206 protein-coding genes, 1 tRNA gene, 5 pseudogenes, 1 CRISPR repeat array, 2 riboswitches and 1 other annotated feature (1 of these 216 running past the window's edge) are annotated in these 202464 nt (G+C 40.8%); of the genes and pseudogenes, 42 read left to right on the top strand and 170 right to left on the bottom strand.

The annotated features are described in order from the left end of the window. Both B0I26_RS03685 and B0I26_RS03690 read right to left on the bottom strand, forming a co-directional pair. A protein-coding gene (locus B0I26_RS03685; protein WP_111644118.1) for an SDR family NAD(P)-dependent oxidoreductase crosses the window boundary here: on the bottom strand, window positions 1-761 show its 5' portion. It extends 28 nt beyond the left edge of the window; the window shows 761 of its 789 coding nt (coding positions 1-761); the start codon lies at window positions 759-761; its stop codon lies beyond the left edge, outside the window. An 18-nt stretch (window positions 762-779) separates the two neighbouring features. After that, on the bottom strand, window positions 780-1736 hold the full coding sequence (locus tag B0I26_RS03690; protein WP_111644119.1) for an MBL fold metallo-hydrolase: 957 nt from the start codon (window positions 1734-1736) through the stop codon (window positions 780-782). Window positions 1737-1935: 199 nt separating this feature from the next. Next, window positions 1936-2151: a binding site (T-box leader), on the top strand. Between the two features lie 51 nt (window positions 2152-2202). Between B0I26_RS03690 and proI the strand changes: the two genes are divergently transcribed. The 3 genes from proI to namA all read left to right on the top strand — a co-directional run bounded on the left by proI (window position 2203) and on the right by namA (window position 5525). Beyond that, complete coding sequence (gene proI / locus B0I26_RS03695; protein WP_111644120.1) at window positions 2203-3045, top strand: pyrroline-5-carboxylate reductase ProI; 843 nt, start codon at window positions 2203-2205, stop codon at window positions 3043-3045. 352 nt (window positions 3046-3397) lie between these two features. Next, window positions 3398-4165, top strand: a complete 768-nt coding sequence (locus B0I26_RS03700; RefSeq protein WP_245934704.1) for an exosporium glycoprotein BclB-related protein — start codon at window positions 3398-3400, stop codon at window positions 4163-4165. 343 nt (window positions 4166-4508) lie between these two features. Further along, window positions 4509-5525 (top strand): NADPH dehydrogenase NamA, encoded by a 1017-nt coding sequence (gene namA, locus B0I26_RS03705; RefSeq protein ID WP_111644121.1) that lies wholly within the window; start codon window positions 4509-4511, stop codon window positions 5523-5525. Between the two features lie 319 nt (window positions 5526-5844). Here namA and B0I26_RS03710 read toward each other — a convergent pair whose 3' ends face one another. The 4 genes from B0I26_RS03710 to rnz all read right to left on the bottom strand — a co-directional run bounded on the left by B0I26_RS03710 (window position 5845) and on the right by rnz (window position 8978). Continuing rightward, complete coding sequence (locus B0I26_RS03710) at window positions 5845-6618, bottom strand: DUF817 domain-containing protein (RefSeq protein ID WP_111644324.1); 774 nt, start codon at window positions 6616-6618, stop codon at window positions 5845-5847. A 53-nt stretch (window positions 6619-6671) separates the two neighbouring features. After that, a complete protein-coding gene (locus B0I26_RS03715) occupies window positions 6672-6893 on the bottom strand; it encodes a helix-turn-helix domain-containing protein (RefSeq protein ID WP_111644122.1) in 222 nt (73 codons plus the stop codon). Window positions 6894-6903: 10 nt separating this feature from the next. Continuing rightward, window positions 6904-7380: a DUF2975 domain-containing protein gene (locus B0I26_RS03720; RefSeq protein ID WP_111644123.1), complete on the bottom strand. Its 477-nt coding sequence runs from the start codon at window positions 7378-7380 to the stop codon at window positions 6904-6906. 671 nt (window positions 7381-8051) lie between these two features. After that, window positions 8052-8978, bottom strand: a complete 927-nt coding sequence (gene rnz, locus B0I26_RS03725; protein ID WP_111644124.1) for a ribonuclease Z — start codon at window positions 8976-8978, stop codon at window positions 8052-8054. A gap of 171 nt (window positions 8979-9149) precedes the next feature. On the opposite strand from rnz, the gene zwf reads away from it, so the two are divergent. Then, window positions 9150-10631 (top strand): glucose-6-phosphate dehydrogenase, encoded by a 1482-nt coding sequence (gene zwf, locus B0I26_RS03730; protein WP_409991410.1) that lies wholly within the window; start codon window positions 9150-9152, stop codon window positions 10629-10631. Window positions 10632-10655: 24 nt separating this feature from the next. Beyond that, window positions 10656-11273 (top strand): cyclase family protein, encoded by a 618-nt coding sequence (locus B0I26_RS03735; protein WP_111644126.1) that lies wholly within the window; start codon window positions 10656-10658, stop codon window positions 11271-11273. A 55-nt stretch (window positions 11274-11328) separates the two neighbouring features. Here the strand turns inward: B0I26_RS03735 and gndA are convergent, their stop codons facing one another. The 8 genes and pseudogenes from gndA to B0I26_RS03775 all read right to left on the bottom strand — a co-directional run bounded on the left by gndA (window position 11329) and on the right by B0I26_RS03775 (window position 19273). Further along, window positions 11329-12741 carry an NADP-dependent phosphogluconate dehydrogenase gene (gene gndA, locus B0I26_RS03740; RefSeq protein WP_111644127.1) on the bottom strand — a complete coding sequence of 471 codons (1413 nt, stop codon included), beginning with the start codon at window positions 12739-12741 and terminating at the stop codon, window positions 11329-11331. A gap of 242 nt (window positions 12742-12983) precedes the next feature. Beyond that, a complete protein-coding gene (locus B0I26_RS18185) occupies window positions 12984-13145 on the bottom strand; it encodes a hypothetical protein (protein WP_181502678.1) in 162 nt (53 codons plus the stop codon). 28 nt (window positions 13146-13173) lie between these two features. Continuing rightward, window positions 13174-14381 (bottom strand): annotated as a pseudogene (locus B0I26_RS18955) (Ger(x)C family spore germination protein). A 3-nt stretch (window positions 14382-14384) separates the two neighbouring features. Continuing rightward, window positions 14385-15506: a GerAB/ArcD/ProY family transporter gene (locus tag B0I26_RS03755; protein WP_111644130.1), complete on the bottom strand. Its 1122-nt coding sequence runs from the start codon at window positions 15504-15506 to the stop codon at window positions 14385-14387. A 25-nt stretch (window positions 15507-15531) separates the two neighbouring features. Continuing rightward, a complete protein-coding gene (locus B0I26_RS03760) occupies window positions 15532-15741 on the bottom strand; it encodes a hypothetical protein (protein ID WP_111644131.1) in 210 nt (69 codons plus the stop codon). After that, complete coding sequence (locus B0I26_RS03765) at window positions 15738-17276, bottom strand: spore germination protein (RefSeq protein ID WP_111644132.1); 1539 nt, start codon at window positions 17274-17276, stop codon at window positions 15738-15740. The genes B0I26_RS03760 and B0I26_RS03765 overlap by 4 nt, the downstream gene beginning before the upstream one ends. 537 nt (window positions 17277-17813) lie before the next feature. Further along, window positions 17814-18656: a metallophosphoesterase gene (locus B0I26_RS03770; protein ID WP_111644133.1), complete on the bottom strand. Its 843-nt coding sequence runs from the start codon at window positions 18654-18656 to the stop codon at window positions 17814-17816. A gap of 56 nt (window positions 18657-18712) precedes the next feature. Next, the gene (locus tag B0I26_RS03775) at window positions 18713-19273 is read right to left on the bottom strand and encodes a YkoP family protein (protein WP_181502713.1); all 561 of its coding nucleotides are present in this window, start codon (window positions 19271-19273) and stop codon (window positions 18713-18715) included. A gap of 164 nt (window positions 19274-19437) precedes the next feature. Here B0I26_RS03775 and B0I26_RS03780 point away from each other — a divergent pair, with 164 nt between their 5' ends. Beyond that, window positions 19438-20544: an MGDG synthase family glycosyltransferase gene (locus tag B0I26_RS03780; RefSeq protein WP_111644135.1), complete on the top strand. Its 1107-nt coding sequence runs from the start codon at window positions 19438-19440 to the stop codon at window positions 20542-20544. 150 nt (window positions 20545-20694) lie between these two features. Further along, window positions 20695-20811, top strand: a pseudogene (locus B0I26_RS18960) (endonuclease/exonuclease/phosphatase family protein); the annotation flags it as partial. A gap of 142 nt (window positions 20812-20953) precedes the next feature. Here the strand turns inward: B0I26_RS18960 and B0I26_RS03790 are convergent. The 5 genes from B0I26_RS03790 to mce all read right to left on the bottom strand — a co-directional run bounded on the left by B0I26_RS03790 (window position 20954) and on the right by mce (window position 26874). Beyond that, window positions 20954-22444 carry an alkaline phosphatase family protein gene (locus tag B0I26_RS03790; protein ID WP_181502685.1) on the bottom strand — a complete coding sequence of 497 codons (1491 nt, stop codon included), beginning with the start codon at window positions 22442-22444 and terminating at the stop codon, window positions 20954-20956. A gap of 326 nt (window positions 22445-22770) precedes the next feature. After that, a complete protein-coding gene (locus tag B0I26_RS03795; protein WP_111644137.1) occupies window positions 22771-23235 on the bottom strand; it encodes a chemotaxis protein CheW in 465 nt (154 codons plus the stop codon). 189 nt (window positions 23236-23424) lie between these two features. Continuing rightward, window positions 23425-24543, bottom strand: a complete 1119-nt coding sequence (locus B0I26_RS03800) for a tripeptidase T (protein WP_111644138.1) — start codon at window positions 24541-24543, stop codon at window positions 23425-23427. A gap of 358 nt (window positions 24544-24901) precedes the next feature. Then, window positions 24902-26452 carry an acyl-CoA carboxylase subunit beta gene (locus B0I26_RS03805; RefSeq protein ID WP_111644139.1) on the bottom strand — a complete coding sequence of 517 codons (1551 nt, stop codon included), beginning with the start codon at window positions 26450-26452 and terminating at the stop codon, window positions 24902-24904. Beyond that, a complete protein-coding gene (gene mce, locus B0I26_RS03810; RefSeq protein ID WP_111644140.1) occupies window positions 26452-26874 on the bottom strand; it encodes a methylmalonyl-CoA epimerase in 423 nt (140 codons plus the stop codon). The genes B0I26_RS03805 and mce overlap by 1 nt, the downstream gene beginning before the upstream one ends. Before the next feature lie 218 nt (window positions 26875-27092). Here mce and prli42 point away from each other — a divergent pair, with 218 nt between their 5' ends. Continuing rightward, window positions 27093-27188 (top strand): stressosome-associated protein Prli42, encoded by a 96-nt coding sequence (gene prli42 / locus B0I26_RS18195; RefSeq protein WP_181502687.1) that lies wholly within the window; start codon window positions 27093-27095, stop codon window positions 27186-27188. 73 nt (window positions 27189-27261) lie between these two features. On the opposite strand, the gene B0I26_RS03815 is transcribed toward prli42, so the two are convergent. The 6 genes from B0I26_RS03815 to B0I26_RS03840 all read right to left on the bottom strand — a co-directional run bounded on the left by B0I26_RS03815 (window position 27262) and on the right by B0I26_RS03840 (window position 32429). Then, a complete protein-coding gene (locus tag B0I26_RS03815; RefSeq protein WP_111644141.1) occupies window positions 27262-27774 on the bottom strand; it encodes a L,D-transpeptidase in 513 nt (170 codons plus the stop codon). 76 nt (window positions 27775-27850) lie between these two features. After that, the gene (locus B0I26_RS03820; RefSeq protein ID WP_111644142.1) at window positions 27851-28846 is read right to left on the bottom strand and encodes an aromatic acid exporter family protein; all 996 of its coding nucleotides are present in this window, start codon (window positions 28844-28846) and stop codon (window positions 27851-27853) included. A gap of 418 nt (window positions 28847-29264) precedes the next feature. After that, entirely contained in the window at window positions 29265-29987 is a 723-nt protein-coding gene (locus tag B0I26_RS03825) for an amino acid ABC transporter ATP-binding protein (RefSeq protein ID WP_111644143.1), read from the bottom strand. Next, window positions 29980-30639, bottom strand: coding sequence for an amino acid ABC transporter permease (locus tag B0I26_RS03830; RefSeq protein WP_111644325.1), 660 nt, complete (start codon window positions 30637-30639; stop codon window positions 29980-29982). Before B0I26_RS03830 ends, B0I26_RS03825 begins: the two co-directional genes overlap by 8 nt. A gap of 241 nt (window positions 30640-30880) precedes the next feature. Further along, a complete protein-coding gene (locus B0I26_RS03835) occupies window positions 30881-31672 on the bottom strand; it encodes a transporter substrate-binding domain-containing protein (RefSeq protein ID WP_111644144.1) in 792 nt (263 codons plus the stop codon). Between the two features lie 319 nt (window positions 31673-31991). Continuing rightward, window positions 31992-32429 (bottom strand): BrxA/BrxB family bacilliredoxin, encoded by a 438-nt coding sequence (locus B0I26_RS03840; protein ID WP_111644145.1) that lies wholly within the window; start codon window positions 32427-32429, stop codon window positions 31992-31994. Window positions 32430-32915: 486 nt separating this feature from the next. On the opposite strand from B0I26_RS03840, the gene B0I26_RS18805 reads away from it, so the two are divergent. Continuing rightward, window positions 32916-33044 (top strand): hypothetical protein, encoded by a 129-nt coding sequence (locus B0I26_RS18805; RefSeq protein ID WP_281268674.1) that lies wholly within the window; start codon window positions 32916-32918, stop codon window positions 33042-33044. A gap of 91 nt (window positions 33045-33135) precedes the next feature. Here B0I26_RS18805 and B0I26_RS03845 read toward each other — a convergent pair whose 3' ends face one another. From B0I26_RS03845 to B0I26_RS03905, 13 genes are all read right to left on the bottom strand, one after another. After that, window positions 33136-33681, bottom strand: a complete 546-nt coding sequence (locus tag B0I26_RS03845) for a hypothetical protein (RefSeq protein ID WP_111644146.1) — start codon at window positions 33679-33681, stop codon at window positions 33136-33138. Window positions 33682-34329: 648 nt separating this feature from the next. Next, the gene (gene meaB / locus B0I26_RS03850) at window positions 34330-35454 is read right to left on the bottom strand and encodes a methylmalonyl Co-A mutase-associated GTPase MeaB (protein WP_111644147.1); all 1125 of its coding nucleotides are present in this window, start codon (window positions 35452-35454) and stop codon (window positions 34330-34332) included. After that, window positions 35451-37646 carry a methylmalonyl-CoA mutase gene (gene scpA / locus B0I26_RS03855; protein ID WP_111644148.1) on the bottom strand — a complete coding sequence of 732 codons (2196 nt, stop codon included), beginning with the start codon at window positions 37644-37646 and terminating at the stop codon, window positions 35451-35453. The genes meaB and scpA overlap by 4 nt, the downstream gene beginning before the upstream one ends. Next, window positions 37639-39687, bottom strand: coding sequence for a methylmalonyl-CoA mutase family protein (locus B0I26_RS03860; protein ID WP_111644149.1), 2049 nt, complete (start codon window positions 39685-39687; stop codon window positions 37639-37641). Before B0I26_RS03860 ends, scpA begins: the two co-directional genes overlap by 8 nt. A gap of 269 nt (window positions 39688-39956) precedes the next feature. Further along, window positions 39957-41297 carry a dihydrolipoamide acetyltransferase family protein gene (locus B0I26_RS03865; protein WP_111644326.1) on the bottom strand — a complete coding sequence of 447 codons (1341 nt, stop codon included), beginning with the start codon at window positions 41295-41297 and terminating at the stop codon, window positions 39957-39959. 209 nt (window positions 41298-41506) lie between these two features. Continuing rightward, on the bottom strand, window positions 41507-42136 hold the full coding sequence (locus B0I26_RS03870; protein WP_245934705.1) for an IS200/IS605 family accessory protein TnpB-related protein: 630 nt from the start codon (window positions 42134-42136) through the stop codon (window positions 41507-41509). A gap of 172 nt (window positions 42137-42308) precedes the next feature. Beyond that, window positions 42309-43292: an alpha-ketoacid dehydrogenase subunit beta gene (locus tag B0I26_RS03875; RefSeq protein ID WP_111644150.1), complete on the bottom strand. Its 984-nt coding sequence runs from the start codon at window positions 43290-43292 to the stop codon at window positions 42309-42311. Window positions 43293-43305: 13 nt separating this feature from the next. Continuing rightward, window positions 43306-44301, bottom strand: a complete 996-nt coding sequence (locus B0I26_RS03880) for a thiamine pyrophosphate-dependent dehydrogenase E1 component subunit alpha (protein ID WP_111644151.1) — start codon at window positions 44299-44301, stop codon at window positions 43306-43308. Window positions 44302-44323: 22 nt separating this feature from the next. After that, window positions 44324-45745: a dihydrolipoyl dehydrogenase gene (gene lpdA / locus B0I26_RS03885; protein WP_111644152.1), complete on the bottom strand. Its 1422-nt coding sequence runs from the start codon at window positions 45743-45745 to the stop codon at window positions 44324-44326. Window positions 45746-45760: 15 nt separating this feature from the next. After that, a complete protein-coding gene (buk, locus tag B0I26_RS03890) occupies window positions 45761-46870 on the bottom strand; it encodes a butyrate kinase (RefSeq protein ID WP_111644153.1) in 1110 nt (369 codons plus the stop codon). Between the two features lie 110 nt (window positions 46871-46980). Further along, on the bottom strand, window positions 46981-48084 hold the full coding sequence (bcd, locus tag B0I26_RS03895; RefSeq protein WP_111644154.1) for a branched-chain amino acid dehydrogenase: 1104 nt from the start codon (window positions 48082-48084) through the stop codon (window positions 46981-46983). A 29-nt stretch (window positions 48085-48113) separates the two neighbouring features. Then, entirely contained in the window at window positions 48114-49019 is a 906-nt protein-coding gene (yqiS, locus tag B0I26_RS03900) for a phosphate butyryltransferase (protein WP_111644155.1), read from the bottom strand. 135 nt (window positions 49020-49154) lie between these two features. Further along, entirely contained in the window at window positions 49155-51221 is a 2067-nt protein-coding gene (locus tag B0I26_RS03905; protein ID WP_111644156.1) for a sigma-54 interaction domain-containing protein, read from the bottom strand. A gap of 131 nt (window positions 51222-51352) precedes the next feature. On the opposite strand from B0I26_RS03905, the gene B0I26_RS03910 reads away from it, so the two are divergent. After that, window positions 51353-51610 carry a DUF2627 family protein gene (locus B0I26_RS03910; RefSeq protein ID WP_111644157.1) on the top strand — a complete coding sequence of 86 codons (258 nt, stop codon included), beginning with the start codon at window positions 51353-51355 and terminating at the stop codon, window positions 51608-51610. A gap of 18 nt (window positions 51611-51628) precedes the next feature. Here the strand turns inward: B0I26_RS03910 and B0I26_RS03915 are convergent, their stop codons facing one another. Then, window positions 51629-52354, bottom strand: a complete 726-nt coding sequence (locus B0I26_RS03915; protein WP_111644158.1) for a glycerophosphodiester phosphodiesterase — start codon at window positions 52352-52354, stop codon at window positions 51629-51631. Window positions 52355-52467: 113 nt separating this feature from the next. Here B0I26_RS03915 and B0I26_RS03920 point away from each other — a divergent pair, with 113 nt between their 5' ends. Further along, entirely contained in the window at window positions 52468-52632 is a 165-nt protein-coding gene (locus tag B0I26_RS03920) for a YycC family protein (RefSeq protein ID WP_111644159.1), read from the top strand. A gap of 443 nt (window positions 52633-53075) precedes the next feature. On the opposite strand, the gene B0I26_RS03925 is transcribed toward B0I26_RS03920, so the two are convergent. Next, window positions 53076-53594 (bottom strand): DUF3231 family protein, encoded by a 519-nt coding sequence (locus B0I26_RS03925; protein ID WP_181502689.1) that lies wholly within the window; start codon window positions 53592-53594, stop codon window positions 53076-53078. A 218-nt stretch (window positions 53595-53812) separates the two neighbouring features. Between B0I26_RS03925 and B0I26_RS03930 the strand changes: the two genes are divergently transcribed. After that, window positions 53813-54049, top strand: a complete 237-nt coding sequence (locus B0I26_RS03930; protein WP_111644161.1) for a WGxxGxxG family protein — start codon at window positions 53813-53815, stop codon at window positions 54047-54049. A 602-nt stretch (window positions 54050-54651) separates the two neighbouring features. Here the strand turns inward: B0I26_RS03930 and spo0A are convergent. From spo0A to B0I26_RS04065, 27 genes are all read right to left on the bottom strand, one after another. Continuing rightward, window positions 54652-55431, bottom strand: a complete 780-nt coding sequence (spo0A, locus tag B0I26_RS03935) for a sporulation transcription factor Spo0A (protein WP_111644162.1) — start codon at window positions 55429-55431, stop codon at window positions 54652-54654. A 320-nt stretch (window positions 55432-55751) separates the two neighbouring features. Beyond that, complete coding sequence (gene spoIVB, locus B0I26_RS03940) at window positions 55752-57041, bottom strand: SpoIVB peptidase (RefSeq protein WP_111644163.1); 1290 nt, start codon at window positions 57039-57041, stop codon at window positions 55752-55754. Between the two features lie 127 nt (window positions 57042-57168). Next, window positions 57169-58890 carry a DNA repair protein RecN gene (gene recN, locus B0I26_RS03945; RefSeq protein ID WP_111644164.1) on the bottom strand — a complete coding sequence of 574 codons (1722 nt, stop codon included), beginning with the start codon at window positions 58888-58890 and terminating at the stop codon, window positions 57169-57171. A gap of 18 nt (window positions 58891-58908) precedes the next feature. Continuing rightward, window positions 58909-59361: a transcriptional regulator AhrC/ArgR gene (ahrC, locus tag B0I26_RS03950; protein WP_111644165.1), complete on the bottom strand. Its 453-nt coding sequence runs from the start codon at window positions 59359-59361 to the stop codon at window positions 58909-58911. A 216-nt stretch (window positions 59362-59577) separates the two neighbouring features. Beyond that, window positions 59578-60405, bottom strand: a complete 828-nt coding sequence (locus B0I26_RS03955; RefSeq protein ID WP_111644166.1) for a TlyA family RNA methyltransferase — start codon at window positions 60403-60405, stop codon at window positions 59578-59580. Window positions 60406-60408: 3 nt separating this feature from the next. Beyond that, on the bottom strand, window positions 60409-62301 hold the full coding sequence (gene dxs / locus B0I26_RS03960; RefSeq protein WP_111644167.1) for a 1-deoxy-D-xylulose-5-phosphate synthase: 1893 nt from the start codon (window positions 62299-62301) through the stop codon (window positions 60409-60411). 264 nt (window positions 62302-62565) lie between these two features. Further along, window positions 62566-63447 carry a polyprenyl synthetase family protein gene (locus tag B0I26_RS03965; protein WP_111644168.1) on the bottom strand — a complete coding sequence of 294 codons (882 nt, stop codon included), beginning with the start codon at window positions 63445-63447 and terminating at the stop codon, window positions 62566-62568. A gap of 3 nt (window positions 63448-63450) precedes the next feature. Next, on the bottom strand, window positions 63451-63681 hold the full coding sequence (locus B0I26_RS03970; RefSeq protein WP_111644169.1) for an exodeoxyribonuclease VII small subunit: 231 nt from the start codon (window positions 63679-63681) through the stop codon (window positions 63451-63453). Then, a complete protein-coding gene (gene xseA, locus B0I26_RS03975) occupies window positions 63674-65029 on the bottom strand; it encodes an exodeoxyribonuclease VII large subunit (RefSeq protein WP_111644170.1) in 1356 nt (451 codons plus the stop codon). Before xseA ends, B0I26_RS03970 begins: the two co-directional genes overlap by 8 nt. A 15-nt stretch (window positions 65030-65044) precedes the next feature. Next, the gene (gene folD, locus B0I26_RS03980) at window positions 65045-65911 is read right to left on the bottom strand and encodes a bifunctional methylenetetrahydrofolate dehydrogenase/methenyltetrahydrofolate cyclohydrolase FolD (protein WP_111644171.1); all 867 of its coding nucleotides are present in this window, start codon (window positions 65909-65911) and stop codon (window positions 65045-65047) included. Window positions 65912-65953: 42 nt separating this feature from the next. Continuing rightward, window positions 65954-66346 carry a transcription antitermination factor NusB gene (nusB, locus tag B0I26_RS03985; protein ID WP_111644172.1) on the bottom strand — a complete coding sequence of 131 codons (393 nt, stop codon included), beginning with the start codon at window positions 66344-66346 and terminating at the stop codon, window positions 65954-65956. Between the two features lie 448 nt (window positions 66347-66794). Next, a complete protein-coding gene (locus B0I26_RS03990; protein ID WP_111644173.1) occupies window positions 66795-67193 on the bottom strand; it encodes an Asp23/Gls24 family envelope stress response protein in 399 nt (132 codons plus the stop codon). A gap of 21 nt (window positions 67194-67214) precedes the next feature. Then, the gene (accC, locus tag B0I26_RS03995; RefSeq protein WP_111644174.1) at window positions 67215-68567 is read right to left on the bottom strand and encodes an acetyl-CoA carboxylase biotin carboxylase subunit; all 1353 of its coding nucleotides are present in this window, start codon (window positions 68565-68567) and stop codon (window positions 67215-67217) included. A gap of 15 nt (window positions 68568-68582) precedes the next feature. Further along, complete coding sequence (gene accB, locus B0I26_RS04000; protein WP_181502691.1) at window positions 68583-69101, bottom strand: acetyl-CoA carboxylase biotin carboxyl carrier protein; 519 nt, start codon at window positions 69099-69101, stop codon at window positions 68583-68585. Between the two features lie 362 nt (window positions 69102-69463). After that, a complete protein-coding gene (locus B0I26_RS04005; protein WP_111644175.1) occupies window positions 69464-70030 on the bottom strand; it encodes a SpoIIIAH-like family protein in 567 nt (188 codons plus the stop codon). 15 nt (window positions 70031-70045) lie between these two features. Next, on the bottom strand, window positions 70046-70684 hold the full coding sequence (gene spoIIIAG / locus B0I26_RS04010; protein WP_111644176.1) for a stage III sporulation protein AG: 639 nt from the start codon (window positions 70682-70684) through the stop codon (window positions 70046-70048). Window position 70685: 1 nt separating this feature from the next. After that, on the bottom strand, window positions 70686-71306 hold the full coding sequence (spoIIIAF, locus tag B0I26_RS04015) for a stage III sporulation protein AF (protein ID WP_111644177.1): 621 nt from the start codon (window positions 71304-71306) through the stop codon (window positions 70686-70688). 13 nt (window positions 71307-71319) lie between these two features. After that, a complete protein-coding gene (gene spoIIIAE, locus B0I26_RS04020; protein WP_245934706.1) occupies window positions 71320-72492 on the bottom strand; it encodes a stage III sporulation protein AE in 1173 nt (390 codons plus the stop codon). A 22-nt stretch (window positions 72493-72514) separates the two neighbouring features. Next, window positions 72515-72910 carry a stage III sporulation protein AD gene (gene spoIIIAD / locus B0I26_RS04025; RefSeq protein ID WP_181502715.1) on the bottom strand — a complete coding sequence of 132 codons (396 nt, stop codon included), beginning with the start codon at window positions 72908-72910 and terminating at the stop codon, window positions 72515-72517. A gap of 9 nt (window positions 72911-72919) precedes the next feature. Continuing rightward, window positions 72920-73126, bottom strand: a complete 207-nt coding sequence (spoIIIAC, locus tag B0I26_RS04030; protein ID WP_111644180.1) for a stage III sporulation protein AC — start codon at window positions 73124-73126, stop codon at window positions 72920-72922. A 20-nt stretch (window positions 73127-73146) separates the two neighbouring features. After that, window positions 73147-73659: a stage III sporulation protein SpoIIIAB gene (gene spoIIIAB, locus B0I26_RS04035; RefSeq protein WP_111644181.1), complete on the bottom strand. Its 513-nt coding sequence runs from the start codon at window positions 73657-73659 to the stop codon at window positions 73147-73149. Further along, window positions 73656-74582 carry a stage III sporulation protein AA gene (gene spoIIIAA / locus B0I26_RS04040; RefSeq protein ID WP_111644182.1) on the bottom strand — a complete coding sequence of 309 codons (927 nt, stop codon included), beginning with the start codon at window positions 74580-74582 and terminating at the stop codon, window positions 73656-73658. The genes spoIIIAB and spoIIIAA overlap by 4 nt, the downstream gene beginning before the upstream one ends. A gap of 62 nt (window positions 74583-74644) precedes the next feature. Continuing rightward, window positions 74645-74926: a YqhV family protein gene (locus B0I26_RS04045; protein WP_111644183.1), complete on the bottom strand. Its 282-nt coding sequence runs from the start codon at window positions 74924-74926 to the stop codon at window positions 74645-74647. Window positions 74927-75109: 183 nt separating this feature from the next. Next, window positions 75110-75667: an elongation factor P gene (efp, locus tag B0I26_RS04050; RefSeq protein WP_111644184.1), complete on the bottom strand. Its 558-nt coding sequence runs from the start codon at window positions 75665-75667 to the stop codon at window positions 75110-75112. A 32-nt stretch (window positions 75668-75699) separates the two neighbouring features. Further along, a complete protein-coding gene (gene pepQ, locus B0I26_RS04055; RefSeq protein WP_111644185.1) occupies window positions 75700-76761 on the bottom strand; it encodes a Xaa-Pro dipeptidase in 1062 nt (353 codons plus the stop codon). After that, window positions 76749-77207 carry a type II 3-dehydroquinate dehydratase gene (gene aroQ, locus B0I26_RS04060; RefSeq protein WP_111644186.1) on the bottom strand — a complete coding sequence of 153 codons (459 nt, stop codon included), beginning with the start codon at window positions 77205-77207 and terminating at the stop codon, window positions 76749-76751. Before aroQ ends, pepQ begins: the two co-directional genes overlap by 13 nt. A 69-nt stretch (window positions 77208-77276) precedes the next feature. Then, on the bottom strand, window positions 77277-77798 hold the full coding sequence (locus tag B0I26_RS04065; protein WP_111644187.1) for a YqhR family membrane protein: 522 nt from the start codon (window positions 77796-77798) through the stop codon (window positions 77277-77279). Between the two features lie 204 nt (window positions 77799-78002). Between B0I26_RS04065 and B0I26_RS04070 the strand changes: the two genes are divergently transcribed. Both B0I26_RS04070 and B0I26_RS04075 read left to right on the top strand, forming a co-directional pair. Further along, window positions 78003-78953: a DUF1385 domain-containing protein gene (locus B0I26_RS04070; RefSeq protein ID WP_111644188.1), complete on the top strand. Its 951-nt coding sequence runs from the start codon at window positions 78003-78005 to the stop codon at window positions 78951-78953. A gap of 43 nt (window positions 78954-78996) precedes the next feature. Continuing rightward, a complete protein-coding gene (locus B0I26_RS04075; protein ID WP_111644189.1) occupies window positions 78997-79377 on the top strand; it encodes an SA1362 family protein in 381 nt (126 codons plus the stop codon). Window positions 79378-79605: 228 nt separating this feature from the next. Here B0I26_RS04075 and B0I26_RS04080 read toward each other — a convergent pair whose 3' ends face one another. From B0I26_RS04080 to splB, 3 genes are all read right to left on the bottom strand, one after another. Then, complete coding sequence (locus B0I26_RS04080; RefSeq protein ID WP_111644190.1) at window positions 79606-80490, bottom strand: patatin-like phospholipase family protein; 885 nt, start codon at window positions 80488-80490, stop codon at window positions 79606-79608. 98 nt (window positions 80491-80588) lie between these two features. Continuing rightward, window positions 80589-81017 (bottom strand): transcriptional regulator MntR, encoded by a 429-nt coding sequence (gene mntR, locus B0I26_RS04085; protein ID WP_111644191.1) that lies wholly within the window; start codon window positions 81015-81017, stop codon window positions 80589-80591. Between the two features lie 96 nt (window positions 81018-81113). Further along, on the bottom strand, window positions 81114-82139 hold the full coding sequence (splB, locus tag B0I26_RS04090) for a spore photoproduct lyase (protein ID WP_111644192.1): 1026 nt from the start codon (window positions 82137-82139) through the stop codon (window positions 81114-81116). A gap of 117 nt (window positions 82140-82256) precedes the next feature. Between splB and B0I26_RS04095 the strand changes: the two genes are divergently transcribed. Further along, complete coding sequence (locus B0I26_RS04095) at window positions 82257-82715, top strand: hypothetical protein (protein ID WP_111644193.1); 459 nt, start codon at window positions 82257-82259, stop codon at window positions 82713-82715. Between the two features lie 406 nt (window positions 82716-83121). On the opposite strand, the gene B0I26_RS04105 is transcribed toward B0I26_RS04095, so the two are convergent. The 6 genes and pseudogenes from B0I26_RS04105 to B0I26_RS04130 form a co-directional block, all read right to left on the bottom strand. Continuing rightward, on the bottom strand, window positions 83122-83535 hold the full coding sequence (locus B0I26_RS04105) for a Fic/DOC family N-terminal domain-containing protein (RefSeq protein ID WP_245934707.1): 414 nt from the start codon (window positions 83533-83535) through the stop codon (window positions 83122-83124). Between the two features lie 468 nt (window positions 83536-84003). Further along, window positions 84004-85137: pseudogene (locus B0I26_RS04110) on the bottom strand (vitamin B12-dependent ribonucleotide reductase); the annotation flags it as partial. 61 nt (window positions 85138-85198) lie between these two features. Beyond that, window positions 85199-86134: a PDDEXK family nuclease gene (locus B0I26_RS04115; protein WP_111644196.1), complete on the bottom strand. Its 936-nt coding sequence runs from the start codon at window positions 86132-86134 to the stop codon at window positions 85199-85201. A gap of 191 nt (window positions 86135-86325) precedes the next feature. Continuing rightward, window positions 86326-86982 (bottom strand): annotated as a pseudogene (locus B0I26_RS04120) (vitamin B12-dependent ribonucleotide reductase); the annotation flags it as partial. A gap of 354 nt (window positions 86983-87336) precedes the next feature. Then, window positions 87337-88122: pseudogene (locus B0I26_RS04125) on the bottom strand (ribonucleotide reductase N-terminal alpha domain-containing protein); the annotation flags it as partial. Between the two features lie 435 nt (window positions 88123-88557). Beyond that, window positions 88558-89394, bottom strand: coding sequence for a lipoate--protein ligase family protein (locus B0I26_RS04130; protein WP_111644198.1), 837 nt, complete (start codon window positions 89392-89394; stop codon window positions 88558-88560). Window positions 89395-89538: 144 nt separating this feature from the next. Between B0I26_RS04130 and B0I26_RS04135 the strand changes: the two genes are divergently transcribed. After that, window positions 89539-89913 carry a rhodanese-like domain-containing protein gene (locus B0I26_RS04135; RefSeq protein WP_111644199.1) on the top strand — a complete coding sequence of 125 codons (375 nt, stop codon included), beginning with the start codon at window positions 89539-89541 and terminating at the stop codon, window positions 89911-89913. Window positions 89914-90220: 307 nt separating this feature from the next. Here B0I26_RS04135 and gcvPB read toward each other — a convergent pair whose 3' ends face one another. The 3 genes from gcvPB to gcvT are packed head-to-tail and all read right to left on the bottom strand — an operon-like array spanning window position 90221 to window position 94143. Continuing rightward, the gene (gene gcvPB / locus B0I26_RS04140; protein WP_111644200.1) at window positions 90221-91681 is read right to left on the bottom strand and encodes an aminomethyl-transferring glycine dehydrogenase subunit GcvPB; all 1461 of its coding nucleotides are present in this window, start codon (window positions 91679-91681) and stop codon (window positions 90221-90223) included. Next, window positions 91674-93020, bottom strand: coding sequence for an aminomethyl-transferring glycine dehydrogenase subunit GcvPA (gene gcvPA / locus B0I26_RS04145; protein WP_111644201.1), 1347 nt, complete (start codon window positions 93018-93020; stop codon window positions 91674-91676). The genes gcvPB and gcvPA overlap by 8 nt, the downstream gene beginning before the upstream one ends. 22 nt (window positions 93021-93042) lie before the next feature. Beyond that, the gene (gene gcvT, locus B0I26_RS04150; RefSeq protein ID WP_111644202.1) at window positions 93043-94143 is read right to left on the bottom strand and encodes a glycine cleavage system aminomethyltransferase GcvT; all 1101 of its coding nucleotides are present in this window, start codon (window positions 94141-94143) and stop codon (window positions 93043-93045) included. A gap of 186 nt (window positions 94144-94329) precedes the next feature. After that, window positions 94330-94420: riboswitch (glycine riboswitch) on the bottom strand. Between the two features lie 253 nt (window positions 94421-94673). Between gcvT and B0I26_RS04155 the strand changes: the two genes are divergently transcribed. Together B0I26_RS04155 and B0I26_RS04160 are read left to right on the top strand one after the other, a co-directional pair. After that, the gene (locus B0I26_RS04155; RefSeq protein ID WP_111644203.1) at window positions 94674-96335 is read left to right on the top strand and encodes a DEAD/DEAH box helicase; all 1662 of its coding nucleotides are present in this window, start codon (window positions 94674-94676) and stop codon (window positions 96333-96335) included. Beyond that, the gene (locus B0I26_RS04160; RefSeq protein ID WP_111644204.1) at window positions 96322-97125 is read left to right on the top strand and encodes a YqhG family protein; all 804 of its coding nucleotides are present in this window, start codon (window positions 96322-96324) and stop codon (window positions 97123-97125) included. The genes B0I26_RS04155 and B0I26_RS04160 overlap by 14 nt, the downstream gene beginning before the upstream one ends. Window positions 97126-97195: 70 nt before the next feature. On the opposite strand, the gene B0I26_RS04165 is transcribed toward B0I26_RS04160, so the two are convergent. The 9 genes from B0I26_RS04165 to comGA all read right to left on the bottom strand — a co-directional run bounded on the left by B0I26_RS04165 (window position 97196) and on the right by comGA (window position 101966). After that, on the bottom strand, window positions 97196-97375 hold the full coding sequence (locus B0I26_RS04165; RefSeq protein WP_111644205.1) for a YqzE family protein: 180 nt from the start codon (window positions 97373-97375) through the stop codon (window positions 97196-97198). Window positions 97376-97412: 37 nt separating this feature from the next. Continuing rightward, complete coding sequence (locus B0I26_RS04170; protein WP_111644206.1) at window positions 97413-97919, bottom strand: shikimate kinase; 507 nt, start codon at window positions 97917-97919, stop codon at window positions 97413-97415. Between the two features lie 73 nt (window positions 97920-97992). After that, window positions 97993-98379: a competence type IV pilus minor pilin ComGG gene (gene comGG, locus B0I26_RS04175; RefSeq protein ID WP_111644207.1), complete on the bottom strand. Its 387-nt coding sequence runs from the start codon at window positions 98377-98379 to the stop codon at window positions 97993-97995. Then, on the bottom strand, window positions 98376-98819 hold the full coding sequence (gene comGF / locus B0I26_RS04180) for a competence type IV pilus minor pilin ComGF (RefSeq protein ID WP_111644208.1): 444 nt from the start codon (window positions 98817-98819) through the stop codon (window positions 98376-98378). The genes comGG and comGF overlap by 4 nt, the downstream gene beginning before the upstream one ends. Then, window positions 98816-99145 carry a competence type IV pilus minor pilin ComGE gene (comGE, locus tag B0I26_RS04185; RefSeq protein ID WP_181502693.1) on the bottom strand — a complete coding sequence of 110 codons (330 nt, stop codon included), beginning with the start codon at window positions 99143-99145 and terminating at the stop codon, window positions 98816-98818. Before comGE ends, comGF begins: the two co-directional genes overlap by 4 nt. After that, window positions 99129-99569, bottom strand: a complete 441-nt coding sequence (comGD, locus tag B0I26_RS04190) for a competence type IV pilus minor pilin ComGD (protein ID WP_181502717.1) — start codon at window positions 99567-99569, stop codon at window positions 99129-99131. The genes comGE and comGD overlap by 17 nt, the downstream gene beginning before the upstream one ends. Then, the gene (comGC, locus tag B0I26_RS04195) at window positions 99562-99858 is read right to left on the bottom strand and encodes a competence type IV pilus major pilin ComGC (protein WP_111644211.1); all 297 of its coding nucleotides are present in this window, start codon (window positions 99856-99858) and stop codon (window positions 99562-99564) included. The genes comGD and comGC overlap by 8 nt, the downstream gene beginning before the upstream one ends. Window positions 99859-99876: 18 nt before the next feature. Continuing rightward, window positions 99877-100911 carry a competence type IV pilus assembly protein ComGB gene (gene comGB, locus B0I26_RS04200; RefSeq protein WP_111644212.1) on the bottom strand — a complete coding sequence of 345 codons (1035 nt, stop codon included), beginning with the start codon at window positions 100909-100911 and terminating at the stop codon, window positions 99877-99879. Continuing rightward, window positions 100908-101966: a competence type IV pilus ATPase ComGA gene (comGA, locus tag B0I26_RS04205; RefSeq protein ID WP_111644213.1), complete on the bottom strand. Its 1059-nt coding sequence runs from the start codon at window positions 101964-101966 to the stop codon at window positions 100908-100910. The genes comGB and comGA overlap by 4 nt, the downstream gene beginning before the upstream one ends. A 480-nt stretch (window positions 101967-102446) precedes the next feature. Between comGA and B0I26_RS04215 the strand changes: the two genes are divergently transcribed. Both B0I26_RS04215 and B0I26_RS04220 read left to right on the top strand, forming a co-directional pair. After that, window positions 102447-103145, top strand: coding sequence for a helix-turn-helix transcriptional regulator (locus tag B0I26_RS04215; protein WP_111644215.1), 699 nt, complete (start codon window positions 102447-102449; stop codon window positions 103143-103145). A gap of 79 nt (window positions 103146-103224) precedes the next feature. After that, window positions 103225-103467: a DUF2626 domain-containing protein gene (locus tag B0I26_RS04220; protein WP_111644216.1), complete on the top strand. Its 243-nt coding sequence runs from the start codon at window positions 103225-103227 to the stop codon at window positions 103465-103467. 128 nt (window positions 103468-103595) lie between these two features. Here B0I26_RS04220 and B0I26_RS04225 read toward each other — a convergent pair whose 3' ends face one another. Next, window positions 103596-104729 carry a class I SAM-dependent methyltransferase gene (locus B0I26_RS04225; protein WP_111644217.1) on the bottom strand — a complete coding sequence of 378 codons (1134 nt, stop codon included), beginning with the start codon at window positions 104727-104729 and terminating at the stop codon, window positions 103596-103598. Between the two features lie 150 nt (window positions 104730-104879). Next, window positions 104880-105515, bottom strand: a complete 636-nt coding sequence (locus tag B0I26_RS04230; RefSeq protein WP_111644218.1) for an MBL fold metallo-hydrolase — start codon at window positions 105513-105515, stop codon at window positions 104880-104882. Between the two features lie 107 nt (window positions 105516-105622). On the opposite strand from B0I26_RS04230, the gene B0I26_RS04235 reads away from it, so the two are divergent. Both B0I26_RS04235 and B0I26_RS04240 read left to right on the top strand, forming a co-directional pair. After that, window positions 105623-106048, top strand: a complete 426-nt coding sequence (locus B0I26_RS04235; protein WP_111644219.1) for a hypothetical protein — start codon at window positions 105623-105625, stop codon at window positions 106046-106048. Between the two features lie 81 nt (window positions 106049-106129). Then, window positions 106130-106303: a DUF2759 domain-containing protein gene (locus tag B0I26_RS04240; RefSeq protein ID WP_111644220.1), complete on the top strand. Its 174-nt coding sequence runs from the start codon at window positions 106130-106132 to the stop codon at window positions 106301-106303. Between the two features lie 42 nt (window positions 106304-106345). Here B0I26_RS04240 and B0I26_RS04245 read toward each other — a convergent pair whose 3' ends face one another. From B0I26_RS04245 to B0I26_RS04270, 6 genes are all read right to left on the bottom strand, one after another. Then, complete coding sequence (locus B0I26_RS04245; RefSeq protein ID WP_111644221.1) at window positions 106346-106663, bottom strand: MTH1187 family thiamine-binding protein; 318 nt, start codon at window positions 106661-106663, stop codon at window positions 106346-106348. Window positions 106664-106723: 60 nt separating this feature from the next. Further along, window positions 106724-107920, bottom strand: coding sequence for a M14 family metallopeptidase (locus tag B0I26_RS04250; protein WP_409991406.1), 1197 nt, complete (start codon window positions 107918-107920; stop codon window positions 106724-106726). A gap of 170 nt (window positions 107921-108090) precedes the next feature. Next, window positions 108091-109968 (bottom strand): LTA synthase family protein, encoded by a 1878-nt coding sequence (locus B0I26_RS04255; protein WP_111644222.1) that lies wholly within the window; start codon window positions 109966-109968, stop codon window positions 108091-108093. 288 nt (window positions 109969-110256) lie between these two features. Then, window positions 110257-111228 carry an ROK family glucokinase gene (locus B0I26_RS04260; protein ID WP_111644223.1) on the bottom strand — a complete coding sequence of 324 codons (972 nt, stop codon included), beginning with the start codon at window positions 111226-111228 and terminating at the stop codon, window positions 110257-110259. Window positions 111229-111235: 7 nt separating this feature from the next. Continuing rightward, window positions 111236-111475: a YqgQ family protein gene (locus B0I26_RS04265; protein WP_111644224.1), complete on the bottom strand. Its 240-nt coding sequence runs from the start codon at window positions 111473-111475 to the stop codon at window positions 111236-111238. Between the two features lie 132 nt (window positions 111476-111607). Continuing rightward, window positions 111608-113080 carry a spore germination protein gene (locus B0I26_RS04270; protein ID WP_409991407.1) on the bottom strand — a complete coding sequence of 491 codons (1473 nt, stop codon included), beginning with the start codon at window positions 113078-113080 and terminating at the stop codon, window positions 111608-111610. 123 nt (window positions 113081-113203) lie between these two features. On the opposite strand from B0I26_RS04270, the gene B0I26_RS04275 reads away from it, so the two are divergent. After that, entirely contained in the window at window positions 113204-114073 is an 870-nt protein-coding gene (locus B0I26_RS04275; protein WP_111644226.1) for a hypothetical protein, read from the top strand. Here the strand turns inward: B0I26_RS04275 and B0I26_RS04280 are convergent. The 7 genes from B0I26_RS04280 to rpmG form a co-directional block, all read right to left on the bottom strand. Continuing rightward, window positions 114054-115583 (bottom strand): rhomboid family protein, encoded by a 1530-nt coding sequence (locus B0I26_RS04280; RefSeq protein ID WP_342767119.1) that lies wholly within the window; start codon window positions 115581-115583, stop codon window positions 114054-114056. The genes B0I26_RS04275 and B0I26_RS04280 overlap by 20 nt on opposite strands. 145 nt (window positions 115584-115728) lie before the next feature. Next, window positions 115729-116457: an HAD family hydrolase gene (locus B0I26_RS04285; RefSeq protein WP_245934709.1), complete on the bottom strand. Its 729-nt coding sequence runs from the start codon at window positions 116455-116457 to the stop codon at window positions 115729-115731. 30 nt (window positions 116458-116487) lie between these two features. Next, the gene (locus tag B0I26_RS04290; protein ID WP_111644229.1) at window positions 116488-116673 is read right to left on the bottom strand and encodes a hypothetical protein; all 186 of its coding nucleotides are present in this window, start codon (window positions 116671-116673) and stop codon (window positions 116488-116490) included. Between the two features lie 260 nt (window positions 116674-116933). Next, window positions 116934-117884, bottom strand: a complete 951-nt coding sequence (locus B0I26_RS04295; protein WP_111644230.1) for an L-lactate dehydrogenase — start codon at window positions 117882-117884, stop codon at window positions 116934-116936. A gap of 87 nt (window positions 117885-117971) precedes the next feature. Then, window positions 117972-118748, bottom strand: coding sequence for a DUF92 domain-containing protein (locus B0I26_RS04300; protein WP_111644231.1), 777 nt, complete (start codon window positions 118746-118748; stop codon window positions 117972-117974). Further along, complete coding sequence (locus B0I26_RS04305) at window positions 118741-119310, bottom strand: 5-formyltetrahydrofolate cyclo-ligase (RefSeq protein ID WP_111644232.1); 570 nt, start codon at window positions 119308-119310, stop codon at window positions 118741-118743. The genes B0I26_RS04300 and B0I26_RS04305 overlap by 8 nt, the downstream gene beginning before the upstream one ends. Window positions 119311-119380: 70 nt before the next feature. Beyond that, on the bottom strand, window positions 119381-119530 hold the full coding sequence (rpmG, locus tag B0I26_RS04310; protein ID WP_111644233.1) for a 50S ribosomal protein L33: 150 nt from the start codon (window positions 119528-119530) through the stop codon (window positions 119381-119383). 152 nt (window positions 119531-119682) lie between these two features. On the opposite strand from rpmG, the gene B0I26_RS04315 reads away from it, so the two are divergent. Beyond that, a complete protein-coding gene (locus B0I26_RS04315; RefSeq protein ID WP_111644234.1) occupies window positions 119683-120060 on the top strand; it encodes a hypothetical protein in 378 nt (125 codons plus the stop codon). Continuing rightward, window positions 120060-120536 carry an endolytic transglycosylase MltG gene (locus tag B0I26_RS04320; protein WP_111644235.1) on the top strand — a complete coding sequence of 159 codons (477 nt, stop codon included), beginning with the start codon at window positions 120060-120062 and terminating at the stop codon, window positions 120534-120536. Before B0I26_RS04315 ends, B0I26_RS04320 begins: the two co-directional genes overlap by 1 nt. Window positions 120537-120667: 131 nt before the next feature. Here B0I26_RS04320 and phoU read toward each other — a convergent pair whose 3' ends face one another. The 9 genes from phoU to B0I26_RS04365 form a co-directional block, all read right to left on the bottom strand. Next, a complete protein-coding gene (gene phoU / locus B0I26_RS04325) occupies window positions 120668-121327 on the bottom strand; it encodes a phosphate signaling complex protein PhoU (RefSeq protein ID WP_111644236.1) in 660 nt (219 codons plus the stop codon). 103 nt (window positions 121328-121430) lie between these two features. Then, window positions 121431-122249 carry a phosphate ABC transporter ATP-binding protein PstB gene (gene pstB, locus B0I26_RS04330; protein ID WP_111644237.1) on the bottom strand — a complete coding sequence of 273 codons (819 nt, stop codon included), beginning with the start codon at window positions 122247-122249 and terminating at the stop codon, window positions 121431-121433. 42 nt (window positions 122250-122291) lie between these two features. After that, window positions 122292-123173, bottom strand: a complete 882-nt coding sequence (pstA, locus tag B0I26_RS04335; RefSeq protein ID WP_111644238.1) for a phosphate ABC transporter permease PstA — start codon at window positions 123171-123173, stop codon at window positions 122292-122294. 2 nt (window positions 123174-123175) lie between these two features. Continuing rightward, on the bottom strand, window positions 123176-124129 hold the full coding sequence (gene pstC / locus B0I26_RS04340) for a phosphate ABC transporter permease subunit PstC (protein WP_111644239.1): 954 nt from the start codon (window positions 124127-124129) through the stop codon (window positions 123176-123178). Between the two features lie 78 nt (window positions 124130-124207). Beyond that, window positions 124208-125173: a PstS family phosphate ABC transporter substrate-binding protein gene (locus B0I26_RS04345; protein ID WP_111644240.1), complete on the bottom strand. Its 966-nt coding sequence runs from the start codon at window positions 125171-125173 to the stop codon at window positions 124208-124210. A gap of 268 nt (window positions 125174-125441) precedes the next feature. Then, entirely contained in the window at window positions 125442-127607 is a 2166-nt protein-coding gene (locus B0I26_RS04350; RefSeq protein WP_111644241.1) for a peptidoglycan D,D-transpeptidase FtsI family protein, read from the bottom strand. 154 nt (window positions 127608-127761) lie between these two features. After that, the gene (locus B0I26_RS04355; protein ID WP_111644242.1) at window positions 127762-129051 is read right to left on the bottom strand and encodes an MFS transporter; all 1290 of its coding nucleotides are present in this window, start codon (window positions 129049-129051) and stop codon (window positions 127762-127764) included. A 543-nt stretch (window positions 129052-129594) separates the two neighbouring features. Then, window positions 129595-130203, bottom strand: coding sequence for a superoxide dismutase SodA (gene sodA, locus B0I26_RS04360; RefSeq protein ID WP_111644243.1), 609 nt, complete (start codon window positions 130201-130203; stop codon window positions 129595-129597). 223 nt (window positions 130204-130426) lie between these two features. Continuing rightward, a tRNA-Ile gene (locus B0I26_RS04365) sits at window positions 130427-130500 on the bottom strand. A 534-nt stretch (window positions 130501-131034) separates the two neighbouring features. Here B0I26_RS04365 and B0I26_RS04370 point away from each other — a divergent pair. Beyond that, window positions 131035-131808 (top strand): DUF1189 domain-containing protein, encoded by a 774-nt coding sequence (locus B0I26_RS04370; protein ID WP_111644244.1) that lies wholly within the window; start codon window positions 131035-131037, stop codon window positions 131806-131808. Window positions 131809-131905: 97 nt separating this feature from the next. Here the strand turns inward: B0I26_RS04370 and B0I26_RS04375 are convergent, their stop codons facing one another. Then, on the bottom strand, window positions 131906-133666 hold the full coding sequence (locus tag B0I26_RS04375) for a methyl-accepting chemotaxis protein (RefSeq protein ID WP_111644329.1): 1761 nt from the start codon (window positions 133664-133666) through the stop codon (window positions 131906-131908). A 174-nt stretch (window positions 133667-133840) separates the two neighbouring features. Between B0I26_RS04375 and B0I26_RS04380 the strand changes: the two genes are divergently transcribed. Then, the gene (locus B0I26_RS04380) at window positions 133841-134170 is read left to right on the top strand and encodes a LysM peptidoglycan-binding domain-containing protein (RefSeq protein ID WP_111644245.1); all 330 of its coding nucleotides are present in this window, start codon (window positions 133841-133843) and stop codon (window positions 134168-134170) included. A gap of 153 nt (window positions 134171-134323) precedes the next feature. Next, window positions 134324-135433 carry a flavodoxin-dependent (E)-4-hydroxy-3-methylbut-2-enyl-diphosphate synthase gene (gene ispG / locus B0I26_RS04385; protein WP_111644246.1) on the top strand — a complete coding sequence of 370 codons (1110 nt, stop codon included), beginning with the start codon at window positions 134324-134326 and terminating at the stop codon, window positions 135431-135433. A gap of 55 nt (window positions 135434-135488) precedes the next feature. On the opposite strand, the gene B0I26_RS04390 is transcribed toward ispG, so the two are convergent. Continuing rightward, entirely contained in the window at window positions 135489-135857 is a 369-nt protein-coding gene (locus tag B0I26_RS04390; protein ID WP_111644247.1) for a DUF4190 domain-containing protein, read from the bottom strand. A gap of 155 nt (window positions 135858-136012) precedes the next feature. On the opposite strand from B0I26_RS04390, the gene B0I26_RS04395 reads away from it, so the two are divergent. Next, window positions 136013-136573 carry a hypothetical protein gene (locus B0I26_RS04395; protein WP_111644248.1) on the top strand — a complete coding sequence of 187 codons (561 nt, stop codon included), beginning with the start codon at window positions 136013-136015 and terminating at the stop codon, window positions 136571-136573. Between the two features lie 69 nt (window positions 136574-136642). Here the strand turns inward: B0I26_RS04395 and B0I26_RS04400 are convergent, their stop codons facing one another. Genes B0I26_RS04400 through B0I26_RS04410 form a run of 3 tightly spaced genes read right to left on the bottom strand, consistent with a single transcriptional unit; the run spans window position 136643 to window position 138682 of the window. Then, window positions 136643-137065, bottom strand: a complete 423-nt coding sequence (locus tag B0I26_RS04400; RefSeq protein ID WP_111644249.1) for a Fur family transcriptional regulator — start codon at window positions 137063-137065, stop codon at window positions 136643-136645. A 5-nt stretch (window positions 137066-137070) separates the two neighbouring features. Continuing rightward, window positions 137071-137904, bottom strand: a complete 834-nt coding sequence (locus B0I26_RS04405; protein WP_111644250.1) for a metal ABC transporter permease — start codon at window positions 137902-137904, stop codon at window positions 137071-137073. 16 nt (window positions 137905-137920) lie between these two features. Further along, window positions 137921-138682 carry a metal ABC transporter ATP-binding protein gene (locus tag B0I26_RS04410; RefSeq protein ID WP_111644251.1) on the bottom strand — a complete coding sequence of 254 codons (762 nt, stop codon included), beginning with the start codon at window positions 138680-138682 and terminating at the stop codon, window positions 137921-137923. A 455-nt stretch (window positions 138683-139137) separates the two neighbouring features. On the opposite strand from B0I26_RS04410, the gene B0I26_RS04420 reads away from it, so the two are divergent. Next, window positions 139138-139398 (top strand): DUF2624 domain-containing protein, encoded by a 261-nt coding sequence (locus tag B0I26_RS04420; RefSeq protein WP_111644253.1) that lies wholly within the window; start codon window positions 139138-139140, stop codon window positions 139396-139398. 39 nt (window positions 139399-139437) lie between these two features. On the opposite strand, the gene B0I26_RS04425 is transcribed toward B0I26_RS04420, so the two are convergent. Both B0I26_RS04425 and B0I26_RS04430 read right to left on the bottom strand, forming a co-directional pair. Then, window positions 139438-140331, bottom strand: coding sequence for a deoxyribonuclease IV (locus tag B0I26_RS04425; protein WP_111644254.1), 894 nt, complete (start codon window positions 140329-140331; stop codon window positions 139438-139440). An 18-nt stretch (window positions 140332-140349) separates the two neighbouring features. After that, window positions 140350-141660, bottom strand: a complete 1311-nt coding sequence (locus tag B0I26_RS04430) for a DEAD/DEAH box helicase (RefSeq protein ID WP_111644255.1) — start codon at window positions 141658-141660, stop codon at window positions 140350-140352. Window positions 141661-141844: 184 nt separating this feature from the next. Between B0I26_RS04430 and vrrA the strand changes: the two genes are divergently transcribed. Further along, window positions 141845-142339: a VrrA/YqfQ family protein gene (vrrA, locus tag B0I26_RS04435; RefSeq protein ID WP_111644256.1), complete on the top strand. Its 495-nt coding sequence runs from the start codon at window positions 141845-141847 to the stop codon at window positions 142337-142339. An 81-nt stretch (window positions 142340-142420) separates the two neighbouring features. After that, a complete protein-coding gene (locus tag B0I26_RS04440; protein ID WP_111644257.1) occupies window positions 142421-143371 on the top strand; it encodes a 4-hydroxy-3-methylbut-2-enyl diphosphate reductase in 951 nt (316 codons plus the stop codon). Between the two features lie 151 nt (window positions 143372-143522). Here the strand turns inward: B0I26_RS04440 and B0I26_RS04445 are convergent, their stop codons facing one another. The 33 genes from B0I26_RS04445 to gpr all read right to left on the bottom strand — a co-directional run bounded on the left by B0I26_RS04445 (window position 143523) and on the right by gpr (window position 176115). Continuing rightward, on the bottom strand, window positions 143523-144644 hold the full coding sequence (locus tag B0I26_RS04445; RefSeq protein ID WP_111644258.1) for a Nif3-like dinuclear metal center hexameric protein: 1122 nt from the start codon (window positions 144642-144644) through the stop codon (window positions 143523-143525). Continuing rightward, window positions 144641-145345: a tRNA (adenine(22)-N(1))-methyltransferase gene (locus B0I26_RS04450; protein ID WP_111644330.1), complete on the bottom strand. Its 705-nt coding sequence runs from the start codon at window positions 145343-145345 to the stop codon at window positions 144641-144643. The genes B0I26_RS04445 and B0I26_RS04450 overlap by 4 nt, the downstream gene beginning before the upstream one ends. 135 nt (window positions 145346-145480) lie before the next feature. Beyond that, window positions 145481-145843, bottom strand: a complete 363-nt coding sequence (gene cccA, locus B0I26_RS04455) for a cytochrome c550 (RefSeq protein WP_111644259.1) — start codon at window positions 145841-145843, stop codon at window positions 145481-145483. A gap of 128 nt (window positions 145844-145971) precedes the next feature. Beyond that, complete coding sequence (locus B0I26_RS04460; RefSeq protein WP_111644260.1) at window positions 145972-146514, bottom strand: hypothetical protein; 543 nt, start codon at window positions 146512-146514, stop codon at window positions 145972-145974. 169 nt (window positions 146515-146683) lie between these two features. Beyond that, a complete protein-coding gene (gene rpoD, locus B0I26_RS04465) occupies window positions 146684-147808 on the bottom strand; it encodes an RNA polymerase sigma factor RpoD (RefSeq protein ID WP_111644261.1) in 1125 nt (374 codons plus the stop codon). A gap of 44 nt (window positions 147809-147852) precedes the next feature. Beyond that, window positions 147853-149655: a DNA primase gene (gene dnaG, locus B0I26_RS04470; RefSeq protein WP_111644262.1), complete on the bottom strand. Its 1803-nt coding sequence runs from the start codon at window positions 149653-149655 to the stop codon at window positions 147853-147855. Window positions 149656-150115: 460 nt separating this feature from the next. Further along, the gene (locus tag B0I26_RS04475; protein ID WP_111644263.1) at window positions 150116-150928 is read right to left on the bottom strand and encodes a pyruvate, water dikinase regulatory protein; all 813 of its coding nucleotides are present in this window, start codon (window positions 150926-150928) and stop codon (window positions 150116-150118) included. 12 nt (window positions 150929-150940) lie between these two features. Continuing rightward, entirely contained in the window at window positions 150941-151570 is a 630-nt protein-coding gene (locus tag B0I26_RS04480; RefSeq protein WP_281268681.1) for a helix-turn-helix transcriptional regulator, read from the bottom strand. Window positions 151571-151738: 168 nt separating this feature from the next. Further along, window positions 151739-152497: a DNA repair protein RecO gene (gene recO / locus B0I26_RS04485; protein ID WP_111644265.1), complete on the bottom strand. Its 759-nt coding sequence runs from the start codon at window positions 152495-152497 to the stop codon at window positions 151739-151741. Between the two features lie 31 nt (window positions 152498-152528). Continuing rightward, window positions 152529-152672, bottom strand: a complete 144-nt coding sequence (locus B0I26_RS04490; RefSeq protein ID WP_111644266.1) for a YqzL family protein — start codon at window positions 152670-152672, stop codon at window positions 152529-152531. Between the two features lie 99 nt (window positions 152673-152771). After that, window positions 152772-153680, bottom strand: coding sequence for a GTPase Era (era, locus tag B0I26_RS04495; RefSeq protein WP_111644267.1), 909 nt, complete (start codon window positions 153678-153680; stop codon window positions 152772-152774). Next, the gene (locus B0I26_RS04500; RefSeq protein WP_281268678.1) at window positions 153673-154110 is read right to left on the bottom strand and encodes a cytidine deaminase; all 438 of its coding nucleotides are present in this window, start codon (window positions 154108-154110) and stop codon (window positions 153673-153675) included. The genes era and B0I26_RS04500 overlap by 8 nt, the downstream gene beginning before the upstream one ends. Before the next feature lie 101 nt (window positions 154111-154211). Continuing rightward, on the bottom strand, window positions 154212-154580 hold the full coding sequence (locus tag B0I26_RS04505; RefSeq protein WP_111644268.1) for a diacylglycerol kinase family protein: 369 nt from the start codon (window positions 154578-154580) through the stop codon (window positions 154212-154214). Between the two features lie 4 nt (window positions 154581-154584). Then, window positions 154585-155055 (bottom strand): rRNA maturation RNase YbeY, encoded by a 471-nt coding sequence (gene ybeY / locus B0I26_RS04510; protein ID WP_111644269.1) that lies wholly within the window; start codon window positions 155053-155055, stop codon window positions 154585-154587. Further along, entirely contained in the window at window positions 155052-157154 is a 2103-nt protein-coding gene (locus B0I26_RS04515; protein WP_409991408.1) for an HD family phosphohydrolase, read from the bottom strand. The genes ybeY and B0I26_RS04515 overlap by 4 nt, the downstream gene beginning before the upstream one ends. Window positions 157155-157406: 252 nt before the next feature. Further along, window positions 157407-158369 carry a PhoH family protein gene (locus tag B0I26_RS04520; protein WP_111644270.1) on the bottom strand — a complete coding sequence of 321 codons (963 nt, stop codon included), beginning with the start codon at window positions 158367-158369 and terminating at the stop codon, window positions 157407-157409. Window positions 158370-158376: 7 nt separating this feature from the next. Beyond that, entirely contained in the window at window positions 158377-159564 is a 1188-nt protein-coding gene (yqfD, locus tag B0I26_RS04525) for a sporulation protein YqfD (protein WP_111644271.1), read from the bottom strand. Window positions 159565-159575: 11 nt separating this feature from the next. Further along, on the bottom strand, window positions 159576-159860 hold the full coding sequence (yqfC, locus tag B0I26_RS04530; protein WP_111644272.1) for a sporulation protein YqfC: 285 nt from the start codon (window positions 159858-159860) through the stop codon (window positions 159576-159578). A 124-nt stretch (window positions 159861-159984) separates the two neighbouring features. Continuing rightward, entirely contained in the window at window positions 159985-160431 is a 447-nt protein-coding gene (locus B0I26_RS04535; protein WP_111644273.1) for a GatB/YqeY domain-containing protein, read from the bottom strand. 15 nt (window positions 160432-160446) lie between these two features. Beyond that, window positions 160447-160620, bottom strand: coding sequence for a 30S ribosomal protein S21 (gene rpsU / locus B0I26_RS04540; RefSeq protein ID WP_003393897.1), 174 nt, complete (start codon window positions 160618-160620; stop codon window positions 160447-160449). A gap of 215 nt (window positions 160621-160835) precedes the next feature. Continuing rightward, entirely contained in the window at window positions 160836-161507 is a 672-nt protein-coding gene (gene deoC / locus B0I26_RS04545; RefSeq protein ID WP_111644274.1) for a deoxyribose-phosphate aldolase, read from the bottom strand. A gap of 225 nt (window positions 161508-161732) precedes the next feature. Next, window positions 161733-163088: a tRNA (N(6)-L-threonylcarbamoyladenosine(37)-C(2))-methylthiotransferase MtaB gene (gene mtaB / locus B0I26_RS04550; protein ID WP_111644275.1), complete on the bottom strand. Its 1356-nt coding sequence runs from the start codon at window positions 163086-163088 to the stop codon at window positions 161733-161735. Window positions 163089-163098: 10 nt separating this feature from the next. Further along, window positions 163099-163851, bottom strand: coding sequence for a 16S rRNA (uracil(1498)-N(3))-methyltransferase (locus B0I26_RS04555; RefSeq protein WP_111644276.1), 753 nt, complete (start codon window positions 163849-163851; stop codon window positions 163099-163101). Window positions 163852-163869: 18 nt separating this feature from the next. Next, window positions 163870-164808 (bottom strand): 50S ribosomal protein L11 methyltransferase, encoded by a 939-nt coding sequence (prmA, locus tag B0I26_RS04560; protein ID WP_111644333.1) that lies wholly within the window; start codon window positions 164806-164808, stop codon window positions 163870-163872. Between the two features lie 25 nt (window positions 164809-164833). Continuing rightward, window positions 164834-165964 (bottom strand): molecular chaperone DnaJ, encoded by a 1131-nt coding sequence (gene dnaJ, locus B0I26_RS04565; RefSeq protein ID WP_111644277.1) that lies wholly within the window; start codon window positions 165962-165964, stop codon window positions 164834-164836. Window positions 165965-166155: 191 nt separating this feature from the next. Beyond that, a complete protein-coding gene (gene dnaK / locus B0I26_RS04570; RefSeq protein ID WP_111644278.1) occupies window positions 166156-167988 on the bottom strand; it encodes a molecular chaperone DnaK in 1833 nt (610 codons plus the stop codon). A 19-nt stretch (window positions 167989-168007) separates the two neighbouring features. Beyond that, window positions 168008-168625, bottom strand: coding sequence for a nucleotide exchange factor GrpE (grpE, locus tag B0I26_RS04575; RefSeq protein WP_111644279.1), 618 nt, complete (start codon window positions 168623-168625; stop codon window positions 168008-168010). 205 nt (window positions 168626-168830) lie between these two features. Further along, window positions 168831-169865 (bottom strand): heat-inducible transcriptional repressor HrcA, encoded by a 1035-nt coding sequence (gene hrcA, locus B0I26_RS04580; RefSeq protein WP_111644280.1) that lies wholly within the window; start codon window positions 169863-169865, stop codon window positions 168831-168833. 84 nt (window positions 169866-169949) lie between these two features. Continuing rightward, the gene (hemW, locus tag B0I26_RS04585; RefSeq protein WP_111644281.1) at window positions 169950-171092 is read right to left on the bottom strand and encodes a radical SAM family heme chaperone HemW; all 1143 of its coding nucleotides are present in this window, start codon (window positions 171090-171092) and stop codon (window positions 169950-169952) included. A 194-nt stretch (window positions 171093-171286) separates the two neighbouring features. Further along, window positions 171287-173113 (bottom strand): translation elongation factor 4, encoded by a 1827-nt coding sequence (gene lepA, locus B0I26_RS04590; RefSeq protein ID WP_111644282.1) that lies wholly within the window; start codon window positions 173111-173113, stop codon window positions 171287-171289. Window positions 173114-173335: 222 nt separating this feature from the next. Further along, on the bottom strand, window positions 173336-173683 hold the full coding sequence (locus tag B0I26_RS04595; RefSeq protein ID WP_111644283.1) for a YqxA family protein: 348 nt from the start codon (window positions 173681-173683) through the stop codon (window positions 173336-173338). A 31-nt stretch (window positions 173684-173714) separates the two neighbouring features. Further along, complete coding sequence (gene spoIIP, locus B0I26_RS04600; RefSeq protein WP_111644284.1) at window positions 173715-174914, bottom strand: stage II sporulation protein P; 1200 nt, start codon at window positions 174912-174914, stop codon at window positions 173715-173717. A gap of 82 nt (window positions 174915-174996) precedes the next feature. Then, window positions 174997-176115 (bottom strand): GPR endopeptidase, encoded by a 1119-nt coding sequence (gpr, locus tag B0I26_RS04605; protein ID WP_111644285.1) that lies wholly within the window; start codon window positions 176113-176115, stop codon window positions 174997-174999. 214 nt (window positions 176116-176329) lie between these two features. Between gpr and rpsT the strand changes: the two genes are divergently transcribed. Continuing rightward, window positions 176330-176596, top strand: coding sequence for a 30S ribosomal protein S20 (gene rpsT, locus B0I26_RS04610; protein ID WP_111644286.1), 267 nt, complete (start codon window positions 176330-176332; stop codon window positions 176594-176596). Window positions 176597-177004: 408 nt separating this feature from the next. Here rpsT and holA read toward each other — a convergent pair whose 3' ends face one another. Continuing rightward, window positions 177005-178027 carry a DNA polymerase III subunit delta gene (holA, locus tag B0I26_RS04615; protein ID WP_111644334.1) on the bottom strand — a complete coding sequence of 341 codons (1023 nt, stop codon included), beginning with the start codon at window positions 178025-178027 and terminating at the stop codon, window positions 177005-177007. A 287-nt stretch (window positions 178028-178314) separates the two neighbouring features. Here holA and B0I26_RS04620 point away from each other — a divergent pair, with 287 nt between their 5' ends. Further along, the gene (locus B0I26_RS04620; RefSeq protein WP_111644287.1) at window positions 178315-178449 is read left to right on the top strand and encodes a YqzM family protein; all 135 of its coding nucleotides are present in this window, start codon (window positions 178315-178317) and stop codon (window positions 178447-178449) included. Between the two features lie 353 nt (window positions 178450-178802). Here B0I26_RS04620 and B0I26_RS04625 read toward each other — a convergent pair whose 3' ends face one another. The 3 genes from B0I26_RS04625 to B0I26_RS04635 form a co-directional block, all read right to left on the bottom strand. Then, on the bottom strand, window positions 178803-181112 hold the full coding sequence (locus B0I26_RS04625; protein ID WP_111644288.1) for a DNA internalization-related competence protein ComEC/Rec2: 2310 nt from the start codon (window positions 181110-181112) through the stop codon (window positions 178803-178805). Between the two features lie 241 nt (window positions 181113-181353). Next, window positions 181354-181815 (bottom strand): ComE operon protein 2, encoded by a 462-nt coding sequence (locus tag B0I26_RS04630; RefSeq protein ID WP_111644289.1) that lies wholly within the window; start codon window positions 181813-181815, stop codon window positions 181354-181356. A 59-nt stretch (window positions 181816-181874) separates the two neighbouring features. Beyond that, on the bottom strand, window positions 181875-182483 hold the full coding sequence (locus B0I26_RS04635) for a helix-hairpin-helix domain-containing protein (protein WP_111644335.1): 609 nt from the start codon (window positions 182481-182483) through the stop codon (window positions 181875-181877). 107 nt (window positions 182484-182590) lie between these two features. On the opposite strand from B0I26_RS04635, the gene comER reads away from it, so the two are divergent. After that, window positions 182591-183421: a late competence protein ComER gene (gene comER, locus B0I26_RS04640; protein ID WP_111644290.1), complete on the top strand. Its 831-nt coding sequence runs from the start codon at window positions 182591-182593 to the stop codon at window positions 183419-183421. A 136-nt stretch (window positions 183422-183557) separates the two neighbouring features. Here the strand turns inward: comER and B0I26_RS04645 are convergent, their stop codons facing one another. Genes B0I26_RS04645 through B0I26_RS04680 form a run of 8 tightly spaced genes read right to left on the bottom strand, consistent with a single transcriptional unit; the run spans window position 183558 to window position 188595 of the window. Then, entirely contained in the window at window positions 183558-184301 is a 744-nt protein-coding gene (locus B0I26_RS04645) for a class I SAM-dependent DNA methyltransferase (RefSeq protein WP_111644291.1), read from the bottom strand. Then, complete coding sequence (gene rsfS / locus B0I26_RS04650) at window positions 184301-184654, bottom strand: ribosome silencing factor (protein WP_111644292.1); 354 nt, start codon at window positions 184652-184654, stop codon at window positions 184301-184303. Before rsfS ends, B0I26_RS04645 begins: the two co-directional genes overlap by 1 nt. Beyond that, window positions 184651-185229: a bis(5'-nucleosyl)-tetraphosphatase (symmetrical) YqeK gene (yqeK, locus tag B0I26_RS04655; RefSeq protein ID WP_111644293.1), complete on the bottom strand. Its 579-nt coding sequence runs from the start codon at window positions 185227-185229 to the stop codon at window positions 184651-184653. Before yqeK ends, rsfS begins: the two co-directional genes overlap by 4 nt. Further along, entirely contained in the window at window positions 185216-185788 is a 573-nt protein-coding gene (locus B0I26_RS04660; RefSeq protein WP_111644294.1) for a nicotinate-nucleotide adenylyltransferase, read from the bottom strand. Before B0I26_RS04660 ends, yqeK begins: the two co-directional genes overlap by 14 nt. A 28-nt stretch (window positions 185789-185816) precedes the next feature. Next, window positions 185817-186110, bottom strand: coding sequence for a ribosome assembly RNA-binding protein YhbY (gene yhbY, locus B0I26_RS04665; RefSeq protein ID WP_111644295.1), 294 nt, complete (start codon window positions 186108-186110; stop codon window positions 185817-185819). A gap of 6 nt (window positions 186111-186116) precedes the next feature. After that, a complete protein-coding gene (aroE, locus tag B0I26_RS04670; protein WP_111644296.1) occupies window positions 186117-186950 on the bottom strand; it encodes a shikimate dehydrogenase in 834 nt (277 codons plus the stop codon). Window positions 186951-186970: 20 nt separating this feature from the next. Beyond that, a complete protein-coding gene (gene yqeH / locus B0I26_RS04675; RefSeq protein WP_111644297.1) occupies window positions 186971-188083 on the bottom strand; it encodes a ribosome biogenesis GTPase YqeH in 1113 nt (370 codons plus the stop codon). Next, entirely contained in the window at window positions 188080-188595 is a 516-nt protein-coding gene (locus tag B0I26_RS04680) for a YqeG family HAD IIIA-type phosphatase (RefSeq protein ID WP_111644298.1), read from the bottom strand. Before B0I26_RS04680 ends, yqeH begins: the two co-directional genes overlap by 4 nt. 342 nt (window positions 188596-188937) lie before the next feature. Here B0I26_RS04680 and sda point away from each other — a divergent pair, with 342 nt between their 5' ends. After that, on the top strand, window positions 188938-189078 hold the full coding sequence (gene sda / locus B0I26_RS04685; RefSeq protein WP_111644299.1) for a sporulation histidine kinase inhibitor Sda: 141 nt from the start codon (window positions 188938-188940) through the stop codon (window positions 189076-189078). Window positions 189079-189105: 27 nt separating this feature from the next. On the opposite strand, the gene B0I26_RS04690 is transcribed toward sda, so the two are convergent. Further along, window positions 189106-189888: a phosphatidylserine decarboxylase gene (locus B0I26_RS04690; RefSeq protein WP_111644300.1), complete on the bottom strand. Its 783-nt coding sequence runs from the start codon at window positions 189886-189888 to the stop codon at window positions 189106-189108. A gap of 118 nt (window positions 189889-190006) precedes the next feature. On the opposite strand from B0I26_RS04690, the gene pssA reads away from it, so the two are divergent. From pssA to motB, 3 genes are all read left to right on the top strand, one after another. Next, window positions 190007-190546, top strand: a complete 540-nt coding sequence (gene pssA / locus B0I26_RS04695; RefSeq protein WP_111644301.1) for a CDP-diacylglycerol--serine O-phosphatidyltransferase — start codon at window positions 190007-190009, stop codon at window positions 190544-190546. Window positions 190547-190851: 305 nt separating this feature from the next. Further along, complete coding sequence (motA, locus tag B0I26_RS04700) at window positions 190852-191661, top strand: flagellar motor stator protein MotA (RefSeq protein WP_111644302.1); 810 nt, start codon at window positions 190852-190854, stop codon at window positions 191659-191661. Next, entirely contained in the window at window positions 191636-192385 is a 750-nt protein-coding gene (gene motB / locus B0I26_RS04705) for a flagellar motor protein MotB (protein WP_111644303.1), read from the top strand. Before motA ends, motB begins: the two co-directional genes overlap by 26 nt. A gap of 131 nt (window positions 192386-192516) precedes the next feature. Here motB and ytvI read toward each other — a convergent pair whose 3' ends face one another. From ytvI to B0I26_RS04730, 5 genes are all read right to left on the bottom strand, one after another. Continuing rightward, entirely contained in the window at window positions 192517-193545 is a 1029-nt protein-coding gene (gene ytvI / locus B0I26_RS04710; protein ID WP_111644304.1) for a sporulation integral membrane protein YtvI, read from the bottom strand. 105 nt (window positions 193546-193650) lie between these two features. After that, on the bottom strand, window positions 193651-194430 hold the full coding sequence (locus B0I26_RS04715; RefSeq protein WP_111644305.1) for an undecaprenyl-diphosphate phosphatase: 780 nt from the start codon (window positions 194428-194430) through the stop codon (window positions 193651-193653). 110 nt (window positions 194431-194540) lie between these two features. After that, complete coding sequence (locus B0I26_RS04720) at window positions 194541-195881, bottom strand: TrkH family potassium uptake protein (RefSeq protein WP_111644306.1); 1341 nt, start codon at window positions 195879-195881, stop codon at window positions 194541-194543. Window positions 195882-195951: 70 nt separating this feature from the next. Then, window positions 195952-196097: riboswitch (cyclic di-AMP (ydaO/yuaA leader) on the bottom strand. Window positions 196098-196266: 169 nt separating this feature from the next. After that, window positions 196267-197220: a magnesium/cobalt transporter CorA gene (corA, locus tag B0I26_RS04725; RefSeq protein ID WP_111644307.1), complete on the bottom strand. Its 954-nt coding sequence runs from the start codon at window positions 197218-197220 to the stop codon at window positions 196267-196269. Window positions 197221-197361: 141 nt separating this feature from the next. Next, complete coding sequence (locus B0I26_RS04730; RefSeq protein ID WP_111644308.1) at window positions 197362-197958, bottom strand: DedA family protein; 597 nt, start codon at window positions 197956-197958, stop codon at window positions 197362-197364. Between the two features lie 187 nt (window positions 197959-198145). Here B0I26_RS04730 and sigK point away from each other — a divergent pair, with 187 nt between their 5' ends. The 3 genes from sigK to B0I26_RS04745 form a co-directional block, all read left to right on the top strand. Beyond that, on the top strand, window positions 198146-198856 hold the full coding sequence (sigK, locus tag B0I26_RS04735; RefSeq protein ID WP_111644309.1) for an RNA polymerase sporulation sigma factor SigK: 711 nt from the start codon (window positions 198146-198148) through the stop codon (window positions 198854-198856). A gap of 239 nt (window positions 198857-199095) precedes the next feature. Beyond that, window positions 199096-200397: a CRISPR direct-repeat array (repeat unit 30 nt; unit sequence GTTTCAATTCCTCATAGTTAAGATAAAAAC). A gap of 167 nt (window positions 200398-200564) precedes the next feature. Beyond that, on the top strand, window positions 200565-201122 hold the full coding sequence (locus tag B0I26_RS18460) for a DUF6431 domain-containing protein (protein ID WP_111644310.1): 558 nt from the start codon (window positions 200565-200567) through the stop codon (window positions 201120-201122). Between the two features lie 140 nt (window positions 201123-201262). Continuing rightward, the coding region (locus B0I26_RS04745; RefSeq protein ID WP_111644311.1) for an IS481 family transposase at window positions 201263-202464 on the top strand (1202 nt) is incomplete at its 3' end.

A 202464-nucleotide genomic window follows, 5' to 3' on the forward strand; every position in this document is an offset into this window, starting at 1 on the left:
GCTTTCTCAACAAGCGTCGGGAACAGTTGATACAACTTGCTGCCAATATTCATCCAACGCGGCAGATTTACTTCGCGTGTTGGTGTCAACATAATATCAACGACGCGGCGCGCCACTTCTTCTGCATCAAGCATATAGCGCTCAACATTTTTCACATAACTTCCTGACGCATCAGCAATGTCGAAAAAGTTCGTTTTTATTGGTCCTGGATTAACCGCCGTAACATAGACTCCCAACTTTGCTGCTTCCATGCGCAGGCTATTTGTAAATCCCAATACGGCATGTTTCGTTGCCGCATAAACGCTCGATTTTGGAGTAGCCATTTTCCCGGCCTGTGAAGCAATATTAATAATATGCCCCGTTTTACGCTCTGCCATATGAGAAAGCGCGATTTTCGAACAGGCAATAAGACCGAACACGTTCACTTCAAACATTTTTCTCATTTCTGTCAAGTCGATATCTTCGACGTTTCTAAATACGCCAAACCCAGCGTTATTTACTAGTACATCAACCGTCTTCACCTCATGAAAAAGGTGTGTGAACACCGTTTCAACAGCCGTTAAATCGCTGACGTCCAAACGATAATAATAGCAAGGAACTTGATAACTAGATCGGATATCACTTGCAATCTCTTTCAGCTTTTCTTCGCTTCTTGCAAGCAAAATTGGCGTCGCCCCGCGTTTAGCGACTTCGTAAGCTATTTTTTCGCCGACTCCTGCTGATGCTCCTGTAATGACAATATGTTTTCCTGCAAGCTTCAAAAAACGTCACCTCATTGCTTATTTTGCCTCATACACATAATGTTCGCCAACTTTCCGTTTAACGACCTTGCCAATGTCTTCGAGATAATCTAACTGCCCGATTGTTTCAGACATCGTTAATATAAATTCCCGTTCATAAACGGCTGGAAACAGCTGCTTGCATACGTCAAATGCACTTAGCGGCCTCGCTTTAAGCATATCCAATACTTGATACGCCCGCTCCCGCTGTTTATTTAACCGCTTTTCGACCAGTTCTTTTACTTCGGTTACGTCATCGCCATGTCCCGTAACAATGCGCGAAATATGATAATCAAACAGCTTTCTTAACGAGCGGTTATACTGAAGCAGCGGTTTTGGCCGTTCCGTTTCGCCATTAAAAGGCGGCTCTAAAAGCGGATTGGAAGAAATGGCTAAAAGCAAATGGTCTCCTCCAATCATAAGCCCGTCTTGCTCACGGTATAGCACGATATGACTTTGCGCATGACCGGGCGTTTCAATCACCGTCCAACCAGATAACCCCGAAATGGCATCTCCTTCTTGAATCGTTGCTGAAAGGCTGCGCCGGCAAGAATAACGAAGCGAGCTCCGCATTTCTGATAACTGAGCTAAAAAAGCATTTTCGACCCCGCATTCTTTTAAAAATTGCTCAAAAAATTGTTGATCCTTCTCAAGAAATTCCGGTGCTTTGCTTAACCATCGTTCCCCTTTTATATGACCGACCACATGCAAAGAGGAAGGAAAATAATCAAGTAACCCGACATGATCAGGATGATGGTGTGTAAGAACCACTTGCTCAATATCCGAAGGAGTAAAACCTAGTTGGCGCAATTGATGCTGAAACATTTGCCATGCTTCCTCTGTTTTAACACCAGCATCTACGAGTGTCAATGTTTCGCCTTTAATTAAATACATGTTCACATCTCCGACAGCAAACGGGGTCGGAACGGTAATACGATATATTTGTTCATTGCTCATTGATGAAGTCCCCTTTTATTATTATATTTTAATAATAATTTTACATAAAAGCGATGATACTCTCTTAAAAGTTTACAATTATTCTCTTTTTTTGTCATTATTTTTGAATAATTCGTGCAAAAAATTATTAAAATTTTCTGATTCTCTCATTGACAACACCTTTATTTCGATGCATAATTGCAAACAAACTGAACAGTTTAAAGAGGCGATGATTGGGAATAGTAAATCATCAATGGTAATAAGAGAGTGAAACCCGCAGGCTGAGAGGTTTCATTACCCTCTTGATGGTTGAACCTGCCCCATGAGCTGTTAGGCAAACCTAAACGCAAAACCGGCGTTATCGGTAAGAGGCGGGCGCTATGTTGGCGCCAATAAAGGTGGTACCGCGGAAATATAAGACCTTTCCGTCCTTTGCAGGGGCGAAAGGTCTTTTTTATTTATTATCAACTTCTTGGAGGGATAAAAAATGACAAACACGAAAACAATCACCTTCATCGGAGCGGGTTCGATGGCGGAAGCATTAATTTCCGGTATGACAAAAACGTTATATAAACCGGAGCAAATTATTGTGACAAACCGAAGCAATAAGGAGCGGCTTGAATATATACAAAACACCTATCACGTTCGAGTGGAAGCCGATAAAGAAAAGGCAGTGAAAGAAGCGGATATCATCATTTTGGCGATGAAGCCAAAAGATGTTGCGGAAGGAATCACTTCCATCGCTCAAGCAATTGACAAACATCAGCTTATTATTTCAGTATTAGCAGGAGTATCAACGGAAACAATTATTTCATTAATCGGAAAAAATGTACCCATTGTGCGTGCGATGCCAAATACATCAGCAGCCATCGGCCAATCAGCAACAGCACTCGCATTAGGCCGCTATGCCAATGACAAACATTTAGCCATTGCGAAAGAGTTGTTTCGTACAGTTGGCGCTGTCACTGTTGTTCCTGAGGAAGATTTACATGCCGTGACAGCTCTTTCTGGAAGCGGACCTGCTTATATTTACTACATGGTTGAAGCGATGGAAAAAGCAGCTGAAGAAATCGGGCTCGAACAATCCGTTGCGAAAGATTTAATTTTACAAACGATTATTGGAGCAGCAGAAATGTTAAAATCATCAAAAAAACATCCTTCCGTTTTACGGAAAGAAGTAACTAGTCCAGGCGGCACGACAGAGGCCGGCATTAAAGTGTTGGAAGACTATCGCTATCAAGAAGCCGTGATCTCCTGTATTAAACGCGCAGCCAAACGCTCTGCGGAACTGGGGCAATCGTTATTACAATTAGTAAAAACACACCGCTGAACGACCGGGAGACTTCGAGGTGACAGCTCCGGCTTCATCGAGGCTGACTCAAAAACCAAAGGGTCAGACCCTTATGAGACAGCCTCATTTTTAATATGTTTTTCGCTCATGAATGCAAATCGTTCAGTCTCTTATGTCCTTTGCTCTCTTGTTAGTTAGTATGATTGCTAGAACATAAATGAACATTCTCAAAACCAAAAATTTACAATTAAAAAGAAAGAATACTTCTTTCGATTATTTCATTCTCTAAATATGAAATCTCTTAATTTTCATAATATAGGCACTTGTCCAATCAAACTGATTATTCTAGCTCATATATTGAAATATCTCAGATTAAAAGAGGTGAAACGTATTGTCACATAGAAAATGGCCTTTCAACACGAACTGTTGCTGTAACAATGTACATGTAACCGTACATGGACCTGTGCGACAAGGCCCCCCAGGTGAACAAGGACCTCCAGGCGAACAAGGGCCTCCAGGTGAGCAAGGGCCTCCAGGCGAACAAGGGCCTCCAGGTGAACAAGGGCCTCCAGGTGAGCAAGGGCCTCCAGGTGAACAAGGGCCTCCAGGTGAACAAGGGCCTCCAGGTGAACAAGGGCCTCCAGGTACACCTGGATCTACGGCTATAGTTCCATTTGCATCAGGTGATGCTATTGCACTAACTAGTGTTTTAGGTGGTGTTGTTGATACCGCGGCTCTCCTTGGATTCGGAAGTTCTTTTCCAGCTGTTGATATTAGCGGAGGAACAATCACTCTAGGTGGTGTCGGGGGGATTCTTGACTTTGCATTTGTCGTTCCACGCGCCGGAACGGTCACATCCATCTCTGCATTCTTCAGCGTTACAGTGGGAATAACTTTAGGTGCAGCCGGAACAGTTAGAGCAGAATTATGGAGTAGTCCTGCAGATAGCAACACCTTTACTCCAACAGGCGCTGCTGTTTTATTACCGGTCTTAGGCCCTGTTGTTGTCGTTGGCGATACTGCATCTGGTACTGCTGCAACGGCATTACCGGTAGCTGCAGGTGACAAACTATTAATGGTTTTTTCTTTAGATACAACTGCGCCTCTCCTCGATACTCTTACCGGTTTTGCAAGTGCAGGTGTTGAAATCGGTGCTTAACAAAATTCATCCTAGTCGACACAAAAATGAGACATCCGCATGATGAAGATACCTCTCTCTTTTATGTCTTATTCGTTTTATACTCGGATACTGCAAAGCGTAACTTTATAGATTCGACTTAAATTATTGCTTCGGTTAACCGCTAAAATCGGATAAGAGACATAACATGTTGAAAAGCCCATTTACATTTATATCGTTCATTTCGTATTGCTAATACTCTTTGTTCATCAAGTGGCGAAAAAGTCGTTTTAAACCTCCCGTTTCAAAAATGCAAATTGTTTTTCTTTTCCATTTAAAAATGCTATGATGCAAACGAAGTTACTTATTTGCGGGAGGGATTGATATGACAGCAACACTATTCTCACCTTATACAATTAAAGGAGTTACGCTAAAAAACCGCATTGTGATGTCTCCTATGTGCATGTATTCCTGTCATAACGAAGCCGGAAAAGTAGAAAATTGGCATAAAGTTCATTATGCCGCACGTGCCGTCGGCCAAGTCGGACTTATCGTTGTCGAAGCGACCGCTGTCACGGCTCAAGGCAGAATTTCATCACGGGATTTAGGAATTTGGAGCGATGAACATATCACTGGTCTTAAAGAATTAGTTTCTTTAATGAAAGAACACGGGGCAAAAACCGCCATCCAACTAGCTCATGCCGGTCGAAAAGCGATGGTTGAGGGGGAAATTATCGCTCCTTCGCCGCTTGCTTTCGATGAACATATGCGCGTGCCGAAAGAAATGACAAAAGCAGATATTGAAAATACCGTTCAAGCGTTTCAACAAGGGGCGCGCCGCGCAAAAGAAGCAGGATTTGATATCATCGAAATTCACGCGGCACATGGCTATTTAATTAACGAATTTTTATCGCCGCTAACGAATAAGCGGCAGGACGAGTACGGCGGTTCTGCGGCCAATCGTTACCGCTTCTTAGGCGAGGTCATTGATGCCGTTCGCGAGGTATGGGACGGTCCGCTGTTTGTCCGCATTTCTGCTTCCGATTATCATCCGGAAGGACTTACTGTCGAAGATTATATTGAATATGCCAAGCGGATGAAAGAGCAAGGCGTTGACTTAATTGATGTCAGTTCAGGAGCTGTCATTCCTGCTTCCATCGATGTTTATCCAGGTTATCAAGTTCGCTTTGCCGAGCAAATCCGCCAAGGTGCAGGAGTGGCTACCGGCGCGGTCGGTCTCATTACTTCCGGGTTGCAAGCAGAAGAAATTCTCCGCAACGAACGTGCCGATTTAGTGTTTATTGGCCGTGAACTGTTGCGTAATCCATACTGGCCAAGAACAGCAGCAAAAGAACTTGGAGTTGAATTAGAAGCACCTGTGCAGTATAAACGAGGTTGGTAAAAGATGAAGAGGCTATCTACAGACCCTTACGATAAGTAGTTCCAGAAAACCTTAAATTAACAAGATAATCCGCAGTAAAAATCACATAGTAATTCGCACAAAAAAGCTTGAGGAAAATTTGTCCTCAAGCTTTAAATTTTAACGTCACTATTCCACTAACGCACCCTATAGTTTAAGTGAATATTTTCACAAGAACCCCTAATAAATACATTCCGGCAGTATTATTAAAAGCTATTTATAAAGAAAAAAGCAACAATTCGAACGTTGCTTTTTCAAATTTATCTTATTCGGAATTTTGTACGCTAGGAGAACTTAAACCCTAAAAAATAGTGGATTTTTTTCCCTTAACCTGCTTTAACGTCGCTACTATAAGAATGCTAACAATCACTAATAAGAACCATGAACTCACCTTTCCTAGATGAACGAGACTCCATGCATCGGTTTGGTTTGGATATTCCCAAGCTCCAAAGAACGTTGCGATATTTTCGGCTATCCATATAAAAAATCCGATGAGCACAAAAGAAAGTGCGAGTGGCATACGGTAACGAGTTCCATCAACCTCGAAGGTGACCCATGATTGCCAAAATACGATAATTACAAGTCCAGATAACCACCAACGAACGTCAATCCAATAATGGTGGATGAAAAAATTCAAATAAATCGCAGCTGCAAGAGGTACAACTACCAAAAACGGTGGCCACTTAACCAGTTCGACCTTAAACCTCCTCCACGCCCGGCAAAGATAACTCGCTACACTTGCGTACATGAATCCACTATACAAAGGCACTCCAAAAATTTTGAAATATCCTTCCTCTGGATAAGACCAGGATCCCATATGTACCTTGAAAAGTTCAAGAGCAAGTCCAATAAGGTGGAACAATGTGATAACCTTTAGTTCATCCCGTGTTTCAAGCCCGGAACGTACCATCCACCACTGCATCAGAAGGCAGATGATGAGCAGCCAGTCATACCGTGGTAGGAAGGGAAGTGGCATGATTTGTGTAAAAGCCAAAGAGGCAAAAATAACGACAGGAAACAAACATGATAGGGCCTGCTCCCAACCAAAACGAACAAGTTGTTTTAGTGCTCTCATGCATAGGTTTACCATCGAATAACTTTCTTTTCCTTTCAATGTTTCCTACTTTATTAATCTTTGGTGTCTTCATCACTTCGGTATTCTAAAATATCCCCAGGTTGACATTCTAATGCTTTGCAAATTGCATCTAAAGTTGAAAACCTAATTGCTTTTGCCTTTCCATTTTTCAATATAGAAAGATTAGCCATTGTTATTCCAACCCTCTCCGAAAGTTCTGTTACGCTCATTTTCCTTTTAGCCAACATCACATCAAGATTGATTATAATCGCCATTGTTTTCACCTCAGACCGTTAAATCATTTTCTGATTTTATATCTATGGCTTCTTGTAAAAGCCTTTGGAGAACAGCAGCAAAGACTGCAATCACCATTGAAGCAAAAATAAAGAGCATTCCAATCAATATGACACCTGGGGCGTCGTCTAACTCCGCCAAGATATAGAAGAATGGCATACCAACCACATATAAGCCACTGATTGTGATTGCACAATATTTTATATTTTTTAAAGCCTTTACAGATAATTCCGAGAACGCTTTGTTCTTGTCAATATAACTTAAAAGTTTAAAAGCCTGATACAACGCAACGAAAAACGGTATCACTGATACATACATAATGATTAAAATGGGATATAGTATATGGGCATAATCTGGATTTACTGGATTATTAGCTAACCAAGGCAACCCAAATATACATAAAGCAAGAACTGGAGTTCCGATAATAAAAACAGCTATTTTTAAAAACAATGTTGATCCTTGTTTCATAAAAAGCACCTCTCCTATTTATTTTCAATTTGATTTTAACAGAATGTTTATCGTTTTACAATAAATTATTATCGTTTTTAATTATATTCTTATTGTTATATAAATATCCTTTTAATTTTAGACAAAGATAAAAAGCATTCCTCATTACAAAGAAATGCTCTATAACTTCAAACTATTCAATTTATAACTTGTTCAACTAAACTGCCACGTTAGCACAATAAGAGAAAAACGATACCTCTTGTTGAAGGATCGCACCCGTTCAATAACTTCCTATATCTAATTTTAACATCCTTATTCCCTTGTAATTCCTATAAAAATTATTTTCAACACTCTTTTTAAAACCTAAAATCGCACACTAAATTTTTATGAGTGACAACAGTAATTGTCAATATACGAAGTAGGGTGTTAATTCTTATGATATTTCTTATGTTAAAACATGAGAAACTTTGCTTTAACAACAAAAAATCGAGTGTAAAACCTATGCGATTTTACACTCGATTCCTATGTTACTTGTATTGTTTCTCCACGTTATCGAAACTACTTACCCTTACGAGACAGCCTCTTATATTATTGCCAAATGCGTTTTACTTGTCCTTTGCCATCCGATACGACGATTTCAAACACATCCGGATTTGATAAGCTTTTCAACTCAGCAAAGCCATAATGCTCTGCTATTTCTTTTTCGGAATCAGAAATGACTTAAAATCGGCGGCGATTTCGACATTTGGAAAAATCGCTTTTGCCTCTTCAAGAAGCCCATCGCACATGTCACCTTGATAGCGCGAGCTGAGATGCGTCAAAATCAATTTTTTCGCTCCAGCACGTTTGGCTACTTCCGCTGCCTGCTCGCTTGTGGAGTGATAATACTCATAAGCAAGCTTACCTTCTTCGGCGCCAAATGTTGCTTCATGAACAAGAACATCCGCACCATGTGCCAATTCAATGCTCGCTTCGCAAAATCTTGTATCCCCCAATATCGTCACAATTCTCCCTTTTTGCGGCGGTCCGACAAACTGCTTTCCGTCAATGACCGTTCCGTCTTCCAATATGACTGTTTTCCCTTGCTTAATTTGCTGATAAATCGGACCGGGACGAATGCCAATCTCCCGAAGCTTATCCACCAGCAATGTTCCTGGCAAATCTTTTTCAACGATGCGATAGCCGTACGAAGGAATACCGTGAGCAAGCGGCTTCGCCGTTACGATAAATTGTTCATCTTCAAAAACAATTCCTTCAGAAATTTCAACGACATTCAGTTCATATTTTACATGAGTGCAACTTACCGATAAAGCCGTTTCAATAAACGGTTGAATCCCCTTCGGCCCATAAACGGTTAATGGAGTTTCTCCTCCTTGAAACGAACGGCTTCCAAGCAAGCCCGGCAGCCCAAAAATATGATCTCCATGAAGATGCGTAATAAAAATTTTTTCAATTCGTCTTGGGCGGATCGATGTATGTAAAATTTGATGTTGGGTCGCTTCGCCGCAATCAAACAGCCACGTAGCCCCGCGTTCTTCAAGAAGCTGCAGGGCAATCGCTGACACGTTTCGTCCTTTTGACGGAACCCCTGCTCCTGTTCCTAAAAATACTAGTTCCAAAATCAAGTTCCTCCTACATTCTTTTTGTTAGCGTATCAATATTATTTTATCACCTTTTCAACTGTGACGAATCCCGTAATAAAATATTTGCGTTCATTACCAGAAATCTCTACAATTAAATACTTGAGGATATAAAATTATCTTAAAGCGAGGTACATATAAGTGAACAATATGAATCCAAAGTCATTGATTGTTATCTTTGGTGCTACTGGAGATTTGGCAAAACGCAAACTCTTCCCTTCCATCTATAAACTATATCAGAAAGGAAAGTTAACGGAAGAGTTTGCCGTTGTCGGCGTAGCGAGACGGCCGCTTTCTCACGAGGAATTCCGCAGCTATGTGAGGCAATCGGTGGAAGATTCAACAAGTCAGGAACTAAAAAGCGACACATTTATTTCTCATTTTTATTATCATTCATTAGATGTCACAAGCACTGCATCTTATCAAGAGTTGAAGTCGCTGCTTGAGCGTTTGGATGAGGCATACAACGTGCCGGGAAACCGTATTTTTTACTTAGCAATGGCACCGGAATTTTTCGGTACCATTACCGCTCACTTAAAATCAGAAGGCCTTACAGCGACAAACGGCTGGAAACGTCTTGTCATTGAAAAACCGTTCGGGCATGATTTAAAAACAGCGCAACAGCTCAATCAAGAAATCCGCAAGGCGTTTTCCGAAAAAGAAATATTCCGGATTGACCATTATCTCGGCAAAGAAATGGTGCAAAACATTGAAGTGATTCGCTTTGCAAACGCCATTTTCGAGCCGCTATGGAACAACCGCTTTATTGCGAATATTCAAATTACGTCAAGCGAAACGCTTGGTGTTGAAGACCGCGGCCGTTATTATGACCATTCCGGAGCGTTGCGCGATATGGTGCAAAACCATATGCTGCAAATGGTGGCACTGCTTGCGATGGAGCCGCCAATTAAACTGACAACCGACGAAATTCGCAGCGAAAAAGTGAAAGTGCTTCGCGCCCTTCGGCCAATTGCTCATGATGAAGTCGAGCAATATTTCGTGCGCGGGCAATACGGAAAAGGCATTGTCAAAGGAAAAGAAGTTGTCGGTTACCGTGAAGAAAATAATGTCGATCCTAACTCCAACACGGAAACATTTGTCGCTGGCAAGCTGATGATTGATAACTTCCGCTGGGCGGGCGTACCGTTCTATATCCGTACAGGCAAGCGCATGACGGAAAAATCAACGAAGATTGTTGTTCAGTTTAAGGATGTGCCGATGAACTTGTATTATCGCACGAGCGAAACGATTTCACCAAATTTACTTGTCATTCATATTCAGCCTGATGAAGGAATTACGCTTCATCTGAACGCGAAAAAAAGCGGCGAAACAATGAAAACAACGCCGATTAAATTAGACTACTGCAACAACTGCATTGACGGCATTAACACGCCGGAAGCATATGAAAAACTGCTTTACGACTGCATGCGCGGCGATGCGACGAATTTTACACACTGGGATGAGGTCGCGGCTTCATGGAGCTTTATCGACCCTATTTCTGAAGTATGGGAAAATACGAAAGCTGCTGATTTTCCTAACTACGAAGCCGGATCGATGGGACCAAAAGCAGCAGATGAACTTCTGAAAAAAGACGGCTTCTATTGGTGGCCAATTCATTATAATGGCCTGTGATATTCATAGAAAGGAGAATCGCCAATGAAAATGTATGACGTAACCGCACCGATTTTTGAAGGCATGCCGGTCTATAAAAATAAGCCGGAAAAACAGCCAAAATTTTCAACCGTCACAAATGACTATGTAACAGAGTCCCGCATTGACATGGATGTACATACCGGCACACACATCGATGCCCCGCTCCATATGGTGAAAAACGGTGAAACATTTGAAACGATTTCGCTTGAAAAACTCGTCGGTACGTGCAAAGTATTTGATATAACAAATGTAGATGATAAAATTTCCAAAAATGATATCGCCCATTTAGATATTCAAGAAAATGACTTTGTATTGTTCAAAACAAAAAACTCGTTTGACGATGCGTTTCATTTTGAGTTTATTTATGTTGCTGAAGACGCGGCGCAATACTTGGCTGAGAAAAAGGTGCGCGGCGTCGGCATTGATGCTTTAGGAGTGGAAAGAAGCCAGCCGGGACATCCGACTCATAAAACGTTGTTCGGCAATAACATCATTATTATCGAAGGACTCCGCTTAAAAGACGTACCGGAAGGACAATACTTTATGGTTGCCGCACCGTTAAAGCTCGTCGGCACAGACGCTGCTCCAACCCGGGTATTGTTGTTTGAGAATTTGCAATAACAATATAAGAACTAAGAAAATCCCCATATTGCTTATGAGCAATATGGGGATTTTCTTACTTTGTCAACCACTCTGTATGGAAAATGCCTTCTTTATCAACACGCTCATACGTGTGCGCACCGAAATAGTCGCGCTGTGCTTGGATTAAATTTGCCGGCAGCGTTTCCATCCGATAGCTGTCATAATATGCTAACGCGCTCGAAAAAGCCGGAACCGGAATGCCGCGCATAACCGCCACAGAAATAATTTCCCGCAACGCTTCCTGATAGTTTTCGACGATTTCTTTGAAGTAAGGGTCTAACAACAAGTTTGGAAGCTCTGGGTCGCGGTCATAAGCTTCTTTAATTTTTTGCAGGAATTGTGCGCGGATAATGCAGCCGCCGCGGAAAATCATCGCGATATTTCCATATTGTAAGTTCCAGTCATATTCATCAGACGCTGCCTTCATTTGTGCAAAACCTTGGGCATAGGAGCAAATTTTGCTCATGTAAAGCGCACGTCTTACAGCTTCAATAAAGTGCTGGCGATCTCCTGCAAACGGCTTGGCCGCCGGACCGGAAAGAAGCTTGCTTGCTTTGACGCGCTCGTCTTTCATCGCGGAAATAAAGCGGGCAAATACCGATTCCGTAATAATTGGAAGCGGAACGCCTAAATCCAATGCGTTTTGGCTCGTCCATTTTCCTGTGCCTTTTTGGCCCGCTTTATCTAAAATGACATCAACAAGCGGTTTTCCTGTCTCTTCATCAACTTTTGTGAAAATATCGGCTGTAATTTCAATTAAATAGCTGTTAAGCTCCCCTTTGTTCCATTCGGCAAAAACTTCATGAAGCTCCTGCGCGCTTAAGCCTAGAACATGCTTTAATAAAAAGTAAGCTTCAGCAATTAACTGCATATCGCCGTATTCAATGCCATTATGCACCATTTTCACATAATGTCCCGCACCGTCCGGACCGATATACGTTGTGCACGGCTCACCGTCCACTTTCGCAGCAATCGCTTCAAAAATCGGACGAACAAGCTCATGCGCTTCCTTTTGACCGCCAGGCATGATCGATGGCCCCTTCAACGCTCCTTCTTCACCACCGGAAACGCCTGTGCCGATAAAATGAATGCCTAACTCCGCCAGTTCTTTATTGCGGCGCTGCGTATCCTTGAAATACGTATTGCCGCCGTCGATTAAAATATCGCCTTTTTCCAGGTACGGCTTTAATTGTTCAATCGTTGCATCCGTCGCCGCTCCCGCTTTCACCATTAACAAGATTTTCCGCGGCTTTTCAAGCGCATTGACAAACTCTTCAATGCTGTATGTACCAACAATATTTTTTCCTTCTGCTTCTTTTAAAAACTCATCCGTTTTTTCGCGTGAACGGTTGTATACTGCTACGGAATAGCCTTTGCTTTCAATATTTAGAGCAAGATTTTTGCCCATTACGGCTAAACCAATCACACCAATTTGTTGTTTTGCCATTTTAAAACGTTCCTTTCTATATTTTTATATTTTATTTATTTTATTTATCATGAAAGAACATACCATGCCCATCTTACAATATCAAGTACTATGATTGATTTAATGTTCTTTATTTTACATGTGATTTATAAAAATCGTTGTCTTCCAATTTCTAAGAACCCTGGAATATAGGATATAGATAATGGAAATCATTGTTCCTAACATTTCCCCAGCAACTTTTGATGCATAGCATGTTAAAGGTGCTATGAGAAAGTGGCAATACAAACGCAAATAAATCTGAAAAGGAAGACAACGCCAATCATTCCAAACAAAACGATCGTCCAGTCATCTTGTCTCAATCCTGCAGCTAAAGCGCTTCCTAATTCAAAAAGAACGATTAAAGACATTAGCAACACCGAATTCATTTTTACTCCACCTTTATTGAAGAGGATTTTAGTCACTAATATTTCCCTTTTGGAACGAATCGGTAATCGTACCTGTTCTGCGAATTTTTGCATCTACATGAATATTCACTTTTGCATTACGAAATTTTTCCTGCCATTGTGCTTTTATTTTCCTCCATTGTTTAGGATGTGAACGATGAAGCACCTCGCCAAAGCCGAAAATGTCGCTTTTAAATTCTTTTTGCGCCTTCTTTAACGCCATTTCTACTAATTGTTGATCGCGTGTTTCTGTAATTTTTTCAAGTTCTTGAATCGTCTCCTGCTTCATAAGATCAATGTTGCATTGCACTTCGCCGATATTCGCCTCTAATTTTATATTTACATCGATGACCGGTGTGCCGTTTTTGATTTCCCCTTTTACATCTGAGTCGGTGCGTATCGTTTCCAGCGCAATCTTGCCGCCAGTAGGGCAGCGAATATTCCCCACCGTATTTTGAACTTTCCCTCTTATATAATGTAGCCTTTTGTTTCTGTCCCATTTAACCACCCTACTAACTTGTCGTCTCTAAATACTGCTGTTCCATTCACTTTTAGCTTGGCAGGAGCATCAACTTTCTGAAGGTTGTCCATATGCCCCCCTTTATTTATAGAACCGATAATACTCATCCCTGTAAGCACCGGATCTTTGCCTTCACTAACAATTTCTGAAATGAGTTCATCAATTTTCTTTTCCGTGGCTGCGGCAAAAGCTTCCTCTGTTACTTCGAGCAATGAAAAAAACGCGTTAGCAGGAATACGTTCCTGCGCATTTAACACTTTTAAAACATTCTCGGCACGCTCTTTTCTTGCAACGGCAATATAAAAATCCGTCCGCAGCTCGTGATCTCTTGATAAAAAGTCCAATGGGTTCCGCAATCCTTCTTTGGCAATCTCTTCACTGAAAACGACAATGCGCAAGTGCGATAAATACACTTTTCTCGATGATTTTCGTGTCAATTGCCTGAGTGCTTCAAACACCGTTCCTCCCGTCGCCTGATAAATCGTAACAGGAGTTCCAGGAGTGGACGAAGCGAGCGGCGCTACTTGAGATGGATTAATAATCTGGGCCGTTAACAAATAGCCGTCTTTATGCTTATCAATCCCTATAGCGGAAGCAACCGCTAAATCATTTAGTTCTCTTCTGCTCCAGCAGCCGCTAAGCAACAGCAATATGGAAACAAAAAGTAAAAACCTACTGCTTATTTTTTTTAATTCCATTACTTATACTCCTTTTTCGCTCCACTTTCGTGTAGTGCGATAACGAATTTTCGCCACAATCAATAAGAGAAAAGGAAGAATAAACCCAAGAATCGTTACATAATACGGCCAATAATCAAGGGCTACCTTTCGAAAGTAAGGCCAATTTGGAATGGATATAATTGAGTAGATCATCAAGATATAGAATAGCGGAAAGACGAAAAATTTATGATTTTTTATCTGAAAAAACTGTGCAAGTGCTAGTACAGAAGCAAAATAACAAATGGACATTTTAAAAAAGATCGTAAACACCCATAAACCAGCTACAAGACCTTCAATACGCTCTAAAAACTTTCCGATACTAATTTGTTTAGCGAGAACGTAAGTGGGATATGTATTTCTGGCCGTAAAATCGATCCCAAGTGTAATTAAACAAAGAGAGACCAATGAAGTAACGACGATCCCTCCAACGATGACTCCAAAGATAAACCCTTTACGAATCTTGTTTCTGTCTTCTTTTTTCACAAACGGGACAATCATTAATAAGATAATTAAATCCAAAAAAGGAATACTGACAAAAGTAAATACTCCATCAAGTACAGGTTTAAAGCCATTTTCTAAAATAGGCATGAGCTTTTGAAAATCATATCGGGGAACGAGAAACAAGACAATGAGAGCAAAAAAGAAAATAATCCACGGAAAAAAGATTTCCGCTGTACGGGCTAATACTTCAATCCCCAGGCGCACCCCCATGGCCCCGACAAGCAAAAATAAAATATGGATGACTTCAATAGGTGTTTCCACAAGAATTTGTGTTACCATAAACTCCCCTATTGTTCGTATAATAAGAGAAGTAAGAAAAATGAAATAAGTAACATATATAAGCGACGCTATCTTTCCCAGCCATTTTCCCAACACTTTCTCGCTGATTTCGATTAACGTATCATCAGGAAACTCTTTTATAATCACATCATACATCCAAACTAAAAGCACGCCGAGAACGATAGTAATAATGGCAGAAATCCACGCATCCTGCTTAGCTTTCAATGCCAAAAAAGACGGGATAATAATGACCGTACTCCCAATAATAAAGTACACAACTAAAATAAAAAATTGTTGGATGCTAATTATGGTATTTTTTTGCACGGCTAAACTCCTTTCTCTTCAACGCTCATTCAACAAAAGGACGGAACATCCATACAATTAAATCTGTAGGGTTAAATAGTGGAACTTGCAGCATATGCAGTATGGAAAGAATAATCCCTGCGATAAGAAGCAATGAATAAACAATAATTTCCTTTTTTAACTGCTTTTGAATCATCTCAGGCAAGTCGATAAATAAGATGATGATTGTTGCCAACAGCAATAGAAAGATTTTCATTTTTCATTCCCTTGCTTGCTTGTTTCGTTTTCGATTTCCCGGCTTTTTGGCTTTTCGCTATGCGCCCCCGTATCTCTAATGATATTCGTTTGATTAATTAAACTCGGACGACGCAGCATCATCCATCTTGGCATACGAATCAAGGAGTCTTTCTGCCCGCTTAAGAAAAACGGAGCCAGCGGACTCATATAAGGAATACCAAATGAACGAAGACTTGTAAGGTGAAGAACTAGAGCAATCATCCCTAAAATAATGCCAAAAAACCCAAATGAAGCGGCCAGACCCATAAATAAAAACCGCAATATGCGAATCGAGATTGCCATATTAAAAGTTGGTGAAATAAAGCTGGAAATTGCCGTGATTGAAACAACAATGACCATTACCGGCGAAACGAGGCCAGCCTGCACCGCTGCTTCTCCGATGACAAGCGCCCCGACGATAGAAATCGCTTGTCCAACGGCACGAGGCATCCGCGTTCCTGCTTCGCGCAAAATTTCAAAGGTGAGCTCCATTAACAACGCCTCGACAAACGCCGGAAACGGCACTCCCTCTCTTTGGGCCATGATGCTGATTAATAGCGGTGTCGGCAGCATTTCCTGATGAAATGTTGTCACAGCGATGTAAAATGATGGAGTAATTAAAGCAATAAAAAAAGCCAAGTAGCGCAGCAAACGAATAAATGTACTTATATCAAAACGTTGATAATAATCTTCGCTTGCTTGAAAAAAACTGACAAATAAAGCAGGAACGACTAAAGCAAACGGCGTCCCATCTACTAGAATAGCAACTTTGCCCTCAAGCAAAGCAGCAGCAATAATATCAGGACGTTCTGTATTATAGACAGTTGGAAAGGGAGTAAACGTCTCATCTTGAATATATTCCTCAATATATCCGCTTTCTAATATCCCGTCGATTTCGATTCGTTCCAGCCTTTGCCTAACTTCATCAACAATTTTGTCCTGGACAATTCCTTTTATATACATAATACAAACATCTGTTTTCGTAATCTTGCCGATTTGTTTTGTTTCAATCCGAAGGTTTTTATCACGAATCCTTCTGCGGACAAGTGCCGTATTTGTGCGCAGTGTTTCTGTAAAGCCATCTTTCGGTCCTCTTACAACAATCTGCGAAGACGGTTCGTTTACACCGCGATCTTGCCAGCCTCTTGTCCCAACGGCTAATGCCTTTTTGATTCCATCAACTAAGATAACAGTGTCTCCAGACAAAACATGAAAATACACCTTTTGAAAATCGGAAATTTCCTTCACTTCTCCGGCTTTTAATACGCAGTCCTTTATAAATAAAAAGAAGTTTTCGGCATCGATTTTTTGAAAACTCTCCCGCAAGTCAATTAACAATGATTCTAAAATAAAGTTTTGTACCGTTTCTTTATCTGCTAAGCCGTCTGTATAAATAACACCTACCCCGTGCCGATGATTTACGCCTGCTTTAACAATTCGAATGATGATGTCAGAACTTTGGCCGATATCTTCGCGAATTTTTTCTAAATTGCCTCCCAAGGAATCAGTCAGCAAATCCTTTTCCTTCTCATGATCATTTTTTGTCCAGTGACCGTTTCTTTATTATTTAGCAGTTTCTTCATTGCCCATTTCATCATTTTCATCACTCGAACAGCCCTTTCCTACAAAACATCGCAGAAGCGTTATCTTGAAATGAAACATCGCTAAGCAATGATTATCTCGTTAATTTACATTCCCCATCTTTTGTTAAATTATGTTGTTTTTATAAAATTTTATTGGTATCTAAAAAATAAATTTATGTTAACTTTTTTGATCATTCTTTAACAATTAAGATAGTTAAAAGAGAAAATTGAGAATGATGAACAAAAACGGCCAAGGTGAATGATATGAATTACGAAGCCATTGTTTTAACAACTATTGGATGTATGATGGGACAATTGTTAAACAAAATTAGGTCAGGACATCAACATAAAATTTTTTAAAAATCAACACCGAAGTTTGACAAAACCTTATGTCAATTCTCATCACATTGTTATGATTGTATCTAACCCATTTTCAGAAAACAAAAAGCCCCGTTTAGGAGCTTTTCGTTTAAATAACTTGTTTTTCTTGTTTAGAAAGAGGGGTAAGTGACAGTTTATGAATGGTAATCTCAGGTGTACTGCCGACACGAATATTGACACCCGTCTGTCCTAACCCTTCACTAATGTAAAATGGCTTTCCGTCTATTTCATGGTAGCCTCTAATCATGTTCAAACGCACTAGCTTGCCCATCTTCACAAGATGATAAGGTTTCGGCCAATGAATTTGTCCCCCATGAAAATGACCGGACAATAGATAGTCAAAATGATAGTCTTTCATATGAAGGACAATGTTCGGATCATGGGTTAAAACAAGGTTTAAACCGTTTTTTACATTTGCATATGCCTTTTGCAAATCGCTTCGTTTTGTACTGAAATCATCAATACCAATGATATTAACCGTTTTTCCGTTCATATGAATCGTTCGTTTTTCGTTTTGAAGGGTTATACAGCCGTATTTCTCAAGCGTCTCTTTTAACGTTTGGAAGTTCTTTTTTCTAAGCACATAATCATGATTTCCAAATACCGCATACACTCCATAGGCAGGCTGCAGTTTTTGGAAAACTTCCAAATAAGGAATCAGTTTTGGAATGCTTCTCTTTCGATCAAGAAAATCTCCTGTTAAAGCAATTAAATCGATTTTCTCATTCTTTAATTTGTCATATAAATATTGGGGTGAAATCGATAGATTTTCTAAATGAAGGTCGGATAAATGCAGAATATGAATAAAAGAGTGATCACCATGGCGAGCATTGACCGTTAATCTATTAAAAACCGCCTCGTACGTATTGCGGTTTGCTTTATAAATAAAAGAAATAATCATGGTCGAAAGAATCATAACCAATAAAAACATATTATCTCCTCCCTCTTTACAATTATAGTAAACGGGAAGAGATAGGAAAGCGGGAATTACTGGTCGGATTGGCAGCCGTATAATTTGAGCAATTTATCTTTTGACATGAATAAATATTTTGGCGGTTTCCTAAAACTATCTAAACGGAATCGGGAAATAAGATACATAGGAGCAAATGCCGTTTGTTTATACCATTTATAAAAAGGATTCATAATCGAAAACGTTTCAAACCCTAACCGCTCGCAACCTTTATTTAAAATCGTAATTCCGATAATCCCTTTAATATCGGCAAATTGTTCGTGACGTTGTAAATATTCCGTAAGATTCGGTAACCCTCTTTTTACTTGTTCATAGATGTGCCTCCCCTTCTTAATTTCATTATCCAAACGAATGAGTTCTTTAATTAAACGAACATTATGCAAATGAATTTTTAAAAGAAGGTCATTTTTTATGATTTCCGTACCATCCGAAAGCACGATGTTTCTTCCTTTATACTTCGTCAACCGAACACGAAAAATATCTCGATTTTTTGTTTGGTCCTCAACATATTCAAGCCGTGAACAAAAATAATAAATCGGATCTAATGCACTCCAAATGGTAAGAAAACATTGTCTCATCTTGACCATTGCAACATCCTTCTCCTTTTCTTCCTTTTATTACATTTACAGTGTTTAGCACTAAAGTTCGTTTTATTAATAGAAAAAAAAGGATTTATCTTATCGAATAACTATCCAAAAATAACAAACACTTTTAAATAACTATAGATATTTAGGTGAGTATTATGAAAAGGGTTCTTTTTCTTCCATTACTACAATTTCCATCCGGTCATCATCAAACGGCTGATGCCTTAAAAGAGGGATTACTTCTGCTTGATCCACATATACAATGTGAAAAAATTGAATTATTATCATCAACATTCGGAAAAGTGGAATCTTTTATTTCTAAATTTTATCTACAATGGATTGACCGATTTCCAAAAACATACAGCTTATTGTACCGTCAATCGCTGTTTCGCGAATTGAATAAAACAAAAAAGTTTCCACAATATGAGGTTCTTTTTCTTAACCATTTAAAAAAGGTGATTTCCGAAACAAACCCGAATGTCATTATATGCACTCATGCCCTTCCTTCCTATTTGCTAAGCAGATTAAAAGCAGCCGGAGAGTTAAAGATACCCGTTATTAATGTATATACAGACTACTTTATTCATCACCTTTGGGGAATTGAAGAGATTGACTATCATTTTGTCGGCCATCCGTATATGAAGGAATTTTTACGGGAAAAAGGGGTTCATGAAAGCCGCATTTTCGTAACGGGTATTCCCATTCATCCGAAAATAACGAAAAACACAAATAAGCATCGATACAGAAAACAATCGTACTGCGGCCTAATCTCCGGGGGGAGCTTAGGGGTTGGGGTTCTGGCAAAATTGCTCGAAAAAATCCCCGCAGATGACCGAATCGATTATTACGTACTATGTGGTAAAAATAGACGTATATATGAACAATTGATGAATATGAACCATCCAAAAATTACACCTTTTCCTTACATCTCTTCAAGAGAAGAGATGAATGATTTATACAATCAAGTTGATTTCATTATGACGAAACCAGGAGGAGTTACCGTTAGTGAATGCTTATTTAAAAAGATCCCGATTTTTGTTTACCATGCTCTTCCCGGTCAGGAAGAAATTAATCTTCAGCAATTAAAAGATTTGGGAATTGTTTTTGATTTTCAAAAGTGGTATCAGATGGGGAACATCTCAGAACGACTAATCGACATCCTGCATTCTGAGCATTTATCCAATTATTTGACAAAACTCGATGAGTATCACAAAAGATTGTCTCCCATAGAACCAGCAAGATTTATTTACAATTTGGTCAAGTAAGATAAAAAGGTTCGGAAGCTTTGTAAAATGGAAGCGGACATCACATTGGATAAATGGGCTATATATTGTGAAATACGCGTGAGGTCAGACACTTACGGGACAGCCTCGTAAATAAACTTAGAGGAGCGAAACAGCTTGGAAATTAAGGTTATGACTTTCAATATTCATCACGGCAAAGGTATGGATCATAAAGCGGATCTATATAGAATCGCAGAAGTCATTGAAAAAAGCGATGCCGATATGATTGGTCTTAACGAGGTGGATCAAGTCATTAAAGCAGAAGTCATCGCAAAAACGGCAAATGCTTCCGATCATTTGCCGTTAAAAGCAACACTGTTTTACTAATGACAAGGAACGCTTTCATTTTAAAAATAACATCCTGTTGCTCGTTTAGGTGTTATTTTATGGATCAGCGCGGATTTACAAGAAGTGTTAAAATCCAATCTTTTAAATCAATCATGCGTAAATGTTTCGGGGACGAATCCGTACCCGTTATAATCATCGGCACTAGTGAATCTTGTTTATGAAGTCCTCCGTGGCTTGCTCCCCCGACATGAGTCGGGGAGCCTTCACCGATAAATTCAAATCCTGGTTTTGCACTTACAACAAGATAATTTCCTTCATGGGAAGTCAGCGAACTGTATAACCGGGCCAGCGCATCCGGATATTCATCATAAAAAATCTTATTGTTCTTTACCGTGAGATTCAAAATTCCTAAATCTCCTTCTATATCCCACGATTGTTCATATTCATCGGCCAATGTTCCATTCAGTTTAAAAATGAGCCTTCCCTGCTGAACTCCAGATATAACGTGAACGGAGCCTTTTTCCAGCCAGGCAATAACATCCACTCTGTTGTCCTTTTGTAACGTTTTCGCAATATCCGATAGCGGCGCGCGCTCAAGATTTAATGTATAAATAAAGGCCATTCGTTCATTAACACCAAGCACCACTTCGTCTCCATCTTTAACCCCGTCTTTTAACGTCATGATTTGATAAGAACGAAGGGAACGCCTTAAATCAATTAGCGCTTTGTTCCGATCAGAATCAATTGGGGCTTGACCGTTATCTCCCATTATAATCCAATAATTGTCTTTTAAAGCTTCCTCCCAAGAATCATAACAATCCAATACGTTTTGCAGCTGCCTGTCTACTTTGCGGATTCCCTTTATATCCATCGGACCATTTTTATGGACAATTTTATCCATATCAGGAAAATAAACAATCGTAAAAGAAGGTAGAGAATCCGTTTTAATAAGGTATTTTAACTCTTGGGCAGAAAATCGATCGTTAAATCCATATTTTCGCCAAAAGTATCCATTACGTTTCAAAGGACTGAGCCTAGAAAAAGATCCATATGTAAACAGTTGGCTTCCTTTTGTCTTCCACTCATCATCCAAAGATGTGAAAAGTGTCAGCAGCCTTGGCAGTTTTAGATAATGCTCTGTATTTCCGCGATAAATGAGAGCATTAATGGAAGCGGTTGCTTTTCCTCTGCTAGACATTTCTTCATGGATTGTTTTAATTTCTTTGCTTAAATGATGATTGTTTATATGATATACAATGTCCTTGATTGATCGGGTGATGCCAAGCTTAATAAGCTCTCTTATGTGGCTTCCGTAATTAATTAACCGCTTTTCTGCATCATGAAACCATACTAACCCGGGAATTTTATGAATATTCGCATACGTACCCGTCAAAAGCGAACTGTCTACAGTGACAGACATCGTGGGAAAAGGGCTCACGATATTGGGAAAAACCTTTCCGTTTTCCATAAAAAATTTGAATGCAGGAGCGGAGCCCTCTTTTACGGCCTTTTCCAGAGGCGGATACATTAAAGAATCAATCATAAGCATGATAACTCGTTTCTTGTTCGCATATGTTGACACGGTTTGAACCATCCTTTACCTATTTTTGTTTGCGTATCATAAAACATTTTCATCATTCATATTAACCAATATTCGGGTAAAGGAAACAAACAATATGCCAATTAATCATACCCGCCGCTTAGTTTCCGATGTTTTGCTGAGGATTTTGACTATACTGCCGTTACCGTGTCAACAAGTTGCTGCGCTTGCCGTGCAGCTTGTTAGTAAGATTTTCTCCTGTTGATTCTCTGTCTGTTCGAGTGTGCTGACATATCGCCCATCATAAACGGTTCGAGAACAACTTTTCATTCTTCATTCAATTTTGTCTATTCCTTTTCATCTCATCTTATAAAGGGCCTTTATTGCTGGCTTTGAATGTGCTCTTTAATCGCTTTTATGCCCTCTAAACTTTCAAATAATTGATTCGGTTCAACTAATGTAATTAGGCGTTCAGGCAGGCTGGCAACTCCAATGAAATACGGCGTTTGACGATACGCCAACATATTTACTTGTTTTATCAATTCGGAAGGTATATCAACAATCTCCTTTGCTTCATCGACAATTAAGGCAACGGAAATATCTTCGGTAATTACAACGATCATTCGCGTTTTATCATTTTCTTGGAATGGCCGATTATACAATATTTTCATTGTATCTAAAACCGGCACTAATTCACCGCGAATCCGCACAACTCCGACCATGTAATCAGGCATTTGCGGAATGACGGTCGGTGCGCTCATTTTTTCAATCGAAATTACATTTTCAACCGGAATGCCGTATTGTTCATCAGCGATTTGACAAACAACCACTTTATTTAGTTTCATTTTCTATTGCTCCTTCACTTACTGTTGTATATACATACTTATATTCCAAATTTCCTTATTTTTCAAGAAAAAAGAGACCGACCCAAGCAAAGTGTCAGGCCCCACAACACAATATTATAAATGAACGATATATTGTGGAATACACGTGAGAGCAAACACATATGGGTCAGTCCCTTTGCGAATGTCCTTTTATTTCGCGACTTCTTCAACAATCGCGATGACCATTTCCGTCACTTTGACGAGTTCTTCAATTGGCATGCGTTCGTTTGTTGTATGAATTTCCTCGTAACCAACGGCTAGGTTCACTGTCGGAATGCCAAAACCAGCAATGACGTTCGCGTCGCTGCCGCCGCCGCTGTGAAGCAGTTCGCACGGACGGCCAATTTTTGCCGCGGCGCGTTTGGCGATTTCGACAACGTGATCGCCATCAGCAAACTTAAAGCCCGGATACATGACTTGAACGTCGACTTCCGCGCGTCCGCCCATTTCTTTAGCAACCGTTTCAAATGCTTCTTTCATTTTTGCGACTTGCGCTTCCATTTTTTCCGGTACTAATGAGCGAGCTTCGGCTAAAATATCGACGCGGTCACAAACGATGTTTGTTTGCGTACCGCCTTCAAAGCGGCCAATGTTCGCTGTTGTTTCTTCATCGATGCGGCCAAGCGGCATTTGGGCAATCGCTTTAGCGGCAATCGTAATCGCAGAAACACCTTTTTCCGGTGCCACGCCGGCATGCGCTGTTTTTCCGTGAATAACGGCTTTAATTTTCGCCTGAGTTGGCGCCGCGACAACGATATTTCCAACTTTACCGTCGCTGTCTAACGCATAGCCGAATTTCGCTATAATAAGAGACGGGTCTAACGCTTTCGCACCAACAAGGCCGGATTCCTCCCCGACTGTAATAATAAATTGAATCGTGCCGTGTGCGATATTTTGCTCTTTTAACACGCGAATCGCTTCCAGCATCGCCGCCAAACCTGCTTTATCATCGGCGCCTAAAATTGTTGTTCCATCTGTCACGATATAACCGTCTTTAATCGAAGGCTTTACGCCTTTACCTGGTACAACGGTATCCATATGTGAAGTAAAATAAATCGGATCAACTCCTTCTTTTGTTGCTTCTAACGTACAAATCAAGTTACCGGCGCCGTGTCCCGTTTGCGCCATCGTATCATCTTCAATGACATGTAAACCAAGCGCTTCAAATTTCTGTTTTAATACTTTGGCAATTTCGCCTTCGTATTTTGTTTCTGAATCAATTTGTACAAGCTCTAAAAATTCGTCAACTAAACGTTGCTCGTTAATCATCGAAACAAGGCCTCCTATTTATGTATGTATTCAAAAAAAGTATACACGATAGATCGCTGCATGTCATACACCAAAACTTTTACAGAAAAGTGATAACACAAAAGGACAAATATGGCATGCAAGCAATAAAATCTTTTCTACACGTGAATAGAAATTCGAATTTAGCTCATCTATTGTCTCAGTATAAGTATGGTGTTTTTGATTGATGGCTGATTGTAAGACGGATTCCAAAGTTGCAGATCTGGCCCGTTCGTTAAATTTATTGTGAACAATTCCACTTGATAAATATTAGTAAACAACTTTTTTGCAACTCAACCATAAAAAAAGAGATGCCGAAAATCACCGGCATCTCTTTTGTTTATAGCGGAATATTTCCATGCTTTTTCTTCGGACGCTCCTCATGTTTATTGCGCAGCATTTCGAGCGCCTGAATAAGTTTGATTCGCGTTTCGCGCGGATCGATGACATCGTCGACCATGCCGTATTTTGCCGCAACGTATGGGTTGGCGAATTTTTGGCGATACTCTTCAATCTTTTGCGCCCGCGTTTCTTCCGGATTGGCGCTCTTTTCAATTTCGCTGGCAAAGATGATGTTTGCCGCCCCTTGAGGTCCCATAACAGCGATTTCCGCGTTCGGCCATGCAAAGACAACGTCCGCGCCAATCGATTTACTGTTCAGCGCCACATACGCGCCGCCATATGCTTTACGGAGAATGACCGTCAATTTCGGTACTGTTGCTTCCGAGTAGGCATATAAAATTTTTGCCCCGTGGCGGATGATTCCGCCGTGCTCCTGTTTAACGCCTGGGAAAAAACCTGTTACGTCCTCAAACGTAATAATCGGAATATTAAACGAATCACAGAAACGGATAAAACGCGCTGCCTTATCAGAAGAGTCAATGTCAAGACCTCCGGCCATAAACTTCGGCTGGTTGCAAACAAGTCCGATGACTTCTCCTTTGATGCGTGCAAATCCGATAACAATATTTTTCGCGAAATCTTTTTGCACTTCCATAAAGGAGCCTTCGTCGACCACCTGCAAGATCACTTGGCGGACATCATATGGGCGCACCGCATCAATCGGAATCGCATCCGCTAAATCCGGACGGTAGTCATCTTCATCCGGAATTGGTCCCATAGGCGGCTTTTCCTCGTTATTTTGCGGCAAATAGCTTAACAATTTGCGAACTTGTGCGAGCACTTCTTCTTCGGTAGCTCCAGAGAAATGGGCATTACCGCTGATCGTATTATGTACACGGGCACCTCCTAAATCCTCCGCACTGATTTTTTCCCCTGTTACCGTCTCAATGACTTTCGGACCGGTAATAAACATTTGGCTCGTCTTTTCCACCATGAATACAAAATCGGTAATCGCCGGCGAATAAACGGCTCCGCCCGCACAAGGTCCCATAATGACAGAAATTTGCGGAACAACTCCCGAATAAATCGAGTTGCGGTAAAAAATATGTCCATAGCCGTCCAAAGAGAGCACACCTTCTTGAATTCTCGCACCGCCGGAATCGTTTAAACCGATAATCGGTGCACCTGTTTTCGCTGCCAAATCCATGACATTGGCAATTTTTTTTGCGTGCATTTCCCCTAATGCTCCGCCGAATACGGTAAAATCTTGGGAAAATAAAAAGACCGTTCGTCCATTCACTTTGCCGTATCCTGTAACAACACCGTCACCCGGTCCTTTTTTTCCTTCCAACCCGAAATCTGTGCAGCGATGCTCGATAAACGGATTCAATTCAACAAACGTACCTTCATCAACAAGCAAGTCAATTCGTTCGCGTGCTGTCAGCTTTCCTTTGGCATGCTGTTTTTCAATTTTATCATCGCCGCCGCCAAGTTCAATTTCTCGGCGCCGGTCATATAACTCATTAATTTTGTCATACATGTCTGCCATTATTTCTGCACCCCCGCGCCCGGTTTTTGGCAAAGTTCATAAAGAACGCCGCCAGTTGATTTCGGATGCATAAATGCAACAAGATTTCCTCCCGCCCCGATTTTTGGCGTTTCATGAATCATGCGAATTCCTTTTGTTTTCAGCTCATCAATCCGCGCTTGAATGTCGTCCACTCCCAGCGCAATATGATGAATTCCTTCACCGCGCTTTTCAATGAATTTGGCAATGGCGCTGTCAGGCGAAGTCGGCTCTAGCAATTCGATTTTTGATTCACCAATTTTCAAAAAGGCTACTTTTACTTTTTCAGACTCCACTTCTTCCATACCTAACAACTTTAGTTGCAACGTTTCGACATAATATGGAAGCGATTCTTCAATCGATTTCACCGCAATTCCAATATGGTCAATTTTTTTGACTTCCATTTATCCTATCCCCTTTGCTGCAAACTAATCATCACGTTGGAAACGGATACAGTGTAACATTATTGATTTTCGCCATTTCGACAAAAATTCCTGCAACATTTTATAAATTTTATAAATTCCGATATTTGTTTTTGCATGTTTCTTCATTTTCCTCTCTTGTCCCATTTTAGAAATGGCGTTAAAATGAAAATGCAACATTAAATGCAGGGGGGAAGAGCATGTCCCGCAAAAAAACACAAAAGGTTATTGTATACTTAATGCTTGCTTCGATGCTGTTAACGACTGTACTGACAGGCTTAAGCATGTGGATGTAATCGCATAAATGGATTGTCACTCGAAGTTCCAAACATTAATCTATATAAAGTAAAAAAAGGTGACCTTTGTTCGTCACCTTTTTATTACTCCGTATTGTTCCGCCATCTCTTCAAAAGATTGTCCGCTCCGTACAATTAATACTTTCGTTCCAAGCGGCACCTGCTCAAACAATGCTTCTACTTGATGATTGTGAAGACGCACACAACCTTGTGTAATATACATGCCAATTGACTGCGCATTGTTCGTTCCATGTATGCCGTATGTTCGTCCGTCTGTCCCGTTTGCATCAAATCCAATCCAGCGGCTTCCAAGAGGATTGTTCGGTGCCCCTCCTGGAATATTTTTCTTTCGGTAATAAGGTTGTTTGGCTTTAACGGTGACGGTGAACATTCCTTCCGGCGTTAATTCCGTCGTTAATCCTGTTGCAACCGGATAAGTAACTTGGATTTTTCCATCATCGATGAACGCAAGCTGATTGGTGCTTTTATTTATAATAATAAATGGATTGCCAAAAAGCGGATTCGCTCCAAAAAACCAAAGCGGTGATGAAGCAAAAGCAAGAATCGTTGCAAATAAAATCGGCATATAACCACCCTTTGCTTTCTTTATTTTTTATATTGTGAAGCAAAAGGGATTTTTGCATACATTGATTATTCAGGGCTTATGAACCTCTCCCACCTACACGTTGTTTAGAGGCGGGAGACTCCTCGGGGAACATGTTAAATTGGCTTTTAATGATCAAATATTGTTCCATCTCTTTAACGAAATGAAGCAAAGCAGCTCTTTCTTCAAATTCCTCCCGCGTTTTCGGCAGTTCCATCACTTCAAAACGCTTTTTCATCTCCCGAAGCTGTTGAATAAATTTATCTGCCGTATTCCCTGGATGAATCGCATCGCTCAATTTATCGATAAAATCAGCAACCATGTTTCGCTGCTCAACCGTATATGTGATGGACGTGACAAGCGGCAAAAGCCGTTCAATCATTTCAAATTGCTTTTCACGCATGCAAAAATAACGATAATAATAATCTTCACTTCGCAATAAACGATTTTCCACATTTCGCAATGCTAACGTTTTTGCTTTTTGCAGCAAATCTGCCGTAAGCACCAGCTCTTTACCGTCCCAGTCACTTTCATTTGTCCGCAAATATTTCACAATTTCCTTAAAAATAATACGGAATAAATCTTCAATTGCCTGCTGGTACTGTTTTAACTGCTTTTCCGCACTCGGCATGTACATGTTGACAAGCAATGCTACACCAATACCAATGACAATGAGCAACAATTCATTTAATACAAGCGGAACTGTAAATTGTTGGGCGGCATAAAAATGCAGAAAAATGACAGAGCTTGTGGCAATGCCCTCAGTCACCTTTAATATTACCGTTGTCGGAATAAAGAAAAGCAATAACAAACCAATTGAGACAGGATGATAGCCAATCCCTTCAAATACGAGAAATGAAAACAATATCGCAAGCGAGCAGGCGATAAAGCGCGCCCAAGCAACAGATAACGATTTCTTTTTTGTCACTTGAATCGACAGTAGCGTAATAATTCCCGCTGAAACAAAATAATCAAGCCCCAAATATTGGGCAATACTAATGGAGATCGTTGTACCAATCGCCGTTTTGATTGTGCGGTAACCGATTTTAAACATAATTAAGCCCCTTTAAAATATGTAAAGTTAGCTAAAAACTTTTACCATTGTACATAAGTATTATTAAAGTTGACTTAAAACAAAACGAAAGACTGAAAACAACATCAAAGGATATTTCTGAACTTTATCGTAAGCATCGGTCATATCGCGTTTTATGTACCCGTAAATGATAAATCTATCGTATGTATAGAGAAACGATAAAGCGATTGTCTTCAGCAAAAACATCCACCTTTATTATACAAATAATATGCTCATTTTTTACAGCCACCCCATGGGTGATTGAACAGAAGTTTATAAAATAAAGAAAGAGGATGACCGATATGTCTGACCTCACACACAACCAACCATATATATTCTGTCCTATATATGATGGTTGCGGGGTCTGACACTACTTTTAGGCCAGCCTCCTTATGATTTTTTAAAGCATTTTTTCAAGAAATTCCTGCGCCCGCTTGCTTTTCGGCGCGGCGAAAAATTCACTTGGCGGCGCGTCTTCCACAAGCTGTCCCCCGTCTAAAAACAACACGCGATCAGCAACTTCGCGGGCAAATCCCATTTCATGCGTGACGATCGCCATCGTCATTCCCGTATGGGCAAGCGATTTCATCACCTCTAATACTTCTTTTACCATTTCTGGGTCTAACGCTGACGTTGGTTCATCAAATAGCATTACCTCTGGAGACATCGCGAGGGCACGCGCGATCGCGACGCGCTGTTTTTGTCCGCCGGATAAACGGTTTGGATATTCATTGGCTTTTTCCGCTAATCCAACTTTACGAAGCAGTTCCATTCCTTTTGCTTCCGCTTCCGCCTTCGCGATACCTTTTACTTTCATCGGCGCATAAGTTAAGTTTTCCAAAACGGTCATATGCGGGAATAAATGAAAGTGCTGAAATACCATGCCGACATTTTGGCGCACTTTCATAATGTCTGTTTTGCGATTCGTAATTTCTTGATCGCCAATCCATATTTTCCCCTTCGTTGGTTCTTCCAAAAGATTGAGGCAGCGCAAAAATGTCGATTTTCCAGAACCTGAAGGACCAATAATCGCGACGACTTCACCTTGTGCGATCGTTGTTGTAATCCCCTTTAACACCTGTAACTTACCAAATGATTTATGAAGGTCTACTACTTTAATCACTTTTTCTCATTCTCCCTTCAACTGCTTTGCCAAGCAGTGTTAGGATCATTACTAATATATAATAAATAACCCCTGCGATAAGCAACGGTTCAAAAAAAGCATATTTTTCCCCACCGACAATATAGGCGCGGCGCATAATATCCATCGCACCGATGACAGTGACGACTGCTGATTCTTTCGTTAACGTAATAAATTCATTCACTAACGCGGGTAAAATATTTTTAAACGCCTGAGGAAGAATAATATCACGCATCATCGATTTATATGGAATGCCTAATGCCATTGCCGCTTCCCTCTGTCCTTTATCAACCGCCATAATTCCTGCGCGAATAATTTCGGAAATGTAAGCCGCAGAGTTTAAGCCAAAGGCAATCACCGCTGCTGGAAACGCTTCAATTTCAAAGCCGATAATTTGCGGCAATCCAAAATAAATGATCATAAGTTGCAGCACGAGCGGCGTACCGCGAAATACCGATGTATACGCATCGGCAAACCATGTTAATACTTTCATTCTGCCGATCTTAAACAACGCTAAAATAACGCCGAGCGCAAATCCTAACAATGCTGCTAAGGCTACAATTTTTAACGTCACCAATACCCCTTCTAAAATAAACGGGATTGACGGCACAAATTGCGAGAAATTTAAATTCACGCCAAAACCCATCCTTCCTCATGAATAGTGAAAAACGGGGCTGACCGATAAGTGTCTGACCTCACGTACATTCACAATAAAGCTGTCTCATCATGGTCTGACCTCACGCGTGTTTCACAATATATCGTTCATTTATGCAACATGATGTCCCATATATTGTGTTGCGGGGTCTGACACTTGGTTTTTGAGACAGCCTCTGTAGGTCTGACACTTAGCTTTTAGGTCAGCCTCGCAGCCCTTATTATTGCTGGTCAAACCATTTTTTAATGAGCTTGTCCACTTCACCGTTTTTCATTTTTTCTTGTAAGACTTTGTTAAACTCATCCCTTAATTTGCTTCCTTTCGGGAACGCGATCGCTGAACCAGCTTCCTCTTCATTGGTTGGAATTGTATTTCCTTCTAACTTGCCGTTGCTGTTTTTAATATATCCTTTCGCAACTGTATCTTCGATAATCGCCGCATCAAAACGTCCTGCCTGAATTTCTTGAATAAGTTCCGGAATGCGGTTGCGGCTTTCAATTTTCATCTCAATGGTTTTCGCCAATTCTTTTGCTTCTCCTTCTTGAATAGATCCTGTTTGTACACCAACTGTTTTACCTTTTAAATCCTCTACCGTCTTAATGCCGCTTCCTTTTTTCGTTACAATCATATTTTTTGCCACATAATACACGTCAGAGAAATCAACGTTTTTCTTGCGATCTTCCGTTGGCGTCATTCCCGCTAAGACGAAATCTACTTTTCCTGATTGCAAGGCTGGAATAAGACCTGTGAAATCCATGTCAACAATTTCAAATTCATAACCCAATTCTTCTGTGATCATTTTCGCCAAATCGATATCAAATCCAACAATTTCGTCACCTTTTGCTGTATCTATGTACTCAAAAGGAGCATAGTCAGCGGAAGTCCCCATTTTTAACACTTTCTTTTCTTCTCCGCCGCTCTGTTTTTCCGATGACTTTTCTGAAGTGCCGCAAGCAGAAAGTAAGCCAATTAATAGAATGCTAGATAACAATAGTGAAAACCACTTTTTCATTACTTATTATCCCCTTTCTTATTTTCTTAAAATTTTAAATAATTTTAATAATATTATGAAATAGGTTTTTACGTATTGCAATCATTATTTTTAAATGAAGAATATATATTCTATGAGTTGTATATTAACACGTTTATTTATAAATATGCAACATCTTTTTTAATTATAAAATTTATTTTTTTGTTTTCTGAAAATAGTAACTCACTTTTTCAAAAAATAACAATGCTTATGTCTCAACGTTTTTGACCAGTTGCATATGCTTGTTAACCTCTCTCATTACTTTATAAAAAATAGAGACTGACTCAAAATGAGACAGTCTCTATACTTCATCGCAATATGTTTCGAACGCCGCTTGTAATTTTTGAATGACTTCAACCGGTTCATGTCCTTCAATTTCATGACGCTCAATCATTGTGCAAATTTTTCCGTCTTTTAACAGCGCAAATGACGGGGAAGATGGCGGATAACCTTCAAAATACTCTCTTGCTCTTGCCGTTGCTTCTTTATCTTGTCCGGCAAAAACCGTAACAAGATAATCCGGACGCTTATCGTAATGAATCGCGTGAGCCGCCGCTGGACGAGCAATGCCGCCGGCACAGCCGCATACAGAGTTCACCATCACAAGCGTTGTCCCTTTTCTTGTTAATGCTTTATCCACCTCTTCTGGGGTGCGCAATTCTTCATAGCCCGCTTCAACCATTTCTTTGCGCGCCTGCTCGACAACATCATTCATAAAAAATTGAAAGTTAAATTGCATATGATTCGCTCCTTCTTTTTTTTTTCATCATACCAATAAGATGAGCATTGTTTCAATTAATATGACATGCTTAAACTTTTGGCTTGATGTCAAAACATTGGTCTAAAACCCAAAAGAGTATATTTTTTGTATATTTTATTGTTTATTTCGGATCAAGTACAGAAATATTTGTAAGTTGGGATTTGTACTGTGTGAAAAGGGTTTAACTAACAGGGGACATTAATGGAATCAAAAAGTAAGCAACATATTGTGCGGCAATCATAAAGTCGTTTAAAGGTAATTGCACCAAAACAGCAATAATCGCACAGAATCAATTATTTTGTAGTGTACTTTCGCTTTTCGTGAACAATTTTCAATACCCGTAGAATAGAAAACATACATGAATGAACATGATATGAATGTCAATTATTTTTTGAAAGGAGTGTTAAACATGGCTGATATGAAAGTAATGGTGAATGCTGTTTGGGGATGGTGGAATAAAAGGGAATGGAACGCGTAAAACAGAGCATGATTGAATTCATAAAGGGGATTATTGAAAATATAAACCAAATGATCGTGGCATTAGTTGAATTTGATTATGAAAAAGCTTACGAAGAAATGAACAAAAAAAAATAATTATGTAAACTCAATTGAGAATGTAAAAAGAAGAAGTTCGCTACATCTATTGTGAAAGATAGGCTTACCGCCTATCTTTTCTTTCAGTATATCAGTACGATTTGATTTTTGCTTCAAATTGTCTAAGCGTTAATTGATTTAGCTCTGGAAGACCTTCTTCTTCCAAGGAAATTGTTTTTCCTTCGTAAACAGGGTAGACTCCTTGCCATCCCCCGACAATGGTATAAAATTCTGTTCCTGAAACAGGTTTTAGAAAGCAAACATATCGTCCCTCAGCCATCGGTCCTGGATAAACTTTGTTGATAGGATTTAAAGGAGCAGGAAGAGGTTCAATACCGGTTGATAACACGTTAATGATTTTGCCACCGGCTCCTTTTAAATATTTGTCGACATGAAAGCTTTGTACAAAATTGACGAGCTGACCGTCTTGTACAGATTTGTCCAACGGCTGTTTCTGATGTGAAGTATCGAACCAGCCATAAGCAATGAATGTTGAGCTGCTTACTAAATCCTTTATGTTTGCGGCACGCTTAATATTTACCACTTGTTTTGGAATGGCATTATTATGCGCCTCAACAGGTAAATGAAACATAAATAGCAAACATATACAGATTAAAAACTTAGACCATACTTTCATTCAATCACCTCATCATATCTCTTTGTTGAGCGTTACTATTGTTTAACAATTTTTCTTTTTTTATGTGACCGTTTTGTACATATTTCCTTTTCCCTCATCAGCAAAGTTGTTTTTTTTCATTTTTACACCTGTAAGGAAAAACAAATTTGCACAGTTTAATAGGCATCACTCCGCAATCTATTTGGCCTTCACGCCGATGGCTTAACGTAGGATTTTTTTATGGTGGCAGTCCCCCAAATAAAGATCTTCAACAATCGGGGGCGATTGTTGAATAAGCATCTATTAAACGGCTTTGTTATTTAGCTTTTAAGGTGAATATTCTTTGTCAGTAAAAAATAAAGGTCTGACCTCACGCGTATTTCACAATATATCGTTCATTTATCTAATATGATATCGTATATATGGTCTGCTTTTTATACGAAAATGTCCCATAGTTATGTCCCCAAAAAAGAAAACGGCCTGTGATATGCCTAATCATTAAGCAAGTCACAGACCCGTCCATTTTCATTTATCGTGGTGGCTGGTAAGTCATGGACGTTTGAGGCAGCCTCTGTTTTAACTTTATTCTCTTTCTGCACATATGAAAACATGACTAATCTATGATTCCCTTTATTTTTTAGGATTTTTAGATTTTACATCTTGATAAATTTATTCAGACGCTTTTTTGTTTTCATAAATCTGCAATAGCTCTTGTACGGCTTTCGTTACAGAGAGCGTGCCGGAGATTACATTGTTTTCAATTATCGGCAGCTTTTCTTTAATTTGTGGATGCGAGAAAAAGCTTGTTTCAAGATAATCTTTAATCATCGAGTAAATCCAGTCTTTCAGCTGATTGCGCCGGCGCATTTCAAACACGCCTGACTTTTTCGTCGTTTCTACAAACTGCTCAACAACTTGCCAAATTTCCGGAATTCCTTCGCCCAGCAATGCGGAGCATGTATAAGCTTTTGTTTCCCACCCTGGCGTTGCCGGACGCAAATAGTGAAGAAACTGATTATATTCTTCTTTTGCCGCCAAAGCTTTTGGTTTATTATCTCCGTCTGCTTTATTAATCACAACGGCATCGGTCAGCTCCATAATTCCTTTTTTCATCCCTTGCAGTTCGTCTCCTGCCCCTGTCAGCGCAAGAAGCATAAAGAAATCAACCATGCTGCGGACAACGAATTCGCTTTGACCGACACCAACCGTTTCAATCAAAATGACATCGTAGCCTGCGGCTTCACATAAAAGCATCGTTTCCCGCGTTTTGCGATGAACGCCGCCAAGTGTGCCGCCGGATGGAGATGGGCGGATAAATGCCCGCGGGTCGCGCGACAAATTTTCCATCCGCGTTTTGTCGCCAAGAATGCTCCCGCCTGTAATGGAGCTGCTCGGGTCGACCGCAAGAACGGCAACGCGATGGCCGTTCTCGCATAAAAATTTTCCGAATGCTTCGATAAACGTGCTTTTTCCCGCACCGGGCACGCCGGTAATCCCGATGCGAATCGATTTGCCGACATGCGGCAGCAACGCGTTTAAAATTTGCTGCGCCATTTCCATATGTTTGGCGGCATTGCTTTCGACAAGGGTGATCGCCTGCGCTAAAATCGTACGGTCGTTGCTGAGCACCCCTTCAACATATTCGGCAACAGACCGTTCTCTCCTTTTGACAAACCGTCTTCTATCAGATGGGGGAGCAGAGGATTCATCATTTTTTTTTACATACGTTGTCGCAAACTCTTTTGACTCTTCTTCCGGAACCCACTCAGGGCGGTATGTTCGCTCATTGTTCATTGCTTCACTTCCTCATAGCCGAGGCGTTTATAAATTTCCTCAAGCACTTTTTCCGCCGCTCTTGGAATGATTGTTCCTGGACCGAAAATCGCCGCTGCACCATGTTCATATAAAAACTCATAATCTTGCGGCGGAATCACCCCGCCGACAACGACGACAATGTCTTCACGGCCTAACTTGCGCAGTTCTTCGACAAGCTGCGGCAGCAATGTTTTATGGCCGGCCGCAAGCGAGCTGATTCCGACAACATGAACGTCATTTTCAACAGCTTGCCGCGCTGTTTCTTCCGGTGTTTGGAACAACGGACCAATATCGACGTCAAATCCTAAATCGGCAAACGCCGTTGCAATGACTTTCGCGCCGCGGTCATGACCGTCTTGTCCCATTTTCGCAATCATAATGCGCGGTCTGCGCCCTTCTTGCTCATAAAATTCGTCTGTCATTTTCTTGATGCGCTCGATTTCTTCCTCATTTGTAAATTCAGAACTATACACGCCGCTGACCGAGCGGATAACTGCTTTATGACGTTTTGCCACTTTTTCGATCGCATAGGAAATTTCCCCTAATGTCGCGCGGACGCGAGCGGCTTGTACGGCAAGTTCTAATAAGTTGCCTTCTCCTGTTTCTGTCGCTTTTGTAATCGCATCCAGCGCTTCCTGCACTTTCTGTTCGTCACGGGAAGCACGAAGTTGCTTTAACTTTTCAATTTGGCGGAGACGTACAGCCGTATTATCGACTTCAAGAATATCAATCGGCTCTTCCTTTTCCGGGCGGTATTTGTTCACGCCGATAATCGTCTCAGCGCCGGAATCAATTTTCGCCTGCCGTCTTGCGGCCGCTTCTTCAATGCGCATTTTCGGAAGTCCTGTTTCAATCGCTTTTGCCATGCCGCCTAAGCTTTCGATTTCTTCAATATGCTTCCATGCCCGGTTCATTAATTCATTTGTTAATGCTTCGACATAATAAGATCCTGCCCACGGGTCAATGACATTACAAATTCCTGTTTCGTCTTGTAAATAAAGCTGCGTATTGCGGGCAATTCTCGCTGAGAAATCGGTCGGCAGGGCAATTGCCTCATCAAGCGCGTTTGTATGAAGCGATTGTGTATGACCAAGCGCGGCTGCATGCGCCTCAATACAAGTGCGCGCAACGTTGTTAAACGGATCCTGCTCCGTTAAGCTCCATCCCGATGTTTGTGAATGCGTCCGCAATGCGAGCGATTTCGGATTTTTCGGGTTAAATGTTTTCATCATTTTTGCCCAAATGACGCGTGCCGCTCTCATTTTGGCGACTTCCATGAAGTAGTTCATGCCGATCGCCCAGAAGAATGAAAGTCTTGGAGCAAACGAATCAATATCAATACCCGCCTTCAATCCGGTGCGGACATACTCCAGCCCGTCAGCAAGGGTATAAGCTAGCTCAATATCAGCAGGCGCGCCTGCTTCCTGCATATGGTAACCGGAAATACTGATGCTGTTGAACTTTGGCATGTATTTAGACGTGTATTCAAAAATATCGGCGATAATGCGCATCGATGTTTCCGGCGGATAAATGTACGTATTGCGCACCATGTATTCTTTTAAAATATCATTTTGGATGGTCCCTGAAAGCTTATCCTGCGTCACGCCTTGTTCTTCCGCTGTGACGATATAAAACGCCATAATTGGCAGCACAGCGCCGTTCATTGTCATCGAAACCGACATTTGATCAAGCGGAATGCCGTCAAACAAAATTTTCATATCCAAAATCGAGTCAATCGCTACGCCCGCTTTTCCAACATCGCCGACAACGCGCGGATGATCGGAGTCATAACCGCGGTGCGTCGCAAGGTCAAAGGCGACAGAAAGACCTTTTTGCCCCATCGCTAAATTGCGGCGGTAAAACGCGTTGCTTTCTTCCGCTGTAGAAAATCCGGCATATTGCCGAACCGTCCATGGCCGACTGACATACATCGATGGATACGGGCCGCGCAAATACGGCGGAATGCCCGGCATATAATCGAGAAAATCGAGCCCCTCTATATCTTTTTTCGTATATAACGGCTTAATCGCAATTTGCTCGTTTGTTTGGAAAAGAAGGTCATCAATCGAAGCCTTTAATTTTTCTTCAATCGCTTGTTTCCATTGCTGCTCGTCTACTTTTTTTCTCGGCACGCGCAAAGAAACGTTCGTAAAATCGACCTTTCTACTCATCGAGAGCCACCCCCATGTCTTTCATAAATTCCGCCAGCGTCTCATAACAATTCGAGCCGATATGGATAAAGCCGTCGATTCCAGCTTTCACAAATGCTTCTTCAACTTCCGGGGCTTGTTTTCCGGCGACATACAGCTTCAAGTGTGGATTTGCTTTTTTCAGTTCCGCCGCAATCGTCGGAACGGTGTCAACGTAACTTTCGTCTGAGCCGCAAATAATATAATGCGTACCTTCAACGGAAAGCGCTCCTTGCACGGCTTCTTCCGCTGATATATAACCGTTATTTTTCACGACCTCAAAACCGCCCGCTTCAAAAAAGCCCGTAATAAAATCGGCTCTTGCTTTATGTTTCGGGATTGCTCCAAGGTTAATTAACGCGACTTTCGGCCGGCTGCCTTGCTTTTCTAAATGGGCTTCAGACGCCTTTCGCAGCTTTTCAAACGGTTCGGCTAATCGCCATTGCTGAATCGGTTCAATTTGAACGGACGGACTGTCTTCCGCTAACGCCTTTTCCATTTCCTGAACGGTCGCTCGGCACGCAACCATAGAAATAGCTGTTTGTACAAATTTTCTCTCGCTAAATCCTGCTTTTAATTGTTCCACATTTTCTTCTTTTAATGGCGGTTCAGAAGATGGCCCTGTATGTTCATCGGCTTTTTGTCTTTGAACCGGTGACTCTGCCAAGTTCGCATAAAAGTTTGTCCCGACCATTTTCTCTTTGCGCATCTTTACATTTTTCTTTCGTAATTCAGCCACTTTTTTCACTTCTGCTTGAACAAATCCTTCTTCAAGCGCTTTCATCATGCTGCCCTTGGCTTCGATTTGCTGGAACAGCTTCCATGCTTCTTCGGCTAACTGCGCCGTTAACGATTCAACATAATAGGAACCGCCGGCAGGGTCAATCACTTTGCCTAAATGTGATTCTTCAAGAAGAATAAGTTGTGTATTGCGGGCAATTCTTCGCGAAAACTCATCCGCCTGCTGAATCGCTTCATCAAACGGTGAGACATGAAGGCTGTTTACGCCACCAACAGTTGCTGCAAACGCTTCCGTTGTCGCCCGAAGCATGTTTACATATGGATCATATACCGTTTTTGTAAAATGTGATGTGCGGGCATGAATCCACATTTTTTGCGATTCCTCATTGCCGCCAAACGCTTGTACAATATTGGTCCAAACAAGACGTGCCGCGCGAAGCTTCGCAATTTCCATAAAGAAATTCGCACCAATGGCAAATGAAAAGCTGATGCGCTGTGCCGCCTCATCGATTGTTAAGCCGCGGTTTAGACATTCATTTAAATATTCTACCGCCGTTGCAAACGCAAACGCTAGCTCCTGCACCGCATTCGCTCCGCCATTATGATATGGTTCACTATGAACGATGATCGTTTTTACGTTCGGCATATGCTCTTTCGTCCATGTGGTAATGTCCGCCATTACGTCATATAATGTCGTTAAGGAAGCCGACGATTTCCCTTTTGTCACAAGAGAGGCAAGCGGATCCATTCCGATCGTGCCGCGCATTCTTTCAAGCGGAATTTGCTGCTTTTGCAAATAAGCCGCTAACAAGGAAAGAAACGACAAAGAACTTTCGCCTGCATCAATCCGAAGTGAATAGTCTTGGAGGGAAATTCCAGAGAACATCTCCTCTACATCATGGAGTGAAGTGACAGAAAACCCAAGCCGTTCCAACACAAGATGAATTTCCGTCTGTCCTCTCTCTAAATCATGCTTGACCATTTCATTCCATTCCTTAGCGCTGTTTGCGGATAGCTCTTGGCTTACCGCCCACGGTTCGCGAATGTAGCCGTTCGCTTCTATCCCGCGCACATAGCCTGGAAACCCAGGATACTGTTCAATATGTTCAAGTGATTCGATATCTTTGCGTGTATAAATCGGTTTAATGCGAAAATTCTCGTAAGTAGTAGAATAAAGCTTTTCAATCGGTTTTCCTTTTAAAGACTTTTCTACTTCCTGCTGCCACTCTTCATAAGTCGGCAGCGGAAACGCCTCGTTTTTCATCGCAGAGATATCTGTCATCATAGTCCCTCCCCTTACTTAAAGAAAGCCATTTCTCCCATCCCTCAGAAGAAATCGCTTACTTTCAAATTTTTAGAAATATTCTCTATAAATTTATTGTAGTATATCTGCATATTTCTAGCAATGAACAAAACGAATGAAAGCTTCTGGACAGATTTTTCTTTTCATCGGACTGATCTTTCGTTTTTTTCTCATTTATTCCTGCTAATATTCCTCATGTATGGAATAAAAAATCCACCGCGAAATGATTAGCGGTGGATTTTTTCGTATTAATAAATCGGTGTATTGTCTTTTGAAATGTTTTCTAAAATCTCTTTTACACGTGCTAGGAAGCGGCCGCAGATTAAGCCGTCAAGAACGCGGTGGTCAAGAGACATACATAAGTTCACCATATCGCGGACAGCGATCATGCCGTTGCTCATGACAACCGGACGTTTGACAATGGCTTCTACTTGTAAAATCGCTGCTTGCGGATAGTTGATAATGCCCATCGATTGTACAGAGCCGAAAGAACCTGTATTGTTCACTGTGAATGTGCCGCCTTGCATATCTTCCGGGCGAAGTTTGCCCGCGCGCACTTTCGCTGCTAATTCGGCAATTTCACGGGCGATGCCTTTGATTGATTTTTCATCGGCATGTTTAATAACAGGTACGAATAACGCATCTTCTGTTGCAACAGCGATCGAGATGTTAATGTCTTTCTTCTGTACGATTTTGTCACCCGCCCACATCGAGTTGATTTGCGGGAATTCTTTTAATGCTTGCGCAACCGCTTTAACGAAGAACGCAAAGTATGTTAAGTTGAAGCCTTCGCGTTTCTTGAATTCGTCTTTGATAGAATCGCGGTAGGCAACTAAGTTCGTTACGTCCACCTCAATCATTGTCCAAGCATGCGGAGCTTCATGCTTGCTGCGAAGCATGTTCGCGGCAATCGCTTTACGAACAGGCGTAACAGGAATTTCCACATCGCCCGGTTGAACTGGAACGTTAGGTGCTGCCGCTTGTTTTGGTGCTGCTTGTGCAGGCGCTTCTGCTTTCGGTGCCTCTTGAACCGGCTGTGCTGGAGCCGCCTGCTGAACTTGCGCAGCTGGCTGTTTTTGATCAGCGGTTGGAATATTGCCAGACTCAATGAGCTTCAGAAGGTCTTTGCGCGTAATGCGTCCGCCCATGCCTGTTCCTTGTACTTGCTCAAGGTCAATATTGTGCTCTTGCGCAAGACGGAGGACAGCCGGTGAATAGCGGCCTTTTGTCCCTGCCGGTTTTTTAGGTGTTTGAGCTGGAGCTGCTGCTTGTGCAGGTGCTTGTGCTTTTGGCGCTTCTTCTTGTTTTGCTTCAACAGCTGGAGCTTCAGGAACTGCTGTACCTTCTCCTTCTACTTCGATCGTACAAATCACCGCACCTACTGGTAATGTTTCACCTTCAGCAGCGATTAATTCTTTAATGACGCCAGTGAAAGATGAGGGAACTTCTGCGTTAACTTTATCTGTCATGACTTCGGCGATTGGGTCGTATTTGTTCACTTTGTCGCCGACAGATACGAGCCATTTGCTAATCGTGCCTTCTGTGACACTCTCGCCTAGCTGGGGCATTGTCATTTGTTCAATTGCCACGTTGATGACCTGGTTACTAAAATCTACATATCGCGATGGAACCAGCAAAACTGCTTGCCGCTCAGGAAACACCTGAGTTCCCATCAGGAAGGGAATCCTAATGTCTCACCTGCTGTGAAAGACAACCCGTGGCTCGCTGTTAGCGATAGTCTAGTCGTGCACCATTCCTTCCATCGGTCAGTACACGACTACGATTTTAGTAACCAGGTTTACACCTCCTTTAATTGAATTTGATACTGGTTCAGCCAACAACATTTGTGCAACATGTTCCATAATGACCATTCATGTTCATGCTTGAAATTCTCGATTTTCCTCAACATTATCGCGATAGATTGGTGTTGTTTCTTGCCGCTGTTTGATTGTTTGTAGGATTCTTCCATCGACCCTAACATGGCAATCAAACGGCGTTTCACTTTCGTTTTTATGGTGTCAATGAGTTCTTTTGGCAATCGTTCATGATACCCTAATCCTCGTCTGCCAATGACGAATGCGGCACTTTCATGAACGGATAAACCGTATTTTTTCATATACTTGAAACGTCCGATGACGCTTGTGTACGACGGATTCACCTTTTTGATGCGAAAACCAAGCCGCATCCCCCGACGAAGGATCGTTTCCGTCAGCTTTTTCTTTTTAAAGTTGTGCGTGAAGCGATTGAATCGTTTGTCCGTATCATGTTGTTGTCTTAGTTGGATGTTTTCGATGACCACTGCGCCCACATTTTCTTGAAGCAACCAATCATACACATCGCGAACGGTTTCACCGATGAGGTTGTTTCGCTTATTCGCTTTCACATATTCGAGTTCATGACAGTAAAACACTTTCGAACTCTTCTTCATTTCCTTCTTACATGCGGAAAGGGGAGACGATGGAAAAGATGGAGAACATTCATCCCTCCACATCCAATAACAGGAGATATTTACATGATTTCATACATGTTTATAGATGTTTAACAAACTACTTATATCTCCCATCCTGGTTAAAAAAACTATGTTGGCTACATTTGTCCCCTTAGAATGCAGCTAATTCACGCATTGCTTTTTCGACTTTGTCAGGGTTTACCATGAAGAATTTCTCCATTGTTGGCGCATATGGCATTGCCGGCACATCAGGACCGGCAAGACGCATGATAGGCGCATCTAAATCGAATAAGCAATGTTCAGCAATAATTGCTGCGACCTCGCTCATGACGCTTCCTTCTTTGTTATCTTCAGTGACAAGAAGCACTTTGCCTGTTTTGCTTGCTGCTTCAATGATTGCTTCTTTGTCTAACGGATAAACGGTACGCAAGTCTAATACATGAGCAGAAATGCCGTCCTGCGCCAAGCGTTCTGCTGCTTGAAGCGCAAAGTGTACGCATAATCCGTAAGTGATAACGGTAATGTCGTCGCCTTCGCGTTTGACGTCCGCCTTACCGATTGGCAATACGTAATCCTCTTCAGGAACTTCGCCTTTAATTAAGCGGTATGCACGTTTATGCTCGAAGAATAAGACAGGGTCTTCGTCACGAATCGCTGCTTTTAACAATCCTTTTACATCATAAGGAGTGGACGGCATAACAATTTTTAAACCAGGCTGGTTTGCAAATACCGCTTCAACCGATTGCGAGTGATAAAGCGCACCGTGAACACCGCCGCCATATGGTGCACGGATGACAACCGGGCAGTTCCAGTCGTTGTTTGAACGATAGCGGATACGAGCCGCTTCAGAGATGATTTGGTTTACTGCAGGCATGATGAAGTCAGCAAACTGCATTTCGGCAATCGGACGCATACCGTACATCGCCGCACCGATTGCCACACCAGCGATTGCAGACTCGGCCAGCGGCGTGTCAATGACGCGCTCTTCGCCAAACTGCTCGTACAAACCTTGAGTCGCTTTAAATACTCCACCTTTTTTACCTACGTCCTCACCTAATACAAACACGCGCGGATCGCGTTCCATTTCTTCGCGAATCGCCATCGTCACGGCATCAATGTATGAAATTACTGGCATTGTTCATTCCCCCTTACTTCTCAGCATATACGTACTTCAATGCATGTTCCGGTTCAGCATACGGTGCTTTTTCGGCGTAATCTGTTGCTTCGTTTACTTGTTTCATGACACGGTCAAGAATTTCTTTTTCTAATTCATCTGTTAAAACGCCTACTTCTTTTAAGTAGTTCGCAAATGAGATGATTGGGTCTTTCGCTCTTGCTTCCGCTAACTCTTCCGGCGTGCGGTATGCGCGGTCATCGTCGTCAGAAGAGTGAGCTGTTAAACGGTAAGAAACTGTTTCGATTAATGTCGGACCTTCACCGCGGCGAGCACGGTCTGCTGCTTCTTTCACGACTTTGTACACTTCTAGCGGATCGTTTCCGTCAACTGTATATCCAGGCATGCCATAACCAATTGCACGGTCAGACACTTTTTCGCATGCTAATTGTTTTTCGATTGGAACAGAAATCGCGTATCTATTATTTTCACACATGAAAATGACTGGCAATTTATGAACGCCTGCGAAGTTCAAACCTTCATGGAAGTCACCTTGGTTAGAAGAACCTTCACCGAATGTAACGAATGAAACGAAATCTTTTTTCTCCATTTTTCCCGCTAACGCAATACCAACAGCATGCGGAACTTGCGTTGTTACTGGCGAAGAACCTGTTACGATGCGGTTTTTCTTTTTACCGAAGTGACCTGGCATTTGGCGTCCGCCGGAGTTCGGATCTTCCGCTTTCGCAAATGCAGAAAGCATTAATTCTGTTGGTGTCATACCAAACGTTAATACGACACCCATATCACGGTAGTAAGGTAAGACGTAGTCTTTTGTGCGGTCTAAAGCGAATGCTGCCCCGACTTGCGCTGCTTCTTGACCTTGGCAGGAAATAACGAACGGAATTTTACCAGCGCGGTTTAAAAGCCACATACGCTCGTCGATTTTACGAGCTAAAAGCATCGTTTCATACATTTCTAATACTGTTTCATCGCTTAAACCTAACGCTTTATGACGATTTTCTGCCATCGAAAAAACCTCCTTTATTCAATTAAAAATGAATAGCTTTACCATCAACAGCTAACGCTGCTTCCATCATCGCTTCTGATAATGTCGGATGCGGATGAATCGTGTGGGCAACTTCCCATGGTGTTGCGTCAAGCACGCGGGCAAGACCTGCTTCAGAAATCATGTCTGTTACGTGAGGACCGACCATATGAACGCCAAGCAAGTCGTTCGTTTCCGCATCGGCAACAATTTTCACAAAACCTTCCGCTTCGCCGAAGACAAGCGCTTTACCAATCGCTTTGAACGGGAATTTGCCAACTTTCACTTTGTATCCTTTTTCTTTTGCTTCTTCTTCTGTTAAACCGACGCTTGCTACTTCTGGACGGCTGTATACGCATTTTGCAATCATTGTGTAGTCAATTGGCGTTGGATTTTGCCCGGCGATATGTTCAACGGCAACGATACCTTCATGAGAAGCGACATGAGCTAATTGCAAGCCGCCGATCACGTCACCGATTGCATAAATATGAGATTCTTTTGTTTGATAGAATTCGTTTGTTTGAATGAATCCTTTTTCGACAACGATATCTGTATTTTCTAAGCCGATTCCTTCAATATTTGCTTGACGGCCGACAGAAACAAGCATTTTTTCCGCTGTAAATGCTTTTTGTTCACCTTTATGTTCCGCTTTAATTGTAACGCCGTTTCCTTTTTCAAGCGTTTCAGGCAATACTTTTGCGCCTGTTACAATGTTGATGCCGCGCTGCTTTAATACTTTTTCTACTTCTTTTGAAACGTCGCGGTCTTCTGTTGGTAAAATACGGTCTGCATATTCTAGTACGGTTACTTCCACACCAAAGTCGTTCAACATAGAAGCCCACTCAATACCGATAACGCCGCCGCCAACGATAATGATCGATGCCGGAAGTTTTTCTAATTGCAGCGCTTCGTCAGACGTAATCACTAACTCACCGTCAATATCCAATCCCGGCAATGTACGCGGACGGGAGCCTGTCGCAATGATGACGTTTTTCGGAACAAGCATTTCGTTTTCGCCGCCGTTGTTCATTTCAACAGAAATTGTTCCCGGCATTGGCGAGAAAATAGACGGACCTAAAATGCGGCCTGTTCCTTCGTAAACATCAATTTTCCCTTTTTTCATTAAGCCTTGAACACCTTTATGTAGCTGTTCAACGATGTTGCGTTTGCGCTCCTGTACTTTGACGAAATCTAGCTTTACGTCACTGGCAAGTACGCCAAATTTTTCGCTTTCTTTTGTTTGCGCGTATACTTCCGCACTGCGGAGCAATGCTTTGCTTGGAATACATCCGGCATGTAAGCAAGTTCCGCCAAGCTTTCCTTTCTCCACTACGGCTGTTTTTAATCCAAGCTGCGCCGCGCGAATCGCTGCGACATATCCGCCCGTACCGCCGCCTAGTATGACGAGATCATATTCTTTTGCCATCGTTTTCTCTCCTTTCTATTGCAGAACTTTGGCTTTAGTAAAATTTCCAGGGTATACCTTCTCTTTCTCTTCACCGCGCAATACACGCAGAGCTCCTTCTGCAAGAGCTTGCAGTTCGTTTTCACCAGGCTGAACGATGACATCAGCAATCCAGTTGACGCGGTCGGCGATTTCTTTAGCGAATGCTTTTCCGTATGCCAAGCCGCCCGTTAAAATGATTGCATCGACTTTTCCGGCTAACACTGCGCTTGCAGCACCAATTTCTTTCGCCACTTGATAAGCCATGGCACTGTATACTAGTTTTGCCTTTTCATTGCCTGCTTCAATCATTTTCTCCACTTTCACAGCGTCATTTGTGCCAAGATAGCCCACTAATCCACCTTGACCAACAAGCATTTTCATAATCTCTTCACGGTAATATTCTCCTGAGAAGCATAATGAAACAAGATCGCCTGCCGGTACTGTTCCAGCACGTTCCGGGCTGAATGGCCCTTCGCCGTCTAATCCATTGTTAACGTCAACAACACGACCTTGTTTATGCGCTCCGACGGTAATTCCACCGCCCATATGAGCGACAATTAAATTTAACTCTTCATATTTTTTACCTAACTGCTTGGCAACACGACGAGCAACCGCTTTTTGGTTTAAAGCGTGGAAAATACTTCTTCGTTCAATCAAGGCAAAACCAGAAATTCTCGCAATTGGGTCAAGCTCATCGACAACAACCGGGTCAACGATAAACGCAGGAATATTGAGAGAAGAGGCGATTTCATGCGCTAAAATACCGCCAAGATTAGAAGCATGCTGCCCTGCATATCCTTTACGCAAATCTTCCAGCATTTGTTCATTCACACGATATGTTCCGCCTTCAATCGGACGCAACAGCCCGCCGCGGCCGCAAACTGCGCTTAATTTAGAGATGTTAATGCCTTCTTGGTCAAGCGTTTCTAAAATTGTTTGTTTGCGGAATTCATATTGATCAATAATCGATTTATATGACTGAATCACATCCGCATCATGACGAATCGTTTTTTCAAAAACGGAACGTTCATTATCAAATACGCCGATTTTTGTGGAAGTAGAGCCCGGATTAATGACTAGGATACGAAATTCTTTTTCCTGCAAGGTAATGACCTCCATTTTAAGTTTGGAAGGGGCTGACCACATGTATTTCACAGTATATATCGTGTTATGAGGTCTGGTTAGGTCAGCCTCTTCCTTTTTTATTATGGTAGTTAGCGATTGCGACGACGGCTTAAAATATGTTGACCGTTTTGCAGGAACTGGCTGCGGGATTTGCGCATTTTTTCGATACGCTCTTCAGCAAGACGGTCTGCCGCTTTGTATGTCGGAATGTTGTCGCGTTTGGCGATCTCGAATACTTTTTCAATGTTGTTGTAGATTTGTTCTACTTTCTTCATCGCACGTTCACGGTTATAGCCGTATAATTCGTCCGCTACGTTAATAACGCCGCCGGCGTTAATGACATAGTCCGGAGCGTAAACGATCCCCATTTCATGAATGATGTCGCCGTGTCTTGCTTCTCTTAATTGGTTGTTTGCCGCACCAGCGATCACTTTTGCTTTTAATTGTGGAATGGTTTCGTCGTTAATGATTCCACCAAGCGCACACGGTGCGAAAATGTCGCAGTCTACACCATAAATATCGTTAGGATCAACAGCCTTCGCGCCAAACTCTTCGACAACGCGTTGAACCGCTTCCTTGTTAATGTCTGTTACGATTAATTTCGCGCCTTCTTCATGAAGGTGACGGCATAAGTTGTAAGCTACGTTACCAACACCTTGAACAGCAATCACTTTACCTTCTAATGAATCGCTGCCAAACGCTTCTTTTGCAGCCGCTTTCATACCGCGATATACACCATAAGCGGTTACAGGAGATGGGTTACCTGATGAACCGAAAGCAGGTGAAATACCTGTTACGTAATCCGTTTCTTCGTAAATGATATCCATGTCAGCGACTGTTGTACCAACATCCTCCGCTGTAATATAGCGGCCGTTTAAGCCTTGAATAAAGCGGCCGAACGCACGGAACATTGCTTCGTTTTTGTCTTTGCGCGGGTCGCCGATGATAACCGTTTTACCGCCGCCAAGGTTTAAGCCGGCAGCTGCGTTTTTGTAAGTCATACCGCGTGCTAAACGAAGCGCGTCTTCAATAGCTGCTTCCTCAGATTCATACATCCACATACGCGTACCGCCTAGGGCTGGTCCTAATGTTGTATCGTGGATAGCAATAATCGCTTTTAATCCTGATTCTTTATCCTGACAGAATACTAATTGTTCATAGTCGTATTTTTCCATATATTTGAAGATTTCCATATTTTATTTCCTCCCCAAAAAAATTTCGTTTATTTTGATGCGGTACAAACCGCAAGAGCTAACGAATAAAGTTTGCTTTCTGCTGAATCTGCACGCGATGTTAAAACGATTGGAGCTTTTGCCCCGGCAATGACCGCACCTACTTTTGCATGAGCGAAATATACTAATGACTTATAAAGCACGTTTCCTGTTTCGATATTAGGAACGAGAAGAATATCTGCCCGCCCTGCGACTTCGCTTTCGATGCCTTTATGTTCCGCTGCCAGCATAGATACAGCGTTATCGAGCGCTAAAGGCCCGTCAACGATGCAATCGGCAATTTGTCCGCGCTTGTTCATCGCAGACAACAGAGCGGCATCGAGCGTTGCCGGCATCGCCGGATTCACGACTTCAACGGCTGCAAGCGGTGCTACTTTTGGCTTTTCAACACCAATTGCTTTAGCTACGGAAACAGCATTAGCGATAATTTGTGCCTTTTGCTCTAAATCTGGCGCAATATTCATTGCCGCGTCCGTAACAATGATGTAGCGGTCATAGCCGGCTACCTCAAATACGGCAACATGCGATAATACTTTTCCTGTACGCAAACCAAACTCTTTATTTAAAACCGCTTTTAAAATCGTTGCTGTTGGAACATTTCCTTTCATCAGTATATTTACTTCGTTTAAATGTACAGCTTTTACCGCGAGTTCAGCTGCTTGTACTTTCGAATTCGCATGTACAATTTGAATTTTGCCATTTTTTGCATACTTTTCGTTTTTTTGTGATAACAATTGTGAAATTTTTTCACGGTCTCCATAAAGAATAAATTGCCCAAAATTATTATCCAGCGCCATCGTTACCGCTTCAATCACTTCTTCATCTTCCGCGGCGGCAACAGCCACTGTCATATTTTCATATTGGGTTGCTTTGGTGACTAGTGACTCGAGCTTCATCTTCGGTTTCAACCCCTTTTTTGTAACATTTCAACTCGCACTATTTTTACATGCAAAAACCGTGCCAACTCAAACATATTGAAACCGTTTTACTTTATATTTTTGGTACATGCAATTTATTGCATTGTGCGCAATTTATTGCATGTTATTATTTGCAATTCCGTACTTTTCTAATTTGTAATATAGGTTGCGAATGGAAATACCTAACGCTTTTGCCGTTGCTGTTTTATTACCGTTATGTTTTCGCAACACACGCTCAATCATACGCGCTTCATATTCTTCCACCATCTCCGCTAATGTCCGCTCTTTATTGTCATCAAAATCAATTGCTAAATCATTTTCATTGCTAGGCATGCGCAATGCCGGAATATGTTTGACATCGATGAGCACTTCATTAAATTTCATAAAAATCATCGCTCTTCCTAAGACATTTTCTAATTCGCGGACATTTCCCGGCCAATCATACGATAAAAGATAGCGAATCGCGTCTTCTGTAAGCCCTTCTACATTTCGTCCGTAATCTTGGTTTAATTTTTGAATTAAATGCTGGCATAACGCTGGAATATCTTGCTTTCTTGCCCGCAATGGCGGAATATAAATCGGCATGCGGTTCAGACGATAGTAAAGATCTTCACGGAATGTACCATCAGCGATTGCTTTTTCTAAATGGACATTGGTCGCTGCAATGACGCGTACGTTAATCGGAATCGGCTTTGTGCCGCCAACGCGGACAATTTCCCCCTCTTGTAGTACACGCAACAGTTTTGCCTGCATATTCGCTGACAGTTCGCCAATTTCATCAAGAAAAATGCTGCCGTTATTGGCTTCTTCAAATAATCCCCGCTTTCCGCCACGTTTCGCTCCGGAAAACGCCCCTTCTTCATAACCGAACAGTTCGCTTTCTAATAACGATTCGGAAATCGCGGCACAGTTTACACGAATAAATTTGTTATACTTTCGGTCGCTTGCATTGTGAATCGCATGCGCAAATAGCTCTTTTCCAGTACCGGACTCACCGCGCAGCAAGATCGTTACGGGTGTTTTCGCGGCTAATTTTGCCTGCTCAATCGCGACCATCATTTCTTCTGATGTGCCGATAATATCCGCAAACGAATATTTCGCTTCAAGCGTTCGAATAATTTGCCGCGCCCGGTTCAACTCGTTTGTCAACCGCTGAATTTCTGAAACGTCATGAATGATGCCGACGCTTCCTTTTAAAATCCCATCAACAATAATCGGTGCAACATTGACAACAACATCTCGTTTTTTCGGTCCGACTTTCATACGTACGCCTCGCACGGGTCTTCTTGTTTTTAATACTTTCATATGCATACTTTCGCCTTCAGAAATATCAGCAGTAGCAGGTTTTCCGATTACTTGTTCCTCTGAAAGACCGGTTATTCTCGTATAGGCGGGATTAATCAATATCCCTTTCCCATGTTCATCAACAACCGAAATCGCCTCCTCAGAGGAATGAATAATCGCTTCAAGCATCATGCGGATTTCTTTTAAATTCGTTATTTCTTCAGCAAGCTGAACAAATTCGGTAATATCTTTAAACACAGCAAGAGCACCGAAGAGTCTCCCTGATTCGTCAATCATCGGAACACGTGTTGTAATAATTTTCCGTCCATTTCCTAATGTAAATTCTTGATGAACTTCTGTCACTTTTGTTTTCAATACCCTTGGTAAACCACTAGTTGGAATAACTTCTAAAATATGCTTTCCTATCGCATTCTCTTTCTCAACACTAATCATTTGCTCAGCGCTATCGTTTAAATGAGTAATATAACCAAATTCATCGACAACAATCATGCCGTCATGCGTGGAGTTAAAAATAAGATCGTGTCTATTCTTTTCATTTTTCAATTTGGCAATGAGTTGTTCTTTTTCTTCCACTAATTGCGCTGTAATATAGGCGACTTCTCCTGGAATAACAACCGTATTTTTCTTGCGCGTTTTGCGTATTTCTTTAAATACTTCGATATTCCCTGTCGCCTCGATGACAACATCAATATCTGCAGTTAAAAAAGGACGCCAATCGTGCCCCGTTTTAATATTCATCTCCCGAGCTAATAACATACCTGGCGCTTTTTCATTAATATCAATAATTGCAACGACTTCCATGATCTTTGTTTCTTTAAAAATTTTCAGCAATGCGGTACCGCCTTTACCAGCACCGACAATTAATACTTTTTTCATGGCTATCACCACTTCTTGCAAACTTTTGCATACACATTCATCTTAGCTGCATTTTCTTTTCTTGACAAATAAAATCAAACGTTTATCATTTTCTCAGACAATCATTTTTCCATGAAAGGGTTATTGAACTTATGCAACGAGTGATCGCATTAATCATTTTGCTCATTCCCGGCCTTTTAGCAGCGCTCGGCATCAAATGGATGCGGGATGCGTTATTTGGCATTTTGCAGCCGCCACTTCCGTTTCTTTGGCTTCAATTTCTGCTTGGTTTTCTTTTATTTTTAGCGGGCTTAGGTTTTGTCGGCGGTTTTATTTTGCATCGGGATCGAAAACGCAATAAAGTACAGCCAAGGTTTCAGCGGAAACAAAAAAACGGTCCGAACACTTAATGTTCAGACCGCTTTTCTTTATATGATTTTTAATACTTTTCTTGCCTTTTGCGGATAATCAGTAATAATGGCATCTACATGATAACTGAACATTTTCTTCATTACTGCTTCTTTATTAATTGTGAACGGCCGAACAGCGATTCCATGCTTATGTGCCTTGTGAATTAAAGATTCATTTACTGTTACATAGTAAGGATGCAAAGCTGATGCTCCTATAACTTGAACGTATTTCCATGGTTCATACAAACTTTCCATATATAACAGCGCTGTTTCAATTTCAGGAGCGATTCGGTGGCAGTGTGCCATACTGTTGTGGTTAAAAGACGAAAGAATAACACGCGTCTCCATTTTGTATTCTTTTATCATTTGAATGACTTGCTCTTCAAGCCTTTCATATTGAATGAATCCATTTTTCAGTTCAATATTGAACAATAGCCTTGTCTGCTTTCCCCACGATAACACTTCTTCTAATAAAGGAATCGGACAAAAACCGTATTGTCCGGCAAATTTATAGCTCGCGTCAAATTTTCGCAACTCACTATATGTAAATTCTTTTACCCACCCCGCTCCATTCGTTGTCCGGTCGATGGTTTCATCATGAATGACGACAATTTGCCCGTCTTTTGTCATTTGTACATCTAACTCAATCCCGTCTGCCCCTGCTCGTTCCGCCTCCCGGAATGAAGACATTGTATTTTCCGGATGTGTCCCCGCCGAGCCGCGATGTGCAAAAATTTTTGTCATATATCTGCTCCTTTCCTATACCTCTCACAATAAAAACTCATAATAAAAATATATGCCAAGCGCAACAAAAGTTTGCTATACTGTTAGTTACCATTAAACAAAGGAGAGATACAATGCGCCCTTTACAAATTTCATTGGAAACAGCACAAAAGCTATCGAAAGCATTAGGAATGCCGATCGAACAAATCATGCACATGCCACAGCATATTTTAGTGCAAAAATTGCTCGAATTCGAAAAACAAAATAAAGACAATAGAGCGGATAGTCCTAATCATTAGGCCTCCTATTCAACTAAAATCATTGTTTTATTTCCAAATGATATTTTCATGTGTTCATTTTCGAAGCAATCATAAATCCCTTATGTCGCCGTCTCCTGCTTGTGCCAAAAACGAAGGGAGCGACGACATTTTATTTTTTAGCATAACGATGTATATAAATAATAAGTGATTTGTTGTGGGTGAAAATTTATTTTTATATTTTTCCCCAAGTTCTTTCTTTACTTTTTTCTGTTAATTTAGCCTCTTGTTTATTATGTTCTTCTTCAAGTTCAATTCCATTTAGAGAATAGTTCGTCTTTCTCCCAATCAATCCACTCACCATACCTTTTTACTCAAAAAATCTTCTTTAGATAATCTTTATTGGAGTATCGCCGATAAGACTTTCTGCCTTCCATCTAAAGAGAAAGAGCCTCAGAAGTTAGAGGCTCTAAATGAAAACTTTTCTATACATGAGCAAGTTCTGGTGTCTTTACATGAAGTGGTGGAGGAATTAACCATCCTTTTTCTTTGTTTATTCGTAATAATCGTACACCATATTGTGCTTTTGTAACATGGAATTGACCAAACATCATGCCAATGTCTTCTCTAATGGACTGCCCCATAATTTGGCTACATGCAACTAGTCCTGCAGCAATATCTTTGGAAACGGAAGCAGCAATTTCAGGGTCGTTAAATCTAGCCCCAACAGGAATACTTTCTAATGCTGCTGTTGGTCTGTCAGGTGGTGTAGGTGGCAATCCAACTCCATTAACTTTTAGCAATTTTTCAACTTGTTCAATTTCTTGCTTCATGGCTTGAATAATGTCTTCAAGGAACTTTTTTAGATCCTCATCACCAGTGTGATTGATGAGTGTTTGGTACCCAGCTAAATAACCTTTTGTACCAGCAAGATAACTCCAAACACCGAACACTTCACCATAATGCATGGGTTCATTTTGCGGATTATCACTTAAAATTCCCATAATTGTCCTCCCTAGTTGAAGAATATTCATTGTGGAACTCCTTTTCTTAGTGGTTTGACCACATTTTCTATAATCTCTAAAAAAGACGGCGCTATTCGTCAATTAATAATGGGTGTTAAAGGTATATGTTCTAGTTTTAACCTAAGTGGTTTTATATACTTAACGAATAGTATCTAATAAAGCTGGAGACATTATTTATTGATGAAAGGAGGGAAACCATGAAGAAAAAATTATCCTTTATGTTGTGTACTTTCGCTTTAACTGTCATGTCTTTAGGCATGTCTGTCCATGCTGAAGATAATAACAATGATATGAATAGAGATAATGGGCCAATGACTCGAAATGTCACTACAACAACAGACACCAATGATAACGATACCAATTGGGAGTGGATTGGTTTATTAGGGTTACTAGGTCTGTTTGGTCTTAGAAGAAGAGAAAGAGAAGCTCGTTAATACAAAGTTGGAACAGTGATTAAGGGATAGAAAAATGGCTAAATAGCAATTACCTTAAGTTAAAAATCTAAACAAATTTGACAATAAGTTTAAAAGCAAACGTTAAAACCATATACTAAAGGCTCTATTTATTTAATTTCTTCCTTGACCCTTGAAACTTTACGTTTTAAGGGTTTTCATGTAGAGATACGGACAACATTTTGATTGACATAATGTTAGCGAAATTCCTTTTGTAAAATCATTCCCTTTTTGAACGAACTCCTATGGCAGTAACATATCAAGACAAAATACTCCCCAAAAACAAAAGAATTAAAGGTATACACAGTATTTTCCACAGATCTCATTTTTACTTGAGTGGAACGGGAAAGACCCCAGCTATAACGATTGAAATTTTTGTCCTTTTTTCGCCGTGAAAAAATCCCCTCCAAGTATAGTGTAACATCCCTCATTTGAAATGCGGGTTTTTTACACCGTCTACTTAAAGGGGATAATCTCAATTCATTATGCAAAAAGTTTACCGGTTTAGAAATCGGTATTTAGTTAGTATAAATCCGAAGAATTGGTTGACTTTGATAATGCCACAACCCTTATTCCACACACTCTCAACTCGCTTTATGCTCAAGTCTCAGCTTATCCGCCACCATCGCGATAAATTCGCTGTTTGTCGGTTTGGCTTTGGACATGCTGACGGTGTAGCCGAATAGGGAAGAAATGGACTCAATGTTGCCGCGGCTCCACGCGACTTCGATGGCATGGCGAATCGCCCGCTCGACGCGGCTTGCAGTTGTGTTATATTTTTTCGCGATATCCGGATAAAGCACTTTTGTAATCGAACCTAATAATTCGATGTCGTTATATACCATGGAAATCGCTTCACGTAAATATAAATACCCTTTAATATGTGCCGGGACACCGATTTCATGAATGATGCTTGTAATGCTGGCATCAAGGTTTTTCGGTTTATTTTCCCGCACTTGATAAGTGGTCGGCTTTTTCAAAATTGGCGTTGTTTTGTCATGGATTTGGCGAATGCGGGTCACTAAATTTTCCATATCGAATGGTTTGAGAATAAAATAAGCAGCCCCTAAGTCGACTGCTTTTTTCGTGACATCTTCCTGTCCGAAAGCAGTGAGCATAATCACATTTGGCTGTTTTTCCTTTTGCATGCGGATTTTTTCAAGCACAGCAAGACCGTCAATGTGCGGCATAATAATATCTAAAACGAGCACATCCGGCTTTTTCTCGTCAAGCATATATAAGCAGTCTTGCCCGTTATAAGCAACACCGATTACTTCCATATCATCCTGGTTGGAGATGTATTCTTCTAAAAGGCTTACTAGTTCCCGGTTATCATCGACGATACACACTTTAATCTTGCTCACGCAAATCTTCCTCCCCTAATTCCGTTTGTTAAAATCATTTAAACGAATTTTATTTTCTAGCTAATATTCTAATAGAACAATTCGACGTTGCAATAAAAAATCCTCTAATTTTTCGAAAAATAGTAAAAAAATAAGTATTTCAAGAATTTTCACCAAAAACCTCTTATATTCGACGAAATTAGGTGTTTGACAAGATTTTGTTTATTTTGTTTGTCGAAACATCTTTACACTCCTATTTTAAATGAATTTACATCAAATATCTATGCAAAATCCGGTAAATTATTGACTTCTTTTTCTTGATAACAAAAAACGAGCTATCATTAGCTCGCTTTTTGTGCAGAGTTCGCATAAATATCAATTCCTGCTTCGTTCAGCATCCATTCAATATGAACCCCATATCCAGAAGTCGGATCGTTCACAAATACATGGGTGACTGCTCCAATCAATTTTCCGTCTTGAATAATCGGACTTCCGCTCATCCCTTGTACAATTCCGCCTGTTTTCTTTAATAGACGCGGATCCGTCACTTTAATAACGATTCCTTTCGTTGCCGGAAATTTTTGCGGCACTGAACTGACAATCTCTATATCAAATTCTTCGACTTTATCGTCTTCCACGACAGTTAAAATTTTTGCTTTTCCTTCTTTCACTTGATGGGACAGAGCAATCGGAATCGCTTTGTCTAATACACCGTTCTCGATCGGCTTGGATAACGTTCCAAATATCCCAAACGGACTGTTATTTGTAATGTTCCCAATTACTTCCTTATCACTTGAAAATCTCGCTAATTTTTCCCCGGGATTTCCCGTGCTTCCTTTCTCAATCGAAGTAACCATTGATTTCATAATTTGTCCATCTTCAACGACAATGGGCTTTTTCGTATCCATATCGGAAATGACGTGACCAAGAGCTCCGTATTTTTTGGAGATAGGATCGTAAAATGTCATTGTTCCAATTCCAGCAGCAGAATCGCGAATATATAAACCGATGCGATAAGCGTGATCATGTTTGTCTTTTAATGGAATTAATTGTGTCTCAAATGTACGATTGTCGCGGGAAATTTCTAAATTCAGCGTTTTTCCGGTTTTTCCTGATTCTTGAATAAATGGTGAGACATCATTCATATTTTCGATTTTCTTTCCATTTATTTTTGTAATGATATCACCGACTTGAATTCCGGCAATTTCCCCTGGAGATTTTTTTCCTTGTTCTGTCTCAACAAGATGGTGGCCAACAACGAGAACGCCTAACGTATTTAATTTAACCCCGATCGATTGTCCCCCGGGAATTACTTTATAATTAGACAGCACTTTCACATTGACTTGCTTGATTGGTAAGCCGGCCATTTGCAAGATCATGTCGTCTTCACCGCTTTCTTTTGCTTGGATGGAAAGCGATTGACTTTGTTCCGTCACTTCAACAGAATGCTGATTGCTTTTTACGTTTGCTTGGACTGGAAGCGCGGAAGCAAAACGCACTGTTTCCCCTTCAAACATAACAAGCTGCTTCGGTATGCGAATATAGTCTTTGATTGGCTTTGACAAGCCGATAGCAATTAATGAAACAAGGAGAAATGCACCTATGGTTTTTCGTATCGTCTCTGCGTTCAAACTTTTTCACTCTCCTCGCTCCCACCTACACCTTCGGTAATTTTGGCTACAGTTTTAATTTTGCCTTAATCCAAATTAAATATAATCGCTTTTAAAGCAAAAAAAGCTACCCATATTGGGTAGCCTTTCATTGTTTGATTTTTGTTGCTAATTCAAGCAGTTCTTTCGCATGTTCTTTTGTTAAATCTGTAATTTCAACCCCTGAAATCATCCGGCCGATTTCCTTAATTTTTTCTTCCTCAGACAATACTTTGACAGAAGTCTTTGTACGATTATCCACCGTTTCTTTTGAAATGAACAAATGCGTATCAGCCATCGCAGCTACCTGCGGCAAATGCGAAATGCAAAGCACTTGTGAGTTAACAGAAACACGGTAAATTTTTTCCGCAATCGCCTGAGCGACGCGGCCGCTCACACCCGTATCCACCTCATCGAAAATAATGGACGTAACTCCTTGATGCTTTGAAAAAATGCTCTTCATTGCCAGCATAATTCGTGACAGTTCACCGCCTGAAGCAACCTTTGCCAGAGGTTTGAGCGGCTCTCCCACATTGGTCGAAATATAAAATTCAACGATATCGACACCATCACGATGAAATTTTACCGGAATGCCGTCAAGCAGCGGATCGTCGATCGAACCTTCCCGCTTTGTAAAAACGATATCAAACCGGGTTTTCTCCATGTATAAATCTTTCAGCTCTTGATGAATGCTATCAATAAGAATTTTCGCATATTTCTTGCGCACGTCCGTAACATTTTTCGCTTCAACTAATAAATCTTCCGTTACTGATTCAAGCTCTTTCTGCAATTTATGAATATGACTGTCACGATGCTCGATTGTATCAATTTCTTCCGCAATTTTTTCGGCATATTCAAGAATATCGGAAACCGTGCGGCCGTATTTTCGTTTTAGATGGTTGATTTCATTGAGACGGCTTTCAATAAAATCAAGACGTTCTGGATCATATTCAAGTTGCTCGAGCTGATCGCGAAGCTTATAGGCTGTTTCTTCCATTAAATAGTAGCTGTTAGAAATGGTTTCATATGCTTCTTTTAAAGCGGGATCCATATCCATTACATCATCTAAATGGCTCATTGCCAGTCCTATCCAATCAAGTCCGCGCTGTTCGCCGAATAAGGCTTCATAACTATTTTTTAACGCTTGATATATTTTCTGGAAGTTCATGATTTTTACTTTTTCTTCCATCAACTCTTCATCTTCATTCGGCTTTAACTGCGCCTTTTGAATTTCGTCTAATTGGAATGTGAGTAAATCAAGGCGATGAGCCATTTGCTGTTCGTTTTCGTTCAGCTTTTGCAGCTGTTTTTTCAGCTGTTCATATTTTTTATATACCGCTTGATATTCTTCAAGAGCGGAAGCAATTTCACTGCCGCCATACTGGTCTAGTAACGGGAGATGTTTTTCCGGGTCCATCAGTTCTTGATGTTCGTGCTGGCCGTGAATGTCAACGAGTGTGGCACCAATTTCTCGTAACACGGCAATCGTGACAAGTTTGCCATTGACGCGGCATATACTCTTGCCGTGAACAGAAATTTCCCGGCGGAGCACGACCATCCCTTCGCTAATATCAATGCCAAATTCCGCACACTTTTCATAACACGGATGCGTTTCATCCTCTAATAAAAACAAGCCTTCAATTTCTGCTTTCGTTTCGCCATAACGGACAAATTCTGCGGATCCGCGGCCGCCGACAAGCAGGTGGATGGCATCGATAATAATCGATTTCCCGGCTCCTGTTTCCCCGGTTAAAACGGTTAAGCCTTTTTCAAAAGAAATAGAAAGAGTTTCGATAATCGCAAAATTTTTAATGGATAATTCCGCTAGCAATGTGGAATCACACCTCTTTTATAACATTTCTAGCAAACGTTTCGAAATGGTTTCTGTATCCTCTGGAGTACGGCAGATGATTAGGCATGTATCATCCCCGCAAATCGTGCCGACGATTTCACCCCAATCAAGGTTATCAAGCAAAGCGCCAATCGCATGGGCATTTCCCGGCAGTGTTTTCATGACTAGCAAATGACCGGCTCCGTCAATTTTCACAAAGGCATCCATAAGCGCCCGCTTTAATTTTTGCAATGGATTAAATCGCTGTTGATCTGCCGGCAAACTGTATTTATATCGTCCGTTTGCCATCGGCACTTTTACGAGATGCAATTCTTTAATATCTCTTGATACAGTTGCCTGTGTGACGTTAAAGCCTGCTTGTTTTAGCATATCCACTAATTCATCTTGTGTTTCAATCTCATAATTTGTAATAATTTCACGAATTTTAATATGTCTCTGTCCCTTATTCAAATTCAACACCTCGCCATCTGAATCGAAAACCGGTTAACACTTTCTTATTATTATGATAATCATCCTAAAGTATCTATACAATGTATAGTACCCATAAAAGAGGCTGACTCATCAGTGTCTGACCTCACGCGCAACCCACAATATATACATTGTTTATGTCCTATATATTATAGTTGCGGGGTCTGACACTCTGCTTTCGGTCAGCCTCTTTGATGTTTAATTTATTTTTAATTGTCGATGCGCTTCCGCCACAATTTTTTGCGGTTGAAATGATAACAAGTTTTCTCCGCGCTCTTTTTCTCCGCTCCAGCGAAGATGAAGCAAAAACTCAATGTTTCCGTCTCCGCCCGTAATTGGGGAATAAGATAAGTCAACAACATCATAGCCTTCGTGAATCGCAAAATGAATAATCTCTTCAAGCACCATCTCATGAACTTTCGCGTCACGGACAATCCCTTTTTTGCCTACAAACTCTTTTCCGGCCTCAAATTGCGGTTTTACTAATGCGACAACATCACTTCCGGAAACGAGTACCGTTTTAAGCACCGGCAAGATGAGTTTAAGTGAGATAAACGACACGTCAATGGTCGCGAATTCAGGAAGCCCTTTTGTAAAATCCGCCGGTGTTGCGTAACGGAAATTCATTCGTTCCATCACAACAACCCGTTCATCTTGGCGAAGCTTCCACGCTAATTGGTTATAACCGACATCAAGCGCATACGACATTTTTACCCCATGCTGCAGCGCGCAATCGGTAAAGCCGCCGGTTGATGCGCCAATATCAAGCATAATTTTGTCTTTAATATCAAGCTGGAATGTCTTTAACGCTTTTTCAAGCTTCAGTCCGCCGCGGCTGACATACGGTAAAACGTCTCCCTTGACGGTAAGCGGTATATCAACAGGTACTTTTTCACCAGGCTTGTCTAAGCGCATTTCATTTGAATAGACAAGTCCTGCCATAATCGCGCGTTTTGCTTTTTCACGTGATTCTGCCAAGCCGCGCTCTACTAGTAATACATCTAATCGCTCTTTCTTTGTTTTCATACCTCATGCCCTTTTTTGTTTTCTTGGTATCATCGTTTGTATACGTTCCATCACATGTGCAGTTGTTAAGCCGATTTCTTGTAATAATTCTTTGACGCTGCCATGTTCAATAAAGCGATCTGGAATGCCCATTCGATCAATAACAGCATGATGATAACCTTGATCGTGGGCAAACTCCAGAACCGCACTGCCAAATCCGCCTTGCAGCACCGCTTCTTCAATCGTTAAAATCGGCATATTCGTTTGCAAAATTTCATGCAGCATTTTTTCATCCATCGGTTTGATAAATCTCGCGTTGACTACTTTAACAGAAATATTTTCTTTTGCCAGCTTTTCCGCTGCTTCGAGCGCCATTGGAATCGTCGTACCAAACGTTAAAATGGCAATATCTCGTCCTTCGCGCAATACTTCCCATGTGCCAATTGGAATTTGTTTTAATTCCTCATCTAATTTGACGCCAAGACCATTACCGCGCGGGAAGCGAAGCGCAATCGGACCATCGTCGTATTTAATGGCGGTATATACCATATGCTGGCCTTCATTTTCATCTTTTGGCATCATTAATACAATATTTGGCACATGGCGTAAAAAAGCAATATCAAATACACCTTGGTGTGTTTCTCCGTCAGCGCCAACTAAACCAGCGCGGTCAATCCCAAAAAAGACGTTTAAGTTTTGCCGGCACACATCATGGACAACTTGGTCATATGCCCGCTGCAAAAAGGTTGAATAAATCGCTAAAAACGGTTTCATTCCTTGCGTCGCAAGCCCCGCCGCCAGCGTTGTCGCATGCTGTTCGGCAATCCCCACGTCATACATGCGATTCGGAAATTCGCTCGCAAAGCCTTCCAGCTTTGAACCGACCGGCATTGCCGGGGTAATCGCTACAATTCGGTCATCTTCGCGGGCTAGCTTACGCACCGTTTCACTGATGAGTTCGCTCCATGACGGTGGTGCGTTAACAGGCTTAACAAAATCACCCGTTTCAATTTTATACGGCCCCGTGCCGTGCCACGTCCCGACTTTATCGTTCTCAGCCGGGTGATAGCCTTTTCCTTTTTTCGTAATGACATGCAGCAGCACCGGACCTTTTGTTTTCTTGGCATAATGCAAGTTCTCAAGCAGATCGTCAAAATTATGGCCGTCAACCGGTCCGAAATAAGTGAACCCTAATTCTTCAAAAAATACACCAGAGACGAGCAAATATTTGAGACTGTCTTTAATGCGTTCTGCCGTTGCGGCAAGCTTGCCGCCAACAGCCGGAATTTTTTTCAAAAGCATCTCAAGCTCATCTTTCACCCAGTGATATTTGCCGGCCGTGCGCAAACGGCCAAGCACGTTATGGAGGGCTCCGACATTTGGAGCAATCGACATTTCATTATCGTTTAATACGACAATCATATCTTTCTTTTCATGTCCAATATGGTTCAATGCCTCAAGCGCCATGCCGCCTGTTAACGCTCCATCGCCAATAATCGGGATAATGTATTCATTCGTTCTCTTTAAATCGCGGGCGATTGCCATTCCCATGGCTGCTGAGAGCGATGTCGAGCTATGTCCAGTTTCCCATACGTCATGTTCGCTTTCGCTCCGCTTTGGAAAACCGCACAGTCCTTTATATTGGCGAAGCGTATCAAATTCACAGGCCCGTCCTGTTAAAATTTTATGAACATATGATTGGTGGCCGACATCCCATAAAAATTTATCTTTTGGGCTGTCAAACACTTTATGAAGCGCAATCGTCAGCTCTACTACTCCTAAATTCGGCCCGATATGTCCGCCTGTTTTTGACAGCTTTTCAATGAGAAACTGGCGAATATCAGCGCTTAGCTGAACAAGCTCTTCCGTAGACATTGATTTTAAAAAACGCGGATTTTTAATTTTTGTTACATCCAAACGAGATCACTCGCTTTCATCGCATACTTTGTTACGTGCTGGTATAGTACAGGTATTATCTATTATTATACATGCAAATAGGGGAATACATGAATAAAAACCGCCCCATTTCCATCATTCTCAACGTAAAAAGTGTAACCTAAACACCCCAAGGCGAAAAAAGAGCCGCTCACACAACAAGTGTAACGGCTTTACACAAGACACTCTCTTCTATATTATAAATATACCACAAAAAAAATGAATCGACAATTGACCGCCAATGGCTTAATGATCGCGTGTGGCAATTAAGTCGCAAATGTAATGAAGCACGTCGTCAGCAATTTGCGTTTCCCGCAAATAACGTTTTGCTTCTTCAATGTGATAAGCTAATTTTTCTTTTGCCCCATCAAGTGTCAGCAGAGATGGATACGTGACCTTTTTGTTTTCGATATCGCTTCCGACCGGTTTGCCGATTTTCTCTTCTGTGCCTTCAATGTCAAGAATATCATCGCGAATTTGAAAAGCAAGTCCTAAATGATAGGCAAACTGGCTTAGTTGTCTGATTTGCTGTTCAGACGCTCCGGCCAATATCGCACCGGCTATAATACTGTACTGTAACATTCTGCCCGTTTTGTTTTGGTGAATATATTCAAGTTCGTCTAAAGACAACTGCTTACCTTCCCCTTGCATATCTGCCACTTGACCTGCGACCATTCCTTCAGGTCCCGCTGCTTTCGCCAGTTCGCTAATCAATTTTATTTTTATTTCCGGTGTCACATCTTGGTGGTCCATCTCGGCAATGACTTGAAAGCTATATGTCAAAAGTCCGTCTCCGGCCAATATCGCCATTGCTTCCCCAAACACTTTATGGTTCGTCGGTTTGCCGCGGCGCAAATCATCATTATCCATGCTTGGCAAGTCATCGTGAATGAGCGAATAAGTATGAATCATTTCAATCGCACACGCTACAGGCAAACCCAATTCCACTTCTTTGCCAAACGCCTTTAACGTCGCAAGCAAAAGAAGCGGACGAATACGTTTTCCGCCTGCTTTCAGTGAATAGATCATTGCTTGCTTAATGATTTCCGGAGCGTCCAAATGTTCCACGTATAAAGGAAGCTGTCTGTCAACAAGCTGTTTATTTTCCCGCAAAAATTGTTCTACCAACGTTTACTCCTCCTGAATCGCGAACGGCTCTAACTCTCCGTCTTCCCGCAAAATATATTCCATTTGTTTTTCAACATGCTGCAGTTTATCATGGCAAAGCTTCGACAGCCTCATTCCTTCTTGAAAAAAAGAAATCGCTTTTTCAAGAGGGACATCGCCTTCTTCAAGTTTTTCGACGATTTCCTCAAGCTGTGCCATCGCTTCTTCAAATGTTAGTTCTTTTTCTTCACTCATATAGTTTCTCCTCCTCAATACCCCACACTTGGCAATCAAGCTGGCCATCTTGCAGGCGCACTTTAATGGAATCACCAGGTTCGAGCTGATGAATGCTTTTTACAAGCTGTTGTTTCTGATCATAAACTAAGCTGTAGCCGCGTTCCATAATTTTTAATGGACTTAATACTTGCAATTTTGATAATAGAGAAGTAAACAGTAATTGTTTTTGCTTGAAAATCGTTTGCATTTCCCTTTCCAGCGATTTGGCGAGCACTTGTTGTTTCTCCGCTGCTTTTTTCAACTTTTCTGCCGGGTGATGTTTTTGTAAATGAAGATGATATTGCTGCCAGCGTTCGCGTTTTTGTTCAATAAGCCGCATCGTTTGCCGTTCCAGCCGCTCCATTAACATATCCAGCTGCTGTTCTTTTTGCTCATACAGCTTTTTTGGATAGCGAAACGCATACGACTTCTGAACTCTTGCGAGACGTTCAGATTCGTGCGTTAGTTTCTCTTTCATCGCACGAATTAAGCGGACTTTCCGCTGCGCTAACCGCTCAAGCAATTCCGTTAAATGCGGTACTGCCAATTCAGCCGCTCCCGTCGGTGTCGGCGCCCGCAAATCGGCAACAAAATCGGCAATGGTAAAATCCGTTTCATGACCGACGGCAGAAATGATTGGGACGTTGGAAGCGAAAATCGCCCGCGCGACACTTTCTTCATTAAAAGCCCACAACTCTTCAATAGAGCCGCCGCCGCGGCCAACGATGAGCACATCCAGATAACCAAGTTCGTTCGCCTTTTCAATCGAACGCACAATGGAAGGGGCCGCCTGCTCACCTTGAACGAGCGTCGGCAGCAAGATGACTTTCGCAATTGGGTAACGGCGGCGAATCGTTGTCATAATATCGCGAATCGCTGCTCCTGTCGGCGAAGTAACAACACCGACATAACGGGGAAATTTCGGAATGGGTTTTTTATGCTCCGGAGAAAATAATCCTTCCTCTTCGAGACGTTTTTTCAATTGCTCATAGGCCAAATATAAATTACCGATGCCCTCCGGTTGCATTTCTTTGACATACACTTGATAGTTGCCGCTTGGCTCATAGACGGAAATCTCGCCGCGTACCAGCACTTTCATGCCATTTTCCGGACGAAAGGCTAAATACCGGTTATATCCGGCAAACATCACCGCCTGAATGCGGGCATTTTCATCTTTGAGTGTAAAATACATGTGACCGCGCGTGTGATAGGTGAAGTTCGAAATTTCCCCTTTAATCCATAAATCTTGTAAATGCGGGTCAACTTCAAACTTGCGCTTAATGTATTTCGTAAGAGCTGTCACTGTTACATATTTTATGTCTGACACGTTGAAAAACCTCGCTTACTGATGAGCTTTCTCACGTCTGCTTTCACGCGCAGCTTGAACGGTATTATGAAGCAGCATCGTAATCGTCATCGGACCGACCCCTTTTGGCACCGGTGTAAGGTAGCCTGCCACTTCTTTGACTTCATCAAAATTCACGTCACCGCACAGCTTTCCATTTTCTAAACGGTTCACCCCGACGTCAATAACAATCGCGCCTTTTTTCACATGTTCGGCGCCGATTAAGTTAGGTTTGCCAACCGCGACAATTAAAATATCTGCTTGACGCGTCATCTCTGCTAAGTTCTTCGTTTTTGAATGGCAATAAGTGACAGTCGCATTTTCTTTTAAAAACAGCTGTCCGACCGGCTTGCCGACAATGTTGCTGCGGCCGATGACAACAACGTGTTTTCCAGCAATTTCCACTCCTAATGATTGCACCATATATAAAATGCCATATGGCGTACACGGAAGGAACGCTTTTTGACCAGCGATCATCCGTCCAATATTAAGCGGGTGAAAACCATCAACATCTTTCTCTGGAGCAATTTTTTCGATGACATTCAGTTCATTAATTTGTCTTGGGAGCGGGAGTTGTACTAAAATACCGTGTATGGAATCGTCTTCGTTGAGCCGCTCGATTTGCTCCAATAAAAACGGTTCTGTAATCGTATCGGGAAACTCTAATAGCACAGAACGAATGCCGATTTCCTCACATGCTTTTTGCTTTGCTTTCACATAAGAACGAGACGCAGGATTATCACCGACAAGAACAACAGCTAATCCCGGTTCGATTCCTGCGTTTTTTAACTGCTGTACTTCTTTCGCTAATTGTGCGCGTTTTTCTTTGGCCAACTCTGTCCCGCTAATAATCTGTGCCGTCATTTTGACAACTCCCCTCTCATATATATATATCATTTATTTATTCTATAATTCTAAAGCATTTTTCACTTTTGAAAGTACTCCATTAACAAAGCGGCTTGATTTGTCATCACCAAACTTTTTCGCCAGCTCAATGGCTTCATCCATCGTTACACTTACAGGGATATCATCGATATATTTCATTTCGTATGCAGCCATACGCAAAATGGAGCGATCAACATTTGCTACTCGTTCTAATCTCCATTTTTCAAGATTATCACGCAGCAGTTGGTCAATTTCCTCTTGATGATTTACAACCCCGAATACAAGTTGGCGAAGAAACGAATCGATTTCCTCTTCATCCACCACATTTTTGATTGCTTCCTCTGGGTCAATTCCCCCTACATCTACTTGAAAGAGGGCTTGTAATGCTTTTTCTCTTGCTGTATGTCGTTTCATCCTGTTAACTCCTTTTACTCATATTGTCGAACGTTTATATGATGATAATACCATATTTTCGTGGTAAGCGATATAATAATCCGTACAAACTATAGATAAACCTTTTGAAATAATCGTTTTTTCTAAAAACAGTAAACAGTGGCGATCACTGTTTCTCTTATTTAGCATCATCTTAAAATAAATTCCTTTACATGTGCAGCCTTATGAAAACGGAAGGTCCATTCCGATTGAGAACAGCAAATATATTTGCCAAATTTGAAAGCAGAGCGCACAGCTTCATGTTAAGCGCAAAACGTCACCCTTAAGATAACAAACTTTTACGAAAAAAACAAAAGGAGCTGACCTAAATGTAAAATGTCAGCCCTCCTGAACGATAATATATAGAACATAGCAATGGACAAAATACGATAGCGAGGCCAGACACTTATCGATCAGCCCTCTGTCTTATTTACTGCTCGCTTTCCGGCTCGGCTTTTGGAGAATCGAATTGAATGCCGACGATGTGGACATTAATTTCATTCGTTTCTAACCCTGTCATATTCAATAATGCTTGACGAATATTTTCTTGCACCTTTTTGGCAACGTTCGGAATCGAGACACCAAAACGAACTAGGCAGTAAACATCGATCGTAATTCCTTCTTCTTTTAAATCAACTTTTACACCTTTGCCGTGGTTTTTCTTTCCTAAACGCTCAACGACGCCAGTAGCAAAGTTACCGCGCATCTGCGCTACACCGTCAACTTCGGAAGCCGCAATTCCTGCAATGACTTCAATCACTTCAGGTGCGATTTCTACTTTTCCTAATGCATTCGTTTCTTGTTCCATTTCAAACACATGCTCTGACATGAGGGCGCACCTCCATTTTCGTTATAATTTCATCACGTCATACATTTCAAGAAATTTTGTGTTGAAGTTCCCTTCCACAAATTTTTCATGTTCAAATAATTTTATGTGGAATGGAATCGTTGTATGAATTCCTTCAATGACAAATTCACTTAACGCCCGCTTCATCCGTGCAATCGCTTCTTCTCTTGTTGAGGCATGTACAATTAATTTCGCAATCATTGAGTCATAATAAGGCGGAATCATATATCCCGGATAAGCGGCAGAATCAACGCGGACGCCTAAACCGCCCGGCGGCAGGTACATGTTAATTTTCCCCGGTGAAGGCATGAAATTCTTCTCCGGATTTTCAGCATTAATGCGGCATTCAATCGCCCAGCCGTTAAATGTCACTTCTTCTTGGGTTAACGATAATTTTTCCCCTGAGGCAACACGGATTTGTTCTTTAATTAAGTCAACACCGGTAATCATTTCAGTAACAGGATGCTCCACTTGAATACGAGTATTCATTTCCATAAAATAAAATTTCTTTGCCTTGTAGTCAAAAATAAATTCGACCGTACCTGCACCTGTGTAATCCACTGCTTTTGCTGCTTTTACTGCTGCCTCTCCCATCAGCTTGCGCGTTTCTTCGTCAAGCGCTGGTGAAGGAGCTTCTTCTACAAGTTTTTGCAGACGGCGTTGAATCGTACAGTCGCGCTCGCCAAGATGAATCACATTGCCATAAGAATCAGCAAGCACTTGAATTTCAACGTGACGGAAATCCTCAATATACTTTTCAATATATACCCCTGGATTGCCGAATGCGGTTGCTGCTTCCTGCTGCGTAATATTGATTCCTTTAATCAGCTCTTGTTCATCTCTGGCGACGCGAATCCCTTTACCGCCGCCGCCGGCAGTTGCTTTTATAATAACAGGGTACCCGATTTCATTTGCAAGTGCAATGGCCTCGTCAATATTTTCAATAACCCCTTTTGAACCTGGAACAATCGGTACGCCCGCTTCGCGCATTGTTTCGCGCGCGATATCTTTAATCCCCATTTTTGTAATGGCTTCCGGACTTGGACCTACGAAAATAATATTGCATTCACGGCAAAGTTCTGCGAAAGCTGCATTCTCCGCTAAAAACCCATATCCCGGGTGAACGGCATCGCATCCCGTTAACTTCGCCACGCTAATAATATTCGTAAAATTCAAATAGCTGTCTTTAGAAGCCGTCGGCCCAATGCAATACGCCTCATCCGCAAGCTGAACATGCAACGAATCACGGTCCGCTTCCGAAAACACCGCAACCGTTTCAATTCCAAGCTCTTTGCAGGCACGAATCACCCGAACGGCAATTTCACCGCGATTGGCAATTAATAATTTTTTAATCATCGCTTTTCTGCTCCTTTATTCAGGTTTTACAAGGAATAAAGGTTGTCCATATTCAACTAGCTGCCCGTTTTTTACAAGCACTTCAACGATTTCTCCGCTTACTTCGGCTTCAATTTCATTAAACAGTTTCATTGCTTCAACGATGCAGACAACCGTATCTGGTTTTACTTTATCACCAACTTTCACATATGGCGGGGCATCTGGAGATGGTGCTGCGTAGAACGTACCGACCATCGGAGATGTGATCTTATGTAAGTTCTCAGTATTTACGGCTTCTTGCCTTGTTTTTTCTTCCTGCTTCACTTCGACCGTTTGTGCAGCAGGTTGAGCCGTTGTTGGTTGTACAGCTGGTTCTTGTTTTTGTGCCGGTGCAGCTGGCTCAACAACCGTTTGCTTCACAACCGCTTCAACAGGTGCAGCTAAGCCAGGCTTTTTCATATGAACTTTTGTACCTTCATTTTCATACACAAATTCTTCAATACTTGACTGATCGATAAGTCTGATAAGTTCGCGAATTTCTTGGATTTTCAACATAAACTTACACCCCTTGTTTCTCGACATTTGTTGAAATAACAAAAAAAGTGGAACATATTATCATGATACGATGACCTTTCCTTATATTTCAATATTTGTGTTAAGAATATTCTTAAAAGCTTTTTTAACACCTGATCATATAAACAATTATTATTATATAGCATTAATTTATTTTTTCTACTAAAAAATAATATGAGGCTGTCTAATAATGACTCCCTTTGAACAATCTTTGTAATGAAGTCTTGTTTTTAGACAGCCCCGCTATTCATTTATCCCGCTATCTCCCACCTCTACATGCGGGAATCTTACAGACTCTAGACAGCTATCATCAGTAGAGAATGAAGAAGCCTCTACTGCTTACTTTATTTTTGCGGCTGGAACTCGACCGCTACATCTTGTGCTTCGCCAATTTCTTTTTCAACAAGTTGAATGATTTCATTGGCCGCTTGTTTCGAATGTTCTTTCGCCTTTACAGTCACCCGTACTTCTTCGTTATCTACACGGACGAGCACTTCTTCATAGCCTTTTGATTTAATTAATGTTTCGAGCACAGCTTCTTTTTCGGAAATGTCAGCCAGTTTTTGAATTTTATCAAACGCTTCGCTTTTTTGTTCAGCAGTCGCTTCTGTCGAAGCAACAATCGCATTTAATTCTTCACGCAATTTGTTACGCTCATCTTCAATTTGCATGCGCAATGCAGTGAAGATCTCATCGCTGGCAATGCCGGATGTTACTTTGCCGTCTTCTGTCTCCTCAACAGTTACTTTTGCCTCACTATTTGTCTCCGTTGTTTTTTCTTTTGTTTCTTCTGTTTGATTCACAAAGGCGATATTTTCATTTGTTCCTTCCGGTGTTGTCACATAATAAACGGATAATACAACGACTAAACTGAGCATTGTCAATAACCAGACTGTTTGTTTTTTTAACATCTTTTCTCGTTCCTCCTATCCTTTTTTTGGCATGACGGCAACACGGTGGCTCGGGACATGAAGCACTCGCGTCACAGCTTCCACAATCCATTTTTTTACTTGGATGTTATCTGCCCCTTTTGCGACAACTAACACCCCGCGAATTTCCGGTTTCTTTGTTGTCAAAACAATCGGCGTTTCTTCTTCTCCCTGACGGATAATGACTACCTCTTCATTCATCGAGTTGTCTTCTACGTTTCGTTTGCCTCCTTCACGGTCTGTTTCATCCGTTGTTTTCTGCTGTGTCGTCCGATTTTTTTCGAGAACTTTCATTTCTGTTGCATCAACATTGACAACAACCGTTACATCTTCTACGCCAACGATTGCTTCAAGGGCGCTCTTCAATTGTTCTTCGTAACGTTCTTCATATTCTGCAATGCTTTTTGCTTTTGTATTGCTCTTCTGTCCGAAAACAGGTTGTGCATTCGGTTCGTTATTTTGAGACACAGCTACTGTTTCTGTATTTGTTTGTTTGCTTTCTCCAAATAGATTGCCGGCAAGCATGAAGGCGACACCGAGAAGAAGAATAACAATAACATAAGAAAAAGGTATCGCTTTTTTCTTGGCAGCCCCTTCATTTGATCGTGCCAATAAATGTTTGAAATGTTTAAACATCTTATCTTCCCCCTTCGACCCGGACAGCGATTTTTTCCTCATCTATTTCCCATTGCTTCGCCAAAAATGAAGAAGTATCCATTGCCAGTTTTCCATGCTCATCTGTGCGGTTCATTGGTTCGGAGGTGTCAATCTCAATCGGCTGAACGCTTGGAACGATGTCGCTTTGTTCCTGTTTATCCGGTACAACAATCACTTCAATCAATTGAATATCGTCAGGAAAGCGAAGATTTTCCTCCCTGCTTATTTCAAATTCAATCTCCTTAATTGTTAAACCATATTGATTCATCAACTCCTCAGCAACGTCTTTTTTCATCTGGACAGCCATTTGTTCTAAAATATATGCACGTTGTGAGGCTTGTATTTCTGTTTTCTTTTGTTCAATGACATTTTCTATTCCATTTTTTTCAGCATCGCCTCCAGCATGAATCAAGGCAATGAGCTGATCGACATCAACCTTGAAGATTTTTAAAATAGGAGACAACATAATGAGAAGTAAAATGAGGCCAATGACCATTTTTACATATTTTTGCAGATTCGTAGATGGAAGCAATAAATCAATCACAATGGCTAATAAAATAAAAATGATAATGTTCGTGACCCATTCAACAATGAATGACATAACCATACCCCCGCTAACGAACCATCATCGTTAAATTTCCAGCGGCAATAATTACCGTTAAACTGAGGAAAAACATGAATGAAACAATCGCCAGTGAGGCAAAAATATAAATGACACTTTTGCTAATAATGCTTAAACTGGAAATGACAGGCCCGCCGCCAAGCGGCTGCAAAATGGCAGCCGATAGTTTATAAATGAAGGCAATCACTAAGATTTTCATGGCCGGAAAGGCGGCAAGAATGAGCAAAACAGCCACCCCGACAATTCCAATCGTATTTTTTAATAACAATGACGCCGCAATCACCGTATCCGTCGCATCCGTAAACATCCTGCCAACGACTGGAACAAAATTTCCTGTCACAAATTTCGCTGTTCGAATGGCGATTCCATCAGCAACCGCTGAGGACGCTCCTTTTACTGAAATGACGCCGATAAAAACCGTCAACACCACACCAAGCGAACCAATACTTATATTCGTTAACAATTGTGCCAATTGTGTCACTTTGTAATGCTCCGTCATTGTGCTTACAATGCTTAAAAGTGCCGCAAGAAACAAAAGCGGAAGTGTGAAATGTTCGACAACCATTCCTGTTGTATTCATTAAAAAGACGATAATCGGATGAAAAAATGCCGCAGATATAAGTCCGCCTGAAGAAGCCATTAGCGCCAACATCAAAGGAAGCAGCGCGATGATAAAGCCGCTCATCACTTGAATGGTTTCGATCGCATAGTGCATCGCAATCCAAAAGCTGTTTAAAGCAATAATGATTAACACCATATAAACAACCGCATAAGCAACCTTGCTCACCGCATGCTGCTCAAACGCATTTTGCAATGACTGCAAAAATTGGCTAAAAACAGTAAGCAATACAAGTATGCCAAGAAGCTTGCTATTGGCGAGCAGTTCATAAAAAATAAATTTCATAAAGGCTTTTGACCATTCCCGAAGCGATAATTCTTTTTCACCGCTAATAAATTCGATAAATGAACCTTTTTGACTTTCCGGTAAAAAGCCGCCATATTCAGAAACAATTTCGTCCCAATATTGCTTAATGTCATCGACACCAAGCTTTTCAATCTGCTCCTGCATGATTTCTTTTGGCGGGGGAGAAGCTTGTACAACAAGCGGCAGCGACAAGAATAAAAAAAGAAGCACACTAAGTGCAGAAACGATTTTTCTTTTCAATGAATCATCTCCTTGCATATGACTATGATGATGGAATTAAACCAATCACCGTCTCAATAATCGCCGTTAAAATCGGAATCGCCATTGCTAAAATTAAAATTTTCCCTCCAAGCTCAATTTTCGAAGCAATCGCCCCTTGGCCGGCATCTTTGGAAATTTGTGCACCAAATTCAGCAATGTAAGCAATTCCGATAATTTTAAGTATCGTCTCTAAATAAATCATGTTGACATTCGCATCAACAGCGATCTTTTGCAGCATGTGAATAATCGCGCCGATTTGATCGACTAAAAACAGAAAAATGACACATCCAACAAATACAGTTAATAAAAAGGCAATGTTTGATTTATGTTCGTTTAAAATAATGCTTAAAAACGTAGCGATTAAACCTAAGCCGACAATCTGCCAAATTTCAATGATGGTTCCCTCCTAACTTTGAAATAAAAATACGGTTTTGATTTTTTGAAACAAGTCACTGACGATGGATGCAACCATAAACAAAATGTAAATAAAGCCGAGGAGAGTGACCCATTGGGCGTACTCCTTTTTTCCCATTTGATCGAGCACCGTGTGTAAAAAGGCAACAATAATTCCTACTCCCGCAATTTTAAAGATGATATCGACGTCAATCCCCATACTTGCTGGCCCCCTATTTGTTACATCAATAAAATAATCAGCAGCAATCCCGCTAAAAATCCTAAGCTTTTCACCATTTTTTCATAGCGCGCTTTCTTTTCAAGCGCATCATGCTCTTCCCGTTCCAAATGAACAAGCGCCAGCCGAATTTGCTTTTGCTGCGCTGTCCGATCATACTGTCCGAGCGTTTCACCAAATTGCTTCATTACTTCCAGTTCACCGTTTTTTAATGACGTATATTTCCACACTTCTTCCAGACTTTCATCCCATGCTTGTTTGACGCTCGTTTCCCGATCCAGCAGTTTTTTAGAAAAGAGTTCAAATAGCCATGAAAGCGGCCGGGAAAGCTGTTTTGCCAAATGAAGTGACGCTTCCGATAACGGAGTATGTCCGTACATAATTTCCGCTTCTAATGACTGCAATGCTGCCTTCAGCTGCCTTAATTGCCGCGGCCGTTCGCTTAAAAACCGCGCTGCTTCGAAACCTGTCCATGTTGTCGCCAACAAAATAAACAATGCTCCAATCAGCTTCATATCATCACTCTCGTTTTTTCATAAAGCGTACGTCCTTGCGCATCCGTAATTCGCGCAATCGTTCCCGGACCATTTTCATTTGTCAACTCAATGAATCGTTTAAACACAGCTTGTTCCATAATCGGCCGCAATGTCGGGCGGCAAAGCAAATCTTCCCGCTTTCGGCCATGAACGGTCATAAATAAACCAACGCCAGCGTTCACCGCTTCTAGTATTGCTTCACTATCTTCCGCTCTGCCAATTTCATCGACAATTAAAACATCCGGGCTCATCGAACGAATCATCATCATCATTCCTTCCGCTTTTGGACAGGCATCAAGCACATCCACTCGCGGACCTAAATCAAATTGCGGAATTCCTTTCACACACCCGGCAATTTCCGAACGTTCATCAACAATGCCAATTTTTTGCGGAAAAATCTTTTTGCTTTTCATTCCAGTACTTATCAGGCGGGCGATATCACGCAGCAGCGTTGTTTTTCCGGTTTGCGGTGAACCGATAATGACCGTATTCAGCCAACGCTGATGAAAAAGATAGGAAACCAGCGGCTCAGCAACACCGATTTTTTGTCTGGCAATACGGATATTGAAAGATGTCACATGACGAATCGCTTTCACCCTTCCACCTTCCGTAATCACTTTTCCCGCTAGTCCAACACGATGGCCTCCCTGTATCGTAATAAATCCCCGCTTCAATTCTTCTTCAATGGAGTAAATCGAGTATTGGCTCAATTTATTGAGAAGCTGCACACCGTCTTCTGCCGTAACATCATAATTTGGAAAATAGGATTTTCCCTGCACAATCATTTCCAACGGCCGCGCAACTCGGATGCGGATTTCTTCAAGCTGTTCACTCATGGAAGGAGGCAGCTGTTGAACAACATGTAAAATTGATTTAGGCAAAATGGCGAATATTGCTTGCACTTTCTCCTCCTCCTTGAAAATGGATTAGTTTATGTTTATGGGACATAAAGACGCTTTATGACTTACTTATAAATAGCAAATAAGATAAAACCGACACCGATAACGATGAAAAATAGCTTTGAAAATGACAGCTCGTCTGTGAGCGATAAAAGACCGATTGTCATTGTCGTAATAAAAATAAGCGGACCGACGATCGCGAGAAAAGCGTTGACGGCAACCGCTTTTTTCACATCGTTGAATAAAAGCATGAGAAGGGCAGCGGACAGTTCAATCGCAGCGGATAGAAGACGCAATCCCGCCATCGAAAGCACAGCCGGTTCTATCATCGACAGCCAACGTTTCATTGTGTCCTCCTGTATTCACCATATGGAATTGCTAGTACAACCTATGCGGAAAAAAGAGGTTTCAGAAGGGAAATTTTTTAGAGGAATAAAAAAAGGGCTGACTAAAAAGTTGTCAGATCCCTTCACTGCAATTTGTGTATTGTAGGTGGGATGAGACACTTATGAGTCAGCCCTTTAGACAAATTAAGCACGGGATACGTATGTGCCGTCAGCTGTGTTGATAATCAATGTGTCACCTTCGTTAACGAAGAATGGTACTTGAACGACTAATCCAGTTTCTAATGTAGCCGGTTTCGAACCGCCTGAAGCTGTATCCCCTTTAATACCAGGCTCTGTTTCAATTACTTTAAGTTCAACTGTATTTGGCAGCTCGACACCGATTGTTTCACCTTGATACATCATGATATATACTTCCATGTTTTCTTTTAAGAATTTTAATTCATATTCAATTTGCGCTGAGGAAAGTTCAATTTGCTCATATGTTTCTGTATCCATAAATACGTGCTGATCGCCGTTTGCATATAAATATTGCATTTTACGGTTGTCAATTTGCGCTTTGTTTACTTTCTCACCGGCGCGGAAGGTTTTTTCTTGAATGGCGCCTGTGCGAAGGTTGCGAAGTTTTGAGCGTACAAACGCTGCACCCTTACCAGGTTTTACGTGCTGGAATTCGATGACGCGCCAGATGTCGCCGTCTACTTCAATCGTTAAGCCTGTACGAAAATCGTTTACTGAAATCATCGACTTATGTTCCTCCTACTGCAAATGATTATTTATAAAATAATTAAATCCTTTGGTGAATGAGTCAGAGATTGATTACCATCTTCGGTGACAACTGTGTCGTCTTCAATGCGCACTCCACCAAGTCCCGCTATGTAAATTCCCGGTTCTACCGTCACAACCATTCCCGGCTCTAACACAGTATCTGAGCGGAAGGATAAGGCCGGCCCTTCATGTACTTCCATTCCTAAACCATGACCAGTTGAGTGCCCAAAATATTCACCATAGCCTTGTTCTGTAATGTAGTCGCGTGTGAGCGCATCGGCTTCGCGTCCTGTCATCCCAGGCTTTATCCCAGCCATGCCGCGCAGCTGTGCCTCCAAAACAATTTCATAAATTTTCTTCAGCTCACCGCTCACTTCACCCACTGCGACTGTTCGTGTAATATCAGAACAGTATCCTTTGTAATATGCTCCAAAGTCAAGGGTAACGAACTCGCCTTTTTCAATGACTTTGTCAGTTGCCACACCGTGCGGTAATGCCGAACGATAGCCTGATGCAACAATAATATCAAATGAAGACGATGCAGCGCCGTTCTTTCTCATAAAAAATTCAAGCTCATTCGCTACATCCATTTCTTTTACTCCCGGACGGATAAAGTCGAGGATATGCTTAAATGCTGCATCAGCAATCTCCGCTGCTTCCTTTAATATCTTAATCTCTGAATCGGACTTAATCAAGCGTAACTTTTCAACAACGCCGGAAACAGGAACTAACTCAGCATCTACCGCTTTTTCATATGCTTTAAAAGTCGCATATGAAAGGTGATCTTGTTCAAAGCCGAGCCTTTTAATGCCAAGCGCTGCCACTTGCTTTGCCACTTCGTCAACGATTAAACCTGTATGCTGAATAATTTCATATCCTTGAACTTGTTTTGCCGCTTGTTCCACATAGCGGAAATCGGTGATAAAAACCGCCTTCGTTTGTCCGACTAACACGACGCCGGCTGTGCCGGTAAAGCCTGTCATATAGCGGCGGTTATAGCTGTTTGTAATTAACATCCCATCAATTCCAAGCTCCGTAAAACGGGAACGGAGTTTTTCTAGTTTTTCCACAGCCCTTCTCCCTTCCTAACTTTTTCTAATAATGCCAACAAAGCCAATTTGTACCCTGTAACGCCAAGTCCAACGATTTGTCCAATCGCCACCGGTGCGATGACTGATTGATGTCTGAACGGCTCTCGTGCATGAATATTAGAAATATGCACTTCAACGACTGGAACATTTACACTCGCAACAGCATCACGAATCGCATAACTATAATGAGTAAAGGCTCCGGCATTTAGTACAATACCGTCAAATTTTCCCTCTGCCTCATGAATTTGTTCGATAATGTCCCCTTCATAGTTGCTTTGATAACAAGTAAGCTCGATTTCATATTGTGCTGCAAAACGAATGAGTTCTTCCTCTAAATCGTGTAAGGTTTTGCTTCCATAAATTTGCGGCTCTCGCTTTCCAAGGCGATCTAAATTTGGACCATTAATAAGCAGGAGATGCACCATCTTCATAACCCCTTTAAAATAGAAAGAATGTTCAAACAAGAACATTCTATCATAAAATGCATGCGCTCACTACTCGTTTGTCGCCGCCAATTGCTTTTGCCGTTCATGCTCCGATGATTCAAAAGAAATGGAGTAACCGATAAACACCCCGTATAAAATATAAAGACAAACAGTTGTAATGATTGTATCGCGGTTTAATTCTGCGATGGGCTGCAAATTTGGAAAAAGCGGGTTCAGCACAAAAAAGATAATCCCCCACAAGGCCAGACCGTATACCAGGCCCGTCCATATACCTTCCATTTTTCTAAAAAAGGCATAATAAACGAAAGCGGCTAATATGGATAATATGCCAATAAGAAAAATCGCTAGAAAGTTGCCCAATCGTCCATATTTCCAATCACCGGCAGCCCATGAAAGTAAAATCATGTTCGGACTAAGTTCGGTAAAGTGAAATGTATAAGCAAAATATCCCAATAAACTCCAAAATACTCCGCCAAAAAATCCTGTAACAACGACTTTCATTATTAAAGACATCGGCTTCTCTTTTTGATTTTGTTCAAGCTGCCGATTTTTGCTTTGTTCATCGTCCATGTTTCGCAACACCTCCGTTTATAGTATGTCCATCATCAACCAACTAATGAATAAATGAACAGGAAAAAAACGAAAAGGTGCGTCTACATCCGTTATTTTTTGGCAAGGATAATAATAACATCAGCCTAGAGGTTTCTTTCTGTTTCTTGTAGAATATAAAATAACAAAAAATAACGTAAAGAATTAGATAGGTTGGTGTAAAGCATGAAAAAATCAATGAAGCCTGTATATGGTGGTCAAGCGGTCGTAGAAGGCGTTATGTTTGCAGGAAAAAAACACTATGTCACGGCAATCCGCCGAAAAGATAAGACAATTGAATATTTTCGCCTGCCGAGAAAAGATCATCCAACATTCACTTTTTTAAAGAAAATCCCTTTTATCCGCGGCGTCATCGCTATTCTCGAAGCAAGCGCAAATGGTTCAAAACATTTGCAATTTTCAACCGAACGTTACGATATCGATCCAAAAGATGATACAGCGATGGCGGAAAAACAAAAAAACGAATCAAAACTGGCGATGATTCTCGGTGTTGCGGTCGTTGGCATGTTATCTTTTTTATTTGGAAAATTTCTGTTTACGCTTATTCCCGTCTTTTTAGCTGAATTCACCCGTCCGGTGTTCTCATCCGATTTGGCGCAAATCATCGTTGAAAGCTTTTTTAAACTCATCTTGTTATTGGCTTATATTTATGTTATTTCGTTAACACCGTTAGTAAAACGCGTTTTCCAATATCATGGTGCCGAGCATAAAGTCATTAATGCCTTTGAAAATAATGAACCGTTAACGGTGGAAAGCGTGCAAAAACAATCGCGGCTTCATTACCGCTGCGGCAGCAGTTTTATTTTGTTCACTGTTATTGTCGGCGTTTTCGTATATATGGCCGTACCAACGGAACCGCTCTGGTTAAGAGTTGTTAACCGCCTTGCGTTAATCCCTGTCGTTCTTGGCATTTCCTTTGAAGTATTGCAATTAACAAACAAGCTTCGCGACATACCCGTTTTACGCTGGTTCGGTTATCCAGGTCTATGGCTGCAGCTGTTAACAACGAAAGAACCGACAAACGACCAAGTGGAAGTAGCGATCGCCTCTTTTAAAGAGCTGTTACGTCTTGAAGAAGAAAGTGAAAGTGAAACAGAAACAAAAGAGATCGTTTAGCAAAGCGGCTGTCATTAATAGATACTTTAGGGAGGTGGATTCATTGCGTCGTCGGCCCATTCATCCGCTCATTTGGCTCATTCTTGTTTTCGGGGGCATTGGCTTTGCTCATAAATTGTTCAATCAGCCGGCTGATATCATTCGCCAGCTGCTAATAGTTGTTTTCATCATCGCAGCTGTTTACGTCATTTACCAATTGCTGATAAGACGGCGCATCGGTAAAGAACATTCCTCTTATATGAAAGCCGTGCATCAATCAAAGAAACTTCATCATGTCCGCGACAAAAACATGCTGTCGAAAACCGTCCGGGCGAAATCGACAAAAAAAGGCACCCGCCCAAGTTTACAAAGAAAACGAACGACTACTCATTTAACAGTCATCGAAGGAAAAAAAGGAAAAAAGAAGAACCGGGCATTCTTTTAGCCCGGTTCTTCTTTTTCGTTTTTCGGCGTTAGGCACTCGCCTCCGCTTTTCTTTTTTGTCTAGCTCGGCTCGCAACGTGTCAACTGCTTGAATAGCATCTTCGCTGACATGCGCCGAGTAATCGCAGGCGCAGCTTCCGGAAAATAACCTTCCTCCGTCGAAATGACAAGCATTTCTCGTCGGAAGAACATTTTCCTTCGGCGTTAGGCGCTCGCCTCCGCTTTTCTTTCAATACGTCCATGTTTTTAAAAATTGCTCTGTCCGCTTTTTTCCATATTCAATTAAGCGGTCCCGTTCTTCATCGGTAATCGTGAATTCTGTTGCGACAACATGTTTCACCGGAAGAAACACAATGTTTTTTTCATGACGTCTGGAAACATAACGGGCATCATGCGCCTCACGCATTGTGGCAAATAATGCCTCATACAGTTCAATTGCATTTGTAATTTTCTTTTTTGGCTTTTTTTCCAGCCTTGCACTTAGTTGAATGCCAAGAACGGGGCGCTTTTTGACTTCTTTTTCTTCATCGAATAAAAAAAGCGGAAAATTGCTAAGTATCCCCCCGTCAACAATGATATGTTTGCCTTCGTTCGAATATAGTTTTACCGGTTCAAAAAAATATGGAATACTCACACTCATTCTAACGGCTTTCGCAACGGAAAATGCGTCAGGGTTAAGCCCGTATTCGCGTAAATCATCAGGGAGTACAAGTATTCTTCCATTTGTTAAATCAGAAGCAATAATATATAAACTTTCTTTCGGCAAGTCAGCAAACGTCTTTACTCCTTTTTCCGCAAGCACATTCTCAAGCCATTGTTCGAATAATTCTCCCTTATACAATCCCATCCGCCAATATAGTAAAATCCACTTTGTAATCGGATATGGAAGCCATATTTTTCGTTCATCAAGCAAGTCTTTCAAGTTCAGTTCGTTGACAACTTTGATTAATTGCTCGCTTGTAAAGCCGGCAGCAATAAGTGTAGCAATTAATGAACCGGCACTTGTTCCTGCCACTCTCTTAAATCGAAGTCCCTTCGCTTCTATCGCCTGATAAGCACCGATTAACGCAAACCCTTTTATCCCGCCGCCCGAGAACACGCCATCAATTTCCATGCTTGCTTCCCCCTTTGTTGTTCTTCTACATGTTTAATGGGGAAACAGCGGAATTAGTACATAACAAATAAAAAAGGAACAAGCTTTTCCTTGTTCCTTTATGCTTCTTCTTGTTCATTTTGCTTTTGGATATTTCGAAGCGCTTCTACCCGGGCTGGATCCTCTTCAAAATACTGCACTAAATCCCCGATTCGGTCAATCGCATTCCAGCTTAAATGATGTTCGATTCCTTCCACATCATTATAAATATTTTCTTCATCGACACCGATGATGCGCAAAAATTGCTCGAGCAGCTCATGGCGATAAACGAGCCGCTTGCCAATTTTCTTCCCTTTGGCAGTTAAGACGAGACCGCGGTATTTTTCATATACTAAATATTCATCTTTATCTAACTTTTGCACCATCTTTGTTACTGAGGAGGGATGCACGGACAACGCCTCGGCAATATCCGATACTCTGGCGTAGCCTTTTTCTTCAATTAATATATAAATTTGCTCAATATAGTCCTCCATGCTTGGTGTCGGCATAACGTCCCCCTCCTGTCAAAAAATACACTACATAAAAAATAAAGAATCAGTACTATAATATACCATTCCTATCAAAAATGACAAGAAGAACAGGGATTAGGTAAAATATTGTATTTCCGCCTCAGGGAAAAATTGTGAAATATAGTTTCGCATTGTGGTCTCGAGCTTTTCCGCCTCTTCATCCTGGTACACATATTTTCCGATTCCATATCTTCCCCATTTATATTTTCGCTTACTTTCATCCAGATCAAGTTTCGTTTTCGGGTAACGCTTTTGAATAACCGCTTTTGCCGGTTTCGTAAAACGGTGTTGAATCAGCTCAAACGTTAAATGGGATCGATCAATGGCTTGAAGCTGTTCGGAAAGACGCTGAAATAATTCAAAATATCCTTCTTCCCAGTTATCGTGCATATAAATAGGCGCAACGATAAAGCCGAGCGGATAGCCAGCATTGGCGACTTTTCGCGCTGCTTGTAAGCGCGCTTCAAATGAAGAAGTTCCCGGCTCAAAATGTTTAATGACATAACGGGAGTTGACGCTAAAGCGAAATCGCGTTTTTCCATTGTGTTTTGCATCAAGCAAATGATCGACGTGTTCGTATTTCGTCACAAAACGGAGCCGGCCGTATTCGGAAGCGCCGATAAATTCAATCGTTTTCTTCAATGAATGCGTCAAATGGTCAATCCCGACAATATCGGATGTACAAGCTGCTTCAAAACGCGTAATTTCCGGGGCGCGCTCGTTCATATATTTTTCCGCCTGGGCAAAAATATCGTCTAAGTTGACGTACACGCGAATGTACGGTTTGCTGCCGAGCGTCGTTTGCAAATAGCAGTAATGGCAATGTCCCATACACCCTGTGGCAAGAGGAATCGCATATTCAGCAGACGGCTTTGACGTATCAAATTTTAGCGTCCGCCTCACGCCAACTACAAGCGTAGATTTTGCATTCCGATACTTTTGCAGTTCATTCTCCCCGGGAATGCCGCGCACTTGGTTATGCGATGTCGTTTCGCGAATTTCAATGTTCATTTTTTCGAACTTTTCTTTTAATTCTTGGCCGAGCGGATAGTTCAGCGCCTCGGGCTCAAAATAAACAAGCTGTGGAATAAACGGTTTCATCATTTCACCTCAGTTTCGTTCATACTTATGCTTAGTATGAACGAAAACAATCGTTTCCACTTATCTTTCTCTCGCCCATGTCTTATGTTAAAATATTGAAAGAGAGGAGGTGAGACATTGAGTCAAGAGTTAAAAGAGATGTTGCGCTCCGTTTTAAAAGAGGAGCTGCAACCGATTCATGAACGGCTTGAACGGCTTGAAGAAGGTCAACTCCGGTTGGAGCAAAATCAACAACGTTTGGAAGAAAGACAACAGCGATTGGAAGAAAGGCAACAACGTTTGGAAGAAAGGCAACAACGTTTGGAAGAAAACCAGCTTCGGTTGGAAAAAAGACAACAACATTTGGAAGAAAATCAACTTCGACTGGAAGAAAAACTGGACCATTTTATCATTGAAACGAGAAGCCACTTCAAAAAAGTAGAAGATGAATTAGAACAGCATCGTCATATGTTTGAACTCGCTTCAAACAAATGGAAAAGCATAGAGATCGATATTGATTATTTGAGCGCAAAGACAGGAAAACATGATACAGAAATTAACAAACTGAAGAAAAAGCTTGAGTTCGTTCAATTATGAAATGCGGGCGTTACAGTAACGGAATCCTCTAACTGTCCACAACAAAAACTCCCCTTTATCGTCCATTTGCTTCATCCATCACGATATCCGTTACATAAGCGCCTTTTACATTCTCTTTCTGTATTTACAATCGAGTAGAGACACACTATCCTCCATCTTCTCACATCAACGTGTTGTTCAGTATACAGGTTTGTCCTGTCGGCACTATACGTTTTGGTGAATGTAGAAGCTTTTTCTTCGAGTTTAATGTTATCAAAATACACTGTTCCGGTTTGGTGGTTATATCCTCCATAAATCTTCGCTTGATTACAATCTTTCGCTGCTCGGAACGCCTTTTTTTCACAAACTACCATTATTCGACACGTGCCTCGTACCCTAATCTGGCAAAAACAAAACCGTTGAGAATTCAAGTTTCCCAACGATTGGAGCCCCTTACATTATTCGATAACAATATTTTATGCATTAATTTAAAAAGACGCGTAGAAATAGGATAACTTTTTAAAGCATCCATCCCATCCATTAATGCTTTATAGTAATTTAGTGCCTCTTGAGTATCCTTATTTGCTTTTTTGTTTTGAGCCTCTGCCTCCATTACTTCGTCTAACGTAACCTGGGTGCCCTCAATTTTTGTAGATTGAACCGCTTCCTTAAGCATTACTGGTCTTAGCAAGAACTGAGGATGTAGTTTAGAGTTTTTTAACATTGTTTGGTATTCCACAATACTCTTATTTGCTTCAATTAACTCACGAATAAATTGAATCTGATTTACTATTTCTTCCTTCAATGGTGACATTAAAGGAACGAAAGGTTTTAATCTCATGTCTCATTACCTCTTACGTTCATTTTTATTATATATTGTTCGTTATCAATATAATATATACTATTTACAATCATTTATTTCTTTTTTTGAATTTAATTATACACTTTCATCACTTATTTGTTAAGAAAAAAGACTTCTGCTGGAAACAGAAGCCTTTCTAATTAGTGTATAGGGCTTATAGTCGTATTTGTCAGCTTGAAGGAGGTTTCCTGCTTCATCTAGCTGAAGCTCTCGACTTCGTTCGTCGCGTTAAAGGTAAGTGTCTTTCCGTGTGGTTTTTTTAAGTTCCCTACTGTATCGTAGTCGTATTGAACCGTATTTCCTTGATACGTCCATGACTCGAGGCGATCGACAACATGCTAGTCCGTTGTCATCATACGACATTCGACACCGGCACCCTAATCAATTTTCATAACATAAAAGCAAAAAGGAATGGAGGATATCTTCTCCATTCCTTTCTTTCGTTTATTATAGCCCACACTTTAACTGCGCGCCGCAGCTTGCGCATGTGTTGCAGCCGCCGATTTCTTCAACCGTACCCTCGCGGCAAACCGGACAAATGTTGCCGACTTCAGATCCGATCGTTACATCGGTTGAGCGCAAGTCTTGAATCGTATCAACTAGCACAACGGCACGTTTTGTTTTTTGTTCTTTTTCTTCCGGAATTAATTCAAGCTGTTCTTCCAACGTATTTTCTTCCGCCTTCAACGTTAATACCTGCGCATCGCGGCTGCCGTCAACATAAACGGTACCGCCTTTCGCGCCGCCTCTCCACAAGCGCTCGTACACTTTTTGTACCTGCTCCACCGTATAGCCTCTCGGTGCGTTGACCGTTTTTGAAAGGCTTGAATCAACCCAGCGCTGAATGATGCATTGCACATCGGCATGCGCTTCCGGCGATAAATCCATCGCTGTGACAAACCAATGCGGCAAGTTGTTCGGATCCGCTTCCGGGTGTTTGTCCAAATATTCTTGAACGATATCCGCTTTGACTTCAATAAACTTGCCGAGACGGCCGCTGCGGTAGTAAGAAAAGGAAAAATATGGTTCAAGCCCTGTGGAAACTCCGACCATAGTACCAGTGGATCCAGTCGGAGCCACAGTCAGCAAGTGTGAGTTGCGAATGCCGTATTTTAAAATGTCCTGGCGGATATCTTCCGGCATTCTTTTCATATAGCCTGTATGAATGAAGGCTTGTCTTAATTTTTGCGTTTCTTCTTCCGTTTCGCCGACGAGGAACGGGAAGCTGCCTTTTTCTTTTGCCAGCTCAATCGACGCGCGGTACGCTGTCGTTGCGATCGTCTTAAACACTTCATCGACAAGCTTGTTTCCTTCTTCGGAGCCGTATTCTTTTTCGCAATAAATCAGCAAGTCCGCCAAGCCCATCACACCTAAGCCGATGCGGCGTTCACCGAGCGCTTGCTTTTTGTTTTCCTCAAGGAAATAAGGGGTTGCGTCAATCACATTATCTTGCATTCTCACGCCGATTTCCACGGTGCGTTTCAGCTTTTCGTAGTCGACAGTTTTCTTTTCTTTGTCGACCATATTCGCTAAGTTCACCGCTGCCAAGTTGCAGACAGAATACGGCGCGAGAGGTTGTTCCAGTTATGTTACCCTATCGGCTTTTTATCCGATAGTTCTATACCTTCCTATTCGGTATAGCTCAGCATACATCTTCATTGCACACGCTTTTCATAAATTTAATTAACTCTTTTCTTCCCCGATCTTCTCCAAATACTGATTTTGAAATGACTCTAAGATCTTTAACCTGAAATTCTTTTTCAATATCTCTAATTAACGGTTGAATAGTAGTTTTAATTTTGTTTAAAGGTGTTTTAACAACTATATCTGAGTTTTCTCTTGACCATTTAATAATATATTCCCGTATATTATTGTGTATTTCATTTCTTGTTTTAACATACATGTTTATTGCACGCTTGATTGCTCGTTGTCCTGCACAGGTTTGACTACAAAACTTTTGTGTTGAAGTAATGATAACTTGAAATGTTTTTCCACATTCTTCACAAATCCTAGTTTCTCTTGGCTTTTTTATTTTTCCTTTTTGAGCTAAACCAGACTTTCTTAATCCTTCTAACATTCTTTGTTTGGCTACACTGTTAGATAACCATAAACTTCTAGTGTGCTCTCCTATCTTCTTTTTAGTTTCTTCATTATGTTTTAAATTATAATGACCATTAAGTTCACCATAGGCAGCTTTATTAATAGTGGTATCCTCTGATTTTATCCATTCCTCAATAGTTGATGTTAAAGAAAAAGGTAATTTTCTATACAAGTCGAGCAATTCTTCATAAGAGATTAGTTCACACTTTATGTGATACCGTTTTTCAATAACATTCAATGCTGCACTTGCATTCTTTTTTGCATCTTTGTTTCTTGATTTAATTTCCACTATTTTAACAAGTTTTCCATTTTGACTGTATAAGAAGAAGTCGGGCTTATAAAATTTATATCCAATATCAAATACACAATCTTCATAACTCCAAGGAATCGAGTGATAATCAAGATATTTGGCATACGCATATTCATATGAGCTCCTTAAATAATGCCCTTTATAAAAGCCTGCATAGCCCCTGTTCATCAACGTCACCTCAATTCCCTTTAGAACATAGCGTGTGCAATGCTGCGGCCTCTTGGGAGAGTTATATTCTGCTTTCGCAGGTTCATCTCCTATGCGTTGCCCCTGACTAGGCTTTTAAACCTAGCCTTCGGTTCGGGTTAGCATCTCAGCCTTCCCGCTTCATTCCGCAGTTTTTAACGTGAGGCAAATCATTCACCACACGGATTTGTCGCAACCACCTTTTGGCCGTACGCTCTTGCGTTCGTCATATCGTTGGCATTGTCGATAAAGAAAATACCCGGCTCCGCTGAATATGTCGCGCAAATGTTAATCAGCTTCCAAAGTTCTCTTGCGCGGATTTTGCGGTAAACGCGAACACGATAGCCCATTTTCTCCCATTCGCGTACATCGCCGACTTCATGCCACTTCTCGTTGTAAATACGCATTTCTTCTTCCGAATACGTTTCTACATCCGGGAAGCGCAGTTCATATTCTTTATCCTCTTCAACCGCCTGCATAAACTCCTTCGTCAAGCAGACGGAAATGTTCGCACCTGTTAAAAAGTCTGGATTGTGCACGCTGTATGTGCCGCCTGTGCGCAATTTTTCTTCCGCTTCCTTAATAATTTTTTCCGTGAAGCCGCCGTAGCCCGGCATGTTTTTATAATTAACAATCGCCTGGTACATCGCGCGTTCCTGCTCGGTTAGCGGCGTAAATTTCAACTTATCCCGCGCTGCTTTTTTAATGCCCTCATCTTCCATATTTTCAATTAAATAACGCAAAATGCGCGGATTTTGCATTTTTGAAATAATGAATTCAATAATGTCCGGATGCCAGTCGGCCAGCATAATCATTTGAGCGCCACGCTGTTTGTTACTCACTCGTTATTCGAGTGGGCTAGGTCATTTCTGCCTAGCTCTCTAGTTTTCACTAGAGATCGGACTATATCATCAAAGAGTAAAACACTCTTTGTCTCGTGCCCTAAACGAGCGTTACCGCACGTTTAGTCTACTCCTTCCTTAACTGAATGTCTTAGGAAGTTTCGATAGTCTCTGAACCTTCATCTCCGTTTCCAGAGATGCTTGGCTGCTGATGGCCCATGCTTTATCCAACTTGTTTTTAAACCATCACGCTTGCCGTTGCCAGCTACGTTGTGGTCAAGTTGGCTTTAGGGCGTCCCAGCAATTCACGAGATTTTACTCCCGCCGATTGGCGCTGCTTTAACGGGAGCCGCCTTGCTCAACAAGGTGGGTTAATTTCGCGATGTCATCAAGCCATGAAACCGATCCGGACGATTTTCCGTTAACACCGCGCGCTAATGTATTGCGGGGGCGCAGTGTTGAACCGTTCGTGCCGACACCGCCGCCGCGGCTCATAATCTCCATCACTTGTTTCCGATGCTCGGAAATTCCTTCGCGTGAATCCTTCACAAACGGCATGACATAACAGTTAAAATAAGTCACATCCGTACCCGAACCGGCGCCATACAACACACGTCCAGCCGGCACGAAATTCAAGCTGACCAGCTCTTGATAAAACTTTTCGAACCATTCTTTTCGCTTTTCTTCCGTTTTCTCGACAGCCGCTAACCCGGTTGCGTTCCGCTTTGCGATTTGCTCATAAAACACCTCAAGCGGCTTTTCAATTACATCAAGCGAGCGGATAACAACTCCCGTTTCCGCTTCGTTTCCTTCCAGCACATGGCGATACTCTTCTTCTACTAGCACTTTTGCTTTTTTATTTTCCCAATCAATGTCGATAATATATCCAAGTCCACGTGCCGGAAACTTCGGATCTTCTTTAACCGTTAAAACGACAAAATCGCCGATACTTAACGTCAGCTTCTCCGTGTCTTTAAATGAGTAGCGATCAAGCATCACTAAACGGGAAACGCCTTTATACGTAATTTTCATATCCTCTGTAATCGGATGTACTTGCGGGAAAAGGCGAATATCCTCATTAAGCTTTTCGATATTAATTTTCATTTTTTCCGAAGACGCAACCGTCATTCTCCAACATCTCCTCTTCTTTCAAGTCTTTCTAGTCTTTCGAATTCTGTCTAGATTAAATTACCATACAGCAGCAAAAAAAAGCAACAAAAAAATCAATATATAGTATTATTTTCTTTATTACCCATACTATATATTGTGTTTTAGGTCAAATCATCGCCATTTTGTCAAATAAAAAAAAGAAGAGAAAACGGCGAAAAAGGGAGATAACAGTAATAAACTTCCCGATTTTCCGATGAAATGAATAAATATCGGGGTTGCGATGATTCATTTATGACAAAAGACCTAAAACGATCTTTTAAACGGCTCCCGCTTTCACCGGATTATCCCCTGCTCTGTCAGAAGCAGGAGTCTTCTTGCCTATTTTATAAGAGAAAAAAGGTCTTCCTCTCTGAATGCCGTCCTTATTCAAGAGAGTTAGACCGTTTTGAACAATCATCTTCTAAAATTCCATTCATCTGTCTCATATTTTGTTCTGGCGATTTCATTCACATACTCAAGTTCTTCGCTTGATAACGTATACGGTTCCAAAACGACATTAAGCCCTTTCTCAAAACCTTTATAAAACGCTTCTTTCGCTTCTTCCACCGTTATTTTGCGGTCGGTCAGTTCGTTAATCGCAACCGCTTTATTTTTAAAATTGCGCTGTAGCCGCTCTTTGATGCGCTCATTTGGATATTTAAACAAGCTGAATAACAAATCTTCATCAAGGTCAAGCAAAATCGAACCGTGCTGCAAAATGACACCTTTTTGCCGTGTTTGCGCACTTCCCGCTACTTTTCTGCCTTCAACAACAAGCTCATACCAAGACGGTGCGTCAAAGCAAACAGCTGAGCGCGGATTTTTTAAATCTGCTTTTTCCTCTTCCGTTTTCGGAACCGCAAAATAAGCATCGAGTCCCAGCAATTTAAATCCTTCTAAAATTCCTTGCGAAATAACGCGGTACGCCTCCGTCACTGTTTTAGGCATATCCGGATGTTCCTCCGATACGATAACACTATACGTCAACTCTTTATCATGAAGCACACCGCGCCCGCCTGTCGGCCGTCTCACAAACCCGAGTCCATGCTTTTTTACGGCCTCCATATCAATTTCTTTTTCAACCTTTTGGAAATAGCCAATCGACAGCGTCGGCGGATCCCAGCCATAAAAGCGGACAGTCGGCGGAATTTTCCCCTCGCTGTGCCACTCAAGCAACGCCTCGTCTAACGCCATATTAAACGCCGGCGGACAATTTCCCGAATCGATAAAACGCCATACTTCTTTTCCCATCGTTCAACCCTCTTCGTCCATATTAGATTTTGCCTCTATAAGTTTAACAAACAACATCGTTAAATGGAAAACTCTTTGCTTCTCATTTTCAACACTTATATAATAGAAATTGTCGAAACAAAGAGAAAGAAAGGGGTTCAATCCGTGGAAATCGCACTCATTGTCCTTGGAGCCATTATCGTTTATTCCGTTGCCACTTATTTCATGCAACGAAAAATGGTGAAAACGCTCACTCAGGAAGAATTCCGGGCTGGTTATCGTAAAGCGCAGCTCATCGACGTTCGCGAACCGGAAGAATATGCGGCAGGTCATATTTTAGGGGCGCGCAACATTCCGCTTTCACAATTGCGCATGCGCATGAAAGAGCTTCGTCCTGACCAGCCGATTTATTTATATTGCCAAAGCGGACTTCGCAGCGGCCGGGCCGCACAAATGCTTTACCGTAAAGGATACCGCGACCTTTACCATTTAAAAGGCGGCTTTAAACAATGGACAGGGAAAGTGAAAAAGAAAAACTAAAGATTCACCCATGCGGTGAATCTTTTTTTATGAAGATGAAGAACCTAGTACTCAATTTCATTTTTAATGACAGAACCATATTGCTTAACAATCTTTCGGAAAATGGTAGAATGCATAAAGCAATTCATCCTACATCGGATGAATCGCTTTTTCACATTTTTTATTGTTTTTTGGATAGATGCCACTTTCACCGCCAGATGAGTAGTATTTTCAAATATAGAAAAAATGCACAGAGGCTGTCCCATACGTGTCTGACTTCACGCCTATTTCAGGTCTGACACTCATCTTTGGGACAGCCTCTTTCGTATTACTGCTGTTTTTGATAGCGCAAAATCGGCTTGCGGGCCGCTGTTGTTTCATCGAGTCGTTTCACAACGGTTGTATGCGGTGCTTCTTGAACGATTTCTGGGTTTTCTTCCGCTTCTTTCGCAATTTGAATCATGGCATCGATAAAGGCGTCAAGCGTTTCTTTTGATTCCGTCTCCGTCGGTTCAATCATCATGCACTCTTCAACGATTAACGGGAAGTAAATTGTCGGCGGATGATAGCCGAAATCTAAAAGACGTTTTGCGATATCAAGCGTGCGCACGCCCAGTTTCTTTTGCCGTTTGCCTGATAAAACGAATTCGTGCTTGCAATGACGGTCATACGGCAAATCATAATATTCCGCCAAGCGGCGCATCATGTAGTTCGCATTTAATACCGCATATTCGGTGACTGCTTTTAAGCCGTCCGGCCCCATCGAACGAATGTATGTGTACGCGCGAACGTTAATGCCAAAGTTGCCGTAAAAGGGTTTCACGCGGCCGATCGATTGCGGACGGTCATAGTCAAGATAATAGCCGTTTTCCCCTTTAGAAACGACCGGTTTTGGCAGGAACGGAATTAACTCCGCTTTCACACCGACCGGACCAGAGCCGGGACCGCCGCCGCCGTGAGGACCGGTAAATGTTTTATGAAGGTTTAAGTGCACGACATCAAAGCCCATATCTCCCGGTCTTGCTTTGCTTAATACCGCGTTTAAGTTCGCTCCGTCATAATACAGCTTCCCGCCGGCTTCGTGAACGATTTTTGCCATTTCCAAAATGTTTTCTTCGAAAAGGCCGAGCGTATTTGGGTTTGTTAACATTAATGCCGCTGTATCCGGTCCTACTACTCGTTTTAAGTCTTCTAAATCGACTAAACCATCCTCATTCGATTTAACGGTAACTGTTTCAAAACCGGCCACTGTTGCCGAAGCCGGGTTTGTGCCGTGCGCGGAGTCTGGAACGATCACTTTCGTACGGTTGTAATCGCCGTTTGCTTCATGATAGGCGCGAATCATCATCAAACCTGTCCACTCGCCGTGCGCACCGGCAGCAGGCTGCAATGTCACCGCGTCCATGCCGGTAATTTCTTTTAAGTGCTCCTGCAGATCATACATTAATTCGAGCGCGCCTTGGACCGTCTCTTCCGGCTGAAGCGGATGAATATGCGTAAATCCGGAAAGGCGGGCGACATTTTCGTTCACTTTCGGATTGTACTTCATTGTGCAAGAACCAAGCGGATAAAAACCGGAGTCCACCCCATGGTTCCGTTTAGAAAGAGCGGTGTAATGGCGCATAATATCAAGCTCAGACACTTCAGGAAGTTCCGGCTCTTCTGTGCGAATATAATCGGCTGGAATCACTTCTTCGATATCGACCGAAGGCACATCAAGCTCCGGCAGACTGTAACCGATGCGGCCCGGTTTGCTGATTTCAAAAATAAGCGGTTGATCTTTACGCATGGCTATCCCCCAATTCTTTGACTAGCATGTCGATTTCTTCTTTTGTGCGCAGCTCTGTTACGGCAACAAGCATATGGTTTTCAAGCTCCGGGTAATCACGTCCTAAGTCATAGCCGCCAATAATGCCTTTTTCAAGCAATTGTTTGTTTACCTCTTTTACCGGCTTATTGAGTTTCACAACAAATTCGTTAAAGAATGGACCCGTAAATGGTACTTCAAAACCGTTTTCCATGAATGCCTTTTTCGCGTAAAGCGCCTTTTGAATATTCATCGTCGCCATCTCTTTTACGCCTCTTTTGCCAAGTGCGGTCATGGCAACAGAAGCTGCAAGCGCGTTTAACGCCTGGTTTGAACAAATATTGGATGTTGCTTTATCGCGGCGGATATGCTGTTCGCGCGCTTGAAGCGTTAACACAAAGCCGCGGCGTCCTTCTTCATCTGTCGTTTGTCCGACAAGACGGCCCGGTATTTTTCTCATTAGCACCGATTTGACCGCAAAATAACCGCAATGTGGTCCGCCAAATTGCGTCGGGATACCGAACGGTTGAGCATCACCGACAACAATGTCCGCACCGAATTGGCCAGGCGACGTTAATATACCGAGTGCCAGCGGATTGCTTGCGACAACGAACATACTTTTTCCTGTATGGGCAATTGGCTCAATTTCTTTCAATGGTTCAATTTGTCCGAAAAAGTTAGGATATTGTACAATAACACAAGCCACTTGTTCATCCATTTCCGCTTTTAATGCTTCAAGATCGGTAACCCCGTTCGCAAACGGAATTTCAACAATTTCAAGCCCCGGTCCCTTCGCATATGTTTTCAGCACATCGCGGTATTCAGGATGAACCGCTTTTGAGACAAGGACTTTTTTATTTTTTGTATGAGCTGCACTTAACATCGCCGCTTCTGCAAGTGCCGTGCCGCCGTCATACATCGAAGAGTTGGCAACGTCCATTCCCGTTAATTCACAAATCATCGTTTGGAATTCAAAAATCGCCTGAAGTTCCCCTTGAGAAATTTCCGGTTGGTATGGCGTATAAGCTGTATAAAATTCCGAGCGGGAAATGACATGGTCAACGATGACCGGAACGTAATGGTCATAAACACCAGCTCCCAAAAACGACGTATACCGCTTCAAGTCGGCATTTTTTGCCGCAAGTTCCGTTAATTCCTTCATTAATTCCGGCTCTGATTTTGCTTTTTTAATGTTATATTCCCCTTTAAAACGAACGCTTTCCGGGATGTCGGAAAACAGTTCATCAATCGATTCAACGCCAATCGTTTTCAGCATCTCTTGTTTATCTTCTTCCGTCATCGGCAAATAACGATGAAGCATGGCAGTTTCTCCCCTTTTTCATTTATTTCGCGCGTTTATAAAATGGTGTGGCTATCACTTTTGCTTTTAGACGTTTGCCGCGGATTTCCACGTATACTTCTGTATCAAGGCTGGCAAAGTGTGTTTTTATCAATGCCAAACCGATATTTTTCTTCAATGTCGGCGATTGTGTTCCCGTTGTGACAAAACCAATTTCTTCTTCACCGGCAAATACTCGATAACCGTGACGCGGAATGCCTTTATCAATCATTTCAATACCGGCAAGCTTGCGCAGCGTTCCTTCTTCTTTCTGCTTTTTCAGCATTTCTTTGCCGATAAAATCGGCTTCTTTATTTGTTTTGACCGCAAATCCTAAGCCTGCTTCAAGCGGTGTAATATCTTTGGAAATCTCTTGACCGTAAAGCGGAAGCACCGCTTCAAACCGCAATGTGTCGCGGGCGCCGAGACCGCATGGAAGCACGCCGTCTTCTTTTCCGGCTTCTAAAATGGCATGCCAAAGCGTCACCGCATCTTCTGAATGGCAATAAATCTCAAAACCATCTTCTCCCGTATAGCCAGTGCGGGAAACAAGCGCTTTTACACCTTGAAGGTCTACATCGTCTTTAAATCCGAAAAATTTCATTTCTGATAAATCGGTTTCCGTTAATTTTTGCAGCACTTTTTCTGCAAGCGGTCCTTGCAAAGCAAGCTGAGCGATTTGCTCAGACATATTCGTTACCTCGGCATCGCCAAACAGATGCTCTTTAAGCCAGTCAAAATCTTTATCTGTATTGGCTGCGTTGACAACAAGAAGATAATGATCATCCGCTTTTTTATAAATTAATAAATCATCGACGGTGCCGCCGTTTTCATAACACATCAGACTATATTGGGCACGGCCGTCTGTTAATTTCGCCACATCATTCGTCATTACTTTTTGCAGGAAAGCAAGGCTGTCTTTCCCTTTCACCTCAATTTCTCCCATATGTGACACATCAAATAAACCAGCGCGGGTGCGAACCGCTTCGTGTTCTTCCTTAATGCTGGAAAACTGAACGGGCAATTCCCAGCCGCCAAAATCAATCGTTTTCGCTCCGTATTCCGCATAGACGGAAAAAAGCGGTGTGCGTTTTAGCTGTGCCATAGGCTTCCTCCTTTTTGCGTATGCCGCTTGTTATCCTTTTGCGCTTTTATTTTTTCATTAAAAAAGGACAGATTACCCCCATTATGATTAATGAAGGTCTCTGTCCTGGCACCTGAAAGTTTCCCTATTGAGCAATAGGTTTCCTCTTGGGTGGTTCACATCATATGTGAACACTCTCCAGAGCTGCGTCAAACAAGAGTCTTTTTGCCTGAGAGATTCGCGTGTTCCGCTTGCTCCTTCGGCGCTACAAAAATGTAGTCTCTCCCCTTGTTCTCATTCGCACATATATAATTTTTCAAAAAATGGTCAAACTATGAAAACGACACAAGCAATGCAATAATTTTTTTAACTTTCTAAGTTATTATTATACTACCATTAACCGGCCTTTTAGAGCAACAAAAAATTCGATTTTCCAAAAAAATAACCGAACTTTTATGTTGGTTTTATTGATTTTATTAAGTTATTTTCATACATATATCACCGCTTTTATAGTTTATTGTTCGGAAAAAATGCATAAAGGAATGATGAGCATGAAGGTCGAGATTGAATTTGACTCCGCTTGGAAAGAAGGATTTCTTGAACGGCTTGAACAAGACGGGCCTTGGTCAAGCTGGGATTTGTATCAGCTTTGTTTAGAAGTTTCCAAACGTTTAAGCGTTCCTGACTTTTACGGACTGCAGGCGCCAAACCATTTGCCGCATTTAACACCGCTGCCTCACCAGCTTGAGGTCGCGAAACAAGTCGTTGAAAAAATGAACGGAAAAGCGATTTTAGCAGATGAAGTAGGGCTTGGCAAAACGATAGAAGCGGGGCTTATTTTAAAAGAGTATATGATTCGCGGCCTTGTCAAAAAAGTATTGATTCTCGTTCCCGCTTCTTTAGTGTCACAATGGGTAACGGAGCTTAACGAAAAATTTTTTATCCCTGCTGTTCAGCAAAAAAAGAGTTATGTTTGGGAACAGTGCGACGTCGTCGTTTCTTCCATTGACACAGCAAAAAAAAGCCCGCACCGGGAAATGATTTATCAACAGAACTATGACATGATTATCATCGACGAGGCGCACAAATTAAAAAACAATAAGACAAAAAACTACGAGTTCGTCCAAAATCTGAAAAAGAAATTTTGCCTGCTGCTGACAGCAACGCCGATTCAAAACCGGATTGAAGAAATTTTCCATCTCGTTTCCCTTTTAAAGCCGGGCCACTTAGGGAACGCTGCCTACTTTACCGAAAAGTATGGAAAAATGCGTTCTTTACACGCCGATGAGCATTTAAAAGCGCTTGTCAATAAAGTAATGATTCGCAACCGCCGGATGGATACCGGTATCGAATGGTCAAAACGGAACGTTGAAACAATCGTCATTGAATTTTCAGAAGAAGAAAGAGAGCTGTATAACGCGGTTCAATCACTGAAAAACATTTCTTTTGGAAATCAATTTTCGCTCATTACGATGCTCCGGGAAGTATGCAGCAGCCGCGAAGCTTTATTTGTCACTTTGAAAAATATGCTTGAAAAACATGATGGTGAAGCTCCTCCTTACTTTAACGAACTAATCGGGAAAATCAATGCGGTAACGAAAAACGCAAAAGCCGAAAAAGCATTAGAGCTGATTCAATCCATTAATGATAAAGTGATTATTTTTACGGAATATCGCGCAACACAGTTATATTTGCAATGGTTTTTACAGCAGCACGGCATTTCGTCTGTCCCGTTCCGCGGCGGCTTTAAGGGCGGCAAAAAAGATTGGATGAAAGAGCTGTTTAAAAATAAAGTGCAAGTATTAATCGCAACAGAAGCAGGAGGCGAAGGAATCAATTTGCAGTTTTGCCATCATGTGATTAACTATGATCTTCCTTGGAATCCGATGCGTCTTGAACAGCGCATCGGCCGCGTTCATCGTCTCGGGCAGACAAACGATGTTTATATTTACAATTTCGCTGTAAAAGATACGGTCGAAGAGCATATTTTAAAGCTTCTTTATGAAAAAATTCATTTGTTTGAACGGGTTATCGGCGAGCTGGACGATATTTTGGCGAAAATGGAGCTTCATCATTTTGAAGACTATTTGCATGATGTCTTCTTCAACTCTAGAAGTGAAGGAGAAATGAAAATTAAAATGGAAAATTTAACAGCGATGATTGATTTTGCCGACAACTTAAATAAAGGCGGGAAAACATATGCAGCAACATGAAATTCATCATTTTCTTGAAAGATATTTACGCGCCAATCAATGTGAAATTGTCGAAAACGGCGACGGCTATTTGATGACTCAATTAACCGTTGATATGGATAAAGAATTAATGAACCGCCCGTTTTATTGGCATTATATCGAAAACACAGGCGGCACTCCTGCCCCAATGAAGCTGACATTCATTACAAAGCAAACAAAAGAAACAGAAAAGCTCAAGGGTGAACGTCTTCACTTTGGTTCACCGCGGCTGCATCAAATATTTCAATCAGCACAAAAAAGGGGCAGCTATATCCGCCTTTATGAAAACATCCAGCCTTCAGGACAACCATTTGTTCCACTTCAGCCTTGGCTTGGCCTGAATGTAAAAGTTTCCTACCAATGTGATCGTAAACGTGATTTTCTCTTATCACTCGGGCTTCACCTAATAAGCGGAACGATTATCGAACAATTTCAAGAGCAGTTACAGCAGCTTGAGCTGACTCCAAAAATACCGGACTATTGTTTTACGATCACACCGCTCATAAAGCCGCAAAGCGGAATTTTGCGGTTAGAACAGTACATGAAAAACATGATTCAACAGGACGATCACTCTTGGGCGGATGAGGCGTTAAAAAGATGGGAAGAAGATTTGGCGCTGCTTGACCGCTTTTACGAGGAAACCGATGAAAAGCCGGAATGTTATTATATAGAGAAAGCGTCATTGGAAGAACAATATAAACCAAGCATCCGCGTCTCGATTATGAATGGCGGTTTGTTTTATTTACAGCCGCGTCCAAATGTGCGCAAATAACAACCAAAAGCAACGTGTCTGACCCCGCAACATAATTACGTGAGGTCAGACACTTATGGGTCAGTCCCTGTCATCGTTTTCGTTTAAACAATAACAGTAAGCCAAATGGCACAATGCCGAACCAGCGATTTAAAAACGGCAGTTTTTCTTGCTTTCGTTGTTCTCTTTTTTTCCTTCTTTCTTCTTTCGGCTGTTCCATATAAGTGACGAACTGCTGCGTCACAAATTTTACATAATCATTCGTTGACAAGCATGGTCACCACCTTTTTTATCATATAGTATGACCATTACATGTGCTGTTTAAGCGCTGCAACAATATCGTCAACCACTTCCGCCATCGTCCTGTGCGTTGTATTAACGATGAAATGCGCTTCTTGATAATAAGGCATGCGTTCTGTCAACAATCTTTTGATTAGTTCTTGTTTATTGTGTTGTTTTAATAATGGACGTGTCTCGTCACCAGCAAGCCTTCGTAAAATTTCTTCCGGCTCGCAATGCAAATAAATGACGATCCCATGCTTTTTCATCCAATCGCGGTTTTCCTTTTGAATGACCATTCCTCCGCCGGTTGTTACAACAATATTTTGCAGCGGCAGTGTCTTTAACAGCTCCCTTTCGTATTTTCGAAATGCGCTTTCTCCTTCTGAAGCAAAAATCTCACTAATGGACTTCCCCACTTTTTGTTCAATCATTTCATCCGTATCGACAACGGAAACACCTAAACGTTCGGCAAGCTGTCTGCCGACCGATGTCTTTCCTGCCCCCATAAACCCTGTTAAAAAAATTGCCTTCATCTTCGCTCTCCTCTTTATTTCATTCCGCTTTTTTGTCACCTTATCACATTTCTCAGCTTTTGGGAACAGGTGTTTAATATTTTTCTTTCCACTCTACTAGTTCCATATCCGGAACAGATAAGGTAAACTCAGCCTTATATTCCAGCCCGTTGTTCGAAATGCATAAAACATGAACATTGATTCGTTCCTGACCGAGCCGTTTAAGCTCATAATGCGCTTTTCCTGTTGGATATACGACAGTCTCATCTAAAAAGGTGACTGTGTCAGAAAGATTGCTGATTTTGTTTTTTACATCAACAACTGCCATTTGCATAATCCCATCCAGTTCATACATTTGTTGTTCATGAGCGGCAAACTCTGTTTCCATTTTATACAGCTCAATCACATGAACAAACAATAGCAGAAGAAAAAAGGAAAAGATCATTGTGACAGGAAGGATAAATCCTTTTTCGTTGTTCATGCTCCTTTCTCCTTTGGCTGGAAAAATGTCATAATCAATGTTTCATACTCCTTTCCCTGCTCTGTCATCACTTTAACGCGAATCCCGTCATGTTCGAGCTTGTATTGGACATCGGAAACAGATTGCAGCAAAATTTCATGTCCTTGTCCATTTACTCTTCTTCGAATCAAGTTTCCGTATTTTTCAAAGCTAACTTTTTCACCATTAAACTTATCCAAATATATCGTTGACTGCTTGATTTCCATTTCTCTTGCTTCCCTTACTTCAGACGCAATTTGCCGTGCAAATACATGCCATTCGAGGCGGTTAAAACGCTCTGGTTGCTGTTCCTTGACCCAATGAATGTCCAACAGCATCGGCATGAACGATACGATAATGAGAAGGCCCGATAACGTAATAAGCATCTCTATTAATGTAAATCCGCTGTTTCGTTTAATCATTTTTTCGCATACCCACACCTTTCAACGACGCGCTCTGTATAGTCTTGCCAATGAATGCATACTTTCACAACTCCATTTTCAACAAATTCCCAATGAACAGTATACAGAACATTGTTACGTTGAATTGTTTTATCATGTAATGACGTTAAATGACGGATATGCAATTCTTCCTTTAAAATTTGTTGCGCTGTCATTTTCAATTCTTCGTTTTTCCGTTCTAATGATATTTGTACAAAGGAAGGGAGTAAGAGAATGGAGACTAAAAGCCAAATTCCTAATGAAACAAGCATCTCAATCAGCGTAAATCCATTACAATTTTTGCACATAAAACCGCCCCTTCCCAAGCAAAAAGACAATTTTATAAGTTTGTTTGCCATAAGTGACTAAAATTGTTCCCGATTTGTTCACATTTCCATTTGGCAAAAAGATCAATGGTGATTGAAGAGTAACGGGCTGAATTTGCAGTTTGTCTGAATAGGAGCGATGAAGGAGAATCCGTCCGAAAACACTTTCTTCCGTAATTCGGTACACCGGTTGCTGATCATAAAAAACAATGATGACAGAAGACTTATGCGTCATTGCATATTGCTGTGCGTACAACATATCATCCTTAAACTGCTCAATAAAATAGTCGGTTTGCTTTTTTTCAACGAGACGATCCATTTTGGGAATGCTTAACATAAGCAATACGTTAATAATTGTCAAAACAATTAGCATTTCGATTAACGTAAAACCGCTCTCTTTACGCATCGTTTTCACTTACTTCTCCACTGCTGTCGATTTGCAGCGTATTTCCGTTTGGGCATTTATTTGACTTAATATATTTTTGATCGATTAACTCTTGTATTGTCGGTATTGTTCCCTTCTCCATTTCATATGCTTTTGCCTGAGCTTGCACCATTTTTACGAGCGCCTCACATCCTTTGTTGTTGATAACACTGTTATGCTTTGTTACATTCGGAATGGTAATAAGAATCAAAATGGAAATAATCATAAGGACAATTAGCATTTCAATTAATGTAAATCCTTTTTGTTTCATATTTTGGCCTCCTTATCCTTATAAATGGTTAATGACTTGAAACATCGGCAATAAAATTGCTAAATACATCAAGACAACAAGTAAACCAATAATCGAAAAGAACAGCGGCTGAATCACGCGGAGCCAGCGTTCTAATGTTTCTTCGATGCGCTGCAGGACAAATTGGCTGTAATGCAGCAATTCCTTGGCCAGCTCTCCGTTTGATTGCCCGTGGCGAATGACGAGCGCCAATTCTTTTTCATAATATTTTCGCGATTGAATAATCCAGTCGAGCTTTTCCCCTTTGGCAAGCTGTTTTTTCATCCGATCAGCTTCAAGCTGCAGCATCGGCAAATTCGTTTGCTTCTCAAACACTTGCAGCGCTTCATACACAGAAAGGCCGCCATTTAATAAGTGGCTAAATTGGAATGCAAAAAACTGTGAATGATATAACACAACTAAGCGCCTCACAAAAGGAATGGCTAAATACAAATTCATTTGCACAGCAGGATGTAAACGTTTAAAGCCGATAAAATATAAAATGATAAGAAAAACAACAAACAAAAGAAATGAAAGAAACACATCAGGAAGAAGCAAAAAGGCATGAATGAAAGAGGAGGAGAGGAAGGAGTCCTCGGCATAAAACGAAGAAGACAGATGGGCAAATTGCGGAAACAACACTTGTTGAACCAGCATCAGCATCATGATCATAAAGAATATCAAAAATAACGGATAACTAGACAACCTTTTAAGCCTGTTGATGTACCGGGCTTTTAACAAAAGCATATTCCCTGCTTCGCATAAACCTTGGGCAAGATTTCCATGCTGTTCTGCAAAAAATAAATATCCGATTGTCTCGGCAGGAAAATCAAGCTTTTGCAATGCTTCATGAAGAGGAATGCCGGAACGAAGCTGCAAAAGACATTGCTGCAAATCCTGTCTTTGCGCAGACGATTGTTGAATTCCGAGAAACTCGATTGCTTGCGCAAGGGAATATCCTTTATTAAGCAGTTTTCCTAGACGAAGCAAAAACGTTCCCTGCTTCTCGAGCGGCCAGTTTTTCTTGCGTCTCATTTTACCATCCGCCCTTGCAGCAAACGGGGGGATAAAAATCCGAGAGCAATTCCTTTTTTAATGGCATCCTGTAACGTTTGATAGCGATAGGCGACTTTTTCGCCACGCGCTTCTTGAATCGCTTTTGCAAGCGCTTCTCCATATAACAATTCATATATACAAGTGCGGCGAATTTTTCGTTGCTTTCGACAAATCGGCGAACATTGTTCACCGCAGAACGGACACTGTAATTCAACAAGCCGCTGGGCAGTCACCGCCAGCAGCGTCTGTTCGATCTCCTGCAAGGAGACATCAAATTCCAGCAGCCGATAAATCGCCCCAACCGCATTTTTCGCATGCAACGTTGTTAATACTAAATGACCTGTAAGTGCGGCGCGAACCGCGATTCTCGCAGTTTCGGCATCACGAATCTCTCCAACCATGATGACATCGGGATCGTGGCGCAAAATCGCTTTTAACCCCGTTGCATAGGTGATTCCCGCTTTTTCATTCACCTGTACTTGCAGCACATTTTCTGTCCGCTTTTCAATCGGGTCTTCAAGCGTAATCACGTTTTGATTGTATTTGTTTTTACATATATTTAACAGCGTGTACAATGTGGTCGTTTTCCCTGAACCAGTCGGACCAGTGAAAATCATCAATCCATATGGATATTGCAAAAGTGACACTAATTTTTTTATCGTACTTGGGAAAAGAGAGAGATGTGATAATGGGAGAAATGAATCTTGGAAAAGAAGACGAATAACGAGGCTTTCTTCGTAAACAGTCGGCAATGTGGACAACCGCAGATTTATAATGGTACTCTCTACTTCAATTTCCATCGCTCCATTTTGCGGGCGTCTTCGCTCACCGATATCCATATCGGCTAAAAATTTAAAATGAGCAATCAGCCGTTCACACGTTTCTTTCATTATCACCTCTTTGACGATTAATACTCCGTCCAAACGAAACTGGACGACGGCATCGCGTTTGCGCGGGACAATATGAATATCTGATGCCCGCAGCGAACAAGCTTCCGTCAGCAACCGATCAGCCAATTGTTCAATCGCATTCATGCATTCCCCGGTTACTAAAATCTATAATATCTAAAACCAGGAAACACCTGAGTTCCATCAGGAAGGGATTTCCCTTGTCATCCACCTGCTGTGAAAGACAACCCGTGGATCGCTGTTAGCGATAGTCTAGTCGTGCACCATTCCTTCCATCGGTCAGTACACGACAACGATTTTAGCAACCAAGTCTACACCTCCTTTTCATCATTTCATAGACATTATTCGCTATCTTTTTTGTTTTTCCTTCTTTTTTCTCTAAAAAAATTACAAAAATTTTTATTGTCATCCATAACATTTTTCTTGCAGGCTTACCGTTTTTTAATTGGACATAAACAATTGCTTCAAACCATATCATACTTTCATTTTATTTGAATAAATTGTGAATTTCTTATTAACTATCAGTTAACTACTATAAACACCATTCCAATGGAAAAATAGCTGTATTATAATAAATTTAGCATGGATAGTCTAGGAGTGAAAAAAATGGAACAAACTTTAAAAATAACGAATGTATTGGCTGATCCAACGCGATATTATATTTATCAGTACATTACGAAAAAACACGGTGAAGTATCCGTTCAGGAAATTGCTGATGCCTTCAATATTCATCCGAATGTCGCCCGGCTGCATTTAACGAAATTGGAAGATGTCAACTTGCTTGTTTCGGAAACACAAAAGACAGGAAAAGGTGGGCGCCCTAGCCGCTTATACCGCCTATCAGATGATGTCATTCAGCTTCACTTTCCATTTCGCGATTACCAGCTTCTTTCAAAAATGGCGATTCAGGCGATGATGAAGCTAGGTGATGTCGGAAAACAGGCTTTATATGAAACAGGAAAACAGTTCGGCAAGGAGCTGGTTGAAAACGAGCTTGCCAACAAACAAGCGGCTTATCCATTATCGTTTTCACAAAGAATAGATATTTTAAAAAAAGCGGCGGAGACAGCTGGTTTTCATCCAACTTTTGATATTGATGAAAATGAAAACAAAATTTATTTTCGAATTTACAACTGTCCGTTTAAAGAAATTGCGTTTCATCAGCCAGAAGCGGTTTGTCATATGCATAGCGCCTTCGTGCGTGGCATGTTAGAAACTTTATTTACCGAAGTGGAGCTGATTGAAGAGAAAAACATGACAAACGGCTGTGATACATGTTCTTATTTAGTCATTCTCACAAAATAGAAAGCGATATTTACACAACCATAAAATGTACATTATAATATGTAGAGTCAGGGATTTGTTCAAAAAGGAGGGATACATAATGGATCGCATGTTCCGTGTATTAGCATTTTGGACTGGGATTTTCGCAGTGATGTTCTACCTCGGCCACATGCATACAACTTCTTTAATTTTCTTTGGCCAAACAGGTTTCTTCTTGCTGTTAAGCTACTTAAAATTAACAGAAAGAATGTATATTTACATCTTTGGCGCATATTTAACGATTTTCTTTGCAGGGTTCACTTACTGGACAACGTTTATGATGGTTCCAGGAATGGGAGAATAAAAGGGCTGACCCATAAGTGTCTGACCTCATGTGCCTTTCACAATATATCACCAATGGGATGTTTTATATATTGTGTTGTGGGGTCTGACACTTTACTTTCGGGTCAGCTTCTTTTTTTATACAGCCTTTCATCGTCTAACGAAGGGGGCATCTTTGAAAATGTTGTCCCATTGGAGCGAAACATTTTTTTGTTGAATCATTATTTGAAAAGCCGTGCTTATTCCTCCGTCCATAAGCAACGTACGAATCGCGCGGTTCTGCCTGCTTTGGTCGGAAAACGGATTCGGGTCATAATGCTCCGTCAAATACTCTAAAATTCCTGCCTCCAATAAAAATTCGTCTTGGCGGAGGAGTTTAACAAACTGCCATCCCGCTTTTTCCCCATACATTCGCAAAGCATCCCATTGGATATGGGTCGTTAAATCCATCTCACCGGGAAAAACAAGCGGATTCGTTATAAGCTGATGTTGATAGTATCCGCGCAAACTCCCCTCACGGCGTGCAGGCAGCCGCCATTCTTCATCGGTATATCCGTAATCAACCGTAAATACGACACCTTTATGGAAAAAAGCGCCCATCTCCAAAATAAATTGTTTCATCATAAGCGGAATTTCAAAACGCTGCCCGTTTACTAAAGAAATGTTTCTCTCTTCTAAATAAGCAATAATTTCCTCGTTCTCAAGCGGCACCATCGTCTCGACCAACTGTCCATCACTTGATGTGATAAAAATTTCATAAAGGCTGTTCCCCTTTTTTTGAATGACATGAACAGGAAATGCATCAAACAGTTCATTACTAAATACAATTCCGCCGAATCGGGGAAAATCTTCACAAAATTGTTCGATGCATTCGTACGAAACGATGCGTTCAGAAAGATGATGCAATGTTTCCTTTTGCTTTATTCGATGATACGGGCTTGTTTCAATCATCATATATATCAAACGATCATATGTGTCAGGGGAACGTTTTTGCCATTCTTGTAAAACCGCCCGGGCAAATCGGCCATTTCCTCCGCCAATTTCGCAAATCAATGGTGGAATACCTTCTGTTTCCACTAATTGTATAAATATTTTCGCGAACAATTTGCCAAATACATCTGAAATATTGCTGCTTGTTATAAAATCGCCAAACCGGCCGATTTTTTCCTTTTCGCGCATATAATACCCAAACTGCGAATCATATAAAGCCAACTGCATATAATCCGAATATGAAATTTTCCCCTCTTCTGAACGCTCAATCGCCTCATGGATAAAATTTTTCATAAAGCTCTCCTTTTTTTAGTTTTCACTATTGACATAGTAATAATTTTGTTATAACTTTAATATAGTAGCTTAACTATATCCCCTCCCATTATATGAATAGAACATCCCCCAAAAAAGCCCTTCTCGACGTGGAGAAGGGATTTTTTTTATTCATTCAAAGCCATGTAAAAACGGATTTGTATCCATTTCCGCGCCGATTGTCGTCTCCGGACCGTGACCGGATAAAACCATCGTTTCTTCAGGAAGTGAAAGCAGCTTATCGTGAATGCTTCTGAGCAGCTGCGCATGATTTCCTCCCGGCAAATCGGTACGTCCGATGCTTCCGGCAAATAAAGCATCCCCGGAAAACACCGCTTCTATCTCTTCGCAATAATACGATACGCTCCCTGGGGAATGTCCAGGCGTCTCCAACACTTGAAGCATAAATTCGCCGATTTCTAACTTCTGCTCATGTGTTAAAACATGCTGCGCCTCTTTTACCCGCACTTCTCCCCCCATAAAATAATACGAACCGTTTAACAGTGGATTTCCGAGCCACTCCTGTTCATTTTGATGAATATAAACAGGTACGTTCCATTTATTTCGTACATCATCAACGGCTCCAATATGATCAAAATGAGCATGTGTCAACAAGATCGCCAACGGTGTTAACCCTTGCTTTTCAATATGATCTACTAATTTCTTTCCCTCGCTGCCCGGATCGAAAATAATACACGTTCCGTTTGAATGAGATAGTATGTATGCGTTCGTTTGCAAAGGCCCTAATGGAATTCGTTCCCACTTCATATCGATTCCCTCCAATTTTATTTTTTATTTTTAAAGACTATTTTATATTAACACTACTTTTTGTAAAATAGGAATTAAAAGACAAACGGCATAAGAGGAGAAGAACGATGCAAAAAAGACTGGGAGCAGAAGCGGCAGCAAAAAATCTTTTATTCGATAACAGGATTATCGATCAAGATCGTGAATTGCTTATTTTCGAGCCGTCCACACAACTTCTTCCCGCGAATATAGAAACATATTCCCTTTTGGAGTTAAACAATCCCGAACTTACCGATTTATTTGGCGACTATGGATTTATATCTGAACAAGGTCGTGCTTATCTTTATCAAGAGACAGTCATTGCCTTCGCAGTCGTAGACGGAGATGCTACAGAAATTGACATGGCTCTTTTGCAATACGAAGAATACTTGATTGCAAAGGAGCACTGCAACAATGAAACCATTTATTTTATGGACAAAACTTACGAAGGTTTGATTAAAAAAGTAGCAGCGGCGTATGATATAAATATCCGCATTTTTGACCTCGACAAATAAGGAAAAAAAGATTACAATGTAAAGGAAATCAATCTTTTCCTACATATATGGACGCATTTTTGACAAAAGGGGGTAAGTATAATGGGCTTAGTGATTATTTTTTCATTAGTGACATTGCTAGCGCTTTTCGGAGTCATTCGTTCATTGCGTGAAAAGAATATACTTGGATTATTATTTGGCTTAGGTACAGCTGCGGTATTCGGCTGGTTTACAATCATGACGGTTCTTCATCACGGATATCCGGTCGCTCACTAATATAAGCTTTGAAAAACACGCCTTCGCAATGGACGGCGTGTTTTATTTGTCTTCCAGTTTCGCTTTTACACTCGCCACTTTATCAGCCATACGGCGTTGAATGTCGCGGCGGTCATCGATGCGAATATTGGTCGCTACACGATCGATTCCTTTTGAAAATGGAACTTCATGAATAGCTTGAATCACTTCAAATAAAACAGGAAGCTCTCCTTCAATAATTGTGCTCATTGGCGTGAGCATAAAGTCAATTTTCCCTTGATCCTTATAGGCGTTGAGCACTTTCTGAATTTCTGCGACATACTCGCTTACACTTGGAGAAGCTGTTCCAAGCGGTATGACGGTCACATCGACAATGGCCATATCGTTTACTCCTTTTTCGTGGTGATGTCATTTTGATTATACAACTAATCCCTTTTCTCCTCAATCCATATATAATGCCGCTAAAAAAAGGCCGAGACTGTCTTTGTAGATGTCATCCAATTGCTCAATTGGCAGCGGGTTGATTCCTTCTCCTAACTCGACCGTATATCCTTGCCGTTTTTGCGTATAAATGAACCAATCACGATACCCGGCATGGCTGTCAATATAACGCACTGCCTTATATCCGCTTACTCTAGAAAATTCATTGACGGTTTGTTGAGATTCAGCAGGTTCTAATCCTTCATATCCCCAATAAAATTCCTTTCCTTGCGTGTGAAATGCTAAAATCTTTGAAAAATTACTTTCCTCTGTCAGGTGAGCCATCGCTATCGTTTCCGGTTCTGTCAATGGCGCAAAGCCGGGAAAATCACGCGGAGCCGGCGCTTTTGGAAGTTTGCGTTCTTTTTCTACTTCCCACTTCGCTGGAAATTGATTATTTAAATCAATGCCGCGAATGTTCGCTTTCCAATTCGAAAAATCTAGACTGCCATTATTTATGCGAATCACTTCACTTCGATAAGGCTCCTCCTCAGGCGGTCCATTTACCACAAGGTTTACACCATCGGGATTGACCATCGGCACAATCGATAATGTAATACGATTATAAAACGATAATATATCATGGCCATTTAACACCTGACCATTTGTCAACGCCAGCAAATACTCATTCACAAACATCATAAGGACGGCCGATGTAATCCATTCGTTCGCATGAAAGGAACCGTTCATATGAACTTGTTTTGCCCCTTTGCCGATTTTCATTTCGTATAAAGGCAGGCCGAGCACACTTTTTCCAATCTCACGTTTTTTGATAAATGGATAATATTGACACAGCTTATCCAGCTCCTTTTCCATCGCCGCAAAATCATAGTTTCTTTTCCCATTCACAACCGGCTGGACCATTCGTTTCGGAATATTGAGCTGTTGACAAGCTGATATATCATCTTCATATAGGTGTGGATTTGCTCGTTTAAAAGCTTCAAACGGTATCGAAAGCGATTTTGCGATATGTTCCAACGCATCAGGAGTTTGGATGTTCTGTTTAAACGTTTCATAACCGGGAATGTTGACCGTTTCACCTTGCTCCAATTGATTGGATGACAGATGTGGATTTGCATCAACCAGCAACTCATAAGGAACGGCAAACCACCGACTGTACATCGATAATGTATCTTTCAAACATGCCGTTATTTTCAAATCTTTCTTTCCCTCCTCTCCATCTTATTTTCATCGTATGAAAAAATGCTTGGGAACATGAATATAGACAGCAATCAGATAACATAAAGAAGTAAAAAGTTTTTTACAAAAAAGCAGCCGTCCTTCGTTTTCCCAAAAGTAAAAAGCTTCGGTTCAAAGTCCGAAGCTTTTTACTTTATCTTTTTGATTTTATTGTCGTAAAAACGGAGCAAGTCACCGTATATGATTTTATCCGAGTAATCAAGCTCTTGTTTTGCTTTTTCCATATACGGTTCACAATGAGAAATGTCCGTTTTTAAACCTGTTTTCTTATCATAACATACGTTTTCTTTAAAGACATAATCTTTTGTGACAAAGCTGCCGTCGCGCAATACAGCAAAATCCATTTTATCTTTGGAGAATAAATCCTGTCCAAAGTGTATGTCATTTTTTGTATCGATACCTAATAAATGAAGAAGCGTTGGCTTCACATCAATTTGACCGGACACTTTAGAAATCACTTTTGGATGTTTATCCGTCACGCCTGGAATGTGAATAATAAACGGTACACGCTGCAGCTGCACATGATCAAACGGCGTAATTTCTTCCTTCCCTAAATACTGCGCCATTGCTTTGTTATGGTTTTCAGAAATTCCGTAATGGTCACCATATAAAATAATGATGGAGTTTTCATACAATCCTTCTTTTTTCAATCCTTCAATGAACGTCTTTAACGATTCGTCCATATATCGAACCGTTGGGAAATAACGGTTTAGTGTACGGCTGTTTGATGTATATTCAGGAACCATTTTATCTTCTTCCCCTAGCTCAAACGGGAAATGGTTCGTTAACGTAATAAATTTTGCATAAAACGGCTGAGGCAGCGTTTTTAAATACGGAATGGATTGTTCAAAGAAATCCTTATCTTTTAATCCCCAACCAACAGAATTTTCCTCATTCACATTAAAATATTCTTGAGAGAAATAGTTGTCATACCCCAATGATTGATACATAATGTCGCGGTTCCAGAAGCTTTTGTTATTTGCATGGAATACCGCTGAATAGTAGCCATGCTTTTTCAAAATTTCCGGTGTTGCCATATACTCATTTGTCGCATGAGTGAAAAATACCGCGCCCCGTCCTAACGGATATAATGAGTTTTCAATTAAAAACTCGGCATCGGACGTTTTTCCCTGCCCGGTTTGGTGGTAGAAATTATCAAAATAATAACTTTGTTTAATAAAATCGTTTAAAAACGGTGTAATTTCTTGTCCATTAACCGTGTTGTTAATGACAAAGCTTTGCAGCGATTCCATAGAAACGATAATGACATTGCGATTTTTTGCGATACCGAACAACTCTTTCTCTGGCGCTTTCTCGTTTGCTCGAATATAGTTTTCGATATCAGCAAGTTCGCTGCTGTCTGCCAATGCCCGCTGCGCTTTTGATTTTGACTGAAGCAATATATCGTAAATGTGATAGTTGTATGTGCCGATGTTTTTCACGAGCATTTCGCGGTCGAACGTTCTCGTTAACAATTCAGGACGCTCTGTTTCCGCTAATCCCAAATTGAATAATGCGATGGCAGCAACGATAAAATAGTAAGCGCGGCGCTCTTTTTTCGTTACAGGTTCAAACTGTACAAGCGCTGATTTTTTTCGAACAAGCCACATCAACAGCACCACATCTGCAAACATCATTAAATCCGTAAAACGGAAAAGCTCAAATACGCTGTTCCCCAAATCTCCCATATTGCTCGTTTGGAACAATACAGGAAGCGTGATAAAGTCGTTAAAGAAGCGATAGAACATGACGTTCGCATATAGTACAAACGATGTAAGAAAGCTTGTGATAATCATATAACGGTTGCGTGCTTTCTCCTTCATGAAGAACGAAAAACCGAACACGAAAAGCAAGAAACTTAGCGGATTAATAAACAAAATAAACTCTTGCTTCCATGATTCGATTTCTATATCAAAGCAAGTCTTATAGACAATATAAGTTTTAATCCAAAGCAAAATCGTCGCGATTAGTACGAAACGATATTTGCCGGGAGATACGTTTCTCATTTTATTTAAACCCTCCTTTATTCAAGAAGCGCCATATTCACTGCAACATTCAAATGGAATTGTTTGGATAATATTTACATAAATAGGTTTCTATCGAAGTAACCAACATCAATCTTAATACTTTTTTAACAAAAAAGCAATTCTTTTTCAAAGATAGGACATTAGAATAGTAATGTTGTAGAGATATTAAAGTTGTACACGTTTTATAGACGAATTAGACTAAAAAAAGTTACAAAAAAGAAAGGAGTCAATATAAAAATTATATTGTCTCCCTTTATTGCTGCATATTTACTGTGCAAATTTATTTTTTGCCAGCCATGCCCCGCCAATCACTCCTGCGTCATTACCTAACGTTGCCATCGTAATGTGAACGCCCTCAGCGACACGCGGAAACGCAAAACGCTTTACATAGCCGCTGACTTTCTCGGCTAACATGTTTCCTGCTTTTGATACGCCGCCGCCAATCACAATTTTTTCCGGGTTTAAACCGTTAGCCAAATTGGCTAATGCTAAACCAAGATGAAAAGTGACATAGTCGATGATCTCCAATGCTAATGCATCGTTGGTTTTGGCTGCATCAAATACATCTTTCGCAGTAATCTTTCCGGTCTCTTCGTAAATTTGTCTTAAAACGCTTGCGGTGTCCGTGCTTGCTAATTTTTCTTTCGTCATTCTAACAATCCCTGTAGCTGAGGCAATTGTCTCTAAACAACCTGTTTTGCCGCAATTGCAAGGTGCGCCGCCTTCTGGAATCGAGGTAATGTGTCCGATTTCTCCTCCGGCACCGTTTACACCGTGGACAATTTCTCCATTGGCAATAATTCCCCCGCCAACTCCTGTGCCGAGCGTGACACATATTAAGTCTTTCGCACCTTCGCCTGCGCCTTTCCACATTTCGCCGATTGCTGCAATATTGGCATCATTGTCAATCACGGCAGGAAGCGACGTTTCCGCTTCTAACAAATCTTTGATAGGATAATTTTTCCACCCTAAATTAATCGCTTCATACACTAATCCAGTTGTCATTTGAACGGGGCCTGGTGCGCCCATACCAATGCCAAGCAGCTTACTCTTTGGCTCGTTAAGTTCTTTTAATTTTTGCTCAATCGATTGGGCAATATCCGCTGTAATATTTTTTCCCTGATCAGAAATATCTGTAGGAATTTCCCATTTATGTATGATCTCCCCATACATATCGACGAATGCCATCTTAATCGTCGTTCCGCCTAAATCAACACCAACTAACCATTTTTCTGTCATATTCATTTCATCCTTTAACTCTCTTTATCTTTTTTCTCTCTTTTTTCTCTCTTTTTTCCCGCTCCAATTGCGCTTCATGCCGCAGCAACAAAATGGCCATTTGATACTCTTTTACATCAATCAATTGTGATTGATACAGCTCTTTAATTTCCTCTTCCATCAGCTCCAAATCGGCTAAACGATCGCCGACATAAATAATTGTACCATATTTTTTTAACAGCTGCTGAACATCATAAATCGTTTTCATATTTCCACCTATGCTATCGCTTATTGCATATATTTTTTCATACACGCACACTATAAAGTATATAGGAAACAATATGATCGTCAATAATAATCGAGCAAAAGAAAAAAGAGTGCCAACAATGAACACTCTCTGTTAACGATCGGGATCTTTCGGATGTAAAATCGTCGGCCGCCGGTTCTTTAGCGGAATCGGTGAGCGGATAAATATATCGCGCATCGCCCGGTAAGAGAAGGGAATAAACGGCCATAAATACGGAATATGAAACGATTTCATGCGCGCAAGCATAATTACCCATAACGTAATGCCGATGATATAACCGTACAATCCAAAGGAAGCGGTCGCTATTAATAAAGCAAAGCGGACTAACCGGTTGGCCAGCCCCAGCTCATAACTTGGTGTTGCAAACGTGCCAATGGTCGCGATGGAAAAATAAAGAATCACTTCATTCGAAAATAATCCGACTTCAACCGCGACTCCGCCAATCATTAATGCAGCCACTAAGCCCAAAGCGGTTGCAAGCGAAGAAGGCGTATGAATGGCCGCCATTCGCAGCATATCAATCCCAACCTCAATAATGAATAATTGGGCAAACAGCGGAATATCTCCCATTTTCATATTTGTAAGAAACGATAGAAAACGGGGCGATAATTCAGGATTGGTGACTAATAAATACCAAAGCGGCAGAAAAAAAATCGACGCCCACACCGCCAAAAAGCGAATCAATCGTAAATATGCCCCGACAATTGGTTTGTTGCGGTACTCTTCAGCATGCTGTAAATGATGCCAAAAGGTTGCCGGTGCAATTAAAACGCTTGGCGAACCGTCTACCATCACTAATACATGTCCTTCATACAAATGTGCGGCTGCTGTATCCGGCCGCTCTGTATACCGGACGATTGGATAAGGGTTCCAATGCCTTCCGGAAATAAACTCATCAATCGTTTTCTCCGCCATCGGCAAACCGTCCGTATCGATTTTTTTTATCGACTCCTTCACTTTTTTGACCATTTCCGGATCAGCAATATCTTCAATATAACAAATACAAATATCTGTTTTAGAACGTCTTCCTACTTGCATATACTCCATTCGTAAAGAACGGTCACGGATACGCCGCCGCGTTAATGCTGTATTAAACACAATGGTTTCAACAAACCCGTCGCGCGCTCCGCGGACAACCCGCTCCATATCCGGTTCCTGCGGTCCTCTCACAGGATATGTACGCGCATCAATTAAAATCGCATACTCCACGCCGTCCATTAATAATACGGTCGGTCCCGCCAGCACCCCATCAACAATTCGCTCTAAATCGTTTGTTTTCTCTAGTTCAACATAAGGAACATATGTTTTTAATAATTTTTCCAGCGGCTCTGACTGTAAAACCGTTTCATCAAGAGCAGCTAGAAATCTCATGATATAATGCAAAATATCATCTTTGACAAAACCGTCAATCATAAAAAAAGCCATCGCGCGGCCTGCATACTCTACATCTAAATAAATGACATCAAAGCTTTTTCCTACCCCTAATCGTTCTTTTAAATATGCAACATTTTCGTCAAGATTCGCGGAAACAAGATGCTTGACTTCTTCATTTGCCACATGCTCCACCCGCCTATTAACAGCCGTTTTTATCCCCCATCATTGCCAAATAAAAATCGTTTCATACATATTTTTTCTGTTGCGCTCATACATTTGTTAGTAACTTGTCCAAAATGCAGATGGGGGAATAAAATGAAGCGGATAAGCCAACTTTCTATGTTGATCATTTTGTTTGTCTTGCTCTACTTTTTGTTGCCTTTTTCAAAGGAACCGCCTGCAAGAGAAAGCATGATCTTTTTTCCTCTTGACCCAAATGTAACATTCACAAAAGCGCATACCCGCCTTGTCCTGGAGCCAAAAAAGAAAAACAACGAATATGTCTTGCGCTGGCATACAACGTCCAGTCTTGACCGTAAAGTATACTTGCGCCAAGACATATCATTGATTTTTGCCGACGGACGTTTACTTGGAACATTATCGAAATGGAAAGAGAACAGTCAAACGCTGCTGCAGGAAAAGACAGTAACAGAGAAAAATAGCCGATTGTTTCAAGCGATTTCTTTTCATTACGGGGAAATCCATGACGGAGAGGATATCCGCAGCAGTCAAAAAATGAGCGGAGATTATCTATATGTCATTGATTCAGCTTACAGTCCTTTGATGTCCTTTCGCCAGGCAAAAACAACGGAACAAAAAAAATGGGAAAACGTATTGAAGCAAACAACTAGACAGTTTCTTGACTATAAAACAAAACAGTTAGCCAACCATTTTTCGATTCGGGAAAAAAACTACTACTACCTCTATTTGCCGGAATTAATGGTTTATAATGAACAGCCGTTCCCAGACTTGTCAATGGAAAAAACCCAGAAAATAATCGGCAGCCTTTGGGAAGGGCTTTATAAAAATTATTTCCTGGGCATTAAAAAGAAAAACGGAACAATCGTTTCCCCTATCGGAAGCACGATGCCTGTTATTTTTATCAGTAAAGATTATACTTATCTTATTGTACTTTTTGAAACAAGAGACGGGGAACAAATACAGCTTATTCAGCAAATCTCTTAATATCCGAAAGGAGCTGCTTATATTTTTCATTTTCCGGCTGCAAGCTGACCGCTGCTTCAGCTGCTTTTTCGGCATTGGCATATTCTTTTAAATCTAAATAGACAAGAGCTAAATTGTAAAATGCCTCATGAAAGCGAGGGTTTGTCTCAACAGCTGACAATAAATATTGTTTTGCCGTTGTGATATCCCCTCGTTTAATTTGTATGTAAGATAAAAGAAAATCCACTTCAGCCTTATACATGCCGGCATCATCAATGCTTTTAAGCAAGCGATACGCCCGTTCATATCGTTCTTTTTCAATGTAGTGCTGTGCTAAGCCGATTGTTACTTTTACGTCTTCACTCGAATGTTTTTGCAGCCCAGAGTAAATTCCAGAGATTAAAATCAAAGCAGCAAAAGCAAGAGAAGCAAGTTGCTTTGCAGCAAAACGATGTTTCGGCAAATGAACAATGCCTGCCGCCAAAAAGCCGCCGATAAGGCCGCCGATATGACCGGCATTATCAATCCCCGGAACAACAAATCCGAAAAGAAGATTGATGCCGATCACACTTAAAATATTCATCCCCATTGTGCGCATAAAAAGATGGCGATAAACGGTCCCAAAGTATAAAAGCGCGCCAAACAACCCAAAAATGGCACCGGAAGCTCCCGCAGAAACGGAAGAAGTAAATAGAAAGCTTGCAAGCGTTCCGAAAAATCCAGCAAATAAATAGATGATAAAAAAGCGAAAAGAGCCGTAAAGGCGTTCAACCGTTGTTCCTAAATAATACAACGCAAACGTATTCATTAATAAATGAAAGAAACCAATATGCAAAAACACCGGTGTTAAAAAGCGCCACCATTCTCCTTGCTGAATGAGCGGATTAAATTTGGCTCCGTATTCGACGAGAACACGCGTGTTCGTACTGCCGCCCTTCCATTCAAGAAACAAAAACATGAGAACTTGCGCCACAATAAATAAATACGTAAAGAATGGTTTTCCGTATTCAAACAACTGTTTTTCCTTTTCGTTCTGTTCTCTGGCGAGAAGCAAAGTTTTTTGCTTCAGCTGTTCAAGTTCATCATACGATTCATTTTCCAAAGCAAAAGCTGAAACTTCTATTTTCGTTGCTGTCATCTCACCGATCTTTTGTAAAGACTGTTCCACGTTTGCCTGATACAGCACAATCGTATGTAAAACCGTTTCATTTTTCCCGCCAAACGTTAAAGGCTTAGCAACAAGAAACTCCCAATCATCAACAGGAGGATACGTAGTGACATAAATATTTAAGACTCGAATCGAGCGCATAATATACCTTTTCCGCAGCTGCTCGACAACTCTTCCTGTATACTCGATATCGCGTTGCAGCCAGCTGCTCCAGTCCACGTCATAACGAACGATTCTTATAAGCGGAGCTGCTTTATGCTGAAACGATTCTAACCAAATCTCGTTTTGAAGCTCCGTTAATTTAATAATCCGATAATTTTGTTTGACGAAATGGTGAATTAAATGCCAATATAAAACGTTCAATCTTTCCTCTCCCTTCCTTATTACAAAGAAACCGTTGAAAATAAAGTGAAACTTCATCAGTGGGGGGTCTTCCCCCCCACTGATGTTAGTTGAACTTATCGCACTTCCAGCGTCCGTAAGACTCCCACCTGTAGAGGTGGGAGTCTTACGGACGATTAGAACGGGACAAAGAGGAAGCCAATTCACTTACATCATGACATATTGCCAAAGGCTGATGTGCCGTAGTCGGCGGCTGCTTTCTCGTATTCAAATAAATCGCCTGCCATCCCGCCTCAAGTGCTCCCAACACATCAAGCTCCCATGAGTCTCCTATATATAATTTATACTTACTGTTTGGGGCGATTTTGTTGATTGCGTAATGAAAAATAGCTGGATTTGGTTTTTCTACCCGAAGCTCTTCAGAAACAATAACAAATTCATCTGAAAAAAAACGTGTAAATTCAAGATAACGAACTTTATTTCGCTGTATCTCGCTCGTTCCGTTTGTAATAATCCCCATCTTAATGGACTGACGATATAAATCGTCTAAAATTGGCTCAATTCCCTTCATCGGTACAACAAATTGACTAACAACACGGTCGAAATAATGGTGAAATTCATCTGACAAATCGGCATCCGCTTTTAAATTGAAAGCAAGCATCGTATCAAGAAAGCGTCGCCGCCGATATTCGATTCTTGTCAACCGCCTGTATTGATAATCGTGCCAATATAAATCACAAAACTTCTTGAAAGTAGAAAACCACGCTTCAAAGCTTATATCATATCCGTTTTTCTTAACAAAGACTAAAAAACAATGTTCAAGGGCTCTCTTAAATGTTTGCTCATAATCGACAATCGTATCATCTAAATCAAAACAAATGACTTCCCAGTTCATCAAAATCTTCCCAATGTAAGCTTTATTGTATCACATTCTTTGAAATACTTGAGCATAAAATGCTTTACGCACAAACGGAATGTTCATTGCCAAAAAAATAAACGCCTTTTGTAAAAATTGATTTTTAAAAAACAGATTGATGAACTTATAACGATAGCGGTATAATACAAAGCCACCGATTGACAAAAAAACAATAGACATCATGCGGTTATACATGTTTTTCATGCTCCTTTCATCGTTTATTGTTCTTTATTCTTTTCCCCAATCTGTTGATAAATTATTGAAAAATAAAAAAGGACTGGGAGCTGAGCTAAAAGTATCTGATATTGTGCGGTGATGTCTGACCCTTTTCTTTTATACGAAAATGTCCCCCAAAAAGAAAACGGTCTGTGATTCGCCTAATCATTAAGCAAGTCACAGACCGATACATTTTCATTCATCGTGTTGGCTAGTAAGTCATGGACGTTTCGCTTCATTTATTCATGAAACGTACGCCGCATAACCTCTTTTAACACTTTTGCCGAATGAGCAAATTTTTCTTTTTCTTCATCATTTAACTTTAATTCAATCACTTCGCGGACGCCGTTGCGATTGACAATGGCCGGAACGCCAATATAAATATCGTTTTGTCCGTATTGGCCGTTCAAATAAGCAGAAACCGTTAATATTGAATTTTCATTTTGTAAAATCGCTTTCGTTAAGCGGACGAGTCCCATGGCAATTCCGTAATAGGTCGCACCTTTGCGCTGGATAATATGATATGCCGCATCGCGGACGTTGACAAATAAGCGTTCTAAATCATCATGGCTATAGTCTTCGTTTTCATGGACGATCTCTAAAATTGGACGGCCGCCAATATCGGCATGACTCCAAACCGGCAGTTCTGTATCCCCATGCTCGCCAATAATATAAGCATGCACATTGCGTGTATCCACTTGAAAATACTCGCCTAATACATAGCGAAAGCGTGCTGTATCCAAAATCGTTCCGGAACCGATTACGCGCTCTTTCGGCAATCCGGAAAACTTCCATGTTGCATAGGTCAGGATGTCAACCGGGTTTGTCGCCACTAAAAAAATTCCGTTAAAGCCGCTTGCCATTACTTCATTGACAATCGACTTAAAAATCTTCACATTTTTATCGACTAAATCAAGACGCGTTTCTCCCGGCTTTTGATTGGCTCCGGCTGTTAAAACGACAATGTCAGCATCTTTACAATCCCGATAATCTCCGAACCAAATTTTTGTCGGTGCAGGAGCAAACGGCAAACCATGATTTAAATCCATGGCATCACCTTCAGATTTTTCTTTATTCACGTCGATGAGCACTAACTCCTCAGTTACCCCTTGATTCAAAAGAGCAAATGCATAGCTTGAACCGACAAATCCCGTCCCTACCACTACTACACGATTTACGCTATTTGCCATCGTTATTCCACCTTCCATCATTCACAGCTAGTTTCTGTTAATACAATTAGATTGTACATTATTTCACAAACTTTTTATACTATACAATTATTGCAATTTTGTTACAAAAAAATACAACATTGTTGCAGAAAGAATGGACAGCCAATTGACGATATCATTATTCATAAAATGCCAGCCTTTGATCCTTATCGTTCCTTGACCGCAATGGTGCCTCTTCTCCGTCTCCAACCCGCAAACAGCACAACGGTAATTGACTTGGCACACTGCTCCCATCCATGTATCGATCATGCTGCCAAAAAAGCCAAACAAACCGGCAAAAACGAGATGTATATTATGCCATAAAACAAAGCTGACGATTCCGACAAAAAGCGCTCCGCCGATTGCCGCTACGGTGCCGAGCAATGTCACTCCCCCTGAAGTTCCTCGTTCAACTGTTTTCCACGTTGTGATTAAGCGCGGCGGTTGTTTGCTTACACTTCCGATTTCTGATGCCCATGTGTCCGAATTAGCTGCAGCAAGTGAAACGATAAACAGTTCCAGCCACAATGCGGAAGGCGAAAAAAAATCAATGAGGCTAATCAGAGCCGGGACGCTTCCATTTGCCAACACTTGCACATAATCGCGCTCATCTCCTTTTTCCACTTTTTCAAATACAGCTATCTTTTTATGCTTTTGAAATTTGCTCCAAAGACTTGAGCTTACAAAAAACGCTCCGAGCATGATAAGCCCTTTCGATTCGAATCCAAGTGAAATGAACAAGCCAATAAAAAAGGCGGCAACAGCTCCCGAAACAGAAAGAGAACGAACAAGCCATCCACCAAAAGCGACAATGAACGTAACCGCTATATAAGCCCATTCATTCATCACAAACAATAACCTCATCATTTGTGATAATCATCTGTACAGGAATATCATGCGGCTCAGCTGGTACTCTTTCAACGATTTGTACACTGTAGGCAAGCGAAATCGCCGGTCGTGTGAATTGTTGTAAGTAGCGGTCATAATAGCCGCCGCCATACCCGATTCGATATCCGTCTCTTGAAAAAACAATTCCCGGTACAATCATTAAATCAATTTCCGCTGCCGCTACTTCCTTCGTTACATCTTCCATTGGCTCTAATAAGCCAAAATAGACGGATTCGAGCTGGGCAAATGAATGGATTTCACGAAAAACCATCGTTTTTTTATCCGGATCACATTTTGGCACGCATATCTTTTTTCCTTCACTCCATGCCTTTTCAATAATCGGCAGCGTATGTACTTCATTTCCTCTTGAAATCGTAATCGCAATGCATTTCGCCTTCTTCCAGACTGAAAGCCCGTATAACTTCTCGGCAATCGCTTCGGAATACTCCTGCTTCTCTTTGTCTGTTAACGTTGTAAGCAGCTGTTTCACTTTTTGCCGCATTTTCTTTTTTTCTTCCATACGAATTTCACCTCTTTATTTCCATTATATGTGGCAAAATAAAAAAGCAGCAGGAAATGGCTCCTACTGCTTACTTTGTTTCACGATGAAGAGTTGCTTTTTTGTCTCTTGGGCAGTATTTTTTTAGCTCAAGACGATCTGGATTGTTGCGTTTATTTTTTGTCGTAATATAGTTACGTTCGCCGCACTCTGTACAAGCTAATGTAATATTTACACGCATTGCTACTTCCCTCCAATACTTAATGAACTATAATCAGACTTTTCTATGATAGCACTTTTTTTTGTGAATTTCCATATTTAATTTATGTTTTTTATTGCGCTTCCTAGTTTATAACAGCGTTCATAACATATATAATAAAATGGGGTGACATTATGGATCATTTCATTGAATATACGATGACTGCACTCGTTTTTCTGTCGTTATTATTGCTCATTTTATCCTTTTTTGCAAAAGATAAAATCAAAGCGCTTGAAGAACAAATCGATCAGCTGACCATGTCTTTTGTACAAGAAACGTATCAGCTGAAAAAAAAATTAAAAGTATTAGAGGAAGAGCTATTGATGAACGATGAAGACATCATGGAAATTGTGCGAAAGAAAACGCTCAACGATTCTGTGCAACTAGAGCGCGAACAAGTCTTGTCCCTTTATAAACGGGGACTTTCCTATGAACAAATTGCCAAAGAAACCTCGCTGACAACGGAAGAGGTGCGAATGATATTACAACAATACTTGCGGGGAATGAACTGATGGATAAAACAGCAATTCGTGCGTTTGCAATTGGAATGTTATTGGCTACTGCTGTGATAGGAAGCATCTACTATTATTCAAAACCAGCAGAATTGACAGAAACAGAGATTTATTCTTATTTGCAGAAAAAAGGTCTCATCGCAATCAGTGAAAAAGAGTATAACCAGCTGAAAGAAGCAAAACAACAATCACAAGCCATTTCAGCAAATAAACAAGTAAAGCCAGCTCAAAAAAATATGGACAAGCCAAAAACGATTTATTCTTATCAATTGGTTATTGATAAAGGGAAAACAGCCGCTGAAATTGCGAAAGAACTGGAAGATGCCAAAGTGATCAAAGATGCAGCAGCTTTTATCAAATATTTAAAAGACCACGATTTGACTCGTAAAATTCGCGAAGGTACATATCACGTCAACAGTAATATGAATCATGAAGAACTTAGCAAAATGATGACAAAGTCTAGAACGAATCAATGAACCTCTCCCATCTACTCTTCGCTTAGAGGAGAGGGAAAATGTTAAAGCAGAACTTCATCAATAGAATACCGTCAGTGTGATGAAAATAACAGTCCGCTCCTTTATCAGTAGAAGGAACGGACTGTTTTGTTTTAATCATTTAAATCATAATGTCTTCCTTTTACGAGATAAAACACGCTTTCAGCAATGTTTGTCGCATGGTCAGCGACACGTTCAATATAGCGGGCAATAAATGATAATTGTGTAATTTGTGAAATCGCCTCGCTATTTGTTTGTGTTGTCTGCAGCAATTCTTTAATCGTTTGCCCGTATAAATGGTCGACTTCATCATCCATATCCGCTATTTTTTTTGCAAGAACGACATCTTCCTCATAATAAGCTTTTAATCCTAACGATAGCATCTCAAGAGCCATTTGATGCATTCGTACAAGTTTGTCAATCGGAACGACAAACGGCTGCTCCCCGATACGAATCGTCGCTTTTGCAATATTTACGGCAAAATCGGCAATTCGTTCGACATCTGTTGAAATTTTGATGGCCACAATAATACGTCTTAAATCAATTGCAACCGGCTGCTGCTTCGCAATTAACAAAATCGCAAAATCATTGATTTCCTCATCCAGCAAGTCGATTTTAGAATCGCCGTCAATCACTTCTAATGCTCTATCTACATTTTTCGCCTGAAACGCATCGATGGACTTGCTAAGGGCAATTTCTGTTAAACTTCCGATCTCAATTAATTTTTGGCGTAATGTTTTTAAATCATAATGAAACTTTTCACGTACAGCCATTTTCTTTCTCACCCCTTTATTTTGCTTCGGGACTGATCCATAAACGTCTGACCTCACAAGATTGTGCTGCGGAGTCTGACACTCGGTTTTTAGATCAGCCTCATTAACCGAAGCGCCCTGTAATGTAATCTTCTGTGCGTTTGTCAGAAGGATTCGAGAATAATTTATCTGTATCGGTATATTCGATTACTTCTCCGTTTAAGAAGAAAGCTGTTTTATCAGAAATGCGGGCAGCTTGCTGCATATTGTGCGTAACGATAATAATGCTATAGTTTTTCTTCAATTCCTGAACGAGTTCTTCTATTTTTAAAGTTGAAATAGGGTCTAATGCTGAAGTTGGTTCGTCCATGAGAATAACATCCGGTTCAATGGCTAGACAACGGGCAATACACAACCGCTGTTGCTGTCCGCCTGATAACCCATACGCATTTTCATGCAGGCGATCTTTCACTTCATCCCAAATGGCCGCACCGCGTAAACTTCTTTCAACAATTTCATCAAGTATTTTCTTGTCGCGAATGCCATGAATGCGCGGTCCGTAGGCAATATTGTCATAAATCGATTTCGGAAATGGATTTGGCTTTTGGAATACCATTCCAACTTGTGTCCGCAATTCCTCAACACGATAAGATTTATCAAAAATATTGCGGCCGCGATACGTAATTTCCCCAGACGTACGCACGTTCGGAATCAATTCAATCATTCGGTTCAACGTTTTAATGTATGTTGATTTCCCGCATCCGGAAGGTCCGATAATCGCGGTTACTTCGTTTTCATAAATATCCAAATCAATATTTTTCAAAGCGTGATGTTCACCGTACCATAAATTTAAATTTTTCGTACGATAAACAACCGCTTTTTCTTCCTTTCCCTCATTCATCTTTTTTTGCTCCGTTCTTTCTTTTACTACTGTTAACTCCATGGATAAAATCCTCCTTCATCCAATTTGCTTGAGCACAATCACTTAAAATCTCTTTTGGAATTTATTGCGAATGAACACGGCGATCGAGTTCATCAAAATTAAAACGAATAATAACACAACAATTCCTGCCGCTGCCACATGCTGAAACTCCTCCTGCGGCCTTCCTGTCCAGTTGTAAATCTGCATCGGCATAACCGTAAATGTATCAAAAATGCTTTTTGGCAAGTAAGCAATAAATGTTGGAATACCGATAACAACAAGCGGTGCTGTTTCGCCAATCGCCCGTGACAATGCTAAAATACTTCCCGTTAAAATTCCCGGAATCGCAGCCGGCAAGACAACTCGATAAATCGTTTGCCACTTTGTAGCCCCCATACCATAAGATGCTTCGCGCAGTTGATTTGGAACGGCGCGAATCGCCTCTTGTGCCGCTACGACAATAACCGGTAAAACAAGCAAACTCATTGTTAATCCCGCCGCCATGACACTTCGTCCCAGCTCCATGCCGCGAACGAATACTGTTAAACCCAGTAAGCCGAAAACGATGGACGGAACACCAGCCAAGTTGGAAATGTTCGTTTGGATAAAGTCCGTAAAGCGGTTTTTCTTCGCATATTCCTCAAGATAAATGGCTGTTCCAACACCTAAAATAAGCGATAACGGAGCGACAATGACCATCAGCCATAAAGATCCTATTAAAGCGGCTTTAATTCCTGCTTCTTCCGGTCTGCGTGATGCGAAATTTTGCAAGAAATCGATATCAAGCCAGCCAATTGCTTGAGTGAATATCCGATATAGAAGCACGACAAGGACGATTAAGCCAAAAACAGTAGCAAGGAAGAATAAAAATTTGAAAAAGTTGTTTTTCACAAGTCTTCCTGCCATGTTTTTTATCACTTTTTCTTGGTCGATTAGTTTCTTCATTGTTAATATTCCTCCCTGAAGCGACGAGAAATATACTGGGCAAGCAAGTTCATCGCCAAAGTAAAGACAAATAACGTCATCCCTACAGCGTAAATGCTATAGTAAATCGTTGTGCCGTATCCGGCATCTCCTGTCGTTACTTGAACAATATATGCGGTCATTGTTTGAATCGATTGCGTAACATCAAATGATAATACTGGCGATGAGCCTCCTGCCACAGCTACAATCATCGTCTCGCCAACCGCTCGGGAGATGGCCAGTACGAAAGAAGCAATAATACCAGATGCAGAGGCAGGAAGTACGACTTTTAATGCCACTTCTAATTTCGTTGAACCAAGCCCTAAAGCTCCTTCACGAATCGCATTCGGTACAGAACTCATTGCATCTTCAGAAAGTGAAGCAACCATCGGAATAATCATAATTCCCATTACAATACCGGGACTGAGTGCGTTGAAAATCCCTAAATCAGGAATAATTTGTTTCAACAATGGAGTGACAAATGTTAATGCAAAGAAACCATAAACAATCGTCGGAATCCCTGCTAATACTTCTAATATCGGTTTGATAATTCTTCTTGTTTTATCTGATGCATATTCACTCAAGTAAATCGCTGACGCCAACCCGATTGGAATCGCTACAACCATGGCAATACCAGTTGTCAACAATGTTCCTGTTACTAATGGTGCCACACCGAACGAGCCGTTTTCTTCGTTCCATGGCAGCCATTCTTTCGCCGTCAAAAACTCAATGATGGAAACTCTGCTAAAAAACGTAAAGGTTTCGAATAATAGCGTAAATAAAATTCCTAACGTCGTTAATACAGAAATCACTGCAGTTAGCAACAATAATTTTGGCATTAATTTTTCAACAAACATTAATCCGCTTTGTTTCGCTTTTTTCTCTTTAATCATTTCGCGGACAGAGTAAGTTGGACTGTCTTGCTTTATAACAGCCATAATGCGAAAACCCCTTCCTTTCCATTTCATGGAAAGATGAGAAGCATCCTAATGTTGCTTCTCATCTTGTTAGCTTCATTATTTTAATCCTTCAAGAGTTTTTAATTGCTCGTCATATTTTTCTTGCGGCAGGCGAACATAACCTACTTCTTCAGCAAAATCGCCAGCATTTTCTAAAATAAATTTCGCATAGTCATAAACTTGAGGTTTTTCTTTCAGAGATTTTGTATTTACATATGTGAATAACGGACGAGAAAGTGGAGTGTATTCGCCGCTTTGAATCGTTTCGTTTGTTGGCTCAACGGGACCGTTGCCGCCATCGATTGGAACCACTTTTAATTTATCTTTGTTCTCTAAGTAGTAAGCATATCCGAAGTAGCCAATCGCATTTTTGTCACCGGCTACACCTTGAACAAGTACATTGTCATCTTCGGAAAGTTGTGCGTTCTTTACAAGTTCTGCACCATCGAGAATGACTTCATCGAAATAGTCAAATGTACCAGAGTCATGTCCTGGTGAGAAGAATTTAATTTCTTCATCCGGCCAGCCTGGACGAATGTCAGACCACTTTTTCACTTTACCGTCTTCTATCCACATTTTCTTTAATTCATCAATTGTTAAGTGATCAACCCAGTCATTTTCTTTGTTTACAACAACGGAAAGACCGTCATATGCGATTTGGAGCTCTTGGAATTCGATACCGCCGCTTGCAGCAGCTTGTTTTTCCTCATCTTTAATTGGACGAGATGCGTTCGAGAAATCTGTTTCACCTTTTGTAAATTTCTCAAATCCACCGCCAGTACCTGATTGACCAACAGATACTTTTACGCCTGGCTGTTCGGCCATATATTCTTCTGCTGCAGCTTCCATGATTGGAAATACAGTAGAAGAGCCGTCCATTTTCACTTCGCCTTCAAGTTGTTCTGCAGCCTGATTTTTGTCTTTATTTTCGTTAGTGTCTTCAGCATTATTTCCACATGCTGTAGCAAATGCGAGCACGCTGCCCATCATTGCTGAAAGAGCGAGAAATTTAAAATTTTTCATTACTTAATTCCCCCTAAGTATTTCGGTTGTTTTGTCCTACGCTTTATAGAATAATGGCCAACTATTAAAAGGGTTTTAATCAAATGTTAAGCTTTTGTAAACTCATTCATAAAGCATATTGTTATAGTTATTCTCCCCCTTTTTTGCAAAAAAATAGTCAAATAACTAAAAAAATGAGGCTGACCCCAAACCAAAGTGTCAGCCCACGACACAATATATATTGTGAAATGTACGTGTAGTCAGACACTTACGGGTCAGCCCCTTTGGCTTATTGCTCGTTTTCTTCAGCTGTTGACAAAGTAGAATCAGTTGGCGCAGATAGCTGTTCTGTTGGACCTTCTTTCATTCGTTGTTGTTTCAGCTCAAAGTATGCATCTAAAATCTTTGCACCAATTTTGTTATTAATCGGATAACGATTTCTCTCGCTCTGATACGCCCACGGTACAACAACGGAGAAAGCAATCTCTGGATCATCATAAGGAGCATAGCCGACAAGCGTTAAGTTGAGAGTCGGCGTCATAAATTTACTTCTCATCGGTCCGTCGTAGAACGCTTCGGCTGTTCCTGTTTTTCCTGCGGGGCGATACGGTTTTCCAGCAAAATAAGCGCCCGCAGTACCTCGAGGAGTTTGCATGACACGTCGAAATCCTTCTTGTACTCTTTTGATATATTCCGTTTTCATATCAACACGGTTTAATACAACCGGCTCAAAACCGCGAATAACCGGTCCTAATTGAGTGCCATCTTTATCATCGCTGTTTGGTTCACGAATTTCTTTTACGATCTGAGGCTTCATTCGATAGCCGCCGTTAGCAATTGTCGAAACATATTGTGCCATCTGCAATGGCGTATACATATCAAACTGTCCAATTGCCAAGTCTAACAAATGACCTGGCAGCTTGCTATTTCCCGGCCAACCGATAATTTCATTCGGTAAATCAATTCCTGTTTTAACGCCTAGACCGAATTGACTAAAATATCGCCGCATAATCGTAAATGCTTCCGGATCAATTGGTAATGAGCCATGCGGACGATATGTTGCGCCACCAATTGCCATAGCAATTTTAAACATGTATACGTTTGAGGAACGCTGTAAGGCAGTTAACTCATTGATCGGCCCCATCGTTTCATATGATTTTTTGACAGGTGTCCCTTTAATATATAAAGGTTCATCTCTTAGCACCGTTCCAGGTTGAATGACACCTGTTTGCATTCCCGTTAACACGGTTGCTCCTTTTACAGCCGACCCCATTGCATAGGCAGACGTCATTGTGCCAAGAGCGTAGTCTCTCAGCACTACTTTACCGTTTTCATCTCTTGTATACAGCTTTCCTGCCATCGATAAAATTTCGCCCGTTTTCGGATTCATCATCACGACAAACGCGCGGTCAAGCAGTTCCCTGCCACCGCCTTGCTTTGCTATCCTTAATTCTTCTTCAATAATTTTCTCCACTCTTTGTTGCAATTCGATATCAATCGTTAACACTACATCTTTGCCGCGCTGCCCTTTATATATTTCTTTTGTCTCAATCACGTTTCCAGCTTTATCGGTAATGTTTTTTACTTTCGCTTTTTGACCATGCAGTACATCCTCATATTGTGCTTCTAAGTAACTTTTTCCAACACGGTCATTGCGGCTGTAGTCGCGCGCTAAAAAGTAATCCAATCGTTCCCGCGGCAATCCCTCTTCAGAAGAGGTAATACTTCCAAGGACCGAACGGAACGTATTGCCATATACATAACGACGCTCCCAATCCGTTGTCGTACTCACGCCCGGGAGCTCTTCTAAATGTTCACTTACAACAGCGTATTCATCATTTGTAACTCCCTGATTTTTGACAATTTGTGGTGTTAATGCATAGCCGCTGTCTAGTTCCCGCTTAATCGCTAAAACTTCAAGTTCTTCGTTCTTAATTTCTTTTAAATCCTCTTCTGTAATTCGTTCTAATGTAAGCTCATAAAGTTTCTTATCTATTTCTTTATTAGACAGTTCTTCTTCTTTCCACTTTTTTTGCAATTTCTCTCGTTCTGATTTCGGGATTTTTGCTTTCGCTTTTTTCGGACGAGTTAAAATCCAGTAGTCTTTCATGTCTCTTTCTGTAATTTTATCTGTCGGTTTTTCAATATATTGAGCCAGCTTTCGGGCGATTTCTAATGTTTCTTCTGGCTTTGTTGTTTGCGATCTTGTATATGTGATTGCATTTAACGGTATATTATCGACAATTACGCGATGATATCGATCGTAAATTTTCCCGCGCGGCACTGGAGTGCTGACGGTAACATTCTCTGTTCGCTCCACCTCTTTGCGGTAATGCTCTCCATAAACAATTTGCACAACACCAAGACGTAAAATAAGTGCGGAGAATAATAAAAACACGACAAAAAAAAGCATATTTAAACGAAAAGGAACTTGCGGTTTCTTTTTCTTTTTCAAGGAAGAGCACCTCCTATCGTCATACAATTTTTTCTTAATATGAAAACAAATCACGCACTCTACATTTTCTATCTTTCCTATTGTAAAGGAAAGCTCACAAATTTTCTACAAAAGTATACCTGATATATTATATTAAAAGAGAAAAAAGGCTTTCCTATGCAGGAGAGCCTCCTTCTTCATTTGTTAGCTTTGAATGGGCAAGAGCATTTGTTTCATTTGACCGCGTTTGCTCGTCACTAAAGTGTATGTTTCGAATGAACCAATAAATGATCGCATATCCTGTTCCGATAAATAGCATTAATATTGGAATGCTTTTTTCTTTATCAAAAAATGTCACTGCAAATAAAAATAAGCAAACCGAAACAATTCTGCCGCTATTTAAAAATAACTCGCGAACAACTATGTACTCAATTCGCATTTTTGTTGAATTCCAGCTTTCCCCTATCACATCAAACGTTAATGATGTGTAGGGAACAAGCAATACTGGATAGCCAATGGCAATCATCACCGCATATAAAATTAAATTCCCATAAGAAACATCGACGATAATGAGAAAAATCGCACTGTACAATAATAAGCCGCCAAAAAGAATCGCCTTTTTTCTCTGATGGCTCTTAATAAACCGCGATACAACATAATAAACGACAAAGGACGTCAAAGAATTGACTAAACCAAACGTGCCGAGAGCAAGTTCACTCCCCGTAGTTATATATACTAACACAGAAACAGTAAAAACGAACGTCCCTTCCCGCAATCCTTGAAAAAAGTGGGCACTTGTAATTAAACTCCAATTTTTATTGCGCTTTCGCTCGTTTAGAACCCGAAGAAATAAATAATCTCCCTCCGCTTTTCTCCTTTGCAGAAAAAAGCTTAATACTACCGCAACGATAAATAAACATAACGAAATCGAAAAAATGAGCGTATACCCTTTCCATTTTGTCAGCGATGAAATCATATAGCCGGCGATAATCGGACCAATCATTCCCGCTACAGACGATAGAATCCCAAGAAAACCGTTAAAAAAATCACGCGTTTCTGGTTCGGTAATTTCAAATGTCAACACATTAAAAGCTAACCAATAAAACCCATAGCCAATTCCGAGCAGCCCGCCAAGCAATAATAAATAATCATCTGCGCGATTTCCGACAAACAGCACCGTCAAAAAGAAAACCGCTAAAAATGATACACCAAGACGCAATACAATAATCCGATCGACTTTTTTGGCAAGTCTGCCCGCTAAAATAAACGTAATGGGCTGCAATGTAACAATCGCTAAGTTATACAGTCCTAAGTCTTTAAAGTCACCGGATTGTTTCCATAGATACACATTCACAAACGTATTGGAAAGTGAAATGCTCAATGAATAAAATCCGCCTATCAATAACAGCAATATAAGTTCTCGATTAACCTCCACATCACCAATCATTTTTTTTAGCATTGACATCGTAAACTCCCCTTTGTATCTAAAGGGTAGTTTGTCAATATTGTCAAATTCTATACTCAATGAAGCGTAACAAAAAACCAGCGGATAAGAATCCGCTGGTTTTCGCCTCCGCTTTTCTCTTTGTCTAGCTTCGGCGCCCAGCCGCTCGGGGTCAAATAACCTTCCGGAGCGAAGTCAAAAAGCGACTTCTTGCTCCGGAAGAACATTTGCCCATCGCGGCTAACCGCGGCGCCTCCGCTTTTCTTTTTTGTCTAGCTTCGGCGCCCAGCTCTCTTGTGCCAAATAACCTTCGCCCTTGAAGTACAAGCACTTCTGCGTTCGAAGAACATTTGGCTTCGAGAGCTAACCGCGGCGCCTCCGCTTTTCTTTTTGTCTAGCTCGGCTCGCAACGTGTCAACTGCTTGAATAGCATCTTCGCTGACATGCGCCGAGTAATCGCAGGCGCAGCTTCTGGAAAATAACCTTCCTCCGTCGAAATGACAAGCATTTCTCGTCGGAAGAACATTTTCCTTCGGCGTTAACCGCTCGCCTCCGCTTTTCTTATTACTTCGCTGCGTTGTAACGTTTTGCTACTTCGTCCCAGTTTACTACATTCCAGAATGCAGCAATGTAGTCTGGACGGCGGTTTTGATATTTTAAGTAATAAGCATGCTCCCAAACGTCTAAGCCAAGAATTGGCGTTTTTCCTTCCATAAGAGGTGTATCTTGGTTTGGAGTGCTTGTTACTTCTAGTTCACCGTTGTTCACTACAAGCCAAGCCCAACCTGAACCAAAACGAGTTAACGCTGCTTTTGTAAACTCTTCTTTGAATTTTTCAAAGCTGCCGAATTTTTTGTTAATTGCTTCCGCTAACTCGCCTGTTGGCTCGCCGCCGCCATTCGGAGAAAGAATGGTCCAGAATAGAGAGTGGTTTGCATGACCGCCGCCGTTATTGCGTACTGCTGTACGAATGCTTTCAGGTACAGCATCTAGGTTCGCCATTAACTCTTCAATGCTTTTGTTTTGCAGCTCCTCATGACCTTCTAACGCCGCATTTAAATTCGTTACATATGTGTTGTGATGTTTTGTGTGATGAATGTTCATCGTTTCTTTGTCGATGTGCGGCTCAAGCGCATCATAAGCGTAAGGTAATTGAGGTAATTCAAACGCCATAGAAATTCCTCCTTTAACATATATGTATTTGAACATGAAACATTCATTTATATAATTAATAAACATGAATGTTTCATAAGTTCTTCTAAAATAAGATTACCAAAATTGCCACAATGTTTCAATTTATTTGTCCGTCATCTTTTCTATTATTTCTTACAACCTGCTGTAAATATTCTTATAGAAATCAAAAACCCCGCCTTATAAGCGAGGTGCCTACTGCTGATGGACCCTGCAGGATTCGAACCTGCGACCGGACGGTTATGAGCCGTCTGCTCTAACCAGCTGAGCTAAGGGTCCATAATTTATCCTTACTATCTTAATTCCTCATTATCATTTTAGTTTTTGCCCGTCCCGCTCTCGGTATGCTTTTCCAAGAAGCAGCTCGAGCGGTACGCTGATGCTGTTTCAACGAAGCTTATTCGGACGTGCTCTAACCTGTCCCTTCCTCTACTCGTTTATTCGAAGATAATGGGTGCGTCGGGACAACTCGCAGCCGATTCATCGATGTGTCTCTCGTAGCTGAGCTAAGGGTCCATAATTTATCCTTACTATCTTAATTCCTCATTATCATTTTAGTTTTTGCCCGTCCCGCTCTCGGTATGCTTTTTCAAGTAGCGGCTCGAGCGGTACGCTGATGCTGTTTCAATGAAGCTTATTCGGACGTGCTGAGCTGCGCAACCAAAAAACGGCAACAGCTTTAATGGTGTATTTTAAAATACCATATGAAGACAATATTGTCAATGGTCATAACATCGCTGTTGTTATAATAGTTGAGTTATTTTTAATGACACGATAAAATGTACTTGGAAAAAAACGAAGGATGTGTGAACAATGAATATTTTGACTCAGTTGTTTAAAAGCTTATATTCTCCAAGAGATATTGCTCGTTTTCGCTTTCAAGGAATTGGAAAAACGATTTTATACATTTTCTTTTTAACATTCATCTCTGCATTACCAACGACCTACCATTTTACCAATGGCTTTTTAGAAGGAATCAAAAATACAGGAGAACTGTTAAAAAATGAACTTCCCTCGTTTACGATCGAAAACGGCGAACTCAGTTCTCCGGCTGCTGAGCCTGTCATTATTGACAAAAGCGGATTCCGAATTGTGTTTGACAGTACTGGGCAAACGACAAAAGAAGACGTTGAACGCTATACGAACGCCATTGGTTTTCTAAAGCACGAGATTGTTCTTGTTGCCAATTCAGAGGCACAATATTATGACTATGCGATGTTTCAAGATATGAAACTAACAGACAAAGACGTACACTCATTCATTGAAACATTGCAGTCTTTAATGCCGGTTATTGTCCCGGTTACATTTGTGATTTTGTATATATTCGCATGTGCAAGCAAATTTATCGGCATCACGTTTCTTGCTTTTATCGGACAGATTATTCGAGGTACACTTGGAAAAAACATAAAATACAGACATACATGGATTATGTCTGCTTACGCAGTCACTCTTTCAACAATCTTTTTCACGATTATGGAATCTTTACAAGTTATTGTTCCTTACTCCTTAGCGATTCATTGGTTCGTTTCTATAACTGTATTATTTCTAGCGACTAAAGAAATACCTTCGCCAAAACTTGAGGAATAAAAAACGGAGACTGACCTATAAAGTGTCTGCCCCCGCCATATTCCCGTTCATTTATATTGGATGGCGGGGGTTGATATGTTCAGCCCCCTCTTTTTCTTCATCCCACCTGAAAATTTTTCGTCAACTTTTCGAGTGATTTTGATAAATCCGTCAGCTTTAAACCGATTTGATACATATCCTTCATTTGACTGGCTTGTTCTTCTGATGAACTCAGCATTTGTTCGGTGCTTGCTAAAGTTTGCTGGGAAACGGAAACAAATTCAAGTGTTGATTTTTCCATAACAGGAAGGGTTTCGCTAAGCTGTTCCAAATCACTTTTCATATGAGCTAAATTCTTACTGACTCGCGCAATTTGTTTCATTAATGTATCCAATGACTGCTTTGCACTGTTAGCTTTCGATAAGTAAGAAGTAATATTGTTTGACATCGTTGAAAACTCATTCGCTGCTTTTACCGCAGCATTTTCCATTGATACAATCGTTTGTGTAATTTCTTCGGTTGCTTTTGCTGATTGCTCTGCTAATTTTCTTACCTCCGTCGCCACAACAGCAAATCCTTTTCCTGCTTCTCCTGCTCTCGCCGCTTCAATTGCTGCATTGAGCGCCAACAATTTCGTTTGTTCGGCGATTTGTCTAATCAAATCAACGACTTTTGTAATCGAATTGGAATGCTCTTTTACTCCATTGATCGTTTCTGACATCCGGCCAAACTCATTCTCTAATAAAACAATCGCATCAATCATTTCTGTAATATTTTTCTCTCCATCGGCTGCAGAAAGGTTCATATCACGGGAACTTTCTGAAATAACAGCCATGTTGTCAAGCGTTGTTGTAATCTGCTGTTTCATTCGTTCGAATGTATGAATGCTGAAATCTGAAGTTGTTGCCGTTTCTTCTGCACCGCTTCTCACGATATGGATGGCATTCACCAATTCATTGCTGCATTGCAACACGCTTTCAGATGAAATCTTCAATTCTTCGCCGGTTCGCGATAACTGGACAGTTGTCGCATTAATTTCCGCAATCATTTTTTTCATGTTTGTTAACATTTGATTAAAGCCGTCAATCAATGATTGGATTTCCGGAGTTGTTGCAACAATATCAATATTTGCGCGTAAATCGCCTTGTTCTACTTTTTTCATCACATCGCGTAAAATCGTCAGTGGACTTGTTAAACTTCTCACTAGTGTAATAATCATCAGCGACGATAAGGCTGCACTAATAACAACCGTGATGAAGGTAAGCTGCTTCAGTTGTTTGACTGTACCGATGTATGAATCTGTCGGCACGACTAACACGTATAAGCCTTTTAACTCTTGGATTTCCTTGTACGCAAGAGTATAGTCCGTGCCTTTCATCGTATAGTGAGATACTCCTTGCTTCTCTTTATTCATTTTATTTATTAACTCCGTCGGAAAACGAATACTTGAGCGTTCGCTGACTTTAAATGGTTTTACCTCATTTTTCTTGATAAGAAAAAAATCTGCGCTTAATCCATCTTGAATCAATTCTGCTTGCTGTTTTCGAATGCTGCCGTTGAGCTTATGTAAAAACTGATCTTCTTTTCCAACATATATGTACATTAAATTTTGTGCAATTTCATACATCGTATTTACTTCCCGATCTAACCGGTTTTCAATGATTTTCATCGTCGTGTTTTTCGCTTTTTGATAAGAAACATATCCTACAATGCCGATGGAAGTAATAAGAAGACTTAAAAATAAAATAAGTAAACGGTTTTGCAAGCTAACCTTTAACAGCCATTTTTGAATTTGCTTGTGTTTCTTTATGGAGCGGTGTTGCGTTTTCTGACGAAAGCTGAATGTTAAGAGAGGTCTTTGTTTTTTTGTTGTGTCCATTTTCTTATTTTCCCCCAATCCAAGCTCCCCTTGATAACATTTAAAAGAATTATACTGAAAACATGTTAATGAAATATTAAGTAAATATTAATTTTAACCCAACAAAAAACGAACATATTTTTCCAGGACAAGCATAAATAAATGAAAGTAAGAAGGATTTTGGGGGAATAGTCGATGAAAAAACTGACAGGCTTGCTCGTTTTATGTTTTGTCATATATATTGTTTATCACGATGTTACAAACGGAACATTACCGGCTGCGACAACAGCAACAACATCTCACGTTCAAGCGGTGAAAGCAGAGGATAAGGAAGCATTAAATTATAAAATGATGAAAGTAAAAGCAGGAGATACGCTTTTATCGATTATCGAAAAAGAAAGGAGCGGACCTCTTCCCGTTTCCATTGAACAATTAATAAAAGATTTTGAATCCCTTAATCCCGGTGTAAAAGCGGAATCATTGCAGATTGGAAAAACATATAAGTTTCCTGTTTACAACGAATAAGAATATCGTGAATTTCTTGTCAATTCATCATTATCATTGTTACAATAGTTCAGAAGAAAGTACAAACTTGATCATGGTTCCCTTGAGATTATTGCTGTGGTATGATAAAGCAGCTGCAATCCATCAACTAGTTTTCAAAGGAGCGAATCACACGTGAGTGAAATTATCCATCGTTCAAAAACCCGTCCCGTTCGCGTCGGAAATTTAACAATTGGCGGGAGCAACGAAGTTATTATTCAAAGTATGACAACGACGAAAACGCACGATGTCGAAGCGACAGTCGCAGAAATAAAGCGTTTAGAAGAAGCGGGATGTCAAATTGTTCGCGTTGCATGCCCTGATGAGCGGGCAGCAAATGCCATTCCTGAAATTAAAAAACGAATTAATATTCCGCTTGTCGTTGATATACACTTCGATTATAAGCTTGCCTTAAAGGCCATTGAAGGCGGAGCTGACAAAATTCGAATTAATCCGGGAAATATTGGGCGCCGCGAGAAAGTAGAAGCAGTTGTCAAAGCAGCGAAAGAACGTGGAGTACCGATTCGCATTGGTGTTAACGCCGGTTCGTTAGAAAAGCGGATTTTAGAAAAATACGGCTATCCAACAGCGGATGGCATGGTTGAAAGTGCATTGCACCATATTCGAATTTTGGAAGAATTAGACTTTCACGATATTATTGTTTCGTTAAAAGCATCTGATGTACGTTTAGCAATTGAAGCATACGAGAAAGCGGCAAGAACGTTTGACTATCCTCTTCACCTCGGCATTACAGAGTCCGGAACGTTATTTGCCGGAACGGTTAAAAGTGCTGCCGGGCTCGGAGCGATTTTAAGCAAAGGGATCGGTAATACGATTCGCGTCTCTTTAAGCGCTGATCCTGTTGAAGAAGTGAAAGTAGCTAGGGAATTGCTAAAAGCATTTGGATTAGCCGCCAATGCTGCAACATTAATTTCCTGCCCGACTTGCGGACGTATCGAAATCGACTTAATTAGCATTGCCAATGAAATTGAAGAATATATCGCCAAAATTAAAGCTCCTATCAAAGTGGCAGTTCTTGGCTGCGCCGTAAACGGTCCAGGAGAGGCTCGCGAAGCAGACATCGGAATTGCCGGAGCGCGCGGTGAAGGGTTGTTGTTCCGCCACGGAAAAATCGTTCGCAAAGTTCCTGAAGAAACAATGGTGGAAGAACTGAAAAAAGAAGTGGATAAGCTAGCCGAAGAATACTTCGCAAAACAAAAAGAAAAACAATCACAAAAAGCTTGACGCTTAACGCGCCAAGCTTTTTCTTTATCGCTTTAACGCATTTGGGGAAGACCCCTTAACGATAAAACGGCAGGACGAACATTGCGATGATGATGGAAACGATACCGATGCCGATTGCCCATGCTCCCAATGTCTCGGCACCGCGTCTGCGGGCAATGAATCCTAAAATAATCCCGGCCGCTCCAAGAATGACCGGCATTATAAATAAGGAAATAATGGAGAAGACAAGAGCTAACCAGCCAATCCCTTTTCCATTCGCTTCTTCAGCGTTTCTGTCGTCTTCCTTATTTTCTTCGCGATGGATCGTGCGGATTGGCTCAGCCACTTCCGCCGACGTTTCCTCCATAAAATCCGGCTCGCTGTTCGGCTGCATCATCGATTGTCCTTTAGTTCCGTTATACGTTTGTTTACGATCATCTGCCATGCTTTTTCCCTCGCTTTCTTTAAGTGAGGAGCATTTATTAGTATGGTTGTTCGATTGTAAAATATCGCTGTTAATGTTTTCATAACAAGGGAAAAAACATATCTCATATGTTACAATAGGATAAGAAACACATCTTAAAGGAGTGCAGCTTTAAAATGAAAAGATTAGGAATTGACATAGATGGTACGGTAACATGTCCGGCTACATTTATTCCTTACTTAAACCAGTCATTTAATAAACAACTGACACTTGACGATATTACGCAATACGATTTGGTTCCAATACTCGAGACAACCGAAGAAGAACTTAATGAATGGATGGATAAGTATGAACCGATTATTTACCGTCAAGCTCCATTAGCTGAGCATGCGTTAGATGTCATCAATGATTGGAAGCATCGATTTGAGCTTTTCTACATAAGCGCACGCGGAAAACATTTATATGATATAACAGAAGAATGGTTTAAAGAAAATAATGTTCATTATCATCACATTGAATTAGTCGGCTCTCATGACAAAATTGAAGCGGTCAAAAAATACAATATTGCTGCCTTTTTCGAGGACAAATATGATAATGCGTGCGATATTGGTGAACAATGTAATATTCCCGTTATTTTATTTAATACACCATACAATCAAGGACCGCTTCCAAAGCAAGTGATTCGCGTCAATAGCTGGCTCGAAGCAAAAGAGCATATCGATGCCATTTTCAAATAAGGAACATGTAAAAAAGGTCTGCTTCCTCGATACCGTATAAAAAGTTGGAGGAAGTCAGACCTTTATAAATTATAAGCTATGTTGAATACATTCCGGACATTTCCCATATATTTCAAATTTATGATTAGAAACTTCATATCCACGCAAATCCTCTGATAATTCTTTCATCGGACAAGTAGTAATCTCTTTCGTTTTGCCGCACTCCATGCAAATAAAATGATGGTGATGATGATGAGTGTCACATTTAAAACGGAAATGTTTCTCCCCGGATAATTCAGTCATTTCAAAAATGCCCAGTTCCACAAACAAAGACAAGTTGCGGTAAATCGTATCAAAACTTAAACCCGGATAACGCTCTTTTAAAGCATCTAAAACATCTTTTGCCGTTAAATATTTATTTGTCGTTGCAAACAATTGCAACATGTCCTCGCGTTTACCTGTATGCTTAAACCCTTTTTTCTTCATTAATTGAATCGCTTCTGTTACATTCATACTTTCTAGCCCCTTCTCCATTTTTTCAATAAAATAACAAGAAGCAAAATAAGGACAGCAAGCATGACAATTGTTCCGCCCGGCGCTAAATCAAGATAGTAAGCAAAAATTAATCCGAGAATAACCGCCAATTCGCCAAACAAAATAGAAAAAACAATCGTTTGCTTAAATCCCCTGGCAATGCGGATACTTGCCGCCACAGGCAGCGTCATTAATGAAGATACAAGCAAAATCCCGACAATTCTCATGGAAGCAGCAATGACTAGCGCCACTAATACAATAAAAACGAAATGAACCGTCTTTGTCTTAATTCCCGATGCAACCGCATGCTCCTCATCAAAAGATAAAAGGAATAATTCTTTGTACAATAAACAAATCGTCACAATAACACCCAACGTAATAAACAGCACTGTCCATAAATCAGAGCGGCTTACCGCGCTTACGCTTCCAAATAAATAAGAAAATAAATCCGTATTAAAACCATCTGCCATGGAAATGAAAATCACGCTTAAGCCAATTCCGCTCGATAAAATAATGGGAATGGCAAGCTCCTGATAATGTTTATACACGGAGCGTAATTTTTCAATAAATAGTGATCCGGCAACCGAAAATGCCATTCCCATATAAAGAGGATTGAATAGAAAAGAGCCAAGCAATTTCTTTTCTAATAACAAGCTTGCGGCAATTCCCGCCAATGTCACGTGACTAAGGGCATCAGCAATTAAAGACAGGCGGCGCACAACGATAAAAACGCCTAATAAAGGAGCTACAATGCCAATTAAAACGCCTGTAAAAAAAGCGTTTTGCAAAAACTCGTACTGAAATATCGCTTCAACCATTTTGTCTATTCCTCCATTAATGGTTATGAGAAAGCACATGAAGATGATGACCGTAAAATTGTGATAATTCTTTGCTGTCTAATTGTGCAAACTCTTGAGCTTTTCCGTGAAAATGCAAATGTTTATTTAGGCAGGCAACATGAGTCACTTTTTCCGTAATCGTGCCGATATCATGTGTCACCAATATAAGCGTAATGCCTAAATGACGGTTCAACTCATCAAGCATATTATAAAAATTTTGCACATGATGCACATCCACCCCGACAGTCGGCTCATCTAAAATGAGCAGATCCGGCTGACTGACGATCGCTCTCGCAATAAATACGCGCTGCTGCTGACCGCCGGAAAGCTCACCAATGTTGCGATTGATAAACGGCTGCATTCCGACCGCTTCAATCGCATCGATCACTGCCTGCTTGTCCTTTTTCGACAAAAAACGAAACAGTCCAATTTTAGACGTTAAGCCGCTCGCAACAACTTCATAAACGGTTGCCGGGAACCCTGTATTAAAGCTGTTTGCCTTTTGCGAAACAAAGCCGATTCGATGCCAATCTTTAAATTGAGAAACCGGCGTACCGAATAAATAAATCTTTCCTGATTGCGGCTTTAATAAGCCTAAAATGCATTTTAATAACGTTGATTTTCCGGAACCATTGGGACCGACCAATCCTAAAAATGCTCCTTTTGGTACAGAAAGATTAATGTCTTCAAGGACGTTTTCCTTTTCGTAACGGAAAGATAAATTTTCTATTTTCAATACTTTTTCCTGCTCATTCATCATAATAACCACCTAGTATTCAAAAAATTAAGAATGATTACGATTTAATCATTAAAGTAGTATATACGAAGTTCATGACTTTGTAAACTAAGCCTAATGAATCGCTGACTTGAATTTTGCTTAAAACGGTTCAATGGAAAACAACGCTAAGGACACTCCTAACAAAATCATTGTCAAGCGATATAATAAATGGTCCCGCACTTTCTTTTTATATTGTCAATGCGGCAAAACCCCCTCCTATTTTCCTCTTATTGAGCAAGATGTAGCAAGGGTCGATCATAAACATCACCCGGAAGACTTAAAGCGAATCGGGCGCAGCATCGAGAAAACAGTACTTTCACGAGCTTTGAAATGTCATCTTGAAGATCGGGTTCTTATTCAGCAAATTTTTCTAGATTTATTATAACACCTTCCCCCCTTCCTTTTCATACGATAGGAACGAGGAGGAAAAGACAATGAACATTTATCAAAAAATCATTAATCAAAAAATCAAAACCATTACCCCTGAGGAACTTGTTTCATATAGTCAAGATTACGGAATTACGCTGACAATCGAAGAAGCAAAAAAAATTATTTATATTGCACGACACAATAAAATTAACGTATTTGACCCGCAAGAACGCATGAAGTGGGTGAAAGAATTAGCCAAAATCACTTCTCCGCAAACAGCCAAACAGGCAAATGAACTCTTTTTGAAATTTATAAAGAACAAATAACGTAAAAATGAGCGATCCCATCATGAGATCGCCATTTTTTTATGACTGTACAATTTTTGTGAGGAGTTCTGGATCAAAAGTTTGCTGACGTAACATGGCAATTTCAAATTTATATGGCGGCTTTTGCTTCTTTTTATCTTCGCCCACATAAGGAGTCTCTAAAATTTTTGGAACATCCTCCAGCTGCGGATGATGGACGATGTAATTGAGCGCTTGAAAGCCGATATAACCGAAGCCGATATTTTCGTGACGGTCTTTTCGGCTTCCGCGCGGATTTTTGCTGTCATTAATGTGAAGTACTTTTAAACGATCTAACCCGATGATTTTGTCAAATTCGTTTAATACACCATCGAAATCTTCAACGATATTATATCCGGCATCATGAGTATGACACGTGTCAAAGCAAACGGACAGCTTTTCATTATAAGTAACCCCATCGATAATTTGTGCCAGCTCCTCAAACCGGCTTCCGCACTCTGAACCTTTTCCCGCCATTGTCTCTAAGGCAATTTGCACGTTTTGTTCACGCGTTAATACTTCATTTAGTCCTTCAATAATTTTTTTAATTCCTTCCTCTATTCCCGCCCCCACATGCGCCCCTGGATGGAGAACAATTTGTTTCGCACCAATGGCCTCTGTTCGTTCAATTTCCGAACGTAAAAAATTGACGCCAAGCTCAAACGTATCAGCATTTACGGTATTTCCAATATTGATAATATACGGAGCATGGACGACAATTTCCTCGATGTTGTTTTCTTTCATATGACGAAGACCTGCTTCAATATTCAATTCTTCAATTTTTTTTCGTCTTGTGTTTTGCGGAGCACCTGTATAAATCATAAATGTATTGGCACCGTACGAAACGGCTTCCTCACTCGCAGCCAACAGCATCTTTTTTCCGCTCATCGATACATGTGAACCAATTTTCAACATCCTCAAAACTCTCCCTTTTTATTTCCTCTTTAAACGAAGCAAACGCTTTTTCTGTTTTTCTATCTCTTCTTTCAGTTTTTTCTTATATCCAGGTTTCACTTTCTTTGACTTTTTAACCGTCTTTTTAATGATTTGCTCAATTTCATTGTCTTCTTTTTTCCGTTTGCTTCGCTTGTTCCATTCCGGCAAGTCCACCCATTCATCCCGCACAATATCGCGATGAACAAATTCGATTCCCATTTTTTCAAGCTTTGTTAGCGCATCTTGGTCAGAAGGTTCGTAAATCGTTGCCGCTATACCGGAATAACCTGCCCTTGCTGTCCGGCCGACACGATGCACATAAAATTCTAAATCGCGAGGCAATTCATAGTTAATCACATGGCTGACCCCTTCAATATCAATGCCTCTTGCTGCTAAGTCTGTTGCGACAATATATTGAAACTCTAGATCGCGAATTTGCTTTATCATTTTTTTTCGTTCTCTCGGCGTTAAATCACCGTGCAAAATTCCTACTTTTAATCCTTTTTCGCTTAAAGCCTCTGCTACCTCATCGGCCATTTTTTTCGTATTCGTAAAGACAATCGCCAAATACGGATTGTATAAAAGAAGCATGTCATGAAGCAGCTTTACTTTATCACGATGGCGAAGCGGAACAAGAACATGTTCAATTTTCTCGGCCGCTACTTGTTTTGGAGCGACGTGAATATATTTTGGGTTCTCCATGTATTTTCGCAAAAACGGCTTCAGTTTTTCCGGAATCGTCGCTGAAAACACTAACATTTGCAGCTCTTTTGGCATTCTCGCGGCAATTTGATCGACATCATAAATAAACCCCATATCAAGCATTAAATCGGCTTCATCAATGACAAGCGTTTTAGCTGTATGCACATTGAGCGCCTGTTCTTTCGCTAAATCATTGATTCGCCCTGGAGTGCCGACAGCAATATGCGGTTGTACTTTTAACTTTTCAATTGTTCTTAATTTGTCAGTACCGCCGACAAAGCAACGCGCTGTAATTTGTTCTTCCTCTGAACAAAATTTAGTAATTTTTAATATTTCATGATAAATTTGTGTAGCTAATTCGCGTGTCGGTGCAGTAATGACCGCCTGCACTTCATCAAGTTTCGGATCAATGCGCTCGATAATCGGCAATAAGTAAGCATGCGTTTTTCCTGTTCCTGTCTGTGATTGGCCAATCACGCTTTCTCCGCGAATAATGCTTGGAATGATTCTCTCCTGAATTTCTGTCGGTTTATAAAATTGCAAATACTTCACCGCTTCTATAATGAAAGGCTTCAAGTTAAACCGCTCAAATAACGTCTGCTCCATTGTCTATACTCCTTTCAAAGTAAACTCACACCGCTAAATAACCCGATTTATCATTATATATGATTTCTTACGAAAACTCCAACAGTAGCGTTATATTTGTCCGAAAAACACTTTTTTCCCTTTTCGCATAAAGTATGTAAGAAGAAACATGATTTCTAGCTGTTGGCGAGAAAGGAGGGAATAGATGATGTATGGAAGATATCCTATGGTCGGACCGATGCGTTCTCCAGGATTTATGAACATGCCGTTTTATAACATGCAGCCGTTTGCGCCACGGCCTGGACTTGGTGGATTTTTAGCGCGATTATTCTCAAGAGGTCAAGCCCCTTTACCTGGCAATTTCGGAATGGCGATGCCGACAATGCCAAACGCAGCCAATATGATGAACAGCAGTGGCGGTATTAGCGGTATGTTAGGAAATATCCAAAAAGCGCTCGGAGTCGTTCAACAAGTCACTCCAATGGTACAGCAATACGGACCGCTCGTAAAAAACATTCCGTCTATGATTAAGCTATTTAGAGAATTAGAGCCTGCTGATGAAACAAGTTCAGATACAAAACAGGAAGCCAAAACAGAAACAAAAAAAGAACGTGACGTCCCGGCAACATCCAATAAAAAGAACCAGTCTGAATCAATAAAAGAACTAAAAGGCGTTTCAAAACCGAAGCTGTATATTTAGTCTTTCTTTGTATTATTCCTCCTTCTTTTATATTATAATAAAGGAGTTATAAGAGTACTTATCGGAGGAGGAACCTCGTTTATGGAAGTGATTAAAATTACGCCAAGAGGCTATTGTTACGGCGTTGTCGATGCGATGGTCATTGCCCGCAACGCAGCACTTGACCCTACACTGCCAAGACCGATCTACATTTTAGGGATGATCGTTCATAATAAACACGTAACAGATGCATTTTCTGAAGAAGGAATCATTACGCTTGACGGTCCAAACCGTTTAGAAATCCTTGAACAAATTGATAAAGGAACCGTTATTTTTACAGCGCATGGCGTATCTCCTGAAGTAAGAAAACGAGCACGGGAAAAAGGACTTGCCATTATCGATGCTACTTGCCCGGATGTAACAAAGACTCATGAACTGATACGTGAAAAGGTTGCCGATGGTTACGAAGTGATTTATATCGGTAAAAAAGGACACCCTGAGCCTGAGGGAGCTGTCGGCGTTGCCCCGGAAAAAGTCCATCTTGTGGAAACAATTGAAGAAGTAGAACAACTCCGTATTCAAAGCGATAAAATTATTGTCACCAACCAAACAACGATGAGTCAATGGGACGTTGCTCATATTATGGAAAAAGTAAAAGAAAAATATCCACATGTCGAGATGCATAAAGAAATTTGCCTAGCCACTCAAGTACGGCAGGAAGCGGTTGCGGAACAAGCAAAAGAAGCGGACGTTACAATTGTCGTCGGCGATCCAAAAAGCAACAACTCTAACCGCCTTGCACAAGTATCGGAAGAAATCGCAGGAACAAAAGCCTATCGTGTCGCTGATGTAACAGAAATTAAAATTGACTGGATTAAAGATGCAAAAAAAGTGGCCGTTACTGCCGGAGCTTCAACCCCGACACCGATTACAAAAGAAGTCATCGATTTTCTTGAACAATTTGATCCAAATAACCCTGAAACATGGAAACGTGAGCGAAAAGTTCCGTTAAATAAGATTTTACCGAAAGTGAAAAGCAAGAAACAACAATAATGCAAAAGACACCATCATAACAAAGAAGCTGACCTAAAAGCAAAGTGTCAGAAACCGCAACCATCATGTATAGGATATAACCATGGATAAAAACACTATATATGATGGATTGTGTGTGCAGTCAGACACTTATGGTCAGCCTCTTTTATCGTTATACAAACGTAAATGGGTCGGTATTTACTTCAGATACATAAACTTTTGTATTAAATTTTTGCTTGGCAAATTGTTCATGCAAATAGCGGGCTACACCTTGTTTCATGACTTTCTCGACATTATGTCCAGGGTCAACGACATTAAGCCCCATCATCATTGCATCATGGGCAACATGATAATACAAATCCCCTGTTACATATACGTCAGCACCGCTAAACTTTGCGTGGGAAATGTATTTATTCCCATCTCCACCGATGACCGCCACTTTTTTGACGATATCGTTCAAGTTGCCGACAACGCGAACAGTTTTTACTTTGAACGCTTTCTTTACATGCTCAGCAAACTGCTCCAATGTCATTTCCTCTTTTAAACGTCCAATTCGTCCTAAACCGAACACTTTTCCTTTGTTCTCAATCGGATACACATCATACGCTACCTCTTCGTACGGATGTGCTTTTAACATAGAATGAATTACTTTTTTCTGTAACGAAGCCGGAAAAATCGTTTCAATGCGCACTTCTTCGACTTGTTCAAGCTTTCCTGCTTCACCAATAAACGGATTCGCTCCATCTTGAGGTAAAAAGGTGCCAATCCCTCTGCTGTTGAAGGTGCAATGGCTATAATTGCCGATGTGACCCGCGCCGGCGTTCCCTAACGCTTCACGTACCGCCGCGGCATGAGTTTCCGGTACATAAACAACTAATTTTTTTAGTTTGTCTTCATATGTAGGAACAAGAACTTCTACATTTTCCAGCTCGAGCGCTTCTGCCAGCCAATCATTGACGCCGCCATTGGCAATATCTAAATTCGTATGTGCCGCATAGATGGCAATATCGTGTTTTATACATTTTTCTAATATACGCCCTTGTGCTTCGTCTGTAATAATGTGTTTTAATGGGCGAAAAATCGATGGGTGATGAGCAATAATTAAGTCGACGTTTTTTTCAATCGCTTCATCCACTACTTCTTCAAGTACATCAAGAGCAATCATCACCGTTTGAACCGGTTTGTTGAGCGTGCCGACTTGCAAGCCGATTTTATCGCCTTCCATCGCTAAATGCTTTGGTGCAAATTGCTCAAAAAGTTGAATCACTTCATAGCCATTTGGTATTTTACTCATTCTAATATCCCCTCTACTAATTGGATTTTTCGTTCCAGCTCTTTCCTTTTTGCAAGAGCTTCGTCCGTTGTCGCTTTTTTGCTCAGTTCATGAACAATTTTTCTCCATTGAGCGATTTCTTGGCGCCATTTTTTTCGAAACGCTTCATTTTGTTCTTTCAGTAAAAACGGACCTAACAGCACTTCTGCTTCTAAATGAACATAAGGCTTCTTTCCATCGCCCTTTTCCGCTACTAACACTTCATAAATTTTCCCATCTTCTTCAAGAATTCGTTCAGCAATCAGTTCCCAATCGTGATCGATTAACCATTGACGAACGACATGCGCTCCAACATTCGGTTGTAAAATGAGGCGTTTTACCCCAACAAGTTTTTCTTTTCCTTTGTCTAAAATATTTTTTATTAATGTTCCTCCCATTCCGGCGATGGTAATGCAATCTACTTCATTTGGCTGAATCACTTCCAGCCCATCACCTTTACGCACTGAAATGACATGCTCGAGCCCTGTCTTCTTTACTTGCTCTCTCGCAGAACGAAGCGGACCATCGGTAATCTCACCGGCAACGGCCATTGTAATATAACCGTTCAAATAAGCATAACATGGTAAATAAGCATGGTCCGAACCGATGTCAGCCAGCTTTGATTGTTTCGGAATAAAACTTACTACTGTTTCAAGGCGTTTCGATAATTTTAACTCGTTCATCTCTTCACCACAATCCTGCATATTTTTCTCTTCATTATATTATCATACATGGAACGATCCTGTTCTTACAAATTAGGAGAGGGAATTTATAAATAAAACAAAAAATCCCTTCACCGAAGTGAAGAGACTTTTTCATTACTTTAATTCAGAAAGCCATTTTGCCATTTCTTCCGCTTTGTCAGCAGGCACTAATCCAGGTGGCATGCTGCCGCGGCCGTTTTGTAAAACGTTTTTAATTTCATCAACAGAAAGTTTGTCGCCGACACCTTTTAATGCCGGTCCAACGCCGCCTTCATAGTTTGCTCCGTGACAGCCTACACAGCTTTGCTGATAAATATCTTCCGGCTTTGCCGCTGCAGTTTCTTCCGTTTTCGCACCGCCTTCTTTTTCTTTTGCGACTTCTTTCATATCGCCTAACCCTTTCCAAGATAGCCCAAAAACAAGTACAAGACCAAACAACATAATAAGAGCAAACGGGATTAATGGATTGCGATTCATTGTTTAACCTCCTTTATGTACAACAGTTCATTCGAAAATATAAGCGATACAAACAATTTTATTTTACTGTAAATTATAGAGAAGGAAAAGCCCTGTTTTATATTTTCACAAACTAGACAAAATTCATATTATAAGAAAAACGATAACAATAACAAAATGACGCCGACAATCCCAGATACAGTAAAATAAAGAAATTTTAAACGTATACCGATAAACATCCATAATAAGCAGTTACAAAAAATCACAATCCCTGCAATTTCTTTTTCATTATAAAAATAAAAATCACTAAGCTGTACGGAAGCAAGAAACAAAATTAAAGCTCCGCTAACGAGAGGAATATGGATGAGTTTCCGTTCGCGGGCAAAGAGAAACATCCCGCAAAAACAAACGGTCAAAAAAATAAGAAAAATGACGGTTTGCAAAACAAATGACAATTCAGTAAAATAAATGACAAGAATAGTCATTGGCATTAAAAGACAGAGCATGCTAATGACAGATAAGCGAAAAAGATGAGAGCGGTTATTCTTGGAAGAAGAACGATGTTCGTCTTGATAAGCGGCGCCTTCAGTATATAGAGCCAGCAAATAGTCACAATATTGTTCTGGAAGAAGTCGAGAGCGCTTCCAATATTGAATTTCCTTAACAATAATCTCCCTTCTTTTTTCGTTCATCTGACCGTTAATCCTTTCTATATACAAAATAAAGGCTGACTCAAAAGAAAGTGTCAGACCCCACAACCCTCATATATATAGTATATAACACTACATAAAAACACTAAACTATATATGATGAATTGCGAGTGAGGTCAGACACTTGTGTGAAACAGCCCCTTATAAATCTTTATTCTAAAAAGTCTTTTAAACGTTTGCTTCGGCTTGGATGGCGCAATTTCCGAAGCGCTTTTGCTTCGATTTGACGAATGCGCTCACGAGTAACGCCGAATACTTTACCGACTTCTTCAAGAGTGCGGGTGCGGCCATCGTCTAAACCAAAACGCAAACGAAGAACATTTTCTTCGCGATCTGTAAGTGTATCCAGCACATCTTCCAGCTGCTCTTTCAGCAGTTCATACGCAGCATGTTCAGAAGGGGAAGTTGCTTCTTGGTCTTCAATAAAATCACCTAAATGTGAATCATCTTCTTCACCGATTGGCGTTTCCAAAGAAACCGGCTCTTGAGCAATTTTTAAAATTTCTCTTACTTTTTCCGGAGTTAAATCCATCTCTTCAGCAATTTCTTCCGGAGATGGCTCGCGGCCAAGATCCTGAAGAAGCTGGCGTTGTACTCTGATCAGTTTATTAATCGTCTCGACCATATGAACAGGAATGCGGATTGTCCGGGCTTGATCGGCAATCGCGCGGGTAATGGCCTGGCGAATCCACCAAGTTGCATACGTGCTGAATTTATATCCTTTGCGGTAGTCAAATTTTTCAACAGCTTTTAATAAGCCCATGTTTCCTTCCTGAATTAAATCAAGGAACAGCATACCGCGGCCTACATAGCGCTTGGCGATGCTGACGACAAGACGAAGGTTCGCTTCTGCAAGGCGGCGTTTCGCCTCTTCGTCACCTTGCTCGATTCGTTTTGCAAGCTCGATTTCTTCTTCAGCTGACAAAAGTGGAACACGACCAATTTCTTTTAAGTACATACGAACGGGATCATTAATTTTCACTCCCGGCGGTACTGTTAAATCATTTAAATCAAACTCTTCTTCTTTGTCAAGAATGTCTAAATCCGGATCATCATCTAAATCCGATTCGCTAACGATATCGATTCCTTGTTCACTTAAATATTCATAATATTCATCCACTTGATCAGGATCAAGATCAAAGTTAGACATGCGCTCTGCAATCTCTTCATACGTAAGAACACCGCGTTTTTTTCCAAGTTCCACCAATTGTTCTTTTACTTGTTCTAGGGTTAAATCTGAATCGGTTTGTTTTGAACGAGCTGATTTCTCAGCCATTTCATCTCCTCCTTCCAAAACTTAATAACAAATAATAGGAGTATTTACAACAGCAGCTTTTTCATTTCAATCATTTCTTTTGCAATTCGGGCAGCTTTAATAAAATCTTTTTGTCGTTCCGCTTCATTTTTCTCGATCTCTTTTTCCTTTAGCTTTAACCATTTTGGATAATTCAACACATGTTTTATATAGTCATTTAACTCTTGAGAAGAGATGTTTTCATTAATGAGAAGCATCGATAACTCAGTCACTAATTTCTTTAACTGTTCATCGTTTAAACGTTGAATAAAGGCACTTACATCCGGCTCATTTCCCTCTTCATAAAACGCATACAAGTAAGTGACAATTGCCCGATGCTCTTCAATATTAAAGTTGCCCTGCACAGCTTGCTGCACCGCAAATGCAATCTCTCTGCTTCGCAACATATGTGCAATCAACATGCGCTCTGCATTATGAAAGGCAGGAAGCAGCTTTTTCTCGGTTGGCTGTTTGCTTACAGCGGCTTTATAAAAAGAGGAATTTTCATGTTTTCGATTGCTCTGCCTGTAGCGATGCAGCTGTTGCCGCAATGCTTCTAAAGAAAGAGAGAATTCGTTTGCCAGTTGCCGCAAATAGTAATCCAATTCAACAGGATTAGAAAGCTTAGCAAGTTCATGCAATACTTCGTCAACGTAACGAATTTGATCACTTTCGTTTTGTAAATTTTTCCCTTTTTTAAAATATGTCATTTTAAATGACATGAAAGAAACGCTTGCGTCAATGACATCGGCTCTAAATCGTTCAGGTCCAAATTTGCTGACATATTCATCAGGATCAAGTCCGTCCGGCATTGTGGCGATTTTCACATAACATCCTGCCTCTGTCAATAGTTGAGAGGCACGAAACGCTGCCTCAATCCCGGCCATATCCGCATCATAACAGATAATAACCGACTCCACATTTCTTCGAAGAATTCGCGCCTGTTCTTCTGTTAGAGACGTTCCCATTGTCGCGACGGATTGCGGTAAACCGGCCTTAACCGCCGCGATCACATCGGCAAATCCTTCAAACAAAATCGCCTGCTGATTTTTTCGAATATGTACACGGGCATTGTGGAAATTGTACAAGATTTTGCTTTTATTAAAAATCATTGTTTCCGGACTGTTTAAATATTTAGGCTGGCCTTCACCTAAAATTCTGCCAGAAAACGCAATCGTTGCGCCTTGATGGTCATGAATGGGAAACATAATTCGGTTGCGGAAGCGGTCAAAATAAGAGCCATCCTCTCTTCGAATGACAAGCCCCGCTTTTTCCATCATATCAAGCGAAAAACCATGGCCTGCTAACAGCTTGGCCGCAGCATCCCATGAGTTTAAAGAGTAGCCAATTTCAAACTGTTCAATGATGTCGCGCGTGAAACCTCGCGCCAGCAAATAATCAAGCGCTTCTTGTCCTTCCTTTGTGTTTAAGAGCAAATGATGGTAAAATTTCTTAAGAAGCTCATGAGCTTCCATCATTTTCGAAACTTCATTTGCTTTTAGGTTTGCGTTTGCGCGGCTTGCGATTTGCACATCAGGCAATTCGATATTTGCCTTTGAAGCCAACCGTTTCGCAGCTTCGACAAAAGAAATCCCTTCTATGTCCATAAGAAAAGAAAAGACATTACCGCCTGCTCCACAGCCAAAACAGTGAAAAATTTGCTTGTCTGGTGACACGGAAAAAGAAGGTGTTTTTTCCCCATGAAACGGACAAAGTCCAAAATAGTTCCGACCCTGCTTTTTTAGTTGAACATAGTCACTTATGACGTCAACAATATCAACAGACCGCCGAATCTGTTCAATCGTCTCTTCAGGAATACGGTAACCCATCATTAACCGCTCCGTATCTTATTATTCTAGACCTATACTAAATCTCCTGCGAGTTTCGACAAATTTTTTCTAAACTTTGTACGAATGATTCCCCAATTGTCGGTTTTGCTTTTCGTATGTTTCTTTATTCTACATGACTCCGCAAAATCCTGCTACTTTCGAATCGTTTTACAGACGATTTTTGTCGAATATTTCAATTCACTACCTCTTGACAAGTAACTATAAATAGTTTACTCGTTCTATGTCAACCCTAAACCTATTTACATACATTTTTATCACAATTTTTTATTATAATATAAATATTGATAATACGCTATAAAAAAATTCGAAACAACATAAAAAGGGCTGACCCATAAGTGTCTGACCTCACCTGCATTTTACAATATATAGTTACGTTTAGCGAATGCTATATACTATATACTGTGTTGTGAGGTCTGCACTTTGCTTTTGGGTCTGCCCTCTACAGTTGTCCTTTTTTGGCGATGATGTTCATAATGACATTGGCTGTTTCTTCCACCGCTTTATTTGTAACATCAATAACATCGCAGCCAATTTGTTGAACAACTTGATCAAAATAATCGAGTTCTTCTTTAATACGATCAATATTAGCATAAATCGCTTTATCATCTAGACCAAGTGCTTTTAATCTTTCACGGCGAATATGATTTAATTTTTCCGGACTAATTTTTAATCCGAAACATTTGGTTGGCGCAACTTTAAACAGTTCTTCAGGTGGTTCGACTTCCGGAACAATCGGCACATTGGCGACTTTAAATCGTTTATGAGCTAAATATTGTGATAATGGCGTCTTTGATGTTCTTGATACACCGATTAATACAATATCAGCACGCAAAATCCCCCGCGGATCACGTCCATCATCGTACTTTACGGCAAATTCAATCGCCTCAATCTTTTTAAAATAATCTTCATCCAACACTCTTACTGGACCAGGTTCATTCCGAGGCGTTAAACCGAACAAGTTTTCCATTTTTCCGATAAGCGGTCCGATAATATCATACACTTCCACTCCTTCACGTGCCGCTTCCTCCATTAAAAACTGGCGCATTTCCGGCACGACCAATGTGAAAGCGATAATCCCGTTGTTCATCTTAGCAAGCGCTACTACTTCCGCCAATGTTGTTTTATCTTCTACATAAGGCACTCGCTTCAGCTGTATGGAAGGGCTGTTAAATTGACTTGCTGCCGCCTTCACAACTAGCTCAGCGGTCTCACCGCCAGAATCGGACACGACATATACGAATCGTTGGCTCATCTCAATCCCCCTCTAAATTAAATCGTCTTTCGCTAGAGCAACGAAAGCCTTCGTCATGTTTGTTTTTGTAATTCTCCCGACTACTTCGTATCCTTTTTCCGTCTTTTTTACTACTGGCATCGCATCAATTTGCTTTTCAATTAACCTCTCGGCAACTTCAATTAATAAGTCATCTTTATAGCACATCGTAATATTCGGCATCCTTGTCATGATAATATTCACAGGGATGGAACGCAGCTCTTGTTTTCCGATGCTTGCCCGCAATAAATCTTTACGGGAGAGAACGCCAACTAATAATGAGTCGTCGTCGACAACAAACAACGTGCCGACATCTTCTAAAAACATCGTCACAATCGCGTCATATACACTGACATTTTCATTCACGACAACAGGAATGGATTGATAATCCGCTACTTTTATTTTTTTTATTTTATCTGCCAGCAATTGTGAGCCTGTTTTTCCTGTATAAAAATAACCGACTCTTGGTCTTGCTTCCAAATAGCCAGCCATTGTTAAAATCGCAAGATCAGGTCGAAGGGTTGCTCTTGTTAAATTTAGCTTTTCAGCGATACTTTCCCCGGTAATCGGCCCATGATCTTTTACGATCTGCAAAATTTGTTCTTGGCGTTTATTGAGTTCGATTTTAACTCACCACCTTATAATAAAGATAAAATAGATTTTATACTCATTAAATTATTATAACTGAATTATCTTCTTTACATAAGCAGAAATGTGACAAAACAATATATAAAAGGAAAAGGCTGTCCCAAACATGGGGCAACCTCTTATCCAATCTATATTTTCTCTTCTTTAAGACTGTAAACCTTTCCTTAATTGCTCCATTTGCTTTAAAAAGCGTTTTGTTTTTAAAACTAATCCTGAATATTCTTCATAATAGGCGGAAATGATTCGATGCAGCTCTTTTTTCGTTTCTTCTTTCACCGCGATTTTTCCTAACCGCGACAAATCAACATAATAAAGCAACCTTAACAGCTTAACCACGCCAGGAGAAACATGAAAACAGTAAGGGTCTTTATCATAACAGCGATGGCAGATAAAGCCCCCTTCCTTGACAGAGAACGCAAATTTTCCTTCTGTTTGCCTGCAAACCGCACAGCCATCTAATTTCGGATATAACCCTAAAACATTTAACATTTTCATTTCATAAATGTACATAAGTATATCTAAATCCAATCCTTCGTTCATATACTGTAATGTTTGCAAAAGCAATTCAAACAAATAAGGGTTCGGACGCTTCTCTTCTGTCGCCTTGTCAGTTAACTCAACAATATAAGAGGCATAAGCTGTCGTAAAAATATCTTCGCGAATTCCCCTCATCGTCTGAATGGCTTCCCCTTGCTGCAAAGTGCCTACACCGTGGCTCTTTTGAATTAAAAAATGGCCGTATGTAAACAATTGCGTAACAGCAGAAAGGCGGCTGCTTGGTTTTTTTGCTCCCCGCGCCATTGCAGCCACCTTTCCCCACTCTCTTGTAAACAACGTAACAATTTTATTGGTTTCACCGTAATCGGTTGTACGAATGACAATTCCTTCACATTTTTCAAACAAAATGATCACCACTCAAGCTGGTTCAAACAGCTTAAAAAACCGGATAATCCATTTCAGCTATTTCCTGTTCTTTCTCTTCGGCTGCATCTTGATTATCTCTTTCCAGCTCCTTAAAAAGGAGATATGTGTCTATATTGCCTGTTTGGCTAAAAAGTTTCCAAGTAAATTCCAGCATCGAACCACACCTTTCCGCCGTAGGCATAGCATATAATCTAAAGTAGTATTTATAGGTTAGCCTGGCCGTTTCAAAATCATGTTATATAAAATTTGTTAATTAATACTCATCTTCCCTGAATCCGAAATCACGAAGCTGTGAAAGTTTGTTACGCCAATCTTTTTGCACTTTTACCCACAGTTCTAAAAACACTTTGGAGCCAAGCAACGCTTCAATATCCACTCGTGCCCGTTGACCGATTTCCTTGAGCATCCGGCCTTGTTTTCCAATGATAATTCCCTTTTGCGAGTCACGCTCAACAATGATGGTCGCGCTCACATAAACTGTACTGCTGTCTTGGCGTCGTTCAATGGCATCAATGACAACCGCAATCGAATGCGGCACTTCTTCACGCGTCAAATGCAGCGCTTTCTCGCGAATCAGTTCGGCGATGATAAATCTCTCTGGGTGGTCCGTTACTTGGTCTGCCGGATAATATTGCGGCCCTTCCGGCAAATATTTTTTTATTTGTTCAATTAATGTCTCGATGTTATTCCCTTGCAGAGCGGAAATCGGCACAATCTCTGCAAATTCATATAAAGATTTGTATTGTTCAATGAGCGGCAATAAATCATCGGGATGTACTTGATCAATTTTGTTAATGACTAAAAATACAGGAGTATTAATTTTTTTCAGCCGCTCGATAATGAAGGCATCACCGCGTCCAAATCCTTCTTCGGCGTTAATCATAAATAAAATCAAATCGACTTCCTTTAAGGCATTTTCCGCTACCTTCATCATAAAATCGCCAAGTTTATGCTTTGGCTTATGAATGCCAGGTGTATCAATAAAAATGATTTGTGCATCATTTGTTGTGTAGACACCTTGGATTTTATTGCGCGTCGTTTGCGGCTTATCGCTCATAATCGCGATTTTTTGTCCAATTACCCGGTTTAAAAACGTCGATTTCCCTACGTTTGGTCTTCCGATAATAGAAACAAACCCTGATTTATAACCTTCTCTACTCATGCAAATCCTCCGCTGAAAATGCTCCTGGTAGTAGTTCTTTCACTGTTAATTCTTTTATATCTCCTTTTAGATTTGTTAAAATCACTTTCATATCCGGTGAGCATAGTTCTGAAATAACTTGCCGGCATGCTCCACACGGCGGCACTGGACGCGGTGAATCCGCTACCACTGCCAAGGCTGTAAATTCTGTATCTCCCTCAGAATACGCTTTAAATAAAGCTGTCCGCTCAGCACAATTACACATGCTGTAGGCAGCATTTTCAATGTTGCAGCCGCGGTAAACTTTTCCTTCTTTCGTTAATAATGCTGCACCAACTTTAAATTTGGAATAAGGAACATAGGCATATTCTCTTGCTTTTTTTGCTTCTTCGATGAGATGATTCATATTCAAATGCAGTTCTTCCTTTCTTTCTAAATGAACCATAACCATTGTTCTATTTCTTATTTTACAGGAATTTTATTTAAATTTCATCTTTACTTTAAAGAAATCTGACAGAAAAGTATGAATTTTATTATTTTTCACAAATCACCTCAACTTATGAGTGCCATGAAATGTGGAAAAAAGATGATTGCTCCTATTATAGCAGATATTATCGCAAATACAAAAACCGCTCCTGCAGCAACGTCCTTTGCTATTTTCGCAAGCGGATGAAATTCAGGAGCAACGAAATCAACAACACGTTCAATAGCGGTATTCATCATTTCTAGAGAAAGCACAACGCCAATCGCTATAAGAATAATGAACCATTCCGTTTTGGAAAGGCCGAACAGCCAAGCCGTCATGCAGACAAATAAAGCCACGGCACAATGAATCTTCATATTTTTTTCGTTTTTAAATGTAAAAACAATGCCTTCCCACGCAAAGGAAAAACTTTTTAATAATCGTTTCCACTCTTTCATCGCTTTAACGTTTCAACCCGAATGTTTCAAGAATTTGTTCTTGCTTAGAAAACATTTCTTTTTCTTCTTCTTCCGTCCCGTGGTCATAGCCTAATAAATGAAGAAAACCGTGCACCGCTAAAAAACCGAGCTCCCGCATGAATGAATGACCATATTCTTCCGCTTGCTCCCTTGCTTTTGGAACGGAGATAATGATGTCTCCAAGCACAGGCGGAAGCTCTGCACCGACAATCTCGATTTCTCCGTCCCCCATCTCTTCAAGGGCAAATGAAATCACATCTGTCGGCTTGTCTTTGCCGCGATAATCACGGTTAATTTCGCGAATTTTTTCATTATCAACAAACGTAACGCTTACTTCTGCTTCATCTTGCACATTCTCGACTTCAGCTGCATAATTCAGAAGTTTTTCAATCATATCCATTTGTTCTTCTGTTACTTCGTTTGTTTCATCAATAAAATCAATGATTAATGTCATGCTTGTTTCACCTTTTCCTTTCGAATTTCGGGATATTCAATTCGTGAGTGAAAAACACCGTTCAGCGTCTCGCAAAGCGATTGCGCTACAAGTTCCAGCTCTTTCAATGTAATGTTGCATTCATTGAACTGATTATCCTGCAAACGATCAGCGATAATGCCGCGCACCACTTTCTCAATTTTTTCTTGCGATGGATTCGAAAGCGACCGAACGGCTGCTTCCACGCTGTCGGCAATGCTAATAATAGCCGCTTCTTTCGTCTGCGGTTTCGGTCCAGGGTAGCGGAATTCTTCTTCCAATACGTAATCGGATTGCTGTTTCGCTTTATGATAAAAATATTTCAATAAAGCCGTGCCATGATGCTGCTCAGCAATATCGATTATTTCTTTCGGCATCTTATACTTTTTTAAAATCGCTACTCCATCAGTGACATGAGCAATGATGATGTTTTTGCTTAGCTGCGGCGACAAATGGTCATGAGGATTATCCCCTATTTGATTTTCAATAAAATAACGGGGACGCTTTGTTTTGCCAATATCATGATAATACGCGGCAACTCTAGCCAGCAAGCCATTCGCTCCAATCGCTTCGCATGCTGCTTCTGATAAATTTGCTACCATTAGGCTATGGTGATAAGTTCCTGGAGCTTCCGTTAAAATTTTTCGCAGCAAAGGATGGTTCGGATTCGACAGTTCAATCAGTTTCATCGATGACAAAATGCCGAAACCAGCCTCTAAAAATGGAAGCAAGCCAATCGTTAGGACGGAGGCAAAAATGCCGGAAATCACGGCCATGATGACAAAAATCCCTATTTCCATCAGTGAATAGTGACCGTTCTTCATAAAAAGCATCGCTATAATCATTGCAATATTAACAAGTGATACAAAAAGTCCAGCTTGCAAAATTTTCGCTTTTTGGAGCTGTTCCCTTAAAAATATAGCTCCAGCTAAACCGCTGGCCAGTAAGTAAATCCCCGCAGAATCGCTGAACGTTCCGGTAACTCCCTCATTAAACATCATGCTTCCGCATATGGCATAAACAAAACTTGTCACAACAGCCAACTGTTCGTTGAAAAGAATGCGGATTAACATCGTTCCAACAGCGACAGGAACAACATAGGCAACATCGGTTAAGTCCATTTCTTGAAGCAAACTTATGAGCTTCATCATGATGAACGTAATCACAAAAATGGCCGTATATAGAAGTAAATAAACATTGCGATGATGATGCTCCGGTTTAAATCTCCAAAAATAATATAAAATCGGTGTTAATAACAATATAACAAAAATGCCAAGGCCGATAAACGGTTGAACGGTGCTTTCGCTCTCCAACAGCCCGACAAGCTTTAATTGATTGTAAATTTCATTCGAAATAAACTGTCCTTCTTCAACGATAATCTGCCCCTGTAATATTTTCACCGGTTTCACTTCGTCCATTGCTTGCCTTCTCTTTTCTTCTGTTGCTGCTCTGTCGTAAATGACATTAGGAATAATCGCATATTTAGCCAATTGAACAATCGCATCTTTCAGTTCATTTTTAACAATAACATACTTTAGTTCATCCTCAACTCTCATTTTCGCATAATCCAAATCTTGTGGAGTAATCCGTTCGCTCATAATCGTGTTGACTGCCGTAACAGTTGCTTCTTTTGCCAATTGTAAATCGGATGGTTTAGCTGCTAATAAGGAACTCCACTGCGTTTCCGGCATATGTGTATATAAATCGCCCGGCAGTTTTTTTTTCAACTTTTGCAATTTTTCTAAATGTGTATCTGTTTCCTCCTGAACCTCCGATATCGTCGTGAAAACAGTTGAAATTAAATCAACACGGTTTTCCGCATACTCTTTTTTTAATGTGTAGACGTCCTCTACACGTTCGGCTGCTTCTCTTCTTAATTTCTCTGTTTTTTCCTTATCTTCAATCGTAATTGGTGAGCGAATCGTTTCCTTGGAAATTCCAAATAGCTGTATATTATATTGTTCCGGCTTCACATGATGATATAGAAACACAAACATCAATAGCGCAAGCAAAACAAACATGGTATAGAGTAAAAAACGAGCTTGTTTCATGTTTTTAATTGTTGAGTAAATCCTCTTCACCGTTTTCCCCTCCGCTTTTTAAAACATCTATTCCTTTACTTTTTCCCCTTTTCAAATATCCAGCTAAAAAAATAGACCCATACAAATAGACGATGGGTCAAGTCCTTAGGTTATTAAACGTTAACGCAAAATGTACTTTAGCCGAATCCCCTCTACTTTACCGGCTGACAGAAGATGCTTTTTTATGATTTGCTTTAGCCGCATTGGACATTATCCGCAGCGGCCAATCAACGAACAATAAACCTTCTGTCTTTATATTCCCGCTTTTTCATACGCATCAATAATTTTTCCAACAAGCGGATGGCGAACAACGTCAGACTGTTCTAAAAAAACAAAAGTAATGTCGCTGACATTTTGCAAAATTTCTTTTGCTACAGCTAACCCCGATTTTACCCCTTTTGGCAAATCTACTTGTGAAATATCTCCAGTGATCACCATTTTTGAACCAAAGCCTAATCTTGTTAAAAACATTTTCATTTGCGCCGGAGTCGTATTTTGCGCTTCATCTAAAATAACAAACGCATCTTCTAACGTGCGGCCCCGCATGTATGCAAGCGGCGCAATTTCAATCGTCCCGCGTTCGATCAAACGCTGTGTATGATCGGATCCTAACACGTCATTCAGCGCATCATACAAGGGACGTAAATATGGATCAACCTTTTCTTTTAAATCCCCCGGTAAAAATCCTAGATTTTCTCCCGCTTCAACAGCCGGGCGCGTTAAAATAATGCGTTTCACAAGACCGTTTTTTAATGCATTCACAGCCATAACAACCGCTAAATAGGTTTTCCCTGTACCGGCTGGACCGACGCCAAATACAAGATCATATTTTTTAATAGCTGATACATATTGGCGTTGTCCTAACGTTTTTACACGAATCGCTTTTCCTTTTGCGTTTTTTGTGATCTCTTCTTCATACAGCTCTGTGAAATAGTCAATGGTTCCATTTTTTGCCATTTGAATCGCATACATGACATCGCGCTCACTGATTGTAATTCCTTTCCGAACGACAATCAATAAATGGCGCAGCACATCATCGACTAGTTGAACACGTTCCACATCACCGGAAACGCTCACTGTCTCCCCTCTCGTCACAATCGAAACGTCAAGTTCTTGTTCAATTCGTTTTAAATGAACATCATGAATGCCAAAAAGTGCAATTGCTTCGTTTGGGTTTTCTAATTGCTGATTAATGGTGATTAACTTTTCTGACATCCTCTATCTAGTCTCCTTGAATAATAGGTTGTGGTGTGCCAATATTTTCTATTACTTGGTAATGCATTTCTAATCTTACTTTACCATTCTCTTTCGCTTGGTGCAAAATTTTTTCTCCTTTAATGGAGGCATCATCTTCAAGTCGGCTGAGCAGTTCTTTACGCGCTATTTCCCTTGCTTTTTGAAACGCTTCTTCCCATGAATAGTTTCTCTCGACTTTCTCCTTTTCGCGATAAATGACACGCTCGTAAAAAAGCGGCAATTTCCACCGCCAAAAGTGAAACGGTTTTTTTTGCTGTTCGATTTCATAATGAGAAAATGCCGGTTTTTTCCATCCCCAAACTGGCAAAGATATATTTTTAAACGAAAGATAATGTTTTTCATAATATTTTCCGGTAAACACATGAAAGGTTGATTGAAGCGGCAGGACGACTGTAGACTTGTACCACGTTTCACCAAAAATTTTTCCGCGCGCCGGCACGGTTTTCGTTTGTCCCTCTTTTCCGATAAAACCGGAGACTAAAATTTGCCCTTTCGATACATAATCATTGACGGAAACGAGTGGTTGTCCTTCTTCGACAAACATATTCGTAATCACTGCTTTCTTTTTAGCCACTAAATGACGAACTCCCATCTTTTTTTCCGGCTTTGGTTGATTTTTTTCCACCACTTGAAAATAAAAGGTCGTCCCTTTTAATTCAACACCGACCCATGTAATCGCCTCAATATGATCTGTCAGCTTTTTTTGAATCGCCTCCGGGTCATCTATCATAAATTGAAAAGCTCCTCTTTCAATCCCCATCTTTTTCAACTCTTTAAGGATTAAATATTCCGTCTCCGGTTTCGCTCCTCTGACTTGAATGTTCCATACCATATTGGACAGAAGAAATATGAGCAATAAAAACAAAAATGTCCCTATGAAAAAGCCGCTGTTTAATAACGTCTTTTTAATAAGAAACGGCATTCCGCTTCTATCGATAAAATAAAGTTTGCATTCGCTTTTTCTAACAAGGAGACGAACCTTGGAAACGTCTTTTAACAGCATATAAAAGCTTGCCGTATACTCATCATGCTTTTTTACTTTCCAAATAAAAATATCATTTCGCAAACAAGCATTAATCAATCTTTCTATCCCTTTTCCGCTCAGCTTCACTTTGACACTGCCTGAAAAATAGCTCAACCATTGGTTCTTCATATCTCTTCCCCCTACTCATCTAAATAAAGAACTTGGCTAATTTTTCCCTCCAGCAAAATTTCCTCTGGTAAAATCGTTTTAATGACAAACGCTTCTCCTTTAACGAGGAGCTGGCCTTGTTTTAAGAGCAGCCGTATTTCCTTATCGCTAAAAGAAAGCAATCCTCGATGATTTTCTATGTATATATGTATTTGTCCAATCATCGTTATGCGCGGAAGATCCATTAAAATATCAGCGGGTAGTTCCATTTTATTTGCTAACCAATTTCTCACTTGCCGCCGCCATTTTCCAAACATAAAAAGACCCCCCTTTCATCTCATATGTATGAGAGAAACAGGGGGGATAGCACTTGATTTTCCTTGCATGGTTATGATCTGTATTAACATAAAAAAACTGCCTCCATGATGGAAGCAGTCTTTTTTAAGATAAATGCTGCAAAACTAATTTGTTCACTAGAGAGCCATCTGCTTTTCCTTTTACTTTCGGCATGATCGCTCCCATTACTTTACCCATATCAGCCTTTGAAGAAGCGCCTACCTCGGCAATCGTTTCTTTAATTAATTGCACAAGCTCTTCTTCACTTAATTGCTTTGGCATATATAATTCAAGAATTTGAATCTCTGTTTTTGTTTTTTCAACAAGGTCTGAACGACCAGCGTTTTCGAATTCCTGGAGGGAGTCTTTGCGTTGCTTTAATTCACGAGAAAGCACCGTTAGCTCTTCGTCTTCGGATAATTGGCTTTTGCCGAGTTTAATCGCTTCATTCTGCAATGCAGCTTTAACCATCCGAATGACGGAAAGCTTTTCTTTTTCCTTATTTTTCATCGCTTGTTTCATATCATTATTTAAACGCTCAAGAAGACTCATGAAATACACCCTCTTTTAATACTTGCGCTTTCTAGCCGCTTCAGACTTTTTCTTGCGTCTTACGCTTGGCTTTTCATAGAATTCACGCTTTCTTGCTTCCTGTAACGTACCGGTCTTCGAAACGGCACGTTTGAAGCGACGAAGAGCATCTTCAAGCGATTCGTTTTTACGAACGATTGTTTTTGACATCCTGCTTCCCTCCCTCCGAACAACACCACTAACATTTCAATTGACATGTTTGAAACATGTACTTGTCAATTATAATATATGCAAAGATTTCGGTCAACTAAAAAAAGAAAACACTTCCATAAAAAAGAGAGGACCTAAAGTATCAGCCCCGCCTCTTATCGATTAAGTGTATGAAGACTAGATACTTATAGGTCAGCTCCTTCTGTTATTTTCCATTAATAGTCTGTTGTCGCTGTTTTTCCTTGAACGATTGCTGCGCCTGAGCTTGTACCGATGCGAGTCGCTCCTGCTTGAATCATCGCTTCTGCTCCTTGAAGATCACGAACACCACCGGATGCTTTTACGCCGATTTCCGGTCCAACTGTTTTGCGCATAAGCGCGACATCTTCAACAGTTGCGCCGCCTGTTGAAAATCCTGTTGATGTTTTTACGTAATCAGCCCCTGCTTTTACCGCAAGCTGGCAAGCACGCACTTTTTCTTCTTCTGTCAGCAAACATGTTTCGATAATTACTTTGACAAGCGCTTTCCCTTTTGCTGCTTCTACAACCGCGCGAATATCACGTTCAACTAATTCGTCATTACCGTCTTTTAGCGCCCCAATGTTGATAACCATATCAACTTCCGTTGCGCCTTTTTCAATCGCATCTTTTGTTTCAAACGCTTTTGTCTCCGGTGTGTTCGCTCCTAATGGGAATCCAATTACTGTACACACTTTGACGTCTGTTCCTTTTAAAAGCTCTGCTGCTGTCGCTACCCATGTTGGATTTACGCAAACGGACGCAAAATGATATTGTTTTGCTTCCTCACACAATTTAACGATTTGCTCTTTTGTTGTATCTGCTTTTAATAATGTATGGTCAATCATCTTTGCAATATTTGTTGTCATATACCAAAATTTCTCCTTTCACACCAAGAAGTCTGACATCTATCATCATACCATTATCTAAAAAAAAAAGCGAGTTTTATGTATAGTTTATCTCTATGTTTTTATTATAAACCAAAGAAAAAAGGCTGCCCGTAAAAACAAAGTGTCCGACCCCACAACCATAATATATAGAAAACACTATATACGATGGATTTCGGATGAGGTCAGACACTTTTTTGGTCAGCCTTAAGAACTTAATTGTATTTTTTCAAGAATATCATCTTCAACAACGCGGACAAATTCCCCTTCATTATACGGATATCCTGCTTTTGTAATTTTCACCTTAACAAGCTTTCCAACCATCTCTTCGGTTGCCGGGAATTTTACTTTCAAATAGTTATCCGTATAACCGACATATAAACCGCTGTTTGGTTCTTCTTTATAACGTTCTTCTGGAATAACCTCTAATACTTGTCCTTCAAATTCAGACGCATATTCTTTCGCTAATTGATCGGAAAGAGCGATAAGACGGTGAACGCGCTCATTTTTCACTTCTTCATCGACTTGGTTTGGCATTCTTGCCGCTGGTGTTCCTGTACGTTTGGAGTATGGGAACACATGAAGTTCTGAGAAACGGTTGTCACGAATAAAGTTATATGTTTCCATGAATTCCTCTTCGGTCTCGCCTGGAAAACCGACAATGACGTCCGATGTAACAGCTAATCCCGGCAATGCTTCACGTAATTGCGCAAGCCGCTCGGCAAAAAATTCCGTTGTATATTTGCGGCGCATCCGCTTTAACACGCTGTTCGAACCGGATTGAAGCGGAATGTGCAGGTGACGGACAATTTTATCTGATTTCTTTAATACATCAATCACTTCGTCCGTAATTTGGCTTGCTTCAATGGATGAAATCCGGAGACGCTTTAAGCCGACAACTTGTTCGTCAATATCGCGAAGCAATGCCGCAAAGTTATAATCTTTCATATCTTCACCGTAGCCGCCTGTATGAATACCGGTTAAAACGATTTCTTTATAGCCGGCATTGACAAGTTGCTGCGCCTGGCGAATCACTTCTTTCGGATCGCGGGAACGCATCAACCCTCGCGCCCAAGGGATAATACAAAATGTGCAAAAGTTATTGCAGCCTTCTTGAATTTTTAATGACGCACGCGTCCGGTCCGTAAATGCCGGAACATCCAATTCCTCAAAGACACGCGCTTTCATAATGTTGCTTACGCCGTTAATCGGCTGCCGTTCACGCTTGAATTGCTCGATATAATCAAGCATTTTCGCCCGGTCTTGTGTTCCAACAACAATATCAACTCCAGGAATGGCCATCACTTCTGCCGGAGAGGTTTGCGCATAACAGCCTGTTACACAAATGACGGCATCCGGGTTTTGCCGAATCGCCCGGCGAATCACTTGGCGGCTTTTTTTATCACCGGTATTTGTCACTGTACATGTGTTAATGACGTATACATCAGCTATGCTTTCAAATTCTTTTCGTTCATAACCGGCTTGTTTAAATAATTGCCAAATCGCCTCTGTTTCATAATGATTTACTTTACAGCCTAATGTATGAAATGCTACTGTTGGCATGATTCTCACCTCACCTTAATTCCAGTTCATAAGAAGCCGCCGCCAATAAATAAAGAGGCGCTGTTTCTGTGCGCAAAATCCGCGGACCGAGACTGCAGGAAATAAAGCCGCTTTCCTTTAATAATGATACTTCCTGCTCGGAAAAGCCGCCTTCCGGACCGAAAACGGCAAGAAGCGACTGTCCAGGCTTTATTCCGCGCAGTATTTTTGTCAAATTGGCTCTCTCGCCATTCCTTGCTTCTTCCTCGTAAGCAATGATTTTATAATCAACTTTCGTGGAAAATTCAATTAATTCGCGAATGGTCATAGGATGATGGACGCTAGGGATCCTTGTTCGCTCTGATTGCTCTGCTGCTTCTTTTGCGATTTTTTCCCATCGTTCCACTTTCCTGTCTCCCTTTTTTTCGTCCCACTTAACAACAGAGCGAGCCGCCAAAAAGGGGATAAACGAGAAAGCGCCAAGCTCTGTTCCCTTTTGAATGACAAGTTCCAGTTTATCCCCTTTCGGCAGCCCCTGGGCAATATAAACATTGATCGGAAGTTCCGTCTGCTCTTCTATCCATTCTATAATATCGGCAATGACCTCATCATTAGTAATTTTTGTTATTTTACATAAAGCCGCCTCACCATTTTCGTTACAACAGACAATGTCTTGACCTTCACGCATCCGCATAACGCGGACGATATGGTGATAATCATCGCCGACAATCGTAATTTGCTGACCATTGAAAAATTGCTCATTTAAAACAAAATAGCGTTGCAAAGCGACACCTTCTTCTTTTTACTCTTTTCTTGCAATAAAAGCAATCCAGTCTTCCATGACTAACGTTTCTTCAACGATAAACCCGGCACGAATCAATCCGTCTTTTACTTCTTGCTTTTTCGCTTGGATAATTCCCGATGTGATAAAGAATCCGCCTTTTTCCAGCAGGCGATACGCATCATCGATAAAACGTAAAATAATTTCCGCTAAAATATTCGCAACAATGATATTTGCCGGCTCTTTTATATTATCTAACAAATTATTTTGCGCGACTGTCACAATGTCTTGAACTTTGTTAAGCTTTACATTCAGCTTTGCGCTGTCCACTGCCACCGGATCTAAATCGAGCGCTTTGACTGACTTTGCTCCGAGCATCGCCGCGGCAATACTTAATATCCCCGATCCGGTGCCGACATCAATCACGATATCATTCGTTTTTACACATTTTTCAAGCGCTTGAATACACATCACGGTTGTTGGATGAGTCCCTGTTCCAAACGCCATGCCCGGATCCAGCTCAATAATAAGTTCATCGCTCGAGACTGGTTCATACGTTTCCCAAGTCGGAACGATAGTAAACTTTTTTGAAATTTTTACAGGATTATAATATTTTTTCCATGCCGTCGCCCATTCTTCTTCATTGACTTCACTTATCGTGATCGAGTTCTTTCCTAAATCGATATCATACAACATCAGGTTGTTAATCGCCTGTTTAATTTCCTCGACTGTCTCTCCCAAGAAGCTATTGACCGGTAAATACGCTTTAATAATAACTCCTTCTTCGGGATAATCATCAGGATTGAGTTGGTAGATTTCCCCGAAGGAAGTATCCCGCTCTTTCGTCAAATCAAACGGATCTTCAATGACAACGCCGCCCGCTCCCGCTTCGTGCAAAATATTCGAAATCGCCTCAACCGCCTCATGTGTCGTATGAATGCTAATTTCTGACCATTTCATCATCTGCCAACTCCATTTTTCGAAATTATTCTCCCTTAAACGCCTTTTTCATTTTATCAAAAAAACTGCCATGCGTTCCATGTTGTGCGCTTTGGTCGCTTAGTCGATCAAATTCGCGCAATAACTGTTTTTGTTTTTCAGTTAATTTAGTCGGGGTGACAACCCGAACAATAATGTGCTGGTCTCCTTGACCATACCCTCTCACATTAGGCACACCTTTTCCTTTGAGGCGGAATTTCGTACCTGTTTGCGTGCCAGCTGGAATTTTTAATTTTACTTTGCCGTGTAGCGTTGGCACCTCAATTTCATCACCGAGTGCAGCCTGAGCAAATGTAAGTGGAATTTCACAATAAATATCATCGCCATCGCGCTCAAAGAATTCATGCGGTTCGACGCGGAAAACAATGTATAAATCTCCCGGCGGTCCGCCATTGATGCCGGCTTCTCCTTGTCCGGCAACACGCAATTGCTGACCATCATCAATGCCAGCTGGAATTTTTACATGAATCTTTTTGCGTTTTTTCACACGGCCGCTTCCGCCGCACGTTGTACATTTTTCTTTAATAAACTGTCCTGTACCGCCGCAATGATGGCATGTTCTTCGATTGACAATGCGGCCAAACGGCGTCGCTTGTTCGATGCTAATTTGTCCTGTACCTCGGCAATGCGAGCACGTTTCTTTTTTCGTTCCAGGCTTTGCTCCAGAACCGTGGCACGTATCGCACGTTTCTTCGCGTGGAATTTCGATATCTGTTTCTTTTCCGAACGCTGCTTCCTCGAATGTTAATGTCATTGTATACTGTAAATCAGCTCCTGCTCTTGGCGCATTCGGATCACGGCGTCTTGTGCCGCCGAAGAAAGAACTGAAAATATCTTCAAAGCCGCCGAAACCGCCGAAATCAAAATCAGCCCCGCTAAAACCGCCAAATCCTTGATTTGGATCGGTATGACCAAATTGATCATAATGAGCGCGCTTTTGGTCATCGCTTAGCACTTCATATGCTTCTTTGATTTCCTTGAATTTTTCAGCAGCGTCCGGTGCTTTGTTAACATCTGGATGATATTGTTTTGAAAGTTTTCGGTACGCTTTCTTTATTTCATCTTTCGTGGCATTCTTGCTTACTCCGAGAACCTCATAGTAATCTCGTTTGCTCATTATCATCCACTCCCGATTCACTCACATAACGGTAATTGTAACATTTGTCTCTTTATAAACGCAATATTTTTGCTGTTAAAATGATCGAATTCAAACAATGTTCCCTTTCATAGCAAAAAAGTCAAAGCCAAGACAGGCCTGACTTTGACTTTTTAGACAATCGAACAAATAAAACAGCTGGACTATGCATTTTATTTATCATCTTTTACTTCTTCAAATTCCGCATCAACGACATTGTCGTCTTTTTTGCCAGTGTTGTCTGCTCCCGCTGTCTGCTGTGCTTGCGCTTGTTTGGCCGCCTGTTCATATAGCTTGATGGAAAGCTGTTGAACGATTTCCTGAAGCGCATTTTTCTTCGCGCGAATTTCTTCGATATCGTTTTTCTCTAAAGCGGCTTTCAATGCATCCTTCGCTTCTTGCGCTTTTTTCACTTCTGCTTCGTCTACTTTTCCTTCAAGCTCTTTTAACGTTTTTTCTGTTGTGAACACTAAATGGTCCGCCTCGTTGCGGAGCTCGGCTGCCTCTTTACGTTTTCTGTCCGCTTCCGCATTTTCTTCCGCTTCCTTAATCATGCGCTGAATTTCTTCTTCAGAAAGACCTGATGAAGATTTAATCGTAATCGATTGTTCTTTGTTTGTACCTAAATCTTTCGCGCGCACATGGACAATACCGTTTGCGTCAATATCAAACGTTACTTCGATTTGCGGCACACCGCGCGGAGCAGGAGGAATATCCGTTAATTGGAAACGGCCAAGCGTTTTGTTGTCCGCAGCCATTGGACGTTCCCCTTGCAATACATGAATGTCCACTGACGTTTGATTATCGGCTGCTGTTGTGAAAATTTGCGATTTGCTTGTCGGAATTGTCGTGTTGCGCTCAATTAATTTTGTAAACACGCCGCCCATTGTTTCGATACCTAATGAAAGCGGAGTAACGTCAAGAAGCACAACATCTTTCACATCTCCAGCGATAACACCGCCTTGAATCGCTGCCCCAATCGCAACAACCTCATCAGGGTTAACACCTTTATGCGGCTCTTTACCGATTTCTCTCTTAATGGCTTCTTGAACAGCTGGAATGCGCGTTGAGCCACCGACAAGAATCACTTTGTCAATGTCGCTTGGTGTAAGGCCTGCGTCTTGTAATGCCTGGCGAACAGGTCCCATTGTGCGCTCGACAAGATGAGCGGATAACTCTTCAAATTTCGCACGAGTTAATGTCATTTCTAAATGTAATGGACCTGTTTCGTTTGCGCTGATGAATGGTAAGGAGATTTGTGTTTGCGTTACGCCGGAAAGATCTTTTTTCGCTTTTTCCGCTGCATCTTTTAAACGTTGTAACGCCATTTTATCTTTCGATAAATCAATGCCGTGCTCTTTCTTAAATTCTTCTACTAGATAATCAATGATCACTTGGTCGAAATCGTCACCGCCAAGATGGTTGTCACCAGCAGTTGCTTTTACTTCAAATACGCCATCGCCAAGTTCAAGAATCGATACGTCAAACGTACCGCCGCCTAAGTCATACACAAGGATTGTTTGGTCTTCATCCATTTTGTCAAGACCGTAAGCAAGCGCTGCTGCTGTCGGCTCGTTAATGATACGTTCTACTTCTAAGCCGGCAATGCGACCCGCATCTTTTGTTGCTTGACGTTGCGCATCGTTGAAGTAAGCAGGTACCGTAATAACCGCTCTCGTTACCGGCTCACCTAAATATTCTTCCGCATAAGATTTTAAGTACTGTAAAATAATCGCAGAAATTTCTTGTGGTGTATATTGTTTTCCTTCAATCTCTACTTTGTAGTCTGTCCCCATATGGCGCTTAATAGAAATGATTGTGTTTGGGTTTGTGATAGCTTGACGTTTTGCCACTTCCCCTACTTGACGCTCACCGTTTTTAAACGCCACGACAGATGGAGTTGTCCGGTTTCCTTCAGGATTTGGGATAACTTTTGGTTCACCGCCTTCTAACACGGCAACGCAAGAGTTCGTTGTACCTAAGTCGATACCGATAATCTTGCTCATCAATAACAACCTCCTATGACTATTGGCTAACTTTTACCATTGATGGACGAATCACGCGATCTTTTAACTTATAACCTTTTTGAAACTCTTCAACAACTGTATTTGGTTCATAGCTGCTGTCTTCCACTTGCATAACCGCTTGATGCAAATGCGGATCAAACGGCTTGCCTACCGCCTCGATCACCTCGACTCCTTCTTTTTTCAAAGCATCCATTAACGAACGGTAGACCATTTCCATTCCTTGCAAAATCGATTTTGTTTTATCATCTTCTGCTTTCACCTTAAGAGCCCGTTCGAAGTTGTCTAAGGCAGGTAAAATGTCTGTCACTAAGCTTTGGGCGCGGTATTTTTCCGCTGCCTCAAAGTCAAGCCTTGTGCGGCGGCGGAAATTGTCAAAATCAGCATGAAGACGAAGATAGCGATTTTCTAATTCTTGCAACTTCTCTTCAAGCTCTGCAATTCTCTTCTTTGCAGCTGTTAACTCACTATTTTCTTCCATTTGTTCAGAAATTTGTTCAGATTCCGGTTGTTCAGAAACCTGTTCAGGCTCTGTTTGTTCAGAAGCTTCTGCCGCTTCAGCTGTCGCTTCTTCCGATTTGTATGTAGCCACTTCCTCTTGCTGCAATTCTTTCTCCATCGCTTTCACCTCCCTCGAAGAGATGGTCTCTATATATGTCTATATATGTATAAAAAGTAATATTCAAAGGAAAGAGGCTGTCTCATCATGGTCTGACCTCACGTGCATCTCACAATATATAGCTCATTTATGCCAGTCCTATATATTGTGTTGCGGGGTCTGATCCTCGGCTTTTGAGTCAGCCTCCTTACCAATATGGCCAATCTTAATTGTTTTGATACCATTGTGTAAGCACCGTTGATAAATCAGAGGCTACGCGATTCAAAATCGTAATGACGCGGGAGTATTCCATGCGCGTCGGGCCAAGAACGGCAATCGTTCCTAGCTGTTTTTCCCCGACAGAATATGTTGCTGTAATTAAGCTGCAGTTTTCCATTCCGCGCAATTGATTTTCCTTGCCGATCGTCACTTGAATGCCCTGTTTATTATGTTTGCGCAATAAGTTGTAAAAATCTTTTTCCTGCTCAATCACTGTCATAATCGAACGCACTTTTTCAATATCATTAAACTCCGGCTGACTGAGCATGTTCGTTTTTCCGCCAAAAAACATTTTTTCTGCCGGCTGCAAATCCAAAGTATCAGAAATTGTTTTTAACATGCTGTCGTAGTTGCGGATATGCGCTCTTAAGACATTGGCTACCTCTTTATAAATTTTATCTTTCAAGTCAACAAGCGGCACGCCGATGAGACGTTCGTTTAAAATATTGACCATTTTTTCTAAATCAGATGGGTTAATTGAAGCCGGAATCGTAATGACCCGGTTCTCGACGTGGCCCGTATCCGTTACAATAATCGCTACCGCCGTTTCTTTATTCAGCGGAATAATTTGAATTTGTTTAAGTTTATTGTCTTTTACGGCCGGCCCGAGAACAATCGACGTATAATTGGTCAAATCCGATAAAATTTGCGCTGATTTTTGCACCACTTTTTCCAGTTCATAAATGCGCTCAGCAAAAATCGATTTAATCTTCGCTATATCTTCATGTGTTAATCGCTGCGGTGATAATAGATGGTCAACATAATATCGATATCCTTTTTCCGATGGTACTCGTCCGGAGGAAACATGTGTTTTTTCAATGTAGCCAAGCTCCTCTAAATCGGCCATCTCATTGCGAATCGTTGCTGAGCTGAACGTAATTTCCTCTTTTTTCGACAACGTTCTAGAGCCTACCGGCTGACCAGATCGAATAAAATCATCAATAATGACTTGTAAAATAAGCAATTGGCGATCGGTTAGCAACTATCATCACCTCTGTTAGCACTCATAGACATCGAGTGCTAAATCTACTATTAAAGTATCAAATCCATACGTTTATGTCAACGTTTATATGATGCCGATAAACGCTTGAAACACTTCATTTCCAAGCAGTTTGCCGCGATGGGTGAGCCGGATATGGCTGTCTGTTTCTTCAAGCAGCCCCCTTTGTTTTTGTTCAGCAATCTGCTTGCCAAATACCTCATGGACAGAGCGATGATATTTCTGCGCAAACGTTTCTTTAGAAACCCCTTCCGTTTTCCGCAGCCCGAGAAACATTTCTTCTTCCATTTTTTCTTCCAACGTAACCTTATGGCTTTCTACATACGGAAATCCGGTTTCTTCGATAAGGTTCATATATTTTTTTAACGGACCGGCATTGACGTTTCTTTTACCGTATACATAGCTATGTGCCCCGGCACCGATGCCAAAATATTCTTCATTATTCCAGTACGTAAGATTATGGCGGCTTGAAAATCCAGATTTTGCGTAATTGCTGATTTCATATTGATTATATCCATAGTATTCCATTTGTTCCATTACAAGCTCATACATTTCTGCTTCTTCTTCTTGGCTCGGCAACGACAACATGTCTTTTTTTAATAAATTGTAAAATACTGTTTTAGGCTCAATAATTAGGGAATAGGCTGAGAAATGCTGGACATCTAACTTAAAAGCAATGTCTAATGTATCACGAAGATTTTCGATTGTTTGTTCTGGAAGTCCATACATAAGATCGATACTAATGTTTGTAAAACCGGCTTCTTTTGCCATTTCAATCGTTTGCAATACATCATGTTTTCGATGCGTGCGCCCAATTTTTTGCAGCAACTTGTCATCGAATGTCTGCACACCGAAACTAAGGCGGTTCACCCCTGCTTCTTTTAACAACTGCAGCTTCTTTTTTGACAGTTCATTCGGATTTGCTTCAAACGTGAACTCCACCTCATTTACATTAAAGCTAAAATGCTTATGAATACTATTTAAGAAATAATCTAGCTGCTTTATTTCGAGAACAGTTGGAGTACCGCCGCCAACAAAAATCGTTTCCAGTTCGGAGGTTGGAAACTTCTCGATTGTGTTCTTCATTTCTGTCTCCATCGCCTGTAAGTACTCATCTACCGGCTGACCTTTAAAAAATACTTTATTAAAATCACAATAATGGCAAATTTGTGCACAAAATGGAATATGAAAATATGCTGCTTTAATCAAGAATGATCACAACCTTCTTATGCATATTTGACATGCAATTTTTTATTTGTTTCGATTAGGCTAAAAAACAAGGGGCTGACCCATCAGTGTCTGACCTCACGTGCATTTACAATATATAGTTCATTTATCTAATGTTATGTCCTATATATTGTGCTGCGGGGTCTGACAATTGGATCAGCCTCTATTTTACCGTTTTATTTTTTGTCATCGATCTTTAATACCGCCATGAACGCTTCTTGCGGCACTTCAACGGAACCGACTTGCTTCATGCGCTTTTTCCCTTCTTTTTGCTTTTCAAGAAGCTTACGTTTACGGGAAACGTCACCGCCGTAACATTTCGCAAGCACGTTCTTCCGCAACGCTTTAATGGTTGAACGGGCAATAATTTTGTTGCCAATTGCCGCTTGAACCGGTACTTCGAACTGCTGGCGCGGAATTAAATCTTTTAACTTTTCAACAATCACTTTGCCGCGCTCATAAGCAGAGTCGCGGTGAACGATAAACGACAATGCATCGACTTTTTCACCATTAAGAAGAATATCCATCTTCACAAGCTTAGAAGGCTTGTAACCAATTAACTCGTAATCAAATGAAGCATAGCCTTTTGTGCTTGATTTTAAGGTGTCAAAGAAATCATAAACAATTTCCGATAACGGAATTTCGTAAATTAAGCTGACGCGCTTCTCGTCTAAATATTGCATGTCAACAAAATTGCCGCGTTTACTTTGGCATAATTCCATCACAGAGCCGACATAGTCATTCGGAACCATAATGGTTGCTTTAACATACGGCTCCTCAACGCGTTCAATTTTTTGCGGGTCCGGCATGTTAGATGGGTTATCGACTTGAACTTCCGTGCCGTCCGTTAAATATACTTTATAAATAACGCTTGGCGCCGTCGTAATTAAGTCAATATTAAATTCGCGCTCAATTCGCTCTTGAATAATTTCCATGTGCAATAATCCGAGGAAACCGCAACGGAAACCAAAACCGAGCGCTTGCGACGTCTCCGGTTCGAATTGCAACGCTGCATCATTTAGCTGCAATTTTTCCAACGCTTCACGTAAATCATTATAGCGTGCCGTATCAATCGGATACATGCCGCAAAAGACCATCGGATTTAAGCGACGGTAACCCGGAAGCGGCTCATCGGCAGGGTTTTCTGCGTCTGTAATCGTATCGCCGACGCGCGTGTCGCTCACATTTTTAATAGACGCCGTTAAAAACCCTACATCGCCGACAGTAAGTTCATCCACTAATTTTGGTTTTGGTGTAAATACGCCGACTTCCACGACTTCAAATTCTTTCCCTGTTGACATCATTTTAATTTTTTGCCCCGGCTTTACCGTTCCTTCAACAACGCGAATATAGGCAACAACGCCGCGGTAAGAATCATATAAAGAGTCGAAAATCAACGCTTTTAACGGCGCATCAGGGTCACCCGATGGAGCTGGAATTTTTTCAACGATTTGCTCAAGAATTTCTTCGATTCCAATTCCGACTTTTGCTGAAGCGAGTACCGCTTCTGAGGCATCTAACCCAATCACATCTTCAATTTCCTGGCGAACGCGCTCCGGTTCTGCGCTAGGCAAATCAATTTTATTAATAACAGGTAAAATTTCCAAGTTGTTATCTAAAGCTAAATAGACGTTCGCCAGCGTCTGCGCCTCGATTCCTTGCGCAGCATCAACGACAAGGATGGCCCCTTCGCAAGCCGCCAAACTGCGTGACACTTCATACGTAAAATCGACATGTCCCGGCGTGTCAATTAGATGGAAAATATACTCTTCTCCATCTTTTGCTTTATATTTCAGTTGAACGGCATTTAATTTAATCGTAATACCGCGCTCGCGCTCTAACTCCATTGAATCCAGCATTTGGTCTTTCATTTCACGTTCTGACAGCGCACCTGTCTTTTCAAGAATACGGTCAGCTAGTGTTGATTTTCCATGGTCAATATGGGCAATAATGGAAAAATTACGGATTTTCTCTCGTCTTTTTAGTCTTTCTTCACGATTCATGTTTTTTCACTCCTACTATCATCCCGAAACTACACTAGCTTTGATTATAGCAACACAATGAGCAAGATTCAATGAGATAAATATGAAAAAGCAGATCATGGCCTTACAACAGCTAAATAAGAAATGTTCCAGTGTAGAGAAAACTTGGTGAGCGCAACAAAGCCGTAGCTTTCATATTCATTTTTTCAGTTTCATAAAATAAAAGCCGGGATGTCCCGACTTTTATTGTTCATCATGAAATAATTGGCCGGCGATATGAAGCAATTGCTTCATTCCGTAGCGAACTCCATCAGCTAATTGTTTGCCAAATTCGGAAAATATATTAAACGTTTTCATTTCTTCTAATTTTTTCTTTTTATCCTCCAAATCTTCACTTTTGATTGTATTTCCCATAATCGAAGCTTCTATTTCCCCTTTATCATCCTCTGACAAACGAATCACCTCTTGAAACGAAGGATCAGCGTACCCTTTCATTTGCTTCAATCCTTTATTTGCTTGCTGCATCCCTAGTAAAACTCCAACGAATAAAATCACAGCTGCTAAAGAAAAATAAACAGTAAATTTGATCATTACCCTGCTGCTCCCTTGTGAAGTTTTTTGTTTATTGCTTTTGTTTAGGTGGTGGGGATTGCACCTTTTCCGCTTGCCAGTAATACTCGCTAAATACATCGGCAACAGCCGAAGCGGTACGGAACAATTCTTCAAATGTATTGTCTACGCCACCAAATTCAATTAAAATGGCATTTTCTGATAAATCTTGATTGAACTTTCCGTTCGTCCCTGCTCCTTTTTTCTGAATAATTCCCTTGCTAAGGCCAGGATATTTTTGCTGTAACAATTCATGAAGATCTTTGGCAATTTGCAAGTTCTTCTCATATTTTGCATTGTTTCCACCGATAATAAATACAATTCGTGCATAATCACTTCCATTAATAGTAACTGTTGTGTTATTTCTGCGCCGGGTATCGCGATGAATGTCAATGAAATATTGTAAGTCACGATTTTTTGTCATCGCCTCCTCTACCGTTTTTCTTGACACATCATACGCTTGATAATATTTCATTCCGTTTTTTACTAATTTATCGATAAAATCCTCCGTATTTACTTCGGCGCCAATTCCCCGCTTCTCCATTTCCTCCGCGAGCTTTTCCCCCACTTTCGTTACATTGACCGTTGGATGAAAGGCAGCATTCAAATCAGTTACTCCTTTCAAAGCAGGTAAATATGATTCATGGGTATGAGTATGATAAATATAGATCACTTTTTTTCCGTTTGTTGTCATTTTAGGGGGCGGCACCGGCTTTGCTTCACTCGATTTCTCTGCCTGTCCTAAGCTTTCAACAGAGGCTTCGCGCTCGGCAAGCATCACTTCAAGCGGCGGCGCAGACTCGTATGGCATATTTGTATAATCCAATCCCTCACCTGCAACAATAATTTCGCTATCAAAAATCGAAAACCCCGGGAGTTCACTGCCCAGCAAACTGCGGGGATCTTCCAGATTAACACTTGTCATCATTTCAAACATCATTGAAGAATACTTAGGTTTCCTTTTTTCCTCAGGCAACACTTGCGAAAAATAATGATTTTCAAAACTAAGCAACTGAACAAAAGCTTCCCCGGGAAAATAAGTTGCTATATTATTCACCGAGGAAGATGTGATTCGATATTCGGGCTTTAATGATGTCATCGCCCCAACAACTGTAAACATCATCATAACCCCTAAAATCGCCAACATGACCATTTTTTTGATGCTTGTCCCATTCACCGTGATAATCATTTGCTCAGAGCGAAATCTTCTCATGTTCTCACCCTTTCCAAGCTTGTCTACTAATTTAACAGTATGACGAAGCTAGAAAAGATAGAACATGTTTGCACGTTTTTCATTAATGGGTATATGCACCTGTATTATATTGATCCACATCGTTATGAAGAGCCGCGTTGAGTCCGCTTGCGAGAATATTCGCCATATCTTCAATAAACATATCTACCTCTTTCGGTGTGACCATAAGATTATGGCCGAGAGGTGCTAAGACTTCATGAATCAATTTTCGCTTTTCTTCATCACTTAACGTTCCAATCATCCCGAGAAAAGCAGAACGATGTTGCTTGCCTGGCATGTCTTCTTCTGTCAATACTTTTCGTTCACCAAACGCCAATCCTGCTGGTGCAAGCGCATTGGCTGGGCGGTTTCCTTCTTTCATTTCTCTGCCAAAGTGCTTCAGCATAAAATCAATTGTATCGCTCGTAATCGATACTGCATCAACGACGGTAGGAACACCAATCGCAATAACAGGAATACCGAGCGTCTCTTTGCTCAACTCTTTTCTCTTATTTCCAACTCCTGATCCGGGATGGATGCCTGTATCAGAAATTTGAATCGTTGCATTAACTCTTTCAAGCGAGCGCGCTGCCAATGCATCAATTGCGATAACGAAATCTGGCTTTGCTTTTTCAACGATCCCGCGGATAATATCGCTTGTTTCAATTCCCGTCATCCCCATTACCCCCGGGGCAATGGCACTAACAGAACGAAAGCCGTCCTCAACACTTTCTGGCTGAAGATGAAATAAGTGCCTTGTAATAAGCAAGTTTTCAACAGTCAACGGCCCAAGAGCATCCGGTGTTACATGCTCATTTCCAAGCCCGACAACAAGACAGCTTGCATCTCCAGGAATATTTATTTTTTTTAAAAATGCAATCAATTCTTTCGCAAATACTTTCTCTACCTTTCTTTGCAGCTCCGTATCATGTTCACGAATTCCTTGCGCCTCAATCGTTAAGTAAATTCCTGCTTTTTTGCCAATGGATTTTGCTCCTTGCTCCGTTACCTCTACATATGAAAGATGAATCCCATCTAGTTCGTGGTTTTGAATAATCACCCCTTCAATATGCGAATGAGTTTCGCGCTTTTGTTCCAGCCGTTCTTCAACAGCTATTTCATGCGCTTCAACCGCTAAATCGGTTCTCACAGAATACATGCTTAAATCAAGTGAATTCGTCATCGTTTTCCACCTCAAAACTGTCATTTTTATGTATTTTCACCGTTTTCACTGTTTTTCATTCTTGCCGTTTTGGAAAGAGAGTAAGTATTTTCAACGGATTAGTATTGCATAATTGAAATCAGTTTGATAGAATAACTTTTGTTCTTAATAAGTTCATTCGATCGTGAACAATCGAGCTTATCATATTCTCGACAGCATTACGGAGGTGAAAATAATGCCAAATATTAAATCTGCTATTAAACGCGTAAAAACGAGCAACAAGCGCCGCGCACAAAACGCTTCACAAAAATCTGCGATGCGCACTGCCATCAAAAAATTTGAAGCGCTTGTAGAAGCAAAAGATGTTGAGAAAGCACAAGCTGCGTTTATCATTGCTTCTAAAAAAATTGACAAAGCGGCAAGCAAAGGTTTAATCCACAAAAATGCAGCAAGCCGCCATAAATCTCGTTTAGCGAAAAAATTAAACAGCATTCTTGCTTAATCATGATAAAACGATCCTTTGCAAAGGGTCGTTTTTTATTTAGAAAAGCGGAAGCGCCGAGGGTAGCTCTCGAGGCCAAATGTTCTTCACCCGCAGAAGTGCTTGTCACTTCGAGGGGGAAGGTTATTTGGCACAGAGAGCTAGGCGCTGAAGCTAGACAACTAGAAAAGCGGAGGCGAGCGCCTAACGCCGTATGGAAAATGTTCTTCCGACGAGAAATGCTTGCATTTCGACGGAGGAAGGTTATTTTCCACTAGCTGCGCCTGCGATTACTCGGCGCATGTCAGCGAAGATGTTGATTCAAGCAGTTGACACGTTGCGAGCCGAGCTAGACGACTAGAAAAGAGGAAGCGCCGCGGTCAGCTCTGAAACTTTGTTACTTTGAAAACAAAAAAAGAGCGGATCGCTTTACCGCCCTTCGCTTAATTTCATTAAAAACAACTCAACAACTAAACGCTTATCCATCAATCCCGCTTTCATCTGATAATCTGCTTCCGCTAAATCATTGATAATTCTCATTAACTCCTCAAGCGAAAACAATTTCGCCTGTTCTAACGCCATTTTCACACGAAACGGATGCACTTTTAACAGCGATGCGATTTGCTGTTGGCCATATCCTTTGGCTGCTAAGCCTTTTGCGTGATAAATAAGGCGAAATTGATTGGCAAGCAACGCTAAAATCTTAATCGGCTCTTCATTATTTTGCAGCAAATCATAAAAAGTGCGGAATGCTTCATGTAATTTACGCTGTACAACCTTTTCAATCAATACAAAAACATTTTGTTCGAGTGAACGGGGAACAAGCAGCCGCACGGTTTCTTCTGTGATTGTACCACCGTAGCCGACAAACAAAGCTAGCTTATTCAGTTCATTTGTCAATATCGTCAAAGCCGTTCCCGCAAGCTGTAATAACAAATCAACGGCTTCTTCTTGAATGGTCACGTTCGAAGCGCGAAGATATTCGGCAATCCACTGTCTTATTTCTTGTTCGTTTAACGGTGACGCCGCAAACACTTCCGCACGTTTCAGCAACATCTTCGTCATTTTTTTTCTCTCATCGAGCTTCTCATACAATCCAGTAAAAATAACAACAGAAAATGGAGATGGCTCTTCTATGTATTGTTCCAATCGTTTCATATTATGTTCAATTTTTTCTTTTCCTTTTTCCGCTGTCAAAAAATAAGGATTTTTCACTAATACTACTTTTTTATCGCCGAAAAACGGCAACGTTTCCGCATCTTCAAGTGCGATTTCAACCGGCGTTTCTTCGCAGTCATAAACCGATAAATTGAACTCTCTCTCTTCTTCACGAACCGCTGACTGAATGATTAAATGATGCGTTTCGTTAATTAAAAACGGTTCGGTGCCGTATAATAAATAAATGGGAGAAAGGTGTCCCTTTTTAATTTTTCTCCAAAAATCAATCATCATTGTTCTCTGCTCCATTTCATGATCAAAACCGTTCATTATGTAAGATACAACGTTTCCTCAACTTTTACAAGGGGACCAGCTAACCGAAAGAAGCCGCTCCCCATTTATATAAACGTCGATCACTAAGTCCCAGGAATCTTAGTCATCAACGGTTATTGTTAGTTTTTCCGGCTGAAGCTGAACTATTTGTGACAACTCTTGTCAACGAAGGAAATGGACAATGCCGTATAGATTTTTTTTATTTTTTCGCTTATACTAATTAATGATTGCGTGAGGAGGGGTAGCAAATGAACGAGTTTGAAAAAAATGTCAGTTGCAAACGAAATGACGCAGTAGACTCTGCGGTTGGATTCATTGTTTCATTTGGATTCTTCGCAACGATGTTTATCATCGCAACATTAGTTAAGTTTTTTGGAGCGTAGAACCACTAAAGCCTAGAATGAAGTGGTCGAAACGGTTTTGAACCGGATCGGCAGAGCGTGAATGGATTCATGGGGAGTCCTTGTTCATGAAAGTCTAGTGGAACAAGAATGAGTATCTGCAGACAGATACAGAAGAAACTCTTAAGTCGCTAGAACCTGCCAGCTTCCGTCGTGCAGAGGTTCAGTCAGAAGGAGCTGACCCAAAAGTGTCCGACCTCATGCGAAATCCATCGCATATAGTTGCTATCATTGAACGTTATGCACTATATATTGGTGGTTGTGCTGTCTGACACTTTGTTTTCGGGCCAGCTTCTTTTTTATGCCCTGCTTCGATACGTTTTGTTATTCATATGCTATGGCAGCACAGTCGTAAAGGTTCCAAATTTTTTCGTATACATAAATTGAATGGCGCCATGCCAATCTGTACGTAAAACGGTGATATTATATGACTGAAGGCGTTGAATGACCGTTTCATGCGGATGCTGATAGCGATTATGCTTGCCTACAGAGATGAGTGCAATTTTAGGTTGTATTCGCTTTAACAATGCTTCCGAAGTCGATGTATCGCTGCCATGGTGGCCTACTTTCAGCACATCAGCACGCAGGCTTGGGAATGCATGAAGAAGTTCCTGCTCTCCGCTTTCTTCTAAATCACCTGTAAACAGCCAGGTCAACCCGCCTAAATTTGTATATAAAACAATGGAGCGATTGTTTTTGCCCGCTTCACTTTCTGTCTTTGACGGTGACAATACATAAAATGAGATGCCGGCTGCACTCCATTTTTCCCCGCGACTTATTTCTCTTACAGAAACATGGTGGCGTTTTGCTGTTTTTACCAGCTTTTCTTGCAATTGATCTTCATTTCCTCCCGTTCCAATAAGCAATTCCTTTACGTTTGTTTGTTCAATGATCGTTTGCGCTGCCCCCATATGATCATAATCACCATGCGTAATAATTAACTTATCAAGTCTCGATACTCCTTTTGCCTTTAAAAATGGAACAACGATATCAGCTCCGACTTCAAATTCATCTTTCCGTTTTCGCCAAGACGGTTCCGAAAAAGAAACGACACCGCCTGTATCAATTAAATACACTCCTTTTCGATATGGCAGCTCAATATAAATACAATCTCCCTGTCCTACGTCAAGCAAAACAACCTCTCCATAACGATCAAAATAAGGAGTGAACCAATCAATAATGATAACGCACAGCAGAAAAAATACTCCTTTATATTTTCGCCATCCTTGATTCATTTTTTCAAACTCGACAAAAACAAATAAAATCGCTGCACAATAACAAAACAATAACGGCGGAGACGGACGTCCAAATATCAATGAGAAAGAGGAATGAAAAGCAAAAAATTCAACGAGTTGATTCGTCAAAAGCAATATTTTCTCGAGCATAAAAATGAATAATTCACCGGCGGGCGCCAATAAATAATGACTGATTAATGAAACGAGCGATAACGGTAAAATAATGAACGAATACAATGGAACAAAAACGATATTTAGCGGAAAGCTGAGAAGAGAAATTTCAAAAAAATGATATAAGAGAAGCGGAAGCGAACTAAGTTGGGCAATGACTGTTGTTGACACTAACTGAAGCAAAGGAGAAGATTGCTGCAAAATCGTATGAGAAGATAAAATAAGCCCTAAAGTGGCAATAAAGGATAGCTGAAAGCCTGCTTGAAATAAAGAATAAGGATTCAATAGCAGCATAATGACACATGTTGCGCTCAGCGAATCAATCGGAAGCAGTTTCGCCGGCCATTTCAGGCTGATTAACACAATTCCGGCCATGAACGAAGCGCGCATAACTGAAGGAGAAGCGCCTGTCAGAACGGTATACAGAGGCAAAAGAAAAATGAGGAGCAGCGCAGCTGTTTCTCTAGTCATTCCGGCACGGATGGCCAGAAAAAAACTCATACCGGTTAACATGGTTACATGCAGTCCGGAAATCGCTAAAAGATGGATTAAACCAAGCTTTTGATATCCTTCAAGAATAGTTTCGCTCATCTGTTCGCGTTCACCGTAGACGAGCGCCTGGACAATACCGATTGTCGCTGGAGGAAAATGTTGTTCAATATAGGCCGTTCCTTTTTGTCTTACCGCTATGAGCTTTTCACGGAAGCTGAGAGGAGTAGGACGGCAGCTGTCTAAAGAAAGAGTATGAGGTTTCAGCAGCCAATGAATGCGTTGAAAATATAAATATTTTTTATAATTAAAAGCGTAAGGATTTCTTGCTGCTTCCGGTGCTTCTAACACTCCTGCAAATGAACACATCATTCCAACTGACAGAAGCGACAATTTCTGCTTTTCTTCCTGCGAACGAATGCGATAGCTGATCTTTACTTTTTCCCGCTTTGCCGTTTCTGCCGTCCCTATTAACCTGTCGCCGTCAATAGTAACAGGCGCAACAAATCTGACAGAAAATCGGGTCATCGTATCTTTCAGCATTGTTCGGTTTTTCCCATCTATATATAGAAAATACGCATAAAACACGAACATTGCCGCCAGACAAAACAAAAAGATATCTCGTTTCCGAAACAGTAAAAACAGGAAGTAAAACAAAGAGAAAACAAGAGGATAAACATGGAGAGAAAAGTAACCGAGAAGAATGCCGAAAATCGCGGACAGAGCAATATAAATGAAATTTCCTTTCATCTTTCAGAAATCCCCTTTTATATGAAAGCTGCAAGAAGCTGACTCAAAAGCGAAGGATCAGACCTTACAACACAATATACAGCCATAATACGGCATAAATGAACTTATTGTGAAACGCACGTGAGGTCAAACTCTTATGAGACACCTCCTCAAACGCATTCACAATATATCGTTTATTGATCCAATGTTATGTCCTATCGTGTTGTAGGGCTGACACTTTGCATCGGTCAGCCTCTTCGTTTTATGACTGATTTAAAAAAGAAATGACTTTCGTTGAATCAAATGGAACTTGTTCAACATGAACGTTTGCTTGTTTAAAAAGTTCAATGGCAAAAGGGTGATTTTTATAATCCTGCGCATAATAAACCGCTTTAATGCCGCTTTGAATAATCGCTTTACAACAATGCAGGCATGGAAAATGGGTGACGTATATTTCCGCTCCCTCTGTCGGTATGCCAAATTTTGCACATTGAATAATCGCATTCATTTCTGCATGAATGGTACGGACGCAGTGATTATCAATAACATAGCAGCCTTCGTCAATGCAATGAGCACCACCGGCAATCGAGCCATTATAGCCGCCGGCAATAATTCGTTTATCGCGCACAATGGTTGCACCGACAGCTAGGCGCGTACACGTGCTGCGCATCGCAAGCAAATGGCTTTGTGCCATAAAATATTGATCCCACGTAATTCGCTCCATAAAGCCTCTCCCCTTGCATGAATAAGCTAGCTATAACAATAAGTTTAGCGGGATTTCATTTATCGTACAACCACTTGTTCCTTTATTTTCTCCAGCGATTTCTCGCCAATCCCTGTCACATTTAATAAGTCTTCTATTTTTTGAAACGGTCCATGCTCTTCGCGGTAAGTGATAATCGCCGCCGCTTTTGCTGGACCGATGCCATGAAGCTGCTCGAGGTCTTCCAACGTTGCTGTATTAATGTTCACTTTTCCCTCGTTTGCAGCCGCGTCCGCTATTGAATCTGAAATGACAGAACCGCTTGCCTCTTCGCCGGCTTTGGGCACATAGATGACCATCTCGTCATGAACTTTCGCCGCAAGATTGACCTTTGTTTGGTCTGCCTCCTTCGTAAACCCGCCTGCCAAGGCAATCACATCTTTTACCCGGTCTGTTTCTTCGACTTCGTAGACGCCCTGATGAACAACCGCTCCCTTAACATCTACGAATATAGTCGAAGCCGTTTTTTCGCCTTTTTCTTCTTTCTCGACTTCTATTGCTTCATTGGAAGCTACTGTTTCGCCTAAAAACCTTTGTTCACCGTCATATCGCTTTTGGGTAAACCAAAGTAACGCAACAACAGCCAATGACAGTAAAATGTATAACTGCTTTTTATATTTTTTTATCATCTCCACTTTTTGCACCACCCTTTCCAATTTAAGCATAAAAACGCACTATTTCTCATACATATCGTTTAGAAGGGAAGCATCGGTTTCTCGTAAAGGAGGATTGACTAGTGAATATAGGGTTTATTGGAACGGGAAACATGGGGAAAATTTTGCTTGAAGCTTTTATTGAAGCAAAAGCAGTAGAGCCAAGCCAGCTTGTGATTACAAACAGAACGATTGCTAAGGCGATGGATATACAAAAAAACTATCTGGAAATGAAAGTCGTTTCAAGCGGAGAAGAAGTGATTGAACAAGCCGAGCTTATTTTTATATGCATCAAACCGTTGGACATTCACCCCCTTTTAGTTCGCTTATCTTCCCGCTTAACAGCGCAGCATTGCATCGTTTCGATTACAAGCCCGATTACAGTCAAACAGCTCGAATCGCTTGTTCCTTGTTATGTTGCGCGGGTGATTCCAAGCATTAATAATCGGGCTCTTGCCGGCAGTTCGCTTGTTACATTTAGCGAGCGATGTGCACCACATTACCGAATGTATATCGAACATTTATTTAAAAAAATTTCTCAACCTTCCTATATCACAGAAGACATTACAAGAATCGCTTCTGACATTGCAAGTTGCGGACCAGCATTTTTTAGTTATTTACTACAGCGCTTTATTGAAGCGGCTGTGCAAAAAACAGCCATTACAAAAGAGCAAGCGACGATGCTGGCAAGCGACATGATTATCGGATTAGGGGAATTATTGAAAAAAAGAGTATATACCCTTCCGACGTTACAAGAAAAAGTGTGCGTAAAAGGAGGAATTACAGGCGAAGGCATCCAAGTTCTAGAAAAAGAGCTTGGGGAGATATTTGAACACATTTTTGAAAAAACGCATGAAAAATTTCGCGAAGATATTGAACAAGTGAAAAAACAATTCGATAGCAATATTCTATAAAGATGAGAAAATTCCTTCTTACATTTCATAAAAAATGGGCTGACCCGTAAGTGTCTGACCTCACGCACAATTCACAATATAGCTTATTTTTACAATATCGTGTTGCGGGGTCTGACACTTTGCTTGAGGGACAGCCTTATTTTTTAGCAACGAAAAAAATTCTCTCTGATGTTTCAGTTGGAAATTCGCCGGTAAAATCGGCGCTAATGTCCAACACTTCAAAACCAGTGGACAAAAGCCATTGTTGATATCGCTCAACCTCATACGTACGTTGTATATGCCATTCATCGAAACGTTCATACATACCGTTAGACTGCTGAACAAAGAAAGTAAGCTCATGTTCTACACTGTACGGAACATCTCCAGGGAAACAATTCCAAATATAACTGATTTTCTCTTCATTGTTTGCAAATGTTTGATTCGCAAACAGATGCTCCATCTTATAGATGGAATGAACATCAAACATGAACAAGCCTCCGTCATGCAGATGCTCATAAATACGGGCAAATGTTTGTCTGACTTCTGCTTCATTTTGCAAATAATTAAGAGAATCACAAAAAATGACGACGCAATCAAATAGAGCAAATCCTTCTAGTTCCGTCATATTTTGCTGAAAAAATTCAACCCGTACCCCGCTTTCCTCTGCCTTTGCTTGGGCAACCGTCAGCATATCTTCTGACAAGTCAATTCCTGTTACTTGAAAGCCGTCTTGGGCAAGCCGTACCGAAAGCTCGCCCGTACCGCAGCCAACATCAAGCAAACGCGCAGAGCTGGTTCGGCCGTATTGTTTTATTTTTCTTTTTACAAAATCCCGCCATGCTTCATACGGAGCATCCTTCATTAAATAGTCGTACAAATAGGCAAATTGTTCGTACGCCATTACTGTAAATCACTCGCTAAATCCTCAAGCGGTGCATCGCCCCAAAGGCGCTCTAAATTATAATAAGCGCGTTCATCTTTATGAAACACATGGACAACAACATCGCCTAAATCGACTAAAATCCACTTTGCTTCGTCAAATCCTTCTAAACGTTTGACAGGAATTTGCTGTTCTTCTGCCTTTTCTTTAATTTCCCGCGCAATGGCCTGAACTTGCTTTTCCGAGTTGCCATGACAAATCATAAAATAATCAGCAACAAGGGAAATGCCCTTCATATTTAATGCCACAATATCTTCTGCTTTTTTATCATCTGCGGCTTTTACGGCTACACTTAAAATTTCACGTTCTGTCATCTAGCTTCTTCCCCCTTCACTTCCATAATTAATGAATTATACGTATAAAACGTATCAGGATAGATGGTTTGATTTTTGTTCATCAAAAATTGAATCGTATTTTTCAGGGCTTTTATTAACGCTTTATTTAAATCTTGCTTAGCCAATTCACGGACTTCGTCCACTCCCGGAAAAATGCGTCCCGGTTCAATATAATCAGCTAAATATACGATTTTTTCAAGCAGCGTCATATTAGGGCGTCCTGATGTATGATAGCGAATCGCATCTAATATTTCTACATCGCTGATGCCTGCTTCTTTCTCGACTAAATATGCCCCAACCGGTGCATGCCAAAGCTCTGTATTATATAAAAGCAAATCTTTTGGCATATTTTGCTCTAAAATGATTCGCTTCATCTCTTCTTTCGGGCGAAATTTTGCATAATCATGGAAAATGGCCGCTAATTCCGCCTTTTTCACGTCAGCGCCATATTGTTCTGCTAAGGCAACGGCTGTCTCCATGACACCGATTGTATGCTGATAACGATGTTCCGTTAGTTGTTTTTTAACCATTTCCAACGCTTCATGTCGCTCCATATAACTTCTTCTCCTCAATGTATAATTTTACGCTCTCCGGCACTAAATATTTAATGCTTTTTCCTGTTTGAATCCGCTTGCGAATTAAGGAAGAGGAGACACCAAACTCCGGGACTTCCACTTCAATAATCGGATAAGAAGTCTCAAGCGAAAAGCCCGGACGTTTAACACCGACAAATGTGACAAGCTGCATGAGCTCATCAATTTTATACCAATTCGGCAAATATTCAACCATATCAGCACCAATAATAAAATAAAATTCGTAGTTTTTATATATATGTTTGATCTGGCAAATCGTTTCATACGTATAAGACGGGCCTTCTCTTTCCAGTTCAATCGTTTGAATTTTAAACTGCGGATGATCGCTAATCGCTAACTCAAGCATTTTCAAGCGATCCGAGCTGTCCGTTACTTTTTTTCCTTGTTTATGAGGAGGGATACGGTTTGGCATAAACCATATTTCAGACAAATCTAAAAATGTTAACACTTCATTCGCCATTAATAAATGGCCGTTATGCGGCGGGTCAAATGTTCCGCCGAAAATGCCGATTTTTTTCACCTCTCTCCCTCCCCATAAGTGCTTTTTATTAACTTGGCAGCACAATTTGCTTATTTTCTTTTGATTCTTTATATAAAACGATGACATTGCCGATAATTTGTACAAGTTCCGCCTGCGCCCCTTCAGCTAATTGGCGCGCTACCGTTTCGCGGTCCTCTTCACAGTTTTGCAGCACGCTCACTTTAATTAATTCACGCGCTTCTAAGGCATCAACGATTTGTTTAATCATATTCTCGTTAACGCCCCCTTTTCCCACTTGAAAAATGGGATTTAAATGATGGGCTTTTGCCCGCAAAAACCGTTTTTGTTTACCTGTCAGCATGTTTTTTTAACCTCCCAGCTGTTGAATAACCATTTGTTTCATTCTGGCTGTATCAGGAAAAATGCCTGTCCATTTTTCAAACGCTAATGCTCCTTGATAAACGAACATTCCTACACCGTTTTGCGTGATTGCTCCGCACCGCTTTGCCTCTTTTAACAACATTGTTTCCAACGGATTGTATATAATATCACTTACAACCGTACCCTTCCTTAAATTGTCGAGTGAAAGAGGCATCTCTTCTACATTAGGATACATTCCAACTGATGTTGTATTGATGATAATATCGTAATTCCCTAACAACTGTTGTGCCTCATGAATGGAATAAGCCCGCGACAAAACAGGAATGGTTCTCTCATGAATCAGTTCCTCTGCTTTACTCACCGTGCGATTGCAGAGATCGATACATGCCGCTTTACTGCGTGCAAGCGAAAAATAAATTCCTCTTGCTGCTCCGCCGGCGCCGATAAGTAAAATGTGTTTTCCTTCCAGTTTAATGTTCAGCTCTTCGCATAATGCACGGACAAATCCCTCTCCGTCGGTATTATAGCCAATAAGACGGCCATTTTCATTCACAACCGTATTGACCGCACCGATTTGCAAGGCCATTTCATCGATTTCATCCAAAAAGGGAATAATCGCTGTTTTATGAGGAATCGTGACATTAAAACCGGCTATTCCAAGCGCCTTCATCCCCTGAACCGCGTCTTTCAGATGCTCTTTTTCGACGTGAAATGCATGATAATATGCATCAATGCCAGCTCGCTTAAACGCATCGTTATGCATAAGCGGTGACATTGAATGATGGATCGGACAGCCAATCACCCCAAATAGTTTTCTCATTTCCTCTCCCCCTGACATTTTTAAATTAACGATTTCCGCAAAATGACGTTTACTCCTTTTGGAACGTAGGCAACGATTTGTGCCCCCGGCTCATTGCATGTCACCCAGCCAAGACCGGAAAAAACAATATCCGTTTTTGGTTCTTTAATCGTGAAAGAGTGAGCGACTAACGGCGGAAACTGCTCCATATAACTTGCCCGCGGCGGCTGCAGCAATTCACCGCGCTGTTTTTCATATAAATGATCCGCCTTTTCAAGTTTTGTTCGATGAATGTTTAATTCATTGGAGAAATAGCAAACAAACGAACGCCGGCCCCCTTTTACATAGTCAAGACGGGCAAGACCGCCAAAAAACAACGTCTGGCTTTCATTTAATTGGTATACTTTCGGTTTAATTTCTTTTTTTGGCGTGATTATTTTTAAATCTTTCTTGTCTACATAGTGAGCCATTTGATGATGATTAATAATTCCCGGCGTATCATACATCACTGCTCCGTCTTCTAACGGAATCTCAATCATATCGAGCGTTGTCCCCGGAAAATGCGAAGTCGTAATGACATTCCCTTCGCCGGTCACTTCTTTTATAATCCGGTTGATGAACGTAGATTTACCTACGTTCGTACATCCAACAACATACACATCTTTCCCGAAGCGATAATGGTCAATCGCTTCCATCACTTTTTTCATGCCGATTCCTTTTTCAGCGCTTATTAAAAACACGTCGACTGGCTTTAATCCCAAATCCTTGGCTGATTTCTTCATCCAATGAATGAGTTTCGGATATTTTACCGATTTCGGCAGCAAATCCACTTTATTTCCAACAAGCAAAATATTGTTTTTACCGACAAAACGGTGCAATCCTGGCAGCCAGCTGCCATTAAAATCAAAAATATCCACAATTTTAACGACAAGACCGTCTGACTTCCCAATTTCGTGTAAAATTTTTAAGAAATCATCATCTGCCAGCGAAACGTCTTGAACCTCATTATAATGCTTTAGCCGAAAACAACGTTGACAAATAACCGTTTCCTTTTCCAGCGCAGCAGGGGGGGCATACCCGATTTGCTTTTCATCCTCCGTTTGAATTTGTACCCCACATCCAACGCAGCGAATCAGTTGTTGTTCCACACTCATTCCTCCCAATAAATCATACCTTTTCGTTTCATCATATTTAAAATTTTCCGCTCAATTTTCCGATTAATGCGGGTGAAAAATCCATCTGTATCAGCAACCGGCACAACTAAAATCGTATGTACGCCAAACCGATTTCCTCCTAACACATCTGTCAATAATTGATCACCAATGACGACAATTTCCTCTTTTTTTAATTTCATGAGCTGTAACGCCCGCCAAAAAGCGCGCGTTAACGGTTTCCGTGCCTCGAAAATAAACGGGATATTTAACGGTTCTGCAAACGATTTTACCCGCTTTTCGTTATTATTCGATACAATCGTGATTTGAATGCCATGATTTCGCATATTTTCGAACCATTTCACCAAATCTGGAGTAGCCGTCGGGCGGTCCCATTCGATAAGCGTATTATCAAGATCGGTAATAATTCCTTTAATTCCTTTTTCTTTCAAGGCTTCCGGAGTAATATCAAAAATGCTTTTGACATGCTCATTAGGCAAAAAATACCGCAGCATCACGTTTACACCTTCACTTTTCTATAACATTAAACCTTTAAACATGATACATAATTTTTTGTATCGTTTCAAAACAAACTTTGACAAATATATACACGCTAAAAAAAACTTTCGACAAACATTCAGCTTTTTCAACATCTGTGGATAAATTTATTCACATTATCCATACATATTTCATCACTTATTCCCACAATTATAAACATAATTTCCACAACTTATCCACGAAAGGATGTGGATAAAAGAACGGTTGTTCTATCATGTTAATCATGATAAATTATAAATAACTTACCATTATATGTATTTTTATATCCATCCATTCCATATTTGAAAGGAGTTTCTATCATGAAAAATTTATCAGATGAACTGCTGATTGAATCTTACTATAAAGCAATAGAGCTTAAATTAAGTCCTGATTTTATTGAATTAATTGAGAGAGAAATTTTCCGCCGCTCGTTAACCCCTAAAATTAAGCTCTCCTCATAATGAGCCAAGAAGAGGCTCTATTTTTTTTTACTGTTTTAAATAGCCGATTCTTTCACCGACTTTGATATCCATTGGCACTTTGATTGCTGGATCAAGTTCAAATGCATCCTTTTCAAATAACAACACGACCGTTGAACCAAAAGAAAAATAAGCCATTTCTTCTCCCTTTGTAAGATATTCGTCTTTATGCGTCAATTCAATGCTGTTTACAAACATCGCTCCTACTTTTACAATCGCTGTATGCTTTCCGTTCACATTTACTTCAGTAATCAGACGATAGTTTTTTGATAAAGGTGCCTTTCCATATTTTAAACCTAGCCGATTCACCGGGTATGATTTTTTACCAAGTGACCACTGATTCGTAATCACACCAGATATTGGGCTATGTATGCGGTGATAATGACTCGGGCTTAAATATAAAATAATAAACAATCCGTTTAAATATTTTTCCGCTGCTTGATTGCTTCCAAGCATTTCTTGAACAGAATAAGTTTTTCCTTTAACCGTGATTTCTTTTGTTTTAGTAATCGTTCCAACATCTTCAATGACAGCATCCACAGGGCTAATCACGCTGTTTTCTGCTTTGTCAATCGGTCTGATTCCCTGCTTTAACTTACGAATAAACAATTGTTGCAATGTTTTGTATTGTTTTAAATTTTTTTCCATTTCGCTTTGGTTAATGCAATAAATTTTTGCATAAGATGGAATAAGTAACGCGCTGAGCCGCGATTTAGTAAATAACGCAATTAGTTTTGAAGACAAGGAATGATTGGTAAGTTCAATAAATAAACGATAAAACAATTTTAACAAGCCTAATTCCCTCCGTTTTTGAAAGAATCATTTTACTACTTTCCATATTATAAATAAAACGTTTATAATTGAAGTACACAACGTTCCGCGTCCCATCACTAAAAAGGAGTGAGGAGAAATGTTTTTATCGGATTATCTGGATCACACTTTAAAAAAATTAAAAGCCCATACAGCGAATGCATTAACATTAATCAACCTTTCCTTAGGCGGATTTTCGATTCTTTTTACATTAAAAGGACAATTAAACGTAAGTGTGCTGCTTATTTTTTTGGCTGCTCTTGCTGACCGATTTGATGGGACCGTGGCGCGGAAATTAAATATTGAATCGGAGCTCGGCAAACAATTGGATTCAATGAGTGATATTATATCATTTGGAGCGGCACCTTCACTATTACTTTATCAAGGCTTATTGCATGAATTTGGCGTTCCCGGTGCATTTTTCACGATTTTATATATTGGCTGCGGAGCATTTCGTCTTGCCCGTTTCAACATTACGGAAAATAACGGATATTTTTCGGGACTCCCTATCACCGCAGCAGGAGTACTGCTAACATTAAGCTATTTAACGATTCATTATTTTCCACCGCAATTTTTTATCTTTCTAATGATTATCTTATCATTTTTAATGGTAAGTACGTTTAAGCTAAAAAAAGTTTAACTATCAAAGGACTGTCTCATAAGCGATCCAAACAATTACAGTGTTTATGGGTTGTTATTTTCCAAAACCCATAGATATTGTAATTGAGGAAGCTGTGAGGCAGCCTTTTTAATTTACATGTTATTCATACTAAATTCCCTTTTCAAAGCAACGTATTAATTATATGATAAATTTGGATGAGCAATATTTTCCTATTCATCATTGTGGAAGTCATTTTTTAACTTTTATAAAATGAATCAAACAAGCAGCATGCCCAACTACTAAATTTTATACTAACATCTTGACCAATACATAGAGGTGATTATATGGACAAAACATCAATTATCGGTATTATTCTTGGCATCATCGCTGTTGGCCTTGGAATGTTCTTTAAAGGAGTCAGCCCCTCCGTATTAATTAACCCTGCTGCTATTTTAATTATTATCGTTGGAACGATGGCTTCAGTGACCATCGCCTTTCCTACCAGTGAAATAAAAAAAATTCCTAAATTGTTTGGCGTGATTTTTAAAGAGCAAAAAACTCCCAAAATTGAAGAACTCATTCCGCTTTTTGTCGAATGGGCCAACATTGCTCGCCGCGAAGGACTATTAGCATTAGAAGCAAAGGTTGAAGAAATTGATGACCCATTTTTACGCAATGGCTTAAGCATGGCGATCGACGGGCAGACGCAAGAATTTATCCGCGATGTCATGACCGAAGAAATCGCCGCGATGGAAGAGCGGCATCAAGCAAATGCAGCCATTTTTACACAGGCAGGAACATATGCTCCAACACTTGGGGTACTCGGAGCAGTAGTTGGTTTAATTGCCGCATTACAAAACATGCAAAACATTGAAGAGCTGGGACTTGCGATCAGTGCCGCTTTCGTTGCTACGTTGCTGGGAATTTTTACAGGCTATGTATTATGGCATCCATTTGCTAATAAATTAAGGAGAAAATCAAAAGAAGAAATAAAAGTGCGCCAAGTGATGATTGAAGGAGTTCTTTCGATTTTAGAAGGACAAGCACCTCGGGCGATTGAGCAAAAATTGGCTTCTTATCTCCCTGAAGCGGAAAGAAAAAAGGTGCTGGTGGAAGGAGATAAACAAGATGGCGAAAAAGAAAAAGCATCATGATGAAAATCATATTGATGAAACATGGCTCATTCCATATGCAGACTTATTAACTTTATTATTAGCACTTTTTATCGTTTTATTCGCCAGCAGCCAGCTTGATTCAAAAAAATTCCAACAACTTGCTCGCTCATTTAATAGTGCTTTAGCCGGTGGCACAGGTGTACTTGAATTTCCAAGCCCATTGGATGAAGAACAAAAGCAATCCTTGAATCGAGAGGATCAACAAAATAATCAAACTCAACAGCCAGCTTATGAAAAAAAAGAATTACAACAAGTACAAGGAAAAATTAATCAATACATTCAGCACGAAAATTTAACCGGGCAGCTGAAAACGACATTAACGGAGGAAGGGCTGCTTGTTACTATTTTAAACGATGTATTGTTCGATTCAGGAAGCGCTGAAGTAAGACCGCAGGATCGGAAGCTGGCCAAAGAAATTTCCCGGCTGCTCGTCATGAATCCACCGCGCAGCATTATTATTAGCGGTCATACCGATAATGTACCGATTCATAACTCCCAGTTTTCATCGAACTGGGAACTAAGCGTGATGCGCGCCGTTAACTTCATGAGTTTATTATTAGAAAACAAGCAGCTCGACCCGCGTTGGTTCAGCGCAAAAGGTTACGGTGAGTATAAACCGGTCGCCTCCAACGATACAGAGGAAGGAAGAAAGAAAAACCGCCGCGTTGAAATTTTGATTGTACCAAACGAACCAGCCAATTAAAAAGAGGATGACCTTAAGAAGAAGTCAGACTCCACAACCATAATAATATAAGCATTACATAAGAGCACCAGCTATATATTATGGATCGTGAGGTCAGACACTTATCGGTCATCCTCTTTTTCGTTTTATCGCTAAATTTTAAAGGAAATTTTAATAATTCCTGCCTTAACCATCGTATCAACAATAATGACAAGCGCCGGCCCTAAAAATAAACCGGCAAACCCGAGCAGCTGAAAGCCTAAATAAACACTCACTAATGCCGCAAGCGGGCTAATTCCTAAATTAGAAGAGAAAATCTTCGGTTCAATTGTTCTGCGAATAACCGTAATAACGATAAATAACACAATCAGTCCGATTCCCAACCCTTGATTTCCGTTCATCATACTGAAGATAGCCCAAGGCACAAGAACGGAGCCTGTTCCTAAAATCGGCAAAATATCTACGATTACAATTAATAATGACAAAATGATTGGATACTCGACCCGTAAAAGCAGCAAACCGCCAAGCGCCAACAAAAATGTAATTAAACTTAATAAAAATTGCGCTTTAATAAAGCCGATTACCGCCTTATTCAACTGCGTCATAATAATCGTTAACCGTTGTTTCGTATCGGCAGATAAATATTTTTCAATGCTTTTCTTTAATCTAGGCAAATCCAAACTGATCAGAAATAGGGCGATTAAGTAAATTAAAAAGTGAATGATCAAACCTGGAATAGTCGTAATATAGTGAATAATTGTCTCCGTTAAATTTTTCGCAAAATTAAGCAGCAAGTTTTTAATTGCCTCAACACTGTTTTCCAATGAAACAATAATTTCTCTTGGAATGGAATGAGAATACAGCTCCCATTTTTTTATAAACTGGTCGACAACCATCGTAATTTCCGATAAGACAGAAGGGAGTTTTTGTGAAAATGTAATAACCTGCTCAATAATAATAACGATCGTAAAATAGGAAGCAAAGCCAATGACAATGACAAACAAGGAAAAAACGGCCGTTACCGCATGGATTCGTTTAAACTTGTATTGTTGTTGCAGTTTTTGCACGAATGGCTCTAATAAAAGAGCGGTAACAAGCGCAAATATTAACGGCAGGCTGTATGGAATTAAATAAAAAAGAATCGCTAATAGTACGACAAGTGTAATAAACTTTTTGACCATCGTCTTCGTTCATCTCGTTTCTATCATAATTGCAATTTCCTATGTTTAAATATAGCGAATGACTGTCGCAAAAATCAATAAAAAAACGGTCTATCATTGACCGTTTTAAAATTTTCCTGTTGCTTGAAAAGCAATAATAACCAATCCAAGAATCCATACATATACAGCAAACACTTTTAATGAATGCTTCTTTAAATAGCCGATCATCCATTTGACTGCCAAATAACCGAATAAGGCAGAAGAGATCGTTCCAACGATTAAGGCAGAAGCAGAGACGTTCTCGACATTTCCTTGGACTAAGTCAACCGATTGCAGCACAATCGCCCCGACAATGGCCGGAGTCGATAATAAGAATGAAAAATAGGCGGCTGTTTCGCGATCAAGTTTGCGGATGAGCGCCGCAACAATCGTTAACCCCGAACGGGAGATCGCTGGAAAAATGGCTGCTGCTTGAAATGCTCCAATCACGAACGCATCGGTATATGTAATATCCTCCATTCGTTTATATCCATTTTTGATTCCATCGGCAAACCAAAGGAAAAGCCCCGTTATTAAAAATTCCCAGCCGATTGTGACACCTGTTTTCGAAATTTCTTCAAAATAATCTTTAAACAACAAACCAACGACAACCGCTGGAATCGTTCCAACGACTAACAAAAACGTCAGCTTGCTGAACGGCTTTCTTAAAATATACAACAGTTCTTCTTTATAAATAATAAACACGGCAAGCAATGTTCCGATATGAAGCATCGTATCGAGAAACAATCCCGCCTCATCTAAGCCAAATAGATGTCTGCCCAAATATAAATGACCGGTACTGCTAATCGGCAAAAATTCTGTCAATCCTTGAATAAGACCTAAAATAAAGGCTTCTAACTTCGTCATTTTATCCCACCTGTCTTTATTTTATCCCACTTAATGTATTATATTGGGATTTGTCCAAAGAGACCACTATTTTTTATGCAAATATAGCAACAGTTGGCCCATTCGCTTCATCACCCCGTAAACAGTTCACCATCCGGATAGCGCACTTTCGTTTTTTCCGGCTTGGAAATCGAGTACACTAATGTTAACGGTCCCATTTTCCCTAAAAACATAATAAATATAATAATAATTTTTCCTAACGATGATAAATGCGGAGTAAAGTTCATCGATAAACCAACTGTGCCAAACGCTGAAACCACTTCGAACAAAATCGGCATTAACCCAGCGTCTTCCGTAAATGTCAACAGCATTGTCGCAATAAAAATAAATAAAATGCTTATCGATAAAATGGCTAATGCCCGAAACAAAATTTGGTTGCGAATGGTGCGGTTAAAAATAATAATTTCTTCTTTTCCTTTAATAAAATTAATGACCGCAAACACAATAACAATAAAAGTCGTTAATTTAATCCCTCCGCCCGTAGACGTACTTCCTGCACCGACAAACATAAGTAAAAGCATTAACATCAATGTCGGCTGCTGGAGAGAGGCGATATCAATCGTGTTAAAACCTGCTGTCCGCGGCGTGATTCCTTGAAAGTAAGCCGCCCATATTTTCTCCGAAGCGGATAATTTTCCGAGCGTATTCGGATTCGAATATTCAAAAACGAAAATCGCTAATATGGCTAAAACATTAACAATGAGCGTACTTACTAACATCACTTTTGAATGCAGCGATAGTTTTTTAAAACGGCGCTGATAATATAAATCGAATACAACCGTAAATCCTAATCCACCGGTCATAATTAAAGTAGTAATCACAAGGTTCACAATCGGATCGCCGACAAAGCGGGATAAATTGTCAGGCCAAAGCGCAAATCCCGCATTGTTGAACGCCGCTATTGTATGAAATAAGCTATAGTATAATCCTTTCGTCCAGCCCATTTCAGGAACCCACTTTGCCACTAAAAAAATAACTCCCAACAACTCCATGATAAAGACGAAAATAAATAAGTTGCGAACGAGGCGAATCACTCCGCCGAGAGAAGGCTGATTTAACGCTTCCTGCATGAGCAAGCGCTGCTTCATGCCGATTTTTTTTCCAAGCATGATGACAACAAGAACGGCAAACGCCATCACTCCAATTCCGCCAATTTGAATTAAAAGCATAATGACAATTTCCCCAAATAACGTAAACGTTGAACCTACGTCAATCGGCGCCAACCCTGTTACCGTTGCCGCTGATGTGGAGATAAAAAAAGCATCAATCCAGCTGATTTCTTTCTCCGTCGCAAACGGAAGCTTTAAAAGCAAGCCGCCAAGAGTGACAAGACAAATAAAAATAAGCGCTAAAAATTGCGGCGGAGTAAATTTAATTGGTTTGTACATCATCTTTGATCTGTACTCTCTCATAGACATATACCCCTTACGAAACATCGTTTTATGCAACAAAAAAACACAGGAGAGCTCCTCCTGTGCACCGTCTCCCTCTCCTAAAACGCCTACGAGGTTAGCTGTCGGGTTAGGGAATTAGGAGTTTCCCCTCATAAAAACATGATTCACCCCAAGCGGCATGCGCCGCAACTTGTGGTTCCCCCGCTCCCTATATGGATTAAGCGCTGCTCGATATTTACTTATGTCGTTTATGTTACAAATTACTGCATAAACTGTAAAGATGGATTTTTTCTTATTTCCTGCATTTTTCTTCAATTATTCTTTTGTTTTACCGCTTTCATTTCTTCTCTTTTAAGTTCTCTCATGATTTCTTATAAATCCACCAATCGTTGAGATAACGATTTTAACGATCGAACCACCCTTTATGGCGAAACCAAAAGTACATCGACAGCCCCAAAATCGCCATGAATCCGAGAACGGCAAAATAACCGTATTTCCAAGATAACTCCGGCATATATTCAAAATTCATTCCATATATTCCGGCAATAAAAGTTAACGGCATAAAAATCGTTGTAATGACCGTAAGAACCATCATTGTCGAATTGGTGCGGTTGGCATTAATCGATAAATAATTATCGCGAATGTCAGAGGTTAACTCGCGATTCGCTTCAATCATTTCCGCCAGTTTTAATAAATGGTCATATATATCTTTAAAATGGGAGCGCTGATCAGCCGACATTTCAATATGGGTAGAATTTAACAAGCGGTACAAAAGATCCCTCATCGGAAACACCGTTCGCCGCAGTTTTAACAATCTGCCGCGAATGTCAAAAATTTGATTGATTAATAACTCCAAACGTTTTCCTTTATCTTTGTTATCCACATCATTTAATTCATCTTCAAGCTGATACACAATCGGAAAATATTCATCAACCAGTTTATCAAGCATTACATAAAAAGCATAAATCGTTCCATCTTTCCAAGACGATTTCTGCTGCAGCACGCGATTCCAAGCCAAATCCATTTCCGGCAATATTTCGTCATGATAGGTAACGATATACTTTTTCGATAAAAAAACATCGACTTCCCTCGTCTCAAGCGTATTTTTATGTAAAGAATGAAAGACAAAAAAATGATACCCTTCATAATAATCCAGCTTCGGCCGCTGTAAAAAATGAAAACAATCTTCTATTGCCAACGGATGAAAATGAAAAAATTCGGAAAGCACATTTTTCTCCATATCGCTCGGTTCCTGCAAATCGACCCAGTACCATACAATTTTTTCATCATTCAACTGTTCAAGCGGCAAATCAATTAATATTTCATGTTGGGTTGTAAAGGCCATCGTTCGAATCATTGGAAAGCTCCTCTCATTCGAAAAAAGTTAGAAGAGGCTGACCTAAAACAAAGTGTCAGCCCCCTCGGACATAACATTAGATAAATGGACGATCATTGTGAAATGCACGTGAAGCCAGACACTTATAAGTCAGTTTCATTATTATTTCTCTTTTCTTTTCTTCATAAATCGCACTGCTATGTAAAGAAGTGTAGCAACAACAGCTCCTGTAATAACCGGCTGCAAATACGGCCTTGCCATTTCATCAATTTGCTGCCAATTGTCGCCCAGCTTTTCACCGAGATAAATAAAAAAAATCGACCATGGAATCACAGCAGCTGTTGTATATAGCGTAAATTTAGGCAGCGGCATTTTGGCAATGCCGGCTGGTATGGAAATGGCATGGCGCACAACCGGAATAAAACGGGCCGTAAAAATCACACCGGTCCCATACTTTTGAAACCACTCCTCTGATAAATCCAGATGCTTCTTTTTAATTAATAAATATTTCCCATATTTATCCAAAAAAGGACGCCCTCCGTAATAACCCATCCAGTAAAGAAAAAGTTGCGCGAGCGTACCACCAATCGTCCCGGCAATGACCGCGCCGATAAACGTAATTTCCCCGCGCGATACTAAATATCCGGCATAAGACAAGACAATTTCACTTGGAATGATCTCGATCATCAATCCGAGCGCAATCCCTATATACCCTAGGTCAGCCAAAAACGTAAAAATCGTTTGAATCAGTTCATGCATGTATTTCCCTCCTATGTACAAAGACAAGCTTCTTTTTAAACGATATTCCGAAGAAATTATACTATACCATTATACATGAAAGAAAAAATATTAGCGTTCTTTATTATAAATAAACACGGACAGCCATTTATTTTCATACATATAAATAATAGGCAAACGCCTAAAAACATTGGCGTGAGGTGAGAAGATGTCCGGTTTATTATCTGCGTTAGCTTTTTTTGTAAAAGAACTGCTGTTTTTAGTGTCGTATATCAAGAATAATGCGTTTCCCCAGCCGTTAAACCCTCAAGAAGAAGAAAAATACTTGCAGCTGATGGCCGAAGGAGATCAGGAAGCAAGGAATATTTTAATTGAACATAACTTGCGCCTTGTCGCCCATATCGTAAAAAAATTTGAAAACACCGGAGAAGATACGGAAGATTTAATTTCCATCGGTACAATCGGTCTCATTAAGGCGATTGAAAGCTATTCCCAAGGAAAGGGAACGAAACTTGCCACCTATGCGGCGCGGTGTATTGAAAATGAAATATTGATGCATCTTCGCTCGTTAAAAAAAACAAAAAAAGATGTCTCCCTTCACGACCCCATTGGTCAGGATAAGGAAGGCAACGAAATCAGCCTCCTCGATATCTTAAAATCCGAATCAGAAGATGTCGTAGATACAATTCAGTTAAACATGGAATTAGAAAAAATTAGAAAATATATTGACATTCTGGATGAACGGGAAAAAGAAGTGATTATCAGCCGGTTTGGCCTTGATTTGCAGAGAGAAAAAACACAGCGGGAAATCGCCAAAGAACTCGGCATTTCAAGAAGCTATGTATCGCGAATCGAAAAGCGGGCGCTCATGAAAATGTTTCATGAGTTTTATCGAAACGAAAAAGAAAAGCGGAGATAAACATATATCTGCAAAGAAAAGGAGGCTGTCTCAAACGTTCAAGTGCAGACCCCGCAACCCAATATATCGATCATCATGTTGAGATAAATAAACTAGGCGTGAGGTCAGACCTTATGAGACAGCCTTTTTTTGAACAAAACCGGTCAGACACTTCCACTCTTCATAATAGTTAAGACAAAAGCAAATGGTATAAGATAAAAACTCGACCAAACCACTTATGACTTGATTGACGTTGACCCGTTTCAATTCCTCATAGTTAAGATAAAAACGTTTCAGTTGGCTACATTAGGAAGTGCTCACCCTAGTTTCAATTCCTCATAGTTAAGATAAAAACAAATACGGGAAAAGGAGCGGGAGTCTCGAAAAAAAGAGTTTCAATTCCTCATAGTTAAGATAAAAACTTTAGAATTGGGTGAACTATGGGAAATTAGCCAGAAGTGTTTCAATTCCTCATAGTTAAGATAAAAACCTTCAAACTATCATCAGGCGTACCATTTTAATGGTGATGGTTTCAATTCCTCATAGTTAAGATAAAAACAAGATGTTGCTGGCGTTCCATTGGCGTACAATCCTGGTTTCAATTCCTCATAGTTAAGATAAAAACAGAAAATGATACTATACAAGAAGCTCAAAACTCCAAGTTTCAATTCCTCATAGTTAAGATAAAAACTGGCGGCTCTGGTGTTGAATGGTTTGACAATTGCAGCGAGTTTCAATTCCTCATAGTTAAGATAAAAACCTGTTCCCGGATGGCTTCACTTGGTTTTTCATCAAAATAGTTTCAATTCCTCATAGTTAAGATAAAAACGAAAACAAAATTATCACTGATCGTAAAGAATTAGGGTTTCAATTCCTCATAGTTAAGATAAAAACAGTTTTTGTGCTTGCTCTAGTGAGATTTTTCGTAGAGAAGTTTCAATTCCTCATAGTTAAGATAAAAACAACACAAGAACATGCCTGTGAGATGGATTGGCTTGGTTTCAATTCCTCATAGTTAAGATAAAAACGATGGAGAGTTCCTTATCAGCGAGCCAATGGAATTGGTTTCAATTCCTCATAGTTAAGATAAAAACTCATGTGGAATCAACTCCTTTATTTTTGGTGTTGTGTTTCAATTCCTCATAGTTAAGATAAAAACGAAAAGTTCCATTTGTTCTGTTTCTGTTAAATCAAGTTTCAATTCCTCATAGTTAAGATAAAAACCCAGAAACACCAGAACAAAAACAGCTAAGGGAGTTACAAGTTTCAATTCCTCATAGTTAAGATAAAAACCCGCTGCCGGACGTTGCAACATTGTTTCTAATTGGCGTTTCAATTCCTCATAGTTAAGATAAAAACCGTTGCTGATTGTGATTTCGGAGCCGTTCTCGTCTTTGAGTTTCAATTCCTCATAGTTAAGATAAAAACGATGATTGTGCTTAAAAAAGTAAAACGCAACAATGAGTTTCAATTCCTCATAGTTAAGATAAAAACTCAGACGGATCAACATGAATGATTTTCCCATCATCTAAGTTTCAATTCCTCATAGTTAAGATAAAAACCATTGTTTCTAATTGGTGTAAATTATCACTTTATTTCGGAACAAAAGAGCCATTTTTTTGCACATTCCTTCAGAAAGCCCTCTCCCCTTTTCTGAAAGAATGTGCTAAATTTTTTGTGAATTATTTCGGAAGAGAAAATCCATCGGTTCAGAGGAGGGGAGGAGGACGTGATTCAATTTCATGACTTTGGCATTGACGTCCAAACGTATGCAGAGCGTGGAAAAGAAAACGACTTCCCTCTTCTGAAACAGTGTCCGCATTGCCGGGCCAAGCGCCCGTTGCACCGCCACGGTTACTATGAGCGAAACGCATTGACCCCACATGGTGATTATCGCATTTGGATTGTCCGGTATCGCTGTCGGGAATGCTTGAAGACGGTGAGTGTGCTGCCTTCCTTTCTCCTCCCGTATTTTCAGTATACGTTGTCCGCCATATGGCAAGTCGTGAAAGAGCAGTTGGGATTGACCGAGGGGACGAACCAGGCTCCGTTCCTCCCGACAAAGGACGGCATCATCTTTTATGTCCGACGGTTCTGCCGAAACCTATCAAGCCTTCACAGCTTTTTTGCGAGGCGGTGGAGGATCATAGGCCCTATCGTGAAAAAAGAAAAGGAACGGTCTTCCTGGTGGATCCGGACGTTGGAGGAACACGGTCTCTATTCGGTCATCAGAGACATGTGGGAGGACGGATTCCGACACCCTTTTGCGAATCAAATGGGATCCTGATTTTACATACATATCCTAAATTGGAAATAGTTGAGGTTCCCACAAACCTTTCCTATCGACGGAGAAAAAGCGATCCGGTACGATAAGGGCAGGCGGACCGGAACGGTCCTGATTCCAAGTGAGACAAGGAGGAGATTCGAATGGATGAGTCGATGAGACACGACATTGCCCTGTTTCGGTACGGGCTAATCGCTCCGTTGGTGAATGGGCAGGTGGAACCGAAGACGTATCTGAAAGAGGTGAGCGAGCGAGTGCACCATGTTCCCCACCAGGGCGACAAGCGAATCGCAGCCAAGACGATCCTCGATTGGTGCACCCGATACAAAAAAGGGGGCTTTGACGCCTTAAAGCCGAAGCGCCGTTCGGACCGCGGCCACTCAAGGCGTCTGTCGCCCGATGATGAGGATCATATTTTAGCCCTAAGAAAAGAACATCCCACCATGCCCGTGACGGTGTTCTACGAACACCTGATCGAGCAGGGGGAAATCCCAGAAAACCATACCTCTTACTTTACTATATACCGATTGTTGAAAAAACACAACCTTGTCGGGAAAGAAATCTTGCCCATGCCGGAGCGAAAGCGCTTTGCGTATGACCAGATCAATGAGCTTTGGCAAGGGGACTTATCCCATGGACCAACGATTCGAGTCAATGGGAAAGCCCAGAAAACGTTTTTGATCGCCTATATCGATGACTGCTCGCGGTTTGTGCCGTACGCGCAGTTTTTCCCTTCGGAGAAGTTTGACGGGCTGCGGATCGTCACGAAGGAAGCGGTGCTTCGTTGCGGGAAGCCGAAGCGCATTTACTCGGACAACGGGAAAATTTATCGATCCGAGGTGCTGCAGTATGCGTGCGCCGAGATGGGGATTACGCTCATCCACACCCAGCCGTATGACCCGCAAAGCAAAGGGAAAATCGAACGGTTCTTCCGCACCGTACAGACGCGGTTTTATCCGCTGCTCGAGTTGGATCCCCCGAAGTCGCTCGAAGAGCTGAACGAGCGCTTTTGGAGGTGGCTTGAAGAGGAGTATCATCGAAAACCGCACGCCTCGCTGGACGGAAAAACGCCGCATGAGGTGTTTCAATCGCAAGTGCATCTCGTGTCGTTCATCGAAGATGGCGATTGGCTGGATGCGATTTTTCTGAAGCGGGAGCACCGTAAGGTTAAAGCCGATGGAACGATCACCTTGAACAAGCAGCTGTATGAAGTGCCGCCCCGGTTCATTGGGCAATCGATTGAACTCCGCTATGATGAACGGGGCGTCTATGTGTACGAAGATGGAAGGAAGGTGGCGGAGGCCGTTCGGGTTCGTTTGGAGGACAACGCCTATGTAAAACGCCA

This window comes from Paranoxybacillus vitaminiphilus, assembly GCF_003259935.1.
GTDB lineage: Bacteria > Bacillota > Bacilli > Bacillales > Anoxybacillaceae > Paranoxybacillus > Paranoxybacillus vitaminiphilus.

What these genes read in the sequence shown, in the direction of transcription:
- deoC (WP_111644274.1), bottom strand. Translation starts at nt 161,507, where the DNA reads ATGACAACAAATATTGCAAAGATGATTGACCATACATTATTAAAAGCA.
- B0I26_RS04505 (WP_111644268.1), bottom strand. Translation starts at nt 154,580, where the DNA reads ATGAAAGAGTGGAAACGATTATTAAAAAGTTTTTCCTTTGCGTGGGAA.
- gpr (WP_111644285.1), bottom strand. Translation starts at nt 176,115, where the DNA reads ATGACGAATTCACTTGATTTAAGCATGTATTCTGTGAGAACCGATTTA.
- B0I26_RS04115 (WP_111644196.1), bottom strand. Translation starts at nt 86,134, where the DNA reads ATGAACAGGGGCTATGCAGGCTTTTATAAAGGGCATTATTTAAGGAGC.
- B0I26_RS03795 (WP_111644137.1), bottom strand. Translation starts at nt 23,235, where the DNA reads ATGAAACTAAATAAAGTGGTTGTTTGTCAAATCGCTGATGAACAATAC.
- comGD (WP_181502717.1), bottom strand. Translation starts at nt 99,569, where the DNA reads ATGCGTAAAGAGAGCGGTTTTACGTTAATCGAAATGCTAATTGTTTTG.
- B0I26_RS04315 (WP_111644234.1), top strand. Translation starts at nt 119,683, where the DNA reads ATGGATCATTTCATTGAATATACGATGACTGCACTCGTTTTTCTGTCG.
- B0I26_RS04425 (WP_111644254.1), bottom strand. Translation starts at nt 140,331, where the DNA reads ATGTTGAAAATTGGTTCACATGTATCGATGAGCGGAAAAAAGATGCTG.
- B0I26_RS04390 (WP_111644247.1), bottom strand. Translation starts at nt 135,857, where the DNA reads ATGGCAGATGATCGTAAACAAACGTATAACGGAACTAAAGGACAATCG.
- B0I26_RS04305 (WP_111644232.1), bottom strand. Translation starts at nt 119,310, where the DNA reads ATGGAAGAAAAAAAGAAAATGCGGCAAAAAGTGAAACAGCTGCTTACA.
- B0I26_RS03860 (WP_111644149.1), bottom strand. Translation starts at nt 39,687, where the DNA reads ATGACAGATATCTCTGCGATGAAAAACGAGGCGTTTCCGCTGCCGACT.
- mntR (WP_111644191.1), bottom strand. Translation starts at nt 81,017, where the DNA reads ATGCCGACACCAAGCATGGAGGACTATATTGAGCAAATTTATATATTA.
- accB (WP_181502691.1), bottom strand. Translation starts at nt 69,101, where the DNA reads ATGTTGAAAATCCAAGAAATTCGCGAACTTATCAGACTTATCGATCAG.
- rpsT (WP_111644286.1), top strand. Translation starts at nt 176,330, where the DNA reads ATGCCAAATATTAAATCTGCTATTAAACGCGTAAAAACGAGCAACAAG.
- mtaB (WP_111644275.1), bottom strand. Translation starts at nt 163,088, where the DNA reads ATGCCAACAGTAGCATTTCATACATTAGGCTGTAAAGTAAATCATTAT.
- gndA (WP_111644127.1), bottom strand. Translation starts at nt 12,741, where the DNA reads ATGGCAAAACAACAAATTGGTGTGATTGGTTTAGCCGTAATGGGCAAA.
- pstA (WP_111644238.1), bottom strand. Translation starts at nt 123,173, where the DNA reads ATGAAGAAACTAATCGACCAAGAAAAAGTGATAAAAAACATGGCAGGA.
- gcvPB (WP_111644200.1), bottom strand. Translation starts at nt 91,681, where the DNA reads ATGCGTAAAGATCAACCGCTTATTTTTGAAATCAGCAAACCGGGCCGC.
- B0I26_RS04260 (WP_111644223.1), bottom strand. Translation starts at nt 111,228, where the DNA reads ATGACAGAAAAATGGTTAGTTGGTGTTGATTTAGGCGGAACGACGATT.
- B0I26_RS03735 (WP_111644126.1), top strand. Translation starts at nt 10,656, where the DNA reads ATGAAAATGTATGACGTAACCGCACCGATTTTTGAAGGCATGCCGGTC.
- B0I26_RS04445 (WP_111644258.1), bottom strand. Translation starts at nt 144,644, where the DNA reads ATGAGTAAAATACCAAATGGCTATGAAGTGATTCAACTTTTTGAGCAA.
- B0I26_RS03720 (WP_111644123.1), bottom strand. Translation starts at nt 7,380, where the DNA reads ATGAAACAAGGATCAACATTGTTTTTAAAAATAGCTGTTTTTATTATC.
- B0I26_RS04430 (WP_111644255.1), bottom strand. Translation starts at nt 141,660, where the DNA reads ATGGAGCAGACGTTATTTGAGCGGTTTAACTTGAAGCCTTTCATTATA.
- motB (WP_111644303.1), top strand. Translation starts at nt 191,636, where the DNA reads ATGGCGAAAAAGAAAAAGCATCATGATGAAAATCATATTGATGAAACA.
- comGE (WP_181502693.1), bottom strand. Translation starts at nt 99,145, where the DNA reads ATGTGCAAAAATTGTAATGGATTTACGCTGATTGAGATGCTTGTTTCA.
- B0I26_RS04630 (WP_111644289.1), bottom strand. Translation starts at nt 181,815, where the DNA reads ATGGAGCGAATTACGTGGGATCAATATTTTATGGCACAAAGCCATTTG.
- bcd (WP_111644154.1), bottom strand. Translation starts at nt 48,084, where the DNA reads ATGGAAATCTTCAAATATATGGAAAAATACGACTATGAACAATTAGTA.
- spoIIIAG (WP_111644176.1), bottom strand. Translation starts at nt 70,684, where the DNA reads ATGTTTAAACATTTCAAACATTTATTGGCACGATCAAATGAAGGGGCT.
- accC (WP_111644174.1), bottom strand. Translation starts at nt 68,567, where the DNA reads ATGATTAAAAAATTATTAATTGCCAATCGCGGTGAAATTGCCGTTCGG.
- zwf (WP_409991410.1), top strand. Translation starts at nt 9,150, where the DNA reads ATGAATCCAAAGTCATTGATTGTTATCTTTGGTGCTACTGGAGATTTG.
- B0I26_RS04320 (WP_111644235.1), top strand. Translation starts at nt 120,060, where the DNA reads ATGGATAAAACAGCAATTCGTGCGTTTGCAATTGGAATGTTATTGGCT.
- B0I26_RS04285 (WP_245934709.1), bottom strand. Translation starts at nt 116,457, where the DNA reads ATGAACTGGGAAGTCATTTGTTTTGATTTAGATGATACGATTGTCGAT.
- B0I26_RS04225 (WP_111644217.1), bottom strand. Translation starts at nt 104,729, where the DNA reads ATGAAAAATTTTATCCATGAGGCGATTGAGCGTTCAGAAGAGGGGAAA.
- vrrA (WP_111644256.1), top strand. Translation starts at nt 141,845, where the DNA reads ATGATGTATGGAAGATATCCTATGGTCGGACCGATGCGTTCTCCAGGA.
- B0I26_RS03805 (WP_111644139.1), bottom strand. Translation starts at nt 26,452, where the DNA reads ATGGCAGACATGTATGACAAAATTAATGAGTTATATGACCGGCGCCGA.
- B0I26_RS03775 (WP_181502713.1), bottom strand. Translation starts at nt 19,273, where the DNA reads ATGAGACAATGTTTTCTTACCATTTGGAGTGCATTAGATCCGATTTAT.
- B0I26_RS03800 (WP_111644138.1), bottom strand. Translation starts at nt 24,543, where the DNA reads ATGATTAACGAGCAACGTTTAGTTGACGAATTTTTAGAGCTTGTACAA.
- B0I26_RS03905 (WP_111644156.1), bottom strand. Translation starts at nt 51,221, where the DNA reads ATGAAAAAAGTATTAATTGTCGGTGCTGGTAAAGGCGGTACCGCATTG.
- B0I26_RS04160 (WP_111644204.1), top strand. Translation starts at nt 96,322, where the DNA reads ATGCAGCAACATGAAATTCATCATTTTCTTGAAAGATATTTACGCGCC.
- B0I26_RS03790 (WP_181502685.1), bottom strand. Translation starts at nt 22,444, where the DNA reads ATGGTTCAAACCGTGTCAACATATGCGAACAAGAAACGAGTTATCATG.
- motA (WP_111644302.1), top strand. Translation starts at nt 190,852, where the DNA reads ATGGACAAAACATCAATTATCGGTATTATTCTTGGCATCATCGCTGTT.
- comGC (WP_111644211.1), bottom strand. Translation starts at nt 99,858, where the DNA reads ATGAAACAAAAAGGATTTACATTAATTGAAATGCTAATTGTCCTTATG.
- folD (WP_111644171.1), bottom strand. Translation starts at nt 65,911, where the DNA reads ATGACGGCACAGATTATTAGCGGGACAGAGTTGGCCAAAGAAAAACGC.
- yqfD (WP_111644271.1), bottom strand. Translation starts at nt 159,564, where the DNA reads ATGAAGAACCAATGGTTGAGCTATTTTTCAGGCAGTGTCAAAGTGAAG.
- B0I26_RS04535 (WP_111644273.1), bottom strand. Translation starts at nt 160,431, where the DNA reads ATGAGTCTTCTTGAGCGTTTAAATAATGATATGAAACAAGCGATGAAA.
- B0I26_RS03820 (WP_111644142.1), bottom strand. Translation starts at nt 28,846, where the DNA reads ATGTTTAAAATCGGTTACCGCACAATCAAAACGGCGATTGGTACAACG.
- B0I26_RS04170 (WP_111644206.1), bottom strand. Translation starts at nt 97,919, where the DNA reads ATGAAGGCAATTTTTTTAACAGGGTTTATGGGGGCAGGAAAGACATCG.
- B0I26_RS04215 (WP_111644215.1), top strand. Translation starts at nt 102,447, where the DNA reads ATGGAACAAACTTTAAAAATAACGAATGTATTGGCTGATCCAACGCGA.
- rpsU (WP_003393897.1), bottom strand. Translation starts at nt 160,620, where the DNA reads ATGTCAAAAACAATCGTTCGTAAAAACGAATCGCTTGAAGATGCTCTT.
- namA (WP_111644121.1), top strand. Translation starts at nt 4,509, where the DNA reads ATGACAGCAACACTATTCTCACCTTATACAATTAAAGGAGTTACGCTA.
- B0I26_RS04620 (WP_111644287.1), top strand. Translation starts at nt 178,315, where the DNA reads ATGAACGAGTTTGAAAAAAATGTCAGTTGCAAACGAAATGACGCAGTA.
- B0I26_RS04645 (WP_111644291.1), bottom strand. Translation starts at nt 184,301, where the DNA reads ATGGCGTACGAACAATTTGCCTATTTGTACGACTATTTAATGAAGGAT.
- B0I26_RS04395 (WP_111644248.1), top strand. Translation starts at nt 136,013, where the DNA reads ATGAAAAGATTAGGAATTGACATAGATGGTACGGTAACATGTCCGGCT.
- B0I26_RS04230 (WP_111644218.1), bottom strand. Translation starts at nt 105,515, where the DNA reads ATGAAGTGGGAACGAATTCCATTAGGGCCTTTGCAAACGAACGCATAC.
- B0I26_RS04410 (WP_111644251.1), bottom strand. Translation starts at nt 138,682, where the DNA reads ATGAATGAGCAGGAAAAAGTATTGAAAATAGAAAATTTATCTTTCCGT.
- comGB (WP_111644212.1), bottom strand. Translation starts at nt 100,911, where the DNA reads ATGAGACGCAAGAAAAACTGGCCGCTCGAGAAGCAGGGAACGTTTTTG.
- nusB (WP_111644172.1), bottom strand. Translation starts at nt 66,346, where the DNA reads ATGAAACGACATACAGCAAGAGAAAAAGCATTACAAGCCCTCTTTCAA.
- sda (WP_111644299.1), top strand. Translation starts at nt 188,938, where the DNA reads ATGAAAAATTTATCAGATGAACTGCTGATTGAATCTTACTATAAAGCA.
- B0I26_RS04520 (WP_111644270.1), bottom strand. Translation starts at nt 158,369, where the DNA reads ATGTCAGAAAAGTTAATCACCATTAATCAGCAATTAGAAAACCCAAAC.
- pstC (WP_111644239.1), bottom strand. Translation starts at nt 124,129, where the DNA reads ATGGCTGTTATAAAGCAAGACAGTCCAACTTACTCTGTCCGCGAAATG.
- B0I26_RS03690 (WP_111644119.1), bottom strand. Translation starts at nt 1,736, where the DNA reads ATGAGCAATGAACAAATATATCGTATTACCGTTCCGACCCCGTTTGCT.
- comGA (WP_111644213.1), bottom strand. Translation starts at nt 101,966, where the DNA reads ATGAATGCGATTGAACAATTGGCTGATCGGTTGCTGACGGAAGCTTGT.
- B0I26_RS03780 (WP_111644135.1), top strand. Translation starts at nt 19,438, where the DNA reads ATGAAAAGGGTTCTTTTTCTTCCATTACTACAATTTCCATCCGGTCAT.
- B0I26_RS04380 (WP_111644245.1), top strand. Translation starts at nt 133,841, where the DNA reads ATGAAAAAACTGACAGGCTTGCTCGTTTTATGTTTTGTCATATATATT.
- B0I26_RS04255 (WP_111644222.1), bottom strand. Translation starts at nt 109,968, where the DNA reads ATGAGAAACGTATCTCCCGGCAAATATCGTTTCGTACTAATCGCGACG.
- B0I26_RS03970 (WP_111644169.1), bottom strand. Translation starts at nt 63,681, where the DNA reads ATGAGTGAAGAAAAAGAACTAACATTTGAAGAAGCGATGGCACAGCTT.
- B0I26_RS04490 (WP_111644266.1), bottom strand. Translation starts at nt 152,672, where the DNA reads ATGCTGGAATTTACTTGGAAACTTTTTAGCCAAACAGGCAATATAGAC.
- spoIIIAC (WP_111644180.1), bottom strand. Translation starts at nt 73,126, where the DNA reads ATGGGGATTGACGTCGATATCATCTTTAAAATTGCGGGAGTAGGAATT.
- meaB (WP_111644147.1), bottom strand. Translation starts at nt 35,454, where the DNA reads ATGAACAATGAGCGAACATACCGCCCTGAGTGGGTTCCGGAAGAAGAG.
- B0I26_RS04220 (WP_111644216.1), top strand. Translation starts at nt 103,225, where the DNA reads ATGGATCGCATGTTCCGTGTATTAGCATTTTGGACTGGGATTTTCGCA.
- rsfS (WP_111644292.1), bottom strand. Translation starts at nt 184,654, where the DNA reads ATGACAGAACGTGAAATTTTAAGTGTAGCCGTAAAAGCCGCAGATGAT.
- aroQ (WP_111644186.1), bottom strand. Translation starts at nt 77,207, where the DNA reads ATGGTGCATCTCCTGCTTATTAATGGTCCAAATTTAGATCGCCTTGGA.
- B0I26_RS03955 (WP_111644166.1), bottom strand. Translation starts at nt 60,405, where the DNA reads ATGAAAACAAAGAAAGAGCGATTAGATGTATTACTAGTAGAGCGCGGC.
- B0I26_RS04420 (WP_111644253.1), top strand. Translation starts at nt 139,138, where the DNA reads ATGAACATTTATCAAAAAATCATTAATCAAAAAATCAAAACCATTACC.
- B0I26_RS04275 (WP_111644226.1), top strand. Translation starts at nt 113,204, where the DNA reads ATGAAGCGGATAAGCCAACTTTCTATGTTGATCATTTTGTTTGTCTTG.
- gcvT (WP_111644202.1), bottom strand. Translation starts at nt 94,143, where the DNA reads ATGGCACAGCTAAAACGCACACCGCTTTTTTCCGTCTATGCGGAATAC.
- B0I26_RS03930 (WP_111644161.1), top strand. Translation starts at nt 53,813, where the DNA reads ATGAAGAAAAAATTATCCTTTATGTTGTGTACTTTCGCTTTAACTGTC.
- lepA (WP_111644282.1), bottom strand. Translation starts at nt 173,113, where the DNA reads ATGAATCGTGAAGAAAGACTAAAAAGACGAGAGAAAATCCGTAATTTT.
- ytvI (WP_111644304.1), bottom strand. Translation starts at nt 193,545, where the DNA reads ATGGTCAAAAAGTTTATTACACTTGTCGTACTATTAGCGATTCTTTTT.
- prmA (WP_111644333.1), bottom strand. Translation starts at nt 164,808, where the DNA reads ATGAAATGGTCAGAAATTAGCATTCATACGACACATGAGGCGGTTGAG.
- B0I26_RS04370 (WP_111644244.1), top strand. Translation starts at nt 131,035, where the DNA reads ATGAATATTTTGACTCAGTTGTTTAAAAGCTTATATTCTCCAAGAGAT.
- B0I26_RS04405 (WP_111644250.1), bottom strand. Translation starts at nt 137,904, where the DNA reads ATGGTTGAAGCGATATTTCAGTACGAGTTTTTGCAAAACGCTTTTTTT.
- B0I26_RS03815 (WP_111644141.1), bottom strand. Translation starts at nt 27,774, where the DNA reads ATGCCGATTTTATTTGCAACGATTCTTGCTTTTGCTTCATCACCGCTT.
- B0I26_RS04105 (WP_245934707.1), bottom strand. Translation starts at nt 83,535, where the DNA reads ATGAGATTAAAACCTTTCGTTCCTTTAATGTCACCATTGAAGGAAGAA.
- B0I26_RS04635 (WP_111644335.1), bottom strand. Translation starts at nt 182,483, where the DNA reads ATGATAAAAAAATATAAAAAGCAGTTATACATTTTACTGTCATTGGCT.
- B0I26_RS04475 (WP_111644263.1), bottom strand. Translation starts at nt 150,928, where the DNA reads ATGAGCCAACGATTCGTATATGTCGTGTCCGATTCTGGCGGTGAGACC.
- cccA (WP_111644259.1), bottom strand. Translation starts at nt 145,843, where the DNA reads ATGAATCGCAATCCATTAATCCCGTTTGCTCTTATTATGTTGTTTGGT.
- B0I26_RS04595 (WP_111644283.1), bottom strand. Translation starts at nt 173,683, where the DNA reads ATGATCAAATTTACTGTTTATTTTTCTTTAGCAGCTGTGATTTTATTC.
- B0I26_RS04045 (WP_111644183.1), bottom strand. Translation starts at nt 74,926, where the DNA reads ATGAAACGTTGGCTGTCGATGATAGAACCGGCTGTGCTTTCGATGGCG.
- B0I26_RS03915 (WP_111644158.1), bottom strand. Translation starts at nt 52,354, where the DNA reads ATGACAAAAATTTTTGCACATCGCGGCTCGGCGGGGACACATCCGGAA.
- yqfC (WP_111644272.1), bottom strand. Translation starts at nt 159,860, where the DNA reads ATGTTTGGAAAATGGCGGCGGCAAGTGAGAAATTGGTTAGCAAATAAA.
- B0I26_RS04715 (WP_111644305.1), bottom strand. Translation starts at nt 194,430, where the DNA reads ATGACGAAGTTAGAAGCCTTTATTTTAGGTCTTATTCAAGGATTGACA.
- B0I26_RS03910 (WP_111644157.1), top strand. Translation starts at nt 51,353, where the DNA reads ATGCAACGAGTGATCGCATTAATCATTTTGCTCATTCCCGGCCTTTTA.
- yqiS (WP_111644155.1), bottom strand. Translation starts at nt 49,019, where the DNA reads ATGAAGCTCGAGTCACTAGTCACCAAAGCAACCCAATATGAAAATATG.
- B0I26_RS04680 (WP_111644298.1), bottom strand. Translation starts at nt 188,595, where the DNA reads ATGCTGCGGTATTTTTTGCCTAATGAGCATGTCAAAAGCATTTTTGAT.
- corA (WP_111644307.1), bottom strand. Translation starts at nt 197,220, where the DNA reads ATGATTCGAACGATGGCCTTTACAACCCAACATGAAATATTAATTGAT.
- gcvPA (WP_111644201.1), bottom strand. Translation starts at nt 93,020, where the DNA reads ATGCTTCATCGTTATTTGCCGATGACGGAAGAAGATAAACAAGAGATG.
- proI (WP_111644120.1), top strand. Translation starts at nt 2,203, where the DNA reads ATGACAAACACGAAAACAATCACCTTCATCGGAGCGGGTTCGATGGCG.
- lpdA (WP_111644152.1), bottom strand. Translation starts at nt 45,745, where the DNA reads ATGGCAAAAGAATATGATCTCGTCATACTAGGCGGCGGTACGGGCGGA.
- B0I26_RS03845 (WP_111644146.1), bottom strand. Translation starts at nt 33,681, where the DNA reads ATGAAAGTATGGTCTAAGTTTTTAATCTGTATATGTTTGCTATTTATG.
- yhbY (WP_111644295.1), bottom strand. Translation starts at nt 186,110, where the DNA reads ATGCTGACAGGTAAACAAAAACGGTTTTTGCGGGCAAAAGCCCATCAT.
- comGF (WP_111644208.1), bottom strand. Translation starts at nt 98,819, where the DNA reads ATGATTAAACGAAACAGCGGATTTACATTAATAGAGATGCTTATTACG.
- splB (WP_111644192.1), bottom strand. Translation starts at nt 82,139, where the DNA reads ATGAAACCGTTTATTCCACAGCTTGTTTATTTTGAGCCCGAGGCGCTG.
- B0I26_RS04450 (WP_111644330.1), bottom strand. Translation starts at nt 145,345, where the DNA reads ATGAACGAGTTAAAATTATCGAAACGCCTTGAAACAGTAGTAAGTTTT.
- spoIIP (WP_111644284.1), bottom strand. Translation starts at nt 174,914, where the DNA reads ATGAGAAGATTTCGCTCTGAGCAAATGATTATCACGGTGAATGGGACA.
- B0I26_RS04080 (WP_111644190.1), bottom strand. Translation starts at nt 80,490, where the DNA reads ATGGAAATTGATGGCGTGTTCTCGGGCGGCGGGATAAAAGGGTTTGCG.
- grpE (WP_111644279.1), bottom strand. Translation starts at nt 168,625, where the DNA reads ATGGAGAAAGAATTGCAGCAAGAGGAAGTGGCTACATACAAATCGGAA.
- comGG (WP_111644207.1), bottom strand. Translation starts at nt 98,379, where the DNA reads ATGAACAACGAAAAAGGATTTATCCTTCCTGTCACAATGATCTTTTCC.
- B0I26_RS04500 (WP_281268678.1), bottom strand. Translation starts at nt 154,110, where the DNA reads ATGGTTATGGTTCATTTAGAAAGAAAGGAAGAACTGCATTTGAATATG.
- B0I26_RS04355 (WP_111644242.1), bottom strand. Translation starts at nt 129,051, where the DNA reads ATGTCAATGCTAAAAAAAATGATTGGTGATGTGGAGGTTAATCGAGAA.
- sigK (WP_111644309.1), top strand. Translation starts at nt 198,146, where the DNA reads ATGTCCGGTTTATTATCTGCGTTAGCTTTTTTTGTAAAAGAACTGCTG.
- B0I26_RS04240 (WP_111644220.1), top strand. Translation starts at nt 106,130, where the DNA reads ATGGGCTTAGTGATTATTTTTTCATTAGTGACATTGCTAGCGCTTTTC.
- aroE (WP_111644296.1), bottom strand. Translation starts at nt 186,950, where the DNA reads ATGAGAAAACTATTTGGGGTGATTGGCTGTCCGATCCATCATTCAATG.
- B0I26_RS04345 (WP_111644240.1), bottom strand. Translation starts at nt 125,173, where the DNA reads ATGAAAAATTTTAAATTTCTCGCTCTTTCAGCAATGATGGGCAGCGTG.
- ybeY (WP_111644269.1), bottom strand. Translation starts at nt 155,055, where the DNA reads ATGACATTAATCATTGATTTTATTGATGAAACAAACGAAGTAACAGAA.
- B0I26_RS03920 (WP_111644159.1), top strand. Translation starts at nt 52,468, where the DNA reads ATGCGCCCTTTACAAATTTCATTGGAAACAGCACAAAAGCTATCGAAA.
- B0I26_RS03835 (WP_111644144.1), bottom strand. Translation starts at nt 31,672, where the DNA reads ATGAAAAAGTGGTTTTCACTATTGTTATCTAGCATTCTATTAATTGGC.
- B0I26_RS03760 (WP_111644131.1), bottom strand. Translation starts at nt 15,741, where the DNA reads ATGAAAATCTTTCTATTGCTGTTGGCAACAATCATCATCTTATTTATC.
- scpA (WP_111644148.1), bottom strand. Translation starts at nt 37,646, where the DNA reads ATGAGTAGAAAGGTCGATTTTACGAACGTTTCTTTGCGCGTGCCGAGA.
- B0I26_RS04730 (WP_111644308.1), bottom strand. Translation starts at nt 197,958, where the DNA reads ATGCATGAACTGATTCAAACGATTTTTACGTTTTTGGCTGACCTAGGG.
- B0I26_RS04130 (WP_111644198.1), bottom strand. Translation starts at nt 89,394, where the DNA reads ATGGGAAAAGAAGTATGGCGTTTTATCGATTCGGGAAATTGTCCGCCG.
- B0I26_RS04625 (WP_111644288.1), bottom strand. Translation starts at nt 181,112, where the DNA reads ATGAAAGGAAATTTCATTTATATTGCTCTGTCCGCGATTTTCGGCATT.
- B0I26_RS03840 (WP_111644145.1), bottom strand. Translation starts at nt 32,429, where the DNA reads ATGCAATTTAACTTTCAATTTTTTATGAATGATGTTGTCGAGCAGGCG.
- dnaG (WP_111644262.1), bottom strand. Translation starts at nt 149,655, where the DNA reads ATGGGTTACCGTATTCCTGAAGAGACGATTGAACAGATTCGGCGGTCT.
- B0I26_RS03770 (WP_111644133.1), bottom strand. Translation starts at nt 18,656, where the DNA reads ATGTTTTTATTGGTTATGATTCTTTCGACCATGATTATTTCTTTTATT.
- B0I26_RS04295 (WP_111644230.1), bottom strand. Translation starts at nt 117,884, where the DNA reads ATGGCAAATAGCGTAAATCGTGTAGTAGTGGTAGGGACGGGATTTGTC.
- B0I26_RS04400 (WP_111644249.1), bottom strand. Translation starts at nt 137,065, where the DNA reads ATGAATGTAACAGAAGCGATTCAATTAATGAAGAAAAAAGGGTTTAAG.
- B0I26_RS04235 (WP_111644219.1), top strand. Translation starts at nt 105,623, where the DNA reads ATGCAAAAAAGACTGGGAGCAGAAGCGGCAGCAAAAAATCTTTTATTC.
- B0I26_RS18185 (WP_181502678.1), bottom strand. Translation starts at nt 13,145, where the DNA reads ATGAATTCGGTGTTGCTAATGTCTTTAATCGTTCTTTTTGAATTAGGA.
- B0I26_RS04300 (WP_111644231.1), bottom strand. Translation starts at nt 118,748, where the DNA reads ATGAATGAATGGGCTTATATAGCGGTTACGTTCATTGTCGCTTTTGGT.
- B0I26_RS04290 (WP_111644229.1), bottom strand. Translation starts at nt 116,673, where the DNA reads ATGTATAACCGCATGATGTCTATTGTTTTTTTGTCAATCGGTGGCTTT.
- B0I26_RS03990 (WP_111644173.1), bottom strand. Translation starts at nt 67,193, where the DNA reads ATGTCAGAGCATGTGTTTGAAATGGAACAAGAAACGAATGCATTAGGA.
- B0I26_RS04245 (WP_111644221.1), bottom strand. Translation starts at nt 106,663, where the DNA reads ATGGCCATTGTCGATGTGACCGTCATACCGCTTGGAACAGCTTCTCCA.
- B0I26_RS03870 (WP_245934705.1), bottom strand. Translation starts at nt 42,136, where the DNA reads ATGAAGAAGAGTTCGAAAGTGTTTTACTGTCATGAACTCGAATATGTG.
- dnaK (WP_111644278.1), bottom strand. Translation starts at nt 167,988, where the DNA reads ATGAGCAAGATTATCGGTATCGACTTAGGTACAACGAACTCTTGCGTT.
- rpoD (WP_111644261.1), bottom strand. Translation starts at nt 147,808, where the DNA reads ATGGCTGAGAAATCAGCTCGTTCAAAACAAACCGATTCAGATTTAACC.
- B0I26_RS18805 (WP_281268674.1), top strand. Translation starts at nt 32,916, where the DNA reads ATGGAACGCGTAAAACAGAGCATGATTGAATTCATAAAGGGGATTATT.
- B0I26_RS03925 (WP_181502689.1), bottom strand. Translation starts at nt 53,594, where the DNA reads ATGGGAATTTTAAGTGATAATCCGCAAAATGAACCCATGCATTATGGT.
- prli42 (WP_181502687.1), top strand. Translation starts at nt 27,093, where the DNA reads ATGTCCCGCAAAAAAACACAAAAGGTTATTGTATACTTAATGCTTGCT.
- B0I26_RS04065 (WP_111644187.1), bottom strand. Translation starts at nt 77,798, where the DNA reads ATGGACGATGAACAAAGCAAAAATCGGCAGCTTGAACAAAATCAAAAA.
- B0I26_RS04460 (WP_111644260.1), bottom strand. Translation starts at nt 146,514, where the DNA reads ATGAACGAAAAAAGAAGGGAGATTATTGTTAAGGAAATTCAATATTGG.
- mce (WP_111644140.1), bottom strand. Translation starts at nt 26,874, where the DNA reads ATGGAAGTCAAAAAAATTGACCATATTGGAATTGCGGTGAAATCGATT.
- yqeH (WP_111644297.1), bottom strand. Translation starts at nt 188,083, where the DNA reads ATGAGTGTGGAACAACAACTGATTCGCTGCGTTGGATGTGGGGTACAA.
- B0I26_RS04155 (WP_111644203.1), top strand. Translation starts at nt 94,674, where the DNA reads ATGAAGGTCGAGATTGAATTTGACTCCGCTTGGAAAGAAGGATTTCTT.
- B0I26_RS03715 (WP_111644122.1), bottom strand. Translation starts at nt 6,893, where the DNA reads ATGGCGATTATAATCAATCTTGATGTGATGTTGGCTAAAAGGAAAATG.
- yqeK (WP_111644293.1), bottom strand. Translation starts at nt 185,229, where the DNA reads ATGGAGCGACATGAAGCGTTGGAAATGGTTAAAAAACAACTAACGGAA.
- B0I26_RS04005 (WP_111644175.1), bottom strand. Translation starts at nt 70,030, where the DNA reads ATGTTAAAAAAACAAACAGTCTGGTTATTGACAATGCTCAGTTTAGTC.
- dnaJ (WP_111644277.1), bottom strand. Translation starts at nt 165,964, where the DNA reads ATGAGCAAACGAGATTACTATGAGGTTCTCGGAGTAAGCAAGAATGCC.
- B0I26_RS04070 (WP_111644188.1), top strand. Translation starts at nt 78,003, where the DNA reads ATGAAAAAATCAATGAAGCCTGTATATGGTGGTCAAGCGGTCGTAGAA.
- pstB (WP_111644237.1), bottom strand. Translation starts at nt 122,249, where the DNA reads ATGGAGTTAACAGTAGTAAAAGAAAGAACGGAGCAAAAAAAGATGAAT.
- B0I26_RS03880 (WP_111644151.1), bottom strand. Translation starts at nt 44,301, where the DNA reads ATGGCAGAAAATCGTCATAAAGCGTTAGGTTTAAGCGATGAAACAGTA.
- B0I26_RS04720 (WP_111644306.1), bottom strand. Translation starts at nt 195,881, where the DNA reads ATGAGAGAGTACAGATCAAAGATGATGTACAAACCAATTAAATTTACT.
- spoIIIAF (WP_111644177.1), bottom strand. Translation starts at nt 71,306, where the DNA reads ATGTCATTCATTGTTGAATGGGTCACGAACATTATCATTTTTATTTTA.
- pssA (WP_111644301.1), top strand. Translation starts at nt 190,007, where the DNA reads ATGTTTTTATCGGATTATCTGGATCACACTTTAAAAAAATTAAAAGCC.
- B0I26_RS03710 (WP_111644324.1), bottom strand. Translation starts at nt 6,618, where the DNA reads ATGAGAGCACTAAAACAACTTGTTCGTTTTGGTTGGGAGCAGGCCCTA.
- B0I26_RS04265 (WP_111644224.1), bottom strand. Translation starts at nt 111,475, where the DNA reads ATGAAAACGATTTATGATGTTCAGCAGCTGTTAAAAAAATATGGTACA.
- sodA (WP_111644243.1), bottom strand. Translation starts at nt 130,203, where the DNA reads ATGGCGTTTGAATTACCTCAATTACCTTACGCTTATGATGCGCTTGAG.
- spoIIIAB (WP_111644181.1), bottom strand. Translation starts at nt 73,659, where the DNA reads ATGAAGCTGATTGGAGCATTGTTTATTTTGTTGGCGACAACATGGACA.
- B0I26_RS04440 (WP_111644257.1), top strand. Translation starts at nt 142,421, where the DNA reads ATGGAAGTGATTAAAATTACGCCAAGAGGCTATTGTTACGGCGTTGTC.
- B0I26_RS04375 (WP_111644329.1), bottom strand. Translation starts at nt 133,666, where the DNA reads ATGGACACAACAAAAAAACAAAGACCTCTCTTAACATTCAGCTTTCGT.
- era (WP_111644267.1), bottom strand. Translation starts at nt 153,680, where the DNA reads ATGAGTAGAGAAGGTTATAAATCAGGGTTTGTTTCTATTATCGGAAGA.
- rpmG (WP_111644233.1), bottom strand. Translation starts at nt 119,530, where the DNA reads ATGCGTGTAAATATTACATTAGCTTGTACAGAGTGCGGCGAACGTAAC.
- B0I26_RS03875 (WP_111644150.1), bottom strand. Translation starts at nt 43,292, where the DNA reads ATGCCAGTAATTTCATACATTGATGCCGTGACGATGGCGATTCGCGAA.
- phoU (WP_111644236.1), bottom strand. Translation starts at nt 121,327, where the DNA reads ATGGCTGTACGTGAAAAGTTTCATTATGATTTAAAAACATTACGCCAA.
- efp (WP_111644184.1), bottom strand. Translation starts at nt 75,667, where the DNA reads ATGATTTCAGTAAACGATTTTCGTACAGGCTTAACGATTGAAGTAGAC.
- holA (WP_111644334.1), bottom strand. Translation starts at nt 178,027, where the DNA reads ATGATGATTGATTTTTGGAGAAAAATTAAAAAGGGACACCTTTCTCCC.